186 protein-coding genes and 3 pseudogenes (2 of these 189 cut by a window edge) are annotated in these 230686 nt (G+C 69.9%); 83 read left to right on the top strand and 106 right to left on the bottom strand.

The window, feature by feature from the left end; all coding sequences use genetic code 11:
• The 3 genes in view from OG488_RS35675 to OG488_RS35665 are tightly spaced (at most 56 nt apart) and all read right to left on the bottom strand, a layout consistent with a single transcriptional unit that may run on beyond the window.
• Positions 1-574, bottom strand: partial view of an AAA family ATPase gene (locus OG488_RS35675; protein ID WP_329236897.1) — the 5' end (the start) only. It extends 1394 nt beyond the left edge of the window; only the first 574 of its 1968 coding nucleotides appear in the window; its start codon is at positions 572-574; its stop codon lies off the left edge, out of view.
• Positions 575-630: 56 nt separating this feature from the next.
• Positions 631-2214: a hypothetical protein gene (locus OG488_RS35670; RefSeq protein WP_329236894.1), complete on the bottom strand. Its 1584-nt coding sequence runs from the start codon at positions 2212-2214 to the stop codon at positions 631-633.
• On the bottom strand, positions 2211-4619 hold the full coding sequence (locus OG488_RS35665; protein ID WP_329236891.1) for a protein kinase domain-containing protein: 2409 nt from the start codon (positions 4617-4619) through the stop codon (positions 2211-2213). The genes OG488_RS35670 and OG488_RS35665 overlap by 4 nt, the downstream gene beginning before the upstream one ends.
• 236 nt (positions 4620-4855) lie before the next feature.
• Between OG488_RS35665 and OG488_RS35660 the strand changes: the two genes are divergently transcribed.
• Entirely contained in the window at positions 4856-6016 is a 1161-nt protein-coding gene (locus OG488_RS35660) for a macro domain-containing protein (RefSeq protein WP_329236888.1), read from the top strand.
• Here OG488_RS35660 and OG488_RS35655 read toward each other — a convergent pair.
• Positions 5991-6659: a 4Fe-4S single cluster domain-containing protein gene (locus tag OG488_RS35655; protein WP_329236885.1), complete on the bottom strand. Its 669-nt coding sequence runs from the start codon at positions 6657-6659 to the stop codon at positions 5991-5993. The two genes, OG488_RS35660 and OG488_RS35655, sit on opposite strands and share 26 nt — an antisense overlap.
• A 353-nt stretch (positions 6660-7012) precedes the next feature.
• On the opposite strand from OG488_RS35655, the gene OG488_RS35650 reads away from it, so the two are divergent.
• The 3 genes from OG488_RS35650 to OG488_RS35640 all read left to right on the top strand — a co-directional run bounded on the left by OG488_RS35650 (position 7013) and on the right by OG488_RS35640 (position 9954).
• Entirely contained in the window at positions 7013-7582 is a 570-nt protein-coding gene (locus tag OG488_RS35650; RefSeq protein ID WP_329236882.1) for a hypothetical protein, read from the top strand.
• Between the two features lie 85 nt (positions 7583-7667).
• Positions 7668-8423 (top strand): hypothetical protein, encoded by a 756-nt coding sequence (locus OG488_RS35645; protein ID WP_329236879.1) that lies wholly within the window; start codon positions 7668-7670, stop codon positions 8421-8423.
• On the top strand, positions 8401-9954 hold the full coding sequence (locus OG488_RS35640; protein ID WP_329236876.1) for a hypothetical protein: 1554 nt from the start codon (positions 8401-8403) through the stop codon (positions 9952-9954). The genes OG488_RS35645 and OG488_RS35640 overlap by 23 nt, the downstream gene beginning before the upstream one ends.
• A 91-nt stretch (positions 9955-10045) precedes the next feature.
• Here OG488_RS35640 and OG488_RS35635 read toward each other — a convergent pair whose 3' ends face one another.
• From OG488_RS35635 to OG488_RS35625, 3 genes are read right to left on the bottom strand one after another with little or no spacing between them, the layout of a single operon-like run.
• Entirely contained in the window at positions 10046-10705 is a 660-nt protein-coding gene (locus OG488_RS35635; RefSeq protein ID WP_329236874.1) for an RES family NAD+ phosphorylase, read from the bottom strand.
• Entirely contained in the window at positions 10705-11433 is a 729-nt protein-coding gene (locus tag OG488_RS35630) for a hypothetical protein (RefSeq protein ID WP_329236871.1), read from the bottom strand. Before OG488_RS35630 ends, OG488_RS35635 begins: the two co-directional genes overlap by 1 nt.
• Complete coding sequence (locus tag OG488_RS35625) at positions 11430-15044, bottom strand: CHAT domain-containing protein (RefSeq protein ID WP_329236870.1); 3615 nt, start codon at positions 15042-15044, stop codon at positions 11430-11432. Before OG488_RS35625 ends, OG488_RS35630 begins: the two co-directional genes overlap by 4 nt.
• A 246-nt stretch (positions 15045-15290) precedes the next feature.
• Between OG488_RS35625 and OG488_RS35620 the strand changes: the two genes are divergently transcribed.
• Positions 15291-15635, top strand: coding sequence for a hypothetical protein (locus OG488_RS35620; RefSeq protein ID WP_329236867.1), 345 nt, complete (start codon positions 15291-15293; stop codon positions 15633-15635).
• The gene (locus OG488_RS35615) at positions 15632-16288 is read left to right on the top strand and encodes a hypothetical protein (protein WP_329236864.1); all 657 of its coding nucleotides are present in this window, start codon (positions 15632-15634) and stop codon (positions 16286-16288) included. Before OG488_RS35620 ends, OG488_RS35615 begins: the two co-directional genes overlap by 4 nt.
• A gap of 274 nt (positions 16289-16562) precedes the next feature.
• On the opposite strand, the pseudogene OG488_RS35610 reads toward OG488_RS35615, so the two are convergent.
• The 5 genes and pseudogenes from OG488_RS35610 to OG488_RS35590 form a co-directional block, all read right to left on the bottom strand.
• Positions 16563-18722: pseudogene (locus OG488_RS35610) on the bottom strand (lantibiotic dehydratase family protein); the annotation flags it as partial.
• A gap of 272 nt (positions 18723-18994) precedes the next feature.
• Entirely contained in the window at positions 18995-19174 is a 180-nt protein-coding gene (fxlA, locus tag OG488_RS35605; protein WP_329236859.1) for an FxLD family lanthipeptide, read from the bottom strand.
• Positions 19175-19362: 188 nt separating this feature from the next.
• The gene (locus OG488_RS35600; protein WP_329236856.1) at positions 19363-20016 is read right to left on the bottom strand and encodes a hypothetical protein; all 654 of its coding nucleotides are present in this window, start codon (positions 20014-20016) and stop codon (positions 19363-19365) included.
• Positions 20013-20216 (bottom strand): DUF5999 family protein, encoded by a 204-nt coding sequence (locus OG488_RS35595; RefSeq protein WP_329236853.1) that lies wholly within the window; start codon positions 20214-20216, stop codon positions 20013-20015. Before OG488_RS35595 ends, OG488_RS35600 begins: the two co-directional genes overlap by 4 nt.
• Positions 20217-20722: 506 nt before the next feature.
• Complete coding sequence (locus OG488_RS35590) at positions 20723-21331, bottom strand: hypothetical protein (RefSeq protein ID WP_329236851.1); 609 nt, start codon at positions 21329-21331, stop codon at positions 20723-20725.
• Between the two features lie 290 nt (positions 21332-21621).
• Here OG488_RS35590 and OG488_RS35585 point away from each other — a divergent pair, with 290 nt between their 5' ends.
• The 3 genes and pseudogenes from OG488_RS35585 to OG488_RS35575 all read left to right on the top strand — a co-directional run.
• Entirely contained in the window at positions 21622-23049 is a 1428-nt protein-coding gene (locus tag OG488_RS35585) for a helix-turn-helix domain-containing protein (RefSeq protein WP_329236848.1), read from the top strand.
• Positions 23050-23078: 29 nt separating this feature from the next.
• Positions 23079-24265, top strand: a pseudogene (locus OG488_RS35580) (dihydrofolate reductase family protein).
• An 80-nt stretch (positions 24266-24345) separates the two neighbouring features.
• Positions 24346-24540: pseudogene (locus tag OG488_RS35575) on the top strand (helix-turn-helix domain-containing protein); the annotation flags it as partial.
• Positions 24541-24724: 184 nt separating this feature from the next.
• On the opposite strand, the gene OG488_RS35570 reads toward OG488_RS35575, so the two are convergent.
• The 7 genes from OG488_RS35570 to OG488_RS35540 form a co-directional block, all read right to left on the bottom strand.
• Positions 24725-27304 (bottom strand): GmrSD restriction endonuclease domain-containing protein, encoded by a 2580-nt coding sequence (locus OG488_RS35570; RefSeq protein ID WP_329236845.1) that lies wholly within the window; start codon positions 27302-27304, stop codon positions 24725-24727.
• Positions 27305-27562: 258 nt separating this feature from the next.
• A complete protein-coding gene (locus OG488_RS35565; protein ID WP_329239237.1) occupies positions 27563-31024 on the bottom strand; it encodes a ThuA domain-containing protein in 3462 nt (1153 codons plus the stop codon).
• A gap of 100 nt (positions 31025-31124) precedes the next feature.
• On the bottom strand, positions 31125-32033 hold the full coding sequence (locus OG488_RS35560; RefSeq protein ID WP_329236842.1) for a sugar phosphate isomerase/epimerase family protein: 909 nt from the start codon (positions 32031-32033) through the stop codon (positions 31125-31127).
• Entirely contained in the window at positions 32030-33265 is a 1236-nt protein-coding gene (locus tag OG488_RS35555; protein WP_329236839.1) for a substrate-binding domain-containing protein, read from the bottom strand. Before OG488_RS35555 ends, OG488_RS35560 begins: the two co-directional genes overlap by 4 nt.
• Entirely contained in the window at positions 33262-34290 is a 1029-nt protein-coding gene (locus tag OG488_RS35550; protein WP_329236836.1) for an ABC transporter permease, read from the bottom strand. The genes OG488_RS35555 and OG488_RS35550 overlap by 4 nt, the downstream gene beginning before the upstream one ends.
• Positions 34287-35375, bottom strand: a complete 1089-nt coding sequence (locus tag OG488_RS35545; RefSeq protein WP_329236833.1) for an ABC transporter permease — start codon at positions 35373-35375, stop codon at positions 34287-34289. Before OG488_RS35545 ends, OG488_RS35550 begins: the two co-directional genes overlap by 4 nt.
• Complete coding sequence (locus tag OG488_RS35540) at positions 35372-36856, bottom strand: sugar ABC transporter ATP-binding protein (protein WP_329236830.1); 1485 nt, start codon at positions 36854-36856, stop codon at positions 35372-35374. The genes OG488_RS35545 and OG488_RS35540 overlap by 4 nt, the downstream gene beginning before the upstream one ends.
• Positions 36857-36991: 135 nt before the next feature.
• On the opposite strand from OG488_RS35540, the gene OG488_RS35535 reads away from it, so the two are divergent.
• Positions 36992-38224, top strand: coding sequence for an ROK family transcriptional regulator (locus OG488_RS35535; protein WP_329236827.1), 1233 nt, complete (start codon positions 36992-36994; stop codon positions 38222-38224).
• A gap of 168 nt (positions 38225-38392) precedes the next feature.
• Here OG488_RS35535 and OG488_RS35530 read toward each other — a convergent pair whose 3' ends face one another.
• A complete protein-coding gene (locus OG488_RS35530) occupies positions 38393-39535 on the bottom strand; it encodes a glycoside hydrolase family 76 protein (RefSeq protein WP_329236824.1) in 1143 nt (380 codons plus the stop codon).
• A 761-nt stretch (positions 39536-40296) separates the two neighbouring features.
• Here OG488_RS35530 and OG488_RS35525 point away from each other — a divergent pair.
• Positions 40297-41403: a ricin-type beta-trefoil lectin domain protein gene (locus OG488_RS35525; RefSeq protein WP_329236821.1), complete on the top strand. Its 1107-nt coding sequence runs from the start codon at positions 40297-40299 to the stop codon at positions 41401-41403.
• A gap of 451 nt (positions 41404-41854) precedes the next feature.
• Here the strand turns inward: OG488_RS35525 and OG488_RS35520 are convergent, their stop codons facing one another.
• A complete protein-coding gene (locus OG488_RS35520) occupies positions 41855-43300 on the bottom strand; it encodes an amidohydrolase family protein (RefSeq protein ID WP_329236818.1) in 1446 nt (481 codons plus the stop codon).
• Between the two features lie 67 nt (positions 43301-43367).
• The gene (locus OG488_RS35515; protein WP_329236815.1) at positions 43368-44321 is read right to left on the bottom strand and encodes an amidohydrolase family protein; all 954 of its coding nucleotides are present in this window, start codon (positions 44319-44321) and stop codon (positions 43368-43370) included.
• Between the two features lie 70 nt (positions 44322-44391).
• Between OG488_RS35515 and OG488_RS35510 the strand changes: the two genes are divergently transcribed.
• Positions 44392-45249, top strand: coding sequence for an IclR family transcriptional regulator (locus tag OG488_RS35510; protein ID WP_329239234.1), 858 nt, complete (start codon positions 44392-44394; stop codon positions 45247-45249).
• 204 nt (positions 45250-45453) lie between these two features.
• Here OG488_RS35510 and OG488_RS35505 read toward each other — a convergent pair whose 3' ends face one another.
• Both OG488_RS35505 and OG488_RS35500 read right to left on the bottom strand, forming a co-directional pair.
• Complete coding sequence (locus tag OG488_RS35505) at positions 45454-46056, bottom strand: nuclear transport factor 2 family protein (RefSeq protein ID WP_329236812.1); 603 nt, start codon at positions 46054-46056, stop codon at positions 45454-45456.
• Complete coding sequence (locus OG488_RS35500) at positions 46053-46619, bottom strand: flavin reductase family protein (RefSeq protein ID WP_329236809.1); 567 nt, start codon at positions 46617-46619, stop codon at positions 46053-46055. The genes OG488_RS35505 and OG488_RS35500 overlap by 4 nt, the downstream gene beginning before the upstream one ends.
• 311 nt (positions 46620-46930) lie before the next feature.
• Here OG488_RS35500 and OG488_RS35495 point away from each other — a divergent pair, with 311 nt between their 5' ends.
• Positions 46931-48139, top strand: a complete 1209-nt coding sequence (locus OG488_RS35495; protein ID WP_329236806.1) for an acyl-CoA dehydrogenase family protein — start codon at positions 46931-46933, stop codon at positions 48137-48139.
• A gap of 30 nt (positions 48140-48169) precedes the next feature.
• Here OG488_RS35495 and OG488_RS35490 read toward each other — a convergent pair whose 3' ends face one another.
• Together OG488_RS35490 and OG488_RS35485 are read right to left on the bottom strand one after the other, a co-directional pair.
• Positions 48170-49513 (bottom strand): PucR family transcriptional regulator, encoded by a 1344-nt coding sequence (locus tag OG488_RS35490; RefSeq protein ID WP_329236803.1) that lies wholly within the window; start codon positions 49511-49513, stop codon positions 48170-48172.
• Between the two features lie 147 nt (positions 49514-49660).
• A complete protein-coding gene (locus OG488_RS35485) occupies positions 49661-50341 on the bottom strand; it encodes a GntR family transcriptional regulator (RefSeq protein ID WP_329236801.1) in 681 nt (226 codons plus the stop codon).
• A 126-nt stretch (positions 50342-50467) separates the two neighbouring features.
• Between OG488_RS35485 and OG488_RS35480 the strand changes: the two genes are divergently transcribed.
• The 6 genes from OG488_RS35480 to OG488_RS35455 all read left to right on the top strand — a co-directional run bounded on the left by OG488_RS35480 (position 50468) and on the right by OG488_RS35455 (position 58289).
• Positions 50468-51331, top strand: a complete 864-nt coding sequence (locus tag OG488_RS35480) for a fumarylacetoacetate hydrolase family protein (RefSeq protein WP_329236798.1) — start codon at positions 50468-50470, stop codon at positions 51329-51331.
• A 90-nt stretch (positions 51332-51421) separates the two neighbouring features.
• Positions 51422-52381: a VOC family protein gene (locus tag OG488_RS35475; RefSeq protein WP_329236795.1), complete on the top strand. Its 960-nt coding sequence runs from the start codon at positions 51422-51424 to the stop codon at positions 52379-52381.
• A gap of 11 nt (positions 52382-52392) precedes the next feature.
• Positions 52393-54030: a bifunctional 3-(3-hydroxy-phenyl)propionate/3-hydroxycinnamic acid hydroxylase MhpA gene (mhpA, locus tag OG488_RS35470; protein WP_329236793.1), complete on the top strand. Its 1638-nt coding sequence runs from the start codon at positions 52393-52395 to the stop codon at positions 54028-54030.
• Entirely contained in the window at positions 54027-56030 is a 2004-nt protein-coding gene (locus OG488_RS35465) for an acetoacetate--CoA ligase (protein WP_329236791.1), read from the top strand. The genes mhpA (OG488_RS35470) and OG488_RS35465 overlap by 4 nt, the downstream gene beginning before the upstream one ends.
• Positions 56031-56247: 217 nt before the next feature.
• On the top strand, positions 56248-57414 hold the full coding sequence (locus OG488_RS35460; RefSeq protein ID WP_329236789.1) for an acyl-CoA dehydrogenase: 1167 nt from the start codon (positions 56248-56250) through the stop codon (positions 57412-57414).
• Positions 57411-58289: a 3-hydroxybutyryl-CoA dehydrogenase gene (locus OG488_RS35455; protein ID WP_329236787.1), complete on the top strand. Its 879-nt coding sequence runs from the start codon at positions 57411-57413 to the stop codon at positions 58287-58289. Before OG488_RS35460 ends, OG488_RS35455 begins: the two co-directional genes overlap by 4 nt.
• Positions 58290-58491: 202 nt before the next feature.
• Here OG488_RS35455 and OG488_RS35450 read toward each other — a convergent pair whose 3' ends face one another.
• The 4 genes from OG488_RS35450 to OG488_RS35435 form a co-directional block, all read right to left on the bottom strand.
• Positions 58492-58854: a winged helix-turn-helix transcriptional regulator gene (locus tag OG488_RS35450; protein WP_329236785.1), complete on the bottom strand. Its 363-nt coding sequence runs from the start codon at positions 58852-58854 to the stop codon at positions 58492-58494.
• Entirely contained in the window at positions 58851-59462 is a 612-nt protein-coding gene (locus OG488_RS35445; RefSeq protein ID WP_406465963.1) for an NADPH-dependent FMN reductase, read from the bottom strand. The genes OG488_RS35450 and OG488_RS35445 overlap by 4 nt, the downstream gene beginning before the upstream one ends.
• Before the next feature lie 83 nt (positions 59463-59545).
• The gene (locus OG488_RS35440; RefSeq protein ID WP_329236781.1) at positions 59546-60364 is read right to left on the bottom strand and encodes an IclR family transcriptional regulator; all 819 of its coding nucleotides are present in this window, start codon (positions 60362-60364) and stop codon (positions 59546-59548) included.
• A gap of 58 nt (positions 60365-60422) precedes the next feature.
• A complete protein-coding gene (locus tag OG488_RS35435) occupies positions 60423-62042 on the bottom strand; it encodes a bifunctional 3-(3-hydroxy-phenyl)propionate/3-hydroxycinnamic acid hydroxylase (RefSeq protein ID WP_329236779.1) in 1620 nt (539 codons plus the stop codon).
• 106 nt (positions 62043-62148) lie between these two features.
• Here OG488_RS35435 and OG488_RS35430 point away from each other — a divergent pair, with 106 nt between their 5' ends.
• The 8 genes from OG488_RS35430 to OG488_RS35400 all read left to right on the top strand — a co-directional run bounded on the left by OG488_RS35430 (position 62149) and on the right by OG488_RS35400 (position 70287).
• Positions 62149-63108 (top strand): amidohydrolase family protein, encoded by a 960-nt coding sequence (locus OG488_RS35430; protein WP_329236777.1) that lies wholly within the window; start codon positions 62149-62151, stop codon positions 63106-63108.
• Positions 63109-63190: 82 nt separating this feature from the next.
• Positions 63191-64651: an aldehyde dehydrogenase family protein gene (locus OG488_RS35425; RefSeq protein ID WP_329236775.1), complete on the top strand. Its 1461-nt coding sequence runs from the start codon at positions 63191-63193 to the stop codon at positions 64649-64651.
• A gap of 334 nt (positions 64652-64985) precedes the next feature.
• On the top strand, positions 64986-65894 hold the full coding sequence (locus OG488_RS35420; RefSeq protein ID WP_329236773.1) for an alpha/beta hydrolase: 909 nt from the start codon (positions 64986-64988) through the stop codon (positions 65892-65894).
• Positions 65894-67534 carry an FAD-dependent monooxygenase gene (locus OG488_RS35415; protein WP_329236772.1) on the top strand — a complete coding sequence of 547 codons (1641 nt, stop codon included), beginning with the start codon at positions 65894-65896 and terminating at the stop codon, positions 67532-67534. The genes OG488_RS35420 and OG488_RS35415 overlap by 1 nt, the downstream gene beginning before the upstream one ends.
• A 212-nt stretch (positions 67535-67746) precedes the next feature.
• Positions 67747-67884, top strand: coding sequence for a hypothetical protein (locus OG488_RS35410; RefSeq protein WP_329236769.1), 138 nt, complete (start codon positions 67747-67749; stop codon positions 67882-67884).
• The gene (locus OG488_RS39355; RefSeq protein WP_443074258.1) at positions 67839-68279 is read left to right on the top strand and encodes an amidohydrolase family protein; all 441 of its coding nucleotides are present in this window, start codon (positions 67839-67841) and stop codon (positions 68277-68279) included. Before OG488_RS35410 ends, OG488_RS39355 begins: the two co-directional genes overlap by 46 nt.
• Before the next feature lie 73 nt (positions 68280-68352).
• A complete protein-coding gene (locus OG488_RS35405) occupies positions 68353-69450 on the top strand; it encodes an amidohydrolase family protein (protein ID WP_329236768.1) in 1098 nt (365 codons plus the stop codon).
• 162 nt (positions 69451-69612) lie between these two features.
• Positions 69613-70287 (top strand): GntR family transcriptional regulator, encoded by a 675-nt coding sequence (locus OG488_RS35400; protein WP_329236766.1) that lies wholly within the window; start codon positions 69613-69615, stop codon positions 70285-70287.
• A gap of 82 nt (positions 70288-70369) precedes the next feature.
• On the opposite strand, the gene OG488_RS35395 is transcribed toward OG488_RS35400, so the two are convergent.
• Entirely contained in the window at positions 70370-71683 is a 1314-nt protein-coding gene (locus OG488_RS35395) for an MFS transporter (protein WP_329236764.1), read from the bottom strand.
• Between the two features lie 712 nt (positions 71684-72395).
• On the opposite strand from OG488_RS35395, the gene OG488_RS35390 reads away from it, so the two are divergent.
• Positions 72396-73586: an amidohydrolase family protein gene (locus OG488_RS35390; RefSeq protein ID WP_329236762.1), complete on the top strand. Its 1191-nt coding sequence runs from the start codon at positions 72396-72398 to the stop codon at positions 73584-73586.
• Positions 73587-73996: 410 nt separating this feature from the next.
• Here OG488_RS35390 and OG488_RS35385 read toward each other — a convergent pair whose 3' ends face one another.
• Positions 73997-76324: a transketolase-like TK C-terminal-containing protein gene (locus tag OG488_RS35385; protein WP_329236760.1), complete on the bottom strand. Its 2328-nt coding sequence runs from the start codon at positions 76322-76324 to the stop codon at positions 73997-73999.
• A gap of 272 nt (positions 76325-76596) precedes the next feature.
• On the opposite strand from OG488_RS35385, the gene OG488_RS35380 reads away from it, so the two are divergent.
• From OG488_RS35380 to OG488_RS35365, 4 genes are all read left to right on the top strand, one after another.
• On the top strand, positions 76597-77076 hold the full coding sequence (locus OG488_RS35380) for an Lrp/AsnC family transcriptional regulator (RefSeq protein WP_329236757.1): 480 nt from the start codon (positions 76597-76599) through the stop codon (positions 77074-77076).
• Between the two features lie 919 nt (positions 77077-77995).
• The gene (locus tag OG488_RS35375; RefSeq protein ID WP_329236756.1) at positions 77996-78844 is read left to right on the top strand and encodes a fumarylacetoacetate hydrolase family protein; all 849 of its coding nucleotides are present in this window, start codon (positions 77996-77998) and stop codon (positions 78842-78844) included.
• A gap of 178 nt (positions 78845-79022) precedes the next feature.
• A complete protein-coding gene (locus OG488_RS35370; RefSeq protein ID WP_329236754.1) occupies positions 79023-79595 on the top strand; it encodes a VOC family protein in 573 nt (190 codons plus the stop codon).
• 137 nt (positions 79596-79732) lie between these two features.
• Entirely contained in the window at positions 79733-80200 is a 468-nt protein-coding gene (locus tag OG488_RS35365) for a hypothetical protein (protein ID WP_329236752.1), read from the top strand.
• A gap of 642 nt (positions 80201-80842) precedes the next feature.
• On the opposite strand, the gene OG488_RS35360 is transcribed toward OG488_RS35365, so the two are convergent.
• From OG488_RS35360 to OG488_RS35340, 5 genes are all read right to left on the bottom strand, one after another.
• Positions 80843-81493, bottom strand: a complete 651-nt coding sequence (locus OG488_RS35360) for a CoA transferase subunit B (protein ID WP_329236750.1) — start codon at positions 81491-81493, stop codon at positions 80843-80845.
• A complete protein-coding gene (locus OG488_RS35355) occupies positions 81493-82275 on the bottom strand; it encodes a CoA transferase subunit A (RefSeq protein ID WP_329236748.1) in 783 nt (260 codons plus the stop codon). The genes OG488_RS35360 and OG488_RS35355 overlap by 1 nt, the downstream gene beginning before the upstream one ends.
• Before the next feature lie 263 nt (positions 82276-82538).
• Positions 82539-84191: a bifunctional 3-(3-hydroxy-phenyl)propionate/3-hydroxycinnamic acid hydroxylase MhpA gene (mhpA, locus tag OG488_RS35350; protein ID WP_329236746.1), complete on the bottom strand. Its 1653-nt coding sequence runs from the start codon at positions 84189-84191 to the stop codon at positions 82539-82541.
• A gap of 4 nt (positions 84192-84195) precedes the next feature.
• A complete protein-coding gene (locus tag OG488_RS35345; RefSeq protein WP_329236744.1) occupies positions 84196-85122 on the bottom strand; it encodes a VOC family protein in 927 nt (308 codons plus the stop codon).
• Between the two features lie 40 nt (positions 85123-85162).
• Positions 85163-86005, bottom strand: coding sequence for a fumarylacetoacetate hydrolase family protein (locus OG488_RS35340; RefSeq protein ID WP_329236742.1), 843 nt, complete (start codon positions 86003-86005; stop codon positions 85163-85165).
• A gap of 230 nt (positions 86006-86235) precedes the next feature.
• On the opposite strand from OG488_RS35340, the gene OG488_RS35335 reads away from it, so the two are divergent.
• Positions 86236-87027, top strand: a complete 792-nt coding sequence (locus OG488_RS35335) for a FadR/GntR family transcriptional regulator (RefSeq protein WP_329236740.1) — start codon at positions 86236-86238, stop codon at positions 87025-87027.
• Positions 87028-87399: 372 nt separating this feature from the next.
• On the opposite strand, the gene OG488_RS35330 is transcribed toward OG488_RS35335, so the two are convergent.
• The 4 genes from OG488_RS35330 to OG488_RS35315 all read right to left on the bottom strand — a co-directional run bounded on the left by OG488_RS35330 (position 87400) and on the right by OG488_RS35315 (position 93238).
• A complete protein-coding gene (locus OG488_RS35330) occupies positions 87400-89073 on the bottom strand; it encodes a glycoside hydrolase family 27 protein (protein ID WP_329236738.1) in 1674 nt (557 codons plus the stop codon).
• Positions 89074-89175: 102 nt separating this feature from the next.
• Positions 89176-90348: a zinc-binding dehydrogenase gene (locus OG488_RS35325; protein ID WP_329236736.1), complete on the bottom strand. Its 1173-nt coding sequence runs from the start codon at positions 90346-90348 to the stop codon at positions 89176-89178.
• Positions 90345-91901 (bottom strand): flavin-containing monooxygenase, encoded by a 1557-nt coding sequence (locus tag OG488_RS35320; protein ID WP_329236734.1) that lies wholly within the window; start codon positions 91899-91901, stop codon positions 90345-90347. The genes OG488_RS35325 and OG488_RS35320 overlap by 4 nt, the downstream gene beginning before the upstream one ends.
• Positions 91898-93238 carry a spinster family MFS transporter gene (locus OG488_RS35315; protein ID WP_329236732.1) on the bottom strand — a complete coding sequence of 447 codons (1341 nt, stop codon included), beginning with the start codon at positions 93236-93238 and terminating at the stop codon, positions 91898-91900. Before OG488_RS35315 ends, OG488_RS35320 begins: the two co-directional genes overlap by 4 nt.
• A gap of 170 nt (positions 93239-93408) precedes the next feature.
• On the opposite strand from OG488_RS35315, the gene OG488_RS35310 reads away from it, so the two are divergent.
• Positions 93409-94611, top strand: a complete 1203-nt coding sequence (locus tag OG488_RS35310; RefSeq protein WP_329236730.1) for a PucR family transcriptional regulator — start codon at positions 93409-93411, stop codon at positions 94609-94611.
• A 139-nt stretch (positions 94612-94750) separates the two neighbouring features.
• Here the strand turns inward: OG488_RS35310 and OG488_RS35305 are convergent, their stop codons facing one another.
• From OG488_RS35305 to OG488_RS35295, 3 genes are read right to left on the bottom strand one after another with little or no spacing between them, the layout of a single operon-like run.
• Positions 94751-95659, bottom strand: a complete 909-nt coding sequence (locus OG488_RS35305; RefSeq protein ID WP_329236728.1) for a carbohydrate ABC transporter permease — start codon at positions 95657-95659, stop codon at positions 94751-94753.
• On the bottom strand, positions 95656-96657 hold the full coding sequence (locus tag OG488_RS35300) for a carbohydrate ABC transporter permease (protein ID WP_329236726.1): 1002 nt from the start codon (positions 96655-96657) through the stop codon (positions 95656-95658). Before OG488_RS35300 ends, OG488_RS35305 begins: the two co-directional genes overlap by 4 nt.
• The gene (locus OG488_RS35295; RefSeq protein ID WP_329239231.1) at positions 96654-97913 is read right to left on the bottom strand and encodes an ABC transporter substrate-binding protein; all 1260 of its coding nucleotides are present in this window, start codon (positions 97911-97913) and stop codon (positions 96654-96656) included. Before OG488_RS35295 ends, OG488_RS35300 begins: the two co-directional genes overlap by 4 nt.
• Positions 97914-98591: 678 nt before the next feature.
• Between OG488_RS35295 and OG488_RS35290 the strand changes: the two genes are divergently transcribed.
• The gene (locus OG488_RS35290; RefSeq protein WP_329236724.1) at positions 98592-101240 is read left to right on the top strand and encodes a glycoside hydrolase family 97 catalytic domain-containing protein; all 2649 of its coding nucleotides are present in this window, start codon (positions 98592-98594) and stop codon (positions 101238-101240) included.
• Between the two features lie 472 nt (positions 101241-101712).
• On the opposite strand, the gene OG488_RS35285 is transcribed toward OG488_RS35290, so the two are convergent.
• Positions 101713-103503, bottom strand: coding sequence for a glycoside hydrolase family 27 protein (locus OG488_RS35285; RefSeq protein WP_329236721.1), 1791 nt, complete (start codon positions 103501-103503; stop codon positions 101713-101715).
• 745 nt (positions 103504-104248) lie between these two features.
• On the opposite strand from OG488_RS35285, the gene OG488_RS35280 reads away from it, so the two are divergent.
• The 3 genes from OG488_RS35280 (at position 104249) to OG488_RS35270 (ending at position 111208) form a co-directional block, all read left to right on the top strand.
• Positions 104249-106360, top strand: coding sequence for a glycoside hydrolase family 2 protein (locus tag OG488_RS35280; protein WP_329236720.1), 2112 nt, complete (start codon positions 104249-104251; stop codon positions 106358-106360).
• Positions 106361-106540: 180 nt separating this feature from the next.
• Positions 106541-109579, top strand: coding sequence for a TIM-barrel domain-containing protein (locus tag OG488_RS35275; protein WP_329236718.1), 3039 nt, complete (start codon positions 106541-106543; stop codon positions 109577-109579).
• Between the two features lie 156 nt (positions 109580-109735).
• Positions 109736-111208 carry an RICIN domain-containing protein gene (locus tag OG488_RS35270; protein WP_329236716.1) on the top strand — a complete coding sequence of 491 codons (1473 nt, stop codon included), beginning with the start codon at positions 109736-109738 and terminating at the stop codon, positions 111206-111208.
• A 54-nt stretch (positions 111209-111262) separates the two neighbouring features.
• Here the strand turns inward: OG488_RS35270 and OG488_RS35265 are convergent, their stop codons facing one another.
• Positions 111263-112159 carry a LysR substrate-binding domain-containing protein gene (locus OG488_RS35265; protein WP_329236714.1) on the bottom strand — a complete coding sequence of 299 codons (897 nt, stop codon included), beginning with the start codon at positions 112157-112159 and terminating at the stop codon, positions 111263-111265.
• Positions 112160-112242: 83 nt separating this feature from the next.
• Between OG488_RS35265 and OG488_RS35260 the strand changes: the two genes are divergently transcribed.
• Positions 112243-112842, top strand: a complete 600-nt coding sequence (locus OG488_RS35260; RefSeq protein WP_329236712.1) for a nuclear transport factor 2 family protein — start codon at positions 112243-112245, stop codon at positions 112840-112842.
• 35 nt (positions 112843-112877) lie between these two features.
• On the top strand, positions 112878-113873 hold the full coding sequence (locus tag OG488_RS35255) for an amidohydrolase family protein (RefSeq protein WP_329236711.1): 996 nt from the start codon (positions 112878-112880) through the stop codon (positions 113871-113873).
• Positions 113874-113953: 80 nt separating this feature from the next.
• Here OG488_RS35255 and OG488_RS35250 read toward each other — a convergent pair whose 3' ends face one another.
• Entirely contained in the window at positions 113954-114430 is a 477-nt protein-coding gene (locus tag OG488_RS35250; RefSeq protein WP_329236709.1) for a MarR family winged helix-turn-helix transcriptional regulator, read from the bottom strand.
• Positions 114431-114496: 66 nt separating this feature from the next.
• Here OG488_RS35250 and OG488_RS35245 point away from each other — a divergent pair, with 66 nt between their 5' ends.
• Together OG488_RS35245 and hisC are read left to right on the top strand one after the other, a co-directional pair.
• Positions 114497-115564 (top strand): amidohydrolase family protein, encoded by a 1068-nt coding sequence (locus OG488_RS35245; protein ID WP_329236707.1) that lies wholly within the window; start codon positions 114497-114499, stop codon positions 115562-115564.
• 82 nt (positions 115565-115646) lie between these two features.
• Complete coding sequence (gene hisC / locus OG488_RS35240) at positions 115647-116789, top strand: histidinol-phosphate transaminase (protein WP_329236705.1); 1143 nt, start codon at positions 115647-115649, stop codon at positions 116787-116789.
• On the opposite strand, the gene OG488_RS35235 is transcribed toward hisC, so the two are convergent.
• Positions 116786-117655, bottom strand: coding sequence for an SDR family oxidoreductase (locus tag OG488_RS35235; protein WP_329236703.1), 870 nt, complete (start codon positions 117653-117655; stop codon positions 116786-116788). The two genes, hisC and OG488_RS35235, sit on opposite strands and share 4 nt — an antisense overlap.
• 381 nt (positions 117656-118036) lie before the next feature.
• On the bottom strand, positions 118037-119779 hold the full coding sequence (locus OG488_RS35230; RefSeq protein ID WP_329236701.1) for a CocE/NonD family hydrolase: 1743 nt from the start codon (positions 119777-119779) through the stop codon (positions 118037-118039).
• A 115-nt stretch (positions 119780-119894) separates the two neighbouring features.
• Between OG488_RS35230 and OG488_RS35225 the strand changes: the two genes are divergently transcribed.
• Both OG488_RS35225 and OG488_RS35220 read left to right on the top strand, forming a co-directional pair.
• Positions 119895-120530, top strand: coding sequence for a TetR/AcrR family transcriptional regulator (locus OG488_RS35225; protein ID WP_329236700.1), 636 nt, complete (start codon positions 119895-119897; stop codon positions 120528-120530).
• Between the two features lie 4 nt (positions 120531-120534).
• The gene (locus tag OG488_RS35220) at positions 120535-121602 is read left to right on the top strand and encodes a magnesium and cobalt transport protein CorA (protein WP_329236698.1); all 1068 of its coding nucleotides are present in this window, start codon (positions 120535-120537) and stop codon (positions 121600-121602) included.
• A gap of 125 nt (positions 121603-121727) precedes the next feature.
• On the opposite strand, the gene OG488_RS35215 is transcribed toward OG488_RS35220, so the two are convergent.
• Positions 121728-122378: a TetR/AcrR family transcriptional regulator gene (locus tag OG488_RS35215; protein ID WP_329236696.1), complete on the bottom strand. Its 651-nt coding sequence runs from the start codon at positions 122376-122378 to the stop codon at positions 121728-121730.
• A 118-nt stretch (positions 122379-122496) separates the two neighbouring features.
• Between OG488_RS35215 and OG488_RS35210 the strand changes: the two genes are divergently transcribed.
• Both OG488_RS35210 and OG488_RS35205 read left to right on the top strand, forming a co-directional pair.
• A complete protein-coding gene (locus tag OG488_RS35210; RefSeq protein WP_329236694.1) occupies positions 122497-123189 on the top strand; it encodes a hypothetical protein in 693 nt (230 codons plus the stop codon).
• A 307-nt stretch (positions 123190-123496) separates the two neighbouring features.
• A complete protein-coding gene (locus OG488_RS35205; RefSeq protein ID WP_329236692.1) occupies positions 123497-124504 on the top strand; it encodes a hypothetical protein in 1008 nt (335 codons plus the stop codon).
• A gap of 308 nt (positions 124505-124812) precedes the next feature.
• On the opposite strand, the gene OG488_RS35195 is transcribed toward OG488_RS35205, so the two are convergent.
• The 4 genes from OG488_RS35195 to OG488_RS35180 all read right to left on the bottom strand — a co-directional run bounded on the left by OG488_RS35195 (position 124813) and on the right by OG488_RS35180 (position 129124).
• Positions 124813-125991: an alpha/beta fold hydrolase gene (locus OG488_RS35195; protein ID WP_329236690.1), complete on the bottom strand. Its 1179-nt coding sequence runs from the start codon at positions 125989-125991 to the stop codon at positions 124813-124815.
• A gap of 251 nt (positions 125992-126242) precedes the next feature.
• Positions 126243-127241 (bottom strand): ketol-acid reductoisomerase, encoded by a 999-nt coding sequence (gene ilvC / locus OG488_RS35190; protein ID WP_329236688.1) that lies wholly within the window; start codon positions 127239-127241, stop codon positions 126243-126245.
• Positions 127242-127490: 249 nt separating this feature from the next.
• Positions 127491-128153 (bottom strand): hypothetical protein, encoded by a 663-nt coding sequence (locus tag OG488_RS35185; protein WP_329236686.1) that lies wholly within the window; start codon positions 128151-128153, stop codon positions 127491-127493.
• Positions 128154-128602: 449 nt separating this feature from the next.
• Entirely contained in the window at positions 128603-129124 is a 522-nt protein-coding gene (locus tag OG488_RS35180; RefSeq protein ID WP_329236684.1) for a nuclear transport factor 2 family protein, read from the bottom strand.
• Between the two features lie 966 nt (positions 129125-130090).
• Between OG488_RS35180 and OG488_RS35175 the strand changes: the two genes are divergently transcribed.
• The gene (locus OG488_RS35175) at positions 130091-131368 is read left to right on the top strand and encodes an acyl-CoA dehydrogenase family protein (protein WP_329236682.1); all 1278 of its coding nucleotides are present in this window, start codon (positions 130091-130093) and stop codon (positions 131366-131368) included.
• A 39-nt stretch (positions 131369-131407) separates the two neighbouring features.
• Here the strand turns inward: OG488_RS35175 and OG488_RS35170 are convergent, their stop codons facing one another.
• The 5 genes from OG488_RS35170 to OG488_RS35150 all read right to left on the bottom strand — a co-directional run bounded on the left by OG488_RS35170 (position 131408) and on the right by OG488_RS35150 (position 139452).
• Positions 131408-133777 carry a SpoIIE family protein phosphatase gene (locus OG488_RS35170; protein WP_329236680.1) on the bottom strand — a complete coding sequence of 790 codons (2370 nt, stop codon included), beginning with the start codon at positions 133775-133777 and terminating at the stop codon, positions 131408-131410.
• A 179-nt stretch (positions 133778-133956) separates the two neighbouring features.
• Positions 133957-134853: a dioxygenase family protein gene (locus tag OG488_RS35165; RefSeq protein ID WP_329236678.1), complete on the bottom strand. Its 897-nt coding sequence runs from the start codon at positions 134851-134853 to the stop codon at positions 133957-133959.
• A 230-nt stretch (positions 134854-135083) separates the two neighbouring features.
• Positions 135084-136307: an acyl-CoA dehydrogenase family protein gene (locus OG488_RS35160; RefSeq protein WP_329236676.1), complete on the bottom strand. Its 1224-nt coding sequence runs from the start codon at positions 136305-136307 to the stop codon at positions 135084-135086.
• Positions 136308-136508: 201 nt separating this feature from the next.
• Positions 136509-137060, bottom strand: coding sequence for a nuclear transport factor 2 family protein (locus OG488_RS35155; protein ID WP_329236673.1), 552 nt, complete (start codon positions 137058-137060; stop codon positions 136509-136511).
• Between the two features lie 124 nt (positions 137061-137184).
• Complete coding sequence (locus OG488_RS35150; RefSeq protein ID WP_329236671.1) at positions 137185-139452, bottom strand: CocE/NonD family hydrolase; 2268 nt, start codon at positions 139450-139452, stop codon at positions 137185-137187.
• A 336-nt stretch (positions 139453-139788) separates the two neighbouring features.
• Here OG488_RS35150 and OG488_RS35145 point away from each other — a divergent pair, with 336 nt between their 5' ends.
• On the top strand, positions 139789-140517 hold the full coding sequence (locus OG488_RS35145; RefSeq protein ID WP_329236669.1) for a TetR/AcrR family transcriptional regulator: 729 nt from the start codon (positions 139789-139791) through the stop codon (positions 140515-140517).
• 26 nt (positions 140518-140543) lie between these two features.
• Here OG488_RS35145 and OG488_RS35140 read toward each other — a convergent pair whose 3' ends face one another.
• Positions 140544-142169 carry a sodium:solute symporter family transporter gene (locus OG488_RS35140; RefSeq protein ID WP_329236667.1) on the bottom strand — a complete coding sequence of 542 codons (1626 nt, stop codon included), beginning with the start codon at positions 142167-142169 and terminating at the stop codon, positions 140544-140546.
• Between the two features lie 700 nt (positions 142170-142869).
• Between OG488_RS35140 and acs the strand changes: the two genes are divergently transcribed.
• Entirely contained in the window at positions 142870-144855 is a 1986-nt protein-coding gene (gene acs / locus OG488_RS35135; protein ID WP_329236664.1) for an acetate--CoA ligase, read from the top strand.
• Between the two features lie 65 nt (positions 144856-144920).
• On the opposite strand, the gene OG488_RS35130 is transcribed toward acs, so the two are convergent.
• The 9 genes from OG488_RS35130 to OG488_RS35090 form a co-directional block, all read right to left on the bottom strand.
• Complete coding sequence (locus OG488_RS35130; RefSeq protein WP_329236663.1) at positions 144921-145649, bottom strand: GntR family transcriptional regulator; 729 nt, start codon at positions 145647-145649, stop codon at positions 144921-144923.
• A gap of 402 nt (positions 145650-146051) precedes the next feature.
• Positions 146052-146966, bottom strand: coding sequence for a fumarylacetoacetate hydrolase family protein (locus OG488_RS35125; RefSeq protein WP_329236661.1), 915 nt, complete (start codon positions 146964-146966; stop codon positions 146052-146054).
• Positions 146967-147134: 168 nt separating this feature from the next.
• On the bottom strand, positions 147135-148274 hold the full coding sequence (locus tag OG488_RS35120; protein ID WP_329236659.1) for a DUF3500 domain-containing protein: 1140 nt from the start codon (positions 148272-148274) through the stop codon (positions 147135-147137).
• 168 nt (positions 148275-148442) lie between these two features.
• A complete protein-coding gene (locus OG488_RS35115) occupies positions 148443-149687 on the bottom strand; it encodes an MFS transporter (RefSeq protein ID WP_329236657.1) in 1245 nt (414 codons plus the stop codon).
• A 172-nt stretch (positions 149688-149859) separates the two neighbouring features.
• Positions 149860-151464 carry a bifunctional 3-(3-hydroxy-phenyl)propionate/3-hydroxycinnamic acid hydroxylase MhpA gene (gene mhpA / locus OG488_RS35110; protein WP_329236655.1) on the bottom strand — a complete coding sequence of 535 codons (1605 nt, stop codon included), beginning with the start codon at positions 151462-151464 and terminating at the stop codon, positions 149860-149862.
• A complete protein-coding gene (locus OG488_RS35105) occupies positions 151461-152495 on the bottom strand; it encodes a quinone oxidoreductase family protein (protein WP_329236653.1) in 1035 nt (344 codons plus the stop codon). The genes mhpA (OG488_RS35110) and OG488_RS35105 overlap by 4 nt, the downstream gene beginning before the upstream one ends.
• Before the next feature lie 189 nt (positions 152496-152684).
• On the bottom strand, positions 152685-153179 hold the full coding sequence (locus tag OG488_RS35100; RefSeq protein WP_329236651.1) for a flavin reductase family protein: 495 nt from the start codon (positions 153177-153179) through the stop codon (positions 152685-152687).
• A gap of 175 nt (positions 153180-153354) precedes the next feature.
• Positions 153355-154554 carry a CaiB/BaiF CoA transferase family protein gene (locus OG488_RS35095; protein WP_329236648.1) on the bottom strand — a complete coding sequence of 400 codons (1200 nt, stop codon included), beginning with the start codon at positions 154552-154554 and terminating at the stop codon, positions 153355-153357.
• On the bottom strand, positions 154551-155027 hold the full coding sequence (locus OG488_RS35090) for a cupin domain-containing protein (protein WP_329236646.1): 477 nt from the start codon (positions 155025-155027) through the stop codon (positions 154551-154553). The genes OG488_RS35095 and OG488_RS35090 overlap by 4 nt, the downstream gene beginning before the upstream one ends.
• 532 nt (positions 155028-155559) lie before the next feature.
• On the opposite strand from OG488_RS35090, the gene OG488_RS35085 reads away from it, so the two are divergent.
• The 4 genes from OG488_RS35085 (at position 155560) to OG488_RS35070 (ending at position 162598) form a co-directional block, all read left to right on the top strand.
• Positions 155560-157368 carry a methylmalonyl-CoA mutase subunit beta gene (locus OG488_RS35085; protein ID WP_329236644.1) on the top strand — a complete coding sequence of 603 codons (1809 nt, stop codon included), beginning with the start codon at positions 155560-155562 and terminating at the stop codon, positions 157366-157368.
• Positions 157368-159542, top strand: a complete 2175-nt coding sequence (gene scpA / locus OG488_RS35080) for a methylmalonyl-CoA mutase (RefSeq protein ID WP_329236643.1) — start codon at positions 157368-157370, stop codon at positions 159540-159542. The genes OG488_RS35085 and scpA overlap by 1 nt, the downstream gene beginning before the upstream one ends.
• A gap of 13 nt (positions 159543-159555) precedes the next feature.
• Positions 159556-160572: a methylmalonyl Co-A mutase-associated GTPase MeaB gene (meaB, locus tag OG488_RS35075; RefSeq protein ID WP_329236641.1), complete on the top strand. Its 1017-nt coding sequence runs from the start codon at positions 159556-159558 to the stop codon at positions 160570-160572.
• A 1768-nt stretch (positions 160573-162340) separates the two neighbouring features.
• Entirely contained in the window at positions 162341-162598 is a 258-nt protein-coding gene (locus tag OG488_RS35070; protein ID WP_329236638.1) for a hypothetical protein, read from the top strand.
• 815 nt (positions 162599-163413) lie between these two features.
• Here OG488_RS35070 and OG488_RS35065 read toward each other — a convergent pair.
• On the bottom strand, positions 163414-164952 hold the full coding sequence (locus tag OG488_RS35065) for a recombinase family protein (RefSeq protein WP_329236636.1): 1539 nt from the start codon (positions 164950-164952) through the stop codon (positions 163414-163416).
• 30 nt (positions 164953-164982) lie between these two features.
• Complete coding sequence (locus OG488_RS35060; protein WP_329236634.1) at positions 164983-166428, bottom strand: dihydrolipoyl dehydrogenase family protein; 1446 nt, start codon at positions 166426-166428, stop codon at positions 164983-164985.
• A gap of 115 nt (positions 166429-166543) precedes the next feature.
• Between OG488_RS35060 and trxA the strand changes: the two genes are divergently transcribed.
• Positions 166544-166948: a thioredoxin gene (gene trxA, locus OG488_RS35055; RefSeq protein ID WP_329236632.1), complete on the top strand. Its 405-nt coding sequence runs from the start codon at positions 166544-166546 to the stop codon at positions 166946-166948.
• A 76-nt stretch (positions 166949-167024) separates the two neighbouring features.
• On the opposite strand, the gene OG488_RS35050 is transcribed toward trxA, so the two are convergent.
• The 3 genes from OG488_RS35050 to OG488_RS35040 all read right to left on the bottom strand — a co-directional run bounded on the left by OG488_RS35050 (position 167025) and on the right by OG488_RS35040 (position 169712).
• A complete protein-coding gene (locus OG488_RS35050) occupies positions 167025-167381 on the bottom strand; it encodes a hypothetical protein (protein WP_329236630.1) in 357 nt (118 codons plus the stop codon).
• An 84-nt stretch (positions 167382-167465) separates the two neighbouring features.
• Positions 167466-168494 (bottom strand): LacI family DNA-binding transcriptional regulator, encoded by a 1029-nt coding sequence (locus tag OG488_RS35045; protein ID WP_329236628.1) that lies wholly within the window; start codon positions 168492-168494, stop codon positions 167466-167468.
• A 93-nt stretch (positions 168495-168587) separates the two neighbouring features.
• Positions 168588-169712 carry a glycosyl hydrolase family 18 protein gene (locus OG488_RS35040; RefSeq protein WP_329236626.1) on the bottom strand — a complete coding sequence of 375 codons (1125 nt, stop codon included), beginning with the start codon at positions 169710-169712 and terminating at the stop codon, positions 168588-168590.
• A gap of 70 nt (positions 169713-169782) precedes the next feature.
• Here OG488_RS35040 and OG488_RS35035 point away from each other — a divergent pair, with 70 nt between their 5' ends.
• Positions 169783-170250 (top strand): type II toxin-antitoxin system PemK/MazF family toxin, encoded by a 468-nt coding sequence (locus tag OG488_RS35035; protein ID WP_329236624.1) that lies wholly within the window; start codon positions 169783-169785, stop codon positions 170248-170250.
• Here OG488_RS35035 and OG488_RS35030 read toward each other — a convergent pair.
• Entirely contained in the window at positions 170235-171071 is an 837-nt protein-coding gene (locus OG488_RS35030) for a TIGR02452 family protein (RefSeq protein WP_329236622.1), read from the bottom strand. The genes OG488_RS35035 and OG488_RS35030 overlap by 16 nt on opposite strands.
• Before the next feature lie 147 nt (positions 171072-171218).
• Here OG488_RS35030 and egtA point away from each other — a divergent pair, with 147 nt between their 5' ends.
• Genes egtA through egtD form a run of 4 tightly spaced genes read left to right on the top strand, consistent with a single transcriptional unit; the run spans position 171219 to position 175568 of the window.
• Positions 171219-172514: an ergothioneine biosynthesis glutamate--cysteine ligase EgtA gene (egtA, locus tag OG488_RS35025; RefSeq protein WP_329236620.1), complete on the top strand. Its 1296-nt coding sequence runs from the start codon at positions 171219-171221 to the stop codon at positions 172512-172514.
• A complete protein-coding gene (gene egtB, locus OG488_RS35020; RefSeq protein ID WP_329236618.1) occupies positions 172511-173854 on the top strand; it encodes an ergothioneine biosynthesis protein EgtB in 1344 nt (447 codons plus the stop codon). The genes egtA and egtB overlap by 4 nt, the downstream gene beginning before the upstream one ends.
• On the top strand, positions 173854-174609 hold the full coding sequence (gene egtC / locus OG488_RS35015; RefSeq protein WP_329236616.1) for an ergothioneine biosynthesis protein EgtC: 756 nt from the start codon (positions 173854-173856) through the stop codon (positions 174607-174609). Before egtB ends, egtC begins: the two co-directional genes overlap by 1 nt.
• A complete protein-coding gene (egtD, locus tag OG488_RS35010) occupies positions 174606-175568 on the top strand; it encodes an L-histidine N(alpha)-methyltransferase (protein WP_329236614.1) in 963 nt (320 codons plus the stop codon). Before egtC ends, egtD begins: the two co-directional genes overlap by 4 nt.
• Here the strand turns inward: egtD and OG488_RS35005 are convergent.
• The 3 genes from OG488_RS35005 to OG488_RS34995 all read right to left on the bottom strand — a co-directional run bounded on the left by OG488_RS35005 (position 175511) and on the right by OG488_RS34995 (position 178679).
• On the bottom strand, positions 175511-176350 hold the full coding sequence (locus tag OG488_RS35005) for a lysophospholipid acyltransferase family protein (RefSeq protein ID WP_329236612.1): 840 nt from the start codon (positions 176348-176350) through the stop codon (positions 175511-175513). The genes egtD and OG488_RS35005 overlap by 58 nt on opposite strands.
• On the bottom strand, positions 176347-177153 hold the full coding sequence (locus tag OG488_RS35000; protein ID WP_329236610.1) for a GNAT family N-acetyltransferase: 807 nt from the start codon (positions 177151-177153) through the stop codon (positions 176347-176349). The genes OG488_RS35005 and OG488_RS35000 overlap by 4 nt, the downstream gene beginning before the upstream one ends.
• Positions 177154-177425: 272 nt before the next feature.
• Positions 177426-178679, bottom strand: a complete 1254-nt coding sequence (locus OG488_RS34995; protein WP_329236608.1) for an extracellular solute-binding protein — start codon at positions 178677-178679, stop codon at positions 177426-177428.
• A gap of 205 nt (positions 178680-178884) precedes the next feature.
• Here OG488_RS34995 and OG488_RS34990 point away from each other — a divergent pair, with 205 nt between their 5' ends.
• Positions 178885-179100 carry a dodecin gene (locus tag OG488_RS34990; protein ID WP_329236606.1) on the top strand — a complete coding sequence of 72 codons (216 nt, stop codon included), beginning with the start codon at positions 178885-178887 and terminating at the stop codon, positions 179098-179100.
• A gap of 47 nt (positions 179101-179147) precedes the next feature.
• Here the strand turns inward: OG488_RS34990 and OG488_RS34985 are convergent, their stop codons facing one another.
• Positions 179148-179636 carry a phosphatase domain-containing protein gene (locus tag OG488_RS34985; RefSeq protein WP_329236604.1) on the bottom strand — a complete coding sequence of 163 codons (489 nt, stop codon included), beginning with the start codon at positions 179634-179636 and terminating at the stop codon, positions 179148-179150.
• A gap of 41 nt (positions 179637-179677) precedes the next feature.
• On the opposite strand from OG488_RS34985, the gene OG488_RS34980 reads away from it, so the two are divergent.
• Positions 179678-180238 carry a type 1 glutamine amidotransferase domain-containing protein gene (locus OG488_RS34980; protein ID WP_329236602.1) on the top strand — a complete coding sequence of 187 codons (561 nt, stop codon included), beginning with the start codon at positions 179678-179680 and terminating at the stop codon, positions 180236-180238.
• Here the strand turns inward: OG488_RS34980 and OG488_RS34975 are convergent.
• Positions 180235-180561 carry a plasmid stabilization protein gene (locus OG488_RS34975; protein ID WP_329236600.1) on the bottom strand — a complete coding sequence of 109 codons (327 nt, stop codon included), beginning with the start codon at positions 180559-180561 and terminating at the stop codon, positions 180235-180237. The two genes, OG488_RS34980 and OG488_RS34975, sit on opposite strands and share 4 nt — an antisense overlap.
• A 192-nt stretch (positions 180562-180753) precedes the next feature.
• Between OG488_RS34975 and OG488_RS34970 the strand changes: the two genes are divergently transcribed.
• Both OG488_RS34970 and OG488_RS34965 read left to right on the top strand, forming a co-directional pair.
• A complete protein-coding gene (locus OG488_RS34970) occupies positions 180754-180945 on the top strand; it encodes a DUF6381 family protein (RefSeq protein WP_329236598.1) in 192 nt (63 codons plus the stop codon).
• A 98-nt stretch (positions 180946-181043) separates the two neighbouring features.
• Entirely contained in the window at positions 181044-183470 is a 2427-nt protein-coding gene (locus OG488_RS34965) for an excinuclease ABC subunit UvrA (RefSeq protein ID WP_329236596.1), read from the top strand.
• Between the two features lie 69 nt (positions 183471-183539).
• Here the strand turns inward: OG488_RS34965 and OG488_RS34960 are convergent, their stop codons facing one another.
• From OG488_RS34960 to OG488_RS34950, 3 genes are read right to left on the bottom strand one after another with little or no spacing between them, the layout of a single operon-like run.
• Positions 183540-184286 carry a succinate dehydrogenase/fumarate reductase iron-sulfur subunit gene (locus OG488_RS34960; protein ID WP_329236594.1) on the bottom strand — a complete coding sequence of 249 codons (747 nt, stop codon included), beginning with the start codon at positions 184284-184286 and terminating at the stop codon, positions 183540-183542.
• The gene (locus OG488_RS34955; RefSeq protein WP_329236592.1) at positions 184283-186232 is read right to left on the bottom strand and encodes a fumarate reductase/succinate dehydrogenase flavoprotein subunit; all 1950 of its coding nucleotides are present in this window, start codon (positions 186230-186232) and stop codon (positions 184283-184285) included. The genes OG488_RS34960 and OG488_RS34955 overlap by 4 nt, the downstream gene beginning before the upstream one ends.
• Position 186233: 1 nt before the next feature.
• Complete coding sequence (locus OG488_RS34950; RefSeq protein WP_329236590.1) at positions 186234-186941, bottom strand: succinate dehydrogenase; 708 nt, start codon at positions 186939-186941, stop codon at positions 186234-186236.
• Positions 186942-187037: 96 nt separating this feature from the next.
• Between OG488_RS34950 and OG488_RS34945 the strand changes: the two genes are divergently transcribed.
• Positions 187038-187970, top strand: a complete 933-nt coding sequence (locus tag OG488_RS34945) for a LysR family transcriptional regulator (protein ID WP_329236588.1) — start codon at positions 187038-187040, stop codon at positions 187968-187970.
• Positions 187971-187987: 17 nt separating this feature from the next.
• Here the strand turns inward: OG488_RS34945 and OG488_RS34940 are convergent, their stop codons facing one another.
• From OG488_RS34940 to OG488_RS34930, 3 genes are all read right to left on the bottom strand, one after another.
• Entirely contained in the window at positions 187988-190162 is a 2175-nt protein-coding gene (locus OG488_RS34940) for a putative bifunctional diguanylate cyclase/phosphodiesterase (protein WP_329236586.1), read from the bottom strand.
• Entirely contained in the window at positions 190159-190977 is an 819-nt protein-coding gene (locus OG488_RS34935) for an SAM-dependent methyltransferase (protein WP_329236584.1), read from the bottom strand. Before OG488_RS34935 ends, OG488_RS34940 begins: the two co-directional genes overlap by 4 nt.
• Positions 190978-191181: 204 nt before the next feature.
• Positions 191182-192141 (bottom strand): SCO0930 family lipoprotein, encoded by a 960-nt coding sequence (locus OG488_RS34930; protein ID WP_329236582.1) that lies wholly within the window; start codon positions 192139-192141, stop codon positions 191182-191184.
• 204 nt (positions 192142-192345) lie between these two features.
• Here OG488_RS34930 and OG488_RS34925 point away from each other — a divergent pair, with 204 nt between their 5' ends.
• From OG488_RS34925 to OG488_RS34915, 3 genes are all read left to right on the top strand, one after another.
• Entirely contained in the window at positions 192346-192852 is a 507-nt protein-coding gene (locus OG488_RS34925; RefSeq protein WP_329239344.1) for a hypothetical protein, read from the top strand.
• 29 nt (positions 192853-192881) lie between these two features.
• Positions 192882-193649 (top strand): bestrophin-like domain, encoded by a 768-nt coding sequence (locus tag OG488_RS34920; RefSeq protein WP_329236581.1) that lies wholly within the window; start codon positions 192882-192884, stop codon positions 193647-193649.
• Positions 193650-193832: 183 nt separating this feature from the next.
• Positions 193833-194369 (top strand): hypothetical protein, encoded by a 537-nt coding sequence (locus OG488_RS34915; RefSeq protein WP_329236579.1) that lies wholly within the window; start codon positions 193833-193835, stop codon positions 194367-194369.
• 98 nt (positions 194370-194467) lie between these two features.
• Here OG488_RS34915 and OG488_RS39350 read toward each other — a convergent pair whose 3' ends face one another.
• Positions 194468-195190, bottom strand: coding sequence for a hypothetical protein (locus OG488_RS39350; protein WP_443074257.1), 723 nt, complete (start codon positions 195188-195190; stop codon positions 194468-194470).
• Between the two features lie 323 nt (positions 195191-195513).
• Here OG488_RS39350 and OG488_RS34905 point away from each other — a divergent pair, with 323 nt between their 5' ends.
• Positions 195514-196185, top strand: coding sequence for a class F sortase (locus OG488_RS34905; RefSeq protein ID WP_329236577.1), 672 nt, complete (start codon positions 195514-195516; stop codon positions 196183-196185).
• Between the two features lie 11 nt (positions 196186-196196).
• Here the strand turns inward: OG488_RS34905 and OG488_RS34900 are convergent, their stop codons facing one another.
• Positions 196197-197042: a polysaccharide deacetylase family protein gene (locus OG488_RS34900; protein WP_329236575.1), complete on the bottom strand. Its 846-nt coding sequence runs from the start codon at positions 197040-197042 to the stop codon at positions 196197-196199.
• A gap of 163 nt (positions 197043-197205) precedes the next feature.
• On the opposite strand from OG488_RS34900, the gene OG488_RS34895 reads away from it, so the two are divergent.
• Positions 197206-197667 carry a universal stress protein gene (locus tag OG488_RS34895; protein WP_329236574.1) on the top strand — a complete coding sequence of 154 codons (462 nt, stop codon included), beginning with the start codon at positions 197206-197208 and terminating at the stop codon, positions 197665-197667.
• 78 nt (positions 197668-197745) lie between these two features.
• On the opposite strand, the gene OG488_RS34890 is transcribed toward OG488_RS34895, so the two are convergent.
• Positions 197746-198969, bottom strand: a complete 1224-nt coding sequence (locus OG488_RS34890; RefSeq protein ID WP_329236572.1) for a CapA family protein — start codon at positions 198967-198969, stop codon at positions 197746-197748.
• Positions 198970-199226: 257 nt separating this feature from the next.
• Between OG488_RS34890 and OG488_RS34885 the strand changes: the two genes are divergently transcribed.
• Positions 199227-199796 carry a sigma-70 family RNA polymerase sigma factor gene (locus OG488_RS34885; protein WP_329236570.1) on the top strand — a complete coding sequence of 190 codons (570 nt, stop codon included), beginning with the start codon at positions 199227-199229 and terminating at the stop codon, positions 199794-199796.
• Here the strand turns inward: OG488_RS34885 and OG488_RS34880 are convergent.
• On the bottom strand, positions 199730-199927 hold the full coding sequence (locus OG488_RS34880) for a zf-HC2 domain-containing protein (protein WP_329236569.1): 198 nt from the start codon (positions 199925-199927) through the stop codon (positions 199730-199732). The two genes, OG488_RS34885 and OG488_RS34880, sit on opposite strands and share 67 nt — an antisense overlap.
• Positions 199928-200038: 111 nt before the next feature.
• Here OG488_RS34880 and OG488_RS34875 point away from each other — a divergent pair, with 111 nt between their 5' ends.
• Complete coding sequence (locus OG488_RS34875; RefSeq protein ID WP_329236567.1) at positions 200039-200557, top strand: hypothetical protein; 519 nt, start codon at positions 200039-200041, stop codon at positions 200555-200557.
• 20 nt (positions 200558-200577) lie between these two features.
• On the opposite strand, the gene OG488_RS34870 is transcribed toward OG488_RS34875, so the two are convergent.
• From OG488_RS34870 to OG488_RS34855, 4 genes are all read right to left on the bottom strand, one after another.
• Complete coding sequence (locus OG488_RS34870; RefSeq protein WP_329236565.1) at positions 200578-201804, bottom strand: sensor histidine kinase; 1227 nt, start codon at positions 201802-201804, stop codon at positions 200578-200580.
• Entirely contained in the window at positions 201801-203291 is a 1491-nt protein-coding gene (locus OG488_RS34865) for a sodium/solute symporter (RefSeq protein WP_329236563.1), read from the bottom strand. Before OG488_RS34865 ends, OG488_RS34870 begins: the two co-directional genes overlap by 4 nt.
• A complete protein-coding gene (locus OG488_RS34860; RefSeq protein WP_329236561.1) occupies positions 203288-203650 on the bottom strand; it encodes a hypothetical protein in 363 nt (120 codons plus the stop codon). The genes OG488_RS34865 and OG488_RS34860 overlap by 4 nt, the downstream gene beginning before the upstream one ends.
• A gap of 62 nt (positions 203651-203712) precedes the next feature.
• Complete coding sequence (locus OG488_RS34855; RefSeq protein WP_329236558.1) at positions 203713-204465, bottom strand: LytR/AlgR family response regulator transcription factor; 753 nt, start codon at positions 204463-204465, stop codon at positions 203713-203715.
• A gap of 72 nt (positions 204466-204537) precedes the next feature.
• On the opposite strand from OG488_RS34855, the gene OG488_RS39345 reads away from it, so the two are divergent.
• Positions 204538-204750, top strand: a complete 213-nt coding sequence (locus OG488_RS39345; protein ID WP_403909068.1) for a zf-HC2 domain-containing protein — start codon at positions 204538-204540, stop codon at positions 204748-204750.
• Positions 204751-204757: 7 nt separating this feature from the next.
• On the opposite strand, the gene OG488_RS34845 is transcribed toward OG488_RS39345, so the two are convergent.
• The 5 genes from OG488_RS34845 to OG488_RS34825 all read right to left on the bottom strand — a co-directional run bounded on the left by OG488_RS34845 (position 204758) and on the right by OG488_RS34825 (position 211137).
• A complete protein-coding gene (locus OG488_RS34845) occupies positions 204758-205618 on the bottom strand; it encodes an Fpg/Nei family DNA glycosylase (protein ID WP_329236556.1) in 861 nt (286 codons plus the stop codon).
• 45 nt (positions 205619-205663) lie between these two features.
• Entirely contained in the window at positions 205664-206533 is an 870-nt protein-coding gene (locus tag OG488_RS34840) for an amidohydrolase family protein (protein ID WP_329236555.1), read from the bottom strand.
• Positions 206530-207498: an aldo/keto reductase gene (locus OG488_RS34835; protein WP_329236553.1), complete on the bottom strand. Its 969-nt coding sequence runs from the start codon at positions 207496-207498 to the stop codon at positions 206530-206532. The genes OG488_RS34840 and OG488_RS34835 overlap by 4 nt, the downstream gene beginning before the upstream one ends.
• Before the next feature lie 93 nt (positions 207499-207591).
• Positions 207592-208950 (bottom strand): wax ester/triacylglycerol synthase family O-acyltransferase, encoded by a 1359-nt coding sequence (locus OG488_RS34830; protein WP_329236551.1) that lies wholly within the window; start codon positions 208948-208950, stop codon positions 207592-207594.
• A gap of 120 nt (positions 208951-209070) precedes the next feature.
• Positions 209071-211137: a SpoIIE family protein phosphatase gene (locus OG488_RS34825; RefSeq protein WP_329236549.1), complete on the bottom strand. Its 2067-nt coding sequence runs from the start codon at positions 211135-211137 to the stop codon at positions 209071-209073.
• A gap of 163 nt (positions 211138-211300) precedes the next feature.
• On the opposite strand from OG488_RS34825, the gene OG488_RS34820 reads away from it, so the two are divergent.
• Genes OG488_RS34820 through OG488_RS34810 form a run of 3 tightly spaced genes read left to right on the top strand, consistent with a single transcriptional unit; the run spans position 211301 to position 214120 of the window.
• Positions 211301-212137 carry a YndJ family protein gene (locus tag OG488_RS34820; protein WP_329236547.1) on the top strand — a complete coding sequence of 279 codons (837 nt, stop codon included), beginning with the start codon at positions 211301-211303 and terminating at the stop codon, positions 212135-212137.
• Positions 212134-212643, top strand: a complete 510-nt coding sequence (locus tag OG488_RS34815; RefSeq protein ID WP_329236545.1) for a DUF1990 family protein — start codon at positions 212134-212136, stop codon at positions 212641-212643. Before OG488_RS34820 ends, OG488_RS34815 begins: the two co-directional genes overlap by 4 nt.
• 28 nt (positions 212644-212671) lie before the next feature.
• The gene (locus OG488_RS34810; RefSeq protein ID WP_329236543.1) at positions 212672-214120 is read left to right on the top strand and encodes a lipase maturation factor family protein; all 1449 of its coding nucleotides are present in this window, start codon (positions 212672-212674) and stop codon (positions 214118-214120) included.
• Positions 214121-214230: 110 nt separating this feature from the next.
• On the opposite strand, the gene OG488_RS34805 is transcribed toward OG488_RS34810, so the two are convergent.
• The 3 genes from OG488_RS34805 to OG488_RS34795 all read right to left on the bottom strand — a co-directional run bounded on the left by OG488_RS34805 (position 214231) and on the right by OG488_RS34795 (position 217867).
• A complete protein-coding gene (locus OG488_RS34805) occupies positions 214231-214404 on the bottom strand; it encodes a hypothetical protein (RefSeq protein ID WP_167359509.1) in 174 nt (57 codons plus the stop codon).
• Positions 214405-214771: 367 nt separating this feature from the next.
• Complete coding sequence (locus OG488_RS34800; protein ID WP_329236541.1) at positions 214772-216259, bottom strand: SDR family NAD(P)-dependent oxidoreductase; 1488 nt, start codon at positions 216257-216259, stop codon at positions 214772-214774.
• Positions 216260-216391: 132 nt separating this feature from the next.
• Positions 216392-217867 carry an MFS transporter gene (locus OG488_RS34795; protein ID WP_329236539.1) on the bottom strand — a complete coding sequence of 492 codons (1476 nt, stop codon included), beginning with the start codon at positions 217865-217867 and terminating at the stop codon, positions 216392-216394.
• Positions 217868-218097: 230 nt separating this feature from the next.
• Here OG488_RS34795 and OG488_RS34790 point away from each other — a divergent pair, with 230 nt between their 5' ends.
• From OG488_RS34790 to OG488_RS34765, 6 genes are all read left to right on the top strand, one after another.
• A complete protein-coding gene (locus OG488_RS34790; RefSeq protein ID WP_329236537.1) occupies positions 218098-218994 on the top strand; it encodes an RNA polymerase sigma factor SigF in 897 nt (298 codons plus the stop codon).
• 117 nt (positions 218995-219111) lie between these two features.
• Positions 219112-220371: a PP2C family protein-serine/threonine phosphatase gene (locus OG488_RS34785; protein ID WP_443074256.1), complete on the top strand. Its 1260-nt coding sequence runs from the start codon at positions 219112-219114 to the stop codon at positions 220369-220371.
• Entirely contained in the window at positions 220368-221993 is a 1626-nt protein-coding gene (locus OG488_RS34780; RefSeq protein ID WP_329236535.1) for a sensor histidine kinase, read from the top strand. Before OG488_RS34785 ends, OG488_RS34780 begins: the two co-directional genes overlap by 4 nt.
• On the top strand, positions 221990-222433 hold the full coding sequence (locus OG488_RS34775; RefSeq protein ID WP_147960939.1) for a response regulator: 444 nt from the start codon (positions 221990-221992) through the stop codon (positions 222431-222433). The genes OG488_RS34780 and OG488_RS34775 overlap by 4 nt, the downstream gene beginning before the upstream one ends.
• A 98-nt stretch (positions 222434-222531) precedes the next feature.
• Positions 222532-222987 carry an ATP-binding protein gene (locus OG488_RS34770; RefSeq protein WP_329239226.1) on the top strand — a complete coding sequence of 152 codons (456 nt, stop codon included), beginning with the start codon at positions 222532-222534 and terminating at the stop codon, positions 222985-222987.
• 236 nt (positions 222988-223223) lie between these two features.
• The gene (locus OG488_RS34765) at positions 223224-224363 is read left to right on the top strand and encodes a DMT family transporter (RefSeq protein ID WP_329236527.1); all 1140 of its coding nucleotides are present in this window, start codon (positions 223224-223226) and stop codon (positions 224361-224363) included.
• On the opposite strand, the gene OG488_RS34760 is transcribed toward OG488_RS34765, so the two are convergent.
• Positions 224333-225577, bottom strand: coding sequence for a transglycosylase family protein (locus OG488_RS34760; RefSeq protein ID WP_329236525.1), 1245 nt, complete (start codon positions 225575-225577; stop codon positions 224333-224335). The genes OG488_RS34765 and OG488_RS34760 overlap by 31 nt on opposite strands.
• 211 nt (positions 225578-225788) lie before the next feature.
• Here OG488_RS34760 and OG488_RS34755 point away from each other — a divergent pair, with 211 nt between their 5' ends.
• The gene (locus OG488_RS34755) at positions 225789-226859 is read left to right on the top strand and encodes a LacI family DNA-binding transcriptional regulator (RefSeq protein ID WP_329236523.1); all 1071 of its coding nucleotides are present in this window, start codon (positions 225789-225791) and stop codon (positions 226857-226859) included.
• Positions 226860-227101: 242 nt separating this feature from the next.
• On the opposite strand, the gene OG488_RS34750 is transcribed toward OG488_RS34755, so the two are convergent.
• Positions 227102-227998 (bottom strand): arginase family protein, encoded by an 897-nt coding sequence (locus OG488_RS34750; RefSeq protein WP_329236521.1) that lies wholly within the window; start codon positions 227996-227998, stop codon positions 227102-227104.
• Positions 227999-228519: 521 nt separating this feature from the next.
• Positions 228520-229698: a P1 family peptidase gene (locus tag OG488_RS34745; RefSeq protein ID WP_329236519.1), complete on the bottom strand. Its 1179-nt coding sequence runs from the start codon at positions 229696-229698 to the stop codon at positions 228520-228522.
• A gap of 147 nt (positions 229699-229845) precedes the next feature.
• Between OG488_RS34745 and OG488_RS34740 the strand changes: the two genes are divergently transcribed.
• Positions 229846-230532, top strand: coding sequence for an NUDIX hydrolase (locus tag OG488_RS34740; RefSeq protein WP_329236517.1), 687 nt, complete (start codon positions 229846-229848; stop codon positions 230530-230532).
• On the opposite strand, the gene OG488_RS34735 is transcribed toward OG488_RS34740, so the two are convergent.
• Positions 230508-230686, bottom strand: partial view of an enoyl-CoA hydratase/isomerase family protein gene (locus OG488_RS34735; protein WP_329236515.1) — the 3' end only. It continues 679 nt past the right edge of the window; the window shows 179 of its 858 coding nt (coding positions 680-858); its start codon lies off the right edge, out of view; it ends in the stop codon at positions 230508-230510. The two genes, OG488_RS34740 and OG488_RS34735, sit on opposite strands and share 25 nt — an antisense overlap.

The following is a 230686-nucleotide window of genomic DNA, read 5'->3' as shown; positions in this document are numbered from 1 at the left end:
CCGGGTTGAACAGGTCACGTCCATCCGTGCGCCCCGGGTCCCGTACCCGCTTCGCCAGGTCGGCGAGTTGCAGACAGGAGAGGAAGAAGTCCCGCTCGTCCGGGGTCAGCCGGGTGACGTCCTGGACCAGCCGTGAGGCGTGCTCGACCACCAGAGCGGCCCGCAGAGGCGGAAGTCCCGCACCGTCGCCGCGCGCCCTGCTGCGTTCCTCCGCCCAGCCGGAGGCGATGTTCCGCAGGTCGGCACTCACCTTCTCCTGCTGGGCCGCGTCGGCCCCGGGGAACTGCCGTGGCGGCAACAGGGTCCTGGCGGCCTCCTCCACCTCAGGAGCGGCGTAGAGGATCCGGAGGCCGTTGATCTGGTCACATCCCACCAGGACCTGGTAGCCCATCCGTAGCAGGGGGTTCCACACCACGTCGAGCAAGGGGTGGTGCCGGTCCCTGCCGTTGCTGCGCACCAGGTGCAGATCGTGGATGTTTCCGTACAGGACGTACTGGGAGTGCACGCCCAGCGTGCCCGTCAGTTCCTGTACGAACAGAGGCAGTTCGTCTACCTTCGACTTCTGCAGATCCATGGGTGAACCTTCCGTGGAGTGCGGGACCCGGCGGGCCTGCAAGGGTGAGCGGGCGGTCACGTATCGCCGGGGCCGGTCGCCGTGCGGTGTTTCCGGGGCGCAGGAGCAGAGGACGCGGCGCGTCCGCCGCGCGCGTCGGCCGCGGACCGTGCGACGGGGGTACCCGCGAGCACCTCGCCGCGCTGCATCTCGAAGGCCAGGGGGAGCCCGGCCTCCGCCGCCAGTGCCCGGAACTCGTCCAGTCGCTCGGCCGCTTCCGCGCACCGCCGGTCGTCCCGATCCAGATCCTCGGACCGCCGCTCCCGCCGGGTCGCCAGGCGCATGGTGACAACCTGGACGGTCTCCCCCCGCAGCTCCATCCTGAGCCAGTGGTCCGGGCCCCAGCCCCCGGGGGTCCAGTCGAGCGTCACGGCATGGTCCTCGGTGTGGCTGACGCGCAGGTCGCCGGACGTGTCCATGGCCAACCGGGCCAGGACGCCGGTGCACTGGCGCTTCAGGTAGAGGGCCTCCAGGGCGGCGCACCGTGCTGTCGTGCTGCGCTCCACCAGGTCCCGCTCGCCGGAGGTCGGAAGGACGTGGTCGTCGACGCACTTCCGCAGCGCGGCCACGGCCTGGGGGTCCGGATCGGGAAGGTCCTGGTCCTCGGGCAGGGGCAGGGTCAGGAAGTGGAGCTGCACCGCCGCCTGTTCGATCTCGCGGCGCAGTTTCCACGCCTTGCGGTTGGCGTCGGCCACGAAGGTCCGCGCCTCGCGCAGATGCCGACGGGACCGCTGGGGGCGGGTGGCGTGTGCCGCCGCGTGGCTCACCGCCTCCGCGGCCATCCTGACCAGTTCGGCGTCGGCCTGGGGGTCGAGGGCGGCCAGGATGTCGGCGCCCTGGTCCCGGACGGCGGTCTCGTCCGCCGCACCGGTCGCACGCGATGGCTCGGGCACCGGGAGGGGAGCGTCCTGGGCGGCCGGCCGGTCGCGGGCCATGGCGCCCTGCCGGGCCCGGAGCGCGTCCTGCCAGTCCGGGGCGTCCTCTTCGTCCATGCCGGCCAGTGAGGCGAGGAGAGCCTCTGCCTCCCAGGCCGCGTGGACCTTCTCGGCGGCCTCCAGCGCCCGGTCGAAGCGGACCAGCTCGAGGCGGAAGTCGCCCAGACGGCTCGCGGCCGGGTCCAGCGGGCCGGGCAGATCGGGGCGGGGCGGAGGGTCGCCGGGCGCCGTCCGCGCGGCCCGGGCGATCCGCGCCCCCAGCGCGCTGCGACGGGCGTTGGCGCGGGCGGCGGCGAAGGCCGCGTTCCGCCACTGCTCCGCCGCGTCCGCGGAGGCCTTCTCCTGTCGCTCCAGGCAACGCTGTTCCTCGGCCGCGCGAACGGCCGCACGGGCCAGCACCTTGGTGGTCACGAGCGCTGCCCGGCCGGCCAGCAGCGCCCCGCTGAGGGCGCCCAAGACCTGGAGCGCGGCGTCGGCCGCCTGCTGAGCGGCCTCGGAGGCCAGGTCCCCCAGGTGCGAGGCGACTTCCTCCGCCGTGCCGTCCAGGTGCAGTGATCCGGTGTGGGCGAGCTCGTTGGGGTCGGGCAGGGGTGGGGGTGGCGGCGGGACGAAGTCCAGGCCCGGCATGACCCCGGTCTCCAGGAACTGGGCGAACGCCTCACTCACCGGCCGGCTCCTGTCATCCGGTCCCCTGACGTGTCCCCGTTCGACGGGGCGGGTGCTGCGGGGACGCCCCGCTGCGGCGGTACGGTCCGGCCTCCCGCGGCCGCCGCACCGTTGTGGCGTCCCCGGCGCCGTCGGTACCCCCGCCCACTCCGGCTCCACGCCAGGCACCGCCGGACGCTCCATGCCACCACCGCGCCCGCGGAGACCGCCGGCCACAGCCACGGCACGTACATCAGCGTCCCGACGACGAGCGCGCACACTGCGAGCAGCACCAGGGCCCCGAGGATCCAGCGGGACCTGCGGGCCAGGACGAAGGAAGCAGGGCGCTCCGCACGCTCGATGATCAAGCCCGCCAGGGAATGGCGCGGGTGGTAGGCGGGCGGGCGGATCCAGTTCGCGGTGAACAGTTCGGCGGCGAAGACGGCGGGCGTCAGTCCGAGGCTCCACAGCCAGGCGACGACCACCTGGCCCTGGGATGCCCAGCCGAGCACGTCCGCCAGTCCGATCAGGAAGGTGTAGGGAAAGGTGACCAGCGTGGCTCCGAGCAGCGCCCAGCCCAGGGCGGCGGGCAGATCCAGCCACTGCAGGACGGCGATCACTCCGTCCTGGTCCTCCCGCAGCTGCCGTTCGGCCTCGTCCTGCAGGTGTCTCTCGTAGCGCGCGTCGGCGTCCTGGGCGGCCAGGTCCGTCAGCCGGTGGGCGGCGACGAGCCGCAGGCGGTGCAGACCGTCGTCGTCGACGGGCCGCAGCAACCGGCTGAACCAGGGGACCTCCACCCCCCGGGGGAGGCTGTCCTCGAACCTCGCCGCCTGGTGTGCCAGCCGTGCCTCCACGCGGTCAGGTTCACGGGCGAGTTCCAGGAGCAGGGTGTCCACAGCGGTCGTCTGCCGCAGGACGTGCCGCACCCGGGGCAGCCGCCGCAGGTCGGGGCCGGCGAGCAGTTCGCGGACCAGATGGGGCCACCCGGTGCGCAGCGACTGCCAGCGGGCGGCTGTTTCGTCCAGTCCCTCGCCCATGGGGCGGTGCGCCAGAGCGGTGAGGACCTCCGGGTGCCTGCGCAGGTGTTCGGCCAGCTGAACCGCCGCGCCGTCGTTCTGGCGGACGGCCCAGGACAGGTCACGGATGCCGCGGATGGTGAGCGGCATCCCCCAGCAGCCGGCCTCGAGCCGGGGGCCCAGCCAGCTGATCAGCCGGGTGGTGAGATCGGGGGTGGGCGCCCTCCCCAGGGCTTCGCGGAGTCCGGCGAGGACGCGTCGCCCGGCCTCGCTCTCCTCGGCGGCGAACTGGGAAAGCCAGCGCGCGAGTTCGGACCTTCGGCCGTCGTCGTCCAGCAGCTGGTCCGCAGCGACGTGGTAGTGGTCGAGGGCCCTCGCCAGCGCCTCCCGCAGGATGAACTGCTCACCGACGAAGGGGAACGGGGTGATGGGATCCGGCTCCGGGCCGGGGTCCGCCGCCCCCCGCACCGGCCCGGACCCACGGGGCGCGGTGTCAGGGGACCCCCCGCCCAGCCAGGTTTCCACCTGCGGGGCGCCCCACCGGTTTTCCGGGTCACGCGTCAGGAGCCCGGTGCAGAGCAGGCGGACACGCCGGTGGTCCAGGCGGTGGACGTCGGGATCCCGGGTGGCGAGTGCTTCCATGACGGCCTTGTCCTCCCGCTCGTCCATGAGAGGTCGGCCGAGGGCCAGTTGGGCGACGACCATGCCCACCGACCACCAGTCCGCCTCAGGGGAGACGCTCTGGAGCCGCGACGCCGCTTCCGGGGCGAGATAGAGGGGCTTGCCCCGCCAGTCGACGTACCGGGTCGACTCGTCGGGCCGGTACACCGCCGCACCGAGGTCGATCAGCGTGATTTCCGGACTGCCCCCGTGCGCCTGGATCATGATGTTGTCCGGGGTGATGTCCCGGTGCACGACCTCCTCGTCGTGCAGGAAGGACACGGCGTCGTACAACTGGGCTACGACCGCTTCCAGTTGCTCGAAGGCCATCGGACCGGAGTGTTCCCGCTGGTAGTCACCGAGATGCGTCTCACCGTGCGACCGGTACAGGTGGTACGGGTGCCCGTCGGCACGTCCGGTTTCCAGCAGGTGTTCCAGATGCGTGCTCCCCCCTGGCGGGACCCGCCCGGCCACGAACAGTGTCCGGCCGATATCGGGGCCGGGGGCATGCATGCGGTGGTACCACTTGAGCACCAGCGGGACGTCGGGGTCCCCGCTCCTCAGATCACGCACCCTCAACACCACGGCCTGGGAGGGCCGCTCGGCGGTCTGGAGGACCCTGAGCAGGGAGAAGCGGTCCGCCAGTTCGGGCGGCACGCCCGAAGTGACCCGCCGGGTCTCGACCCGGTGGGCCCGCGAGAAGCCCTCGTCCTCGGGGGGAACGAAATCTGTGGGGTCAGTGGTCGACACGGCCCGACCTTCCGGTGAATACGCCCGTCCCGCTGTCGTGAATCGGCGCGGGGAGCAAGAGGTTATCCACGTAGCCCACACGCCCGCACGGAATTCGCCGGTTCACGGCACTGAACGTGGGACGGGTTCTGGGGGCAGTGGCTGAGTGGATCATCAAGTTCTTCACCCTTACCGCAACGCCATTTTCGGATAATCTTATTTTCCAGTCCGGAAGGGGCGGGTTTACCATGCAGCCCATGGACGCATTGCCTTCGCATCAGGAGCTCATCGAGGAGTTGAGGTGCCTGAGACGACTCGGGTTTCCGCGGCTGCGGCGCTGCTCCCGGGACGGTCTGCGCGCGGCCGCCGTGGCGGCCGGCTTCTGCGCGGACGCCGACGACGAACTCGAAGGCATAGAGGACCTGCTCGGGTCCGCGGCGCGACGTCTGGGCGGCGGCGAACTGCGGGACGCGGACGACTGCGATCCGCTGGCCCGTGCCGCCGCACACTCCTTCGGTCTCTTCGTCTTCCGTCGCGGCGTGGCCGCCGCGGACCGCCGCAAGGCCGCGGCGGGCGTGTACGGGGTGAGCACGGAGCGCTTCCGTAAGAGCCAGGAGCGCGAAGTGCTCGACGGCCTGGCCTCGGCGGTGCTCGCCCTGGCGAGGTCCGGCCGGTCCGGCGCGGTCGGTGACGGCGGGGCCGGCGCCCCTGACCGCGCCCGGCCGGAGCCGCGGACCGCGGTCACCACGCCCCTCGGTGGACCGGTGCCGGGTGGCCTCAGGCCGGTGCCGTCCGCCTCCCGTCCGGTGCTGGGCAGCGTCGCGATCCGACTGACCCCCATCGAACGGATACGGGACACGGACATCCTGGTCTCCTCCGAGAACGTCTACCTGGAGATGTCCAAGTCCTTCCGGCCGACCGTCTCCGGCGTCCTGCGGCGAGCAGCCGCCGAACGCTCGAACGGCGAGGTGGTGGACGACGTCCTCGCCCGCGAACTGGCGGTCTGGCTGCACGCCAACCGTCGGACCGGCCTCGGCGTACAGCCGGGCACGGTGGTGCCCACCTCTGCCGGAGCCCTCTCCCGGCAGGGCATCCGGCGCGTCTACCACGCTGCCGTGGCCACCCCCGTGGACCACGGCAACCGCTACCACGTCGCCCCCGGCACCGTGACCGACGCGGTCCGGGGGTGCTTCGAACTGGCACGTGCCGAACGGCAGTCGCTCGCGCTCCCGCTGACCAGCATCTGCTTCCCGCTGCTGGGCGCCGGGCGCGGCGGCCTCCCACCCGGCGACGCCGCGGCACAGCTACTCGGGGCGGTCCGCGGGGAGCTGCGGCGGGACCCGAGCTGGTCTGTGCTGCTGGTGACCCACAAGCGCGAGTTCGCGGAACTCCTCAGGGACGCCAACTCGGCTCCCTGAGCGTCACGCCGGCCTCTCGCAGTCCCTGCTCCACGGCCCTGAGCTCGCCGCGCAGCGGCACGCCGTGGAACCGCACACCGGCGGGCGGCCCCGGTTCCACCACCGCCTGGAGCCTGCCGCCCGTGCTCTCCCGCGCCAGGTGAGGGGCGTACCGGGTCTCGCCCCGGGGCGTCAGCGGGCGCAGACGCTGGTTGGCCGAGCCACGCCAGACCAGTCGGGTCGGCCTCTCCACCCGGAACCGGCCGGTTATCACCGCGTCGGCGCCGCGCAACGCCTGGCGTCTCGCGGCCGTGAGTTCGTCCGGCTCATACCCGGTGTACACCAGCAGGTCGGCTCCTTCCGCCCCGCCGCCGGCCCGGTCCCTGATCCGGGCGGCGCCGAGCAGCAGTTCGGTCAGCGCGTCCGCCTGGTCGAGGGGCTCACCGCCACTCACGGTGAGCCCCTCGGCCCCCCTGCCCAGAGCCCCCTCCCACATCCGCAGCAGACCGGAGACGTCCTCGGCGGTTCCCCCCTCGGGAGCCCAGGTGTGCCGGGACATGCAGCCCGGACAGGCCAGTCCGCAGCCCTGGAACCACATACCGAGGCGTTGTCCCGGCCCGAGGGTCCCCAGGGGGAAATGCGTACCGCTGATCCGGACTTTCATGAACTCCCCTCCGTCACACCGGAAAGCAGTATCGGCGGCCGGACTCCGCCCGCGCAACCGCGCTCTCACCATGCTTCGGCCGTTGCCCGGGCGACCTCCGGGCGTTTTTCGGATACCTGCCGGGGAATGATCAATTCCGCCTGGAACCAGCCCCGTTCCGCTCCGATATTCAGCTACTCTCTCGATGCGTGGATCTCCCTCGGGGAGCCACGCGGACGGAAATTGGAGGCTGTTCCATGACGAACTTCTCCGGTCGAACGGGGGGCCGTCCTCGCAGGGCGAAGCTCGGATTCTTCTCCAGGACCGGCGCCCGGTTCCATGGAGGACGCGATGCGGCGGATCTGGTGTCCCTCATGACCGACGCCCGCACCGGCAGCGCCCCGGCGGACCTGGCGCTGCCGCCCTACGTGGTCGGGATCAGGAACGAGGTGGAGCGCGGCTGCTCGCAGCTGCTCCGGCGACTGCTGCACAGCCGGAGCGGACTGGTCGCGACGATCCACTCGGAATCGGTCCGCGTCGTCACCCAGTACACGAAACGGGGCCGGCCGGCCCCGGCCGCGCTGGCCCGCTACGGCCGGATGGTGGCCGAGTGGCACACTGCGGCCGGCGTCCAGCGCACAAGGGCACAGGAACTCGTCGACGAGGGAAACCAGTTGCTGGCCTGCTACTGGGACGCGGCCTGGCAGCGGGGACGCCGCCGCACGGCTGCGGACACCGAGCCGCGGATGGACGAACTCCGCCCGGCCGGATGGCTGCCGGGCACGATGGCGCTGGACCCGGCGTGGCACCGGATCGACGACTGGCTGGACTCGGACTCCTGGTACGCGGAGCGCGGCCGGGACGAGGCCGGTCCGCCGGTGGTCCAGGCGCTTGCCATCCTGCGGACCCAGCAGCCGGGCGCCGCCGCCGGCCGGCGTGCCTAGGGGAAGGCCGATGACCATGTACCACCTGGTCCCTGAGGTCCGTGGAACACCTGGAACATCTGCAACTCCTGGAAAGGAGAGAACCGTGCATCGCTCAGTCCCTGACGGCCGGCGGGCGCCCGGACTCCGCCGCGTGGCCGCTGTGGCCCCGGCGCTAGGGCTGCTGGCCGCGCTGGCCTCTTGCACCTCACAGCCCGACCCGCTCACCACCCCGTGCGGTGTCGTCATCGACGGATCCGGGTCCGGTTCAGCGACCGAGAAGGGGTTCGACGCGGAAGCGAAGCTCAAGAACAGCCTCATGCCGTTCCTCGAAGAACAGGAGTGCGGCACGGTGGAGTTCGCACCCATCACCCGCTCCTCCAAAGCCTCGTCCTGCCAGGTGTCGGACGTCGATCTCGACCCGCCCGGCAGCGAGACCACCGACCAGGACAGCGCACGCGCCAAGTCCCGAGGCGTCGCCGGCAGGAAGGCGCTCGAGGAACTGGAGTGCGCACGAGCTCAGAACGGGTCGGATGTCTGGGGGGCGCTGGACCGCATCAGCGAGACCATGCCCGGGGACGGGCCGGACGCCAAGCTGCTGGTCGTCAGCGACTTCGCCCAGGCCGACAAGGAGTTCAAGATCTCCCGGGCCGACCTGTCGACCGCGCAGAAGCGGGAGACGGCCCTCGACACCCTGGTGAAACAGCGGGGCCTCCCCGGGCTCAAGGGCATGCATGTCTACCCGGTCGGCCTCGGCATGCAATACAACGGCAAGCCCAGCGAGAGCGAGAACTTCGAGGCCTTCTGGGCCGAGATGCTGGAAGGGAGGGCGCAGGCCCATGTCCACGACGACTACAGGTGAACCGCCCCGGCCGAGCCGGTGGCGCCGGTCCGCTCAGCGGACCGACGGCCAGGGCTCCCGGCGGCGGGGAGTGTCCAGGGGGCGGCGGGACGGTACCCGGCCGGTCCCCGTCGGCCCGGCGGTGCTGGACATCCGGGCCGAGCGACGCTTCCTGGACGACGCCGAACACCGCGGCGCCGCCGCCGCCCGCAGCGGGGCGCTGGACGCACTGGTGCTGCAGAGCGACGACCGGATTCCGTTCTTCGCCGAACTGGCGTCGCTGCGGGACCGGGTCATCCGGCGCTTCGGTGAGGAGGCGCACCACGCCGAGGAACAGGCGCGATACGACGACGCGCATGCCCTCGCCGAGACCGCGCGGCTTCGGGCCGAGGTGGAGCTGATCGACAGGGAAGTGGCCAGGACCGACGAACAGATCGCCACCACCACCCGTCAGCTCGACCTGCTGGCTATGCGCTCGACCGCCTGGAACCGCTTCCGTGACTCACTGCGCGAACGCGTGGAGAGAAGGGCGCTGGAGGGCCGCGAAGGGCAGGCCCCCCAGGGCCGGGGCCCGGCCGAGGGGACGGACGGCGAGGACGGCGAGACATCCGGCGCCCGGGGGGCCCCGGACGCCGGTGACCAGCAGTGGGTGAACGTGGGACAGCCCTCCCCCACCCCTGCGGCTCCGGCGCCGCGCCGGACCGGGGCGTCGACGGGCACCGGGCTGGCCCGCGCGTGGGAAGGGCTCCACAAGCGGCCCGCCGTCCCGGACTGGATGAGGTGGAGTCTGTTGGGCCTCATCCTCGCGGTCGAGCTGCCCATCTACTGGGTGGCCTACCAGCCGTTCCACGGCGTCGGCAACGTCAATGTGGACCTGCAGACCGGTGTGCTCGCGGTGGGCACGGCAGTCGTGATGGTGATGCTGCCTCACCTGGCTGGTCTGGTACTGCGACGAGGACCGGAGACGGGCTCGTTCCGGGCAGTCTGGTTCCCGGCGCTGTCCTTGCTGGGTGTCTGGGTCTTCCTGACCGGCGTGCTCGGCGTCGTCCGCGCCAAGTACGTCATGCAGACCGAGGAGCCCGCGCCTGCCTCCGACGGGTTCCGCCCCGCCGACACGGACACCGCCGCCGGCAGTCTGATCGAGCGGCTGGACCTGGAACCGTGGACGGTGACCTGGCTGTTCGTCGCCCTCCTCGTCCTTTCCGGAGGCATCGGTTTCCTGCTCGCGCTGTGCAAGGAGCACCCGCACCTGGACGCCTACCGCACTGCGATCGAACGCCGCGGCGAGCTGGTACGACGGCGGGAACTCAGCCTGGTCGAGGCGGAGCGCCGACGCGTCACCGCGGACACGGCCGACGCCCGGCGCGAGGAGCGCAGGGCCGCGGCGGAGGACAGGGTGCGGGCCGCCCGTGAATTCCACGAGGCGGCGGCCCACCGCTACCTCGACGGGTTCCTCATGACGGCCAAGGAGCCGGCGGTGACGGAGGCGGCGATGCGGCTGTCCCAGAAGTGGCCCCTCCTCCCGATGACCCGCAGCGAGGTCTCCGCCTGACCTGGGGCCGCGTACGCCCGCCCACGTCACGGAGCCCGCTGCTCCAGCCCTTGCGAAGGGCTGGAGCAGCGGGCTCTCACCATGCCGCAGGTCAGTTCAGGGGTGCGGAGATCACCGACCGCAAGGGGCTCAGGAGCCGGTTGGCCCTCTCCAGACCTTCCGGGGAGTCCAGCCGCCAGCTCTCCTCCGGCTCCCGGTCCGCCGGGCACGGCGCACCCCGGTCGCCGAAGAACTGCACGGCGGCACGGGGCCGGCACCTCTTGGACGTCCACCGCAGTCCCTGCGCGGCGGTGCAGTGCCGGCGCATCACCTGGACCCAGTACCGCGTCTTGTCGTACTCGCGTTCCTCGCAGTCGATCAGCCATTCGTCCTGCCACACCGACGCCAGACCCTCGGCCGTCGTCAGGTCGAGGAGCGTGACGTCCTCGGTGGTGCGCAGCGCGGAAAGCCGGTACATGGAGGCCTGCGCCCACGGAATCAGCCGGACCCCCGACCCGCTGTCGAACTCCACGGACCGCAGGAAGACCTCGGCCAGCGCGGTCACCGGGTCCAGTGCGGCGTAGAGGTAGGGGTAGGGATCGCGCTCCGTGGCGTCGAAGCGGCTTCCCTTGAAGTACTCATGCGCCGGGTGGGGGTTGAACTCCGCCCCGCCGTAACGATGGCTGTGGCACCGCCATATGAGGCTGCCGGCCGGGAGCACGGTGAGCATTGGTTCCATGACGACGCCCTCGGGCGGGGCCTGCAGCGCCATCAGTCCGCCTCCACCAGTTCGAGCGCCGCACCTTCCAGCTCCTCGTCGGGCAGTGTGCCCAGGAGGTCAGCGGGAGTTCCGTGCAGCCAACTGTTGCCGCCCAGCCACCAGTCGGCCGCGCCCCATGGGTCCACTTCGGCGCGGAGCAGGCCGTTGATGCGCAGCACCACAGGGTGCGGCTGCAGGGTGCCGGCCCGGAACTGGAAGCGCGGACAGCGCGCTCCGGACCGTCCGGGCCGGGGATCGGCGAGTCGGATCAGGCCCGGCTGGTTCCCGTGCGAGATGAGGAGTTCGGCGTGCTCCCGCTCGCTCAGAGCGGGTGCACGGAGCAGTCGCTCCCTGGCCGCCAGCAACAACTCCGCCGGATCCCGGGCCGGTTCGGCGCATGTCTCAGGCCCGGGGTCAGGTGCGGCTGTTGCGGACCTCGGCTCCAGCAGGTTCAGCACCGTCCCGATCGCGTCGGCGGTCGGCAGCGCTCTGCCCTTCGTGCCGTCGGCCGCGTACCTGCGGCTTCCCAGCGAGTCGGACACCGGATGCTCGGGCGGCAGCGCGGAGAGCGCCCGGCGCAGTCGCCGCATGGCCGGGGAGACCGGCCGGCCGGCCGTCACCGCGTCGCGCAACTCGCGCAGCGCGGCAGCCACCTCCTCCCGGTCCTCCTCGTCGTGCAGATCGGCGGCCAGAGACTCCTGATGCGTCACCAGGAGCGCCAGCAGGTCTTCCGGGGTCACTGCTCCGTACCTCCTGAGGGGTTGCCGTGATGGACGAAGGCCGCCCAGACGTCGGTGCGGCGGAAGTCCCTGTTCCAGCGCCGGGCCCGGACCCGCTCCAGCGCCCGCACCGGCGGCCGCGCACCGGGGTCGGCGAGCATCCAGCGCTGAGCCGCTCGCAGTGCGTCCGGCGGTGCCGAACCGGCGGCAAGCCGGTCGTGCAGCACCAGCATCAGGATCTCGGACTCGTCGTCGTCCACGCCCCAGCGCGTTCCGACGGCGTCGGCCGCCAGCCGGTGCACCAGCACGGACGTCACGGTCAGCGCCTCGTCGTGGTCGCGAGTGGTGAGATCGGTCTCGCAGGCACCGCACACCACGAGCGGCCCCCGCGAGCGGTAGGCCTCACCGTCGTGCGGGGTTTCCAGCAGGGTGGCGAGGGTGAGCGGCGCGTCGTCGCAGTCCGGAGCCGCCCCCTCCTCGCCCGTGGAGCCGCCCGGGCGGGAGGGCGCCAACCGGAGAGCGGACGTCGTGGGATCGGGTCCCGCGGTGCCGTGGCAGGAGAGATGGACCAGGGACGCGGCGGACTCGGCACGTCCACCGAGCAGGGACAGGACGGTCTCCGGGGTGGCGGGCGAGTTTTCGTCCCGGTACACCTCGGCGTGCGGATAGTAGATCTCGTTCAGGATCTTGATCTCCTCCTCCGCCCAGGCCAGTTGGTCGTCAGCGTGGAAGGCCAGCGCGGGACGTTCGCCGGGGGCCATGCGGGCCCGGGCCGACGCCCGCAGGAACTCCTGGCCCGACGCAGCATGCGTGATCACCGCGATCTCGAGGGCCCGCACCGCCCCGGGGCCGCCCAGCTCCGCCGGGGGACGCACCACCGCCGCCGGCCAGGGCACCACGCCGAGGCTGCCGCACGGCACGAGGACCAACCGCACCGCCCGGGGAGCCCGGCCGTCGCCCGCCGGAGCGGGGGCCAGGCCTGATTCGGCGAGAGCCCGCGGCCACACGCGCAACGTGTCCAGTACAGGTGTCAGCACCTCCCCGGCCCACGCGCACACCTCGTCGAACGCCTCCCGCCACCGTGTCTCGGCGCGCCGCGTCTCCTGCGGGGATGAACTGGGGTCGTCGTCCACCCGTTTACGTTCCGCTTGCGCCTCCACAAAGGCGGAGACCGGTGCGCGCCCCTCGGCGGAGAGCGCGGACAGGGGCACGGACCGGGCAGGTCCCTCGGGCGTGACCAGAAGGACCGCGCCGTCGTCCGTGCCGCCGCCGGGCAGCAGATGGACGAGGGCGTCCACGTCCGCCCGGACCAGCCCGTCCCGCAGCGCGGCCACCCTGTCGGCGGGCGTCAGGTCGTCGGTCGCCCGCTGCTCCGAGCGCAGCAGGTCGAGGGCCTGCCGCCGCACATCGCCGGGGAGCCGGGGGCCGTCCCCGCCCGGCGCGAACACAGCTTCGAGAGGTGGTGCTTCCCCCGTGCCGGGCGCCGTGGGCAAGACAGCCTCGCGCCACCGGGCCGCGAGCTCCCCGGCGCCCAGAGCCTCGAGCCGGTCAGCGACGCTCCTGGACTCGGCGGTCGCCGCCAGCACCAGGGAACGCCCCGCCTCCAGACAGTCGATCGCGTCTTCCGTCTGTCCTGCGCCCAGCGCCCAGGAGGCTGCGGTGCAGCCGTGGTCCGCGCCTCGACGGGCAGCGCGCAGACCGTGACGAACACCGAGCTGGAGCAGGACCTCGTCCGCGATGGCCCGCAGCGAGCGGCGGGCGGCGGACACGGCGCCCGGGAGGTCCTCCGCGGCCTGGGGGGTGCCGGGGCGGGCGGTCGCCCGGTCAGCCAGCCGGGAGGCGAGCAGCCAGTGCACGGTCTGCGCGTCCGGGGCTCCCTCGGGCGGAAGAAGTCGGCACGCACTCTCCAGCTCGGCGATGGATTCGTCCAAGGCGTCAGGGGCCCCGGTGCGCAGGTAGAGGGTGTCCAGCCCGATCGCCAGGGAGGTCCGCGTCTTGATCTCGAAGTCGAAGGTGACGCCCGGCCTTCCCAGCGCGGAACGAGTACGCCGGAGGCCCTCCCTCAGGTGTTCCGGGTCCGACCCGAGCATGGTGTGCAAGGCGTGCACGGGGGCCGCGTTCACATCGGTCAGCGTCTCGAAGGCGACGATCCCCCCGAGGCTCTCCGACGCGGTTTCCATATGCATGACGGCCTGATGCATGTCCGCGTGCGAGCGGGACATCTGGGCGCGGGACAGATAGGCGTACCCCAGCGTGTATTCCAGGACCCCCAGCATCTCGTCGGCGGCAAGCGCCCCGGCGTCGAGGTCGTGGAGCTCGTCGATGAGCAGGTCCGTGGCGGCGAGGTCCCGCGCTTCCCGCAGTTCCGTGAGACGCAGCTGGACGCGCAGACAGTCGGCGAGGACACGCAGCGAGCTGCTGGTGCCGTCGGCCGGCAACGGTGGGAGGACCGCCAGGAGACCTTCGGCCGCCTCCGTGTCCAGCAGGCTGCCACCCGTCTCGCCCGCGAGCATCAGCAGCATCGACACCATGACATGGAGCCACTCGGTCTGCTCCTCGGTGGCGAGCTCTCCGGTACGGGCGGCCTCCTGGAGCTGCCCCAGCGCACTGTGGAGGCGTCCGCGGTCCCCGGTGCGCATGCCCAGCGAGATCTGGAGCACCGCGGCGACCATGCGGGACGACAGCGGCGAGCCGGGCTGTGAGAGCCGGCTGACGATTCCGGAGATCTCCTCGCCCCGCACGGCCTGGGGCGATGTCGCCTCCATCAGTGCCAGGAATTCCGGAATGACGAGGCCGTTGCCCTCCTCCCGCGATTCGGACCGATTCGGCTCGTCGACGAGGGAGGGGGAAGCCTGGCCGGCGCGCAGCATGACGACAGCGGTCTCCATGACATGGCGGAGCGGCGCGGGGAGATGGGCAGAGCTCTTCCGCATCGCCTCCGCGAACTCGGCCACCGCTTCCCCGTCGTCCATCCGGAGCGTCGTGAGCTGGGCAAGGGTGTCCATGAGCCCCCCGGTGGGGGCCGGGAGCTTCTCGGCGAGGCCGGCTTCGAGGGCAAGTCGGTGGAGCAGCTGGAGGTCCTCGACGTACCCGGGGCCACCGTGACTGCCCGGTCTGCCCACCCACATCATCTCGGTGAAGGTCGCCTCGTCCAGGGAGCCGGAGAACATCGACGACACCCCGCTCAAGCGGCGGGCGAGCAGCAGGATCAGGTGCTTTCGCACCTTGAGGCGCTCAGGCTCGCTCAGCACGCCGCACTGCCGTGCCGACGCCAGCAGGGCCTGCGCCCTGACCCGGTCCTCGTCGGCTCCGCCGAGCGCGGCCCTGATCGAGAGCAGCACACCCAGCCGGGCCTCCAGCCGGGCCACGGCCGGATGTCCCGCCGAGGAGCTCGCGTCAGGCGGAGGGGGCGGGGCCGCGTCGGCCGCCCCGGCGACGGCCCGGCCGCTGCCCGCCCCGCCCAGGGCCGTCGCCTCGGCCAGGAGGGTGTCGATCTCCACGATCTCCCGGTCCAGTCCGGCCCCGCGAAGGCCCTCGTACGTCTCGGATTCCTCGGGCGCCCAGCAGTCCTCCGTACGGGACAGGACCGCTTCGGCCCGGACCAGCAGCGGTTCGGTGGCGAAGTCACTCATCTTGGGTTCCTCCCGGTGCCATCATGCCCACTGCGCGGCTCCGGTGGTGGCGGACCGGCGACACCGTCACCTCCACACCCGGATATCGACCGAACTCCGCCCGGCGGGGCCCTTCTCGAGGTGGAAGTCGGTCACCGTGCGGTCGTGTTCCGGGCGTCGGGCGCGTAACACCCGGATCGCGTGTCGGGCGGAGAGAGATGGGGGCATGCTGTTTCCGTCCGTGCGAGCGCACACAAGGAGGCGGGCATGCCGGGCGAGAGCGCATCGACCAGTACCGACGCCGACCACCCGACGGCAGGACGTCGGGTGTCGTACCGGGAGACGACCGCCGACCACTACGCGCGTGACTTCATCCAGGAGGCGCAGGCGCTGTGCGTGGACGACGAGACGACGGTTCTCAGCGGGAGTTGTCCCCGCTGCGGCTGCTCCTTCACCTTCACGTACCGGCCCCGGGCGTTCCGGAGTCCCCGGCGGGGCCCGCGGGCGCGGGAGATCCCGGTGATGTGCACCTGCACCACTGAACACGAGGGGCGGCCGGCCGACGAAGAGGGCTGCGGGGCCCACTGGAACGTGAGGCTGGAGAACCTGTGACGACCGGTCCCCGGCTCACCCCCGGCCGTCCGGCGATCGCCGCGGACCGCGCGGCGGCCCACCGGATACGGCAGGCGCTGGCCGAAGAGCTGCCGAAGGTCCGGGAGGCCGCGCTGGCCTGGCGCAACGGACTCGCCGGTCTTTTCGTCGGTCTGCTCGGCTTCGGCCTTGTCAAGGGACGTACGGACGTCGGCAAGCTCGCCTCCCCGTACGGCGCGCTGGTGGGCGGCATGCTCCTGCTGTCCCTGATGTGCGGCGCTGTAGGTGCGCTGTATCTTCTGCGCGCCGCGCACGGCATGCCCGTGGCGACGTCGCTGGCCCCGGAGCCGGGCGGGAGCACGGCCCGGTACGCCGGGGACCACGTGGAGGCCGGCCGCGCCCTGAGGGCGTTGCGCCGGGGCGTGACCCTCACCCTGGTGTGCGGCGCGCTGCTGGTGGCGGGCGTCGCCTTCAGCTGGTACGGGCCGGGGAAGGAGAAGCCCCAACTCCTGGTGAAGACGCCGGCGGGCACGGAATGCGGCGAACCCAAGCGCATCGAGCGCGGCGTGGTGGTGCTGAAGACGGAGACGGGCGAGATGAGGGTGTCCCTCACCGACGCGACGGCGGTCCTGGCGGTGGAAACGTGTCCGGGGACGACGCAGGCGGCTGAGTAAGGGGGCCTCTGGTGTGGACACACCTGATGGCGGACCTCGGGGGGCAGGACGGGGTCGGCCACATAGCGCTGGTCAGGGCGACACGGGCAGCCGGTGCGCGTGCCCGACGGCTTGGGCCCGGAACGCCGGCGGAGTCGTGCCCGTCCTCAGCCGGAAGAACGTTCGTGATGGTAACGGAAAATGTTGAAGGAGAGAGTCATCAGTTTCGTGTGGGAGTCTCGGCTAAGACTGGCGGCAAGGTGCAGGGCAAGGTCGATGTCACGGAACCATGGATGCGCCGGGGGGCCACGAGGAGCACCGGCGAGGCGGTCGGCGTCTGGATCTGGGCTGGGGAGAGCGTGCGGGCGGTGGTCGGAGTGGGCAGCGCAGGCCAGGCCGGAGGCCGGACCGCTTTGAGGGGCACCGCGATCTCGTGGGCCCGGCCCCCGCTCCAGCCGTCCGCCCCGGGCGGAGCGGCTTCCGTCAGCAGCGCCGTACCGGTGCGGTCGAGGTGTTGGCGCAGCAGGCTCCGGTGGCCGGGCTCATCGAGGTCGAGCGGCAGGCGCCGGTCGTCCTGGACGAGGTGCACGTGTTGCGCCAGGCGTCGGCGCTCCCGCCAGCCGGACAGCGCGGCGTCCCAGTCCGCGCCGGGGCAGCGGCGGTTGGGGAGGTCGCCGGCCTCCAGCCTCCATCGGGCCGCGACCAGCACGATGCGGCCGTACCGCAGGCGGGGGAGGAACGGCATCGCTGCGGCGGCGCCCCAGTCGAACCTGGTGACCTGGGCGTTCTGCGCCCGGGACACCTCGGTGATCAGCCGCGCCAGGGGCGGGGTGTGCTCGGCAAGGTTGAGCGCATGCATGCCGACGGCCTCGACGCGCAGCCCGCGGTCCGGAGCAGCCAGGTACATCCGGCGCCCGTCGCACGCCACCGCCAGATCCGCCGGCGTGAGCACCGCGGCGTCGGGGGCGCGGTGCTCCTGCAGGCTGATCACCAGCGGCAGCACACGCGGGGCTCGGGTGACGTGGGCGGTGTCGGGCAGCAGCGCGGGGAAGGAGAGCTGCGCGGCCACCGTGCCGGCGTCGGCCGTGGGCAGGTCAGCCAGCTCCGCTTGTAGGCGCTCGCGTTGCGCAGTGGGGAGGACGCCGAGGAAGCGTCCGACGGTTACCCCCGCTCCGCGGGCCACGCTGGTCATTTCCACGGTGAACCGACCGCGGCGGGCATCGGCAAGGCTGGCCGCGTGCAGTCGCACGCCCACCTCCAAGTGGGGCGGTACCCGTGGCTCTTGTGGTCCCCGCTCCAGGGCGGTCACGGTCTCGTCGGTCAGCACGACTTCGTCGCGGCCGTCGAGCGCGGCGGCCTGGGCGAGGCCGAGCAGCACGTCGTCCCGCGGCGACAGGCGCCGGCGGCTCGCTCCGGTCGGCCCGCCCGGGTATCCGTCGGGGTAGCCGATGCCGCTGTCCGCGACGACCTCCAGCAGCGGCACCATCGTGCCGACGCCGAACCGTTCGTAGAACCGCTGGTGGTACTCGTTCCACGGCTCGGTACCGTACGGGCGGGCGCAGAGACGGGTGAGGATCGTGGCGGCGCGCTCGACCTCGCGGGCGACCAGATCGGGGAGCACCATGGTGGCGTCCAGGCACAGGTCCAGGGCGAGCGGGTGACGCCGGAGGCCCGGCACCAGATCGCGCATCCGGGTCGCTACGGCGTCCCGGCCCTCTGTGGTGCCGCACTGCTCCAGCCCGGCGTGGACGGCGCGCAGCTCCCGGACGACGGGTGCCAGGAGACGAATGTCCTCGGCACGGACCCCGTCGAGCTGGGTGACGAGGTGACCGAGCGCGTCGGTCTCGGTCGCCGGCGCGTGGAGGTTGGTGATCAGCACGCGCCGCCGCACCAGGCCCGCGAGGAGCCGCTTGACGCGCTCCGGGGCCACGGCCGGGAACTCGGCCATCAGCTTCTCGGCGAGTTCCCCGATCCGGATCGGCGCGTCAGCCGCGCGGAGGATAAGCCGGACCGGCGCCGACAGCTCGACGGACGCCTCGACCGCTCGCCGCTGACCAGTCGGCCCGTCGTCCTGGTAGGGGACGACGAGACTGCCGTCGCGCTCGAAGGTGGTGTTGTTGACGACGACCGACAGGAGCGGCAGCAGCTCTCCGCTCCTTTCTAACTGCTCGATCAGCCTCCCCACCCACTCCGCACCGGCGCGGGCCACGACCACGTGGTTCTGGCCCCAGCGGGAGTGGGGCTCGGCGTCGAAGGTGGCCGTGGTGACTCCGGCGAACAGTCCGAACGGTGTGGGCCGGTGCAGCGCGCGCAGGAGGTAGCGCGCCACCGACACTCCAACGCGGCGGACTTCGCGGGTAGACGGGGAGTTAGCACTCTCCAGGACCTCGACTTCGGCGGCGAGAACCGGACTGGCATGGCGGAGGGCCTGTGCGATGCCCGGGTCGTGCCAGATGCTGCGAATCCAGGCGAGGCGTCCGGTGGTGACCTCCTCCAACTCCTCGGCCCGGAAGGACCGGTCGTCGAAGTCCGGTAGGGGAAGCTGGGTCACCGACGGTCGAGCGGCTGCGCGCACCAGGGCGGTCGTGCCCGCCTTGAACGTTGGGGGTATAGCCACGTGACGTGTCCCTTCGTGCGTCTGGAGGGGCGGTCGGAGCCGACGCGCCGAGTAGCACGACAGCACCGACCGCGGTTCATGACCTGATGACCGGGTTCAGACGGTCAGGGTCAGTCGGTGAAGGTGACGCAGGCACCGCAGGAGCTGCCGCACCCGTCATCGGTCAGAACGGTCAGCCCGGCCGCGTCGGACACCTCCAGGAGGCAGACGTTCAGGTCGAACCCGTCCGACTGGCCGCCGGCCGCCGGCTCCTGGACCTGGGCGGTGCTCTTGGTGACGATTCGCGTCATGACAACTCCAGGTGATTCGTTGGTGTGTAGGACAGGTGGTGCTTGCCAGCGCACTGAGGACCGTGGCGTAGCGACGGGGCTACGCCATGGGGTCAGGTTCTGGCCATCCCGGTCCGATGGTCGGGCCGGGAAGCTCTGGGGTGCCGCCCGACGGTCCGGTCCTTTGCCCAGGACCGTCGAGCAGCCGTCTATGCGGCGGGCACAAGATCGTCCAGGCTGACGACCTCGTATTCCCGCAGTTCGCGTACGAGCTGAGAGGCGAGGAACCAGCCGATCTGGGGGTGGTTGTAGGGCAGGGGAGCGTCCGAGGCGGCGAGGGGCTGGATGCCGTCGGCGGTGTACTGGTACGGGGTGCCGATGACGCCGTAGAGCGGGAACCGCGTGGCCAGCAGGGCGACGTGTCCCTTGCTCCTGAGCCGGGGGCACCGCCGGGCCGCCATCCGGGCGTGCTCCAGACACACCGGCGGCTGCGCGGTCTTCACCGGCCCGGTGTGGTCGTCGCCGTCGTCGGCCGTCTCTACGAAGAGGATTCCGTCGCTACGCTTCAGCGGGACCGTGCACACCTGGCAGCGCAGGAGCGCCATCGTGATGCGCTGGCGGATCGGGTGCACCAGCCGCCACCTCGGGCTCCCGGTGGGCTGTCCCGCGAAGCCGAGTGACATGGAGTACCGGGCCCACAGCACGCCGCGGAGATCTCGGTCGGGCCCTGCCTCGTCCTTGTACCCGAGCCGCGGGCGCCGGTCAGGACCGATGCGTACGTTCAGGTTGAGGAGGGAGTCCGCCTCTTCGCCTTCACGAGCGGTGATGTACGGAACGACCAGGTCGGCTGCGGTGATCGTCATGCCGCGCTTCCGACCGTGAGCGCGAGCGGCCGGTGAGGGGCGACGATACGGCCGTCGGGGAGGAGTTCTCCGGTGTCCTCGAAGACAAGCACTCCGTTGCACAGCAGGCTCCAGCCCTGCTCAGGGCGGTGCGCGACGGGTCGCGCGGCCTCCCTGTCGGGAGTCATGGCCGTGGGGCACGGCGGGTTGTGCGCACACATGGTGCTCGTCCTCTCGGGTGGGAAGTTGGGCCCTCTTCGGCCAGCTACGGTGCCGTGGGGGAACACGGTTCGGGCACGGCCGAAGAGGGGGACATGTGGCACTGCCCCATGAAGGCCGCTATGGCTGCTGCGCTGTAGCCGTACAAGCGCCCCAGGGTGGTGGCAGTGCGGTCGCCCTCGAGCGTGAGTGGTCTCCCTCCCCCCACTCGACAACGAAGCAGGGATCCGGGTGAGACGACCACTGCACGCGCAGGTCTCTTTATCGCGGTCATGCCGCGCCCTGCGGGTCACCTGCAGGCACACTGCAAAGGTCGAGTCCCACCTGACGGAGCGGCAAGAAATGTGTTGCCTGGTTGGTGTATCCCTCGAACGTCAAAACGGCCCTCCGATCAGGCGGATTGGTAGACGGTGACGAGCACTGCGAACACGGTGACGACGAAAAGAACCTGAGCGCTGGCCTGTCTCCAGCCCCAGCCCTTCGCATCCATCCACCGCAACGGTCGCCTTCAAGTCGGCCCGGACAGCTCCTCGGGGATCACGAGGTGAATGAATGCCTGGTACCGCTCACCCAGCTCCTTGATCACAGCGCGATACTCGTCGTCATCGGAGCTGATGTTGTGCCGGTCGAGGACGATCACGCCGTCCGCGAAGCCGCCTCGGATCAGTCGCTCGACCTCCCCCCAACCAGGGCGCTTCCAGGGCAGCGTGTAGACGCCACAGCCGGCACCCGAGCCGGGGAGGCACGTCGTGGTCACGGGAACGGCTACGTCGTGAAACCTCGCTCCCATTGCGTAGCCACGCTGCTCAGCCTCGGTCTGGAGGGTGTTCCAGTCCTCATCCGGCCTGGCACTCCTGCTAAGCACCAAGCTGTACGCCAACACCCGGAGACGGCGATCACCGGAGCGGCGGACGCACCTTTCGGTCGCCTCGCGACGGAACTGCTGACGGAGCCGGACGAGCTCGCCGCTGCGCGCCGGACGCTCCAGCGGGGCGGGTTTGCGGTGCCACTCCTGGGTTCGAGCAGTGTCGGTGTCCGTTCGGTCCCGGGATCCCATCAGGCTGATCCGTGGACTGGAGACGGCGATCATGTCGCCCAGGCTTCTACGTGTCTTCATGGTCGCCTTCCCCTAGATTGCGCTCAGCCCGCGCAGGGCTCATCCGACGGTTGCGCAATGCGTTCGGTCCGACCGACCACTACGTTCGCTACTGACGTGAATCAGGTCCGTGCCAGGCGCCGTTCGGATACCGTGTGATCAGCTCGTACCGACGATGAAAGCGGTACGGAACCCCGGTGGGCAGGCCCTAGATGGAGCCTCACACGCTGGCTCCGCAGGCCCCATGGAGAGCCGCCCCTGTCGCTGACATCGACCGCGGGTGAACGAAAGTCCACGGTGGAGGAGGAAGCGTGGGGCAGCAGCCGAACGAGCTGACTCCGGACGCCGGCCCATGGCATCGCTGGGGTTACGAGCTACGCCAGTTCCGCGAGGCCCGTCAGCTGTCGCAGCAGGCTCTGGCTCGCAGGGCGTTGATCGACCGTTCACATCTAGGGCGCTTCGAGCGCGCTGAGCGCCCCGTCCCGAAGCACGCAGCCATCGCTCTCGACGATGTCCTTGATGCCGCCGGCGCATTGGTTCGTGGCTGGGACAGCGCGGAGCGCGAGGCTCCCCAGGATTGCTCTGTGCCCGTGTCCAGAGCCGGGACAGAGACCCATGGGGCCAGTACACAGGGCCATGGGGCCAGCGCCCCGGAGACCCTGGCCATGAGCGCGGTCGTGCGGGCAGGCTCTCTTGCAGACGACACGGACACGGTCGTCGTCCCTGCCCGAATCCACGGAAGGATCCTCTTCGTGCCCGTGCCCCGCCGCGTTGTTCTCGCCTCAGGGATCGCCGGCCTGGCTGCGACAGCCGTGCCGGCCGCGACACCGGCGGCTGCCACCGAACTCGCAGACATGGGGTCTCCCTTCGAGCACTTCACTCAGCTTCGCCGGGTGATGATCCAGACCGACAACCTCATCGGCCCCCGGCACGTATTGCCTGCCTTGCAACAACACCTTGTCTCCCTTGCCACGAGACGCCGAGCCGCTCGTGGCGCCGACGCCATCGAGCTCCTCGCCCTGGAGACGCGATACGAAGAGCTGGCGGGCTGGTTCGCCCAGGACATCGGCGACGAGCGCACCGCCCACGGCCACACCGCTAAAGCACTGGACGCTTCCCACATCACCGGCGACACCGATCTCACCGCGTACATCCTCGGCCGTAAGGCCCAGCTCGCTGCCGACACCGGTCATCCTGCCGACGCTCTCGGCCTCGCCGCAGCCGCCCGACGCACCGCCCGGCCTGGGAGCCGCCTCGAAGTCATCGCCGTTCTGCACGAGGCCCACGCGCATGCCGTACTCGGTGAAGGCGGTGAAGCCCACAGGGCGTACGACACCGCGCTTGCTCTTCTCGGTCGCGCGGGCTCCGATGGCGTCTGGGGTTCCTGGCTCGATGCGGCGTACATCAGCACCGCCCGAGCCCGCTCCCTCGCCGCACTCGGCGAGTATGAGCAGGCCGCATCAGGCTTCGACAGCGCCCTCGCAGTGCTCCCGCCCACATATCGACGGGACCGCGGTGTCTACCTCGCTCGCGCTGCACGTGCCCACGCGGGCACAGGCAACGTGACCCTCGCTGCCCTAATCGGAGGGCAGGCTGTCGGGATCGCCGCCGAGACCGGATCCGCGCGCATCTTCAGACAGCTCGACCGGCTCGACCAGGCACTGGCCCCCGCCACCGGCGAGGACGGCGTCGCCGAGTTCCGTGCCTCACTCGACCGCATCGTTCTGCATCCAGCCTGACTCACCCACGCACACTGCCTGGAGATACCGTGCCCCGCCCGTACGTCCTACTGTCCGCAGCTGTATCGATCGACGGCCACCTCGACACCCGCCCGGGCGAGGACCGGCTCCTGCTCTCCAACAAGGAGGACTTCGAGCGCGTCGACTCCGTACGAGCCAGTGTCGACGCGATCCTTGTCGGCGCCGGCACACTCCGCGCCGACAACCCCCGCCTCCTCGTCAACTCGGCGGAGCACAGGGCGTCCCGGGTCGCCGCCGGTGAGCCGGAGTACCCGCTGAAGGTCACCATCACAGGAACGGGCAACCTCGACCCCGGCTGGAAGTTCTGGCACTACGGCGGAGACAAGCTCGTCCTGGCCGTGGGCCACGAGGCCACCGCGAAAGCTCGCGCCAACCTCGGTGACCTGGCTACCGTTCAGAGCGTCCCCGCCGAGGCCGTATGGCCGGCCGCGCTCGACATCCTCGGCGACGAATACGCCATCCAGCGGCTCATGGTCGAAGGCGGCGGCACCGTCCACACACAGCTCCTCGAGGCAGCTCTTGCCGACGAACTCCAACTCGTCATCGCCCCCCTCCTGGTCGGCCAGTCCGATGCGGTAAGGATGCTCGGCCCCGCGAGCTACCCCCGCGGCCCGGCCGCCCGCCTCCGGCTCCTGGAGACCCGCCAGATCGGTGACGTGGTACTCCTGAGGTACGCCCCCAAGGACACCTCGACGGAGCCCCGATGAGCACCACCTCTTCAGCCGGCGCCCCCGGCACCGGCCGCGAGCCCAACACTGCAGACCGGAACTGGCTCATCCTCGCCTGTGAGCTGGCCGCCCTCTGCCCACCTTCGGAAACCGCCTTCAGCGTGGGGGCAGTCGTCGTTGCGGCCGACGGGACCGAACTCGCCCGCGGCTACTCCCGTGAGAACGACCCCCACGACCATGCCGAGGAAGGGGCCCTCGCCAAGCTCCCCGCCGAGGACGCCCGGCTCGCCACCGCCACGATCTACAGCTCCCTGGAGCCCTGCGCCAGACGGGCATCCCGACCCCGCCCCTGCGCCCAGCTCATCCGCGACGTGGGCCTTCGCCGCGTCGTCACCGCATGGAGCGAACCCGATACGTTCGTCGTCGGCGCCGATGGCACCGAGACCCTCGAAGACGCCGGCGTCACAGTTCTTGCACTGCCTGAGTACGCAAACGCTGCACAGGCGCCGAACCGGCACCTCCTCTGATCCTCGGATTCAGGGAACCTCCAGGGTCTGGGCTTGATCCGCTTTGACGGTCATTCGAGATCAAGGTTAATTAAGCCCCCATCGTCGCCCGCGAGGGTGATCGCCGCTGCAAGCTCCCGCCGCGCCAACGCGCGCTCGTCGCTCTGGTGCGCCTGCGTAAGCACGACACCCCGGCTCAGGTAGCCGCTGGCGTCGAGCTCTCGGTCGGCACGACACACGCCTACACCACCGCGGTGATCGGCCTCTTGGCCGCGCAGGCCTCCGGCCTGCTCAAGATCCGTCCTGGCGCGTCTCCCGCAGCTTCCGAATCAGGCCCAACCGCATGACGTCAATCGCCAAGGCCGTCCTCACCCTGGAGAGGCAACGCAGGAAATGCTGAGTGAGAGAGCTCCGCATCTCAGCCTGAATACTCGGCACATCAACATGCGCGCCCACCAGTCCCGGTGCCGAAGTCGGAGCTCAGGACACGTCCCGGCCGATCCAGCGGTCCCGGAACCAGGTCAGAGTCTCAGCGAGCGCGTCGCGGTTCCCGTCCTTCTCCAGCAAGGCCAACCGGAAGTTGGGACGCAAGTCCAGCTTCCCCTCCGGGATGTCGACGCCGTCCAAACCGTTGACGCGGCCGAGGAGCTCCGCGCGCAGCAGGCAGTCGGTGAAGGGCTCGCGGGTGGCGAGGTACTGGAAGACCACCTCCGCCGAACCACCGCGTCCACCACCGGGGTAGAGCACCAGCGGCCAGATCCCGGCGCCGGGGAGACCTGCCGCACCCAGCATCAGGAAGGCGCTGGTAGTGACTTGGCCGGCCCCATAGCCGACCCAGCCGCCCAGCTCCTCCCACCGGGCGAGGAGAGTACGCACCGCGCCCACGGTCTCGGGGGTGTCGTCCGCGGCAAGCTGGCGGAAGAACCGCTCGGCCCGGGTTTCCTCCTCTGGCTCCGCTCCGTCGCGCCCCGCCGCCACCGCGCCCTCCGAAGACTGCTCATGGTCGGGATCGGCCAGCAGCAGTGCCAGGTCGGTGCTGGTCAAGCGTTGCGCGGGGTCCGCGGCCCCGGTCTGGGTGAAGTGGATGCCGTCGGCGCTCAGTCGCGCCCGTACGTCCTCACCCTCCGGCTGCGGGCCGGCCCAGCGAAAGCCGTCGGCGATCCGGCCCTCCGCGTTGAGGACGCGGTAGGCCTGCACGACGCCCGCGGTCTGGGCAAGGTGGTTGCCCACCGCCTGGGCGCCGGAGCCGATGTACGCGGCGAGGTCGCCGTACGACGTCCAGGTGCCGTGCGGCAGGGCGGCGAGGACCTGGTGGACGAGCTGCCAGTCGCGGCTCCGCTCGGCCCGGCCCACCCCGCGCAGCGGGGACGGCCACAGCGCGAGCGCCCGCTCGGCCAACTCGTCGGCACGGGCGCCGATCTCGCGAGCGCCCCAGCGGTCGGTGGCGGCGATGCGGCGGTTCATCTCCAGGTGGCTGCTACGCAGCAGGTCCTGCTTGCGGTCGAAAGGGTGGTTGGAGAGCTCGGAGTTCTGAGCGGTGAGGGTCAGGTTGCCCAGGGTGTGCTGGAGTCGGGCGTGCACGTCCTGTGGGGTCTCGCCGTCGGTGGCGTCCTCGGCGAGAACTTGGAGCCAGTCGTCGCCCGCCGACTGCGGCAGAACGTGCTCGATGGTGAGTTTCGCGGCGGCGAAGTCCACAGGCTCGGGGTGGTCGTAGCTCTCCTCCAGCCGCTGGAGGACCAGTTTGCGCTGCTCCGGCCGGCCGTACAGATAGAAGGGCGCGGTCCTGCACTTCTCGCGCAGTTCGTCGTCGTCGGGCCAGTAGCGGTTGCTGGCGGAGAGGAGCTGACGCAGCCCGTCGGCGACGGGGACGTCCAGCGGAAGCTGGGCGGGAACCGACTGGAAGATCCGGTTGAGGTTGTTTGGCGGTACGCGACACACGGTGCGGCGTACCAGAAAGCTCTCGATGTACGACAGGGCGCGGGCCGTCTCCACCGAGTCGGTCTCTCCACGTTCGCGGCGGTCGAGCAGCAGCATCAGCGCCGGGTACGTGGCCGCGGCCTCCCAGGCGTCGAGTCGGCGAAGGTGGGCACGGACGGCCGGATCGCCCTCCTCGTCGGGGCGGACCACCTTACGGAAGTGCATAGACCGCCGGTGCAGTTCTTTTACGTACGCCTCGATGTCCGCTTCCCTGACCTCGGTCTGCTCGAAACGGTGCTGCTGAGCCGCGTACAGGTCCTGGCGGCGGACCCGGTCGTCGCCGTCAAGCACGAGCTGCAGCCACATGAGCTGTTCGAGCTCTTTGTTGCTCAGGCTTGCCTGGAGCGGCAGCCAGTACGTCTCGTAGACCAGTTCGCCACGGGTCGGCAGCCGCATGAAGAGGTAGTTGCGCAGCAGGTCCGCCTGGCTGAGCTTGAGACCGGTGTTGTTGAGGGACTCGAAGATGCGGTGGACGTTGTCACCGGCCTCGGCGGTCACCGCGACCAGGGTGAGCCGGGAGGTGATCGCCTGCTCGATCCGGAGGACGTCCTGCGGGTCGGCGGGGTCCTCCGCCTCGACGAGCTTGCGGCGGAAGAAGCGGTAGGCGACAGAAACGTTGTCCCCCGCCGCCTGCCCCTCGTGGGTGCCTCGGATGTGCGCGGCGTAATTCGGCCGGTCGGCCTGGGTGGGCAGGAGACGGAACCGGTCGTTCTCGTTCTTCCGCTTGTTGATCAGGTATTCCTCGTCAATCCGCTCGGCCTCGTCCGGCCGGCTCTGGGCGAGATGGTCCCGGATGGCGGCGAGTGCGAGGGAGATCGTGGTCAGCCGCTGCTGGCCGTCGACCACCAGCCAGCGAGGGAACGTCGCCTCGTTTTGCGGGGACGGGGCAAGCACCACGGAGCCGAGGAAGTGCGCGCTCGCTTTCTCCCCGGTCTCCAGCAGGTCCACCTGATCGAGGATGTCGCTCCACAGCTGAGCCAACTGCTTCTCTGTCCAGGAGTACGTCCGCTGGTAGAGCGGCACCTGGAACTGTTGAGCCCGCCCCTGCACGAGGTCGGCGAACAGCGTCTCTTTGGCCTGCACAGTGGTACCCGCTCCCCTTGGATTCCCTCGGCCCCACACCCATACGCCCCGCACAGTGGTGCCTGGAAGACCGACAATAGGGCGTGCCACCAACGCTCTTCCGCAAAACGATCGAGATCGGGCAACGAGGCGTGGGAGCGGCGACGAACAGGACTCGGGCGTCATCGGCAGCAGAGGAGCGCGTTGGCGAGAGGGCTATCGGGAGACGCGGAACGGGAGCTGGGCCCCGTTCCGCGCCTGCTGATCAACCCTGACCGGTCATGTCACCGTCCACTTCTGCGACGTGCGGCCGTCGCAGCGGTTGATGACCAACTGGGTTCCGTCCGACCCACTGCCACCGGCCGTGTCCAGGCAGACTCCACGGTTACGGATGGTGCCGTCCGACTGCACGGACCAGTCCTGGTTGGCGCCCCCGTGACAGTCCCACAGCTGGACCTTCGTCCCATCGGCCGTGGCCCCGGTGTCGACGTCGAGGCACTTGCCCATCGACCGCAGTGTGGCGCCGTCGGCCTGCCACTTCTGGTTGTCACCACCGTTGCAGCCCCACAGTTGGACCTTGGCGCCATTCGTCGCGCTCCGGCCGTTGACGTCGACGCACTTTCCGCCGATGCCGGTGATCTGTGCCGGGACGGACGCGCCGCCCTGGCCGACGCCTTTCCCGACGAAGGTCATCGAGTCGATGTCGTACGAGCCGGCCGGCGCGGTCTTGAAGACCAGGTAGAGCTCGGTCGTCCCGCCGGGCTTGGTGACATCGACCGCCGGTGTGCTCTGGTAGTTGTCCCAGCCAGCCGTGCTCGGAACCGGCACAGTGGCGATCAGCGCGCCGGTCGGTGAGCCGTCGCGCAGCTCGACCGTGCCTCCGCCGGAGGGTGAGGACAGCCGCAGCGAGACCTTGTCGATGCCGGTGAAGTTGACCGGCGAGTAGGAGACCCAGTCGTTGTTGCTGATGTCGCCGAGCCGGCCCCCGGACTCTGCGCCGCCCTGTGAGACGACCCGGACGCCGGACTGCCGGGTGTAGTACTCGGCCTGCTTGTGCTTGGGCTGGAGTACCGCCTTGGCACTGCCGGCCAGGGCGGGCGCTCCGGAGGCGCCCTTGTCCGTGTAGCTGGAGGAGGCGACGTAGGACACGTTCAGGTCGGCGTGGCCGGTGTCGGTCTCCGGGACGATGGTGCCCGAGCAGCCGGTGATCGCGTCGGTGTCGTGCGCGTGCTCGTCATGTCCGAGCGAGGGCACGGTTCTGACTTTGGTGCAGTCGATCGTGCCGTCCTCCGGGTCGGTGACGTTCACCGTGTACGGGATCCGGTCGCCCCAGTCATACATGCCGCCGTTCGGCAGGGAGAGCTTCACGGTCGGCGCCGTGTTGCCTGAGGTCACGGTGAGGTTGGCGGTGCCGTTACGGCCGCCGGTGTCGGTGACCGTGAGCTGGGCGGTGAACTGCCCCTTCGCTGTATAGGTGTGCGTCGGGGATGCCTGGTCGGAGGTCGCACCATCGCCGAAGTCCCAGCGGTAGGTGAGTGTGCCACCCTCCGGGTCGCGCGATCCGTCACTGGAGAACTTCACGGTCAGCGGTGCGGGCCCGGACGTGGGGGTCGCGGTGGCCACAGCGAGGGGACGCCGGTCACCCGAGCTGTAGTCGATGCGGTAGAGGCCGGCGTCCGGGTTGTCCCGGCCGAAGCCACTTCCCCACTCCAGCAGGTACATCGCCCCGTCCGGGCCGAACTTCATGTCCATCGGGGACTTGAAGCTCAGGTTCGGCAGGAAGTCGTTGATCTTGAGTAGCTTCCCGTCGTCGTCCAGCCGGAATTCGTGCAGGTTGTTGCGCGACCACTCGCCGAAGAACGGCGTCCTGTCGAAGTAGGCCGGGAACTTCGTCTCCGACGGGTTGTCGGGGTCGTAGTGATACACGGGGAAGGCGGCGGGCGCCTCACCGCCGTCGCCCATCTCCGGGAACTTCCCGCCATTGGCGCCGTTGCCGTACCAGACGTCCGCCTTCTTGGCCGCCGGGAGGTTGGTGAGGCCGGTGTTGTTGGGCGAGTTGTTGACCGGGGCGGCACAGTTGAAGTTGGGGCCGGACTGGCCGGTGGCGTAGTTGTAGTCGCGGTAGGGAATGTTGTCGCCGACGCAGTACGGCCAGCCGTAGAAGCCGGGTTGCTTGATGATGTTCCACTCGACGATCGCCGCCGGGCCACGGGCGGCGTTGTCGGAGCCGGCGTCCGGTCCGTAGTCGGCTGCGTACAGGGTGCCGTCAGCGGGGTCGACGGAGAACCTGAAGGGATTACGGAAGCCCATCACGTAGATCTCGGGCTTGGTCTTCGCAGTGCCCGGCGCGAACATGTTGCCTGCCGGGACGGTGTAGGTGCCGTTGGCTTCCGGATGGATGCGGAGGATCTTGCCGCGCAGGTCGTTGGTGTTGGCCGAGGTGCGCTGGACGTCGTTGTCGGCACGTCCCGCACGCTCGTCGATCGGGGCATAGCCGTCGGAGCGGAACGGCTCGGTGTCGTCACCGGTGCCGATGTAGAGGTTGCCGTTGGGCCCGAACGTGATGTAACCGCCGGTGTGGCCTGGTTCCGGTGACTGGCGTGAAGAGGGGACCTTCATGACGACCTTCTCGCTGGCCTTGTCGAGACTGTCGCCGTTGACGGTGAACCGCGATACGCGGGCGATGTCCTCGGTGCCGCCGGCCGGCGAGTACATCAGGTAGATCCAGTGGTTGGTGGCGAAGTTCGGGTCCAGTGCGAGGCCGGTCAGTCCGTCCTCGCCGCCGGTGTAGACGTCGATCGTGGCGGCGGTGACCACATCGCCGCTGCCGGGCTTGTGGACCTTCACCTTGCCGCCGTACTCGGCGTAGAACACCCGGCCGTCGTCGGCGATGTCCAGTGCCGCCGGGCCTGTGGTGTTCTCGTCCAGCGGGACCTTCTCGTAGGCGCCCCAGGTCGTCGGGCCGCAGTCCGCCTTGACCTTGCCGCCCGCGGTCTCGACCCCGCCCACCACGTGGTTGCGGAACTGCGGGTCCGAGTAGCTGGCCGCGTCGTGGCCCATGGCAGTGGCCCACACGCTGCCGCCCTCGGCGTCGCGGCACCAGGAGATCGGGTGGTCGGGCCCCATGGCTTCGCTGCCCGGGTTGTACGTGGTCTCATCGGCGGTGACCAGTACGTGCACATCGCCGCGCGGGTTCGGGTCGAAGTTGTACCACTCCTCCGTGCGTGTCCAGCGGTCGGGAAGGTGCGAGGTGGAGGGGTGGACCCGGTCGGCGACCTTGGCGGTGCCCTGGAGACTGCCGGGCGAGTGGGCGGGCATGTGGGCGCCGCCGTTGACCAGTTCGTCCCACCAGGGGAAGTCGTTCTCGATGCCCATGTCGAGCGTGTTGTGGACTGCCGCGATACCGCCGCCGTTGTGCACGTACTTCTGCACGGCCTGGCGCTGGGCGTCCGTCTCCCAGACCATGCCGGAGGTCTGGACCATGGCGACCACGTCGTACTCGGCGAGGTCGGCGTCGTTGAAGACGGCCGCGTTCTCGCTCTTGGTCAGTTCCCATCCGCGTTCGACGGCGACCTGGTCGAACATCGTGGTGGCGGCTGGGATGGAGTCGTGCCGGTAGGCGCCCGGCGCGGTCTTGGTGAACAGGAGGACGTGGAAGCCCTCCGGATGGGCGGTGGCCGGTGTGGCCAAGCCGGTTACGAGGAGGGTGGAGCTGACTAAGCTCAGCACCCATCTCGTCATCGTTGATCTCATGTGCGGCTCCTGCAGTCGTGGATCGGACAGGGGGAAATCCCGGGGAATCCGGACGAGGTGCGTGGGACACGAGCTGTGGGACGGTGTGTCAGGCCGGCGGCGGGCTGAAGAGCGCGGGGCGGGCGGGACGGCGTTCAGCCTCCCGGAGGAAGGCCAGGCCCCGGGTGGCGAGGGCGTCCTGGCTGGGAGCGAGGGGCCGCCACACGGAGGCGGCGACCGCGATCGTCGCATTGTGCGCGGTGAACGACTCGATACAAAGCGGCCCTTGGTATCCCTCGTCGTCCAAGGCGTCGAGGAAACCCGGCCAGTCCAGGTGGTCGTCGCCCGGTGCGCCCCGGTCGTTGGCGCACACCTGGACGTGGAGGAGTCGGCCCGTGGCTCGACGTACAGCGTCGGGCAGTGAGCGCTCCTCGATGTTCTGGTGGTACGTGTCGAGCGCGATGCCGATGGTGCGGGCGGGCAGCCCGTCCATCGCTGCCACCGTCTGATCGACGGTGTTGAACAGACTCGTCTCGTACCGGTTGAGTGGTTCGACGGCAATCCGGACGCCCGTCTCGGCGGCGTGCGCGACGACTGGCGCGATGTTCTCCCGCCACTGCTCGTACGCCGCTGTCCGCTCGGCGTCGTCCATCTGCCAGGTGCGGCCGACGGCAGCGTAGACGGGGCCGGCCACGACCGGCGCACCGATCCGCGCGGCCGCGTCGACGCACTGCCGTAGGTAGTCCTGGGCAGCGCGGACCACGAGGGGGTCGGCGCGGACGAGATCGCGTCCCGGCGGCATCACCGCGAGCACCGCGGCGGGCGTGAGGCCTTGGTCGCCCAGGAGCTTGGCGACGTTGGCGGGCTGCCAGTCGCCGGGCTGTTCCAGCGGGATCTCGACGCAGTCGAAGCCCCACCCGGCGAGGCGCGGCAGCACCTCGGCGAGGGCCTCCCCGGTGACCGGTGAATGCCAGATCCAGGGGTTGGCGCCGATCTCGCGCCGCACGGCCGGCCTCACTTGCCACCCCAGTCACCGGGGTAGCCGGGCAGCTTCTCGCAGCCGCAGGCGCCGTAGTGCAGGGGCGGCATGCCCTCCTTGTAGTACTGGTCGAAGTTTTCCTCGGTCACGACCGGCTGGGGCAGGGTCCACTGCTTCGGAACCTCCTTACCGCCCAGGATGCGCAGTGCGGCAATCACGGGCGTGCGCCACTGGAAGGTCGGGTAAGCCGGTGCGATGGCGGTGAGGTCCTTGTCCTTCCATGCCTGGAGGAAGTCCTGCTGGTCCTCGCCGGTGATCGGTGGCACGTCCTTGCCCGCGTCCTCGAAGGCCTCGACCGCCGCGACGGCGGTGGCACCGGAGTCCATCCAGATCCCGTCGATCGTGCCGTGCCTGGAGAGGGCGTCCGCGACGATCGACTTGGTCTTCGAGGGGTCGCCGTCGGTGAACTTCACCTCGGCCACCTCGAGTCCGGCCTTGTCGAAGGCCTTCTCAGCGGCGGCCCAGCGATTCTCCAGGACGTCCACACCGGGCGAGATGCGCAGCGCGACGATCTTGCCGCCCTTGTCCACCTTGTCGACCAGGAAGTCGGCTGCCGCGGCACCGTAGGCATAGCCGCCGATGGGACTGATGAAGGTGACTCCGCAGTCGGTCTGCACGCCCCGGTCGAACACGATTACCGGTAGCTTGCCGCAGGCCTCCTGCACCGCCGGGGTGAGGGTGGCGGTGGTGTTGGGCGAGACGATGAGCGCGTCGCAGTCCTGACCGGACAGCTCCTGGATGTCGGAGATCTGCTTGTCGTCCTTGCCCTGCGCGTCCAGAACGGTGAACTTAGTGATCTCGTCGTGCAGTTCCACCTCCGCCTTCATGCTCTTGAGTCCCACCTGCCGCCAGGGGTTGAAGACGCCGGCGTTGGAGAAGCAGAGGTGGACGTCCTTGGCGCCTCCCGTCTTGGCGTACTTCGACGTGTTGGTCATCTCCGGGTCCAGCATCTGCTCCCACGGCTTGTCCGCCGGGCCCTGAGGTGTTGTCCCGGCGAGCGCGAGCTGGCGCTCGTACGCCGCCGGATCGAAGAACTTCGACTCCTCGCCGCTGTTCTGGGACTGCGCCGAGGCGGTGGCGCCGCCCGCCGCGTCGTCCTGGGGCACATCGGATGAGCAGGACGACAGCAGCGCCGCTGTCAGAAGGGCGACGAGTGGGACGGCTGGACGGGCGTGGCCGCCAGGTCGTCCGGTACGAAGTGCGCGGCTCATGAGGAGGTGCCTCCGGATGGTTGTGATCGGTGACGGCGTAAGCGGTTCAGTCCCGGACGCCCGGTGGCTCCGAGACCGACGGCCGCGATGACGATGACGCCCTGGACGGTGGACTCCAGCGCGCCGGAGACGCCTTGGAGGTTGAGCAGTGTGAAGAGCGCCTGGAGGGAGAAGGCCCCGGCCATGGCGGCCACGACGGATCCGCGTCCGCCGCCGAGGAGGACCCCGCCGAGCACGACCGCGGTGATGGCCTCGAACTCCAGGCCGCGGCCCGCCTGGGCGGAGACACCGGAGAAGCCCGCGACGAGCACCGCCGCCAGGGCGGCGGCCGTGCCCGAGAGCACGAACGCGAGGGTGCGAACGCGGGGGACGCGAACGCCCGCAAGGTTCGCCGCGCGTTCACTGTCCCCGGTGGCGAGGAGCGTGCGGCCGAAGTCGGAACGCATCAGCCACACCGCGGCGGCGCCGACCAGGACGCAGGCGGGAACCGCCCAGGGCAGCCAGCCACCCGCGGTGCCACGCCCGAACTCCCGGAAGCTCTGGGGCAGTACGCCCTGTGGTGAGCCGCCGGTCCAGTAGAAGACGGCACCTTCGAGGATCAGCATCATGCCGAGGGTGGTGATGAACGACGGCACCCGTAACCTGGTGGTGATGAGCCCGTTGGCCAGCCCCACCACCGCCCCGGCCACCAGGAGCCCGGCGGTGACGAGCAACCAGGGGGCGTCCGGGTAGGAGCCGTAGAACTCGGCTCCGGCCACCACTCCGGCGGTCACCACTGCGCCGACGGAGAGGTCGAAGCCACCGGAGACGATGACGAGGTACTGGCCCACGGCGAGGATCACCAGCGGGGCTGCGCGTTTGACGAAGGCGAGGAAACTGTCGGGGTCGTAGAAGCCGGGGTCGGTGATCGCCAGGGCGGCGAGCAGGACGACGAGGAGCCCGTAGACGGGGGCGCCGGTGCCCAGGCGCCGGACCGCCCGGACGGCGGTGTTCGGGGTGTGGGTCTCGGTCGTGGTGGTGGTCATGCGGACTGCTCCTGCCTCGGGACGCCCGGCGTCCCGCCCTGTTTCGCCCGTCCCCGGCCAGAGCGGCGCGGCCGTCCGGAGGGCCGTTCCGAGCGGGGCCGGGCATAGAGGGCGACGGCGGCGATGATGACGACCCCGCGGACGACGTTCTTGAAGAACGGGTCGACGGAGAGCTGGTTGAAAATGCTGTCCAGCACGGAGAGCACCAGGACGCCGCCGAGGGTTCCGGTCACTCCGCCGCGTCCGCCGGCGAGCGCCGTGCCGCCGAGCACGACGGCGGCGATCGACTCCAGGTCGTAGCGTGCGTCCGTGCCCGCCCAGGGGGCGCCCGCGCCGAGCCGGGCGGCGAGGAACAGGGCAGCGGCACCGACGCACAGCGAGCACAGGACGTGCGCCAGGACGACGGTGCGTCCGGTGCGCACGCCGGACAGCCGGGCGGCGTGCTCGTCGCCGCCGGTGGCGTACATGTGGTGGCCGAGGCGTGTGCGCCGGGTGATCAGCCAGGCGACGACGGCGACCGCGATCAGCAGGAGAACGGAGACGGGCACGAAACCGATGCGGTCGTAGCCCAGACGCCGGAAGGAGGCGGGCACGTGGCCGGCGGGGCCGGTGTAGGTGTCCTCGATGTAGCCGCGCAGGATGAACGCCATGCCGAGCGTCGCGATGAACGCGTTGACCTTCAGCCCGGTGACGATCAGCCCGTTCGCGACGCCGACGGCGGCGGACAGCGCAAGGACCACCAGGACCGCGGTGAGGACGCTGCCGCTCTCCATCATCTCCGCGGCCACCAGGGCCCCGAGGCTGACGAGGTACGCGACGGAGAGGTCGAGGGAGCCGGTGAGGATCACCACCGACTGGCCGACCGCGACCAAGCCCAGGGCGACCGAGTTCTGGAGTATCCCCGTGACTGTCGTCCGGGTCATGAACTCGCCGCCGTCCGCGGCCACGACGATCCAGCCGACGAGGGTGACCGCGAGCGCGGCCAGCCACACGGCGACCACGGGGTCGCCGAGGCGGATGCGGGACAGGGGGTTCGGCCTGCGGGGCGCGACCTGTGCCGCGGGCCCGCCAGGTACGGCCGTCATGCGGCACTCCCCTCGAACCGGTCGGCGGTGTCCCCGGTCGCCAGCCGCATGACATCCTCCTCGGTGGCGCCCGCGGGCAGTTCGCCCACCAGCGCTCCGTCGGCCATCACCAGGATCCGGTCGCTCATGCCGATCAGCTCAGGCAATTCGGAGGAGACGATGAGCACGGCGAGCCCCTCCCGGGCGAGTTCGCGCACGAGCGTGTGGATCGCGGACTTCGCACCGACGTCCACACCACGGGTCGGTTCGTCGAACAGCAGCACCCGGGGACGGGCGGCGAGCCACTTGGCGATGACCACCTTCTGCTGGTTGCCCCCGGAGAGGTAGCGCACCTCCTGGTCCAGGCCGCGGGAGCGCAGCGCGACCCGCTCCAGCAACCCGGCGACGTCCTGTCTCCCGACGCCGGAGACGGCCCGGGTGACGAGCAGGGCGTTGTCACGTACGGACTGACGCAGCGCCAGGCCCTCGGCCTTGCGGTCCTCGGTGACCAGTGCGATGCCACCGCGGATCGCCTGCCGCGGACTGTTGGGCAGCAGTGGCCGGTCCGATACGGTCATCCGGCCGCGGGTGAAGGGCGCGGCGCCGAACAGGGCCCGCACCAGCGAGGTGCGACCCGAGCCCTGTAAGCCGGCGACCCCGGTGACCTCGCCGGCGCGCAAGGTCAGCCCGATGCCCGTGAGGCGCTCGTTGCCGGCGTCGGTGACGGTCAGGAGCGGCCCGCCGATGTCTCCGGGTTCGGCGCGGGGCGGGTAGTAGGAGCGCAGCTCACGGCCGACCATGGCCCGCACCACCTCGTCGGGGGTGGTCTCGGCGGTGGTGAGGGCGGCAACCTTGCGGCCGTCCTTCAGTACGGTGATGCGCTGGGAGAGGTCGAAGACCTCCCGCAGCCGGTGGCTGATGTAGAGAATCCCGATGCCACGGGCGGCGAGCCGGCGGATCAGCGCATAGAGCAGTTCCACCTCGTGGTCGGCCAGGGGGGCGGTCGGCTCGTCCATGACCAGGACGCGGACCTCGGAGGCGGCCAGCGCCTTGACGATCTCCACGGTCTGCTGCCGGGCCACCGACAGTTCCTTGATGTGCATACGGGGGTCGATCCCGGTTTCGTCCAGCTCTGCGAGCAGCTCGGCGGTGCGCCGCTCCATCGCCCGCCTGTCGACCAGCCCCCGGCGCACCGGCTCGCGGCCGAGGAAGACGTTCTCCGCGACGGTGCGGTCCGGGAGGAGGGCGAACTCCTGATGGATGAGAGCGATTCCGGCGGCTTGTGCCTGTACGGGGTGCGAGAAGGCGCGGGTGGTGCCGTCGAGGGTGATGGTGCCCTCGTCAGGGGCGTGCTCCCCGGCGAGCACCTTCATCAACGTGGACTTGCCCGCGCCGTTCTCCCCGACCAGGGCGTGAACCTCGCCCGGTTCCAGGTCGAGTGACACCCCGTGTAACACCCTCGCCCCGAGGAAGCTCTTCGAGACACTGCTCATCGTCAGCATGTCCGGCAGGATTGCGAGCTAACTTTGTCCTGTCAACAGCTGAAGCACAAATGTTCACAGCACCAGAGGCTCGACTTTGCCCGATCGTCGAACAAAGTATGGTCCACAGCCGAGACGATCCTTAAGGTTGCTACTGTGAACGCATATTTCTCGTCGCCTTTGTCGTCGGATCACAGCACCGCCCCGGGTACCCCGCCCGGCCAGACGCCCGGCGAGGTGTTGGCTCTGATCGGTTCTGGCGTCGCCGTCACGCGCGCCGAGATCGCCCGGCGTACCGGACTCGCCCGCTCCACCGTCTCCCAGCGCGTCGACGCCCTTATCGCCCACGGCTTCATCGACGAGGACTCCGAGGCACCCTCCACCGGCGGACGCCCGCCGCGTCGGCTCTCCCTGCGGACCCACGACCACGCCATCGCCGGTGTCGACATCGGGGCCTCGCACTGCCGGGTGGGGCTGCTGGACATCAGCGGCGCCCTGCTCGTAGCCCGCGAGGAGCCGTTGACCATTGAGGACGGACCCGAGGCGGTCCTCGGCCACGTCGAGCGGACCCTGCGCATGCTGCTCGAAGCAGGTGACGGTAACGGCTCGCGGACGCTGCGTGCCATCGGCGTCGGCGTGCCTGGCCCGGTGGAGTTCTCGACCGGACGCCCGGTGGATCCGCCGATCATGCCTGGTTGGCACCACTACCCCATTCCCGATTTCTTCGAGGAACGGTTCGGTGTCCGGGCACTGGTGGACAACGATGTGAACGTAATGGCCTTGGCCGAGCAACGCCGGGCCTTTTCCAGCACGTTGCATCTGCTGTACCTGAAGGTCGGCACTGGCATCGGCTGCGGCATCGTCGCCGACGGCCGCATCCACCGGGGCGCGCGGGGGTCGGCCGGAGACATCGGGCACATCCGCGTCGGTGAGCGGGAGGAGCCATGCCGGTGCGGCAACTCTGGCTGCCTTGAGGCAATCGCGGGAGGTGCCGCACTGGCCGAACAGCTGCGGGAACTGGGACTGGAGGCTGTCGGAACCCTCGACATCGTGCAGTTGGTCAGGGAGGGAAATCGCGAGGCCGTCCGGATGGTCCGCGAGGCCGGCCGCGCGGTCGGCGAGGTGCTGTCCGGGCTGGTGAACTTCTTCAACCCGGAGACGGTCGTCGTCGGCGGCGCCCTGGCCGCCGTGCACGACCAACTTCTCGCGGGGGTCCGCGAGGCGGTCTACCGCCGGTCCAACCCGCTGGCGACTGACGTCCTGCGGATCGAGCCGAGCCGGATCGGCGAGAACGCGGGCGCGATCGGTGCCGGCATCCTGGCGATCGAGCACGCCCTGTCCCCTGCCCAGATCGACCGCGCCCTCACGACGGACGCGTCGGCCGTGTGACCGCGAAGGACACTCGAAGGCGCGAACCCGGTGATCGGCCGCCCCCTCTCGAACTCGGCGGTGCACCACGCACTCGGGCGCATCGCACCAAGCAAGAGGTGAACCCACCGGATGCCGAAGCCACACCCGGCTCGTCGCATCCAGCGGGTCCCCATCACACGCTCGTCGCTACGGCCGGCTGACCGGAGTGACCGCTTGCATGATCACCGCACCGATGGCCTCGATCGCCCTGGTGTCATCGCGCGGTGTCTGCGCGTCCCAACGGTTCCAGGTCAAGTTGAGGTCGGTACGCCGGGCGCTCCATGCCGCATCCGCGTTGCGCTTCATGAAGTCGTAGTACTGATCCCAGAGGTTGTTCTCACGGACGAACTCGCCCATCCCTCGGGCGAACTCCGACTGCCACGTGCCCTCCCGTTGCCCGTTGGTCATGATCCCGTTGGCGGTGCGGTCCCGGATGACCCAGTCGACCGTCCGTCTGGCATCGTCGAACAGGCTTCCTTGGCCTTGGTTCCGGTACAGGGCTTGAGCGGCGCCGACGAAGGCACCTGCCGAGTACACCGACTGTCCGCTCGATCGAGTTCCGTCGGCGTACATGGTCTCGTACACACCGCCGGTCGAGCGGTCGAGCAACCTCGCCCACAGCCAGTCGAAGATCGCTCGTGCCTTGTCCAGATATCCGCGGTCCCCGTTGGACTCGTAGATCAGGCAGCCGAGGATGACCGCCGGGCTGTTGCTGAGCGCGTTCTTGTCGCGTCTGCGGATGTCCCACCAGATGCCACCGCCGAGGGCGTTGTCCCAGCCCCGGTCGTAGACGCGGTCGAAGGCGTACCTCGCCTGATTCAGGTAGGTCTGGTTGCCTGTGATCTTGTGGCCTCTCACGAAGGCCAGTCCGGCCCAGAGCAGATCGTCGTTGTACTCGTTCCAGTTCCAGTCGTACAACCCACCCGAACCTCGGTTCTGCTGCAGGAATGTGTCGAGAAGTCGGGTGACCAGATCACGGGTTTCCGCACGTGGGGCGCTGTCGTGCACGTCCTGTACCGCTTGGATGTCCAGCGCCTGACGCCAGAAGTAGTCCTTCTCCGCGTTGTTGAGGGACGTCTTGTAGTACCGCTGCCCTCCGTCGGAGATGAGGAAGGCGCTGTTCAGCGCGGCGAAGGCCGCATCGGTGTTGACAGTTCCCAGCACCCTGGCGCCGGGCGCGTCGGCCGAAGTACGCTCCGTCGCCTCCGCGGGACTCCGCGAAGCTGTCCCGCCGACCGCGGTGACACCGATCGCCGCTGCTGCCGCGAGTAACGTTCTACGTCTGATCATGTGCGTCCTCCTATGTGTGTGTGCGGTGGACCTGGTCCCGCGGGAGTGCCTGCGGAGATCGTGAGCGTCCGCAGACACCGCTGGTGGAGAGGCCGGGGCATCGCACCCGGACCTGGTTTCGCGGTGCGCGGTCACCTCGGCCCGTTCTGTGTGGTCGAGGGCGTTGCCGTCCTCAGCGTCCGCGGCCCGGACGGTCAGCGCTTCGACGCCCCTGACGTCCGCCTGCACGGAGGCGGAGACGGCGGCGAGGCCGGCGGTCATGTACGTACTTCTCGCCGGCGAGGACCTGGAAGAAGACGCTTGCTGTTCAATCCGGTTCCGTAGTCCGGCCCGACGAGGGCCGCGAACCGTGCGCGCCTACCGTGTGGACGCCAAAAGCTCTTCTGAGGAGCGACGACAGCAACCACATAAGACCGCTGGCACGGGCGCCTGTCAAGAAGGTCCATCAACAGGACCTAAAATTTCCCGATGCAGTCAATGCGTTGACGTGACCATGCATGCTGGCTAGCTTCAGAGAGCGCTCCCAGCCGGATGGCACAGCGCCCCCACGGCGACCAGACGTTTCGGGAGCCTCCTCCATGAAGCCACTGAGTTCTGTTCGGCAGAGCGTGCTCGACCTCCACAACGCCGCAGTGGGCCGATAGACCGAGGACAGACTCGTCGACTGCTGCCGGTGACGGCCATGGACGGCCCGGCGCCGATCCGGAAGCGTCGGACGCCGACCGACCTGGATCAATCGAACCCACAGTGAGGACTGGCCGATGAAAAAGTTCATCGCAACTCTTTCCCTGGCGTTGACCACCGCCGCAGGTGTGCTCTGGAGCGGCGCGCTGCCCGCCTCCGCGGCGGAGCAGGCGCCTGCGGCGTCTGCCCTGCGCCTCATGCCGCTGGGTGACTCGATCACCGACGGAATCGGCAGCAGCACCGGAAACGGCTACAGAGGCCCGCTCTGGAGCGAGTTAAATGCCGGAGGGTACGCACTGGACTTCGTGGGATCGTCCCGGGCGGGCTCCATGCAGGACCCCGACAACGAAGGCCACTCCGGCTGGAGGATCGACCAGATCTCCTCGATCGCGGACGCCTCGCTCTCCCGCTACCGGCCCAATGTCGTGACCCTCATGATCGGCACCAACGACCTGGGCCAGAATTATCAGGTGCCTACCGCCGCGGACCGGCTCAGCGCGCTCATCGACCAGGTGACGACGACGGCGCCTGACGCGACCGTGCTGGTCGCGTCGCTGACCGTTTCCACGAACTCTACGATCGAGGCGAACAGAGGCGCGTTCAACCAGCGGATTCCCGGCATGGTCCAGACGAAGCAGGCTGCGGGCAAGCATGTGCGCCACGTCGACATGGGTGGTCTGACCACAGGCGATCTGGCCGACGGTCTGCACCCGAATGACGCCGGCTACCGGAAGATGTCCGCCGCCTTCCGCGATGGCATCGCGGCCGCCGAAGCTGCCGGGTGGATCGGCGAACCCGCCCCCATCGGTGGTCAGGTGAGATCCGCGATCGCCGGCAAGTGCATGGACGTCGACGGAGGCAGGTCCGACAACGGCACCGCCGTGCAGTCGTGGGCCTGCAACAACACCGACGCACAGCGGTGGTCCGCCCCGGCGGACGGCACGCTACGGGCGCTGGGCAAGTGCCTGGACGCCAAGGGTGCGGGTATGGCCAACGGCACCCAGACGGTCCTGTGGGACTGCAACAGCGGAACCAACCAGGTCTGGCAGTCCTACAACGGTGGGTATCGCAACCCGGCGTCCGGACGGTGCCTGGACCTGCCCGCGAGCTCCTCTTCTGACGGCACACGACTGGTGTTGTGGGACTGCAACGGCGGATCCAACCAGAAGTGGACGCTGCTGTGAGCTGCGGCACGACTGCTGAGCCGCGTGCCGGACAGCCACCGGAAGATCCCGGTGGTGGAAGCCTCGAGCGATCTTGACGGCCCGTCATCTCCCTTGGCCCCGGCCCGATGCCTGTTGAGGCGCTTGATGCCACCCTCCACTGCACGGCGCTCGTGCTGGTCGGCCTCGTTGAACAACGGCGGCCGACCCCTGCGGGAGTTGAGCTTCGTTGGGCGGACTGTGCCTGAGCCGGCCGAACTCCAACCACCTGCGGATTACGCTTGCCCGGCATCTCCCCACCCTCCGCGCGAAACCCGGCAAGGCCGTCTGCCGGGCTTCACGTGCCGGAATCAGGGCCCAGCCTGAGGTGCTCGCGATTACAGTTCCGCCGCCACCACATAGCAACTGCGGCGATGGGACGCCGCTGCGCGGCCCCTGGCAGGCCCCTCCACCGGCGCGCCCTCGGGCGCCGTCAGTGGGCGCCGGGCTTGGCGGCGATGCGCGCCAGGACGGCGTCCAGGTCGGCACGGGACCACCAGGAACCGTCCCTCATCACTCCCGTGATCTTGCGCAGGGCGGTGTGATCCTCCAGCGGGTCCTCCTCCAGGAGCACCAGATCGGCGGGCATGCCGGGAGCGACCCGGCCGAAAGCTCCTTCCTCGCCCAGGAACCGCGCCGGCTCGGTCGTTGTCATCCGCAAGATGGTCAACGGGTCGAGACCGGCTTCCGCCAGGTAATCGAACTCGTCGTGGAGGGAGAACCCGGGGATGATTCCTGCGGCTCCGCAGGCGTCTGTCCCGGCGACCATCGGGACTCCGGCGTCTGCGAAGGTCTTGGTCATCCGCAGTTGCGCGGCCCAGTGGTTGTGCAGGGCGTCGCGGGTGGCTTCGGGAAGCTTGGAGAACTTCTTCGACGACTTGTCCCAGGCGCGGAGTTCCTCGGGGGCCATGTAGCGGCGCCGCGGGTCCTGGGTGTGTTCGGGGGAGTCACCGAACTGCTGGGTGTGGACCCGGATCAGGGTCGGGCACTGCCAGGTGGTGTGTTCGACGAACAGAGCCGCCAGCTCCTCGGCCTTCTCCTGGTCATAGGAGCCGTCGGCGAGGTTGTAGGCATGCGCCTCCCGCTCGGACGTGCTGGTGGCGGGATTCGTCACCATTCCCTTGATCAACTTCATCGCCAGCTTGTCTGCGCCAGGGATCTTGATCTTGGGGATCGGTGGCAGCTTGCGGGTTGCGTTGCTCGCGCGGACTTCACCCTCCTTGGAGGAAGCCGCAGCGAACACGGTGACGCCCGGGCCGAGGTGCTCGATCGACCACGTTCCGCCACGCGCGGCCTCACGAGGGTCGAGGTCGGCCGGCAGGTGGCCACCCAGGAGGATGCCCAGCCGGTTCGCCTCCTTGAGGGCTGCCAGGAACGTCTCCCGCGTCGTCATGCCCGCCTTGACGAAGTCGGCACCGTCCCGGTGCTGTTCCCGCACGGCCTGCACCGCGCCGTCGACCGTGCTGGCGTTCAGCGGGGTCAGCAGGTCACCAGCGGTCGCTTTCAGGGCCGGCGCACCGGTCGGCCTGGGCAACGTGCCTTCGCGGCGGGACTTCAGCAGCGCCCTGTTGCCCGACATCTGGCGGAATCCGACGACGCCGTTCGCGAGCATCAGAGCGTAGGTTCCGTCGACGTCCCCCGGCGTGTTCAGAGCGTGCATGTGCATGTCCATGTATGCCGGGACGAGGAAGCGTCCTCGGCCCTCCACCAGGTGCGCGTCCGCGACCGGGGCACCGGTCGCCGTCACGGACGCGATCCGGCTCCCTTCGACCACCGCGTCCTGGCCGGGCGTGCGCCGACCATCCAACGGGTCGACCACGGTGACGTCCCGCACCACCACGCGTCCGTTGATCGAGGACGGCTCGACGTACCTGCTCATGTCTCTCCTTGATGGTGTCCTGGTGTCATCACGACATCGGGCTTCGAGCTACGGCTCAGGGCGGCTGTCATCCGGCGAACAGGCGCCGCGCGTTACGGGTGGTGAGGTCCCGCCAGGTGTCGGTGGCGGACGGCTGCGTCGCCGCGTCGACGGACGCGACCTGGGCGCGCGCGCCTTCGGCGGGTGTCCAGCAGTAGTCGCTGCCGTACAGGAGGCGCTCGGTGCCGAACGCGGCGTCCAGGGCCGGGATCTGGCGCGGGAAGGGCGTCCCGGCCATGTCGTACCAGAGGCGGCCGAACTGCTCCAGGGCGCTGGGCGCGTCGTCCTCGGAGCCGCCGCGGAACACGGCGCTGAACATGTCGATGCGGTCGGCGAGCAGCGGCAGCGCTCCCCCGCCGTGGGTCAGCACCCAGCGGATCCGGGGGTGGCGGGTCAGGACGCCGTGCAGGAGCAGGTCGCTCGCGGTGCGGGCGGTGTCGAAGAGGAACTCCAGCATCGGCCGGGGCCGGCCGAGGGCGAGTTCGTCGGCGTGGGGCGGTGACGTGGGGTGGACGAAGACGACGGCTCCGCGGCGGTCGAGGTCCTCCCACAGCGGTTCGAACCGGGGGTCGCCGAGGTAGACACCGTGGTGGTTGGTCTCGACGGCGACCCCGTCCGCGCCGAGTACGTCGAGGGCGTGGGCGGTCTCGGCGAGTGCACCCTCGACGTCGGGCAGGGGCAGGGAGGCGAAGTGGCCGAACCGCTGGGGACGCTCGACGCGGACGCCGGCGCCGAACTCGTTGACCTCGCGCGCGAGGGCGCGGGCCGCGTCGTCATCGCCGAAGTGCACCGCCGGGGAGGAGACCGATAGATAGGACTTCTCGATTCCAGAGCGGTCCATGAGGTCGAGGTGCTGTTCGACGCTCCACGTGGGCCAGCCGGGCATTCCGTCGGGGTGTTCGATGCCGGCGGACCGGGCCGCCGCGACGTAGCTCTCGGTGACGAAGTGGGCGTGGACATCGATGAGGCCGGTGGGGGTCATGCTGTGCTCCCTTGATAGCGGGTCCGTACCTCAACCAACGTAGGAATGGCGCCGTAGGATGGCATGCGTGATGCCGATGAATGAAACATCGAATTCCGGGGAGGGCGCTCCGCTGCGTCGTGGCGGGAAGCCCGCTGAGGGGCAACCGGTCATCGATCGGGCGTTCGCCCTGCTCGGTGCGTTCGACGCCGACCATCGTGCGCAGACTCTCGCCGAGCTCGCCCGGCGGAGCGGCATCCCCCGCAGCAGCGCTCTGCGGCTCGCCCGGTCACTCGTCCATGCAGGTGCGCTCGAGCGTCTCGACGACGGCCGCTTCGTGGTGGGGTTGCGCCTGCTGGAGACCGCTTCCCTGGCGCCGCGGGGCCACGGGCTGAGATCCGTGGCCATGCCCTACATGGAAGACCTTTTCCACGTCACGCGACAGCATGTGCTGCTCGCCGTGCGCGAGCAGGGCGAGGCACTGCTCGTCGAGCGGCTCTCAGCGCTCGACGCCAGCCCCGTCCACTACCGCGTGGGAGGACGCCTTCCGCTCACCACCACCGGCGTCGGCTTGGTACTGCTCGCCTTCGCTCCGACGGCCGTCCAGGACCACGCCATCGCCACCTACGAGCCCGGCGAGGGCCGTCTCCGACAGGGCCATGACGACATCTGCACCACGGCTGATCTGCGCCGCGCCCTCGCGGAGGTACGGCGCGGCGATCACGCTTTCGGTCGGCAGAGCCACCCCTGGCCGTTGGACACCGTGGCCGCGCCGGTGCGGGAGGGCAGTGAGGTGGTGGCGGCGTTGTCGGTCGTAGCGCCCAGTACCGGCTTCGCAGAGGCAGGCTACGTCCCAGCGGTGCGGGCGACAGCCCGTGCGATCTCCCGCCGTCTCGGGGAGGACGGCGGACGGGCGGCGCGTCCCGGCGACGCCCCCACCTCTGCGTGAGGCCGGCGCGCGGTCTGGGCGCGTCGGACCGATGGATGTCCGCGCCCCACCCGCCTCCGCCCCGGTTCAACGCGTCTCGCCGCCTGCGACGGATACCGCCGTCACAGCACGATGCGACGCCTCGCCCTGTACCGCAGGCAAATCCCGCCTGTGAGTTCGAGGGCCCCGGCCGGGCTCGCGGCGCAACCGGAGTGTCCGGTTCCGTCAACCGTGGACCCACTTCAGCGTCTCGGCGTAGAAGGCCGCCACCCGTTCGGGCTGGTCGTCGCCCATGAGATCGCCGGAGACCTCGTAGCCGCGCCGGGCCAGGTGCCAGGTGAGAATCGCGTAGGAGCTCCGGTTCGGTGCGAGGTCGTCAGGAGTGAGCGCAACCGGCCGGCCAGGCAGGACCGGGCTGATCCCGTCGCGCTCATAGACGCAGTCCAGACCGAGGATGCGCCAGAGGCCGTCGCGACGCTCCATGCGGTGCACGATGCGGGTGTACGAGACGAGGTCGACGGCGACGTCGTCGACGGTGGTCCGTACCTCGATACCTGCGGGCAGCTCGACGAAGGCCCGGTCACCGGCGATCTGCACCGTGGGCGGAGACAGCCGGTGCACGCTGGCGTCACCGCGCCCCGCCATGGCTTCGGAGGCGTCGACGAATCCGGGGCCCGTGCCCTGATACCAGCTGAGGTTGACCGTGGAGTCGGGCCAGTAGCAGTCCCGCATCTGGCCCCACCAACCGCGGTCGCGGCCTTGGCGCTCCCGCAGGGCGGTCTGAGTGACAAGGTCGATGTCCGTCCCGGGAGCGTTCCGGAGATTCACCGGTCCCACCAGCCGAAGGAGTGCGTGGGCGCGTGCACGCCGTGTGCGCGGTCCAGGCGGACCAGTCGGCCGCGGTGGAAGAGCAGGGGCCTGCGCTGTCCGTCAGCCGCTGCCAGCTCCCGTACGCGGCCCACCACCATCACATGGTCCCCCACAGGAACACTGCCCTCCACGTCGCACACGATCCAGGCCGCCGCCCCGACCAGACGCGGGGCCGTGCTTGGCGCGAACTCCCAGTTTCCGGTGGCGAACCGGTCCGCCGTCCGTCGGGCGAACGCGGCGCACACGTCCTGCTGGTCCTCGGTCAGGACGTTCACGCAGAAGTGCCCGGCGTCAACGATCGCCTCGGCACTGGCCGAGGTCCCGCCGGCGTGGAACGCCACCAGTGGTGGGTCGAGCGACACAGAGACGAAGCTACCGACCGTGACACCCACCGGCCCGGTCGGAGTCTCGGCGCTCACCACGCACACCGAGGTCGGGACGTGGCCGAGGACATGACGGAAGGCCGTCGGATCGGGCGCGGTGAGGGGCTGGTCTGTTGCGGTGGGGGCGGATGTGGGCACGGCGGCCTCCAAGGCGAGCGGACTCCACGCTCTGTTCTGGCTGTGGCGGAACCCGGTAGCGACGACACGGACTGCGTCCCAGTCAACCCATCGTCTCCTCGCCCTCGCATTGGGCCGGGGGGCCAAACCGGTCGGACGGCCTTGGGCGTCGGGCGCAAATGGCTGCCCCGCTGGTCCGACAGCGCAAGAGACGGCCGGAATTCTGCGGTCCTGGCCCCAAGACAGTCGGCGGAACCAGGCGTGCAATCCCATCAGCGGCACCACGCCAAGCGAGGTCCGCCTCTTGAGCCGCACGACGCCCGGAGGATTTCATGACCACTTTCGCGTCCACGCCCCAGAAGACCGCCGCGTCCGCCGCGGCGCTGAAGGAGGCCGCAACGGCGCTTCTCCCGCTGCTGAAGGACAACGCCGCCCGTACGGAAGCCGACCGCAGGGTCGCCGAGGAGAACATCGAGGCGCTGGCCGATGCCGGCCTGTTCCGGCTGACGGTGCCGAAACGCTTCGGCGGCCACGAGGCCGGCTTCCGGACGTTCCTGGAGGTCAGCTCGGAACTCGCCCGCGGCTGCGGGTCGACGGCCTGGGTGACGACTCTCGTCAACGTCTGCAACTGGATGGTCGCCCTGTACCCCGAGCGGGCCCAGCAGGAAGTGTGGGGCGAGAACCCCGACGCCCGGGTGTGCGGTGTGCTCGCGCCCAGCGCCACCAGCCGGGCCGTCGAAGGCGGCCTGGTCGTCACCGGCCGCTGGGGCTTCGCTTCGGGGAGCCTGCACTCCCAGTGGGCCACGGTCGGCATTCCCGTGGTGGACGCCTCAGGCCAGCAGACCGACCAGGGCGCCGCGCTCATCCCGATGAGCGACCTCACGATCGAGGACACCTGGTATGTGGCCGGCATGCGTGGCACGGGCAGCAACACCCTTGTCGCCGACGAGGTCTTCGTACCGGAACACCGCATCCTGTCCGTGACCAGGGGAGTGCAGGGCGACTACCCCACTGAGCACAAGGACGAGTCCCTGTACCGGTCGGCCCTGGTCCCAGTGCTCGCCCTGGTTCTCGCGGGCCCGCAGGTCGGTCTGGCACAGGCGGGGATGGACATGGTCACCACCTCCCTGGCCAAGGGCAAGGGCATCTCGTACACGTTCTACGACCGGGCCGCCGACGCACCGTCGACCCAGATCCAGCTGGCCGATGCGGCCCAGCTGATCGACACGGCACGGCTGCACCTGATGCGCGCCGCCGACGATATCGACACCTGGGCTGCTCGCGGCGAGTACATGCCCTTCGAGACGCGCGCCCGGGTGCGGATGGACACCGGCTACGTCGCCCGACGCTCGCGCGAGGCCCTCGACCTGCTGCTGAGCATCCAGGGTGCCGGCAGCTTCGCAGAGGCCAACCCGCTGCAGCGGATCTGGCGCGACCAGGAGACCGGCAGTCGGCACGCGGTCATCAACCCGGCCATCGCCGGCGAACTGTACGGGCGTGCACTCCTGGGCATCGAGGAGCAGGTCACGCCCCTTATTTGACAGGCCTGGATCCGCAACGGCAGAAGATCGTCAGGACTCGTGGAAAGGATCGTCATGCGTGCCGTCGCCCACCGGCCGAAGCACGGCCGGGCCCAGTGCCCGTGCGGCTTCCAGGGCTGCCATCACCTCGGGCAGCCGCGGCGTCAGGTGGTGCCCGAGCAGCTCCTGGGCACGCTTGACCCGGTAGGTGACGGTGTTACGCGCTACGTGCAGCTGCGCCGCGACGGCCATCAGACTGCGCTCGTTGCGCAGATACAGACGAAGGGTGCGGCGCAGTTGCTCTGCGTGGGGGCTGTCCGCCGCCAGGTCGCCCAGCTCGTCCCTGATGAAGCGGCGCAGGGCGGGCAGGTCGGTGGAGAGCAGGGCCGCCAGTCCCACATCCGGATGATCGACGACCGGGCCCGTCCCGCCGGGGCTGATCCGCATGATGCGGGCAACGTGCTGAGCGTCCTGGTGCGACTGGCGAAACCCCGGCAGCCCGTCGCGTACCGAGCCGAAGGCGAATCGGATGCCCTCCGGGTAGGCGTGGTCACCGGGCAACCCGGCGGGGTACGGGGCTTGCAGGTCTCCCCACGCCCACAGGGTGGTCCGGCCGGTGGGGAGGAGCAGGGTCGAGGAGCAGCCGCGCAGGTGCAGCAGTTCGGCGGCGAGGCGCTGCAGTTCGCTGGTGGCGTCGACCGCCGGGCTGTCGTACCAGGCGACGACGGCCAGTTGGCGGCCCTCGAGCCGGTAGGCGAGGAGCTCGCGCGCTGTTTCCTCCCGGACCGGTCGGCCGTCGAGGATCGCTCGGACGGTCTCCTCGCGGGCGGCGGCTCCGCTGGTGAGCCACCGGTCGTGCTCGGCCAGGTATTCGGCTGTCATGCGGGAGGAGAACTCGTCCATGAAGCCGAAGAGAAGCTCGGAGATGCGGCGGAACTGCTCGGCTCGTTCGGACGAGGTGGTCCGTTCCTGACAGGCGGCCATCAGTGCTCGTACGAGCGCCGCGTGCGCGACCCGAATGCCTCGCAGCACCTTGTCCAGGCCGATTCGTCGCCGTGCGAACTCGCGGTCCCCGAGCAGGGACTCCTCGGGGACCGCGTGGTCGGCCGCCTCGTCGGCCAGCAGGAGCAGTGCGCGCAGCGTCGCGGCCTCGGTGCCCATGCGGAGGGTTTCGAAAGGTGCCGGGCCGCCTCCCAGTTCGGGAACCTCGCGGGTGACGACGCCGGCCAGGGCGGCACCGACGGCGACCGCCCAGGCCACGGGATGAGGGCCGAGGCGTTCGGTTGCTTCGGTGATGGTGGCCGCCGAACTGGCGGGTGGGTGCGACGCGTCCGCGGGGTCGGGGGTGAGCCGACGGATCCAGCCGGCGGAGCCGAGTTCGTGGTGAACGGTCATGACGTCGTCCTTGCCGTCGTGAGAGCGGTGTGTGCCGCGTTGCCGCGTCGGCAGTCTCCGGGCTGCCGGTGGTCGGGGTGCCGTTGGCCGTGGCACCTCGCGTCCGGGCCGCACGGCCGCATTCAGGCAGGGCGTGGCCCGGTGCGACTACGCCACCGTTGCAGGGTCGTTCTCGATCACCAGACGCAGAGCTTCGGACGTGCGGTCGATGTGCCGGGCCAACAGTGCGGCCGCCGCGTCGGCATCCTTGGCCAGCACGGCATCGACGAGCGCCTGGTGTTCGCCTTCGACGTCGCGTTCGGTGTCATGGCCGACGGGCCACGACCAGCGCCGGTAGAGCGTGGCCGCGTCCCGCAGGCTGAGGGCGGCGGCCAGCAACCGGGCGTTCCCGCACCCTTCCAGCAGGGTCTGGTGGAAGCGCTCGTGCACGGGGAACCAATCGCTGTTCAGGGTGCCGTCGGCCCGTATCCCGGGGGTGCCGGCCAGGTGGTGGTGGGCCGCGACCACGGACGCCTCCCACTCGATGCCACCGCGCTCCATCGACCGGCGCAGGACGAGCGTCTCGATCTCGACCCTGGCTTCCGTCAGTTCGTTCAGATCCGCCAGCGACACCGTGACCACGCTGAAGCCCTGCTGCGGTGCGGCGTGGACGAGCCCCTGCTCGGACAGGCGCGTGAGTGCTTCGCGCACGACCGACTGACTGACCGAGAAACGCTGGGACAGCTCCACCAGCCGCAGCCGCTGCCCCGGCTCGAACACCCCCTGGAAGATGTCCTCGCGAATCTGCGCGTAGACGACGCCGCCCCTTGTTGCCTTCTCACCAGCCATGACCACACACCGTAGCAGCCAAACGACAACATAGGTAATTATCGTTAATCTCTTGCATGCGTGAGATTATGAAGCAAGACTCGCCCTGCAGACACCCGCACGACATCGCACGGTATGGAGAACCTCATGCGCCTGGCACACCTCGACGGACGACTGGTCATCAAGGGCCCGAACGGCTATCTCGACGCCGAGGAGGCAAGCCGGGGACGCTTCGGCCCCGACGCACAGGCCGCCTACGCCGACTGGGAGGCGTTCGCCTCCTGGACCCGGGAGTTCCTGGCGTCGCCGGACGCGGCAGCAGCACCCCCGGTCGGCACGGGCACCGGCACGGTGTGGGGACCGCCCGTTCCCAGGCCCCCCCAGATCTTCGCGGTCGGCCTGAACTACCTCGACCACATCACGGAGTCGAAGCTGGACGTGCCGACCGAACCGGCCGTCTTCACCAAGTTCCGCACGTCCCTGACCGGCCACGAGGCAACCGTCACCCTCCCTGAAGGACTTGTCGACTGGGAGGCCGAGCTCGTCGCCGTCATGGGCCGCCATTGCCACCACGCCACGCGGGAGACGGCCTGGTCCTACGTGGCCGGGCTGACCGTGGGCCAGGACCTCTCCGAACGTCGTCTCCAACTGACTGGACCCGCACCGCAGTTCTCTCTCGGCAAGTCCTACCCGGGCTTCGCCCCGCTCGGCCCGGAGCTCGTCAGCACCGACGAGTTCACGAACCCGGACGACCTGGAGCTGGGCTGCAGGCTCGAAGGCGGGGAAGTTCTGCAGAAGAGCCGGACCTCCGAGATGGTCTTCGACATCCCGGAACTCATCACCCGCCTGTCCGCCGTGTGCCCGCTGGAGCCCGGAGACCTGATCTTCACCGGCACCCCGGCCGGCGTCGGCGGCGCCCGCACCCCGCAGAAGTTCCTCGCCCCGGGAGACGTCCTGGTCACCTGGATCGAAGGCATCGGGACCCTGCGCAACTCGATGCTCGCCCCCTGACCGACCGCGAGGCAGTAGGACGACGGCCGCACGAGGTCGTGCCAGGTCCACCTTCCCGATCCCGCCTCGCCGATCCGAAAGAGCCGCACCATGTCACTGCACCGACTGACCCAGATCGTCATGGGCGTGCCGAACGTCAGGCAGACGGCCGCCTACTATGCCGACTTCGGCCTCACGCCCGCGGGCAGCCCTACGGGCGACGCCACCGCACCGCAGCCCTCGCACACCTTGTCGACCGCCGACGGCGGCGAGCAGTTGCGCATCGTGCACTCCCCCAGGCGCCGCCTCGTCGAACTCGGCGTGGGTGCCGACGACCCCGACGACCTGGACCGGGTCTCCGCCTCGCTCACCGGGCTGGACGTACCCGTCCACCGCACAGCCGACAGCGTGACCGCCGTGGATCCGGGCACCGAGGTCCTCGTACGTGTGGAACTCGCCCCGCGTCTTCGGCAGACACCCGCGCCGACACCCCTGTACAACGCCCCGGGCGCCGACGCCCGACTCGGGCACCGCGCTCCGGGCATCCTGCGCGAGGGACCGGTGCGACCGCGCAAGCTCGGGCACGTGGTCCTCGGGTCCACGGACCAGGAGACCTCCCAGCGCTTCTTCCAGCAGGGGCTGGGGTTCAAGGTCAGTGACACCGTCAAGGGCCTGGCCGCGTTCATGCGCTGCTCCAGCGACCATCACAACGTGCTGGTGCAGCAGGCGCCGGTCGCCTTCCTGCACCACACCTCGTGGCAGGTCGACGACGTCGACGAGATCGGCCGCGGCGCCACCACCATGCTGGAGGCGGATCCCGACCGGCACACCTGGGGGCTCGGACGCCATTACATCGGGTCGAACTTCTTCTGGTACCTCAAGGACCCGGCCGGGACCTTCTCGGAGTACTACTCCGACCTCGACTGCATCGTCGACGACGCCCTCTGGAAGCCCGGCGTCTTCGAGGGCATGAAGTCGCTGTACGCCTGGGGCCCGCCTCCTCCCCCGTCGTTCCTCGCACCGGAGGACCTGGCAGCTTTGATGACCGGCGCTCACGCACCGACCGAGTGAGGACGAGCACCATGCACCAGCCCATCGGCCGTCACAGCCGCAGCGACGTCCTGGTCGTCGGAGCCGGCCCGGTTGGCCTGGCCACCGCTCTTTTCCTGGCCCGGGACGGGTGGCAGGTCACCATCCTGGAACAGTGGCCCAGCCCCTACCCTCTGCCGCGCGCCGTGCACTTCGACGACGAGGTCGCCCGACTGCTCGCCGACGCGGGAATCGGTGATCGGCTGGGCACACTGTCGGAACCGGCCGACACCTATGAATGGCGCAACGCGGACGGCACCCCTCTGCTGACGTTCGACTGGTCGGGCCCTGGGCCGTCCGGCTGGCCGCGCGCCTCCATGACGTACCAGCCGGACCTGGAGACGGCGCTGGCCGAGGCCCTCGAGACGCATCCGAACGTGTCGGTCCTGCGCGGTCACGAGGCCGTCGGTCTGGTCGAGACCGAAAGGGACGTCACCCTGACCGCCCGGGACACCACCGGTCGACAGCACGAACTGAGCGCCGACTGGGTCGTGGGCGCGGACGGAGCCAACAGCTTCGTACGCGCCCACATGCCCACCCGCATGACGGACCTCGGCTTCTTCTACGACTGGCTCATCGTCGACATCCGCCCCCGTATCCCGCGTACGTGGGACCCCGTCAACCTGCAGATCTGCGATCCGCAGCGGCCCACGACCGTGGTGTCGGGCGGGCCGGGCCGACGGCGCTGGGAGTTCATGCGCATGCCCGGTGAGTCGGTGGAGGAACTCGACACCGAATCCGCCGCCTGGCGGCTGCTCGCGCCCTTCGGAATGACCCCGGAGACGTGCGACCTGGAGCGGCATGCCGTCTATACGTTCCAGGCCCAGTGGGCCGACACCTGGCGTACCGGTCGCCTGCTGCTGGCCGGCGACTCGGCCCACCTGATGCCGCCGTTCGCAGGCCAGGGCATGTGCTCCGGCATCCGGGACGCGGCCAACCTCACCTTCAAACTGGACCTGGTCCTGCGCGGCGCCGCAGCCCCGGCCCTCCTGGACACCTACGGCACCGAGCGCAGCGCCCACGTCCAGCACGCCATCGGGATGTCCGTCGAGCTCGGCAAGGTCATCTGCGTCACGGACCCGGGCGACGCAGCCATGCGGGACGCTCACATGATCAGTCATGGAGCCGACCCGGAACGGGCCCTGCCGCCGCTGCCCCCGACCGTGCTGAGCAACGGGCTCATCGCCTGCGGCGAAGCGGGAACCGCAGGGCTGCTGAGCCGGCAGGCACGTATCTCGTACCGCGGGCGCGTCGGCCTGCTCAACGGAGTGGTCGGCCGCGGTTTCGTCGTCGCCTCCGCCACCGACCCCCGCACGATGCTGTCCGCACGCCAACTGGCCTTCCTGAAAAGCATCAGGGCGCACCTTCTGCACCTGACACCGCCGGGGGCACACGCCGACGAGGAGGTGGCCGCCGTCGACCTGGACGGCTTCTACCTCCCCCACCTCGCCGTAGCGAGGCAGGCAGGCGTGGTGATCCGCCCCGATCACTACCTCTTCGGCACCGCCGCGACACCAGAGGGCCTCGCCCGGCTCGTCGACGACCTGGAGAAGCAACTGGTATCGCCCCGCTCCTCCACCAGTGCCGTCCCATCCCCCACTCCCGTCGTCACCGCTGGAGGTGAGTCATGACCACGTCGCACACGGCCACGTCCGGCGAGCCGATCTGGGTGCCCGACACGTCGGTAACCGCCGGCTCACGCATCGCTCGTTTCACCGACTTCGTCGCCCGGCGCACTGGCGTCGCCCACACCGACTACCAGTCCCTCTGGGCGTGGTCGGTCGAGGACCTGCCTGGTTTCTGGGCGGCCGTCAGCGAGTTCTTCGACGTCCGGATGACCGGCACATGGGACCGGGTCCTCGACGACGCGCCGATGCCGGCCACCCGCTGGTTCCCCGGCGGCCGACTGAACTACGCCGAGCACGCCCTGCGTACGGACGATCCCACCGGCACTGCGCTGATATCGGTCGACGAGAACGGCACGACCCAGCACATCACCTGGGCCGAACTGCGCAGCCAGGTCGGCGCACTGGCAGCGTGGCTGCGCCGTCAGGGAGTCACCGCCGGGGACCGTGTGGTCGGCTACCTGCCCAACTCCCGTCATGCCGTCGTGGCGTTCCTGGCCTCTGCCTCCATCGGCGCGATCTGGTCGGCCTGCGGCCAGGACTACGGCGCCGAGGGCGCAGCCACTCGTTTCGCGCAGCTCGAACCAGCCGTTCTCTTCGCCGCCGACGGATACCGATGGAACGGCCGCGGACACGACCGCCGCGCGGAATCCGCCGCACTGCGCGCCGCGCTTCCGTCCGTCCGCGTCACCGTGCAGGTGCCGAACCTCGGCCTGCCCATCTTGCCCCACCGGTCTGCGGTGAGCTGGGACGACGCCCTCGCCGACCCCGCGGAGTGTGACTTCGAGCAGGTCCCGTTCGACGCACCGCTGTGGGTTCTCTTCTCCTCCGGCACCACCGGGAACCCCAAGGGCATCGTCCACGGTCACGGCGGTGTTCTGCTCGACCACCACAAACTCCTCGGCCTGCACCTCGACCTCGGGCCCGGGGACCGCTTCCTCTGGTACACCACCACCAACTGGATGATGTGGAACCTGGTCGTCTCCGGCCTCCTGGTGGGCGCGACCGTCGTGCTCTACGACGGAAGCCCGGCCCACCCCGGTCCTGCACGCCTGTGGGAACTGGCCGCCGAACACCGGACCACCGTCCTGGGCGTCAGTCCGGGCTACCTGCAGAGCTCAGCCAAGGCCGGCCTCGTGCCCGGACGCGACCTGGAGCTGTCCGCCCTGCGCGTGCTCGGCTCCACCGGCGCGCCCCTGCCTTCCCAGTCGTACTACTGGGTCCGTGACCACGTGGGCTCCCGAATCCAGGTCGCCTCGACCAGTGGCGGCACCGACATCGTCAGCGGCTTCGCCGGCAGCGCCCCCAACACACCGGTGTGGCCAGGCGAGATCTCCGCCCCCATGCTCGGCGTCGCACTGAACGCCTTCGACAGCCATGGCCGCCCCGTCACCGGAGAAGTCGGTGAACTCGTCGTCACCCGGCCCATGCCTTCCATGCCGATCCACTTCTGGAACGACCCCGACGGCACCCGCTACCACCAGGCGTACTTTGGCTCCTACCCCGGTGTCTGGCGGCACGGCGACTGGATGACCCGCACCCCGCACGGCAGCATCATCGTCTCGGGCCGCTCCGACTCCACCCTCAACCGGCACGGAGTACGGCTCGGCAGCGCCGACATCTACGCCGTCGTGGATGAGCTGCCCGGCATCCGCGAAAGCCTCGTCATCGGCGCCGAACTCCCGGACGGCAGCTACTGGATGCCCCTGTTCGTGGTCCTGGAGCCCGGCCACGTACTCGACGAGGACCTGCGCGACACCATCAGAATCGCCGTCCGCACCCACGCCTCGCCCAGGCACGTCCCCGACACCATCATCGAGGTGCCGGCCCTGCCGCACACCCGGACGGGCAAGAAACTGGAAGTCCCCGTCAAACGCCTGCTGCAGGGGGCTGCCATCGGTCAGGTCGCCGGCCGTGAAGCCGTCGACGACATCTCGGCGCTGGAGTACTTCGCCCGGTTCGCACGGCCCTCCGCGGACACCACATCGACGGGCGTCCGCCCATAGACACCGGGCCGGTGTGGCGCGCGAGGCGAGTCATGCGGAGCCGCACACTCCGCAGATCGAGCACTCGAGGGTGTGCCCGACCCGATCGCCTCAGCCGCCACACAGGCCCGGCCGGCGTGCGGCGCTGCCTCCGGCGCCGCACGCCAACCCACGCCCATACCGGGCCGCGTCTCCGCTCCCCGGTGCACACTCCGCTGGACGAACGACCGAAGGAAACATGACTAATTTCGACCTGTACCGTCCGGCCGAGGAGCACGAGATGCTCCGTGAGACGATCCGTTCGCTCGCCGAGGCGAAGATCGCCCCGCACGCCGCCGCGGTGGACGAGGAGGCGCGCTTCCCGCGGGAGGCGCTGGACGCGCTGGTCGCCTCGGACCTGCACGCGGTCCACGTCCCGGAGGAGTACGGCGGCGCGGGAGCCGACGCGCTCGCCACGGTCATCGTGATCGAGGAGGTGGCCCGCGTCTGCGCGTCGTCCTCCCTGATCCCGGCCGTGAACAAGCTGGGCTCGCTCCCGGTGATCCTCTCCGGCTCCGAGGACCTGAAGAAGAAGTACCTGGGCCCGCTCGCCAAGGGCGACGCGATGTTCTCGTACGCCCTGTCCGAGCCGGACGCCGGCTCCGACGCGGCCGGCATGAAGACCAAGGCCGTGCGCGACGGCGACTTCTGGGTCCTCAACGGCGTCAAGCGCTGGATCACCAACGCGGGCGAGTCCGAGTACTACACGGTCATGGCCGTCACCGACCCGACGAAGCGCTCCAAGGGCATCTCGGCGTTCGTCGTCGAGAAGTCCGACGAGGGCGTCTCCTTCGGCGCCCCGGAGAAGAAGCTCGGCATCAAGGGCTCCCCGACGCGCGAGGTCTACCTCGACAACGTCCGCATCCCCGCCGACCGCATGATCGGCGAGGAGGGCACCGGCTTCGCCACCGCGATGAAGACCCTGGACCACACCCGCATCACGATCGCGGCCCAGGCACTCGGCATCGCCCAGGGCGCCCTCGACTACGCCAAGGGCTACGTCCAGGAGCGCAAGCAGTTCGGCAAGCCGATCGGCGACTTCCAGGGCATCCAGTTCATGCTCGCCGACATGGCCATGAAGCTGGAGGCCGCCCGCCAGCTCACCTACAGCGCCGCCGCCAAGTCCGAGCGCCTCGACGGCGACCTGACCTTCTTCGGCGCCGCGGCCAAGTGCTTCGCCTCCGACGTCGCCATGGAGGTCACCACCGACGCCGTCCAGCTCCTCGGCGGCTACGGCTACACCCGCGACTACCCCGTCGAGCGCATGATGCGCGACGCCAAGATCACCCAGATCTACGAGGGCACCAACCAGGTCCAGCGCATCGTCATGGCCCGCAACCTGCCGTCCGACGGAGCCAAGCGATGAGCACCACTCCTCAGGACATCAGCAAGGTCGGTGTGATCGGCTGCGGGCTCATGGGTTCCGGCATCGCGGAAGTATGCGCAAGGGCAGGGCTCGACACGTTGGTGTACGAAGTGACAACGGAGGCCCTGGCAGCCGGCCGCAACCGTGTGGAGCAGTCACTGGGCAAAGCCACGGACCGTGGCAAACTCACCGCCCAAGAACGCGACAACGCACTCGATGCGCTCAGCTTCACCACCGACCTCGACGCCTTCGCCGACCGAGACCTGGCCGTGGAGGCCGCGCCCGAGAACGCGGAGATGAAGCTCGGCATCTTTTCGACGCTGGACAGAATCATGGTTCAGCCCGACGCGCTGATGACCTCCAACACCTCGTCGATCCCCATCATGAAGCTTGCCTCCGCCACCACCCGGCCCGGTCAGGTCATGGGGCTGCACTTCTTCAGTCCCGCACCGGTACTCGACCTGGTCGAACTCGTTCCGACCCTGAAAACGGACGACACAGCGTGGCAGCGCCTCCACCACTTCGCCGCTGACGTTCTGGGACGCCGTGTCGTCGTCTCGCAGGACCGGGCCAGCTTCGTCGTCAATGCCCTTCTCATCCCCTACCTGCTCTCCGCCATCCGGATGTTCGAGTCCGGATTCGCCTTGGCGCAAGACATCGACGACGGCATGGTCCGCGGCTGCGCCCATCCCATGGGGCCGCTCCAATTGGCCGATCACATCGGGCTGGACACCACACTGGCCATCGCCGAGTCCCTGTACGCGGAATTCAAGGAGCCTCTGTACGCACCGCCGCCCCTGTTGTCACGCATGGTTGAGGCCGGACATCTGGGACGCAAAGCCGGTCGCGGCTTTTACGACCATTCGCTGCGCTGAGGTTGCGGTTCACCATCCCGTCCCGCGCACACCGCGGCGGTCGACGAGGGCGGAGGCCATCTGCACCGTCGGCCGCCTCGCCTACGCTCATGCCCGTGGTCACCGCCTCACCATGGGCCGGCGCACCCATCACGTCCCGACGGAGGGACCGTCGCCCTTCCGGCGGCGACCGCACCCGCAGTAGCCGTCGGCGCCGGAAGCGTCAGGTCTCGGGGTCTGAGCCGGGCAAGGGGATCCAGGTGTGCGACCACGCGATGATCGCGTCGAGGACCGGTTCCAGGTCATGTCCTCTGGCCGTGAGGCGGTACTCCACCTGCACGGGTGTCGCCGGTACGACGTGACGCTCGATCAGGCCGTCGCGCTGCAGTTCCCGGAGGCGCTGCGCCAGCATGGTGTCACTGACTCCGGGTACGGCGGCCTTGATCTGTGCGTACCGGCACTGGTCGGTGAACAGCGCCCGCAGAATCGCGCCGGTCCAGCGCGCGCCGATCATCTCGATCGCCGCGTGGAAGCGGACGCAGACCGGGTGGGTGTCCTCGCCGCCAGATGTCGGGCCGGTCGTCATGATGCGGTGGGGGCGCGCAGCGGGCGCAGGGCATCGGTGAAGCGCACCAGTTCGTCGAGCATCGCCTTGGCGGAGCTGGTCATGACGTCGTTGGGCAGCAGGCGCTGGTCGTCGTCGATGAACTGCTGCACGAAGGGGATGGACACGGCCTCGAAGACCGGCGTCATCTTCAGGGTGGTCACCACCTGCTTGATCATCTGCGCAGCGCGCGTGCCCGCGGACACGCCGCCGTAGCTGACCAGGCCCACCGGCTTGTACTTCCACTCGTTGTGAAGGTAGTCGATCGCGTTCTTGAGCTCGGCGTTGTAGCCGTAGTTGTACTCGGGCATGACGAAGACGAAGGCGTCCGCTTCGGCGACTTTGGCGCTCCAGTCCCGAGTGTGCTGATGGGTGTAGCGGCCGAGCCTCGGGTGGTGGGGTTCGTTCATGAAAGGCAGGTTCACCTCGGCGAGGTCCACCACCTCTATCTCGTCGAAGCCCCCCTGCGTCGCGGCCTGCGACTCGATCCAGCGGGCGACGCTCGGGCCGACGCGTCCGGGGCGCGTGCTCGCCACGATGATTTCCAGCTTGCTCGCAGTCAAAATGTGCTCCTTCGTAAGCGACACCATCCATGCTACTGATTTCTGAGTAACTAAGAAATCCTTAGTAGTAGGGCAGGCTGCGACACTTCTGACGTCCGGGGCTCGGGTGCCTACGGGCGGTTCTGGTCCGGCGAGTGACCCAGCACCTCTGACATGGCCCGGGTCGAGCGCAGCAGTTCCGCCGAGAAGCGGGCCACGTCCTGCTCCGTGACGCCGCGCGCGGGCATCACCAGGGTGACGACGAGCGGGAAGGACTCACCCGCGGTGAACACGGGCGCCGCCAGCGAGGTGACGCCGGGAATGACGCCGCCGACCGTGGTGGCCACACCCTCGCGCAGCACCTCGGCCTTGATCCGGTCGACCCGGTCCCGGGTGGCCGCGTCCAGCGTCTCCGTCTCCAACTGCCCGCGCAGCACCGGTTCGGTGAGCTGCTCGGGCAGGTGCGCAAGGAACGCTCCGCCCATCGCGGAATTCAGCAGCGGCATGGTGGCGCCGACCCGGACCGTGATCGGCAGCGCGTGGGCGCCGTACTCCCAGCGCACGACGACGGGACCGTGGTCCCCCCACACGGCCAGGTTGACCGCGTGCGAAGTGCTGTCCCGCAGTCCCGGCAGGTGCTCGCTCACCAGCGCCACCTCGTCCATCCTGCGCAGCGACTCGACGCCGAGCCGACGCATGGCCGGCCCCATGTCGTAGCGCCCGGAGCTGGGTGACTGGGCGACCAGACCGACGCGGGCGAGACTGACGAGATAACGGTGGACCTTGCTCGGCTGCATGCCGGTGGCCGCGGCTGTCTGCGTCAGGCTCATGGGGCCCCGCCCCTCTTCGAGGGCCTGCAGGACCGTCATCGCCAGTTCGACGGACTGGATGCCCTGCCGTGCCGGCGATTCCTCGCTGGTCCCGGACTCGGAGGAAGGCTGATTTCTCACGGCACCGATCATAGTGACCGGCTCGGCACCGTCGTCCCGGGGCGGAGGGAACGGGACATCAGGCGTCCGCCCGCGCCGCGTGTGCGGCCGTTCCGCCGTGCACCGCGCCCAGCAGTTCACCGGCGAGGCCGGCCACCGCCTCGGGGCCGCTCGCTGTGCCGAAGACGTAGAAGTCGGGGCGGATGACGACGGCCGAGCAGCCCAGTTCGGCGAACCAGTCATGGTAGGTGCCGTGTACGTCCTGGACGACGGCCGCCTTGGGGTGGGCGGCGGCCCGTTCCCCGAGGACGACGACGCGCACGCCCGCCCGGGCCAGGTCGTCGAGCCGGCCGGAGCGTTCCAGGGAGTTCAGCAGCCCCTCTTCGAGGAGCAGGTGAAATCCGCCACCCACGACCTGGTCCAGGAGGCCGCGGCGCGTGCCGTCGTCCACCACGCCCTGGACCGACAGCTGCCCACGGCCGACGTCCGGTTCCCGGGCGAACAGGCCGTCGACGAGGCTCGGCAGGCGCACGGCCTCGGACGTCCCCGACTTCGCGCGGCGGGCCAGCAGAGTTCGGTCGCGCTCCGCGGCACGCTCCGGGTCCCGCAGGGTCTGGAGGTGGCCGAGCTCGATGCCCTTCTCGGTCACCGCGCGCACATGCGGTTCGCGCTCCGTCTGGTAGGTGTCGAGGATGTCGTCCGGTGCCGCTCCGCGCAGGACCAGGTCCAGCTTGAAGGCGAGGTTCTGCGCGTCGCGGAAGCCCGAGCACATGCCCTGCCCGAGGAACGGGGGCATCTGGTGTGCGGCGTCGCCCGCGAGCAGGACGCGGCCACGACGCCAGTGGTCCGCGATGAGTGACCGGAAGGTGTACGTGGCGACGCGGATGAGGTCGGCGTCCTCGGGAGTGAGGTGGGACGCGACCCGTTTCCAGACGCGTCGCGGATCGCACTCGGTCTCGAAGGCGTCCACCGAGTCGAGCATGAAGCTGAACCGGTGGTGTGCAGGGCCGAGCGAGATGATCGAGGTCGGACTCAGCGGGTCGCCGAGCTGCAGTGCGAGCGGGACCTGCGTCGGGCGGCGGAAGCGGAAGTCGCACACCATCCACGGCTCGGAGAAGCCGTAGTCGAACTGCCCTACACCGAGCGCCGACCGCACGAAGCTGTTGCCCCCGTCGCAACCGATGACGTAGCGCGCGGTGAGCGTCCGGCGCCCCTCGGGGCCGTCGACAGTGAGGGTGACGTCCTCCGCGCTCTGCTCCAGCGCGACGACGGCGCTGGAGTGCCGCACTTCCACCTGCGGCATGGACCGGCACACCTCGTCGAGCGCCTCTTCGAGGTCCGGCTGGTACATCATGTTCCACTCCGCCCAGCCGCTGCGTCCGGCTTCGGCGAAATGCTGCTCTATCAGCAGGTCGCCACGGCCGTTGCGCCACTCATACGTGGGCTGCACGCGCACCTTGGGCAGCAGATCCTCCGCCACACCGAGGCGGGCGAGCGTGCGCATGGTCTCGTCGTCGAAGCTGGCCGCCCGAGGCAGGTTGTACAGGCCCGCGTACCGCTCGAGGACCAGGACCCGGTGGCCCGCCTGCGCCAGCAGGGCGGCCGTGACCATACCCACGGGCCCGTAACCCACCACGACCACGTCCACCGTGGCCCCGTTCGCGACCGGACCACCGACGGCGTCATCCGTACCCGTCATCGGGCACCTCCACTTTCTCGGACCTTCCAAAGGGTTGACACCGACGGAACGTACGTTTCACCATCGATGAAGTCAATGCATATAAGTGAAATCGAGAGGGATCGCGATGCGCACCATCGGCCTTGAGGAACACTTCGTCACACCGGAGCTGGTGGGTCACGGCGCCTCATCGGCCTCGATCCTCCAGCCGGAGAAATGGCGGGAGGCGTCCCGGCGACTGCTCGACATCACAGGCGAGCGTCTCGCCGAGATGGACGCGGTGGGGCTGGACGTACAGGTGCTGTCTCTCAACTCCCCCGGCATCCAGGCCGAGACGGACCCCGCGACCGCGATCGCCCAGGCGACGGCGGTGAACGACCTGCTCGCAGGAGTGGTGGCGGACCACCCCGACCGCTTCGCAGGATTCGCCGCACTGCCGTTGCAGGACCCGCAGGCGGCGGCCAAGGAGCTGGAGCGCGCCGTGTCCGAGCTGGGCATGCGCGGAGCCCTGGTGAACGCGCACACCCAGGGTCGCTACCTCGACGACCCGCAGCTGCGCGTGGTGTGGGAACGCGCCGAGGGACTGGGCGTACCGCTCTATTTGCACCCCGCCAACGGCGTCGGCACCCCCCATGTCATCGAGGGTCATCCCGAACTCGTCGGACCGATGTGGAGCTGGGGATCGGAGACCGCCACCCACTTCCTGCGTCTGGTGTTCGGCGGCGTCTTCGACGACTTCCCCGACGCCAAGGTGCTGTTGGGTCACATGGGCGAGGGCCTGCCCTACGTGCTGTGGCGACTGGACTCGCGCTGGGACTACCACAACCACCACGGGATCGAACTCGCCCGGGGAAACCCGTCGGAGTACGTTCGGCACAACCTCTACATCACGACCAGTGGCGTCTGTTCGGCCCCTCCGCTGCTGTGCGCCCTGCTCGCCCTGGGCTCGGACCACATCCTCTTCGGCACCGACTACCCCTTCGAGGAGATGGCGGCTGCCACCGCGTTCCTGGAGACGGCCCCGATCAGCGAGGCCGACCGGGCGAAGATCGCCCACCTCAACGCGGAACGGCTGCTCGGTCTCTGAGGCACCCCGGGGCGCGTGTCACCACGCACGCGCCCCTCTCCGCTCTCCCTTCTCCCTCTCTCTCAAGCAAGGAGTCGCCGACATGACCCGAGACAACACCGCACGGCACTGGATCGACGGCGAATGGGTCGGTTCCGCCCGAACCTCCGACAGTGTCGACCCGGCCACGGGTGAAGTGATCGGTACGTACGCGGAGGCCGGCACCGAGGAGGGGCAGAGCGCCGTCGACGCGGCGACACGCGCCTTCAAGGAGGGCACCTGGCGCCTGGACCCGATGCTGCGGGCCACGGCGCTGAGCCATCTCGCCGACGCGTACGACGCGCGCATGCACGAGGTGATCGGCACCCTGTGCCTGGAGAACGGCAAGCTCCGGCACGAGGCGGGCTTCGAGGCGCACTTCATCCTGCGCGCGCTGCGTTTCGCGGCGGGTCTGGCCCTGCAGCCGCACGGCCGGGTCACCGACACCCACCCGGGCCGTCAGGCCATGTCCATCCGGCAGCCCGTGGGTGTCGCCGGGATCGTGGTGCCGTGGAACTCCCCCGCGTATCTCTGTATCCGCGCCCTCGCCCCGGCCCTCGCGGCGGGCTGTACGGCGGTGGTGAAGGTGCCGGGGCAGGCGGCCCGGACCGCCGCGCTCATGAGTGAGATCCTCGCCTCCGTTCCCGAGCTGCCGAAGGGCGTGGTGAACGTCGTCGTCGAGTCCGGCTCGGACGTCGCGCGCCTGCTGGTCGAGTCCCCCCTGGTCCCCGTGATCAGCTTCACCGGCAGCACCGCCACCGGGCGACTCGTGGCCCAGGGAGCGGCAGCCCACTTCAAACGGGTGGGGCTCGAGCTGGGCGGCAAGACACCGCACCTCGTCTTCGCCGACGCCGACCTGGATGCGGCGCTCGCCACCGCCGTCCAGTCGTGCACCGTGTTCGCCGGACAGTTCTGCATGACCGGCAGCAGGATCCTCGTCCAACGGGAGATCGCCGACGAGTTCACCTCGGCTCTGGCCCGGCGTCTGGAGAGCGTGCGCCCCGGTCCGGCCGCCGACCCGGCCAGCCAGATCGGCCCCCTGATCGACAAGGCATCGGTCGCCCGGGTCGACGCCGCCGTGGATGCGGCGATCGCGGCCGGCGCCAAACCGATCGTCCGCGGCGGTCCGAGTACCCGCCCCGAACTGGCGGGGGGCGCCTTCTACCACCCCACCCTGCTCGCGGTCCCCGACTCCTCCCTCCCGATCGTTCAGGAGGAGACGTTCGGTCCGGTGCAGACGGTCCAGGTCTTCGACACCGAGGCGGAGGCCGTCGCCCTCGCCAACGATACCGAGTACGGCCTCAGCGCTTGCATCTGGAGCCGGGACGCCGACCGGCCCGCACGCGTGGCGCGGCAGCTCGACGCGGGTCTCATCTCCGTCAACAGCTGGGCGAACCTGACCGTCGAGTTCGAGGAGGGTGGCTTCAAGTCCAGCGGCGTGGGCCGGCTTGGGGGCCTGGCATCCGTGGAGGACTTCCTGGAGTACAAGCAGATCACCCAGGACTACACGCCTCACCACAGCTGAAGAACGCCCCGGCAGGTGCGGTCCCGCTCCACTACGCCCGGCATCGCCGACCTGGCGTCGGACTACCTCAAGCGAACGGTGGTCGACCTCGTCCGGGCTCTGGCCGGCGACCGCGCTCCTCATGGCAGCACGACTGTCTGACGCAAGGCACCCCAACCCTTGCTGTTATCACATATAGCGCTTAGGCTCGCAGCACCCCGCGGCGCCCGAACCGGTACCCGGTGCCGGGGATCCGGGGGCAACCGGCTCCCCGGCGAGTTGTGCGTTGTCGTTCGCCGCGCCGCAGTCCGCTCCGCGCGGCACGCTGGAACCCACCCCTGGCAGGAGGCCACAGATGGCCAAGCAGCGCGACGTTCTGACCTTCGAGGTCGACGGACACAAGATCACGGCGCTCACCGCCGCTCCCGCCGAACCCACCGGCAAACCCCTGATCGCCGCCCTCCACGGCGGCACGTACACGGCTCACTACTTCGACGTCGCGGGCGCCACCGAGGGCTCCTTCCTCGACGTCGCCACCGCACACGGTTACCCGGTCGTGGCCTTCGACCGCCCAGGTTACGGCGGCAGCACCCCCCTCGAACCGGATGCCAACACGTTCACGCGGCACGCGGAACTGCTCGGTGCCGCTCTGGAGCAGGCGGCCACGCACCTCGCGGCCGACAGCGTATTCCTCGTCGGCCATTCGATCGGGGGCATGATCGCGCTGATGATCGCCGCCTCGGCTCGCCGCCTCCCCCTCGTCGGTGTCTCGGCGACCGGCATGGGGGCCGTCATCCCGGCCGGCGGTGCGGCCGAGGCCCTCGGTTCCCTGCCTCCGGACGAGACGGTGGACCTGCCGTACGAGGAGCGGGACAGGGTGATGTTCGGGCCGTTGCACACCTACGGTGCCGAAGGCGTACGGCAGGCGCACGGCTCCTACGCACCTGTGCCGGTACGGGAGTTGGTCCAGGCTCCGGCATGGCCGAAGGAGCACCTGCCGACCGTCGCCCGCCAGGTCCGCGTTCCCGTACACAACGCGCTCGCGGAGTTCGACGCCCTGTGGAGCAGCGGCTCGGAGAACGTGGCCCGGTTCGCCGCGATGTTCACGGCGGCCCCCTTCGTCGACGCGAGCGTCGCCCGCGGCACGGGTCACTGCATCGACCACCACACGCTCGGCCACGCACTGCACCTGCGGCAGCTGGCGTTCGCCGAGGAGTGTGCACATTGGGCCACGACGCAGCAGAGAGCCGAGAACGACAACTGATGCCCTCCGTCGACCACAAGCACCTCCCGCAGCACGTTCAGGTTCTTATCGCCGGTGGCGGGCCGGTCGGTCTGGCGGCCGCCGTGGAGCTCGGTCGGCGCGGTGTCGACTGCCTGGTCGTCGAGCCTCGCGTCACCGTCTCCAGAGCCCGCCCCCGCTGCAAGACGCTCAACGTGCGCACGATGGAGCATCTGCGCCGCTGGGGGCTGGCCGAGCGGCTGCGGGCACGCGCGCCGCTGCCCACCTCCTGGTCCCAGGACATCGTGTTCTGCACCTCGCTGACCGGAAGGGAACTGTCCCGTTTCACCGGCGTCCTGGGGCTCGCCCCGGAGGGCGACCGCTTCCCGGAAATCGGCCAGCAGGCGCCGCAGTACATCCTGGAAGAGGTGCTCCGCGAGGCGGTCAAGGAACTCGCCCCGGGCCGGCTCGTGCTCGGCTCGAGGGTCGTCGACGTAAGCCAGGACGACGATCTGGTGACCGTGACCGTCGAGGACGGCGTAGGGGACCGGAGCGTCGTCACTGCCGACTACGTGATCGGGTGCGACGGCCCGCGCAGCGTGGTGCGGGACCGGATCGGCTCCCACTACGTCGGCGGGGATGCCCTGCGCCCGAACTTCGGCATGGTCTTCGAGAGTCCCGACCTGTGGGAGCACGTGCGCCACGGGCCGGCCGTGCAGTACTGGGTCGTCAACCCGGCCGCCCCGGCGCTGGTCGGGCCGCTGGACCGGACCAACACCTGGTGGGCGATCGCCTTCGGCGTGGACCGGGCGGCCGGAGAGCGCGAGACACAGCACATCATCGACGCCGTGGCAGGAAGGCCGGTGCGGGCCGAGGTGCGGTCCACCGACCCGTGGACCGCCCGGATGCAGATCGTCGACCATATGCGCCACGGCAGGGTGTTCCTCGCCGGTGACGCCGCGCACCTCAACCCGCCTTTCGGGGGCCACGGACTCAACACCGGCATCGGGGACGCGGTCGACCTGGGCTGGAAACTGGCGGCCGTGCTCGCCGGCTGGGGCGGGGCGGACGTCCTCGACAGCTACGAGATCGAGCGCCGTCCGGTCCAGGAACGCGTCATCCGCGAGGCGACCGCCAACATGCGGGTTCTCTCGACCGAGTTGCTCGCCGACAACCTCGACGCGGACGACGAGGCGGGCGCCCTGGCCCGGCGGGCCGCGGGGGCGCGGATCCAGGAGACCAAGACGGCGGAGTTCCACTCGCTCGACCTGGTCCTCGGACTCCGTATCGCCACCTCACCGATCGTCCCTGCGGAGCCGGAGGGACGGGAGAGCGCCACATGGGCAGGCGCCCGGCTGCCCCATGTGTTCCTCGATGACGGCCGTTCCCTCTACGACCTGCTCGGTGACCACCTGACGCTGCTCTCCGTCGGGCACGGCACATCGGAGGCGGCCATCGAGGCGGCCGCACGCCTGCGGGGTGTGCCGCTCACCGTGGTGCATCTGCCGGAGTCGGCACCCGCCGGCTACGCCGACCTGCTGGGCGCCCGCCTCGCCCTGGTCCGCCCGGACCAGGTCGTCGGCTGGCTGGGGGACGAGGCTCCCGAGGACGTCCTCGCCCTCGTCGACACCCTGAGCGGCCGCGCGCAGCCGGACGGGACTGCGGCACCTCGCAGTTCCTGAGCCTCTCCGGACGGGACGGCGGCACCTCGCAGTTCCTGAGCCTCTCCGGACGAACGTGCCGCGAACAACTCCAGTTCGCATCAGCGCGGTCAGCCGGACACCCGTTGGCCGGCGCTCGCGCCGGACACCCAGACCCCGCCCCGGCCGCACCCTGTCCGAGGCACCTGCCTCGCGGCCGGGGCGGACCGACACCCGATGGGAAGGCGAAACCGATGGCCCGCAGCCGCATCGACGTCCACGCCCACCACCTCGGCGGCTCCGTCGACTCCCTGTTCGCCTCCGGGTTCACACCGCCCGGTGTCTGGTGGCCCTTCGCGGGCACCCAGACGCCGGCGCCATCCCCGGACTGAGGCTGATCCTGCCCCACTGCGGCGGAGCGCTGCCGACCCTGGGCCGGCGCATCGCCGAACACACCGTCATGGGCAGGGGGTACTACGACGCCGGCATCGGCCCCGAGCATGTGGCGGCCGCGCTGCGCGGCCTCCACTACGACACCACCCCGACCGGATCCGCCGCCCACCCCCTGCTGCCCGCCCTCCAAGTCACCGACTCCGAGCACGTGTTGTTCGGCAGCGACGGGCCGGCCGCTCCCGAGGCGACTCCGGAGCGAACCACTGGCAACCGTGGACTTCGAGGGATTCAGCGCCGCACAACGTGCGGGAGTCGGCCGCGGCCACGCAGCACGGCTCTTCCCTCGATCCACCTGAGCGCCAGGGCACGTGGGCGGCCGTACACACGCCGGTAGGACAACGGCACCGTCTTCCCCCATCAGACACACCCCTGCCGAAGAACACCCTGTCCCGAAAGGAAGCAGCAACATGAGCGCTCACCGATGGACGAGACGTCAGGTCCTCAACACCGCGGCGGGTACCGCCGCACTCGCCGGCGCGTCCACCCTGATGACCCCCGGGTCCGCCCAGGCGCACGGCGGCAAGCCCGACCCGCACGGCCGGCTGAAGATCGTCGCCATCGAGGAGGCCGTCATGCTGCCGGGTCTCATCACCCAGGGCACGGCGCTGAACGGCACGATTCCCTTCAAGCCCGAGGTCACCGCCGAGTGGTTCAAGCGACTTCCGGACATCACCGAGTACCGGCTCGCCGACATGGACGCGAACGGCGTCACCATGCAGGTTCTCTCCCTCACCCCGCCCGGGGTGCAGATGCAGCCCGACGCGGCCATCGCCGTACGGGACGCCCAGGTCGCCAACGACGCGCTGGCCGGCATCATCGCCGCGCATCCCACCCGCTTCGGTGGTCTCGCCGCGCTGCCCCTCCAGGACCCCCAGGCGGCCGTGCGGGAGGCGAGGCGGGCCGTCCACGACCTCAAGATGGCCGGGTTCCTCGTCAACGGCCACACCAACGGCCACTACCTGGACGAGCCGCAGTTCCGGCCGGTGTGGGCCGCGCTGGAGGAACTGGGCGCCGCGCTCTACCTCCACCCCACTCCGGCCCCCACCGGCGACTGGGGCCTCCTGAAGGACCGTCCGGAGCTGGTCGGTCCCCTCTACAGCTGGGCGGCCGAGACCGGGGGCCACGCCCTGCGGGTCATCCTCGGCGGCGTCTTCGACGACTTCCCGGGAGCCAGGCTCATCGTGGGTCACATGGGCGAGTTCCTGCCCTTCCACATGCCGCGCCTCGATGTGCAGATCCAGAACATCAGAACCCGCGCGCCGCTGAAGAAGAAGCCCTCCGAGTACCTCGTCGACAACATCGCGATCACCACCTCGGGCGTCATGGACGACACCATGCTCCAGGCGGCCATCAAAGCGGTGGGCATCGACAACGTGCTCTTCGCCATCGACTACCCCTTCGAGAGGAGCGAACAGGCCGTCGGCTTCCTGCGCGGCGCGGACCTGTCGGCCGGCCACCGCAGGAAGATCGCCCACCGCAACGCCGAACGCATCCTGAAGCTGTGACCACCCTGCTGCCGAGATGACCCCGGCGCCCCGCACCGTGTCGCCGACCACAGTGCGGGGCGCCGTCGGCGGTTGCGCCACCCTTGTCATGTGCGCGGCTCTTCCACAGGGCGTCGCTATAGTTGATATCGACCACCGGACGGCCGAGGCAAGGGATACACCGTGGCGACACCCCGAGGGGCCCTGCAGCCCATCACGTCACGGTCCGTGGTGGAGCAGGCCACCGAGGAACTGCGACGCGCGATCCTGACCGGCGACCTGGCCCCGAGCGCGGAGTACTCGCTTCGCGAGCTGGCCGGCATGCTCGACATCAGCTTCATCCCCATCCGCGAGGCGCTGCGCAGTCTGGAGAGCGAGGGTCTGGTCATCATGCGGCCCGGCCGCAGCGCGGTCATCGCCCCGCTCGACCTCGACGACCTGCACGGGATCTACCGCCTCCGGCGCGCCCTGGAGCCGGAGATCGCCCGGCGTTCGTGCGCCCTGTTGACGGACGAGGAACTGGACCGACTGGAGTCCTCGGCCGCCGAGTTCGGTGCCCGGGAGCACGGCATGGCGGACATCTACGACGACCACCACGCCTTCCACCTCGCGCTCCTGGCCCCGGCCGCGACCGTCTGGGACATCCGCGTCCTCACCACGCTCTGGCGCGCGGGGGAACGCTACATCCGCATCGGCTTCGGTCAGCTGGACCCTGATCCCGCCGAGCACGAGCGGCGGGGCAGGGCACACACGGACCTCCTGGCGGCATTCCGCACCCGCGACCCCGCCACGGTCGCCGCCGCCGTCGAGCAGCACCTCGCCCGCAACGAGAAGATCGCCTTCTCCGCCCTGTCTTGAACGCGACCACCCCTGGGGGTGTCCGACCGGCTCCACCGGTGGGACACCCCCAGGGGTGGTACGCGTGCGGCGGGCCGCTCGGTCACCGGACGAGAGGCGCCTCGGAGGGCACGCCGGACGGCTCGGCGGCAGGCGGACGCCTGCCCGGCCTCAGTAGCCCGATCAGGACCGCGCCGAGGAGTGCCGGGACGACGAAGGCGTAGAAGCCGGCCTTGGACGAGCTGATCAGTACGGTGACGGCGGCGAGATAGCTGGGGCCGACAATGGCGCCCACACGCCCCACACCGAGGCTGAATCCCAGCGCGGTGCCGCGCAGGCGCGCAGGGTGGGCGTGCGCCACGTAGATGTTGACGAGCGCCTGGGTACCGAGCGCCCCGAAACCGGCGACGGCGGAGGCGACGAGGAGCAGCGGGCGCGGCTGTGGCGTGCTCAGGGTGATCATGGCGGCCGCGGCAAGGAGGAAGCTGACGATCGTGGCGGCCTTCAGCAGTCCGCGGTCGGCGACCAGGGCGGCGCCGATGGTGCCGATGACGGCTCCGACGTTGAAGGCGATGGAGAACTCGAGCGAAGAGCCGAGGTCGTACCCGGAGTCGACCATCAGCGTGGGCAGCCAGGTGCTGGCACCGTAGACGATGACGAGCCCGGAGAACGTGGCCGCCCAGAACAGCAGGGTGGAGCGGCGGTACCCCGGAGCGAGCAGTTGACGCAGCCGGTTGGCGTCGTCGTACGGCTCGGCTGCGGACGGGAGGGACTCAGCCGTGGCGTCGGCCTTGGCCTCGTCGAGCGGAGCCTGCGCTGGACGGTCCCGCACCACAGCGGGGACCAGACGCCACACCACGGGGATCAGCACCAGGGGAACAGCCCCGAAGAGGAAGAGCGTACGGAAGTCCCACTCCGGCAGCAGGGTCCGGCCCACGACGCCGGTGAGGATTCCGCCGATGGCCAGTCCCGTCGTGGCGGTGCCCACCTGGAGGGAGTGGCGGGCGGGCGTGGCCGCTTCGCTGACGTACGCGGTGACGAGGGGGATCAGAGCGCCGATGCCCATGCCGGTGAGGAACCGGGTCGCCGCGAAGAGGGTGAGGTCTGCGGCCACGGCGCTCAGCAGCATGCACACAGAAAGCCAGGCCAGGCTGATGACCATGGGGAGGCGACGGCCGTAGAGGTCACCGGCCCAGCCGGCGGCGATGGAACCGAGGGGCATGCCCAGCGCGGTGAGACTGCCCAGCAGTCCCAGCGTCGACTTGGTGACGTCCCAGTCGGGGTGGGACAGCAGGGAGGGGCCGACTGCACCCAGGATGAAGAGGTCGTACCCCTCGATGCACAGGATGACGAGCCCGAGGGCCACCGCTGGACCGGGGCGGGCCCCGGTCACGGGGGTGGCGGGGGTGGGGTTCATGTCCGTACTCCTCATGAGGAACTGCACGAGTGGGAAGGCCACGGCGACGCCGGAGAAGGCATGACAGAGGATCGGGGCGATCGCGGGGGTGCCCGCCGCGCTCGGCGGGCCGGGGTCGGAGCGCTCGTCCGTGGACCAAGCACCCCACCGTGGGCACGGGGTGCCGTGGCAGGGGAATTCAGCTCGGGAGGGCGCACCCAGTGGCCGACAATGGGCGCCACACGGGGCGTTACGTCGCCGGGACGCGTCGCCGGGCGTCACGGTCGGACTGCGGCGCGGGCACGGCCGGGTCGGTAGGCCTCGTCCCGTCATTGTCACGCCGCAGGGGAACTGGCAGTGATGCTGAAGCCCCTCATGTGCGCGTGTCAATGCCTGTGTCGGACCTACCGCGAACGTTGTCCTCGTACGGGCATCCCGTTGTGGCCAAAAGGCTGGGCCGTGGGGTTGCACCGAGGGTTGCTGTTATCACATATAGCGGCTACGGTCGGTGCGTCCTCCTGGCACTGGCCCCGCGGCCGAGGCGGCCACGGGGCCGAGCCCACCGGCGTCGCCACAGGACTGCCCGCCCCGCGCCCGGAACACCCGGGCTCGCACGGCCGGCCGTCTCGCTTCCTCGGAACGCCGCGCCGACAGCCGATCACCGTCGCCGCTCGTGAGCCGGAGGCACGAACGCCGTACTTTCCGCACCCGCCCGGCAGAAAGGCCTACAACGATGTGCCTCAATGACAGGAACCGGCGTGACTTCTTCAAGACGGCCGCGGCGGCCGGAATCGCCGTCGCAGGGGTGCAGGCGCTGGCGACGCCCGCCACCGCACTTGCGCAGGAACACACCGTCCGCCTCGGCGACAAGGTCGCGTTGACCAATGTCAGGGTCTTCGACGGGGACCGGGTCACCACGCCGCGCACCGTGGTCGTCGACAACGGACGGATCGGGATCAGCGCCCTCGGCGCACGCCGCATCGACTGTGCGGGCGCGGTGCTGCTACCGGGGCTGATCGACTCTCACATCCACCTGCGGGACGTCAACACCCTGCACCAACTGGCCGGTTCCGGCGTGACCACCGGGCTGGACATGGCCTGCTTCCCGCCTTCGGTCGTCGACTCGCTGCGCAGACTGCCCGGCCTGCCCGACATCCGCAGTGCGGGCACTCCGGCGGTCGCGCCCGGGAGCCCGCAGAGCCAGCTGCCCATCTTCCCGGCGGACGCGGTCCTGACCGGCCCGGACCAGGCCTCCCGGTTCGTACGCGCCCGGATCGCCGAAGGGTCCGACTACATCAAGATCATCATCGACGAACCAGGGCTGAGCCCGGAGACCGTCAAGGCCGTGACAACGGTGGCGCACTCCTTCGGCAAACTCGTGATGGCCCACGCGACCACCACGGCCATGGCGGAGCGTGCGCTGGACGCGGACGTCGACATGATCCACCACGTACCCCTTGACAGCGCCCTGCCCGCTGCCGTGGCGGCACGGTACGCCGCCACGGGCACCGTCGCCGTACCCACTCTGACGATGATGGAGGGATTCGCCGGGCTCGGGATACCCGGGATGGACTACGCGGCCGCCGAGGGCAGCGTCGCCGCGCTGCGCCGCGCCGGCGCGCGGATCCTCGCGGGCACGGACGCCAACAGCACCCCGGGAATACCGGTGCAGCCACCCTTCGGCACCAGCCTCCACCACGAACTGGAGTTGCTGGTCCGGGCGGGTCTGACCGTCCGTGAGGCGCTGCGGGCCACGACCAGCCTGCCCGCCGAGTCATTCGGACTGCGGGACCGCGGCGCCATCCGCCCTGGATATCGCGCCGACCTCCTCCTCGTCGACGGCGACCCGCTCGCCGACATCACCGCTACCCGTGCCATCCGGCGGGTCTGGGTCGGTGGCGTGGAGTACTCCCCCGCCACCTGACCGGCTCGCGGACCACCGCGGCCGGCACGTCCTTCGACCGGACCACCGCCCTCCCAGCCGGACATCCGGCCGGGAGGGCGGTGACCGGGTCGTGGCACGACGCAGGGCACACCGGCGCGGGCGCCGTCAGCACGGGACACAGCACGGGCCACCGAGCACCTGCGGGCGCTCCCCGTTCATCCATCGGAGAAGCGGCGTCATGACGTTCCCAGCTCCGGCCGGGGCTCCGTGGACCGGTCGAGGGGGGTCCCGCCCTGCTCGCGGTTCGGACTGCCGATGACCGCGGCCGTCGGCAGCTCGGCATCAGAGGAGGCCGAAGGCCGAGAATCTCGCGTCGGCACCCGAAGGAACCGAGTGCCGTACGGGACCGGCGTCGAACCCTCGACACCGGCCCTGTACGGCACTGCACGTCACTCGGTGAGGTCGAGCGCGGCGCCGACGATGCTGTCGGTGTCGATCCCGTGGTAGCGGTAGACCTCGTCCAGGGAGCCCGACTGGCCGAAGCGCGTGACGCCCAGCCTTCGGATCGGCACTCGGTGGATGGTGGAAAGGAAGGCGAGGGTGTGGGGGTGACCGTCCAGAACGGTGACCAGAGGCGTGGCCCGCTGCGCGGGGAAGACATGATCGAGGATCCAGTCCGGCGCCTCACCATGCCCGGCACGGGCGTCGAGTGCCCGGTAGAGCAGTCCCGGGCTCGTCACGCAGACGACGTCGGCCAGGACGCCGAGGTTCTGGAGACGGTCCGCCGCGGCCAGGGCCTCGGTCACCATGGCGCCCATGGCCGCGATGGTGACCTGGGCACCGTCCTGCCGACGCAGGGTGTAGGCGCCGGCGACGACCTGCCGGCGACGGCGTTCCCGGGCTGCAGGATCGGTGGGGACCCGAGCGAGGCTCTGGTCGACGGGGCGGGTGGACAGTCGCAGGTAGGCGGAGCCGCCGTCGGGCCCGCCGAGGCCGGAGAGGGCGGCCAGCAGCGCCCATTCCGTATCGAGGGCGAACGCCGGCTCCCAGGTCGTGCAGCCGGGCTGCTCGATACCGAGGGACGGTGTGGTGATGGACTGGTGGGCACCGCCTTCGGGCGCGAGGGTCACGCCGGAGGGGGTCCCGACGAGGATCGACCGGCCGCCGGCGTAGATACCGAAGGACCAGGGTTCCAGGGCGCGTTGCACGAAGGGGTCGTACAGCACGCCGATGGGCAGCAGTGGCTCGCCCCAGCGGCTCCAGGTCGCTCCGAGCTCTCCGAGGAGGCCGACCAGGTTGGTCTCGGCGATACCCAGTTCGATGTGCTGGCCGGTCGGCCGCTCCCGCCAGTGCAGGATGGTCTCCGCGTCGTCGGCGAACCAGTCCACGCGCTCGGTGGGCGACCAGACTCCGACTTTGTTGACCCAGCCGCCCAGGTTGGTCGACGAGCTGACGTCGGGGCTGACCGTCACCACCCGGCGCGCAGCTTCGGGCGCACTGCGCGTCAGGTCGAGCAGCACCCGGCCCAGGGCGGCCTGGGTCGTCGCCACGCCCGTCGGGGTACGGCCGATGTCCGTCGGAATCTCCGGGATCCGCGCCTCGGGAACGGCGTCCCGGCGCAGCCTCGCCGCCGTTTCCTCGCAGAGACGGGCCGCCGCCGTGTCCGCCGCGAAACCTTCCCAGGGGTGGTCGAGATCGGCGCGCAACTCGTCGGCCAGCTCCCGCATCTGCTCGTCCGTCAGCAGAGAGGAGTGGTTCTGCGGGTGCCCCTGGGTGGGCAGTCCGTGGCCCTTGACGGTGTAAGCGAAGATCACCGTGGGCCGGCGGTCGTCCACCTCGGACAGCGCGGTGTCGAGGGCGGACAGGTCGTGACCGCCCAGATTGCGGACCGCCTCCATCAGGGTGGCGTCGTCGGTCTCCGCGAGCAGTTCGGTGATCACCGGGGCTTCGGGGCCGGTGCCGGGCAGCCGGTCACGCAGTTCACCGGCGGAGCAGCGCAGCAGACGCTGGTACTCCGGGTTGGACATGTCGTCGATGCGGGCCCGCAGTGCGTGGCCGCCGGGGCGCGCGCACAGCTCCTCCAGGAGCATGCCGCACTTGAGGGTGATCACCTGCCACCCGGCCGCGGCGAACATTCCGTGCAGGCGGCCGGCAGCGATGTTCGGCACGACGCGGTCGAGGGACTGCCGGTTGAGGTCGACGATCCAGACCAGTTCGCCGAGTTCGGCGACCTGCGGGTCCAGCACCGCCTCCCACACCGCGCCCTCGTCCAGCTCCGCGTCTCCCACCAGCGCGTACTGCCGGCCGGCGAAACCACCGCCCGCGCTCCTGTCCGCGTAGCGGCGCGCCATGGCACCCCAAATCGTCGCCGTGGCCCCGATGCCCACCGACCCGGTGGAGTAGTCGACCGGGTCGGGGTCCTTGGACCGGCTCGGGTAGCTCTGGAGACCGCCGAAGGCGCGCAGCGTGGACAGGTAGGAGGCGTCCAGTTCGCCGAGCAGGTGATTGATGGCGTGCAGGACCGGGGAGGCGTGCGGCTTGACCGAGACCCTGTCCTCGGGACGCAGATGACGGAACCACAGGGCCGTCATGATCGACACCATCGAGGCGCACGATGCCTGATGACCGCCGACCTTGAGCCCCGACGGGTTGGGGCGCACCCGGTTGGCGTGGTGCACGATCGCGCTGGAAAGCCACAGCACGCGATCCTCGATCTCGTGCAGCACGTCGAGGGCAGCGGTCGTGGTCCGCCGGGGGGCGGCTGGTGCGGTGGTCATGGCGAAACGGTCTCCTCGCTCGGCACATCCGGTTCGCAGACGTGCGACCGGCTGTGACTTGGGACGTACCACGGCGGCGTGAAGAGCGCACCGGGTGTGCCCCGGCGCGCGTCGGGCCGGCTCACGAGCGGATCACGGTCGGCGGCGTGCTGCCAGGGGCGGGATCGTTGGAGACGAGAAGACCACCAGGTCAGGATGGTGCACAAGAACCCGCGAGGAAATTACGCAGAATGCCCAATCACCCACCCTCTCAGCCCCGGAAGGTGCGCATCGTGCCCAGCTCCGAGCGGATCGACCCCACCGACGCGCGCCTGCTCCTGGCGCTCGCCGCCCAACCCCGAGCCACCACGGTGGCGCTCGCCGAGGCGAGCGGGTTGAGCCGCAACACCGTCCATGCGCGTCTGGCCGCACTGGACCGCACGGGTGTCGTGGACGCCTTCGAGCGGTGCGTCGACCCCGCGGCCCTCGGCTACCCACTCACCGCGTTCGTGACCACCCAGGTGGCACAGCGCAGGCTGGACCAGGTCGCGCACGCGCTCGCGGCGATCCCCGAGGTTCTCCAGGTGCACGGACTGTCCGGTGACACCGACCTGCTGGTCCATGTGGTGGCGACCGACGCCGAGGACCTGTACCGCGTGGCCGGCCAGATCCTCGACATCCCCGGGGTGGAACGCACCAGTACGGCACTCGTCATGCGAGAGCTGGTCGGCTACCGGCTCGCTCCGCTGCTTCGCCGAACCGCCGCACGCTGATCGTCGCCCTCGCACCGCCGGGCCCTGACAGGTCACCGCACTCTGACCTCTGCGGAATCATCGTCCGACCTCGGCGCCTGGGCCGGAACGGCCGTACGACCCGCGAAGGAAGCAGCCGGTCCCGTAGCCGTACGCCCTTGCGATCCCAAGGCTTGAAGCCGGACCGTGGGCTGCCCTCCATGGCGTCGCCCATTGCGATGGACACTACGGCGCTCTACAGTTCCGCCACACAGCACCAGACACGTCCGCGTCGGGTGTCCCGGCGGTCCGCCGGTGAGCCGGCGACGTGTCCGCAGACGGCGGCAGAGGCCGTCCTGCCCTCCTCCCCCGTTCCCCGCCTTGCGACTGGTCGCCCCGATGTCCGGGCCGCGTGTCCTTCGCGTGTGGGCCGAGTGATGAATCGAGGCACTCATGAACGTCCTCAGCGGAGTGCGCCGGGTCTGGTCCGGCGCCCAGAACGTGCCCCAGCGCTGCTCCCCCCTGACCACCACCCCTCGCCTCCATGCCGTCGGCGGGCGGGTCGGCCGGGCCGTACCTCCGTCCGAGCGCAGCTCCCGCAGGCGAGACAGCCGATGCTGATGCGAGCGACGACACGGACACCTGAGACCCCACCGTCGTTCAACTGGAAAGTCAGCACCCAACCTCTTGCTGTTATCACATATAGCGGAATACTCTGTGTTGCGTATCGCAGTCATCGAGCACTTCACCGGAATGATCGGTGCCGGCGGCCTCGCCGATGCCAATCCGCTCCGGCGGTGCTGGCGAAACCCCGCCATAGTCCATAGACGCGTGATCACAACGCCCGCAGTCACCTACGAGGTGCAGGGCACTGCCCCGGCGTCCCCAGCAAGATCAGCCATCCGGTACCGGCCACCGGCCCGGCCACGGGCCACCACTCGAGGAATACAGGAGCAGCTCCGTGCGCATCGCCAACCTCTCCGGCCGCTTGGTCCTCGTCGCCGACGGTCGCGCCGTCGACGTCGAGGAGACCAGCGGTGGCCGCTTCACCGCGGACCCACAGGCCGTCTACGAGCGTTGGGAGGAGTTCCGTCAGTGGGCGGCGCAGGCACGCCTGCCCGAAGGCAGCGATGTGGACCCCGCCCGTCTGGGCGCCCCCGTGCCTGCCCCGCGGCAGATCGTCGCCGCCGGCCTGAACTACCGCGACCACGCCGCCGAGTCCGGATTCGCCGTGCCCGACACCATGCCGCCGGTCTTCACCAAGTTCGCCACCAGCATCACCGGGCCCGTCACCGAGGTAACCCTCCCGCCCGGCGGTCACACCGACTGGGAGATCGAACTCGTCGTCGTCATCGGCACCCGCGCCCACCATGTCTCCCCCGAGGCCGCCTGGGACCACGTCGCAGGGCTGACCGTCGGCCAGGACATCTCCGAGCGCATCACACAACTCGAAGGTCCTTCCCCGCAGTTCAGCCTCGGCAAGTCCTTCCCGGGCTTCGCCCCCATCGGACCGTGGGTGGTCACACCCGACGCGTTCAACGACCCCGACGACCTGGGGCTGCGCTGCACCGTGAACGGCGAGGAGGTCCAGAAGAGTCGCACCAGTGACCTGATCTTCTCCGTACCAGAGCTGCTCGCCCGTCTGTCCTCGGTGATCCCGCTGCTGCCCGGTGACCTCGTGTTCACCGGAACCCCGGCCGGTGTCGGCCTGGGCCGTGACCCGCAGCGCTGGCTCGCTCCTGGAGACGAACTGGTCAGCGTCATCGAGGGCATCGGCGAACTGCGCCAGCGCTTCGTCGCACAGACCTGACACCTCCGGCGGCCGCGTACCCACGAGGTCGCACGAACCTACCCGCATGAACCGTCGGATACTGAGAGCGCGGGCGCACCCCCGGACAATTTGCCCCAGGGCCACCGGCCTGTCGGCCGGCCGGCCGGTGAAAGGCCACTCCGGGTGGACGCCCGCAAATTCGATCGAGGAGGATCGGATGACTGCCACACCGAAGTTCGCGCACGTCGTGTTCCAGACCAGTAACCCCACCGCCATGCGGGACTGGTACTGCGCCGTTCTCGACGGACACGTGGTGTTCCAGAACGACAGCCTGTGCTTCATCACCTACGACGAGGAGCACCATCGCGTCGCCCTGCTCACACCGCCGGTCCCACTGGAGCGCAAGTCTCCCATGACGGCGGCGGCCCACCACATCGCCTACACCTTCGACCACCTCGACGACCTCCTCGCCCGCTACGAGCTACTGCGCGACAAGGGGGTCACTCCGGCGGTGTGTATCGCCCACGGTGTCACCACGTCCATGTACTACCAGGACCCGGACGGCAGCTTCGTGGAGATGCAGATCGACAACTTCGCCGACCCGCACGAGGCCACCGGTTACATGAATGGACCGGAGTACAGCGCCGACGCCGTCGGTCCCGCCTTCGACCCCGAGGCCATGTTCGCCGCCCGCCACGGCGGAGCGGCCGTCGAGGAGTTGGTCCACCGGTCATGGGCGCTGAAGAGCGACATGCCAGATCCGATGCTGGTCCTCACCGGAGCAGTCTGAGCGAGGAGCGGGGCCAAGACGTCGGACCAGGGGGCGCCGGGACGAGACCGGTACTCCGCCGGCGCGCCGCCACCAGGCGGCCCGAGGCCGGTCGCCCCGCCCGGCCGTCCGCCCGTACCCACCGTCTAGGGGAATCCTTGAGCACCTCCAGCCACCACGCCGACTGCTTCATGTGCGGCCTGGAACAGACCGAAGACGGCGCCGTCGTTTTCCGTGACCCTCTTTGGTCGGGGGAAGTGGTCCCCGGTTATGACGTACCCGGCTGGTTCGTCCTGCGGGTCCGTCGACACGCCGAGCGCATCACCGGGCTCGACGAGGCCGAGCTGGCCACGTTCGCCCGCCGCGCACGCGACCTGGTCGCGGCGGTCACCGAGGCGACCGGCGCGCCCGCGACGTATCTGCTGGTCTTCGGCGAGAACCATCCGCACTTCCACGCGCTCATCACGGCTCGTGGCGACGACGTCCCCGCGGACCGGCGCAACGGGAACATACTGCGGCTCCGGGCCGAACACACCGACCCGGAGTCCGCCGCCCGCCTGGTGCCGGCGGTGCGTCGTGCCTACGAGCGCCTCGCCGACCACGGCACCTACCCGCTTTCGGCCTGACCACCGGGGAGCGGATCGGGTCCCGGTCGTCGGGCGACCGGGACCTGCTCGACGCCCGCGCATCAGACGTGGCGCAGGGCGCAGGTGGCCCCGACGTCGGCCAGGCGGACCCGTCCACCAGGAGCAGGCCCGCGCGGAGCCCGCGGCGACCGGGCCCCGGTCGTCGAGACGGAAATGCCGGGCGGGCAGGACGGTGGCCGTGCGCCGCGCTCGGCCGGGGTGAGGCCGGCCGCGACCAGGGGTACGAGTTCGCGGTGGATGCTCGCGCCGTCCCGACCTGAAGGGCGCCCCCACGGCTGGGCGTCGGTGTCGGCGTGGACCGGGTCACGCTCCGCACGGCGTTGCCGTGGGCGGGTGCGACGCCCCGCACCGTCGCCGTGCCCTCCATCATGGTGAGGGTGGGAGTGCAGACCTGGCCCTGAGCCGCCGTGCGCGCGCTCTCCGCGGCGTCCGGCGGCCGGTCCAGGGAGATGTGGGTGACGAAGTCGACGCCCGCCTCGAAGGCCATGAGATGTGCCCGTGCTCGTGGCGTGCGCGACCGCCGGAGCCGTGGGTGAAGGCCGCCGGCGGGTCCTTCGGACCCGCCGGTCGGTTCCGCCGACCCGGTGGCTGTCCGGGATCACGGGGCCGGCGAAAGTGGGTTCACCGCGTCGGTGCGCCCTCGGAGAGGTGTACGGGCGCCGCGGTGGCGACCACGACCTGCTCCGGGGTGACACCGGGGGCTGTCTCCACCAGGACGAGCCCGCCGCCGGTGATGTCCAGGACGGCGAGGTCGGTGATGATCCGGTGGACACAGGAGCGCCCGGTCAGTGGAAGAGTGCATTCCGGGACGATCTTCGGACTGCCGTCCCTCGCGGTGTGCTCCATGAGAACGATGACGCGGCGGGCTCCGTGGACGAGGTCCATCGCGCCGCCCATGCCCTTGACCATCTTGCCGGGGATCATCCAGTTGGCGAGATCACCCTGGGCGGAGACCTGCATGGCGCCGAGGATCGCGGTGTCGATGTGACCACCGCGGATCATGCCGAAGGAGAGCGCGGAGTCGAAGAAGCTCGCGCCCGGCAGCACCGTCACGGTCTCCTTGCCCGCGTTGATCAGGTCCGGGTCCACCGCGTCGTCGGCCGGGTAGGGGCCGGTGCCCAGGATGCCGTTCTCCGACTGGAGGACCACCTGCACGCCCTCGGGCACGAAGCCGGGTACGAGGGTGGGCAGTCCGATGCCGAGGTTGACGTAATCTCCGTCGCCAAGTTCCGCTGCCGCCCTGGCGGCCATCTCGTTCCTTGTCCAGGACATCAGACGGACACCACCCCTCGTGCTGCGGGCGCGGAGATCGTACGTCGTTCGATCTGCTTGTCTGCCGCCTGCTCGACGGTGAGGGCGACCACGCTCTGGACGAACACGCCGGGGAGGTGGATCTCGTCCGGGCCGAGGGCGCCCGGTTCGACGAGTTCCTCGACCTCGGCGATCGTGACGCGGCCGGCCATGGCGGCCAGGGGGTTGAAGTTGCGGGCGGACTTGTCGAAGACGAGGTTGCCGTGCCGGTCCCCTCGGGCCGCCCGCACCAGGGCGTAGTCGCAGGTGATGGCTTCCTCCAGGACGTAGTCACGGCCGTTGAAGGTACGGATCTCCTTGGCCGGTGAGGCGACGGCGACACTGCCGTCGGGGTCGTGGCGCCAGGGGATACCGCCGTCGGCGAGCGGCGTGCCCACGCCCGCGGGGGTGTAGAAGGCGGGGATGCCGCAACCGCCGGCACGCAGGCGTTCGGCGAGGGTCCCCTGGGGGACGAGCTCCACTTCCAGCTCACCGCCGAGGTACCGGCGGGCGAACTCCTTGTTCTCGCCGACGTAGGAGCCGGTGACCCGGGCGATGCGTCCGGCGCTCAGCAGCATGCCGAGGCCATGGTCGTCGGTGCCGCAGTTGTTGGAGACCACCCGCAGCCCGTCGGCGCCCTGCGCGTACAGAGCCGCGATAAGGGTGCTCGGGATTCCGCACAGGCCGAAACCTCCGACGGCCAGGGAGGCGCCGTCGCCGATGAAGGCCACGGCCGCGGCCGCGGAGGGGGATGTCTTGTCCATGGACGTCCTTCAGGATCTTCGCGAGGTGCGTTTCGGATGGGGCGGCGTACGCCAGGGGCGCGCGCCGGGGGCGTCCGGGCCGTGTGGCAGCGGCGACAGGCCCGGACGCCGGGCGGTGCTCCCGGCTGGTGGCACCGGGGCACGACGGCGCACGGACTGTGCGGAAGTCCGGCGCCGTGGTCGGTGAAGTCCTCTCGCCCTCTTTTCGCGGGACGCTGCTTCCGCCGGCGCCGGGTGTCTGCCCGGCGCCAAGACGCGGGTGGCTATCGCTCGCCGGCGGCTGTGAGCGGTTCGGGTACCGAGGCCCGCCCGTCGGTCGCGACGGGGTCACGCAGCTGCTCGCGCAGCTGGCCGACCAGCTCGCGTAGTCCCGACGCCTCGGTGGCGGCGCCGAACAGGTAGAAGTCGGGCCGGACCAGGGCGGCGACGTGTCCGTGCCCACGCATGTGGGGCAGGTAGCCGTCGGGGGCGTCGAGGTAGCCCTCGGGCGGGGCGCTGTCCTCGTACAGCGGCACGAGGTGCGCGCCGATGCCTGCGAGGAAATCGTGGTCGGTCGCGTCCAGGAGGTCGAGCGGCCCGGTCCCGTCGGCCAGGATCGTGAACCCGCCGCCGGTGAGGTCGTCCAGCAGTGCGGTGCGGCCCTGACGGGTGACCTCGTACTGCGGGGTGAGGTGACCGACGTCCGGGGCACGAGTGCCGTCAGGAGCACGCTTGAGGACGCCGTCGCCCAGAACGGGGGGCGGGGTGGGTGGCAGGGCGTGGCGCGGGTCGGCGCCCGCGGCGATCATGCGGGCGTCCCGGGAGGCGGCGGCATCGGGATCGAGTACGCAGATGACCTGACCGAGGGCCATGGACATGCCGATGGCGTGCTGGACGTGCTCGCTGCGCTCGGAGGTGTAGGTGTCCAGCAGTGCGGGATCGGCACGGCCGTCGAGGACGAGGTCGAGTTTCCAGGCCAGGTTGATGGCGTCGCGCAGTCCGGAGCACATGCCCTGCCCGGCGAAGGGCGGCATCTGGTGGGCGGCGTCACCGGCCAGGATGAGCCGCCCCTCGCGCCAGCGGTCGACCCAGCGGGCCTGGAAGGTGTAGACCGCGTGCCGTTCGATGGTGGTGTTCTGCGGGGTACGTCCCCAGGGCTCCAGCAGGCGCCAGGCCGCCTCCGGCGTCGTGAGTTCCTCGACGTTCTCGTGCGGCAGCCGCATGAACTCCCAACGGCGCCGGCCCGGACCGCCGGAGACGATCGTGGTGGGCCGCTCGGGGTCGCACAGCTGCCAGTTCTTCGGCGACCACTCGGTGTGGTCGTGCGGGAGCGTGTCGACGACCAGCCAGTCGTAGAAGAAGCCGAGGTCGGTGACGGAGGTGGTCATGGTGGTGCGGACGAAGCTGTTGGCCCCGTCGGCGCCGATGACGTAACGGGCGTGGATCTCACCGTCGTCGGCGTCGCCGGTGGTCAACCGGACGGATTCGGGGCCGGGTCGGAGGCCGGTGACTTCGCAGCCACGGCGTACGGTGACCGTGGCCTGGCCTTCCGCGGCTTCGGCGAGGACGGCCTCGAGCTGGGGCTGGCTGAAGAAGTTGGCGGTGGGCCAGCCGGAGGGGCCGGTGCCGGACCCGTCCATGCGTACCAGGGGCTCACCGGCCGCGTTGCGCCACTCGTAGTGGTCGGGCACCGGGTCGGTGACCGCGCGCACCGCCTCTCCGACTCCCCCGGCCTGGAAGATGCGGCCGATCTCGTGGTCGAAGTGCGCGGCGCGTGGCAGGGGGTAGGGGTCGGGCCAGCGCTCCAGGGCGATGACGTCGTGCCCGGCCCGGCCCAGCAACAGGGCCAGCATCTGGCCTACGGGCCCGAAGCCGACGATCGCGACATCGTGCACCTTCGGAGTCCTGTCGTGCGCCTTCGAAGAATTGCTGCTCACGGCTCTACCTCGACTCACTGTGGGTGCCGGTCATCAGGGCGGCGAGATCCTCGGGGGCGAGGAAGGAGGGCGGGGGCGGCGGCCCCCAGTTGAAGAGGCCCTTGGCGCCCTCCAGGACCTCCGGCGTCCACAGCTGGTCGTCGACGATGCAGTCCATGTCGGAGTAGTACTCACTGAAGTTGCCGGCCGGGTCCTTGAGGTACCAGAAGAAGTTGGATCCCGCGTGGTGGCGTCCCAGACCCCAGATGTGCCGCTCGGGGTGGTCCTCCAGCATCGCGGTGGCGCCACGGCCGACCTCGTCGATGTCGTCGACCTGCCACGAGGAGTGGTGCAGGAAGGCCACCGGCGCCGCCAGAACCAGGATGTTGTGGTGATCGGTCGAGCAGCGCAGGAACGCCCCGTGGTCCTTGATGTAGTCGGAGGCCTTGAAGCCGAGGCCGTCCCGGAAGAACGCGGTCGTGGCGTCGAAGTCGGTGGTGCCGACGACGGCGTGGCCCAGCTTGCGTGGCTGCACCCGCGCGGTGCGCAGGATGCCGGGCGCACGGGATCCGGTGCGCTCGATCCGGCCGGGGCCGTTGTGGACGGGGGCCGCCACCGGGTTCTGGACCAGGCGGGGGGCGACTTCCAGGACGGCGCGTACGGCGGTGGCCCCGTCGTACGCGGTCAGCGTCCCGGCGTCGACCGTACTCTCGATTCCTAGCCGCTGCAGGCGGGAGGCGGCCGCCGCGAGGTCGTCCGGCGTGTCGACGCCGACACGGACCTCCACCAGGCGGCGGGCCGGTGCCTGGACGATACGGAGTTGGCGTCCGGCGTCCCGGGTTGTGAACCAGCCCTCCCCGTCCGGGGTGAGACCGAAGTCGGTGTAGTAGGCGGCGGTCTCGGCGACATTGGGGACCCCCACGGTGATGGAGGTCAGACGGTGCAGTGCCATGGGAATTCCTCGACTCCTTCGTCCGTCGGTTCCGTCCGGCTCAGGCGATGAAGGTCTGACGCAGCTCGCCGATGCCCTCGACGGCGCTGACGAGTTCGTCGCCGGCGGCGAGGAAGCGCTGTGGGTCGCGGCCGAGACCGACGCCGGCCGGGGTGCCTGTGAAGATGACGTCTCCGGGCAGGAGTGGCAGGACTGCGGACAGTCCCGCGATCAGGGCGGGCACGGAGAAGATGAGGTCGCGCGTACGGCCCTTCTGGACCTCTTCGCCGTTGACCGCGCAACGCAGTTCGAGGTCGTCGGGGTCGTCGAACTCGTCCGGCGTGACCAGCCACGGCCCTATGGGAGCGAAGCCGGGGTAGGACTTGCCGACGCTGAACTGGGGCGCCGGCCCCGCCAGTTGCGTCACGCGCTCGGAGATGTCCTGCCCGACCGCGAGACCGGCAACGTGGTTCCAGGCGTCGGCCTCGGAGACGCCCTCGGCGCGGCGGCCGATGACGGCGACCAGCTCGACCTCCCAGTCGGTGTTGCCGTCCGTCGGGAGCTTCACCTGCGTGACTGGCCCGCTGATGCTGGTGACGAACTTGGTGAAGACCGGCGGCAGACCCTCGGGAGCGGCGAATCCGGACTCGGAAGCGTGGTCCCGGTAGTTCAGGCCGATCGCCAGCGTCTGCCGCGGCGCCGGTGCCGGGGAACCCAGCCCGGCCGGCTCGAACGGTTCTCCTCCGGGCAGGTCCGCGGCGGCGGCCCAGGAACGGAACTCCTCCCAGTGCTCGTAGACGGCCTGCGGGTCGGCGGAGAAGCGGCCGGCACTGGCCTTTTCGACGTCCACGGCGCAGCCGTCGACAAGGAGGGCCAGACGACCGGAGAGGTTGGCGATGCGCATGATGTGTCTCCCGGACTGGGGAAGGGGGCGGACCACCCGAAGCCGCTTCGGCGGGGGTGGCCGCTCGACTGCCGAGGGAATCGCAAGGACGGCCCGTCGGCGACAACGGGGTCTTGCTCCCCCATCAGCAATTCAGCATGATGATTACCTTGATGTTGCGTGTGGTTGACCCGAGCGTCAAGAGGTTCGGGAAAAATGAGCATGATGAATATGACGGCTTAGGAGAAGACGTGAGCACCACCCCCGACCGAGCCCCACGGCACAACCCGCCGGAAGCCGCCCCCTCCGGCGGCCGAAGCCTCGGCGTCTCACCGCGGCAGACGTCCTCCGGACGTGCCGAGAAGGCCGCCGAGAAGGTCGCGGGACTGATCGAGAGCGTGCCGCCCGGCTCTCGCCTGGGCACCAAGGAGCACCTTCGCACCCTGTGCGGAGTGTCCGTGGGCACGTTCAACGAGGCGCTGCGCCTGCTGCAGGCTCGCGGCCTGGTCACCGTGAAGCCCGGTCCGGGTGGCGGGCTGTTCAGCGCCGAGCAGTCCCCGATGGTCCGCCTCGGCAACTCCGTCCTGGCGCTGGACGCCCAGGCGAACGACGTCGCCGACGCCGTACGCATCCGCGACGCCCTGGACCCACTGCTGATCGAGGACGCCCTCTGGCACGCCTCCCCCGCCGACGTCGCGGCACTGCGTCGTCACATCACCGCCATGGAGCACGCCGTGGGCGCCGCGGATCCCGTCGCCTTCGTCCACGCCAACTGGCGCCTGCACGCCGCCATCGCCGCGATCAGCCCGAATCCGCTGCTCAGCTCGCTGTACACTCATCTGCTCGACCTGATCGAGAGCCACACGCTGACGGTGCTCCCCACCAGCGACCAACCCTTGGGCGAGTACATCGCGCACCGGCACGAACTGCACCGCGACCTGGTCGACGCCCTCGACCGACGGGACCGTGACGAGGCACTGCGGCTGATCCACGAGCACAACACCAGCCTTCGGACAGGGGGAGACCCTGCTACACAGCACTGACCGTTCCGCCAACCGGGCGAAGCGGCCCGCACCGGACGTCTCAAGCCCGATGCGGGCAGCGCGGCCTTCCGCGCACACAGCCGCCCAGATCACACCGGGGCATGTGCGTGCCGCTGCGCTTGCAGTACACCGCCGAGTGCACCGGCGAGGACCGACCACCGACGAAACAGCATGCGCCATTTCTGGTCGTTACTCGGAAACCGCACGTCGGACGCGTTCGTAGGGCGGGTGATCGCAGTATTCCATGGATGCATGAGGTGCACCGGAGCCCCGTGCCGGGCGGGCGCCGACCTCCAGTGCACCTACTGAGCTGTCATCTTGGAGCGGTCACACATCGGCCTCAGCTGTCCGCTTCCGTGGGGGCACGGCGGATCAGCCCAGGATCCATTGCTGGTTGGCGCCCCCGTTACAGGTCCACAGCTCCAGCGCGGTGCCGTTGACGTTGCCTGCCGGCTTGTCGCCGCCTGTGACGTCGAGGCACAGTCCCGACTGGACACCGGTGATGGTCCCGTCGGGGCTGAGCTTCCACTGCTGGTTGGCCCCGCCGTTGCACGTCCACAGCTGGACCGCGGTGCCCCGGGTAGTCCCCTTCTCGTGGACGTCGACGCACTGCGTGCCGTTGTAGAGGCGCAGCTCACCGGCGGCGGTGAGCGTCACGGCCTGGTTGGGGCGGCCGTTGCAGTCCCAGATCTCGATCTTGGTCCCGGGCTCCGTCGCGGCGCCCTCCGCGTCGAGGCAGCGCTGGGAGGAGGCGCTGATCAGCGGGTGGGTCGTACCGATACTGCTGCCGGTGCCGACCGAGACCCGGTACATCACCGTGCCGTGGGCGGGCACCGACGCACTGATCGTGCCGCTCGTCGACGACACCGCCTTCGACCACAGGTTGGAGAGCTTGTACGAAGCCACGCCAGGCAGCCCGACCGCGGCGGCCGTGGTGCTGACGGTGGCGGTGGAGCTGCTCTCGTTGGTGAGGGTGACCGAGCGGTCGCCGTTGGCCAGCTGCTTGGTCATCACGACGCGTCCGCCGGAGGAGGAGACGACGGTGCCCTGCTTGCCCAGGGGGTCCTGATCGACGGCGATGACGTCGCGGTTCTCCAGGATGCTCAGCGTCGCCTCGCTCGCGGTGCGGATGTCGCTGCCGATGAGCAGAGGTGCGGCCATCTGCGCCCACAGGCTGAAGTGGGTGCGGTACTCGGTGTCGGTCATGCCACCGTTGCCGACTTCCAGCATGTCCGGGTCGTTCCATGCACCGGGTTCGGCGTACTGCGCCCGGGGCTGGTTCTCATGGGTGTTCTCGAGCATCTTCGACCAGGTGTCGTTGATGTCACCGGTGGTGCGCCAGGCGTTTCCGATGGCCGGCGCCCAGTTCCAGGGTGAGTTGGAGCCCCACTCGCAGATGCTGTAGAGGATCGGGCGGCCCGTGGCGGCGAGTGCGTCGCCCATCGTCTTGTACCGGGTCCGCGCGTCGGCGCCGGTGTTGTTGCAGTTGTCGTACTTCAGGTAGTCGACACCCCAGGAGGCCCACTGCTGGGCGTCCTGCTTCTCGTGCCCGAGGCCGCCCGGAAATCCCTCGTCCGCACAGGTCTTGGTGCCCGCACTGGAGTACAGGCCGAACTTCAGCCCCTTGGAGTGCACGTAGTCCGCGACGGCCTTGATGCCGTTCGGGAAGCGCACCGGGTCGGGGACCAGGTTGCCTGCGGCGTTCCGCGAGGGCAACGCCCAGCAGTCGTCGAGATTGACGTATGCGTAGCCGGCGTCCTTGAGCCCCTTCTCGACGAAGATGTCGGCGATGCCCTTGATCATCGCCTCGTTGAACTGCGCTCCGCAGCCTGTGGTGTTCCAGTTGTTGAAGCCCATCGGAGGCGTCCGGGCCAGGCCGTTCTCCAGCGCCGCGGCCTCCGGTGCGGAGGCTACGGCGGCGATCTGCGTACCGGCCGTGACTCCTGCTGTCACGACGGCCGCGCCGGTCAGACCGCCGGCAGCCAACGTCAGTGAAGCGGCCGAAGCCGCTATGCGTTGTCTTAAACTGTGCTGTTCGTGCAACATATGCGGCTCCTGGAGTGAATTTTGGCGCACAATTCAACAAGGACGAACAAGAACACCCACATAAGACCGTCGTGACCCGAACGTGTCAAGGGGGTACGCACGTCACTGCGGAAGAATCCGGTCGGCGTCGAGTGAGGGGTCGATGAGGATCTTGGCGTGAACCTCTGGCTCGGCGAGGGTCGTGAACGCCGCCGCGACGCCGCCCAGTCCCACACGGCCGGTGACGAGGTGGGAGGCGTCCAGAGTGCCGTCGGCGAGGGCGTGCAGGGCGTCCCGGAACTCCAGTGGCGTGTACCCGACGACGAACCGCAGGTCGAGTTCCTTGTTCACGGCCAGGGAGGGCCTGAACGTGTCGGGCCCCATGCAGACCCCGACGACGACGACGCGCGAGTGCAGCGGCGCGCCGGCCAGGATGCCGTCGACCACACCGGGTACCCCGACGCACTCGAACACGACCGGGCGGTGCGGGCGGGTCCGGCCGACCGCTTCCAGTGCGCGCCACGCCGTCCACCAGGGCACGGGCAGTCGGGCCAGGCCTTCGACCGCGTCGATTCCCGCGTTGTACTCGTCGGGCATGGTGGTCATGAAGCCGTGCCCGGCCGAGGCACTCTCCCAGGGCGACTCGACCGCGGGGTCGACCACGACGTCGGCACCGCACTTCCCGGCGAGCGACCGGCGGCCCGCGGAGTAGTCGCCGGCGATGACGGTGCCGACGCCCCTGGCTTTGAGGACGGAGATGACCGCGAGGCCCACCGGACCGCAGCCGAGGACGATCGCGACGTCCTTGCGGGTCACCTCGCCACGGTTCACCGCGTGCCACGCCACCGCCATGGGCTCGGTGAGCACGGCGAGGTCGGCGGGAAGCCCATTCGGAACGGGAAGGGTCAACGCCTCCTGCACGACGACGTGCTCGGCGTACCCACCCGGGGCGAACGTGGACAGTCCGACTCCGTCGACCTGCCGTCCCCGTCTCACCAGCGGGATGCTGACGACCGGTGTGCCGGCCTTGATGGCGCCCACGCTCCACGGTCCGTGGTCGACGACCTCGCCGAAGATCTCGTGGCCGAGCACCACGGTCTGGTCGGAGCGGACGTAGCGGGGGTATCCGCACAGGTCGAGCACGTCGGCCAACTGGTCGGCGTGCAGACGGCAATGGAGATCCGAACCGCAGATCCCGCACCGCTTGACCTCGAGCAGCAGCTGGCCGGCCCCGGGGCGCGGCACCGGCAGATCGACGACTTCCAGCCGTCCCTGGGTGAGACTCGCGGCCCTCATGAGGCGTCCATGGTCACTGCCGCCTGCTGGTCCGTGGCGCGTGGCCCTGCGGCAAGGTGGTAGGCCTCCGGCTTCCACCGGACCGCCTGGCGACGGAACCGGAAGGTCCAGTCGGGATAGATGGTGGCGTTGCGCCCGTTGGCGTCCTGGTAGAACGTCCGGCAGCCGCCGAGTTCCCACACCGACTTCGCCAGCTTTCGGTCGAGGTCGTCGTTGTACGTGTCGTGTGCCCGCCGGTCCACCTCGATGGAGGTCGAACCGGAGACGTCCAGTGCCCGGACCGCGTTCTTCACGTGCTCGGCCTGCGCCTCGATCATGTAGACCATCGAGCTGTGCCCCAGACCGGAGTTGGGCCCGAGGAACATGAAGAAGTTGGGGAAGCCGGGAACGGACACACCGAGGTACGCGCGCGGTGACCCTGCCCACGCGGCGTTCATCAGCTCGCCGTCGCGGCCGCGTACCTTGTCGGCGAAAGGGATGTCGGTGACGTGGAAGCCGGTTCCGAAGACGATGGTGTCGACCTCCCGCTCGACACCGTCCGCGTCGATCACACTGTGCTCGCGAATCTCGCGCAGTGCCCGCGGTACGAGCTCGACGTTCGGCTTCTGAAGGGCGGGATACCAGGCGTTCGAAGGGACGACACGTTTGCAGCCGAGGGTGAAATCGGGGGTGAGCGCCCGGCGCAGGGACGGGTCCTTCACCTGACGCTCCAGGTGGTGACGCGCCAGGCGTTCGATCATGCCCATGAGCTTCGGCCGCTTGGCGAAGCCCAGCACCAGGAGCTCCTTGGCGACGTACACCTTGGCGCGCTCGGCCCGCTGGCGCCGCGGCCGGGCCCGGAACCGCTCACGTTCGGCGTCGGTGATCGCCCGGCCGTCGTGCGGCGTGATCCACGGGGCGCTGCGCTGGAACACGTACAGGGTGTCGACCCGGTCAGCTATCTCGGGGACGTACTGGATCGCGGAGGCGCCCGTCCCGATCGACGCCACACGCTCACCGGCGAGGTCGTGGTCGTGGTCCCAGCGCGCGGAATGCATGATCTTCCCCTGGAAGCGGTCGATGCCGGGCACCTCGGGGAGCTTGGGTTCGGTCAGGGGGCCCACCGCGCTGACGAGTACCTGCGCCGTCCAGGGCCCCGCACTCGTATGGATGTGCCAGAGCTGCTCGGCCTCGTCCCACCGGGCCTCTTCGACCTCGATCCCCGTGCGCAGGTGCGGGCGCAGTCCGAAGCGGTCGAGGCACCGTGCCAGGTACGCCTGGATTTCCGGCTGCGGGGAGTACGTCGAGGACCAGTCCGGATTCGGGGCGAAGGAGAAGGAGTACAGGTGGGACGGTACGTCGCACCTGCAGCCGGGGTAGCTGTTCGAGTGCCAGACTCCCCCGGCGTCGGTCAATCGTTCGAGGATCAGGAAGTCGGTGAACCGCGACTCCTTCAGGGCGCGCCCCAGTCCTATTCCGGAGAATCCGCTGCCGACGATGAGGACCCGCACGTGCTGGACCGCGGGGGTCTTCCCTTCCTCGTCGGCCGTCGTGGTGGTGTCCACGTGGGTCATGCTGTGGCCTCCTTGGAGAAGATCGAGTGGCGGTCTGCCCGGACGTGTCGCGAGGCGAGGAACATGCCGACGGCGGCGACCGCGAAGGCGAGCGGGACGGTGATCGTCATCGCCGCGCGCAGTCCGTGTGCGGATGCCTCCACCGCCGAAGCGGAGCCTGCGGCCAGGTGGTCGGAGAGGACTCCGACGAAGACGGGTCCGCCGGCACCTCCGAGCAGGTAGCCGACGGCGAACAGCAGACCGAGTGCGCCCGACCGCCGTTCGGGCCGGATGACATCGGCCACCACCGGGACGGCCGCCGCCAGGTAGACGATGCCGAGGAGGTAGCCCAGGCTCAGGAAGACCACCAGCTGCCACAGCGCTTCCCGGCCTGCGGCGAGGCCGACGAACGAGAACACCGCGGCACCGGCGAGGCTGACGGCCGCCACCCGGACGCGGGCCTCGGGTGACCTCCTGGCAGCCCGGTCGAGCACCCGTCCCCCCGCGAGCAGGCCGACGAGTCCGGTGACCCCGACGACGACGCCGCCGACCACGCCGGCGTCGACGAGGGAGAGGCCGTAGGAGCGCTGCAGCACCGGAGTGAGGAAGGTCCCGATCGCGTAGGCCGCGAAGTTGTACCCGGCGAAAGCGATGAGCATGCCGTACATGGAACGCACCTTCATCAGTGCGCGGAGAGATTCCTTGCGGCCCTCGCGCGGGGCGGGGCCCGCGACGCGCGCCGGGTCGGCGGCGCCGCGCTCGGGCTCGCGGATTCGCAGCACGAGGAGGGCGACGACGATGCCGGGCACCGACGCGATGAGGAACGGCGCCCGCCAGCTGTCGAACGCGACGGTGAGTCCACCGGCGGTGAGGAAGGCGAGCAGAGTGCCGATCGGGAAGCCGAGCATGAACAGGGAATGAGCTCTGGAGCGGCGTTCGCTCGGATACAGGTCCGAGAGCAGCGATCCTGTCGCCGGCGCGTAGCTGGACTCGCCGATGCCCACACCGACGCGCGAGGCGAAGAACCCCCAGAAGCTGGTCAGCAGTCCGCCGGCCGCCGTGAAGGCGCTCCACACGAAGAGCCCCCAGCCCGCGACCGCCGGGCGCGGGACCCGATCGGCCAGGCGGCCGAGGGGAATGCCCGCCAGTGCGGCGACGAGTACGAACGCCGAGGACAGGATGCCGACCTGTGTGTCGTCGAGGGCGAACTCGTCCTTGATCGGCTCCAGCACGACGGAGGGCAGCGCCCGGTCGTAGAAGTTGAGCAGGTTGCCGACGAACAGCAGCCCGAGTACATAACCCGCCGGCGAACGCGATGCGGACGCGCGGCCCGAGGGCTTCATGAGGGGACGTGCCACGGAGAGATCCCTTCGCCGTTGAAGAGTGCTCGACATGGCAGCCGGAACAAGGTCACCACGAGCTTCGCCACAGTGTCGCCGCGCAACGCCTCACGGACTACGGAGAACTGAATAGCATCGTCGTGACATTTTTGTTCCCGCGAACAAACTCCGCGTATAGGCTCTCCGCCATGGAGCACGAGACGCCCACGGCCTGGCCCGTCCTTCGGCGGATGCCGGACCTCGCCACCCTCGATGAGCCGACACGCACCGGGGTGGTCGCGGCCGTGACGCGGCTGCGCTCGCTGGGTGACGTCTTCGCGGACCGGTACCTGACCCTCGTCCGGACGCACGTCCCGGCTTACGCGGTGCTCTCGGACGACGAGGTCCGGTCGTCCGCCCGACGGTTCATGGACATCCTCGTCTCGGAGCTCTCCTCTCTGCGCGTCCCCGACGCGGCTCTCCGCGACATGCTCGGTGAGTACGCGGTCGAGCGCGCCGCCCGGGGACTTCCGCTGGACGCGCTCGCCATCGGCTACCAGTTGGGATCCCGGGAGATGCTCGCCCTGGTGGACGAGGTCGCGGCCGAAGTGGGTCTGTCCCCCGACTTCCTGCTCGCCGTTCACGACAGCACCTGGGAGTTCGCCAACGAGGCGTCCTCGGTGTTTGCCAGGGTCCAGCACGACCTCGCGCTGGAACGCGCGCACTTCGACGCCGAACGCCGCTCGGCCTACGCGGGTGGCGTGCTCAGTGGGACGCTTCCCGCCGAACGGATCAACAGCGACGCCCCTCTCTTCGGGCTCGCCCCCCAGACCGACTACGTGGCACTGGCCGCGCGGGCCGCGTCAGCCGACGACGCCGACGCGGTCCGCCGCGCCATCGCCTCGGCGGTCCGCGTACCCGCCGACCGGCTCCTGCTCGCCCAGGTCGGCGCGGTCCTCGGGTTCATCGCACCCAGAGCGCCCGAAGCCGTCGCGTGCCACCTGGTCGCCGCCGGCCCGCCGCTCCCCCTCGATCAGCTCGCGACCGGGTTCGACGACGCGGTGCTGGCGCTGGAGACCGCACGGCGATTCGCCATGTCGGGCGTCGTGCGCCTGTCAGACCTCGGGCCGCGTCCGCTCGTCCTCTCCGACGCGCGCATCGCCGAGGGCCTCGCCACACGTCACCTGGCCGCGCTCGACGCCGCAGGGCGTTCGAGCGGTGAGATCGAGGAGACCGCCCGTGCGTATCTCGACTGCGACCAGGACGTGCGGGAGGTCGCCCGCCGACTCGCCGTGCACCCGAACACCGTGCGGTACCGGGTGAATCGCTTCCAGCAGCTCACCGGGCTGGACCTCCGTCGCACCGAGGACCTGGTGACGTCGTGGTGGCTGCTGAACCGCCGGGGCACCTGACTCCTGCCCCGAGAGGTACCGCCGCCCTTGAGGGGGCGGCGGTACCTCTCGGCCGACACGTTGGCTACTCAGTGAATACGGCAGCGGGATCACACAAGCCGCTCGTCCCGGCTCACCCGCTCCCCCTTGCGCTCCCTGCTCACCCCTTGCTCGATCCGAGGGAGAGCCCTGCGATGAACTGCTTCTGCAGCAGGACGTAGACCACCAGGGTCGGGACCGCCGCGATCATGGCGCCGGCCGCGATGAGGTTCTGGTTGCTCACGAACTGCCCCTGGAGGTTGGCCAGCGCGGAAGTGACCGGGCGTTTGTCACCGGACGACATCAGCGTGATGGCCCAGAAGAAGTCGTTGTAGATCCAGGTCGTCAGCAAGGTGGCCAGCGCGGCCAGGGCAGGCCGGCACAGGGGAACCGTGAGTCGCCAGAATCGGGTCCACAGGCTGGTCCCGTCCACAAGCGCGGCTTCGTACATCTCACCCGGGATGGACTTCATGTAGTTGCTCAGGACGAAGACGCAGAACCCCAGCTGGAAGGCCACGTTGATCGCGATGAGGCCGAAGGCGGAGTTGTACATCAGCCCGCTGTCCGCGAGGAAGGACGGCAGCGGGATCTTCAGGTACATCCGGAACAACGGCGTGATGATCACTTGCTGGGGCAGCAGGTTCCCGGCTGTGAACAGGATGAGCAGGGCCACGTTGACCTTGACGTTCACCCTGGTCAGGACGAAGGCCGCACCGGAGGCCAGGAGGAGCACGATGACGACCGCCGGCACCGTGATCAGGATCGAGTTCCAGAAGAACCGGCCCATGTCCGCCTGGGTCCAGGCGTCGCCGAAGTTGCTCAGTGTCAGCTCGTGCGGGAGCGAGACGTACCCGTGCTTTCGCGTGTCGGAGTACGGGCGTACCGCGATGTAGAGCGCGAACAGGATCGGCAGCAGCCACAGGACGGACGCGCTGACGAGGAAGATCTGGGAGAGCAGCTGCCCCCGCGGGCGTCCTGTACGCAACCCGCCCGTCGGGGCCGCGGTCCCTGGCAGCGTCTCGGAGCTCACGGTGTTTCCTCCTTGCGGAAGGTCTGGTGGAGGAAGAGGCCGATCGGCACCAGTGAGATCAGGAGGAGCACGACGCCCAGCGCGGACCCGAAGCCGACCCGCTGGGTCTCACCGACGATGTTGGCGGTGACCAGGACCGACAGCAGCTCCAGGCCGTTGATGCCCTTGTTGGTGATGTAGACGAGGTCGAACGCCCGGAGCGACTCGATGACCGTGATGACCATGATGACGATGTTGATCGGCTTCATGGCCGGGAAGACGACCTGCCAGAACGTCTGCCAGGCGTTGGCGCCGTCCATCCTGGCGGCTTCCCGAAGGGTCGGGTCGACCGCCTTCAGGCCCGCCAGGTAGAGGACCATCACGTACCCCGCCTGCCGCCAGGCGGCCTCCAGGAGGACGGCCCACAGGTTCAGGTCCGGGTTGCCGAGCCAGTCGATGGCGTTGTCGTCGCCGGCGCGCCCGATGACCGTGTTGATCACCCCGTAGTTCTGCGAGTACATGAACTCCCAGATGATGCCGACGAGCGCCAGCGAGAGCATGACCGGCAGGAAGAGGATGCTCTGGTACATGCGGCTGCCGCTGATGCCACGGTCGATGACCACGGCGAACAACATCCCGAGTGGGGTGGCGATCACGACGAAGACGGCCAGCCAGATGAGGTTGTGCTGGACCGCGGGCCAGAACTCCGGATAGTTGGTGGCGGCTTGGTGGTAGTTCTGGACGCCGTTCACACAGCCGTTGTTGAGGATCGACGGAAGCGCGGGGTCACAGGCTTCGGTACGAAGGTCACCGACACCGTTCCACCGCGTGAAAGACAGCAGCACGGTGCCGAGCGCCGGCAGCCACACGAAGGACAGGCTGAGCAGCAGGGGAACGAAGAGAAGCAGGGCGGCGACGAGACGGTCGCGGGGGGCCAGGTGCCGGACGCCTCGCCTCCGCCGGGTGGGCGGCGCACCGGGGGGTGCGGGCGCCCGATGTGTGCGGGTCATGGTGCTCATCCGGTGTAGATCGCCTTCGCCTGGGACTCGGCGCTCTTCTGCAGCGACGCGATGCCGCTGGTGCTGGGGTCGCCTATGAACTTCTGGATGAGGGAGATCATCGCGGTGGCCATGGCGGGGTCGGCGTCTCGGTCCATGAACTGGGCGACGGCCTTGCACTTGGCGATCTCGTCCACCGACTTCTTCTGGATGGCGTTGTACGTCGGGACCGACAGGCCCTTGGCCAGACCGACGTCCCACTGATCGGTCTTGAGGTACTCGGCCTCGGCCTCGCCCGTGCCGATGTACTCCAGAACGGCCTTGGCCGCTGCGGGGTTCTTGGCCTTCTTGCTCAGCATGAAGCCGTCGGTGGGCGCGTCCATGTAGTCCTGGCCCCACTTCGGGTTGATCGCGGGGAAGGGGAAGAAGTCCAGGTCGCCCAGGTCGGCCTTGTCGCTGACGAACTGCGCGGCCACCTGGTTGGTGCCCTGGAACATCATTCCGGCCTGCTTGGATTCCAGAGTCTTCGCCGCGTCCTGCCAGATCCGGCCGTTGGCACCGCTCTGTACGTACGGCATCATCTCGGCCCAGTGCTGGAAGACGTTGTGCACGCCCTGATCGGTCCAGGGGATCTCGTGCTTCATCAGCTTGACGTGGTAGTCGTAGCCGTTGATCCGCATGTCGAGGATGTCGAACGTGCCCAGCGCCGGCCAGCCGTCCTTGTCCCCGAACGCGATGGGGATGAGACCGTCGGACTTCATCTTCTTGCACAACGTCAGGTACGCGTCCCAGGTGGTCGGGACGGTGTAGCCGTTCTTCGCGAACAGGCTCTTCCGGTAGAACACGACCCAGGGGTAGTTGTAGAGGGGCACGAAGTACTGGTGTCCGTCGAGGCCGGTGGAGAGCTGCTTCGCGACGGGACCGAAGTTGCCGCCGATCTTCTCCCACACGTCGTCGATCGGCTCGGCCAGCCCCTGGGCGGCGAAGTACTGCATGCGGTAGCCGGCGAACCAGGTGAAGAGGTCGTCCGGTGTGCCCTGCAGATAGCTGGTGATGTTCTGCTGGAAGGAGTTGTGGTCAACGGTGTTGATCTTGATTTTCACCTTGCTCGACGCCGTCGCGGACTCGGTGAGCGTGGCGAAGGCCGCCTTGGTCGCGGGATCCGAGTAGTTGGATCCGAAGGTGACCGTGCTGCCCGCCACGGGGCCGGACGACTTGTCCGAAGCATTCGATTCCGAGTCGTCCGCACAAGCCGAGAGCAGTCCTCCTGCGGCCACCGTCAGTCCGGCGGCACCCACGCCACGGAGTACGCCTCTGCGCGTGTAACTGGAACGGGCAACGTCGTTCCGAGGGTCGACAACCGACATTGTGTCTCCATGACGTGAGTAAGTGAGTGAGGAGCGACGACGAGGGAAATCGCGGCCGGAGCGAACCCCGCCCGCACCAATCCGGCCAGTTCCAACAGAAGCCACCAAGTTGCAACGCAATCGATCGCAGCCGTAGTTCTACGCCGCCCCCGCAACCCCGTCAACGTTCCCCACCACAAACAACATTGGTATCCCGCACAGGCGGAGGAGTGATCCTTCACCGCCCACGACGACGCACCCGCCGTCACCAAGAGGCGTCCCGCAGAACCGAGTTGATGGACACCGCAGGTCAAAGGGGAGGCCGACCTCGCGCGACGCGAGCAAACGGCACATGACGCCGACCAGAGAAAGGGCTTTCCCTCTTTTCCCGCGCACACCTACGCTTTCTCCTCCCACCGGAGAAGTCGCTTGCCAGCGGGGACATTCCACACCCGATCCGGCACTACGGCCACGGTGGAGAACGTGGCCGGATCATGCGCACGACCGCGCACTAGCCGCTTTCTGCCCATTCTCGCGCGAAGCATTGACGCTGAATCAAACACAACTACACACTGTGGCGCACTATCCCCCATCTAAGGAATGCGACGCATGCGCGAAGGGAAATTCAGAACCGCGCTCCTGTCCACGTACGCGCTGACAGCCGCTCTGGCCGCCGCCGTACTCCCAGCAGTTCCCACTCACGCCGCGGCTGCCGCCCCGGTCACGACCTGGACGGTCACCGGCCCGACCTCAGGTTCGCCGGTATCCGCACAGGTCAGCCTCCACGCCGACGGCGGGGAGCTGAGTTTCGGGGTGTCCCGACTCGGAACGACCGTGCTGAGCCCGGCCCTCATCGGCATCGACACCACTGCCGCCGACCTTTCCAAGGACCTTGCCTTCACCGGACGTCAGGACCGGACGGTCACCGAGTCGTACACGATGACGACCGGCAAGAAGCGCACCCAGCAGACCGCGTACACCCAGACGACCCTGTCCTTCACCGGCGCCGGCGGCGCACGACTGGACGTCGTGGTGCGGGTGTCGAGCACCGGTGCCGCCTACCGTTACACGCTGCCCGGCTCGGGCAGCGTGACGGTCGAGCGGGAGGCGTCGTCCTGGGCGGTGCCCACGTCGGCGAACGCCTGGGTCGTTCCTGGTCACCGTGAGGACCAGGGCCAGTGGCTCCGCACGACCGCGGGCGCAGCTCCGGCGGGCGACTACGCCGTGCCCGCGCTCTTCCAGGTCGGGTCGAACTACGCGCTGCTGGCGGAGACCGACCTCGACGGGCGCTACGCCGGCAGCCGGCTCACCCACCAGGCCGGATCGGGCACCTACTCCACCAAGATCACGAATGCGCCGGTCACCGCGACTCTGCCGCTGTCCACCCCCTGGCGCACCGCCGCCGTCGGCGACCTGGCGGCCGTCACCACCTCCACGCTCGTCGACGACCTCGCACCGCCGTCCAAGGTGAGTGACACCTCATGGATCAAGCCGGGAGCCTCCGCCTGGTCCTGGCTGACCGAGCACTCCAGCCCTTCCGACCCCGCCCGGCAGCGGAAGTACATCGACTTCGCCCAGCACCACGGCTGGGACTACGTCCTGGTCGACGAGGGCTGGCAGTCGAGCTGGATGCCTGACCTCGTGGACTACGCCGACGCGCGTGGAGTCAAGCTGATCGCCTGGTTCAACTCCTCTGCCCTCCAGACGGCCGAGCAGCGCGAACGGTGGCTGCCCCTCGTGAAGAGCTGGGGCGTGGCGGGGGTGAAGATCGACTTCAGCTACGAGTACACCCAGCCCACCCTCAAGTGGTACGACACCGTGCTCGCCCGGACCGCCCAGCTCGAACTGCTCGTCAACTTCCACGGGGCCGCAACGGCGCGTGGCATGCAGCGCACCTGGCCGCACGTCATGACCGGAGAGGCCGTCTACGGCGCGGAGCAGCAGAACAACAGGGCGGCGCGTAACACCGTGCTTCCGTTCACCCGCAACGTCGTCTCCAGCATGGACTTCACCCCCGTCGTCTTCAGTCTGAGCAACCGGGACACCACGGACGCCCACGAACTGGCGACCGCGGTCGTCTTCGAGTCGGGCTGGCAGCACTACGCGGACAACCCCGAGAGCTACCAGTCGCGGCCGGAAGCGCTGCGCATCCTGGACCAGCTCCCCACGGCCTGGGACGAGACCCGGCTGCTCGCCGGCTCGCCGGGCCAGGAGACCTACATGGCCCGCAGGGCGGGCGGCAGGTGGTACGTCGGCGGTATCTCGGCCGTCGCCGCGAAGACGTTCCAGTCACCGCTGAGCTTCCTCGGCGGCGGCCAGTGGCTGCTGGAGACCGTCCGCGACGGCCCCGGACCGCTCGTCCGGGAGACCAGGGTGGTCACCGCAGGGGACACCCTGTCCGTGCCGTTGCAGCGCAACGGCGGCTTCGCTTCCGCTGTGTGCCCGTACACCGCGGGAATGACGACCTGCGGCTCACCCGACTCCGACGGCCTGCTCAAGGGGCAGGAGTCCGGTCTGTGCGTCGACGTGCCCAACAGCACCCAGACCAACGGGACCGACGTCAGGCTCGCGGACTGCAACGGCGACTCCAACCAGCTCTGGACACAGAACGCCTCGCGTCAGCTCACGGTGTTCGCCGGCAAGTGCCTGGACGTCGACGGCGGAGCGACAGCCGACGGGACAGCGGTACAGATCTGGGACTGCAACAGCAGTGGTGCCCAGCAATGGTCCGTGAACTCCGACGGCTCCGCCGTCAATCCGATGTCGGGCAAGTGCCTGACCGCCCGTGACCACGGTACGGCCGACGGCACGGCTCTCGTGATCCGCGGCTGCGACGGTGGAGCCCACCAGAAGTGGGCGCGCGGCGCCGCGACCGGCCTGGTCAAGGGACAGGGCTCGCAACGCTGCCTGGACGTGCCCAACAACGAGACGGGCAACGGCACCAGGCCGGCACTGTGGGACTGCAACGGCGGGGCCAACCAGACCTGGACGTCGACGGCTTCCAACCAGCTCAGGGTCTACCCCACCGAGTGCCTTGACGTCAGCGGCGGGGCGACCGTCGACGGAAGCGCCGTCGTCATCACGGACTGCACCGGCGCGACGAGTCAGAAGTGGCGCGTCATGTCCAGTGGCGCGATCGTCAACGTGGCGTCCGGCAAGTGCCTGGACGCGTACGAGGGCGGCACCGTGAACGGCACCCAGGCGATCATCTGGCCGTGCAACGGCGCCGCCAACCAGCGGTGGGTCCATCCCGGCTGACCGACCACATGACTCCGGTGTCGCCGCGGGAGGTGGTGGCACCGGGACCGGCCGCGGTACCGGGCCGGTGACGGCGGCGGGGCGCGATGCCGAAGCGCTCTGCCGCCGTTCTTTGCGAGAGGTGGCACCACCCGGGTGACCTGCCAGGATGAGCCGGATCCGCACAACGTGTACGCGTGGGCATCGCGCGCCCGGACCGTACGTGGCGCGGTCCACGCAGGTGACGCCCCCGGCACTCTCTTCCCCCCTGACTCAGCTGGTGCCGCTGACTCAGCAGACCCTCCGTCGGCAGGCCACGTCGTACGAGCTGCTGCGGCGGCCGTCCACGCGGCCCTCCTGTCTCCGTACCGCCTCGCCGGCTCCCGTCCGTTCCAGGCACCCGGTCGTACGCTCGTAGCGGCCCACACAGGCCGGTGCCCCGGTCGCTGGAGGGCGACCGGGGCACTGTTGTCCTATCGATCGGGGGCCTGGTTCAGCGGCCGTCCCACGACCACTTCTGGCCGTCGGTGCCGTTGCAGGTCCAGAGCTGAAGCTCGGTACCGTTCGCGGTCTTTCCGCCCTTCACGTCCAGGCACAGGCCGGACCTCTGGGCGACGATGGTGCCGTCGCTCTTCACCGTCCACTTCTGCGACGTGCCGCCGTGGCAGTTCCACTGCGAGACCCTGGTTCCGGGAGTGGTCCCGTTCCCGAAGACGTCGAGGCATTCCGTTGCGCCCATGGTGCGCAGCTCACCACTGGAGGTCGGCGTGATCAGCTGGTTCAGGCCGTCGTTGCAGTCCCAGATCTGCGTCTTGGTGCCGGGGAGGTAGACGTTGCCGTCGATGTCGATGCACTTGCCGGTCTGGGCGCTGACCAGTGCGCCGGTGCCGCCCGTCCCGGAGGCGGCCACCGCCGAGATGAGGGCGACCCCGCCGGGGGCCACGCTGGTGGTGTAGGTGCTGACGGTGCCCAGCGGCTTGTCGTTGTTGATCATGTCGGTGATCTTCGCCGAGCCGCTGATCCCGAGCTTGGCCAACGGGAGGCTGAAGGTGTGGCTGGAGGTGGTGTCCGTGTTGAACACACCGATGTACCAGGTGCCGTTCTTCTCACGCTTGGCGAAGACCTGCTGGTTGCCGTCCTTGATCACCCGAGCGGCGGGAATGCCGTCCTGGTCGATCGCGATAAGCCTCTTGTTGGCCAGCAGTGCCTTGTCGGCCGGGTCGAGATCCGTCAGGTCGGCACCCAGCATGTACTGGGAGCTGGCCAGCGCCCACAGTGCCATGTTCGTCTGCCGCTGGGGCGGGGTGATGCCGTCGTCGTCACCGTTGCCGACGCCAAAGGAGTCCAGGTCGTTCCAGCCTCCCTTCCTGGCGTACGGCTGGTACGTGGCCGCGTCGTCGAACCGCTCGAAGACCTTCTCCCAGTTGGTGAGCGGGAAGCTGTAGCCCTTCGGGCTGGCCCCGATGTCACCGTCGATCCGCCAGGAGTTCGACAGGTCCGACCAGGTGGAGGAGGCGGACAGACTGGCGGACAGGTTCAGAGCGATCGGCCGGCCTGTCTTCTCCAAGGCCTTGGACCAGGCCCTGACGTCGTCCGTCTTCGAGGGGCCGACCCCGTCCAGCTTCAGGTAGTCCACGCCCCAGTCGGCGAACTGCTGGGCCCAGGAGTCGATGAACTCCTGCGCTCCGGGCTTGCTGAAGTCGATGTTCCGCATGCCCTTGCAGTTGAAGTTGCTCGCACTGCTCGTCATGGCGATCTGGTCCGCGGTGTACGACGTGCCCTTGATCTTCGTCTTCTTCGCCACCGCCTGGGCGGAGATGCCCGGCGTCACGTACAGGCCGTACTTCAGGCCCTTGCCGTGCACGTAGTCCCCGAGGACGTGCATGCCGTCCTTGGAGCCGCTCCCCGGAAACAGTGATTCGTCCGTCACCCAGCGGCCGTCGGAGTCCACGTCAGGGCCCTGACTGCCCGGGCACTTGTACCAGAAGTCGTCCATGTTGGCGTAGTCGTAGCCGAGGTCCTTCAGCCCGCTCGACACGAGGGCGTCCACCTGCGCCTTGAACTTCCCTGCTGTGGGGTCCCGCTGGAGGAACCCCCAGCCGCTCCAGCCCATCAACGGCGCGTCGACCGCGATGCCGTTGTCCAGCAGAGGCGCTACGACCCCCGCCGGCGCCTCAGCCGAAACGGCGGGGGCCACGGGCGTCGGTGACGCCACCGCCTGCGGCATCGCCAGACCCGCGCCTGTCGTGGCGGCGAGCGCCAGCACCATCCATCGAGATTTCATCGGTCCTCATCTTCCGTTCGTAGGAGCGCGTGACTGCAGGGACAGCGCGCAGGAATCACGGGAGGAGCTCTCGTCCTCGCAGAAGGCCGACATGGCCCTCGCACGGCTCCAGGTCCACCTGGGCATGCACGGGCGGACCGTCAGCGGCAGGCAGGCGGTGTGACCCCATCGCACAGCGTCTGGGCACATGCCGATACACACCTGGGGTGGCGAACGGCCGGGCAGACCCGCAGAGAGGAGTTCGTGTTCCGACCGGGACTCATATGCAGCAACGGAGCCGGAACACGGTGGAGTTGATCGCGCGCTGGTCGTGCTCATCCGGCGCGACGAGCTGACCTCACCCAGCGAGGACGATGGTGGACAGTGTGCTGTCTCGTCTCTTTTTTCGTCAAGCCTCAAGACAACCAAACAGTTCACAACACGCCAGCTGAGCTCTAAGCTGCAGGCCGAACCGTTGACCCCGCCCCCTCCCGTCGGCACCCCGCCCGCCGACTGCAGCGACACCACAAACGGTTCCCCCACGCCCACCGTTCACTCACCTGAACACAGCCTGCGCCCAAAGTTCGAACTCGCACCCTCTGCAGCAGGGTTGACCCTGCACTCTCACCAGGCCTAGCCTCGCCGCTTGTCAGGGTTCATGTGAGAGATCTTCGTTCACATACATAACCACCCACGCCCCGGATGCCGCACGGAAGGCGAACAGTGGCCGGGAGGGCATCCCCCACACCTCCAGGGAAGGCACGCCATGAAGGAACTTTCCAGCAGGCGGCAGGTTCTGGGCGCCATGGCAGGAGGCGTCGTCGCCGCCTTCGCCGGCGGCGGCCCAGCTGCAGCCGCCCAGACCTACGACCCACCCGCCTTACGTACCCGGCTGAGCCTCAACTCCGGCTGGCGGTTCCACAAAGGCGACGCCGCGGGTGCCCAGGCCGTCGGCTTCGACGACGCGGCATGGAGCGCGACCGGCGTGCCGCACACCTGGAACGCCTCGGACGGCGCGGACGGCGGCAACAACTACTACCGAGGTATCGGCTGGTACCGCAAGCACGTCACCGTGCCGGCAGACCTATCGGGCAGAATGCTCTTCCTCCAGTTCGCCGGGGCCAACCAGGTGGCTGACGTCTGGGTCGACGGAGTCCACCTCGGCCGGCACCGAGGCGGGTACGCGCGCTTCCGGTTCGGCGCCACAGAGGCGCTCACTCCGGGCAAGGACAACGTGATCGCGGTCAGGGTGACGAACGCCCCCGACCCCGACATCGCCCCGCTGGACGCGGACTACACGTTCCAGGGCGGCATCTACCGCAACGTCAGCCTCTACGCGATCGACAGACTCGCGGTGCGGATGCTGGACTACGCCGGCCCTGGCGTCTATCTGCGTCAGCGGAGCGTCACCACCGCCTCAGCGACGGTCGACGTCACAGCGAAGATCTTCAACAACAACAGCACCAGTCGCTCCGTGGTGGTGCGAGCCATCGTCACCGACACCGACGGCGCGATCGTGGCGGACAGAAGCAGCGCCACGCAGACGGTCAGGGCCGGCAGCGGCCTTGACGTCCTACAGACACTGACCATCGCCACACCGCGTCTGTGGAACGGTCTGGCCGACCCCTATCAGTACAGCGCCCACATCGAGGTCCGGGACGCGGCCGACGGAACAGTCAGGGACGTGGTCACCGAGCCGCTGGGCCTGCGCCACTTCAGCCTTGACGCGAACAACGGATTCTCGCTCAACGGCAAGCATCTGAGCCTGCACGGCGTCAACATTCACCAGGACCGCGCCCAGGACGGCTGGGCCGTCGACGACGCCGACCACGCACAGGACTTCACACTCATCAAGGAACTCGGTGCCACCGCGGTGCGGATGGCGCATTACCAGCACGACCAGAAGAACTACCACCTCACGGACGAGGCCGGCGTGGTCGTGTGGGCGGAGATTCCCCTGGTCAATCACATCACCAGCTCCGCGGCCTTCACCACGACCACGCGCGACCAGCTGCGCGAACTGATCCGGCAGAACTACAACCACCCCTCGATCGTCTTCTGGGGCATCGGCAACGAGCAACGCTCCGACGACACTCCCACCAACACACTGCTGGCGGAGCTCGCCGAGCTCGTCAGGAGCGAGGACCCGGACCGCATCAGCACCTACGCGAACAACCTCGGCAACAACGCCAAGGTGGCCGGCCACGCGGACACCGTCGCGTACAACAAGTACTTCGGCTGGTACGGGGGTTCCTACAACGACCTGGGCGGCTGGGCCGACAGTCTGCACAAGGCCGATCCCGATCGCACCTTCGCGGTCTCCGAGTACGGCGCCGGAGCGAACCCCGCCCAGCACGCCCTCAACCCGTCGGCGCCCAGCGCGGGCGGCTCGTTCCACCCGGAGGAGTACCAGGCGCTGCTCCACGAGGCTTCCTGGAAGCAGTTCGCCGCCCGGCCGTTCGTCTGGGGCACGTTCGTGTGGAACATGTTCGACTTCGCCTCCGACGGGCGGAACGAGGGCGGCAGGCCCGGCATCAACGACAAGGGCCTGGTCACCCACGACCGGGCGACCCGCAAGGACGCCTTCTACTGGTACAAGGCGAACTGGGCCTCCACGCCCACGCTCCACATCACCAGCCGGCGCTGGACCTCACGTACCGAGCCCGTGACCGAGCTGAAGGTCTACTCCAACGCCGCGCAGGTCACCGCCGTCCTCAACGGCTCCTCGCTGGGCACCAGGAGCAGCACGGACCGCATCTTCACGTGGACGGGTGTGACCCTGCGCCCGGGGTCCAACACCGTCTCGGTCAGAGCATCCATCGGCGGGTCCACCTGCACCGACACCGTCACCTGGACACTCGCCGGAACAACGGACTGAGCCGGCAACGGTTTCGTGCGCGCGCCGTCCCGGCGAGCCCGCCCCGGCCGCCGCAGACGTGACGACGCACCGACGGCGACTGCCCTACCCGTCGGGTGCTGTGCACTCCCCCATGTACCCGCGCACCGCATGTGTAAGAACACTGCTCCGCCCCGGACGGCCACCCGCATTGGAGACACCATGAAACGCGATCAGATCAAGCGCCGGGCCCTGCTCTCGACAGCCGCAGGGGTGCTGGCCGCCGGCGCGGTCACCACGTTGCCGCAGCACGCCTACGCTGCCGCCGACGAGCGGGAACAACTCGGCGACTACGCCTCACACACCACCGAGGGCCGCAACATCACGGTCACCAGCGTGACCGGTCAACGACTGCGACTCACCCCCTACGGCGACCAGATGGTCAGGGTGCGCGCGGCCCGCGCCGGAGAGGACTTCTTCTCCGACACCCGCTACGAGATGGTCCAGCCTCAGAGCCACACGTCTCTGGGCGGCAGTCTGACCGTCAAAGTCAACACGAACACCCTCGAGTTCAACACCTCCGCGGGCAACGGCCTGCGCATCGTTCTCCAGAAGAAGCCGCTGCGTCTGGAGTTCTACGCGCGGGACACCGGAGCCCTGCTGGCGAAGGAGGACTCCACACGCAGCATCACCTGGAGCGGCACGAACCACTCCGTCACCACCGGTGCGTTCGTCCCGCCACCCGCCGAGGAGCGCTTCCTCAAGGCGGGACATGGTGTACTCGGCCGCACACCACGGCTCGACCGCACCGGCGACACGGTCTCCCACAACTACGCCGACGCGGCGGCTGCGGCCGACAACCCCAACAATCAGGCGCCCGCGATCGTGCCGTTCTACCTCTCCAGCAAGGGGTACGGCGTCTTCTTCAACACCACGTTCGACACGACCTTCAGCTTCGGCGGGACCAACGGCTACTCATTCTTCGCCGACGCTCACGACGCCGCGGGCGTACGTCCTCAGCTGGACTACTTCCTGGTCAACGGGCCCCGGTTCGCGCAGCTCCTCGACCGTTACACCCAGCTCACCGGCCGCCCGCGACTGCCCCAGCTCTCCATCTTCGGCCTCCACATGTCCGACAAGAGCTTCGCCTCCGAGAGCAACCAGGCCTGGTGGCGCGAGAAGGTCGGCCTGCACCGCGCGGCGGGGTTCCCCTTCGACCACCAGGTCAATGACAACCGCTGGCGCGAGGGCTCGGGCTCCTGGTCCGGCTCATGGTTCGAGTTCAGCGACGAGCGCTGGCCCGACCCTGCCGGCTACCAGAAGTGGGCGTCCGAGAACGGCGTCACGGTGACCTTGGACTACAACCGCAACAACACCAACGAGATGGCGGGGTGGAAGGGCGGTCCACCTCCTGGTTACAGCATTGCGGCAGCTGACCTCCAGAAGGTGAAGGAGAACAATTCCGTTCCCGACTGGAGCAATCCCGACGCCCGCGCCTGGGTGTGGAAGGTCTTCTGGGACAAGGCTCTCGACCCGTCCCTCGGTTTCCCCGGCGACGCCCTGTGGATCGACGAGACCGACGACCTCGGAGGAATCCCGTACACGGCGCGCATGGCGGACGGCCGCACATGGGCCGAGGACCGCAACGCCTACTTCCTGAACCTGCACAAAGGGGTCGGCGAGGAAGGCTGGGATCCTTCGGGAGCCGGGCACATCGGATCGGCCAAGCGCCCCTGGACGTGGAGTCGCGGTGCCACCGCGGGCCAGCAGCGCTACGGGCACTACTGGACGGGTGACATCAGCCAGACCTACGACGAGATGCGGAACCAGATCCGGGGCATGCAGACGGCCGGCCTCGGCGGCTTCCCCTTCGCCAACATCGACGGCGGCGGCTTCGAGGGCGGCACGGTCTCCGACGCCTTCTACCGGAACTGGCCCGTCGCCTGGTCCAGCCTCTCCCCGATCTGGCGCCCTCACACCTCGGCCTCGGTCAAGGACCACGGCAAGAAGGCGTCGCGCTGGCCACTCGACCAAAGTACGCAAGCGCAGGCCGAGTTCGCGAAGTACAGTCACCTGCGATACAGCCTGATGCCGTACATCTACACGCTCGCCCACCAGGCTTCCGCCACCGGTATGCCGATGGCGAGGGCCATGGTGATCGACTACCAGGACCGGACCCGGGCCTACAGCCGCGACCTGCAGTACCTGTGGGGCCCCTCCCTCCTCGTCGCCCCCCTGACCTCCGACGGCGGGGCCGTCCAACAGGTCTGGCTGCCCGCGGGAGTCCGCTGGTACGACTTCTGGACGGACGCCAAGCACACCGGGTCCGACACCACGGATCTCTCCTACACCACCCGCACCGGCGAAGCACCGCTTTTCGTCAAGGCCGGGGCGATCCTGCCCAAGTACCCGTACGCGCAGAGCACCGCCTACCTCACCAAGCGGCAGCTCGAGGTGGATGTCTACGCAGGGGCCGACGGCGTGTTCGAGCTGGTCGAGGACGACGGGGTGACCGAGGAGTACCGAACCGCCAGGAAGACGAGCGTCACCCGGCTCACTTTCACGGACTCCTCCTCCCGCGTCGTCATCGCACATCCGCAGGGAACGTACGACGGCGCACCCGGCGGACGTCGCTACGTCGTCCGCATCCACGGCTGGGAAAGTCCGGTGGGAATGCGGGTCAACGGTGGTTCCACCCTGCCCGCCTTCACCAGCGAGGCGGCGGCCCTCCTGAGTGACAGGGGCACCGGATGCGCATGGGACGCGGGGGCGAAGGTCCTCAGTGTCGTCACACCGGTGATACCCGCATCCATGGGCAGCGGCAACGCCGCCACCATCGAACCCAGCGGCGCCTCCTTCCCCCAGGTCGGCGGCGGCACTGTCCATCAGGCCGAAACCGCGCGGCTCGACAGCGCCTACGTCATCGACACCGTCCACCCCGGCTATACCGGCACCGGCTACGCCGACTCCACCGGAGGCTCCGCGGCGGGATCCACCCTCGCCTGGACGGTCGCGGTCCCGGCAGCCGGCAGGAAGCAGCTCACCATCCGCTACGCCAACGGCGGCAGCACGGACCGCCCCTTGGCCATCGACGTCAACGGAACGAAGCGCGGCACCCTCGCCATGCCACCCACCGGCGGCTGGGACACCTGGGCGTCGGCCTCCCTCACCGCGGACCTTCCGCAAGGGGAGAACGTCACCGTTCGCGCGACTCTCACCCAGTCGCAGGGCGCGAACATCGACAGCTTGACCGTGCTTTAGCGAGAACCGCCCGCACCGTAGTCGACTGTCGCCTCAGACGCTCGACCACGGTGCGGTAACCGGGCCGGCCGAAACCTCGCCCCGTCCGGGGGGCGCTCACATGCAGACGATCATTACCGTCCTGGCAGACATCACAGGAATCCCCATGAGGTACTCATGCGCGCACGCCTCCTGACATCCGCCCGAGTCCTCTTCACGGGCGTCCTCACCCTCCTCGCCACCGCAGCCGCCGTGCTCGTGGCGGTACCGCCCGCGCACGCCGACCCGACCAGCACGTTCACCCCCGGCACGTCCTGGACCGACACCTCGGGCAGGGGCCTGCAAATGCACGGCCTCGGCATCGTCAAGGTCGGTTCCACCTGGTACGCCTTCGGAGAGAACAAGATCGGCAGGGACTCGTCCGACACGAGCTTCCAGTCCATCGACTGCTACCGCTCCACCGATCTGTCCCACTGGTCCTATCAGGGGGCCGCTCTGAAACGGCAGACCGGCGGCGACCTGGGCCCGGGCCGCATCGTGGAGCGCCCCAAGGTCATCCACAACGCGTCCACCTCGACGTACGTGATGTACCTGCACATCGACAACCCCTCGTACGGTGAGGCGAAGGCGGGTGTCGCCACCAGCAGGACGCCGTGCGGCGCCTACGACTACCGGGGCAGTTCCCAGCCGCTGGGCCGTCAGAGCAAGGACCTCGGCCTGTTCCAGGACTCCGACGGGTCCGGGTACCTGATGCGTCGGGACCCCGACACCGGCCTGCGCATCGAGCGGCTCTCCAGCGACTACCTCTCCGTCGAGAGCACCGTCAAGGTCTTCTCCGACGTCGAATCGCCCGCGATGGTCAAGACCGGCGGTCGCTACTACCTGCTCGCCTCGAACCTGACGGGCTGGCGGACCAACGACAACGTCTACGCGACCGCCACCTCGCTCTCAGGGCCCTGGTCCTCGTTCCGTACCTTCGCGCCCCCGGGCAGCAGGACGTACGACTCGCAGACAGCCAACATCATCCCGGTACAGGGCACTTCGGCCACCACGTACATCTACGCGGGTGACCGCTGGAACACCAAGGACCTCGGCTCGTCCCCCATGATCTGGCTGCCCCTGACCATCAGCGGGACCACGGTGGCGGTCGGCTGGCAGAACTCCTGGACTCTCGATGTGGGCGCCGGGACCTGGACGGGGACCTCCGACCCGTCCGACGGGACCCGCCGCCTCACCAGCGCGGCAAGCGGCCTTCTGATGGACGTCAGCGGCGCCGACGGAACCGACGGAACGGGTGTCATCCAGTGGCCGGCCACCGGGGGCGCCAACCAGCGATGGACGCTCCACCAGGTCCGCGGGAACGTCTACAACCTGGTCGGTGCCGACAGCGGCAAGTGCTTGGAAGTCCCCGGGCGGTCAGCGGCTCAAGGTGCCCGCCTGGACGTGTGGACCTGCAACAACGGCACCAACCAACAGTGGGTGCTGCAAGCCGCAGGCGCGTACGCCTCCTCCTCGAACGCCTCCTACACCCTGGTCAACCTCAGCAGTGGATGGGTGGTCGACGTGCCCAAGGAGTCCGCCACGCCCGGCACGGCGCTCCAGCAGTGGGCCGCCACAGGCGGCACGAACCAGATCTGGAACCTGGGCTGACCTGGGCGGACCGGGGCGGTGGAAGCTGACGGTCGGCCGCTCCCCGACTCCGGGTCATCGGTCCGGATCGGGGAGCGGCTCCGCACACGATCTGACGAATGCGCGTACTGATCCGGAGAGTTCGTCGGGGCGACTGAGCCTCATGACCTCCACGTCCGTCGCCATGCCCTGCAGGGGTCGGTGGACGAGTTCCGGCAGTGTGATGCGCTCCGAAGCGGCCGGCACCAGAGCCACACCCACGCCCGCAGAGGCGAGCGCAAGGGCGCCAAGGGTGCTGGTCACGAGATGGACGTGGGTCGCGTGCTCCGCCCGGGCCGCCCCCAGCCGGTCGAGCACGCTCTGGTCACCCATGTCGGTTGCGTACACGATGAGGTTCTCTCCCTCCAGGTCTCCGGGGGTGACCGAGGCCGCGGAGGCAAGTGCGTGGTCGTGGCGGACGGCGACCGAGAGGTTCGTCCGGGCTCCACGCGTCACCGCGAGGCCCCCTGTGTCGTGGAGACCGTTGTCGGGGCTGTACCCGATGTCAAGTGTGCCGTCCTGGAGGCCTTGCACCTGCGCGGAGGGCGGGAGCTCGGTCAGGTGGAGCTCGACTGCGGGGTGAGCTCGGTGAAAGCGCCGCAGGTCCCCGGAGAGGATGCCTTCCAGTACGGCGATTCCGGAGAAGCCGATCCGCACTGCCCCGGTCTCACCTCTGACCGACCGCCGGGCGACGTCCAGGGCCCGGTCGGCCTGCGCCAGTGCACGCCGCGCCTCGAGCAACAGCAGATCTCCCGCTTCTGTCAGTTCGACCCGGCGGCTGGTACGGACGAAGACAGGGCCCCCCACCTCGCGTTCGAGTGCCTTCACCTGTGTGCTGAGCGTCGACTGCGTGACGTGCAGCCGTGCGGCAGCACGGCCGAAGTGGCACTCCTCGGCCACAGCCACGAAATAGCGCAGGTGACGTAGTTCCACGCAGAACCTCCGATCGTTTTCAGCGAATGATAGATCAGATCTATCAATTGGCGCGATCGATGAAGCGGTCGGAGACTGGGGATATGCGCAAAACGACAACACTCCAGGACCGTCAGGACATCGCCGACCTCATGACCGGTTGGATCCATCGCGACCTGGGCCGATGGGACAGGCTCCGGGAGCTGTTCCACCCGGGGGCCCAGATCGAGATCACCTGGTTCGAGGGAGCGGCCTCGGACTTCGTCGACGCGTCGGCGCGGATGGCCGCCACGGATCTGCGCACCAAGCACCTCATCACGTCTCCAGCCGTGACGTTCTCGGCGGACGGCTCCCGCGCGGTCAGCGAGACCAACGCGGTCATCATCGCCGAGAACAGCAGCCTCGGTCTGGGGTGCAACGGCCATAACCGTTTCATCGACCGGATCGAGCGCCGGGACGGTGTATGGCGCATCGTCGACCGCAAGAGCGTGTACGACTTCGCCACCTTCACCTTCCCTGCCGGGATCACGGACATCGACCCCGAGAGGGTGGCCGGACACCCGTGCGAGTACGGGGCACTGGCCTACGTGCTCGACTTGAGCGGCTTTCCCGTTCTGCGCACCTTCGCCACCAAGGGCAGCGAACTGGAACGCGTCATCAAGAAGTCCGCGTTCGCCTGGCTCGGCGAGGAGGACCAGGGATGACAGTCACCTTCGAGCCGTCAACAACAGGAAGCAGCATGAAGCTGATCACCATCGAGGAGCACACCCTCGACACCGCGGTGGCGCGGGCATCCGCCGGGCGAGCAGCCGAGGTGAGCCCGCATTTCGCGACGGCGTACTCACCGGCCGGCGGACTCCCCTACTCCCCCACGGCCGAGGTACTGGAAGACCTCGAGCAGGGGCGCATCGCCGACATGGACGCCCACGGCATCGACGTACAGGTGCTGTCCAACCTCACCACACAGTTCCTGCCGGCCAACGTGGCACCCGAACTGGTACGAGGGGCCAATAACCGGTTGGCGGCCGCCTGCGGCCGTCACCCCGACCGCTTCGCCGCGTTCGCCTCCCTGCCCACGTCCGCCGCGGACCGGGCACCGGCCGAGCTCAAGCGTGCCGTCGAGGAACTCGGACACGTCGGAACCCTCATCCACGGCCGTACGGATGACGAGTTCCTGTCCGCCGAGCAGTTCGACCCGATCCTGCGGACGGCCGCAGAACTGAGGGTCCCGATCTATCTGCACCCCGGCCCACCCACCCGCGGAACCAGCGCGGTCAATTACGAGGCGGGGCTCGATCCCGTGGTCGCCACACGCTTCGCCACTGCCGGATGGGGGTGGCACAACGAATCGGGCATTCACTTCCTGCACCTCGTACTCAGCGGAGCCCTGGACCGCTACCCGGACCTGCAGTTCGTCCTCGGTCACTGGGGCGAGATGATCCCCTGGTCCCTGGACCGTCTCGACGAGGCACTGCCCCAGCGGGCGACAGGGCTCGACCGGACCATCGGTGACTACGTGCGCCAGAACGTCTGGTACACCCCCAGCGGCATGTTCACCACACCTCACCTGCGCTTCTGCACCGACGTCCTGGGTACCGACCGGATGATCTACTCGGTCGACTACCCCTTCGTGGGCAACGCGGGTGCCCGCGCCTTCCTGGAGAACTGCGAACTGTCCGCCGACGCCAAGCTCGACATCGCGCACCGCAACGCCGAACGACTGCTCGGAATCTGACCGGAGCCACACCGACCGGGCCGGCCGGAGCACCTTGGCCAGGAGCCCACGGGTCACGTTACGGATGGCCGGTCCCCCGGTCAGCCAGACAGTCCGTCATCGATCGAGCCGAGGATCGACTGCAGTTGGTGCAAGGAGTCCGCGAGCGTCGCGGCCGGCACCGCGGACAGTGTGCGCTGAAGCGCAGCTGTCGCCGCAGAGGTCGCCGCCTGCGCGGTGGTGACTCCTGCGGGTGTCAGCTGGACGCCGTGACTTCGCCTGTCCGAGGGATCGGGGACGCGGGAGATGAGGCAACGTGTGTCGAGCCGTCGCAGGACATTGCTCAGCCCTCCGGTGGTCAGGAGCAGACGCGCCGCGAGCTCCTTGGGGCGGAGCCGGTAGGGGCTGCCGACCGAACGCAACGCTCCGAGCACATCGAGTTCGGCAGGGGTAAGGCTCTGCGCTGCCAGGGTGGGGGCGATGGCTTGCTCGAGGAGGCCCTGCAAGCGCACCACGTGCTGGGAGAACGTCAGCGCCAGGCGTTCGTCGCCTGAACGGTTCGTGCTGTTGGCGGTCATGGCGCAACTGTATGCGATTACACTTTCCTGATACCTTTCGAAAAAACTATATGTCAAGGAGTTCTCATGGCGGCTGTGACAGAAATCGGCGGCGTTCGCGTCTTCACGGGTGACGGGCTGACTGAGCCGCAGCGCGTATTCATCGGGGGTGCCGGCATCGTGGCCGACGGGACACCGGACTCCGTGATCGACGGTACGGGCAAGGTGCTACTACCCGGCCTGATCGACTCACACATGCACGTACTCGGGCGAGGCGACCTGGAGAACCTGGCGAAGTCGGGTGTCACCACAGGGATGGACATGGCGGCCTGGCCGCTTTCCTTCGTCACCGGGATGCGCGAGCAGGCAGGCGTCGCCCAGGTCTTCAGCGCGACGACCCCCGCGGTCGGCCCCGGAGGAAACCACGCCAGGATGCCCGGATTCCCTGAGGACGGCGTCGTCACGACACCGCAGGAGGCGCGCCGGTTCGTCGAGCGCCGAGTCGCGGACGGCGCCGACTACATCAAGATCGTCACGGAGGCCGCTCCGCCCGAGGGCATGGATCAGGCCACCGTGAACGCGATCGTGGAGGTGGCTCATGAACACGGCCTTCTGGTCGTGGCGCACTCGATCACCACGGGCGCGTTCCACGTCGCGGTCGAAGCCGGCGTCGACATCAGCACGCACGCACCCCTGGACGCAGTTCTCGACGACGACACAGTTCAGCGCATGCGGGACACCGGAATGGTGTCCTCGCCCACGCTGACGATGATGCGAGGTATCGCCGGAACCCGGGCTGCGGCAGGGCTCAGGTACGAGTACGCCCGTGACACGGTGACCAAGTTCCACGAGGCCGGCATCCGGCTCCTGGTCGGTACCGACGCGAACTCCGCGCCCGGCGTCCCCTTCGCACCCGAGCACGGAGAATCCCTGCACGACGAACTGGGGCTCATGGTCGCCGCCGGCCTCACCCCCGTAGAAGCACTCCGTGGAGCCACGACGCTCACGGCACAGACGTTCGGCCTCGACGACCGCGGCGTGATCGAACCCGGCAGGCGCGCCGACCTGCTCCTGGTCGACGGCGACCCGACCACGGACATCACCGCTACCCGTGACATCGTCGGTGTCTGGATCGCCGGGGAGCGCATTCGGTGAGAAGAGACCAGGGTGCCTGCCCTCCGTGCGGGCCAACGAGCAGAACGGACACGGCATGAGTGAGGCAAGCACGGATGAAGCCGTGACTCGCGCGAGCAGGGGTCCGTCACCCAGGCTCCGTACCCTGCTCGACACCATCCCGGCGTACGTACCCGGCAAGCCTGCCGCGTCCACCGGCGGCCCGGGCTGGAAGCTGTCCTCCAACGAGAACCCGTATCCGCCGCTCCCCGGCGTGTTGGAGGCGCTGGCGTCCGCAGCCGCGGAGATGCACCGCTACCCGGACCTCCACTGCACCGAGCTCACGGACCGGCTGGCGGAACACCTCACGGTCCCGGCCTCCCACATCGCCCTGGGCACCGGCTCCAGCGGGCTGCTGCAGCAGTTGATGCAGATCAGCGTCGACCCGGGTGACGAAGTCGTCTACGCATGGCGCTCTTTCGAGTCGTACCCGATCGTCACCCGTCTGTTCGGGGGACGCCCCGTGGAGGTGCCACTCACCGGCGACGAGGCCCACGACCTCGACGCCATGGCGCGAGCGGTCACCGACCGCACACGGCTGGTGTTCGTGTGCACGCCCAACAATCCGACAGGCAGGGCACTGCGCCGGGATGTCCTGGAGCCCTTCCTGGACGGCCTGCCGACCGATGTGGTGATCGTCCTGGACGAGGCGTACGTGGAGTTCAACAGCGACCCCTGCCGCGCGGACGGCTTGGAGCTCTACCGGAATCGGCCGAATGTCGTGACCCTGCGGACCTTCTCGAAGGCCTACGGCCTGGCAGGGTTGCGGGTCGGTTACGCGGTGGCCCATCCGCGGGTGGCCGACGCCCTGCGCAGGACGGCCGTGCCCTTCGGTGTCTCCACCACCGCGCAGAGCGCCGCGATCGCGTCCCTGGACCGGCACGGCGGGCTGATGGAACGAGTCGATGAACTGGTCACCGAACGGGGGCGCGTCCAGGAGGCGCTGCTGGAGCAGGGCTGGACGCCGCCGGACAGCCAGGCCAACTTCGTCTGGCTTCGTCTCGGTCGACAGACCGCCGATTTCGCCGAGTACTGCCGCGCCGCCGGTGTGGCTGTTCGACCGTACGGCCACGACGGCGTGAGGGTGACCATCGGAGAACGCCAGGCGGACGACGCCGTCCTGACCGCCGCCGGTCGCTTTCGTCGGAATTTTCCGACTCGGGGAAATGACCGTCGAGGCCCCCGCCAGCAGCCTGAAGGAGCCTAGAGGCTGAAGCTGCCGAGCTCCCGCCGAACGAATTCCGTGAAACTCGTCGGCTCCCGGCCGAGCAGCCACGTGAGCACATTGGCATTACCGATGAAATCATGGCTGCTGTAGCGCTTGCTGATCGCTCGCGCGGCGCCGGTGTGATACGGAAAGCGGATTTCGTGGTCCGCGCCCAGGGAGGCCGCTGTGAATTCATCGGCATCGATTCGCTCGGCGGCCACCTCGCGCCCCAGCACCTCGGATATGACCTTTGCGATGTCGTGTGCTGTGTAGCGACCGGGCGCGACCAGTTCGTAGGTCGCTCCTGCGTGGCGGTCACTGTCGGCGAGGACGGTGGCAGCCACCTCGGCCACATCGCTCAGATCGACCATCGACTGGTACCGGTCGAGCGCCCACGAGAGACGGAACAGGCCTTGCTCGACAGCAGGCTTGAGCCTGTGCCGCAGCATGTAGTTGGCGGGCTGGAGAATGGTGAACTCCATCCCGGAGGAAAGCAGATGTTCCTCGAGGTCACGCTTCACCTCGTGCTGGGTGAGGTCGGTGAGAATCGCATGGAGTACCGAGCTGAAGACGAAGTGCTTGACCCCGGCTTCCCGCGCCGCGTCCATGGCGGCAAACCCCATCCCCCGCTCCTCGGGATGAAGAGTCGGCCCGACATAGTAGACCTTGTCCACCCCGTGCATGGCGTGTGCCATCACCGCGGAGTCAGCGATGTCGCCGACGACGACGTCGGTGACCCCAGCGGAGCGAAGAAACCGCGCCGAGTCTTCGGACCGTACGCACGTACGCAGCGGCTCGCCGGTTTCCAGAAGTCGTGGGATCAGATGTTTGCCTTGGTTGCCGTTGGCCGCGGTGACCAGTATCACGAAATCATCCCCTTGCGTGCATTCGTTGCGGGCCCTTTCCAGGAGTTCGACGATGCGAGATCCGTCATCGGCGCTGCGGGCCCTGGCGTCATCCTCAGACGGCCACGAACAAAATGTCAACACTTATCGGGATCAAGCAAGGACCGACTCGGGCCGCCCCGAAACCACAGACACGCCGCACTCCTCCCGGGCAGCCAAACTCTTCCAGTTACAGCACCACAGTTCTGGCGAGGTGAAGTAGCCGCCTCCGGGCGTCTCCAGAGCGTGACGGTCAACGACCAGGCGGCACGCGTGACGCACCCAGGGCCAGGCAAAAGTGTAGACATGCTTGCAAGGGCTGCGGCCCGGTCCCGCCCGTAGGCGCGACCGGGCCCTCCCGGATCAGCTGTTCTTCACGGGGAGCTGCAGGTAGGAAGCGCGCTCTCCCCCGGTGTGGATGACGTGCTGTCCGCTGTTGGCGGGGGTGTACTCGCGGTTTCCGGGCATCATCGTGCCCAGGAGCGAGCGGCCGCTGATGACGAATCGGAGCTGCTCGCCCGCGTAGAAGGTGAGCCCCACCGGGAGCAGGTCGATCTCCACCTCTACGACGTCGCCGGGTGCGAGCTTCTCGACCCGGTCGAAGGTGTGGGCGGGGACGTCCTCGGTGGAGAGCGCCTTGTCCAGGTGCCGCATCGAGGCGCGCAGGCGCCCGTCCGAGCCCTTGTACCGCAGGATCGAGGCACCCCGCTCGGTGACGTCCTGGATCTGCGCACCCTGGTTGGGGACGGTGAACTGCTGCAGCGGCGTGCCGTAGGCGTCGAGCTTCTGGACGAGGACGAACAGGTCCATGTCGTCGGACCCCTGCGCCTCGACCCAGAGGTGGGCCTTCGGGTAGCCGACGAGGACGGTCTCCTGCTCGAAGCGTGTCACGAACGACACCGTGTCGGGGTTGGCCCCCGCGGTGTAGCCCGCCGTCGCCGCGACGGCGGGCGGCTCCGTCCCCAGCGTCCGCGAACGGCCGTCGAGGTAGTACTTCGCCGACGTGACGTCTGCCGGCGGGAACGCGTCCGCCGGGATGTTCACCCGGTCGCCGCCTTCGAGGTCCAGGAGGGAGTAGCGCACGCGGGGCGTCTGCTCCCATCCGTTGTCCTCACCCTTGAGGAAGCGGTCGAAGAACCGGCGCAGGTCCTCCGTGTTCGTCTCGTCGTAGTAGTCGGGCCACTCCTGGCTGTTGTGGATCCGCAGCCACTTGTCCGCGGAGGCGATGCGACGCCAGGCGCGGAAGGTGCCCGCGGTGTGCAGTGTGTTGGAGTAGCTCGCCACGACGTAGGCAGGCACGGTGATCCGGTCGAACTGCGGGATCTTGTTCTCCCACAGTTCGTTCATCAGCGGGTGGCGCTCGGCCTCCGTGACGATGTCCTCCCTCTGGCCCTTGCCCCAGTAACTGTTGTTCTGGAGCTGCTCGGCGAACCCGGTGTCGGGCATGCCACCGCGCATCACCAGGTCGCGGTAGACGTCGCTCACGCCCTCCCACGGGTTGATCGCCGCCAGGTGAGGAGGCTGCTCCCCCGCGGTGAACCACTGCGAGACCGCGAGGTAGGACGTTCCGCTCATGGCGACCTTGCCGGTGCACCAGTCCTGGACGCCCAGCCACTCGATCAGGTCGTAGCAGTCCCGGCCTTCCTGGCGGTCCCAGACAACGCTGTCGCCCTCGGAGTCCACCACACCCCGGATGTCCGGGTTACAGATCGCGTAGCCCTGCGCGCACCAGTACGCCGGGTCGGGCCCCTCGAACTTCGCGAGGCCCGAGACGATCTTGTTGTCCAGCCCGACCATGCCGAAGATGCCCATCACGCTGGCGGACGTGCCCTGGCCCTTCCCGTAGGGGCTCCACGCCACGATGACCGGCACCTTCTCCGATCCGACGGGGCGGAACACATCGACGTGGATCGTGACACCGTCACGCAAGGTGACCGGTACATCCTTCTCGAAGACGATGTCGACGGGCAGCGGCTTGAACGGCGGTGCGATCTGGAAACCCGCCTCCAAGGTTCGGGTCCCGGGCTCGAAACCGCTCAGGATGCCGTACCGGGGACCCGGCTCCAGCGGCTGGGCCGGCGTGAATACCTTGTGGTCCTCGCTCATGGGGAACTCCTCGCATATACATCCGCTGGTCAGGCTCTGGCCGTTCGAGCGTACGTCTGCGGATCGCATAACTCAACCCGCGTTGAGTTTTGTGTCGGGGAGGTACTTTTGGACCATGACCGCTGATACGACTCCCGCAACCGCCGCACGCCGCGGCCGCCGGCCGGGGACGAACACCACCCGGCAGGCGGTCCTCGACGCGGCTCGCACCCGATTCGCGACCGACGGCTTCACCGGGACCACAATTCGACGGGTAGCAGCCGACGCCGGCGTGGACGCGTCGCTGGTGATGCAGTTCTTCCGCTCGAAGGACGAGTTGTTCGCGGCTGTCATGTCCGTTCCCGCGGACGCGTTGACGCGCTTCAGCGCGGCCTTCGAGGGGACCGACGACCTGCTCGGCGAACGCGTGGTGCGCGCCTTCATCGAGGTGTGGGAAGTCGATGCCCGGACGTCGGAGCCGCTCATGGCGATGCTCCGCGGCGCGATCGTCAACGAGCAGGCGAACAAGCAGCTACGCGAGTTCCTCCAGGAACGCCTGCTCGTCGACGCTATCGCGTCACGCGCGGTCGACGGTGCGACGCTCCGGGCGGGCATCGTGTCGTCGATGCTGGTCGGGCTCATGGTGGGGCGAGGCATCGTCGGTGTCCCGACGCTCACGGGGGCGGAGCGTGAGACGCTGGTCGCGCTCGTCGGGCCCGCCGTCCAGAGTGTGCTGGTCCCGACACCACCGGCCACCGACGGCGAGGAGTAGGGCGATGACGGCGATCGACGGCCGCATCTATGTCGAAGGACGCCCCACAGCCTGCCCGCCCGACCTGCAGGACGCCGCCAACGAACTGGAGCGGTCGGGGGGCGTGGCGTGGATCGGGCTGATGGACCCCGGTCCGGACGATCTCGAGATCGCCGCCGCCCGGTTCGGTCTGCACCCACTGGCCGTCGAGGACGCCCACAAGGGGCATCAGCGCGCGAAGCTCGAGCGATACGGCGACACCATGTTCGTCGTCCTGCGGCCCGCTTCGTACGACGACCGGAACGAGCGCGTCGACTTCGGCGAGGTCCACCTGTTCGTCGGCCCTCAGTTCGTCATCACCGTCCGGCACGGCGCCGTGCCGGACCTGTCGGTGGCCCGCGACGCCCTCGAGGCCGAGCCGCAGTTCCTCGGCACGGGACCTGAGGCGATGCTCACGGCGTTTCTCGACATCGTCGTCGACGGCTACGCGCCTGTCGTGGCAGGGCTGGTGAACGACATCGACGAGGTCGAGGACAGCCTCTTCGGGGAGGGGAACGCCGATCCCGCACTGTCGAAGCGGATCTACCGGCTGCTCGCCCAGGTGATCGCGCTGCAGCGCGCGATCGGTCCACTGCCGGACATGGTGCAGGGACTGCTCCGTGGCGCCGGCAGGTACGGCACCGGCGACGAGATCCAGAACCGGCTGCGCAACGTGCTCGACCACACGATCCGGGTGACGGAACGGGTCGACGGGTCCAGGTCCCTGCTGGAGAACGCGCTGACCGTCCACTCCACACTGGTGACGGTGGAGCAGAACGAGGCCATGCGGCGCATGTCGAGCGCGAGCCTCGCCCAGGGCGAGGAGAGCCGCCGCCTGGCGGAGGAGACCATCGAGCAGGGCGAGCAGGTGAAGAAGATCTCGTCGTGGGCGGCGATCCTGTTCACCCCGACGCTGGTCGCCTCCATCTACGGCATGAACTTCGACCACATGCCGGAGCTCCACTGGGTGGCGGGGTACCCGTTCGCCGTCGCGCTCATGATCGGCTTCGGGGTGGGGCTCTGGGGCGTCTTCAAATGGCGCCGCTGGCTTTGAGTGACGGTTTGCGGACAGTTTTTCGAGCAGGACCAACTTCGCGCGGGGCCGGTCCGTCGTCGGCAGGGCGCGAAGGCTTACAGCTCCCATGCGGAGAGGAGCCCACGCCGGTCGGCGAAAGCCGCTCAGCCGTGGGCGGCGCCCCTGCGGTCGGGGGTGAGGAGGTAGGCGATCGCCATGTCGCTGAGTTCGTCGGCGTAGCGGCGCCTGGCCGTCTCGCCTGTGACGGGGTCGGGGCGCACCGAGTTGTGGAAGCAGGCGCCCAGGACGGCGCGGGCCGCGGTGTCCAGGGCCTCCTGCGGGTGGGGGCGCTGGATCTGCCCGGTATAGGGGGCCGCCGCTTCGAGCAGGAGGCGGTGGATCTCGGTGATGGTGTGGGCCCCGCGGTCGATGGTCTTGTTCCTCCCGGCGCGCAGCAGTGCGGGGAAGAGACTGTTGCTGTCCGCGAAGGATTCCAGCAGGGCGTGCGCGTAGGCGTCCATGACGCCGGAGAGTGAGGGTTGGGCCACGCGCAGCCGCTCGGCCATGTACTCCTCGCGGCGTTCCAGCATCCGCTCGGTCAGGGCGGTGATCAGCTGTTCTTTGTCCTCGAAGCGGCGGTAGATCGTGCCGACGGAGACGCCGGCGCGCTCTGCGACGCCGGTCATCGTCATCTCCTCAAGGCCGGATGAGGCGGCGATCTCCTCAGCGGCCTTCAGGACGCGAGCCAGTGTCGCGGCGCTGCGTGCCTGCTGGGGCTGCCGGTAGCTCAGCGGGCGGTCGGGCTCCTCAGTCATGTCCAGCATCGTAGTGGGGGCCGTTGCGCCAGGTTCTTTTGACAAGTGGTCCACACCTCTGGGTATCCTCATTACGTGAATGCGAATTCGCATTCACATACTACGTGGAGGTTCGACCATGACCGACAAGCAGATCTCGCCGCCGGTGACGGTAACCCTCGAGTCCGGCCCCACCGGTGGGAGCATCGACGACTTCGAGCTGTTCTACGCCCGCCGCGCCTTGGACCGCTTCCGGACGCGAATGGGCCGCCAGGGCCTGCTCGACCTCCTCGCCGCGGACATCGAGGAAGGCAACGCCTTCCTGCGCGAGAGCGCCCGCACCTCCGACGGCCGCTTCAAGGGGGGCACGACCGTGCTCGCGACGAAGGGCCTCACCTCGGGTGCGTTCCTGGCCTGGATGGACAAGGCGTTCGCCGGCGACGAGCAGCCGCTTCTCGCGGCGCACCCCGAGCACTACGTGATGGGCACCGACGAGATCGGCGCGCGCGTGGTGGAGAACATCGGCCCCCACGTCGCCTCCTTCTACATGGGCGGCTGGGGATCGGACGCGGTGGCCTGGGCCGCGGACGCGGACGCGCTTCTTCCCGAGTCCGAGTTTCCTCGCAAGATGTCCTCGAACCTGTTCCTGGCGGACGGCACCGTGGTCGGGCGGGCGCTGATCCAGTTCGGTGACACCGCTGACGGCTTCACGGCGAACCTGACCGTCTACTTCCCCGTCTCGTGTCCGGACGAGGTCCTGGACCACCACCTGCGGCACTACGCCGTCGAGTTCAGGAACTGGATCGTCGCCGCAGCGGCCGCCCAGGCCTGAGGCATCGGCCCGACATCCGGTCGGCAGTCGCGAGGCAGCCGACCGCATGAGCGGGTGCCGGGCTCGACAGGCCAGCCCTCGCGGGGAGATTGATCTTGAGCTTGGACGGCCGACTGGCCTCGGCATCGCGCCTTCACGGTCGTACAGCCGGATGTTCTCAGTGGAGGCCCGAAGAACGTGCCGATGAGGGCGGCCCGGACCGTGCTTCGGCGTACGGGGACTCGGGGGCGCGGCGCTCATCCCGCCTTCTCCACCGCCCCACCCCGGCCCTCTCCGCGCACTCTAGGAAGCACAGAAGGACTCAACGATGCCCAAGCACTCCACGCCTCCCGGCACGAAGCGCAAGCTGGTCCTGGTCGTCCTCGGCCTGGCAGCCCTGATCACCACGATGCTGTGTGCGTTCGCGCTGCCCTCGCTCCACAGCGGCCCGCACCATGTCCCCATCGGCATCACCGGGGCACAGTCGGCTGGGAGCGACCTCCGGCAGAACATCGACGAGGGCGCGTGGGACGTCCGCGTCTACGAGACGCCGGCGGACGTCCGGTCCGCTGTCGAGCGCCGCGATGTAGCGGGTGGGATCGCGGTCACCGAGCAGAGCGTCGACGTGTACACCGCCACTGCCGGCGCCCCCTCCGCGACCGGCGCCGTGACGGCACTCGGTGAGACCGTCGCCGCACAGCACACGACGGAGGCATCCGTCCACGATCTGGTGCCCTTCACCAAAGACGATCCCCGGGGCACTGGGCTGACTTCTGCGCTCATGCCCATGATCTTCGGCGGCATCTTCCCCGCCCTGATACTCAGCAGCTTCTTCCCGGGCCACCGTGGACTGCGCACCCGCATCGCAGGGGCCCTGCTCTTCTCCGTCGTGGCGGGCGCAACCGCCGCCGCCGTCCTCCAGTTCGCCACACACTCGATCGAGGGCAACTACGGGATAACCGCCCTCGGAGTCATCCTCGGTATGGCTGCCATGTCCACTACCCTCCTGGGGCTCCAAGCCCGGTTCGGGATGGCGGGGTTCGCCTTCGGCAGCGCTCTGATGATGCTTCTGGGCAATCCCCTCTCAGGAATCGCCACCGGCCCCCACTGGCTCCCCGACGGCTGGGCCACGCTGGGCCAACTACTCCCCCCGGGCGCCGCCGGCAGCCTCCTGCGCACCAATGGCTTCTTCGACAGCGCAGGTGCCGGCCTTCCGACCCTCACCCTCGCCTTCTGGGTCGCTGTCGGTATCGCCCTCGCCTTCCTGGCAGACCGGCGCGGCAGGCGATCGACGTCCCTTCAGCCCCAGACCTCCACGACTGCCGCCATTGCCTGAAGTGAACGCCGGAACTACTTGCTCGTCCTGGGCGGCAACATCCTCGGGCGTGGCGATCGGTCGTGCATTTGACTCGTCGGCAAGCCAGCGGTCGGACCATCGCTTCACGGTCAGCCAGTGACCTGGAGTTGGGCGGCAACCTCGCTGATCGACCACCCGTCCCAGACGCCGAGAAGGGCCGCCTTGAGTCCGTGGCACGGAGTCAAGGCGGCGTTCGGGTGCGACATCATAGGGGCCCCTGGCCCGGGGCGACCCAGGGGGCCCGAGTTGCTACTGGGCGACCGGGATAGTCGTGTGGAAGCGTGTGCTCAGGGGCCGAGTAGCGGCACGAGAGCGCGAGCGAACTCTGCCGGGGCCGCGCTTGCACCCACGTGGTTGCCGGGCATCTCGATCAAGGGCTGGTGCAGCAGAGCGGCCAGGGCGTCGGCCGCCCGACGCGCCATCTGGTGATGGCTCAGCGAGCCGGCGCACACGGTCAGCCGGGCTCGACGCAGGGCCTGGACGTCGGGCTCGTAGAAGACGCTCGGGCCGGCCATCCGGCCGAGAAAGTAGCGGTTCTTGTCGAGCTCTTCGGCCGGTAGCTCCGGCAACGCGAAATGCGTAGGAGGCGCCTGCTCAGGATCTGTGTGGTGGGCGGCGCCGCTCAGGTCGAAGAACTCCTGCACGGCTTGCTGAGGGTCAGTTGTCGCGACAGCGAACGCCGACGCAGCGCGATCGGCGAGGGCTGCATCGTCCAGGAGAGTGATCAGAGGCGGCTCGTGCAGTACGGCCGATCCGACGAGGTCGGGATACTGCGTGGCCAGTTGGAGCAGGGTCACGGCCCCGCCGCTCGTGCCGACGAAGATTGCCGGCGCGCCGGTGAACGTGTCGACCAGTGCGGCAAGGTCTTCAGCTAGGACTTCAGGCGTAGGCTCAGCCATTCCGCGTGTCATGCGACTGGCCCCGATGCCGCGAGGATCATGGGTGACGACCGTGAACTGCCCCGCCAGCTCGTCCGCGAGAGCTGCGAACCCAGTTCGCCCTGCCGGCGCGCCAACGAGGAAGAGCAGTGGTCCCTTCCCATGGACGCTGTAGGCGATCGTCGTGTCGGGTCGCTCAAGAACGTGCGGCGAGTCGGATACGTGATCGCTGCAGTCCGCGATCTTGCGGGTGATCACATCGAGGGCTCGGTCCAGCGCCTCACGGCGTTCCTCTACTCGACGGCGATGCACAGTGAGCAGCTCCAGCCGCAGCCGCGACGGGTCGGTGGCTTCGGTGTCGGCGCCGGTGAACTGCGCGATGTCGGCCAGGGGCATTCCTGTCTCGCGCAGGTGAACCAGCATGCGAATCAAGTCGACATCGACAGCGACGTACTGACGACGCCCAGCAGTGTCACGCCGAGGGGCAGGCAAGATCCCCTGTCGCTCGAAGTACCGCAGGGTGTCGGGTTCAAGACCGGTACGCGCGGCGACCTCTCCGATGCCGAACTGCTCTTCTTGCTCACTCATGGGGCAAGCCTCGGACCTGGACCCCGGTTCAGGTCAAGCGTAAATCTCCGAACTGCGACGTGAGTGCGAGCTCGACCGGTGCCTCCGGTCAGTACATCTGGACCCGGAGGTGTCGCGGCTCCCGAGACCAGCGGCCTCGCACGGCGCAAGCTCGGATGGTAGGCGATGTCGGCAACATGGGGCGCTCAACGACCGCTCGGGTTGATCACCCCACGTCGAGCAACGCAGCCAGGTGGCCTAGGGACGATGGCTTACGCCTCCTCGTCGACCCAGCTCATGAGCTTGCGGAGCTCCTTGCCGGTGGTCTCCAGCAGGGACTCGCTGTCGGCCTTCTTGTACTCGTTGTACTTGGGCAGACCGTTGTGGTACTCGGCCATCCACGCCTTGGCGAAGGTGCCGTCCTGGATCTCGGCGAGGACCTTCTTCATCTCGGCCTTGGTGGCGTCCGTGATGATGCGCGGGCCGGTGACGTAGTCGCCCCACTCGGCGGTCTCCGAGACGGACCAGCGCATCTTCTCCAGACCGCCCTCGTACATGAGGTCCACGATGAGCTTCAGCTCGTGGAAGCACTCGAAGTACGCGATCTCCGGCTGAAAGCCGGCCTCGGTCAGCGTCGCGAAACCGGCCTTCACCAGAGCGGCTGTACCCCCGGCAAGGACAGCCTGCTCACCGAACAGATCGGTCTCGGTCTCCTCGGTGAAGGTCGTCTTGATGACGCCGGCGCGGGTGCCGCCGATGCCCTTCGCGTACGAGAGGACCAGCGGGAAAGCGTCCCCCGTGGCGTCCTGCTCGACGGCCACCAGGCACGGGACGCCGCGGCCCTCCTCGTACTGGCGGCGGACCAGGTGGCCCGGGCCCTTCGGGGCGACCATGCAGACGTCGACGTTGGCCGGCGGCTTGATGAAGTCGAAGCGGATGTTCAGGCCGTGGCCGAAGAACAGCGCGTCGCCGTCCTTGAGGTTGTCCTTGACGGACTCCTCGTAGACCTGGGCCTGGATCGGGTCCGGGACGAGGATCATGATGACGTCGGCCTCGGCCGCGGCCTCGGACGGGGTCACCACGCGCAGGCCCTGCTCCTCGGCCTTGGCCTTGGACTTCGAACCCTCGTGCAGACCGACACGGACGTCGACACCCGAGTCACGCAGCGACAGCGCGTGGGCGTGCCCCTGGCTGCCGTAACCAAGCACCGCGACCTTACGGCCCTGGATGATGGACAGGTCGGCATCGTCGTCGTAGAACAGCTCGGCCACTGGGTCTTCTCCTTGGTGTGCAGGTGTCGCGCCCCACCGCATGCCGGCGAGGGGAAAGGAAGGGAGATCTGAGGGGTACTCGAAGGCCGCCCCTGGTCGATTGTTCCGAAGTCACCGGCCTGGCAGGGCGAAACCTACGGATCGCGCCGCCAGGCCGGTGCCGCTTCCTCGGCCCCAGGGGGATGTCACCGTCGTGGCACAGCGTGTGGGTGACAAACCCGGGACGCGAGGCCCGAGCACGTCACACGGTCAGCTGCGAGCCGCCGCGGCAGCGACGATCCAGTTCCTGAACTCCACGGCGAAGTGCCGGAGGTGGTGCTCCAGGACCTCCCGCGGGCACGACGTGGGCAGGTAGACGGTGAGACTCGAGGTGAAGCCCTCGTCGGTCTCCCCGAACTGGATCAGAACCCGCCCGACGACCGTGCCGTCGGAGAGGAAGAGGTTCGTGGCCTTCTTGTACGGAAAATCGGCCTTCGGGAGCAGCTCGTCCGCGTCGTCGGCCCAGGACATCGCTTCCGCTGTCCAGTCCCCGAGGTAGAAGGAGCAGATGTGGGGGCCGACGTTCTCCACCACATGAACCGAGCCGTTCGCCTGGCCGACCATCACGTAATGCTCCGGCTGTGCCGAGAGGAGAACCTCCTCATCGGCGAACGCCTTGTCCATCCAGGCCACGAACTCTCCCGCCCCGAGGCCCTTCGTGGAAAGCACCGTCGTCCCCCCGGAGAAGCTGCCGCCCGAGACTTGGGCGCTTTCCCGCAGGAAGGCGTTGCCTTCGTCGATGTCTGCCGCCAATAGGTCGAGCAGGCCTTGTCGGCCCAGCCGCGCACGGAAGCGGCCCAGTGCTCGGCGTGCGTAGAACAGCTCGAAGTCGTCGATGCTCCCGGCGCCCGTCGGCCCTGAAACGAGTGTCACGTCTGCCGGCGCTGAAGTCGGACTGTCAGTCATTCTCAGAACCTCACTGGGATGCGAACGTGGACTCACATTCGCAATAGTAGAAGTGCGTACTCGACTCCTGTCAAGGACTCGGACGCGGTGATGGTCGATACGACATGCTCGTCACGATGGATGAGCCGAACCACTGCGCGCAGTTGCCAATAACCCAGCAGGCACGCAACGCCGCGGCCCTGCCTGCACCCTGCACGCCTCCGAAGAGCCCCTTTCAGAGCTCGGCCTGCTGGACGTGACGATCAGCGGCGCCGCGGGGCGCTCGTCATCACCGAGTTCCATCGCCTGCACCCTGCCGACCGCCGCCGCGCCGCTCACACCCAGGCGCTGGCGAAGCCGAGACAGGGCGCCAAGACCACCGCCTGCGGCTTCGGTCGGTCGGTACAGCGGCCGGCTCGGACCCGCGCGCCGGTCTCCTACTTGCCCTGGATGGCCTTGAGGAAGCCAACCCTCCCTGCCTCGCTGTGCTCGCGCAGCACGTTCGTCTTCATGTCGGGGTGGTGCTCGGCGTTCGGCTCGGGCACCGAGGGGTTGCCGGTCCACGACATCAGCCGGCAGACGCGGTGTCGGATGCGCCACCCCTCGTCGGTGCGGATGAGCTCGTCGTCGTACCAGCCCGTTCCCTGCCAGGTGGGACCGCCCTCGGCTCCTTCGCGCACAAGAAGCCAGTTGCCGTAACTGAAGGCGTATGCCTTGTCGCCGTCGACGTGCACCAGATGACCCATCATCGTGTGCTGATGGCCGGTCAGGCTCTCATGGAACTCCGCGAAGGAGCGCTTGAAGGTGGCGAGGCCGGACCACGCGTTCCCGGCAGGGCCGAATTCCGCTGTCACATCCTCCGCGAAGACGCGGTCGAACAGGTCCCATTGGTGGGCGTCGAGTGCGAGACCGTAGAGGTTCAGGACCTCGATGATCGCGGCCTTGTCGTGTTCAGCCATGCTTGCGCTCCTCGTCGTCTATAAGCGAATGCCGGCCGAGACCGCCGCCCGCCGCACAGTGGTTTCATCGCGTCGCCTCCGTGCCGGCAGCTCGCGACAAGGTCGGTCGAACCGACCTCGCGGCACAGGGACACAACGCTGAAGGGGATCGCACCCGCCGACCGGACGCACACTCCTCAGCTCGGCGTCCTCACTCGCGGGTGCCATCACACTGACCGGGCGGCGGGTGATGTCACTCTCGGCTCGTCCACCTCGGCCGCCCGGCACCCGGGCTGCACCTTTCCCGCACAACGGCCCAGGGCCGGAGCGAGTGGCGGAGATGGGGACCATCATCAGGAGCTACGACAGACCTGTCAACACTTTGCGCCGGGCCGAACAGTTAGCACTTCCCGAGTGAACGGCTGGAGACTCAGTGGCGCGCAGGGGCATGGCCCGACGCCCATCCAGCCGTGAGCACGCATGGGAGACACAGAGGTGGACGAACCGACCAGCCGGACGCCAGCCCGGCTCATCCACGCATGACGAAGAGGCCTTGATCGACCAATAGGAAAATGTTGACACTCTGTCGTGCCTTCTCTTACGGTGCCGGTGGTGGGCCCTACGACAGAACCGACCACGTGATCTAGGCCGAGGGCGCCGCAGACGACGACACCCGGCCGCGGGAGCCGCCGAGCGTCCGCGCGGAGGAACCGGACCGGGCACCACGGAATCAACGTAAGCCCTGAGGTCTCCCGCCCGGAGACGCCACCGTGCGCGGCCACATTGCGACGAATCTGACCTTAGCCGTACGACCGCCCTGGTTCAGGTGGCCACGCGGAGCACCTCCACGACACGGTCTGCGGCGCGGGAGCGCCCCGACCGGCCACGGCAGCCCGTAGCTCCGGTCCTGGCATCGGGACACCGGGCACCGACCACACCCGGCGTCGCAGACCCCGGCCTTCCACCCACAAGAACGAAGCACAGGAGATGACCACGATGGTTGCGACCCACGACACGTCCGAGGCACTGGCGTCGATCCTCACGAGGGTCCGCGCGCTGGGACCCACCTTGCGCAAGCGTGCGCTCGACGCCGAGCGCGCCGGACGTCATTCGGACGAGACCATCGCCGACCTGGACGCCACCGGTGCTTTCGACATCGGCAGCCCTGCTGAGTTCGGTGGCTACGAGTTGACCGTCCGGGAGCAGCTCGACGTCGTCTCCGAGGTCTCGAAGTGGGACGGTTCGTGCGGATGGAGCGTGTGGGTAGGAGCCTCCACGAACTGGATTCCCGCCGGTTCGGGTGCGCGCGTCGTCGAAGAGGTTTACGGAACCGAGTGGGTGGGACCGCGGGTCGCCGGCTCGAGTCACTTCCCGGCCTCCAAGGGGCGCGCACAGCGGGTCGAGGGCGGCTGGGTCATCACCGGCGGCCCCTGGACGTTCGGAAGCGACTCCCTCTGGGCGCCCTTCACCAATCTCGGCTGCATCGCTGACGAAGGCGACGGCCCCTACCTCCTGGCCGTTCAGGTTCCGCGCGACGAGCTGCGCTCCCTCGACGACTGGCAGGTCGCCGGAATGCGCGCCACCGGAAGCGTCTCTCTCACCCTCGTGGGCGATGAACTCTTCGTGCCCGATCATCGCTGTGTCGACTTCCGTCACATCGCGGCCGGGACGATCGACAACGGCCTCAAGGGCTGCCTGTGGAAGGCGCCCTCGCTCGGCTGGGCCTTCAGTCTGATGGCGGGGATGTCCATCGGCCTCGCGCACGGCGCGCTGGAGAGGTTCCTCGAGCGCTCCGCCGGCCGGCCGATCCGCGGCACCACGTACAAGAACCAGCTGGAAGCGCCCTCCACGCACCTGATGCTCGCCGAGGTGCATTCCAAGATCCAGTCCGCGACTCTGTCGGCTCGTGCCAATGCCGAGGAGACCGACCGGCTCGGGGCGCTCGCCGCAGCGGGGACACCGGCCGATCCGGAGTACATGCAGATGTTCAGTGCCCGGGTGCTCGTCGAGACGGCGTACGCGGCCAAATGGTGTGCGGAGGCGATCGAGCTCATCCAGAGGAACTCCGGCTCGACCGCGATCATGGAGAGCGAGCCGATCCAGAGGGCCTGGCGCGACGCACGCGTCATCACACTGCACGGCGCCCTCAACCTCGAGGCCCTCTCCGAGAACTACGGCAGGCTGATGGCCGGGGTCCAGCCGCACAAGTTCGCGGGGATCACAACTCTCGACCGCTTCGCCCCGGTCGCACCCGGCAAAGCCTGAGCGGCGGGGGCCGGCTCCCCGCCCGCGTCGGACCGGCCCTCACTGTGACAGTTCCTGCTCGGCCCAGATGGTCTTGCCAGTCAGTCCGTACCTGCTCCCCCAGCGGCGGCTGACCTGGGCCACCAGGAACAGCCCGCGACCACCCTCGTCGGTAGTGCGGGCGCGGCGCATGCGTGGCTGGGTGTTACTCGGGTCGGTGACCTCGCAGAGGAGTACATCGGCGCGGATCAGGCGCAGGCCCACGGGGCCGCCCGCGTACCGGACGGCATTGGTGACCAGTTCACTGACGATCAGTTCGGTCGCGAAGGCCTGCTCCTCAAGTCCCCATTCCGTCAGCTTCCCGGTCACTGCCGCTCGCGCCGAGGCCACCGCCGCCGGATCGGCCGGGAAGTCCCAGCAGGCTACGGCGTCCTCCTCCAGCGCGGAGGTACGGGCGAGGAGAAGGGCGGCGTCGTCGGGCTGCGGTTGCCCGCCGGCGTCGTTCATCAGGGCTTGGGCAAGCGCGGGAAGGCTGTCCTCCTGGCGCCGGAGCTCCGTGAGCCGTTCCGCGAGGTCATATGTGGAGCTGTCGATGTCGGGTCCGTACCGCTGGAGCAGGCCGTCGGTGTACAGGGCCATGACGCTGCCCGGGGGCACCTCGACGGTGGTCGTCTCGAAGGGCAGGCCCCCGACCCCGAGCGGCGGCCCCGGCCGGACGACCACCGGCACGGCCCGGTCGTCCGTCACAGCCAGGAGCGGCGGTGGGTGGCCCGCCGCGGCCACCGTGCAGCGTCCGGTGACCGGATCGTGCACGGCCACGAGACAGGTGGCGCCGACCATGTCGTGGTGTGCGGGTTCCGCCTCACCGGCCAGCCGGGTGACCAGGTCGTCGAGATGGGCCAGCAGTTCGTCGGGGGCCAGTTCCAGGTCCGCCAACGTCTGCACGGCGGTACGCAGTCGCCCCATGGTGGCGGTGGCGTGGAGTCCATGGCCGGTCACGTCTCCGACGACGAGGGCGGTCCGGAGCGAGGGGAGCTCAATCGCGTCGAACCAGTCGCCACCGATCTCGGCTCCGCCTCCCGCGGGCAGATACGCGCCCGCCGTCTCCATGACCCGGGTGGAGGTGTGCGTCTGCGGCAGCAGGCGCTGCTGGAGTGCGTTGGCGGCGCGCTGCTCACGGGTGTAGCGGCGGGCGTTGTCCACGCCCAGGGCCGCGTGGGCGGCGATCTCGGTGAATAGGGCCGCGTCCTCCTCGTCGAAGGGCTCGGTCCGATCGATGCGCCAGGCGACCACGGCTCCCAGCACCAGGCCGCGCGCGAAGAGCGGGGCCACGGTCATCGAGTGGCCGCCGTCGGGTGCCGCGAGTCGCACATGGGCCGGATCGGCCAGGCCCCGTTCCAGGGTGACCCGGTCGGTCACGATGGTGCGACCTTCCTGCAGGTCTCGGATCATGGGCAGATCAGGGAAGGGAGGAACTAGTTCATCGAAACCGAGCATGCCGGCCGGCCACGAGCCGTGCGCGACGCGGCCCGCCGCCCTGCGGAGGTGGAGATCGCCCCCGCCAAAGGTCTTCGGCGGTTCGTCACCCTTGAGAACCGCGTCGGCCAGGTCGACCCACGCGAGATCGGCGAAGTCGGGCACCAGCGTGTCGACGATCTCCTCCGCCGTCCTGCTCGCGTCGAGCGTGCCGCCGATGTCCGCCGCCGCACGATGGCGCAGTTCGCGTCGGCGTTCGGCCTCCCAGTGCTCCGTGGCGTCGGTGAACAGGACGGCGACGCCTGTGGGCCGCCCCCGCTCGTCCTCCGTCCGTACGGCGGACACGGACAGCGACCAGTCGCCGTGCGGCGCCCGGGCGGACCTCACACGCTGCTCGCTCGCGACCAGGGGCACGCCTGTCTCCAGGACGCCCCGTAGTGCGAATTCGACGCCGGCCGCGTCGACCGGGTGCATCACATCGGCCAGGCGGCTGCCCGGAGGGAGACCCGGTCCGGCGAACGCACCGTGCCTCACGTTGGCCCGTACCACCGCGAGATCGGTGTCACGGAGGACGAAACCGATGCGGTCCTGGCCGAGCAGGGCCCGCGACAAGGCCCCGTCCCATTGAGCCCTGGAAGCCTGTTCCGCAGGAACGGCCAGGAGCAGGGTCGGCCCGTGACTCCGCAGCCTTTCGGCGTGGTAGCAGACAGTGATCACCTCTCCGGAACCGCACCGCAAGGTGATCTCACCTGCGTCCGGCTGCCCGCCAGAGGGTTCGAAGGCGCGGGGGTCGACCAGCAGCCGGAGAACGGAACGCCCGAGGACGTCCGCGGCCTGTCGCTCCAGGAGGTCCTCAGCGGCGCGGGACAAGCCGGTCACGACACCGCGCCGATCGATCAGCACGGCCGCCACCTCGGTCGGCGACGCGCGGTCTTCCGCCTTGCTCACTGCCATGATGCCGTCACCGCCTCCCAACGGGTCGGTGGGACCATCATGTCGCGACGCCGGGCCCTTCGCCTTCCTGCGGCGTTCCGTACCGCACCCGGCGGACGTGATCGGCCATCGGCCTGGAATACCAGCATAGAGCCCATTCATATGCATTCCATGCGCTCGGCGGGACACGACGTACGGAATCACGCCTCGGCCTCCGCCATCGGCGTGCCGGGCGTCAGTACCAGGTCGCAGGTGACGTCGAAGTAGGGGCCGGGCATCCCGTTGGCCTCTATCGCGACCGGGTCCTGGTGGAGAGGGAAGTCGAGCACGAGGCCGTCGGCGACACCGAAGGAGACGTCGAGCGCGAGAAGGGGATCGTCGGCGGCGAACAGGCGCTTGGTGAGGAGGTGGTGCCCCTCCGCCTCGACGCGGACGAGGATGTTCCCCGGACGTACGGGGTGGCGGCCGGTAGCGCGCAGCCACTCCCCGCCAGGGCCGTCGGTGGGCAGGCGGTAGCTCCGGGGTTTGACGGTGCGGAACCAGAAGGCGCCGTCGGTGCCGGTGGTGAGGAGCGCTCGCGAACCTCTCGGCGGGCTCGACGACTCCCCCGCGCCATGGGCCTGCCAGAGACCGATCCGGGCGCCGGCCACCGGGTGCCCCTCGGCGTCGAGAACGTGCCCGTGTACGCGTGTCCAGTCACCGCCCGCCCACTGCTCCTCGGTGGCGAGCACCTCGCCCATCGGGCGCGGTGGTGCGTCGCTGAGGAGCGGGTGCTCCGACGTTGCGGGCCCCTCCGGCGCCGGTCTGTGACGGTTCAACGCGTTGAGCAGGGTTGAGCTACCCGTGGTGTCCGACATGAGAAGGAGCTCGTTGCGAGCAGGCGTCGTCCACTGTCCCGCGCGGGCGAGGAAGTCGAGCCCGGCCAGCCATTCTTCCCAGGTGACCTGGTTCTCGACCAGGAAGGCGTGCACGTGCATGACAAGCGATTGCGTGAGCCGGCCGATGCGTGGGTCCGGTGCGTTCATCTCGGAGAGCACGCTGACCGTGACGGCATCCGCGCGGCTGTGGTCCGGACCGGCGGCCGGTCGGCCGGTCATGGGCGTGGAGTCAGGCGTCGCAGTGGGCGGGTCACGTTCATGTGCTCCTGTCGTATCAGGGTGTGGGCTGGCCCTCGGAGCTGCGCGGGGCACACCGGCGACCCACCGCCAGCCCTCGCCGGGTCGCCGGTGGCAGGCCGGGATGCCGGACTTGCCACCGTCCGGGCCCACGTCAGGCGGTGAGGGTTCGAGGGCGTCGGCGTGCTGCGCCGCCACCCGGCGTCGCTGTCCTACGACCGCCGTTCGAGCACGCTCGTCGAGGCGGGACCGGCCTCGACCCGGCACAGCTCCCGGCCCATGTTCTCCATCCAGGTATCGATGTTGTGGGCCGCGTGCAGGCTGCCGGCACGGCAGTTCCGGGCGATCAGCTGCAGCGGCTGGCGCTTGATGATCGCCGAGGCTCCGGACGCCCTGAAGAGCGTCTCGACCGCGGCGCTGCAGGCGTCCCAGACATAGGCGACGTCGGTGTGGAAGCGGACGACCTCGCGCTCCGAGGGATCCAGTCCCTCGGAGTCGAGCCGGTCGAGCTCGGCCACCGCCGCGTCGGCCACCAGGCCCGCCGCGTGGATCCTGGCGTGGGCACGGCCGACCGTGAGGTGAGTGATCGGGGCGTCGAGCTGCCTGGCGTACGACGAGTACGGGATGCTGCGCTTTCCGAGCCCTCCGAGGAACACCTCCATGGCGTGGTCGGCCATTCCGAGTGCCACCCCCGTGCCCGTCACGAGCGAGCGGGCGAGCCCTCCGCGTCGCGGCCCCAGCCCCTGCTCGGTGAGCTCGGCGATGTGGGCCGTGAGCCGCTGAGGAGTGCTGAAGCGCTCGTCCGGAACGAAGAGTTCGCCGTCGGTCGCGACGGTCTGGCTGCCGGTGGCCGCCATACCCATCGCGTCCCAGTCGTCGCGGGCGACGAGCTCTTCCTTCGGCACGAGCACCATTCCGACCTTCGCGTCGTCGGTCTCGTCGTAGAAGACGGCGAGGAAGCCGTGCGAGGCGTGCACGCTTCCCGTCGCGAACGGCCAAGCGCCCTGGACCATCCAGCCTCCGTCGACCTGCCGTGCCGTCCCCGACATGCGACGGCTGGTGCCCCCGACCGCGAAGGTGCGGTTACCGGTCCACGGCGAGGCGTACACCGGTGCCATGACGTCGTCGGCGAAGGAGAAGCTCCACAGATTGCCTCCCGCGGCCGCCCACACCATCCACGCCGTCGCCCCGCACCCCGCGCCCAGCACCCGGTAGACGTCATGCAGTTCGCGCGTCGTGAAGTCCGCGCCGCCGTACCGCCTGGGCGTGGTCAGAGCGAACAGGCCGGCCGCGTCGAGACGTTCGACGGTCTCCTGAGGGATGCGATGCTGCTGCTCGGCGTCGGCCTGGTGCTCGCGGAGCCAGGGGCGCAGCTCCTCCAGGCGGGCGAGGATCTCCTGAGCCTGCGGCCACTCGGTGTCTGTCCTGGCTGTCATCGTCATGATCTCCTGGGTCGCCCGGCCGCTGTCACCGGATGAGGTCTCCGGCGGCCAGGCATGCTCGAAAGGGTTCTGTGTCCTGCCCGACGCCGTGTCGTCGTGTGTGTTCCGTGGACCGGGCGTAGGCGGGATGCGCATGGCTGTCTCTTGACGGAGAGGGCGCGGTACGACTCTCTGAACGCGCCGAAATGCCTCGAGTCAGGCGGGCCACGCACGGTCCGTCAAAGGCGGCCCGCCGAAGCCACCGACTCTCCGGAGGCTGGGGTCGCTGCCGTCGCGCCGTCCCACCGATGCGTCGGGGTGATCGTCGAACCACCCGTCCGCCGGGTACCTGTACATCCACTCAACGAGCATTCCCCGGCGCGCGATCAGCCATTTCCCGTCCCGTCGCTCGAACCTGTCGAGGTAGCGCGCCCAGAGCTTGACGGTTTCGCCCTTCCACTGATGCTTCTCCGAGCCCTGGTGGTCGGCCTGGAAGTAGGTCTCGACGTGGGCGGCGTCGGGGCCGTCGAACTCCACGAGGCTGTTCCCGAGGAAGTGCATGGTCCGGACGAACCGCGGCATCTCACCCGCGAGGAACTCCACGAAGCCGTCCATCGGGCCGACATGCAGACTTTCGGGAAACTGGATCCACGCGTCGGGGTGGAAGGCACCGCGGACCAGGCTCATGTCGACGCGGTCGAGGCCGCGGCAGTAGCGCAGCAGTACGTCGTGGATCTCCGCTCGGGCGCTCAGTTCCTCGATCTTCATCAGGTTCTCCCCACTCCGATTTCGCTCTCTCGGCTGCTCAGGACTATGTGTGGTGCGGTGGCGGTCGGTCGGAACCGGGCGCGGCCGGCGCACGCTGTTCCTCCGCGTCTTCCTGCCACTGCCGTCACTGGGGCGGCAGCACGGGCAGTTGCAGATAGCTCGGATGCTCCGGGCCCGTGAAGACCGTGTTCTGCGCGCCGTCGTGGCAGGAAGCGTCGTACGCGTGCCGGTTGCCGTGGCCGACCCCGGTGTACGGCTGGATGTCGAGCCGGATGCGGTGGCCCTTCCTCACCAGGCCCGTGTTCGGGATGATCTCCACCTCCACCGGTACGATCTCGCCGTCCCGCAACGGGGCGTGGTCCGCGCGCAGGTGCGTGTGCTTCGGCCGGAAATCGGTCGACCGCTCGGTGTCCAGGGCGCGGTGCGACACCTTGAGCCAGCCCTTGGCCAGCGGATAGAGATGGGTGGAAACGCCGGGGATGACCGCCGGGCCGCTGAAGTCGACTTCCCTGTTCTCCTTGTCCAGCACGCGCAGAGCCACGAAGAGGTCCATGTCCTCACTGGTGGATGCCACCCACACCACGAGCTTGCTGTAGCCGGCGAGCACGGTGTCCTCCTCCAGCGGCGCGCTGATGAAGGTGGCGCCGTGGTGGCAGGGGGAGAGGCTCATGGCGTTCTGCCCGGCGACCGGTGCCTGCGGCACCACGGGGGCCGTCGGGTCCACCTGGGCCGCATATGTCACGGACCGCTCGGCCTCGGGGACCGTGGTCGCCAGTCGCAGCGTGTTGCCGCTGGGGATGCGCCCGTCCAGGTCGGAGGGCGACGCGTCCAGGTACCACTTGACGTACCGGGTGCGTGCGACCGGCCACTCCTGCTCCTCCTGAACGTACGACGCACCTCGCCCTGTCCGTATCTCTAGGCGTACGGGCGGTTTGTCCATGATCCCGTTGTCGATTCCCTTGAGCCAGTGGTCGAAGAACGCCACGTGCTCGTCGACCGCTGCGGCGGAGTACGACTTCATGAACCAGTCCTCCCAGAAGTCAATCTTCTTGTTCTTCGTGGGAGTGTTCAGATAGGTTTCGCTGCTTCCGAGTTGATGGAAGTGGGCGGGGTGCGTCGTCACCGCGACCGTCCAGAGAGGCACCGTCACCTTGCTGAGGTCCGGACTCATCAGGACCTCGGACCGCGGGCCGAAGACCGCTGAGGGGTCGGAGTCCTTGAAGGGATTGGCCCTAGCCATCGCAAGGAAGTCCTTAGCCTCGATCTCGCCGCAGATCGCGGGCGCGATCCCCTTCTCGAACCAGAAGGGGAAGAACTCCTCGTTGAGGATGCCTCCGGTGTAGATGACCTCCTCGTAGAGGTCTGCATCCGTGCCGATGGCGATCATCGCCTTGAGGTGCGGCGGTCGAAGGCTCGCCACCGCGTGCTGGTTGACCGCGTAGTACGACATGCCCCACAGACCGACGTTCCCGTTGGACCAGGGCTGCACCCCGGCCCACTCGATCGCGTCGTAGAACGCCTCGGCCTCGTCGATCCCCCAGATGCCGAGGATGCCCGGACTCTTGCCCGCCCCGGGGCTGTCCACGCGTACGAGGGCGTAGCCCCGGGGGATCCATGTCGCCGTGTTGATGCTTTCGTGGTTCTCGTACTCGTATCCGTCGGGATTGCCGGAGAAGTACCGCTCCTCCATCACCTCGTGCCGCTCGGCGTCCTGCTCGTCGCAGATGGTGTGGTGGACGAACGCCCTGCCGTACACGCCGCAGTTCATGACGACCGGGACCGGATCGTCGTGGTCCGGGCGGTAGACGTCGGCGTAGACGAACGAGCCGTTCCGCAGAGGGATCTTGACGTCCCGGTAGCGGCGGATCCCGAGTAGGTTCCGGCTAACCTCGTTGCGCGCGGCCGCTGCCGACGCGAGGGTGCGTGGCGTGGCGTCCCTGAAGACCCTGGCCCGGTTCAGGTCGTCGAGCAGCCTCGTGACGGCCGGATCGTCCGTGAATGCCTGGATGAGATCGGCCGGCCCCGGTGCGAGGGTCGTCTGGTTACGGAAGTTGATGACCCGGTCGCCCACGAGCGCGTGGATTCCGGGCGTCAGGGTGACCCCGCCGTCCAAGTCGCCGTCCCTGTCGAGCGAGTACACGAAGCGGGCAATGTTCGTCAGGCCCGGATCGGCGAGTTTGCCTGGATTCCCAGCGACTCGCGCGACGATGTCGGCAAGGGTGAGGCGTGCGGCGCCTCGCGCGGCGCCTATCAGGACGGACCCGACCGAGAAGGCGATGATCTCGCCGTCCCGGTAGGCAAAAGTCCCGTCCTGGTCCGTGAGTCCCGCACACGTGGGAGTCTCGAATCGCAGCCCTGCGATGGGGCCTGCGAACCTTCCTGTACGCAGCATGATCGTCTGCTTTCGGGGTTGGAGCGCCGGCGTGTCCCGCCTTGACCGGAACCACGCCCTGCGAAAGCCGTGTCGAGAGAAACTCGCGGCAGCTGTGGTGCTCGGCGGCTGTCTACGCCGGCCTGACCGCTCTACCGAGGGGCCGCATCGCCCATGAGGCCCTCAGAACAAGGCCCCGCATGTCCTGGGCAATTCGTAGCCTGCTGGACTGATACTCGAATACACCGTACATTAAGCGGTATGTCAAGTAGCGGAGCACTTCCTGTCCCTCAGGAGATCGTCGATGCCACCCTCCGAGCCGCTGACGCGCGAGGTGTTCCTGCGGCGGAGGTGACCGTGCGCGACATCGCCCAGGAAGCCGGAGTCTCCCGCAGCACGCTGCTGCGCCGGCTCGGCGGCACCCGTCAGGCCCTGGACGAGGCGCTGCGGGCCGCAGGCGTCGAACCGGGAGGGCGGAAGCCGGTGAGGGAACGTGCCATCGAGGCCACAGCCTCCCTGATCAGCGAGCAAGGGCTGGGGACAGTGACCTTTGAACGGGTGGCAGCCGCGGCCGGGTGCTCCGTGCCGAGCCTCTACGCGACGTTCGGCGGGCGGGACGAACTGCTGCGCGCGGTGTTCGAGCGCCACAGCCCCATCGTCGACATGGAGACCGTCCTGGCCGGACGAAGCGGCGACCTGGAGGACACCGTCCGCCGGCTCTACCGGCTCCTGGCCGACGCCCTCGAGCGGGAGCCCCGCGTCCTGCCGGCCCTCCTTGCGGAGGTGTTCGCCCGCCCCGGTGACGAGAACGTCCAGATGGTCTTCCGGAGCGTCACTCCTCGCCTGCTGGCCGGCGTGGGGGCATGGCTCGCCGAAGAAGCGGCTGCCGGCCGCATCCGCGACATGCCACCGCTCCTGCTCACGCAGCAGATGACCAGCCCCATTTTCCTGCATTTCCTGCTGCGCCCCGTGACGAGCCGCGTGGCCGCGGCGGACCTTCCCACGGCGGACGAGACCATCGAGACGTTCACGCAGGCCTTCCTTCGGGCCGTGGCCCCGCCCCCTTCCGGGGACGGGGCTGCCTGACTCCAGTCGGCGCCGTTCGGCACCTGTCACATCCGGGACGTCGGGGGCGGAGGTGCGAAGCCGCTCCAGGCTCGCCCCTCCTCGCCCGGCTCCTCCGAGTGGGTCATGCGCTTCGTGGACGATCTCGACGCCAGGCTCGCCACCCACCCGAGGAGGAAGCCCACCGGGACGGAGACCAGGCCTGTCGTGTCCAGCGGGAACCAGGCGAAGTCGACATCGGGCAGGATCGAGTCGGGGCTTCCCGAAACGGCCGGCCCGAACAGCTGCAGCACGGCGCAGCAGCCGATGCCCCCGTAGACGCTCCAGAGCATGCCTGCGCGCGTGTAACCCGACCAGAACAGGCCGAGGACGAGTGAGGGCAGGATGGCCGCCGCTGTGGCCGCGATGGCGAAATGGGAGAGGGAGACGACGTTTCTCCCTTGCAGCCCGACCGCGAGCACCACGGCCAGCGCTCCTACGATCGCGCCGGACCAGCGCATCAGCTTGATCTCAGTCGCCATCGACCGTCCACGGCCCAAGATGTCGTGTGCCAGTGACGCCGCCGACGAGAGAGTCAGGGCCGCCACGACCGTGAGGCTGGTGAGGAAGATCATCGAGACCGTCAGAGCGAGAATCGCGCCGCCGCTGGAACCGTCGGCAGCCAGTTGGAGAGCGAGGAGCGGGATAGCGGCCAGACCCTCCGGGTCGGCGGCCGAAAGGCTCTTCGCCCCGATGAGCGCCGTCGCACCCAAGCCCAGCAGGATCGCCAGCCCGGAGAAGGCGGCGACCAGGCCGATGGAGTACGTGACCGTGCGGCGCGCGGACACGTCGTCGTCGGCGGCCTTGAGACGCATCAGGATGTGAGGGGCCGCTCCGGCACCGAGAACCACTGTGACGAGTGCGGAGATCTGCGACAGGGCGCCCGCAGGTCCGTCGCCGTGGAGGAGTCCTCCCAGGTGGAAATGTCCGGGATCGATGCTCCCGCGCCCCGCCGCGTCGAGCAGTAGGCCGGGATTCCAGCCGAACTCGTCCAGCACCTGTCCCGCCAGGATCGTCATGGCCAGGAGCAGCACGACGGTCTTGACCATCTGAAGGACGGTGTTGCCCCGCATCCCACTGACGGACGCGGCACTGATCATGATCCCGCCGATGAGGGCAGTGCAGAACTGTGCGGCCGGCCCGATGTCGGACAGGCCGAGCAGGAAGGAGACGGCGGAGCCGGCCACCACCAGTTGGACCACCGTCAGCGGGAGGCAGAAGCAGAGCGTCGCGACGGTACCCGCCACCCGCGCGGCGGCACCGGGGAAGCGGGCATCCCACGTGTCACCGAGTGTGAATTGGCCGGCGGTGCGCAGCGGTTGGGCGAGCAACAGCAGAACCCCGAGCGCCCCGACCCCTCCGACCGCCAAGGCGATGCCACCGAACCCGGTGAGTGCCACCGAACCCGTGACGGAGAGCAGGGTGACAACCGAGATGTAATCACCAGTGAGCGCGAGGGCGTTGGGCAGTGGCCGTAGGGACCTGCCGGCAACGTAGACGTTCCTGGTGCCCTCGGCGTCCACTCCGTACAACAGGTACAGGAGAACGGCGAGACAGACGACCAGGAGGAAGGCCACCAGCGGCAGGGCCCCGAGGGACTGCCCGGCGGCGAGTTGTCCGGCCAGGTCGGTCATCGCCCACACCCTGCATACCCGGAGGGCGAGAGTCGCCGTCTTCGGTGCTGCACACCCACGCACGGGACGGCGGCTTGGCGATGCTCATCGCGCTCCTGACGAGGTGACAGCACGGAACCGGACCTCACCTCGAAAGGTGGACGCCGGGACGGATTCATGAATGCTCCTGTTGCTTACCCGAGGGAGAGCCGGCCGGAAAGTGGCCGGTGCAAGAGCCGCCGATCGGTGCCGAAAAGGGCAGCGATGTGTGCGGCGAGAAGCGGCGTGGCCGCTGGAATGTAAGGCAGTGCGCGCGGGGTTGCCGTCGGCGCAGGAATAGGCGACGCCCCCAGAGGCAGCGGCCTGGAGTCAGCATGAAGGTTGATGGGCGTCAATGCCAAGACCTGGGTGACAGCCAGAAGCGATCTCGTGATCTTGCATATGCCAAAGGCATATGAATGAAGCTGCAACCCTGGACTGATACCTGGATACACGCTACATTTACGCGAATGCCATCCTGGCGAAACGGCGGAAGGCTCGACCACCCACGCCGTGCGGAACGTCGCTCCACCGGGAGCCTCCGCCCCACCCGGCATCCGGCCTAAACGGGGCCGACGGGCCCGGGGCGAGGCGCCGGCCGCATCCGCCGGGGCCCGGTCGGCCGTTGTCCACGCCTCGCACGGGAGCCCAAGCATGGAGTCGACGGAGAAAGTGAGCGGATATGTCTGCACCACGGGTCGCTGACGGGACCGGTGACGGTGTGTCGATCGCGAGCCTCGCCAAGGAGGAGCGGCGGTTCGCGCCGCCTGCCGATCTGGCCGTGAACGCCAATGTGACGGCGGAGGCGTACGAGCGGGCCGAGGCGGACAGGCTGGGCTTCTGGGCCGAGCAGGCCCGCCGCCTGTCCTGGGCCACGGAGCCGACCGAGACGCTCGACTGGAGCAATCCGCCCTTCGCTAAGTGGTTCGCGGACGGGAAGCTCAACGTCGCGTACAACTGTGTGGACCGGCACGTCGAGGCGGGTAACGGCGACCGGGTCGCCATCCACTTCGAGGGCGAGCCCGGCGACAGCCGCGCGATCACCTACGCGCAGCTGAAGGACGAGGTCTCCCGCGCCGCGAACGCGCTGACCGAGCTCGGTGTCACCCGGGGCGACCGGGTCGCCGTCTACCTGCCGATGATCCCCGAGGCCGCCGTCGCGATGCTGGCCTGCGCCCGCATCGGCGCGGCGCACTCGGTGGTCTTCGGCGGCTTCTCCGCCGACGCGATCGCCGCCCGTATCCAGGACGCGGACGCCAAGGTCGTCATCACCGCCGACGGCGGCTACCGCCGCGGCAAGCCCTCCGCCCTCAAGCCCGCGGTGGACGACGCCGTCTCGCGCATCGACAGCGTCGAGCACGTCCTGGTGGTCCGGCGTACCGGGCAGGACACCGCCTGGGTCGAGGGCCGGGACGTGTGGTGGCACGAGATCACCGCACGGCAGCCGGCCGAGCACACCCCGCAGGCCTTCGACGCCGAGCACCCCTTGTTCGTGCTCTACACGTCGGGGACGACGGGCAAGCCCAAGGGCATCCTGCACACCTCGGGCGGGTACCTCACGCAGGCGGCGTACACGCATCACGCGGTGTTCGACCTCAAGCCCGAGACGGATGTCTACTGGTGCACCGCCGACATCGGCTGGGTGACCGGGCACTCCTACATCGTCTACGGTCCGCTGGCCAACGGTGCGACGCAGGTCATGTACGAGGGCACACCCGACACCCCGCACCAGGGGCGTTTCTGGGAGATCGTCCAGAAGTACGGGGTGACGATCCTCTACACCGCGCCGACCGCGATCCGCACGTTCATGAAGTGGGGCGACGACATCCCCGCGAAGTACGACCTCACCTCCCTGCGGGTCCTCGGCTCGGTCGGTGAGCCGATCAACCCCGAGGCGTGGATCTGGTACCGCAAGCACATCGGCGGCGACACCTGCCCGATCGTGGACACCTGGTGGCAGACCGAGACCGGCGCGATGATGATCTCACCGCTCCCCGGGGTCACCGAGACTAAGCCCGGCTCCGCCCAGCGCGCCCTGCCCGGCATCTGCGCCACGGTCGTGGACGACGAGGCCCGCGAGGTACCCGACGGCGGAGGCGGCTACCTCGTCCTGACCCAGCCCTGGCCCTCGATGCTGCGCACCATCTGGGGCGACGACCAGCGGTTCATCGACACCTACTGGTCACGCTTCGAAGGCAAGTACTTCGCCGGCGACGGTGCCAAGAAGGACGAGGACGGCGACATCTGGCTGCTGGGCCGGGTGGACGACGTGATGCTCGTGTCCGGGCACAACATCTCCACCACCGAGGTCGAGTCCGCCCTGGTCTCCCACCCCTCGGTCGCCGAGGCCGCCGTCGTCGGCGCGAACGACGAGACGACCGGCCAAGCCATCGTCGCCTTCGTCATCCTGCGCGGCACCGCCACCGCCTCCGAGGAACTCGTCGCCGAGCTCCGCAACCACGTCGGCACCACCCTCGGACCCATCGCGAAGCCCAAGCGGGTCCTCCCGGTCGCCGAACTCCCCAAGACCCGCTCCGGCAAGATCATGCGCCGCCTCCTGCGCGACGTCGCCGAAAACCGCGAACTCGGCGACGTCACCACCCTCACCGACTCCTCCGTCATGTCCCTCATCCAGACACAACTGCCCTCGGCAGCGAACGAAAACTGAACAGGGCGTGCCCCTGCCGTACGGCAGGGGCACGCCACGCAGGAAGAGAGCCGACAGCGCCGCGGCTACTGACCGCTGGCGACAGCCAGGGCCCGGCGGATCCGCGCAGGTTCGTACGTAGGTGCCGCGATGGAGAGCACGACGAGGGCGGTACGGCCCAGATGAGCCGCCAGGGCTTGGGAAGCGGCACTGGCGTCACGCGCCTTCACCGCATCGGCGATCGTGCGGTGCTGTGCGCTCGTCTCCGCCCGCCATTCGAGCGGGTTCCATGAGACGAACGCGAGGCGGTAGCGCGTGGCGTGGTCCGACAGCAGGGCGAGCTCCCGTTCCATACGCGGACCGGACGGGTGGACCAGGGCCCGGTGAAACAGCTCGTGCGGGCACTCCCACTGCTCGACGTCGCCCGTGCGCGCCTTCTCGTCCATCTCCTCCAGCAGTTGGTCGAGCTGCTCGAGATGCGCCTCGCTCATGCGCGGTACGGCGATCCCGACCGCGAGCGCTTCGAGAGTGATGCGCATCGCGTAGAGCTCGTCGAGGTCCTCGTTGCTGAACGTGGTCACACGGGCGCGGTGCTGGGACTCCTGCTGGACGAACCCCTCGCGCTGCAGGATCCTGAGCGCCTCACGCAGAGGGCCGCGGCTCACTCCCAGCTTTCGGGCGAGCGCGACCTGCGACAGGGGATCGCCGGGGCGGAGGTCACCGTGCATGATCTCGCGTCGCAGCGTGTGATGGGCCCTGCTCACCTCGTCGGGGTGAGCGAGGTCGTTCGCCACCTCGGCTGACTGAGCTGTCATGTTGTGTCGACCTTTCGTGCGTGTCCACAGGGCGCCTGGATGAGCTGCAAGGACAACCGTAGCCGACAAGCCGCGACCACTTTGCCGACACTTCAGGTGACGTCCTAGTCCATCCGTGACTCCGCTGGCCCCACTCGCCTGGGATATACAGGCTGACCGAGCCGCACACGCCCTCTCTCTTAACTGAAACTGTCGACACTTAGCAGGTCAATGGTGTGAACCCGCCCCTGGACCGTGCCGCGGGGCCTTGTCCGTATCAACTGTGCCGCGGACGGCAACGGCCGGTGGGCACCCCCCGAACCCGACCGTTCAGGGGGTGCCCACCGGGCGGACCGGCCGGGCCGACGGGCGCCGTCGCACCTCACGGTGCCCGTGTGCCCTTGACACCTGGCCGGCCTGGGCTCAGCGCCTCGAGGTGAGCTGGTTCTCGACGCCCCCGAAGGAAGGGCGGCGCAAGGAGGAGTCACCCGCCGATCGATGCCGGTTGTCCACGACGGTGTTGCGCACCCTCCCCAGACGTTCCACCTCGACCTCGACTGTGTCTCCCGGCTGCAGGAGCTGAGGGGGCTTACGGGCGTAGCCGACACCCGACGGCGTACCGGTCGCGAGGATGTCGCCCGGGCGCAGGGACAGGGTGTGCGAGATCAGGGACAGCGTGTCTCCGACCGTGTAGATCATCTGATCGGTGCGAGCGTCCTGCACCGTCACGCCGTTGACGCGCGTCTGCAGCCTGAGGCCCTGGCTGAGGTCCCCGACCTCGGCAGCGGGGACCATCGGGCCGATGGGCCCGGACCGGTCTCCGTTCTTGCCCAGAATCCACTGGGACGTCAGCTTCTGCGCTTTGCGCGAGGTCAGGTCGTTGAAGGCGGAGTACCCGATGACGGACGCCAGGGCCTCCTCGGGTGCCGCGTCGACGAGCGGTGCCCCCACCCAGGCGACGACCTCGCCCTCCCAGTCCAGGCCCTCCTCGTTGGAGGGCACGGGAACCTCCGCACCGTCAACGGTGAGTGACTGAGTCCACCGGGCGAACAGGGTGGGATAGGGGGGCAGCTCCTGGTCGCGGAAGGACCCTTCCGCGGCGTGCTCCGAATAGTTGAGTCCGATGCAGAACACGCGTGCGTCGGGAAGCACCGGCGGCACCTGCTCGACCGCCGCGGCGTCGAGTGTCGGACCCGCGGGCGGCCGGGAGAGATGTCCCGCCGGGTCGGCCCAGAAATCCGCCAGTGGGGCGATGACGGTGACCCCGCCGTCGTCGGCCAGGGCCGCGACCTCCACCCCGTAGTCGGCACGCGGTCGCCTGATGCCCACGATCCTCATGTGTTTTCCCTTCCTGGTCCTCGGGATGTGCCCGGGACCCGTGTCGGTCATTGCTGTTCTCGCGCCTCAGGCACCGGGCCGTCAGTCGGCCGGCGGTCCTGCACCGGACGGCGTCACTGCCGTCCGGGTTCCTGGCGATCGGCAGATTCTCCGGAGTCCGCCCGCCGGTCAGTCGCCGGCGTCTTCGCGCCCCCCGGTGTGGTCATGATCGAGGAGGTGCTGGATCAGGAGATCGGCACCGAAGTCGTTGGAGGGGTCACGCCAGACGCTGTGCACGTGGTTGGCGTTGTCCTCGGCGTTGTCGAATTCCACGAGCGTGACCGGACCTTGGATGCGGAAGTAGTGCGGCTGCTCGATCGATGTGCCGCCTGCCCAGGCGAAGTGCAGATCCTCCACTCCCCCGGCAGCCGCGATCCGGTCCATCTCGAAGCCCACGAGGCCCGGCCGGGCACGCTCCACGAACAGGGCCAGCAGCTCGTCGAAGTCCTTGCGCTGGGCCGGTGAGAGGTCACCGGCCCGGAAGCCCCGGGGATGGGCCCGGAAGTAGGCCAGGGCCTTGCGGTCCTCGTCGGTGATCATTGCGTCACGGCGGCCGACCCCGTGGTAGGCGGGGTACTCGACCTCGCCGACGGTCGCCACGGTCCGGGTGACGAAGTCCGCCGGCGGCCTGGAATGGATGATGGTCCGCTGCTGCTGGGAGGCGGTGAGGCTGTCCAGAAGGACGAAGGCCGCGTCCTCCTCCTCGCCGAGGATCCGGAAGGGGCCGAAGCGGGCAGGTTCGGCACCGAGCAGGAACGGGGTGGCGTTGACCAGGTCGCCGTCGACCACGGTGATGTTGATCGACAGATGGTGGCCCACCAGGCGCCAGCCCCAGGTGGTGTCCGGCTGCGGCTGGCCGAAGAAGACGAGGAAGTAGCCGCGCGCGTCGCGGAGCGTGGCTGCGACGTGCCCGAAGAGGGACTGGTTCAGTTCGCGGAGCACGTGCTCGTTGGACATCACCTGGACCACACGAGCGTACGCCGCGGTCGACATCGACTCGGCGATCAGCCGGTGCGCCAACACCTCCTGTCTCCGGTCCAGGTCTCCGAGCGGCACGCCCGGGCGGCCGGACTCCGGCAGGAAGTTCCAGTGCGTCCGGTCGGGGTTCGTCCAGGGCAGCAGCGCCTGCTCACGCTGGTCCGCACTCAGTCCGTCGAAGAGCCCCATCGCCGCGAAGGTGACCGCCGTCGCGTCGAACGAGCCACCCGTCCGCGGCCGGTGTGCCTCCGGAAGCTCAGCGTCAGGATGCTGATGTGGCGTTGCCGTCATGACGTTCCCTGCCTTTCTTCGTGGGTGGGTCTGTGTGTGGGGGGTGATGCTGCTCATTCGTGCGACAGGGTGTGCTGTCCGGTACGCCCGGACCAGGACAGCGCCTCGGTAGTGCTGCCGAGCGGGGCCCTCGTCGGCTCGGGGCGCTCCTGCGCTCTCGTTCCGTTTTCACTTGTGAGCCGCGTCGTACCGATAGGGGCCGAGGCACATGAACATGCCTGCGCAGACCACGCACACGACGGCCAGCGTGAGCATCGCCGGAGTGTAGGAGCCTGAGCTCTCCCGGCTCGCGCTCACCGCGGACGAGGCGATCGCCCCGCCGATCTGGAACGCCGAGAACGCGATGCCGTAGATCTTGCCGTAGGCCATACGTCCGAAGTGCCGGGGCACGAGATAGCTGAGGACGTCGAACTCGGCGCCGATCAACAGACCGGCCAGCGCCGCGGCGATAAGCCCCGTCACCACGTTCGGTCCCGCCGCGAACAGCAGCACCGATATGAGACCGCCGGTGAGGTTGAAGGCCATGACCACCGACGCCTTGAAGCGGTCGAGCAGCCACCCGGTCACGACCCTGGCCACGATGAGTGCGAGCCCGAGCGCCACCGGCACCAGGTTGGCGATGTGTTCCGGGACGCCGGCATCGAGCAACAGAGGAATCTGATAGACCGTTATAGAGGAACCGACCAGCCCGAGCAGGAGGAACGCCCCCAGGATGAGCCAGAACGGCCTCCTCCGCGCTGAGACCTTGAGCGTGTCGCCACTCCTACTGACATCTGTCTTACGTGGGCTCGGTTCCGTGATGAGGAAGAACGCGATCGGGAAGGCGATGAGCGCAACCGCCCCCAGCCCGAGGAAAGCCGCTCGCCAGCCGAACGCCCCGATCAGCCATGCCGTGAGGATGGGAACGATCACCGTGCCGACTCCGATGCCGGAGTTGGCGATCCCCAGTGCGAACCCGAGCTTTCGCTCGAACCAGCCCGCTGTGAGACGGAGGTAGGCGACCGGCCAGAGGCCCAGGCCGCAGACCGGGATGAGGGCCCAGGCCAGGTAGAACACGGATAGGTTGTCGGGCAGGAAGTACATCCCCATGAGGGAGAGCCCGAAGACCGGAGAACTGCACAGGATGACTCGGCGGCCCCCGTACCGGTCGACCAGGTAACCCTGCAGGGGCGAAATGATCATGACCGTGATGCTGAGGAAGGAAGCAGCCAGGCCGATGTCGGAGACGCCCCAGCCGAACTCCCGGTGGAGCGGGGCGATGAACGCCCCGAACGACATGACCGTGAGAACGCTGGGGCCGACAGTGAGCCCGAGCGCGGACGCTATGGCCGTACGCCACCCCGTCGCTTCCCTGCTCCTGTCGGACGGGTCTTCGCCTGCCCGGATGAGCGTTGCTGACTTGTCCATGGTCATGCGGAATCCTCCTTGATTCCCCTTGTGGAAGCGCCCCTTCTCCCGCACCGACGTGTCCGGTCACCGGACCGTCGGCCTGACTACGAGAGAGGGGGAGCCGGATCCACCCTGGCCGCCCGGCGTGTGAACCTTGAGACCCGACGGGCCGAGCGATCCGCGGGCCCGTCGTCGATTACCTCGCTTCCGCCGCAGGCTGGAGCGCTTGACGCAGACGTGAGACGAAGCGTGGGATGTCCTCGTGCTCGCCGGCCGCGAAGACGTAGAAGTCCGGTCGGGCGAGAAGCACCTCGCACTCGTGCTCGGCGAACCAGCGCGCGTAGGCCCCGTCGAGATCCTGGAAGCCACTTCCGCGCGAGACGTCGGCGACCACGCCGCCCCTCTCGCGGAACCAGGCGGCGTCCTCGTCGCTCAGGCGCGCGGCAGGGTCCCCGGCACGGCTGATCAGCTGCCAGCCGCCACCGACGACGTCGTCGAAGAGTCCCTCCCGGTCAGCGGTGCGAACGCGCCCCTGCGGTGCCAGCCGCCCTTCCGCGTCCCTGCCCGGGATCGTCAGCGACGGCTCACCCAGGCGAGGGTGCGGAGGCTCCCGCGTGATGGCGTCCGGATCGGACGACCGCTTCCTCATGTCGGCGTCCCGTGCGGCCGCCCGGTCGACGTCGAGTTCGCAGATGACGCGACCGGCGGCCACCGCCTCGTCGATGATCTCCCGCACATGGCCGGAGCGTTCCGGCCCGTACGTGTCGAACACCGCCGGCGTCGCCAGCCCCTGGTGGACCATGATCAGCCGCCAGGTGAGCGCGCGGGCGTCCCTCAGGCCGGAGCACAGCCCCTGCCCGAGGAAGGGAGGCATCAGATGGGCCGAGTCGCCCGCGAGGAACACGTTCCCCTCGCGCCAGGTGTGCGCCCAGCTCCCCCGGAACGTATAGACGGCGTGGCGTTCCAGGCGGGCGGTCTTCGGTGTGACACCCCAGGGCGCCATGAGCCGCCAGGCCGTGCTGTCCCGGCCCAGTTCCTCGACGGTCATGTCCGCGCGGCGCATGAACTCGAAACGCCGTCGCCCCGGGCCGCTGTTGACCGCGGTGGCGGGCTGCGCCGGATCGCAGTACTGGGTGACGAAGGCACTCCAGTCCTCCTCGGCGAGCGGCTGGTAGTCCACCACCAGCCAGTCCGCCTGAAACCCCGAGTCGCCGGTCCCGATGCCGAGCTGGGAGCGCACCGCACTATTGGCGCCGTCCGCGCCGATGAGCCACCGCGACCGGACCTGCGCGGTCTCAGCGGGGTCCTCGGTGCGGCCCACCCGTACGGACACTCCGTCGTCGTCCGGAATCACGTCCTGGAAGGTCCAACCGCGGTGGACCCGCACGCCCGGCGTCGCGACCGCCAGGTCTTCGAGGGCCGCCTCGAGGTCGGGCTGGTAGAAACCGTTGGTGTTCGCCCATCCCGACTCGGAGGCCCGGTTCCAGTCGATGGCCTGCAGGAGTTCGCCTTCACCGTTGCGGAACTCGTACCCGCCCCGCTCCCCCTGGGATGCTTCGAACAAGTCGGCGTGGTCGTCCATGAGGCCCGCGGACTGCAGGATGCGGAGTGCCTCGTGGTCGATGGTGCACGCCCGTGGCAGTGGATACCGCTCCGGCCATCGCTCCACGACGGACACCTGCAGACCGGCCCGGCCGAGGAGGAGGGCCGTGAGCAACCCCACGGGACCACCGCCGACGACGAGGCAGTCGACCACCGGCCGGAGGTGCGCGGCGGGAATGGGATCAGGTCGCGTCGTCATGCGCCCCGCCCTCCTGCCTCGGTGCGGTCCGCGGGGGCGATCGGCACGTGGTCGAACGGAGCGGGTCGGCCGTTCGGGTTGGTGGGGGCAGGCCGCCTCACCTCGTAGCCGTGGGCGTCCTGGGGCAAGACGACGCACTTGTGGTGCGGCGAAGCCGCCTGTGCCCGCCACGCCGTCGGCAGTTCCTCCAGCGCGACGGTACGCACGTCGATCTTCAGCTCGTCGAGCGCGAGGGCACTCCAGAGCCAGGTGAGCGCCGGCTGCTTCTTGGACAACGGGGTGTGCAGGCCCGCGAAGCCGGACAGCGTGAGCTGCTTGCCGCGCAGCAGCCCGGCCGGCACCTGTGCGGTCGCACCGGCCGGGTTGCCGATGTTGACCACCCTGGCTCGTGGTGCGCACACCCGGAGCGCCGCCTCGAACGGCACGCCGTAGACGCCGTCCAGGACGACGTCCACCGGTCCGGCCACCTCTCGCAGCCTGGTCGCGAATTCGTCCACGCTCTCGTCGGCACGCAGATCGACAACAGCGTCGGCGCCGAGCTGGAGAAGGCGCCCGAGCGCCGCGTGGTCGCGGGCGACGCCGACCACCCGGCTCGCTCCGCTGCGGTGTGCCACCTGGACCGCCAGTTGCCCGACGGAGCCGGTGGCGCCCAGAACGAGTACGGTCTCGCCGGGGCGCAGACCGGCGTCCTCGACGAGCGGCATGTACGCGGCGGTGCCGGAGTTGCCGACCGCCGCCGCGAGCACGGGATCAAGGCCTTCGGGCAGCAGCAGCAGGTCCTCGTCGGCGATGAGTGCCTGCGTGGCGAAGGAACCCGGGGTGTCCGGCGACGCGTCGCACACACCGTAGACCCAGGAGCCCGGCACATAGCGGTCCGAGTCGAGCACGACGCCCACGCACTCACTGCCCGGGACGTACGGGGCCTCATGGCGAGCCGAGTGGAACGTTCCGGAGGCGATCACCAGGTCCAGCGGATTCAGCGGCGCCGCGACCACGGCCACGAGCGTGGTGCCGGGCGTACGCGGCGGCAACGTGACTGAACCCAGTCGCGGTTCACTGCCGGGAGCGTCGACGACCGCTGCCGGAACCCCTCTCGGCCGTGCGCGGTCCGGCGCTTGCATGCTCTCCATCGTTAGCCTCAATTCCTCACAACCGTTGGCCGGCACGCTTCGTGGTGCCGGTGCGTATCGGTCGTCCGGGAAGGACGACGCCTTCCCTCGTCAGATGCTGGCCAGACGCCGGAAACGGCTGCCGTGGAACACAAGAGGGGAGGTGTCGAGGACCGCGCTGAGACCCTGGATGCCGAGCAGCACGATGTCGTGGTCCCCACACGGCACCTCTTCCTGGATCGTGCAGTCCAGCCACAGCGTGGCGCCCTCCAGGAAAACGCTGCCGTCGTCCGAGGCGAACCAGTCCACGCCGGCGAACCGGTCGCCGCTCTTGCTCGCCAGCCGGGCGCAGATCTCGTCCTGGCCCTCGGCCAGCACGCTCAGCCCCAGCCTGGGACGCTCCCGCAGCTTGGGCCAGGTCGTGGAGGTGTGTTGTATGCACACCGACACCAACGGCGGGTCCATCGACACGGAGGTGAATGAGCTCGCGGCGAATCCCACGGGCTCGCCGTCGCGGTAGGCGCACAGGGCGGTGACTCCGGAGGGGAAACATCCGAAGGCTTGCCGCAGCTGGTGGGCGGCCTGCACCGGCTCGATATCTCTCACCGAGATCTCCTTCTCGGTCTGCGTGCGGGCCGTCCCGGCCGGCGCAGACGTGATGGGTGTGGGCGTATGGGAAGGTGGTGCTGTGTGAAGTCGCCAGAAGCTCTGCTCGGGAGCTTCGGAACCTCGGCTCGGGCTTCGGGGCTCTGCTCGGACGGGCCCGCGCCACGATCCGCTCTCAGGCCGAGGGAGCGCCTGCCGCGGTGTCCAGCCAATCCCGGACGGCCTGGGCATCGGCGTCGAGGACGGGTGGGGGACGGTGACTGACGCGGGTCGTCTCCGTCTCGACGCCATCGGCTTCAACGGTGTACGTCCGCAGGGCTGATCCCGGTAGCGAGATCTTCCCCAGACTCTGGTGCTCGACGTCGACGAGAAGTCCCTGGGAGCGGGTCTGTTCCCACTCGTAGACCTCGTCCAGGGTGCGGACCCGGCCGGCCGGAATGTCGATGTCGGCAAGCTGGTCCAGGAGTTCGTCCGGCCCGTGCTCCACGAACGCGTTCTCGAGAAGTGCGGTGAGACTCTCCCGGTTCGCCAGGCGGTCGGCGTTCCTCACGTAGCGCGGGTCGTCCGCCGCAAGGTCGAAGGCCACGCAGAGGCGCCGCCACATGGCGTCGTTCCCGCAGGCGATCTGCACGCTTCCGCCAGCACAGCGGAACAGTCCGTACGGAGCGATCGTCGGGTGCTGGTTCCCCTGCGCCCGGCCGACCTCGCCGGCCACGGTCCAGCGGGTCCCCTGGAAGGCATGGGCAGCGACGACGGAGGCCAGCAGCGACGTGCGCACGATCTGTCCCCGGCCGGTGCGGTCGCGTTCGCGCAGGGCGGCGAGCACGCCGAAGGCGCCGTTCATACCAGCGAGCAGGTCGGCGATCGGTACGCCGACGCGCTGGGGGTGAGCGGGATCCGGTCCGGTGAGGGACATCAGACCACCCTCGCCCTGCGCGATCTGGTCATACCCGGCACGGCCGGCTTCGGGTCCGTCGTGGCCGAATCCGCTGATCGACAGCACCACCAGACGGGGATTGAGCTCCATCAGCCGCGCGGTCCCGAAGCCGAGCCGCTGCAGCGCGCCCGGCTTGTAGTTCTCGAGCAGGACGTCTGCCTGCTCGATGAGCCGGGCGAGCACCTGTGCGTCCTCGTCCCGCTTCAGATTGAGCGTGATCGATTCCTTGTTCCTGTTGCACGACAGAAAGTACGTCGACTCCTCGGTGCCGTCGTCCGCCTGGACGAACGGCGGCCCCCAGGAACGGGTGTCGTCCCCCGCGGGACTCTCAACCTTGATCACACGGGCGCCGAGGTCACCGAGCATCATGGCCGCCTGGGGCCCGGCGAGCGCGCGGGTCAGGTCGACGACGAGCAGTCCGGCAAGTGATCCGGTCATGAACGGGCCTCCGGGGCGCTGAACGACGGGCTGGCCGGGTTCGGTCGGATCACGAGCATGCTTGCGGCGAGATTCGTATGGTTCTCGACGGCGCGGAGCGTTCCGCTGGTGAGACGAGCCCCGTCGAGAGCATGCAGGACGTGAGTGGTTCCGTCGGCTTCGACGAGGGTCAGGGCGCCGGTCAGCACGATATAGAGCGTCTCCAGCGCGACGGGCGACATGTCCGCCCGCCCACCGGGAACGTAGTGCGACAGGGCTGCCGTCACGGCGCCGTCGTACTGCTCGCCCCCGAAGAGATGGACGGGGCCGACGCCGTGGTGGCCTGGGGGCTGGAAGCGTGCGGCCTCAGCGAGATGGGTGATGTCTATCGGCACGGTGGTCACTCGATTCTGGCTGGGCGTGCAGGCCAGGTGCTTGCGATGGCAGACGATGACGACAGTCAGCCGTGTACGCAGCGGCAGTGCGGCGCACACGGAGAGGGCTTCACGGGCCTGCTACTCCGGGCGGCCGCCGACTGGCCGGGGTGACGCGATGGAACGTTGCGGTCAGGAGCACCATGCGGGAGCCGAGGAAAATCTGTCAACATTTTTTCGATCCCCTCCCTACAGGCCACCCCCAGGAACTGTGGCGGCGGCTTTCGAAGGGATCCATGCGCTGCCTGATCTACCTGGTACGGCCAACCTGACGCCGATCAGGGTGACAGGAGACCCTTCTCAGGCGATCACCCCGCAAACTGTTGACATTTTTAGGGCGCCTTTTAGTATGGCTCCCGAAGCCAGACGCCTCCTGAGCGGGCTCGCCACCCACCCAGGGGCAGCACACAGGCAGGGAAGGAACCGGCCACGGCCGACATCGCACGGAGCGAACCCCCGACGCGACAGCGCCTTGCTCGGCACATCGGCTCCCGTCGACCGCAGTCGACCGCACATCGGCCGGGCACGGCGAAACGACCTTGCGAGGCCCGTCCGCCCCCACGCCTCGTCCCACGACCTCGTTAGGGCCTCCATGACCGTTCTGCCTGACGACGGGCTCCCGCTCGCCGCCGAGTTCCCCGACGCCTCACATGAGCAGTGGCGCAACCTCGTACGAGATGTCCTGCGCAAGTCAGGTGGAGGTATCTCCGCGACCTCAGCGGAGGACGTCCTGTCCACCGAGCTGGAGGACGGGCTGCGCACCCGGCCCCTCTACACCGAGAGCGACGCCGCGCCCGACCCGGGCCTTCCCGGCAGTGCGCCCTTCGTTCGCGGCGGGCGGGCGCAGGGGAACACGGTCGGCGGCTGGGACGTGCGCCAACAGCACACGGTGGCCGACAGCGACTCGGTCCTGACCGACCTGGAGAACGGGGTCACCTCCCTCTGGCTGATCGTGGGCGACACCGGCATCCCGGTACCCGCGCTCGAAGGGGTACTGAAGGGCGTCCATCTCGACCTGGCACCGCTCGTCCTCGACGCCGGACGCGACGTACCGGCTGCCGCGGAGGAGTTGCTGCGGCTGTACGAGGAGCGAGGCATCGCCGGGACAGTCGCGCGTGGCAATCTGGGAGCCGATCCGCTGGGCCACGAGGCGCGTACGGGCGAGGCGCTGGATTTCTCACCACTGCTCGGCCTCGCGCGGCAGTGCGCCGCGCGGTACCCGGGGCTGCGGGCGTTCACCGTCGACGCGCTACCCCACCACGAGGCAGGCGGGTCCGCGGCGCAGGAGCTGGGTTGCTCCCTGGCGACGGGGGTCGCCTACCTGCGCGAGCTGACGGCGGCGGGCCTTGATGTCGAGGAAGCCTGCGGGCAGTTGGAGTTCCGCTACGCGGCGACGGCCGATCAGTTCCTGACCGTGGCCAAACTGCGAGCGGCGCGACGGCTGTGGTCGCGGGTTGCCGAGGCCTGCGGGGCGGCCCGGGCGGGTGCACAGCTCCAGCACGCGGTGACCTCGCCGGTGATGATGACGCGCCGGGACCCGTGGGTGAACATGCTCCGCACCACCGTCGCGACACTGGCGGCCGGGGTGGGTGGAGCCGACTCCGTCACCGTGATGCCCTTCGACAGTGCGCTCGGGATGCCGGACGCGTTCGCGCGCCGCATCGCCCGCAACACCTCCACCATTCTCATCGAGGAGTCCCACCTGTCCCGAGTGATCGATCCCGCAGGCGGCTCGTGGTACGTGGAGCGGCTGACCGACGATCTCGCGCAGGCGGCCTGGGCGTTCTTTCAGGAAATCGAGCGAGCAGGCGGCCAGGAGACGGCCCTACGTTCCGGGCTGATCGGCAAGACGCTCGCCGCGACCTGGTCCGTACGCAGCGCGAAACTGTCCACACGGCATGAACCGGTGACGGGTGTCAGTGAGTTCCCGCTGCCGACGGAGAAACCGGTCGTACGCCAGCCGTTCCCGAAACCACCGTCCGGAGGGCTTCCCCGGGTGCGTCGCGACGAGGCGTTCGAGGCGCTCCGCGCCCGCTCCGACGCCTACCTCGCCGCCACCGGTGCCCGGCCACGCGTCTTCCTGGCCGCGCTGGGCCCGGCAGCCGCGCTCACCGCGCGACTGGCCTTCGCCTCGAACCTGTTCCAGGCCGGCGGCATCGAACCCGTCGTCGACGGCACCTTCGAGGAAAGCGGAGCCCGGGCGGCGTGCCTCTGCCCCAGCGACGCGCTCTACGCGGAGCAGGCCGAGTCCGTCGCCGGGCAGCTGCGGACCGCGGGCGCCGAGCACGTGTTCCTCGCGAGCCGCCCGGGGCACCACGCCGGTGTCGATACGTACGTCTTCGGGGGATGCGACGCCGTCGCGGTGCTCTCCGCCGCCCTCGACCGCATGGGAGTGTCCTGATGTCCATTCCTGATTTCTCCGGGATCAAGCTCGGAACGCCGAAGGCCGAGGCCACCGTCGACGAGTGGCGTACGGCGATCGAGCGCCTCTCCGACGGCGATGACCTGTTCTGGGAGACTCCGGAGGGCATCGACGTCAAGCCGCTGTACACCGGGCAGGATCTGGAGAGCCTCGACTTCCTCGACACCCGCCCGGGTATCGCCCCGTATCTGCGCGGTCCGTACCCGACGATGTACGTCAACCAGCCCTGGACGATCCGTCAGTACGCCGGATTCTCCACCGCGGAGGAGTCCAACGCCTTCTACCGGCGCAACCTCGCCGCCGGCCAGAAGGGCCTGTCCGTCGCGTTCGACCTGCCCACCCACCGCGGCTACGACAGCGACCACCCCCGCGTCACCGGCGACGTCGGCATGGCCGGCGTCGCCATCGACTCCCTCTACGACATGCGCCAGCTCTTCGACGGCATCCCCCTGGACAAGATGTCGGTGTCCATGACCATGAACGGCGCGGTCCTCCCGGTCCTCGCCCTCTACATCGTGGCCGCCGAGGAACAGGGCGTGCCGCCCGAGAAGCTGGCCGGGACCATCCAGAACGACATCCTCAAGGAGTTCATGGTCCGCAACACCTACATCTACCCGCCCGCCCCCTCGATGCGGATCATCTCCGACATCTTCGCGTTCACCTCGCAGAAGATGCCCCGCTACAACTCGATCTCCATCTCCGGCTACCACATCCAGGAAGCCGGCGCGACAGCCGACCTGGAACTCGCCTACACCCTGGCCGACGGAGTCGAATACCTGCGGGCCGGACAGGAAGCCGGCCTGGACGTCGACGCGTTCGCCCCCCGCCTCTCGTTCTTCTGGGCGATCGGCATGAACTTCTTCATGGAGATCGCCAAACTCCGCGCGGCCCGCCTGCTCTGGGCGAAACTCGTCAAGCAGTTCGACCCCAAGAACCCCAAGTCGCTGTCCCTGCGCACCCATTCACAGACCTCCGGCTGGTCACTGACCGCGCAGGACGTGTTCAACAACGTCACCCGCACCTGCGTCGAGGCGATGGCCGCCACCCAGGGCCACACCCAGTCCCTGCACACCAACGCCCTGGACGAAGCCCTCGCCCTGCCCACCGACTTCTCCGCACGCATCGCCCGCAACACCCAGCTCCTGCTCCAGCAGGAATCCGGCACCACCCGGGTGATCGACCCCTGGGGCGGCAGCGCCTACGTCGAGAAACTGACACACGACCTCGCCCACCGCGCCTGGCAGCACATCCAGGAGGTCGAGGCCGCCGGCGGCATGTCCAAAGCCATCGACGCCGGCATCCCCAAACTCCGCATCGAAGAGGCAGCAGCCCGCACCCAGGCCCGCATCGACTCCGGCCGCCAGCCCGTCATCGGCGTCAACAAATACCGCGTCGAGACCGACGAGAAGATCGACGTACTCAAGGTCGACAACTCCTCCGTCCGCACCCAGCAGATCGAAAAGCTGCGCCGCCTGCGCGCAGAACGCGACGAAACCACCTGCCAGGACGCACTGGCGGCACTCACCCGCGCAGCCGGCGGCGAAGGCAACCTGCTGGAACTTGCCGTGAACGCCGCCCGGGCGATGGCCACCGTCGGGGAGATCTCCGGCGCACTGGAGAAGGTCTACGGCAGGCACGCGGGCCAGATCCGTACGATCTCCGGCGTCTACCGCAAAGAGGCAGGAGAGTCCCCGTCCGTGGACCGCACCCGCGCACTCGTCAACGCCTTCGAGGAGGCCGAGGGACGCCGTCCGCGCATCCTCGTCGCCAAGATGGGCCAGGACGGACACGACCGCGGCCAGAAGGTCATCGCCACCGCCTTCGCCGACCTGGGCTTCGACGTCGACGTCGGCCCCCTCTTCCAGACCCCCGCCGAAGTCGCCCGCCAAGCCGTCGAAGCCGACGTGCACATCGTCGGCGTCTCCTCCCTCGCCGCCGGCCACCTCACCCTCGTACCCGCCCTGCGCGAGGAACTCGCCGACCAGGGCCGGGAGGACATCATGATCGTGGTGGGCGGGGTGATTCCGCCTCAGGACGTCTCCGAATTGATGGAGATGGGTGCAGCGGCCGTCTTCCCGCCCGGGACGGTAATCCCTGATGCGGCCCACGACCTGGTCCGACGGCTGGCCACAGCCATCGGGCACGAGCTCTGAAGGCCTCACCACCATGGCAATCGACCTCGGCGCGTACGTCAAGGGAGTGCTCGACGGCGAGCGGGCGGTCATCGCCCGCGCCATCACACTCGTCGAATCCACCCACCCCCGGCACCGGGCCCTTGCGCAACGACTGTTGACGGACCTGCTGCCGCACAGCGGCAGGGCCCGACGGATCGGGATCAGCGGGGTACCGGGCGCGGGCAAGTCCACATTCATCGACGCCTTCGGCACAATGCTGACGGAACAAGGGCACCGGGTCGCCGTCCTGGCCGTGGACCCTTCCTCCAGTCGAACCGGTGGCTCCATCCTTGGCGACAAGACCCGCATGGAGCGCTTGGCCGCCGACGATGCGGCCTTCGTCCGCCCCTCCCCCACGGCCGGCACTCTCGGCGGCGTCGCCCGATCGACCCGCGAGTCGATCGTCGTGGTGGAGGCCGCCGGCTACGACGTCGTCCTGGTCGAGACCGTCGGCGTCGGCCAGTCCGAGACGGCTGTGGCGAACATGGTCGATTCCTTTCTGCTGCTTGCGCTGGCCCGTACCGGCGACCAATTGCAAGGCATCAAGAAAGGCATCTTGGAGCTGGCCGACATCATTGCCGTCAACAAGGCGGACGGCCCTCATGAGCGCGACGCCCGAGCCGCTGCAAGGGAGTTGGCGGGTGCCCTGCGGTTGCTGCATGGCAAGGACGCCTTCTGGACCCCGCCGGTGCTCACATGCAGTGCCCGGGAGTCAACCGGTCTCGAAACCGTCTGGGAGCGGCTGGAACAGCACTGGACACTGCTGGAGTCCACCGAACGACTCACGGAACGGCGCCGCACCCAACAGATCGACTGGACGTGGACCATGGTGCGTGAAGAGTTGCTCGGTCACCTGCACACCAGCCAAGCCGTGCGTTCACTGGCACCGGCGCTGGAACAGCAAGTTAGAAACGGCGAGGTGACGCCCACCCAGGCCGCCGACCGCATCCTGAGCGCTTTCGCCGAACACAACGGCTGCGGCGCCGCGGCCCGCACCAGCAACTCGTAGTAGGCGGCGCGAGCTGGGAATTCAGGTTGGGGCCACGGTCAGAAGAGGCGTGCACGGCCTCATTCTGTCGACATTTACTGCTCAGAGGACACTTAGTCCGCCTGCAGTACAAAGACGAGGACCGACCGATCGACTCGCACCTCCACACAGGCTGGCATGCCGCAAATGCCGCTATATAGTCTCTAATTACTTACGACTCACGGCAAGCGGCCCACTCGCTCCTCAGGAGGACAGCCTGTACACCCTTACGCCGGGGCACGTATGCATTCTTTCCGTAGCTGTAAATGTTGACAGTTTTCTCATAGAGCGCCATGATGGTGCTCAATGGCGCGGACGAGTTCGAGGGAACGCCCCGCCCTCGGGGTGCCAAAATCCCGACAAGCACGCGTCCGATCGACCGGATCAGGGCCGTTTTCGTCGCCGGTCCCGTCACGTCCCTCGGAAGGCCGTCACCTTTGCCCCGACCGAAACGGAATGGCAGGGGGCCAAGAACTTCCGCCGGTCCGGTGCCCCTGGACAGCCACCGGGCCGGCGGATCCGCACCATTCCGCCGTTCGCCGTTCGCCTCGACCATGAGGCCACTCACACCCCGCCCCGGCCGCACCCTGTCCGAGGTGTCCTGCCTCGCGGCCGGGGCGGTCAACTCGGCCCTAGGCACAGCTCAGCAAGCATGATGGGCGCCAGCCACCCCTTTCCGCCGAGCAATACCATTCCGTAACAATGGCCAGTCTCGGGAAGTGCCGCCGCGATGGTGTCATGACGGTTCAGCGATCAGTGGGCGCCCGGTTGGATGGCTACCGCTCCAGGACGGCGTCGAGTTCGGTGCGGGACCACCAGGAACCATCCCTCATCACTCCCGCGATCTCGCGATCTCACGGAGGGCAGTGTTGCTCTCCAGTGGGTCCTCTTCCAGGACGACAGGTCGGCGGGCATTCCGGGGCGACACGGCCGAAAGCACCTTCCTCACCGAGGGACCGGACCGGCTCGATGGGCGTCATCCGATGGGTCGTCAGCGGGTCGAGTCCCGTCTCGGCCAGGTAGTCGACCTCGTCGTGAAGGGCGAACCCCGAAATGATCCCGGCAGCCCCGCACGCGCCCGTCCCCGCGATCATGGGGACCCCAGCGTCTTGAAGGTCTTGGTCATCCTCAGCTCGGCTGCCCCGTGGTTGTGCAGGGCGTCGCGGGTGGCTTCGGGGAGCTTGGAGAACTTCTTTGACGACTGGTCCCAGGCGCACAGTTCTTCGGGAGCCGTGTAGCGGCGCCTCGGGTCCTCGGTGAAGCAATGACTTTAACCGGGGAAGCCTTGGGAGGACGATACTTCTGAGCCGCTATCTACCTGGACTTCCCCTCGCACCAGCGTCTGTTGGGACGATCACCCCGGGACGCGCGGGGACTCACGCTGACCGGATACTGACTTACTTGATGGGCCATCAGGCATACGGAAGTCCCTCTGCACACACGGATGACGTGCGCCCACGCATCATCGACCTGTCGAGCACCGACATCGCTCCGGTTCACGGAACACAGCCCCTTCGGCCATCAGTCGGCCGACGCTCGACCGCTCCGGAAGTCGGCTCGCTGGTTACCGCCCGCCCGAGGCCGCTCGGCAGCGCGGAACTCGCGAGCGAGGAGGGGCAAAGGCGTCGACGCCGACCCGCCGGGGCCGAAGCCAAGGTCACGCACCCCTGCGCACTTGCGTGCGCCGCTCCTCCCTTCCGAACGGTCCACCCGATGGCGAACCGCCCTCGCACACCGTGAAGAAGAGCTGTTGCAGCCGCCCGAGGAAGTGCACCAGGACTGGACTCAGCCCTCGAACGTCTCCATGCACTCCGATGACGCGCTCGTCGGGAAGCTGACGGCCGCTATCGCGGCGGACGACAAGAAGCCGAAGGAGAAGAAAGACGAGCCCCTCCGCCGGAAGCCCACCCTCGTCCCGATTCTGCCGACGGACACCGGCCACGGCCTACCAGGCCGTTTCAACAAGATCGTGTTACGAGTTCTGATGCGTGCGCCCACTGGATGGTGAGACTCTATGACGCCAGGCCGAAATCAAAGGAGTCACTCAGCGATTCGCTCTTAAAACCGAGGACCGGCTTGAGGAGGCGCACCTCAGAACCAAGGCTAGTCACAACTCCATGATTCTCGATTCGCATCTCCAGCTGCAGTGGGCCGAGCATCGACTCGGTCAGCGCGCAAATCTCAGTCACTGACTCAGCAAACTCCCATGATGTTGACGCAAAGAGGAATTTGCCCAGTTCTGGCGCGCATTCCAATCGCAACGCGAGATGCGTGTCCGGCGAGGGCCCCTCCCCAAGCCTTGCCGCGGCCCTGCGCGCATGCGGCAACATCGAACACCCACACATCTCACCTGCGTTCGACATGGGAGCAAGCAGCCTCTCGCCATCACATATGTGCACTGGGCTCTCGACCGACCCTAGTACCAGGCGATTCCGAATGTCCCCTTCCTCCAGAATTACCGACACCGAGTCGCACTCGGTCCGCACATGCCAAGCCCCAGCCCGGTCAGAGGCGACCTGACCACCAAAATTTCGCGAAACTCCCTGCGCAACGCCGTGGCTCACAGTGGTAATCAACCAGGAAGGTCGGGCTCCAACCATGCCCTCCAACCTGATCTGACCCGAGTAACGCGTCTCACCCATCAGACCCATCAAATCTCTCCTCTCGTTCCGACGTAGACGGACAGAAGCATCCACGAACACCACGTCTTTGCGGAGCCGAAAATGTGATGTAGGAGAGCACCTCGAAGGTCATCCGGCACAGCAGGGCCGACTGCTCGCCCTGGGCATACAACTCCACCCAGGGCGAAGCTGCCTGGATAGCTCAGACAGCCCGTTGCTGCACTGGTCCGTGCATCCTGCCCACGTACCACCGCACAGGCGATTTCGCCGGCCATATGGTCACGCGGACTCCGAACTCGCAGAGAATCTCCTTCTTTGCCTGGACATCAGGTGCCTTCACCCAGCGATCCTCAACCGTCTCACCGGTCGGCCTGGTGACCATTCCTGCCGGCCGTACCGGCTCCAGGCGGAGCTTGGCCAGTTCGCGACCCATCTCTGCGTACCGACTACGGAACCAGTCCGCGTCGTCAGGGGCATCAAAGAGACCAGCCTCCCGGTCCGAACGAAGTCGGCTTCGAGCGGCCTCGACTTCGACGATGCGTTCAGAGAACCCGTCACCGGCATCAAAAACCGTTTCCATGATCATTCCTTGCCCGTACTCACTCAGAAACCAACTCTCCACGAGCGCATCGAGACGTCGGAGAGAAATAGAGGGGGACGGTCGGCAGGTTTCAGAACCGCGATGTCCGAGTATGCGGGCATTGCAATAGTATGTCGACACCGACTGAGACGGAGCGGAAGAACCCTTGAGTCGCCCATGGCACTGTCCGCAGAATGCCAGGCCCGTCAGTAGGTGGCCGTAGCTATGAATGCGTTCCCCGCGCGGATGATTGGCCCCTCGTTGCTTTATCACCCGAACCAGAGCTTCGTGAGTGGCCCGGTCCCAGAGAGGCTCCGCGATACGCACGGGGTGCCCGTTCGCGCCAATCACGGGACGCCCCTTGTGTATCAGGTAGCCGAGAGCCGCTTCGGACATGAGGATCTCCCGAAGTCCTGATGACCTCCACGGTGCTCCGGCCACAGGTCGGCCGTACATCACGGCACGGTGGTCGGAGGGCGACAGTTCGCCTGCACGGGTCAGCCTCGCCGCCTCGGAGGATGGGGTTATCTTCTGCGGGTCGGCGAGGATACGTCGCGCTACGTTGCGGATCACCGATGCCGCGTGCTCGTGCAAGGCAACGTGGTCCACTGCACCGGTCGGCACCAGACGCACGAAGCGATACCCGTACGAGGGCTTTGCCTTGACGCGTCCCGCCGCCCGGGCCTTCGCTGTCGCATCGCGGTTACGACGCTGAATGGCGCGCAACTCCATCTGGGCGCCCCAGGCCTCCATGGTGAAACGGTTCTCGTCGTTCGCGTCGTCGAGATTCCACGGACCGTCATGCCCGTAGGTCAGAAGTGCCAGTCCTGAGTCACGCATCATGTAGCCCGTGTTCAGGCAGTCCACAAGGTTGCGTCCCAAGCGGTCCACCGCGGAGCCGGCGATGCCGTTGTACGGGCCGCGCTCCCCTCGCAGCCACGGCCCCAGCCTCGGCCGCGTCATAGGGTCGGTAGCGCCCGACACCTCCCAGTCGTCCGCCCACGCGATGACGTGCCCGCCCACAGCCTTGACTGCGGCGAGCACGTCCTCGCGCTGACGCTCCGGGGAGGAGGTTGAAGCTGACATCTGAGAGAGACGACGGACGCCGATGTAGCAGCGTCCGCAACCGTCATAGGCCCGTTCGATCACTCTCTCCGCCATACCACACATGCATACCTCCGCCGTCTATCCTTAACGGCGGTAGGTCTCCAGCAGCCGCAGCCACACCTCGCTGATCGTCGGATACGCCGGGACCGCGTGCCAGAGACGCTCGATCGGTACCTCGCCGACGACGGCGACCGTCGCCGAGTGCAGCAGTTCACCGATGCCCGGTCCGACGAAGGTGACGCCGCGCAGGATCTCCCGGTCCAGATCGACGACCATCCTGGCCCGGCCCTTGTATCCCTGCGCGTACAGGCCGGAACCGGCGACCGACGCGAGGTCGTAGTCGACGGCGCGGACCCGGTGGCCCGCCGCTTCCGCCTCGGCGAGCGTGAGGCCGACCGATGCGGCCTCCGGGTCCGTGAACACGACCTGGGGGACGGCGGCGTGGTCGGCGGTGGCCGCGTGCGCGCCCCAGCGGTCCGTCTCCAGCAGGGGCGTCTCCTGGGCCCGCGCCGCGATCGCCGCTCCCGCGATGCGGGCCTGGTACTTGCCCTGGTGGGTCAGGAGTGCGCGGTGGTTGACGTCGCCGACCGCGTACAGCCAGTCGCTGCCCTCGACGAGACAGCTGTCGTCGACGGAGAGCCAGGATCCGGGCTCGAGCCCCACCGTGTCGAGGCCGAGGTCGTCGGTGCGCGGGGCGCGGCCGGTGGCGAAGAGGATCTCGTCGGTCTCCAGCTGTTCCCCGTTGTCCAGTTCGACGGTGACCGGGCCGTCGTGGCCCGCCCTGCGGACAGCGGTGGCCGAGACCCCGGTCAGGATCCGCGCGCCGGCCTCGGTCAGTGCCTCGGCGACCAGCTCCCCCGCGAAGGGCTCCATCTTGGGCAGCAGGCCCTTGCCCCGGATCAGCATCGTCACCTGGGCGCCGAGCCCCTGCCAGACCGTGGCCATCTCCACTCCGACCACGCCCCCGCCCACGACGACGAGCCGCCCCGGGACCTCCTTGGCGCTGGTCGCCTCCCGGCTGGTCCACGGCCGGACGTCCGCGATGCCGGGAAGCCCGGGGACCACGGCCCGGCTCCCGGTGCAGACGGCGACGGCGTGCCGCGCGGTGAGGCGCTGCTCCGACCCGTCGGGGGCCGTGACGGAGACCTGCCGGACCCCGGTCAGGCGGCCCATACCGCGGTAGATGTCCGCGCCGATGCTCTCCAGCCAGCCGACCTGCCCGTCGTCCTTCCAGTGGGAGGTCTCGTAGTCGCGGTGGGCGAGCACGGCGTCCGCGTCCAGCGGCCCCTGCACCGCGTCGCTCAGCCCGGCGACACGGCGCGCGTCGGCGCGCGCGACGACCGGGCGCAGCAGCGCCTTGCTGGGCATGCACGCCCAGTACGAGCACTCCCCGCCGATCAGTTCCGACTCGATCACCGCGGTGCTCAGCCCGGCGGCCCTGGCACGGTCCGCCACGTTCTCCCCCACCGGGCCGGCCCCGATGACCACGACGTCGTACTCACTGCTCCGCGCACTCTCAACAGCATTCATGGGAACAGTGTCGTCGGGGGTGTGCGCCACGGCCACATGGGCATGCGGAATAGCGCAAGTGACGTCACCGTTGTGCCGGACAGGTCCGAACGGTCCCAGGAAGAGGTAACAGAGTATGAGCACCGTAGAGCTCACCAAGGAAAACTTCGATCAGGTCGTGAGCGACAACGAATTCCTGCTGATCGACTTCTGGGCTTCCTGGTGCGGTCCGTGCCGGCAGTTCGCCCCTGTCTACGACTCGGCCTCCGAGCGCCACCCCGACCTGGTCTTCGCCAAGGTCGACACGGAGGCGCAGCAGGAGCTGGCGGCCGCCTTCGAGATCCGGTCCATTCCCACGCTGATGATCGTCCGCGACAACGTGGCGGTCTTCTCCCAGCCCGGGGCGCTTCCCGAGGCGGCGCTGGAGGATGTCATCGGTCAGGCGCGCAACCTGGACATGGACGAGGTACGCAAGTCCGTCGAGGAGCAGCAGGCGCAGCAAGGTCAGCAGGCACAGCAGCCCCAGCAGGAGCAGCAGTAGTCCCAGCAGACCTGCGGCAGACGTGATGAAGGCCCGGCCGTCCAGGCCGGGCCTTTGTCATGGCTCGGTGCCCGCCTCAGCCCTCGCCGGGCCGCTCCGGTGACACAGGCGCCTCCGCCCCGGCCGGCTCCGGTTCGTGGCCAGCGCCTGCCTCCGGTGCTTCCTGCGTGCCGCCGATGCGCTCGGCGATCCTGACCGTGAGCCCGTAGTCCAGCTCCGCGCCGTCCACCAGCAGGGCCTCCACGGTGTGCGAGGCCGGGTCGATGTCGGCCTCCATGCCCTCGCCCGTGTAGCGCGGGTAGCCCGAGGCCCCGGTGTCGCCGGTGGCGGCCACGACCGCGGAGCGGATGGCGGTGGCGGGCTCCGGGGCGCCGGTGGCGGTCTCCTCCGGTTCCGGGAACAGCAGGATCTCGTAGCTCTGCGGATGGCTCATGCCGACGACGCTAGACATCCGCCGCCGGTCGCGCACGTCGTGAGGCCCTGACCCGCGTACCGTGACGGGCGGCGGACGGCACGGTCAGCTGGACTCGCGGGTCACCGCAGCGGCCCGCAGGAGAGAGTGGCGCTCCGGCTCGCCACCGGGGTTCCGCACCAGCCGGTCGATCAGTTCGGCCGGTGGCTCCGGGGACGCCAGCTCCATGGCGACGCTGCTGAGCCGGGGCCGCAGCAGCCTGGCGAGCATCAGGTCGCCCGCACCGATCACGGCCGTCTCGGCGGGTACGTCCACACCCGCGTCCTGGAGCGCTCTCAGCAGGAGCATGGCGTAGGTGTCGTCGTACGCGAACACGGCGTCCAGGCCCAGCGTCCTCCAGCGCGCGGCGAGGCCCTCGGCCGAGGCCTCCTCGTACCGCAGGGGCAGTGGCTGGATGCGGGCGTCCGTCTCCGACTCCTCCGCGGCGCGCGTCGCACCGGCCAGACGGTGTCCGGCGAGCAGGGTGAGGCCGGGGTCCTGGGGCACGACCACCCCGATCCTGCGACGGCCGCGCGCGAGCAGGTGCCGGATCGCGCAGCCGCCGACCTCGCGCTCGTCCACGACGAGGGCGTGCGCGCCGTCGACCGGCCGCGGGCCCAGGGTGATCACGGCCCGGGCCCCGGCACGGGTGAGCACGCCTGTTCCGTACGGGGTGAGGGGGATGCCGTCGGGTGCCACGACGGCGACGGGGCGGAGTTCGGCCCAGGCCCTCGCCGCCTCGTCGGCGTCGAGGCCGATGCCGCCGAACTGCACCACCGTGTAGTCGAGGCGCCGCAGGCCGGATTCGAGCCCGGCGAAGAACCGCTGGTACAGCGGCCCCGCCGGGGCGTGCGCGGCAGGCAGCAGTACCGTCCTGCTCCGCCCGGCGCGCAGGCTCCGGGCCGCCGCGTGCGGGACGTAGCCGAGCTGGGTGGCGGCGTCCCTGACCAGCCGCCGGGTCGGTTCACTGATCCGCCCGGAGGTGTTGTTGTTCAGTACGTAGGACACGGTGGCCCGGGAGACTCCCGCGAACCGCGCGACATCGGCGCTGGTCGGTACGGAGATCCCGGCGGGCTGCTCGGGTAACTGACTCATGGCGTCGGGCAGTCTTCCAGACCCGTTCGCCCGGCCGACGGGCCGGGGCACCGTGACCGGGGGGTCAACCACCGGCAGCGGCTGGGAGCGGCGTCAGCCGCCGGCGAGGACCGGCCAGATCTTCGGGTCCTCGAAGTTGAGCGCCCACAGCGCGGTGTTCGTCACGCCGTGCTTGCGCAGCACCGGCAGGTGGGCGGCGATCCCGCGTGCGTCCTGGTACCAGACCTCACGGGTCTCCGTGCCGTCGTCGTAGGTGAAGTACGGCGTGCCGGAGATCTCGTCGAAGCGGTAGGGGGCGCCCTGTTCGGCACGCAGCGCCTCGGCCTCCTTCCAGGTGACGTGGGTCGTGGCGGCCGTACTGGTGCTGTCCGACGGCCAGTTCCAGCCGTATGCGGGGAGGCCCATCTCCAGCTTGGCCGGCGGGACGAGGGCGGTGGCGCGGGTCAGGACGTCCTCGTACCAGCGGGTGTCGGCCAGCGGTCCGGGGTCCCCGCCCTGCCAGTGCAGGTTGTATCCCATGATCCGGACGCGGTCGGCGACACGCCCGAGTGCCGCGTAGTCCCAGATGCGGCCGGTCGTGGCGGTTTTCGGGAAGACCGTGACCACGCACTGCTTGCCGAGGAGGTGCAGACGCCGGCAGAGGTCGGTCGCCAGGGCGGTGAAGCCGTCGCGCACGGCGGCGTACGTCGTGTCGCCGGTGGCGGCGATGGATTCGTAGTCGAGGTCGAGGCCGTCGTAGTCGCGGGTGGCGACGGTTCGCATCAGCGCGTCGGTGTGCTCGGCGCGCCGGGCTGGGCTGGTGAGGATCGCGGCCAGGACACCGGACTTCATCGTCTCCATGACCGTGGGGACGACCTTCGTCCCGGCCCGGTGGAGTCCGTCGATGATGCGCCGCTCCCCCGCGCCGGGGTGCGCGTCGATCCGTCCGGCGGACACAGCCTCGTACCAGAACGGGCTGACGGTGTGCAGCTGCCCGGCGTGGCGCAGCGCGTCCTGGTAGGCGCCCTCCTGGTCCCAGTAGGGCAGCCAGGCCGAGACGGTCCGCGGAGCCGGTGCGGCAGGGCCGGCGGCCGGGCCCGAGGGGGCGGGCGATGCCGGGACCGGCTGCGGCGGCGGGGCTGACGCGGCACCATAAGCCGTGGCCAGCGCGGTCGCTGCGAGGAGGCCGGCCACCGCGAGGGTACGGGCGAGGCGGGCGATGACGTCGTCGGTGATCATGGGTCGAGCCTGTGGCCCCTTTCGCCGACCCGCTCCACGGGCTGGGCCGTCCAGGTCCTACGGTGTTGCGATGACGTTCCAGCACATGAACCACAGCAGTGACAGCACGACCGACTTCCCGGGCCGCAGCGGCCCGGCGGCGACCGCGGAGGCCGACCCCCGCGACGTGGGGCCCGTCCGCACCTCGTACGCCCCCGACCGCGACGGCGATCCCGATCCCGGTGAGATCGTCTGGACCTGGGTGCCGTTCGAGGAGAACGACGGACGCGGCAAGGACCGGCCGGTTCTCGTCGTCGCCCGGGAGGAGAGGGGCACGCTCCTCGCCGTGCAGTTGTCCAGCAAGCAGCATTACGGGGACCACGAGTGGGTCGCCCTGGGTGCGGGGCCGTGGGACAGCTCGGGGCGGCCGTCCTGGGTGGATCTGGACCGGGTCCTGCGGGTGCACGAGGACGGGATGCGGCGGGAGGCCTGTGCGCTGGACCGGGACAGGTACGACCTGGTCGTGGGGCGCCTGCGGGAGCGCTACGGCTGGAGCTGACCGGCGAAGGCGCGGGCGAAGGCCGCCCGGACGGCGGAATCGGGGTCGCGGTCCGGAATCCCGAGGACGAGCTGCTCGAAGTGGCCGGCGAACCGCCCGCCGCCGGTCAGCAGGGCGCGGAAGGCTCCGGCGACCTCGGCCGGGTCGTTCATGAAGACTCCGCAGCCCCACGCGCCCAGCACCAGCCGCCGGTAGCCGCAGACGGCGGCGACCTCGAGCACGCGTTCGGCCCGGCTCGCCAGTGCGGCGGGTATGCGGGCGACGAGGTCGGGGTCCCTTCGGCGGATGACTCCGGCGTTCGGCGCGGGCGAGGTGAGGAATCCGGCCGTGTACGGGGAGTCGAGCAGTCTCCCCCGGTCGTCGCGGAAGACCGGGACGCCCGGTGAGTGGATGACCCGGTCGGTGTAGAGGGCGCTGCGTTCGGCGCGGTGGTGCGCGTAGAACTCCGGGGCGCGCAGCAGCGTGGCGTGGAGCGCGGAGCCGCGGCACAGGGATTCCTCCTGGGCCTGCGCGCCGTTCAGGTAGCCACCGCCGGGGTTGCGGGCGGAGGCGTAGTTCAGCACGGCCACCTCGGCCGCCGACTCGCCCGTCATCCGGCGCGCCGCCTGCAGGCTGGTCTCGTCCGTCACCTCGACGACCGGGGTGCGGTCGGTGTCCGGTACGGCCACGGGGACGGGCTCGGGGCCGTACAGCCGGGTCGCGGGAAGCGCGGTGGCCAGGGCGCGCTCGATGGTCACCTCGCGCCCCTCGGGCGTGCGGTACCGCCCGGCCAGGACGATCGCCTCGGTCTCTCGCGCGATGCCGCGGAGTCGCGCGCTCATCGGAGCGCCCCCGTGTGGTGCATACGGGGCATGCTGGATGGTACGGCGGCATGGACGCAACCGGTTTTCCGTCGCCCAGGGGCACCCTTGTGCGAACTCCCGGTAAGGGTTTGGGTGGAAGGCAAGCACCCCAAGAGGAGGCCCAGCATGCCCCCGGACACTCTCGGTCAGCACGGCCCGCCCGTCGACGCGACACCGCTCGGCGAGGGGGAGGCGGAGGATCTCCTCCGCGGCATATGTTTCAAGACGGGACCGCCCCGGACGGTCGGTGTGGAGTTGGAATGGCTCATTCACGACCGTGAACAACCCGAGGCCGCTGTCTCACACGACCGCCTCCGCGCCGCGGCCGACGCCGTGCGCGCGACCCCGCTGGACGCCGCTCTGACCTTCGAGCCGGGCGGCCAGCTGGAGCTCAGCTCCCAGCCCGCCGGGTCCCTGATGGCGTGCATCGACGCCACGGCCTCCGACCTGGTCTCCGTACGCGACACCCTCGGCCGGGCCGGGCTGACCCTGGCCGGCCTGGGGGTGGACCCGTGGCAGCCTCCGCGTCGGCTGCTCCAGGAGCCGCGCTACGACGCCATGGAGGCCGCGCTCGACCGCTCGGGGTCCGCGGGCCGCGCCATGATGTGCACCTCCGCCTCCGTGCAGGTCTGTCTGGACGCCGGGGAGGAGGAGCCGGGGCCGCTCGGTTACGCGCGGCGCTGGCAGCTGGGGCATCTGCTGGGCGCGGTCCTGGTGGCGGCGTTCGCCAATTCGCCGTTCCGCGAGGGACGGCGCACCGGTTGGCGGTCGACCCGGCAGGCGCTGTGGGCCGATCTCGATCCGGACAGGTCGCTGGCGCCCCGGAGCCGTCTGGCGCCCCGGGACGCCTGGGCCTCCCATGTGCTCGCTACGCCCGTGATGTGTGTGCGGAACGGCGAAGGACCGTGGGACATCCCCCAGGGGCTGACGTTCCGCGACTGGATCCGCGGGGGCGGGCCGAGGCCGCCGGTGCGGGCCGATCTCGACTACCACATCACCACGCTGTTCCCGCCGGTGCGCCCGCGCGGGCACCTGGAACTGCGCATGATCGACGCACAATCGGGCACCGACGGATGGCTGGTGCCGCTGGCCGTCACCACCGCTCTGTTCGACGACCCGGAGGCAGCAGAGACCGTGTACCGCACCGTGAAACCCCTGGCCGAGACCGCGGGCCCTCCGGCCGCGCCCCGCAACGCGCTCTGGACGGCCGCCGCCCGTGACGGGCTGAGCGATCCGGAGCTGGCCGCGGCCGCGGAGGTCTGTTTCACGATCGCGCTCGAGGCGCTGCCCAGGATGGGGGCGAGCGATCACGTCCTCGGCACGGTCGCCGCCTTCCACGACCGCTATGTCGCCAGGGGCCGATGTCCGGCCGACGATTTCCCCGACCTGGCACGACCGCACGGAAAGGGCCTGGTCCGATGACTGACATTCCTGCTCCGCACACCGGCCGGGAAGAACCCGAAGCCGAGGCGCTGCGCGAGCGCGCCCTGGCCGCACTCCTCACCGCGCGCGAGCGCACCGCTCTTCTCACCGACAGCGTCGACGACCACGAGCTCACCGCGCAGCACTCCCCCTTGATGTCGCCCCTGGTCTGGGACCTGGCACACATCGGCAACCAGGAGGAGCTCTGGCTGCTGCGGGCGGTCGGCGGCCGCGAGGCGATGCGCCCCGAGATCGACGGGCTGTACGACGCCTTCGAGCACTCCCGGGCCAGCCGGCCCTCGCTCCCCCTCCTGGCCCCCGCGGAGGCCCGGACCTACGCCTCCGACGTGCGCGGCCGGGCCCTGGACATCCTCGGAGGTGCTCCGCTCCACGGTGGGGGACGTCCGCTGGAGCGGGCCGGGTTCGCCTTCGGCATGGTGGCCCAGCACGAGCAGCAGCACGACGAGACGATGCTGATCACGCATCAGCTCCGCTCGGGACCGGCGGTCCTCGACGCCCCGGAGCCTCCGGCACCCGTCGGCCCCGTCACGCTCCCGGCCGAAGTCCTCGTCCCCGGAGGACCGTTCACCATGGGGACCTCCACCGAGCCCTGGGCGCTGGACAACGAACGTCCGGCGCACCGGCGCGACGTGGCCGCGTTCCACATCGACACCGCCCCCGTCACCTGCGGCGCGTACGAGCGCTTCATCGAGGACGGCGGTTACACCGACGCACGCTGGTGGGCGCCCGAGGGCTGGGCGATGGTCCGTGAACACGACCTGGTCTCCCCCCTGTTCTGGCACAGGGACGCCGGGCAGTGGCTGCGGCGGCGCTTCGGGGTGACCGAGCCCGTGACGGCGGACGAGCCGGTGCTCCACGTCAGCTGGTACGAGGCGGACGCGTACGCACGCTGGGCGGGCCGGCGCCTGCCGACCGAGGCCGAGTGGGAGAAGGCCGCGCGTCACGACCCCGCCTCCGGGCGTTCGCTGCGCTACCCCTGGGGCGACGAGGACCCGACGCCCGAGCGGGCCAATCTGGGCCAGCGCCATCTGCGGCCCGCCGCCGCCGGCGCGTACGCGGCCGGCCGGTCACCGGCGGGCGCGGGCCAGATGATCGGTGACGTGTGGGAATGGACGTCGAGCGACTTCCTGCCCTATCCCGGCTTCGCCGCGTTCCCGTACCGCGAGTACTCGGAGGTGTTCTTCGGCCCCGGCCACAAGGTGCTGCGCGGTGGTTCCTTCGCCGTGGACGCGGTGGCGTGCCGGGGCACCTTCCGCAACTGGGACCTGCCGGTCCGCCGCCAGATCTTCTCCGGCTTCCGTACCGCGAGGGATGCCTGATGTGCCGCCATATCGCTTACCTGGGGCCCCCGGTGGCTCTCGGAGAGGTGCTCACCTCCCCCGCCCACAGCCTGGTGCGCCAGTCGTGGGAACCGAGGCGCCAGCGGAACGGGACGGTCAACGCCGACGGATTCGGGGTGGGCTGGTACGCGGACGGGGACCCGGTCCCGGGCCGCTACCGCCGCACCGGGCCCGTCTGGGGCGACGAGACGTTCGCCGACCTGGCCCGGGTGGTGCGCAGCACCGCCCTGCTCGCGGCGGTCCGCGACGCGACGTTCGCCGGGGCGGACGGAGAGGCGGCCGCCGCTCCCTTCGCCGAGGGGCGTCTGCTGTTCAGCCACAACGGTGCGGTACGGGGATGGCCCGGCTCCCTGGCGCCGCTGGCCGGTGCACTGCCGCCCGAGCGGCTGCTCGCCCTCGCGGCGCGGAGCGATTCGGCCCTGATCTGGGCCCTGGTGCTCCACCGGACGGCGCAGGGTGACGAGATAGGTCAGGCGGTCGCCGACACCGTGCTCGACGTCGCCGCCGCCGCCCCCGGTTCACGGCTCAATCTGCTGCTCACCGACGGTTCCACGATCGTGGCGACCACGTGGGGCGACTCCCTCTGGTATCTGCACGAACCCGGCCGCCGCACGGCGGTGGCCTCGGAGCCGTACGACGACGATCCGTTCTGGCGCGAGGTCCCGGACCACACCCTGCTGGCCGCGACACGCACCGACGTCCTGCTGACCCCGCTCAAGGAGCCCACCGCGTGAGTCCCTTCCTGCTGACCCGCACCCTGCCTGCGGACGCCACGGACGCGGCGCTGCGCGCCGATGTGCGGAGCGGTCTGACCCGGCACCCGAAGACGCTGCCGCCCAAGTGGTTCTACGACGCGCGCGGCAGCGACCTCTTCGAGGAGATCACCCGGCTGGCCGAGTACTACCCGACACGCGCCGAACGGGAGATCCTCGTCGCCCGTGCCGGTGAGATCGCCAAGGTGTCCGGGGCGAGGACCCTGATCGAGCTGGGGTCCGGATCCTCGGAGAAGACCAGGCACCTGCTGGACGCGCTGCCGGACCTGCACACCTACGTGCCGGTCGATGTCAGCGAGAGCGCACTCGCCGGGGCGGCCGAGGCGCTGCTGGCCGAACGCCCGGAGCTCGACGTGCACGCGCTCGTCGCCGATTTCACCCATGACCTGGAACTGCCCGAGAGCCCCGGCCCGCGGCTGGTGGCGTTCCTCGGCGGCACGCTGGGGAATCTGCTTCCGGAGGAGCGCGCGGAGTTCCTGCGCTCCGTACGGACGCGGCTCGCGCCCGGGGACGGGCTGCTGCTCGGTACGGACCTGGTCAAGGACGAGGCGACGCTCGTGGCCGCGTACGACGACGCGGCCGGGGTGACCGCAGCGTTCAACAAGAACGTGCTGGCGGTGGTGAACCGCGAGCTGGGGGCGGACTTCCCGCCCGACGCGTTCGACCATGTGGCCCTCTGGGACGCGGATCACGAATGGATCGAGATGCGGCTGCGCGCGCGCCGGGCGCTGACGGTCAAGATCCGTGAGCTGGACCTCGTGGTCCGGTTCGAGGAGGGCGAGGAGCTGCGGACGGAGATCTCGGCCAAGTTCCGCGAGGAGCGGGTGCGGGAGGAGCTGGCCGCGTCCGGCCTGCGGCTGGATCAGTGGTGGACGGACGAGGCGGGCAGGTTCGCGCTGTCCCTGGCGACGGCGGACTGAGCCGCGCACGCCAGTCCCCGCCGGCCGTGCACGGCTCCGGCGGGGACCGGCGGCAGGATGCTTATCTCGGCGGTGAGCCCGGCGGCGGTCACCACGCGCCACAGCGAGGCGGCGAGCGGGTCGTCCCCGACGAACGCGACGGCTCCCGCCGCGTCCGTCCCCGTCGTCCGGTAGCTGATGCGTACCGGGCGGACGGCGGAGCCCGCGTCGATCGCCGCCTGGAAGGCGGCGGGCCGGAAGTGCCCGCCGCCGCACCGGCCGCACCGGGTGCTGCCCTGCGGGAACACCGCCACCCGCGATCCGGCGGCCAGCGCCCCGGCCAGGGCCCGTACCGTGTCCGGCAGGGTCCGCAGCCGGTCCCTCTCGATGAACAGTGTGCCGCCGAGCGCGGCGAGCGGTCCGAGCAGCGGCCAGTTCCGTATCTCGCTCTTGGCGACCATCCGGGCGGGGAGCACCGCCGCGACGAGCGGGATGTCCAGCCAGGAGACGTGGTTGGCGACCACCAGCTCCCCCGCCGTCGGCCGATCCGGTCCGTACGGCTCACCGGTGACCTGTACGCGTACGCCGAAGGCCCTGACCACGGCGTACGCCCAGCGGCGGATGAGCAGGTCGCGGTGCGAGGGCCCCAGGAGCAGCACGGCGGGCACACAGAGCACGCCCAGGAGGGTGAGGGCGCCTCCGGCGCACAGCAGGGCCGCGGCGAGCAGTGGGGCCCGTGTGGCGCCCTCGTGGTGCGTGCAGCGGCGCGGCGTGCAGGGGGCGACGGGCAGCCAGGAGCTCATCGCAGCGGTGCCAGCGAGAGGAAGTGGCGCAGGTAGCGTGGGTCGGTGCGGCGCATCGAGAGCAGGACGTAGAGGTCGGCGACGCCGAAGTCGGGGTCGTGGGCGGGAGCTCCGCAGACCCACGCGCCGAGCCGCAGGTAACCGCGGAGCAGCGGTGGGAGACCTGCCCGGCCTCCCGCCCCGCCTCCGGGGTGGCCCGTGGTGTCCCACAGGCGGTGCGGGGTGACCCAGTACTCCTCGGGCGCCAGGTTGTGGGTCCGTACGGTGTCCCAGCTCCTGGCGGCCAGCGCGCCTCCGTCGGCGAGGGGTACGGAGCAGCAGCCGGCCAGCCAGGTGTGGCCGGTGCGCTCCATGTACCGGGCGAGCCCGGCCCATATCAGGGCGATGACGGCGCCGTCCCGGTGGGCGGGGTGGACGCAGGACCTGCCCACCTCGACGAGGTCGTCGCGGATCGGGGCGAGGCGGGCGAGGTCGAACTCGCTCTCCGCGTAGAGGCCGCCCGCGCGCCTGGCGCCCTCGGGCGGCAGCAGCCGGTAGGTGGCGACGACCTCGCCGGTGGACGTCTCGCGCACCAGCAGGTGGTCGCAGTGGGCGTCGAAGGCGTCGCTGTCCAGGCCGGGTTCGGCGCTGTCGAGCCGGGCTCCGAGCTCTCCGGCGAACACGAGATGGCGCAGGCGCTGGGCGGCCCGTACGTCGTCCTGGCAGGTGGCCAGGGCGACCCGGTACGCCGAGGTGGCGGCGGGCCGGGGCGCGGGTACGCCGGCGGGTGCGGGGGTCGGGAGGGCGAGGGGCTGCACGGTCATGGCGGTCTCCGGGGACGGATCAGCGGGGCGGCTGCCGGGTCGTCGCGGAGGTGCGCCGTCCCGGCCCCCTACTTCTTCCGCCACTGACTGGATTCGACATGACCGCCGTGGAGCGGGGGGATGTGAGACACCTGAATCCCCGGCTCAGGGGTGCCCGCACCTGCCCCAGGGCGTCGGCCTGCAACCGGTCCGCACGCACGCACGAGCCCGGCGGCCGTCCCGCCGTCCGTCGGTTGCCGGCGGGTCAGTTACCGGCCGTCAGTTGCCGGCCGTCAGCCGGTGATCAGCTTGGACGTGATGCGGTCGGACGCCTTCTTCGCCTCCTCCGCCGGATCGCCGCCCTCCAGCACCGCCGTCATGTACGGCTTGATCGGGTTGTCCGCCTCCACGGCAGGCCAGAAGGGCGAGTTGGGGGTCGCGCGGCCCTCGGTGGCGCCCTCGGCCATCGCCGCGGTCCCTTCCTGGCCTTCGACCACCTTCGCGAGGGCGGGCTTGTTGGGCACGTAGCTCATGGCCCGGGCGAGCTCCGTCTGCCACTTCGCCCCCGCGAGGGCCTTGACGACCTCGATGCCCTCGCCCCGCTGGTCGGCCCCCTCCGGCACGATCAGGTCCGACCCGCCGGTGAAGACCGCGCCCGGCTTCTTGGCGCTCTTGCCGGGAATGGGGAAGTAGCCGAGCTTGCCCTTGAGTTCCGGGTTCTGCTGTTCGATGAGCGCGGCGCTCCCGGGCACGGAGATGATCTGGGCGACCGTGCCCTCGGCGAACACATCGGTCTCCGGGGGTGTCTGCTCGTCGGCGTCCGTCGGTCCCTCGCCGAACGCCTGCAGCGTCTTGTAGAAGTCCATGCCCCGCAGCGCGGCCGGGGAGTCGAGCGCGCCCCGCCAGTCGCCGCTGTCGTCGTCGGCCAGTTCGCCGCCCTCGTCCCAGACGAACCCGGCGAGTACGTACCAGTTCTGTCCGGCGAGGTAGATGCCCTGCCGGCCGGCGGCGTTCAGCCTCTCGGTGACCTCCACCCACTCCTCACGGGTCTTGGGGAGTTCGGTGATCCCCGCCTCCGTGAAGAGGTCCTTGTTGTAGATCACCACGCGGTTCGCCGCGTACCAGGGGATTCCGTACTGTGCGCCGTTGACCTTGCCCGGCTCGGCGAGTCCCGGGAGCCAGTCCTCCCCGCCCAGGTCGCGCATGGACTCCAGGGTGAGGTCACGGAGCTCGCCGCTCTCCGCGTACTGGGCGACCTGGGTGTTGCCGACCTCGATGACATCCGGTGCGTCGTCGCCGTCGAGCGCCTTCAGGACCTTGGGCCCGATGCCGCCCCACTCCTGGATCTTGAACTCCAGTTCGATCGACGGGTGCTCGGCCTCGTAGGACTCCTTGAAGCGGTCCAGGAAGCTCTGGGAGGCGCTGCCCTTCATCAGCCACACGGTCACCGTGCTGCCGTCGGAACCCACGCCGGGGAGGAGACCGCAGCCGCTCAGCGTGACGGAGGAAACGAGCGCGACGGCTCCGGCCAGTTTGCGGATCTTCACGGGGGTCACCTTCTGCGAAACGGCACGACAACAGGACAGAACCCGGGTGGGGGGACTGCGGGCGGCGCTCGCACGGGCGTGTGGATCGGAGTTTGGTATGTACCAATCCGCAGGTCAAGGCCCTGTCCGCTGCGGATCGCCGGCCGGGACACCTCGCGCGACGACGCGGGGTGAGGCACCGTGGAATGACGAAAGGAGACATTAGATGTCTAATCACACCTACCGGGTCACCGAGATCGTAGGAACCTCCGAGGAGGGCATCGACGCGGCGATCCGGAACGGCATCGCAAGAGCCTCCGAAACGTTGCACAATCTCGACTGGTTCGAGATGACCCAGGTCCGCGGTCATATCGAGAACGGCCGGATCGCCCATTACCAGGTGGGGCTCAAGGTCGGTTTCCGGCTCGACGGGGACGCCTGACCCCGACGCCCCGCGCCCGTGGGTGGAGGAGTGGGGCAGCGGCCGGGTCAGGTACGCTCCCGGCGCTGCTGCGCGTCCTTCATCGACCGCGGGGTGACGGCCCACCGAGCGCGTACGACCGCGAAGCCGGCCCGCTCGGCCGCGTCGCACACGAGCTCGTCGTCGTCGACGAGGACACGCACCTCACGCTTCCCGGCCAGTCGCTCCAGGACCTCCAGCTTCGTGCGGCCGGCCGGCCGCCTGTCACCGTCGCGCCTCATGTGGACATCACCGAGCGGCAACCCCTGCCGCTCCAGCCAGTCCAGGGTGTCCCGGCGACACCGCTCCGGCCGGCCGGTCAGGTACACCACCTCGCACTCCTCGGCGCTCGCCAGGACCAGGCGGACCCCTTCCTCCAGAGGCGGGTCCTGGGGTGCCGCCGAGAAGAACCGCGCCCAGTCCCGCCGCCGGCCCTCGAGGAAGTGCTGACGGTGTCCGCTGTCGGCGAGCGTTCCGTCAAGATCGAATACGGCCAGCGGCCGGGGGTAGGCGCTCAACGCGCTCCCATCCTCGAAAACATGCCGAAAGGATAGAACGGATGACTGACGACCTCGGCGGACGCCGCGTACTCGCGATCGTGACCAATTACGGCGTCGAACAGGACGAACTCGTACTGCCCGTACGGCGGATGCGTGAGGCCGGTGCCACGGTGGACATCGCGGCTGTCTCCACGGACCCCGTCCGGACGCTCGTGGGCGACAAGGATCCGGGTGAGACCGTGCGGCCCTCGCTCACCCTCTCCGACGCGGATCCGGCCGACTACGACCTGCTGCTCGTACCCGGCGGAACCCTCAACGCCGACACCCTGCGCCTCCAGGACGCCACCGACCGGATCGTCCGCTCGTTCACGACGACGGGCCGGCCGGTCGCCGCCATCTGCCACGGCCCCTGGGTACTCGTCGAGTCGGACGTCGTCAGGGACAAGACCCTCACCTCCTATCCCTCGCTCCGGACGGACATCCGGAACGCGGGCGGCAGCTGGGTGGACGAGTCGGTCGTCAAGGACGACGGCGGCGGGTGGACCCTGATCACCTCGCGCACACCCAAGGACCTGGACGACTTCATCGGCGCGATCGGCAGGGAACTCTCGGCGGCCTAACGCCCGAGGGCCTTGCGCAGCTGCTCCTTGGTCATCGAGGAGCGGCCCTCGACGTTGCGCTTCTTGGCCTCCTCGTACAACTGGTCCTTCGTGGGACCCTGTGCGCCGCTGTGCGACCGCTGCCCTCCGCGCTCGGAGGACGATTTGGGATCCCGTAGCGAAGCCGGGCTCGCCGTCCTGGACTCTCCCGAGCGGGCCCGCTCCTTGTTGACGGTCCGCGCCGCGATCTCCTTCGCGCGCTTCGTGGAGGTGCCGCGGTCCTCGGCACTCTCCTTGATGTGCTCGTACTGGCGTTCGCGCTTGGAGCTGGATCCTGCGGGCATGACACCTCTCCTCACTGCCGGGCGACGGTGGTTCGCCGCACCCACTACCCCACACCTTCGCCCTCACGCCTGCCGGGCGGGAGGTCCGAACGGGGCACGGGGCCGATCGCCGAGCGTGACCGTTCGAGATGCAGGTGCGCCGGTGCGCTGTTTCGCTGAGTGGGTCCGCTCCCCACAGATCCAGGAGTGATCATGAGCGTTGCAGGTGAGTCCGGCGGTCGAGCCAAGCAGCTGCGGGACAAGGCGCAGGAACTCAACGAGGCCGCGGAACGCGCCACCGATCCGGAGCAGCGGCAGCGGCTCCAGGACAAGGCCCGCCGCCTGCGCGAGCAGAGCAAGCAGGAGAGCTCCATGACCGACCGTGGCATGGACCCGATGGTGTAGGGCCGGACACCCCGTGCTGCCGGTGGTCCTCGCCCGTGCGGAAGGATCACCGGCAGCAGCACGCCCACCCCGCCTATCCCCACGGAGCCGCACCGCAGATGTCCACCCCCCATGATCCCTACGTCCGGGTGCGCGGCGCGCGCGAGCACAACCTCCGCGATGTGGACGTCGACATCCCGCGCGACACCCTCGCGGTCTTCACCGGTGTCTCCGGGTCGGGGAAGTCCTCCCTGGCGTTCGGGACGATCTACGCGGAGGCGCAGCGGCGTTACTTCGAGTCGGTCGCCCCGTACGCCCGCCGGCTGATCCACCAGGTGGGGGCTCCCGATGTCGGTGAGATCACCGGCCTGCCGCCCGCGGTGTCCCTGGAGCAGCGCCGGTCGGCGCCCGGGTCGCGCTCCTCGGTGGGTACGGTCACCACGCTCTCCAACTCCCTGCGGATGCTCTTCTCCCGCGCCGGTGACTACCCGCCGGGCGCCGAGCGCCTCGACTCCGACTCCTTCTCGCCGAACACGGCGGCCGGAGCGTGCCCCGAGTGCCACGGGCTGGGGCGGATCCACCGCACCACCGAGGAACTGCTCGTACCGGACCCGTCGTTGTCGATCCGGGACGGGGCGATCGCGGCCTGGCCGGGAGCCTGGCAGGGCAAGAACCTCCGTGATGTGCTGGATGCCCTCGGATACGACATCGGGCGTCCCTGGCGGGAGTTGGAGCCGGCGGACCGCGAGTGGATCCTGTTCACCGAGGAGCAGCCGGTGGTGACGGTCCATCCGGTGCGGGACGCGGGACGCATCCAACGCCCTTACCAAGGCACGTACATGAGCGCGCGCCGCTATGTGATGCACACCTTCGCGGACACCAGGAGCCGGTCGTTGCGCGCGAAGGCGGAGCGCTTCCTGACGAGCGCGCCGTGTCCGGTGTGCGGGGGCGGCCGGCTGCGGGCGGAGGCCATGGCGGTCACCTTCGCGGGCCGTACGATCGCCGACCTCGTCGCGCTCCCCCTCACCGCCCTGACGGAGGTGCTGCTGGAGGCGGGCGGCGCGAGCGACACCGCGCGGGTGCTGACGGCCGATCTGCTGTCCAGGATCGAGCCGGTCACCGAGCTCGGTCTCGGCTACCTCAGCCTGGACCGTACGGCCCCCTCCCTCTCCTCCGGCGAGCTGCAGCGGCTGCGGCTCGCCACGCAGCTGAGGTCGGGGCTGTTCGGCGTCGTCTACGTACTGGACGAGCCGTCGGCGGGCCTGCACCCCGCCGACACGGAGTCGCTGCTCGGCGTGCTCGGCAGGCTCAAGCAGGCGGGAAACACGGTGTTCGTGGTGGAGCACCAGATGGATGTGGTGCGGCAGGCCGACTGGCTGGTGGACGTGGGGCCCCTGGCGGGCGAGCACGGGGGCAGGGTGCTGCACAGCGGCCCCCCGGCGGACCTCGCGGGTGTGACCGGGTCCGCGACCCGGCGCTTCCTCTTCGACGAGGACCCCGTACCGGCCCGGGAACCTCGCGATCCTTCCGGCTGGATCACGCTGCGCGGGGTCGATCTGCACAATGTGCGCGGCGTCGACGCCGCGTTCCCGCTCGGCGTGCTGACGGCGGTCACCGGTGTGTCCGGGTCGGGCAAGTCGACCCTCGTCGGCCAGGTCCTGGCGGGTGTGCTCGCCGACCGCCGGCCGGCGGAGGCGGCCGAGGACCCTGCGGGACCGGTGGTGCGGGGCTGTGCGTCGGCGGAGGGCCTGGAAGCGGTGGACCGGCTCGTGCAGGTCGACCAGAAGCCCATCGGCCGTACCCCGCGGTCCAACCTGGCCACGTACACCGGGCTGTTCGACGTCGTGCGGAAGCTCTTCGCGGAGACGGAGACGGCGCGGGCCAGGAAGTACCGCGCGGGCCGGTTCTCGTTCAATGTGGCGGGCGGGCGGTGCGAGACCTGTCAGGGAGAGGGGTTCGTCTCGGTCGAGCTGCTGTTCCTGCCCAGCACGTATGCTCCCTGCCCGGACTGCCACGGTGCGCGCTACAACCCGCAGACCCTCGACGTCACCCTGCGCGGCCTCACGATCGCCGGGGTGCTGGACCTGACGGTGGAGGCGGCCGCCGGATTCCTCGCCGGGACCCCTGCGGCCGAGCGCAGTCTGCGGGCCCTTCTCGACGTGGGGCTCGGCTATCTGCGCCTGGGGCAGCCGGCCACCGAGCTGTCGGGCGGTGAGGCGCAGCGGATCAAGCTCGCCACCGAGCTCCAGCGCGCCCGGCGGGGGCACACGCTGTACCTGCTGGACGAGCCGACGACCGGGCTGCACCCCGCCGATGTGGAGGTGCTGATGCGGCAGTTGCACGGCCTGGTGGACGCGGGCAACACGGTGGTGGTCGTGGAGCACGACATGGCGGTGGTGGCCGGCGCCGACCGGGTGATCGACCTGGGCCCGGGGGGCGGGGACCGTGGCGGCCGGATCGTCGCCACCGGGACACCGCGGGAGGTCGCCGGCGCGGCGGGGAGCCGTACGGCCGCTTACCTGGCCAAGGCGTTGCGGACGGGCTGACCCCCCGCCGGTCCTGACACGTAATCAGCAGCGGGTGAGTCAGCGGCGTTTGGGTCAGCAGCGGGTGGGTCAGCGGCGCACCTTGCGGGTGGCGCGCAGCCACTCCTTGTTCATCGCGGTGATCGAGGGAAGCGGGATGCCCTTGGGGCAGGCCGTCGCGCACTCGCCGGTGAGGGTGCAGCCGCCGAAGCCCTCGTCGTCCATGGTGGCGACCATGTCGAGCACCCGGGTCTCCCGCTCGGGCGCGCCCTGGGGGAGCACGTTGAGGTGGTTGATCTTGGCCGAGGTGAAGAGCATCGCCGAGCCGTTCGGGCAGGCGGCCACGCAGGCACCGCAGCCGATGCACTCGGCGTGCTCGAAGGCGGAGTCGGCGTCGGGCTTGGGCACGGGTGTCGCGTGCGCGTCGGGTGCCGTGCCGGTGGGCGCCGAGATGTATCCGCCGGACTGGATGATCCGGTCGAACGAGGAACGGTCGACGACGAGGTCCTTCACGACCGGGAAGGCGGAGGCGCGCCACGGCTCGATGTCGATCGTGTCGCCGTCGCTGAAGGACCGCATGTGGAGCTGGCAGGTGGTGGTCCGCTCCGGGCCGTGGGCGTCGCCGTTGATGACGAGGCTGCACGCGCCGCAGATGCCTTCGCGGCAGTCGTGGTCGAAGGCGACGGGCTCGTCCCCGCCGAGGATGAGTTCCTCGTTGAGGGTGTCGAGCATCTCCAGGAACGACATGTCCTGCGAGATGCCGTCGACTTCGTAGGTGGCCATGGCGCCGGGCGCCTCGGCGTTCTGCTGGCGCCAGACGCGCAGGGTGAGCTTCATGCGTAGCTCCGCTGAGTGGGGTGGACGTACTCGAAGACGAGGTCTTCCTTGTGCAGGACGGGGGCGTCGCCGGTGGCGCTGAACTCCCAGGCGGCGGCGTAGGAGAACTCCTCGTCCCGGCGGGCGGCCTCGCCGTCCGGGGTCTGTGACTCCGCGCGGAAGTGGCCGCCGCAGGATTCGGCGCGGTGCAGGGCGTCGAGGCACATGAGCTCGGCGAGCTCCAGGTAGTCGACGACGCGGTTGGCCTTCTCCAGCGACTGGTTGAACTGTTCGCCGGTGCCGGGCACCTTGATGCGGCGCCAGAACTCCTCGCGGATCTGCGGGATCCGGTCCAGGGCCTTACGGAGTCCGTCCTCGGTGCGGGCCATCCCGCAGAACTCCCACATGAGTTCGCCGATCTCGCGGTGGAAGGAGTCCGGTGTGCGGTCGCCGTCGACGGCGAGGAGCAGGTTGATGCGGTCCTCGGTCTCGGCGACGGCCTCCGTGACCGCCGGGTGCCCGGCGTCCACCGCCTCGGCGTGCGGGTTGCGGGCGAGGTAGTCGTTGATGGTCGACGGCAGGACGAAGTAACCGTCGGCGAGGCCCTGCATCAGCGCGGAGGCGCCGAGGCGGTTGGCACCGTGGTCGGAGAAGTTGGCCTCACCGATGGCGAAGAGGCCGGGGATGGTGGTCTGGAGGTCGTAGTCCACCCAGAGGCCGCCCATCGTGTAGTGCACGGCGGGATAGATGCGCATCGGCGTCTCGTACGGGTCCTCCGCGGTGATGCGGGCGTACATGTCGAAGAGGTTGCCGTACTTCTCCTCGACCTTCTTCCTGCCCATGCGCGCGATGGCCTCGGCGAAGTCGAGGTAGACGCCCTGGCCGCCGGGGCCGACGCCGCGGCCCTCGTCGCAGACGTTCTTCGCGGCACGGGAGGCGATGTCGCGGGGCACGAGGTTGCCGAAGGCCGGGTAGATGCGCTCCAGGTAGTAGTCCCGCTCGTCCTCCGGGATCTGGTTCGCGGGGCGGTCGTCGCCCTTGGCCTTCGGGACCCAGATGCGTCCGTCGTTGCGCAGGGACTCGCTCATCAGCGTCAGCTTGGACTGGTGGTCACCGGTGCGCGGGATGCAGGTGGGGTGGATCTGGGTGAAGCACGGGTTCGCGAAGTAGGCGCCGCGGCGGTGGGCACGCCAGATCGCCGTGGCGTTGGAGTTCATCGCGTTCGTCGACAGGTAGAAGACGTTGCCGTAGCCGCCGCTGGCCAGGACGACCGCGTCGGCGAAGTACGTGTCGATCTTCCCGGTGACGAGGTCGCGGGCCACGATGCCGCGGGCCTTGCCGTCGACGACGATCAGGTCGAGCATCTCCGTGCGGGAGTGCAACTCGACGTTGCCGGCGGCGATCTGCCGGGAGAGCGCCTGGTAGGCGCCGAGGAGGAGTTGCTGCCCTGTCTGGCCGCGGGCGTAGAAGGTACGGGAGACCTGGACGCCGCCGAAGGAGCGGTTGTCGAGGAGGCCGCCGTACTCACGGGCGAAGGGGACGCCCTGGGCGACGCACTGGTCGATGATCTCCACGGAGATCTCGGCCAGGCGGTGGACGTTGGACTCGCGGGCGCGGAAGTCGCCGCCCTTGACGGTGTCGTAGAAGAGCCGGTGGACGGAGTCGCCGTCGTTGCGGTAGTTCTTGGCGGCGTTGATCCCGCCCTGCGCGGCGACGGAGTGGGCCCGCCTCGGCGAGTCCTGGAAGCAGAACTGGACGACGTGGTAGCCCTGTTCGGCGAGGGTCGCGCCGGCCGAGCCGCCGGCGAGGCCGGTGCCGACGACGATCACGGTGTGCTTGCGGCGGTTGGCCGGGTTGACGAGCTTCGCCTCGAAGCGCCGGGTGTCCCAGCGGTCGGCGACGGGTCCCCCGGGCGCCTTGGCGTCGACGACGGGCTCGCCGGTGCGGTAGTTCGTGTAGTCACTCATGTCAGCTCACCACTCCGGTCATCACGGCGACGGGCACGGAGACGAAGCCGGCCGTCAGCACCACTGCGAAGGCATTGGCGAGGGTCTTCAGGACGCAGTCCCGGTTCGCGCTGCCCACGCCGAGGGTCTGCGCCGCACTCCAGAACCCGTGCTGGACGTGCAGGCCCAGGGCGAGCACGGCGACGATGTAGATCACGTTGCCGTACCAGGTGGAGAAGGTGTCGAGCACGTTCTGGTAGGGGTGCCCGGACTGGAACCCGCCGGTGTGCACGGTGCCGGTCGTGAGGTCGAGGATGTGCCAGACGATGAACAGGCCGAGGATGACGCCGCCGTAGCGCATGGTGCGCGTGGCATAGCTGGAGCGTGCCTTCTTGTGGACGTACGCCGTCGGGCGCGCCCGGAGGTCGCGGCGGCTCAGCTGGTACGCGGAGACCGCGTGCAGGACGACGGCCGCGACGAGCACCACGCGGATGATCCACAGCGCCCACTCGTAGTGCAGGAAGGGCTCTCCGATGGTCCGGAGCCAGTGCGCGTAGTGGTTGAACTCGCCGGACCCGAAGAAGATCTTCAGGTTGCCGAGCATGTGGACCGCAAGGTAACCGAGCATGATCAGGCCGCTCACAGCCATGATCGTCTTCTTGCCGACGGACGAGTCCCAGAGCGTACGCGTCATGGACGGCCGTCGGTCCGTCCGCGTTGCCAATGCCATGGACACGACGCTAGAGCCGAAGGGCACCATCAGTCCAAGACATGAAACGAGTCATGTCCATAGGCATCAGCTATGCAGAGCGCTATCGTCGCTCCTATGCACTTCCAGCAGCTCGCCTACTTCGTGGCCGTGGCCGAGGCCAGGCACTTCACCCGGGCCGCCGAGGAGGTGCATGTGTCGCAGCCCTCGCTGTCCCAGCAGATCAAGGCCCTGGAGAACGAGCTGGGCGCCGAGCTGTTCAGCCGGGCGCGCGGCAACATCGCACTGACCGACGCGGGCGAGGCGCTGCTGCCGCTGGCCCGCAGGATCCTGGCGGACGCGGACACCGCGCGCCACGAGGTGCAGGAACTGGTGCAGCTGCGCCGGGGGCGGATCCGGCTGGGCGCCACCCCGAGCGTCTGCACGGGGCTGCTGCCCGACGTGCTGCGCGCCTTCCACGACGCCCACCCGGGCATCCAGCTCCTGATCGAGGAGGGTGGCTCCCACGACCTCGTACGGCAGCTCGCCCGGGGGGCCCTGGACCTGGCGCTGCTCGTGCTGCCGCTGCCCGCCGGCTCCCCGGCGCTCACCACCATGGAGCTGCTGCACGAGGACCTCGTGGTGGTGTCATCGGCATCCCGGCCCGCCCCGGGGCGAAAAGGCCGGGTGCACGTCGCCGACCTCGAGAACGAACCTCTGGTGATGTTCCGGCACGGATACGACCTGCGGGAGCTGACGGTCGCCGCGTGCCGCGCGGAGGGCTTCGAACCCTCGTTCACGGTGGAGGGCGGCGAGATGGACGCCGTCCTGGGCTTCGTGCGTGCGGGGCTCGGGATCGCCGTCGTCCCCCGCATGGTCGCCGTGCGGGCGGGCCAGGATCTCCGGACGACGCCACTGGCGTCGCCGGGGCTGCGGCGGACCATCGGGCTCGCGCACCGCAGCGACGTCGAACCTCCGCGTGCGGCGCGCGAGCTGCAGCGGATGCTCCTGGGAGCGGGCCCGCCCGCCGCGCCCCCGGCCGCCGGCGGGCCAGGACCTGCCGGCGGCTGAGGACTGCGGCCGGGCCGTCAGACCGCGTCGGCCAGCAGCAGCGAGTGGATCCGGTCCGGGGCACCCGGCCGTGCGTAGTACCAGCCCTGGGCCGTGTCGCAGCCGAGCTGCCGCAGCTGTTCGGCCTGGGCGCCGGTCTCCACCCCCTCCACCGTGACCGCGAGGTCCAGGCTGTGGGCGAGCGACACGATGCCCTCGACGATCTTCAGATCGACCGGGTCGGCCGGGTGGTGCTGCATGCCCTGTGTGAAGGAGCGGTCCAGCTTGAGTACGCTCACCGGCAAGCGGCGCAGGTTCGCCAGGTTCGAGTAGCCCGTGCCGAAGTCGTCCAGCGCGATGTCGACACCCATCTCCGCAAGCTGACGGAGCGGCTTGAGCAGATCGTCGTCGGCACCGATCAGCGCGGACTCCGTGACCTCCAGGCAGAGGGCCCCCGGCTCGAGGCCGGACCGTTCCAGCACGTCGACGGTCTCGGCGACCAGATTCGGGTGGTGCAGCTGGGTCGGTGAGAGGTTGACGTTGATCCGCAGGGGCCCGCCGTCGGTGTGACGTTCCTGCCAGAAGTTCGCCTGCCGCACGGACTCCTCCAGCACCCAGCGGCCGAGCGGCACGATCAGTCCGGTGTGCTCGGCGAGCGGGATGAACCGGTCCGGGCCGAGCACGCCGTGCTGCGGATGGCACCAGCGCACCAGGGCCTCGGCGCCGTGCACGCTTCCGTCGCCGAGGTGCACGAGCGGCTGGTACTCGATGAAGAACTCGCCCCGGTCCAGCGCCGCCGGGAGCGCGGTGGTCAGTCCGTGCCGGGTGATGGCGCGGGCGTCGGCCTCGGCGTCGGAGAGGGCGAACCGGTTCCCGCCCGCCGCCTTGGCCCGGTACATCGTGATGTCCGCGCTGCGCAGCACCTCGGCGGCGGTGCGTTCACCCGAAGGGCCTTCGACGACGCCGATGGATCCGCGTACGGTCAGCTCCCGGCCGTCGAGGCGGATCGGTGTGGCGAGCGCCGAGAGGATGCGCCCGGCCAGCTCGTGCACCTCGTCCTGGGTGCGCGGTCCGGTCGTGAGGGCCACGAACTCGTCGCCGCCGAGCCGCGCGACCATCTCGCCCGGGGCCGTCGCGCAGCTCTGCAGCCGGTCGGCGACCTCGACCAGGAGCCGGTCCCCCGCCGCGTGTCCCAGGCTGTCGTTGATCGCCTTGAAGCCGTCGAGGTCGAGGTAGCAGAGCCCGAAGCGCATGCCGTCCCTGGGCGTGAGGGCCTTCTCGAGACGCTCGAAGAACAGCGTCCGGTTGGGGAGTCCGGTGAGCGCGTCGTGGGTGGCCTCGTAGCGCAGCCGCAGGTTGAGCAGCCGCTTCTCCGTGGTGTCCTCCATGAGCGCCAGCTGGTACTCGGGCCGCCCCTCCGAATCCCGCAGGAGCGAGACGGTGAGGTTGGTCCACAGCACGGTGCCGTCGTTGCGGTAGTACGGCTTCTCGACGCTGTAGTGCTCGCGTTCGCCCCGCACGAGCTCGTCGTAGTACCTCCAGACGTGAGGCGAGTCCTCGGGGTGCACCCACTCGTTCACCTTGTGGCTGCGGACGTGGTTCTCCAGGCCTCCGAACATCCGGGTCAGGGTGTCGTTGATCTCCAGGATGTTCCCTTCGAGGTCGGCGATGCCGATCCCGATGGCGGCGTCCTTGAACACGGCCCGGAAGCGCGCCTCGGTGGCGTGCAGCGCCTGCTCGGCGTGCGAGCGGGCGGTGAGCGCCGAGCGGGCGATCGCCTCCTGCTCGGCGAGCGTGCGCTCCCGCAGCGCCTGGGTGAAACCGCCGGCCAGCGCGTGCTGGATCCGTGCGCACCGGGCCCGGCTGTCCTCCGTCGACAGGTCGACCGGCCCGTTGCCGCCGCAGTAGAGGACCAGATAGGAGTCGACGACGCCGAGGGTCGAGCTCAGGGCGTCGGGATCCGTGCAGTGCGCGGCGACGAGCGCGGCTCCGACGCGGTGCGCCGGTGTCGCGTCGAAGACCCGTGTGTGCAGGATGCCGTTGAGCTCCCGGGCGAGCGGCAGCAGATGCTCCTCGAACTCCGGGCGGGTCAGGGAGGTGGCCGTGGAGGGGAAGATCGCCCGGCTCCAGATGGTGGCGAATCTCCTGAGACGGCCCTCGGGACCGTCGGGTTCCGCGTCCGGGGCACCGGACGACTGGGCGGGAATGCTCACGCCTTGCGCCCAACCCCGGCGAAGCCCGAGAAGGCGAACGGGTCTTCCTGCGCGAGGGTCTCGGGAGACTCCGGACGCCACTCGGGCATGGCGACGAGCCCGGGCTCGACCATCTCGTACCCCTCGAAGAAACGGCTGATCTCGACACGCGAGCGCATGATCAGCGGGTTGCGGATGGTGCGGTAGACACCGACCGTCCCACCCGCCTCCTCCTCGCTGAGCGGGATCCCCTCGTACGAGGCGTGGGTCAGGACCAGCAGGCTGCCGGGAGCCAGCGCGTCGCGCAGCTCGGCCACCGCCGCGTACGGGTCGTCGGTGTCCTCGATGAAGTGGAGCACCGCCACCAGCAGCAGCGCCACCGGCCTGTCCAGGTCGAGGAGGCCGGTGACCTCCGGGTTGTCCAGGATCTCCCGGGGCTTGCGCAGGTCCGCCGCGGCGATGACGGCCCGTTCGTTGCCTTCGAGCACCGCCTGGCTGTGTGCGACCGCGACCGAGTCGTGGTCGACGTAGGCGATCCGGGCCTCGGGGTCGGCCGCCTGGGCGACCTCGTGGACATTGCCGAAGGTCGGTATGCCGGAACCTATGTCCAGGAACTGATTGACGCCCGCCTCCGTGGCGTACTGCACGGCCCGTCGCATAAAGGCCCGATTCGCCTGCATGACCTTGGGCAGGCCCGGCATGAACTCCATGGCCTTGCGGGCCGCTTCCCTGTCCACCTCGAAATTGTGCGAACCGCCCAGGTAGAAGTCGTACATGCGAGACACGCTCGGCACCGAGATGTCTATGCCTTGCGGTGCCCAGGCGGGACGCTCCATCGATGTCTCCAACAAGTCGCCACGGCGGTCCGGCCATGTTCATGGTCAGTGTTGACCAGAGGCTACTGATCGACCGCCAAGAGAGCGAGTGGAAACGGAAATTAGAGATCCGTTATTGGTCACACACCGCAGGCATGTGCGACCGGCCCGTCGCTGCGTGTGCGCGTGCGGCGACGGACCGGTACCACAGGGCGTGTTCGGGCTTTACTTCGGGGCGCCGACCAGCTTGGCGTCGGGCGAGACCGCGTACCATGTCCCGCCGACGCCCTGGCCGTTGGTGTCGCCCGGCTTCTTGTCACCGGAGAAGGTGTAGACGGGCCAGCAGTCCAGTGACTGCTGCTGGATGCCGTCCGGGCGATTGAAGGTGACAAATCCCTTTGTGGTGACTCCGTCGACGTCATTCTTCTGCACGGGAGGGACGACCGGCCACTTCTCGAGGCAGTCGCCGGTGCAGGCTGACTTCATCGGCCACGCCGAGTCCTTCTTGAAGCGGTAAACCGTCATGCCGCGCTTGTCGACGACGACGTCTCCGAGTTCCGGGTCCTTGCGGACCGAAAGTCCGGCAAGGTCGGCCTCGGCGCCACCGGAGGGCCCGTCCGCGTTCACCGCCGCTTTCTTTCCGTCGGGGGCGGCGGCGAACCAGGTGCCTCCGACGCCCTGACCGTTGGCATCACCCGGAGCGGTGTCCTTGGCATAGCGGTACATCGGCCACCCGGCGACGGTCAGCTGCTTGGTTCCGTCGGCCCTCGTCACCTCACCGATCAGCGAGGCCTCGGTGCCGGCGGCAGCCGTGGCACTCTCCGCGGGCACCGCGGGCCACGCCTTCGCACAGTCGCCCTCGCAATTCGACGCGGGCGGCTCGGCGGTGTCCTTGTCGAATCGATAGAGGGTGAATCCCTCGCTGTCGGTCAGTACCTCGCCCAGTTTCTTGCTGTCCCACACCGCGAGTTGCCCGGCCCGTTTCGGTGCCGCGCCCGTGTCCGCGCCTGATCCGTACCCGCCGTCGGAACCGTAGCCACTGTCCGCCGGCTGTTGTGCGGGGGCGGCGTTGCCCACGGCCTGGCCGTTGGGGGACGCGCTGCCCTTCTCCTGACCGCACGCCGTCGTCAGCGCCAACAGGGCCACCGCCGTGACCGCGAGCGAGGCGTTCCGCCAGGTATCCATGTCGACTCCCGATGTGCTCTGCCGTCCGGGACGCGAGTCCGCGCCTTTCGTGGCCCTAGGTACGGTCCGCCGGTGGCCTGTTGTTCAAAGAGCCGCGAAAAAGTTTTGCCGGGCGCAAACGCGAATCACCGAATGTCCCCACCATCAGGCGAATCGTGTCCCCTGTCCGCGTGTCCGGCGGCTGGGAGGAACATGCTCCCCGGCGTGTACGGATCACGCATATGGCGGCTGACGGCCGCCACCCTTCTCCTGCTGCTCGCCGTCCCGCTGCCGGCGGCCGGTGACGACTGCGCGGTCGCCTCCATCGGGCAGGGGGACGGCGGCTCCTCCATCGCGGTGGCGGGAGAGGGGCGGTGCGGCGCGGTCATCGCCGAACCCGAACCCGAACCCGAGCCCGCGCCCCCTCCGCCGCCACCGCCGCCCCCGCCACCGCCTCCACCACCGCCCCCTCCCCCGCCTCCGCCGCCTCCTCCACCTCCCCCTCCCACCCCGGCGCCCCCGAAAGCGGAACCGGCACCGGAACGCCCGCCGCCGCCCCGGCCCACCGTGCGCCCGACACCACCGCCCCCCGCGCCCGTCGCACTCCCCACCTACCGGAAACCACCCCGCAAGACACCCCGGAACGGACCGTCGCTCGTCTCGCTCACCCTCGTGATCACCGCACCCGCCGTCTTCGCCGTGGCCGTGCTGCGCCCCCGCTCCTCCCGCTGACCGAAGAAGCTGACCGAAGAAGGGAACCCATGTCGGAATGGCTTGTTCTGACCATTGCCATGGCGTCGGCCTGCGCCGTCGTCCTGACCACCGCCGTTCTCAGCAACCGCCGCCTCGCCGACGACGACGATCCGTCCGAGACCCCCGACGTCATCGAGTACATGACGATGATGATCGGCGTGGTGTACGCGATCGTCCTCGGCCTGGCCATCGCCGGAGTGTGGGAGGGCCGTAGCGCCGCCCAGGAGTCGGTGCGCCTGGAGGCCCAGGCCCTCCACGAGGTGAGTGCCCGGTCGGCCGTCTACCCGGTCGAGGTGCGCGACCGCATCCGCTCCGACGTCGACGCGTACGTCGCCCATGTCGTCGGTGACGAATGGAGGTGGATGACGGATCACGGGGGTCTCACCGAGGAGGGCACCAGGCTGCTCGACCGGGTGCGCGCCGACGTCACGGAGTACAAGCCGCAGAACGACCACGAGGGCCAGGCGTACCAGCCGCTGGTGGACCAGGTGGCCGCCGTCGACGACGCGCGCGGAGCCCGGGGGCAGAACGCGGGCGCGACCATGCCGGGAGTGGTCTGGTTCGGGCTGATCACCGGGGCCGTGGTCACGGTGGGCCTGATCTTCACGCTCCAGATCCGCAGAACCTTCCGGGAACTGCTGCTGGCGGGCCTCTTCAGCGTCCTGATCGCGTTCCTGCTCTTCCTGATCTGGGACTTCGACGCGCCGTTCGGCCGGGGCATCTCGGCGACCACGGCTCCGTTCGTCGATCTGTTCCCGCACGCCACGGGCGGATAGCCGCCCGTCCCGCTCCGCCGTGCCCCCGGCCGGTCCGCCGGCCGGGGGACAAGGCTGCCCCATTCGCCTGACCCCGATAGCGGGTGGTATGCGGCGCTTCTACCGTTTCGGCATCGAGGTGCATCTCTCCTGTCTGGCGGAAATCCGTTCCGCGGGTGCTCCTCGGGACCCGGAGGATTCACCATGCGCGCGATACGTGTCGCACCCGTCGCCCTGCTGGGCGCCGCCGCCTGCTTTCTGACGGCATCGGCCGCATCGGCCGATGTGCTGACCGGCGGCACGTCCACCTCGTTCACGCCGACCATCACTCCCTCGACGGTCGCGCCGGGAGGCCGGGTCACTCTCGGCGCCATGGGGTGCACCACCGACGCGACCGCGTTCTCGGGCGTGTTCGACACGACCACCATCCCCAGCGGGAGGTCGGCCACGGCCACGGTCGACTCGGACGCCAGGCGCGGCGCGGTCTACGAGGTGACCTTCCGTTGCGGCACCACGACCCGGTCGGCGAACCTGACCATCACGAGCGGTGCCACCAGTACCCCCACCACCGCCCCCACCACCAGCTCCACCGCCTCCCCCAGCGGCGTGCTGGGCGGTCTCGGCGGCAGCGTCGACACCATGGACCCCGCTGAGATCGCGGCCGGCTCGGCACTGGTGGCGGTCGCCTCGGCCGGCGCCTTCTACGTCCTGCGCAAGCGACGCACCGGCCGTCAGCACTGACGGTTCGGCACCGCGTACGGACACACGTCAGTCGCCCCGGGTCCTGATCCAGGACTCGGGGCGACGGGCGTATCGGGCCGGGCAGGAGCTTGGAGCCGTCAGATCGCCGCATTGCTCATCCGGCGACGACGGACGACGAAGACGGCACCGCCGACCGCTGCCGCCGCGACGAGACCGCCACCGACCTGCATCTCGACGGAGCTGGGGCCCATCGAGCCGCCGAGGCCGCCCTGCGCGCCCCGCGAGGGGAGAACGGTGAAGCGGGCCGTCGCGACCGGGTCACCGTTGTTGCCGTTGCCACCCTGGCCGCCGTTGCCGCCTTGGCCCCCGTTGCCACCCTGGCCACCGTTGCCGCCCTGGCCACCGTTGCCGCCGCCGTCACCGCCCTGACCGCGGTCGCCTCCGTTACCGCCCTGGCCACCGTTGCCCTGGCCGCGGTCACCTCCGTTGCCGCCCTGGCCGCCGTCACCTCCGTTACCGCCGCCGAAGTTGTTGTCGCTGGTGTTGCACCGCACGGAGAGGCTGTACTGACCGGGCGTCGCGTTGTCCCGGATACGTGCGGTGGCGTAGCCGACCCGCCCCGGCGAGAGGTTCACCGTCGGGAAGGCGTTCGACCACACCCTGCCGCCGGAGCGGCCGCAGCCCTCCGCGCTGACCTGCATCGTGGCGCCCTGGAAGACCCGGGACGGGTTGACGGTGACGTTGGTCGGGAAGTTGCTCGGGTTGCTGCCCGGGCCACCTCCGGCGACGGCCAGTGGGGAAGCGAGCCCGACCGCCGCGAATGCGGTCGCGGTCACCGCGAGAGCGCGTGAAGCACGCATCTTCGAACCTCCAGCGGGAAGCGCCCCGGAGTCATGTCCTCCGGGATCAGTCGACGTGTACGCGTCCCATGACGAACCCTCACCAGATACCGCACATGTCGCACTTCGGCACTGCTCCACCCCGGTGAGCCGACACGCCGTGTGCCGCACAAGGAATCTGACGGAGTCGCAGGTCACGGTCCGTCAGAACTTTTATCCGCTCATTACTCCGAAAAGCAGATCCCGCTGCGGGTGCCCGGTCGGGCGCCACCCGTTCGCCCTTCCCTGATCGCCCCGTCACGCGCCCGCGCCTAGCGTGACGATGTCGCGACGAAGGGAGAACCATGGGCCGGGACCAGTGGGGCGCCGAGCGGAGCAGACGGACGCCGTGGGGTGCGATCGCCCTGGTGATGCTCACCGGGCTCGCTCTCATGCGCAACGGTGTGGAGACGTCCCCGGGACCGCCGCAGCCCGCCGCCGCGGCCTCCGTGGCCGGCGCCAGGGACACGACGGTCTCCGCACCGGTCGAGGGTGAGCCCGTGCAGCCGCTCGCGTACGCCCCGGCCGAGCGCATCCAGATTCCCTCGATCCAGGTCGACGCGCCCGTCGTCGATGTGAACCTGGACCCGGCAGGCTGGATCGAGGCACCGCCTCCCCAGGACCCGAACCTCGCCGGCTGGTACCAGAACGGCATCGCGCCGGGTCAGCGCGGCACCGCGGTGATGGTCGGTCACGTCGACAACCTCGCGGGCCCGGCGGTCTTCTACGGACTGGGTTCCCTCGACAAGGGCGGCCGGATCGAGGTGTCCCGCTACGACAACCGGGTCGCGGTCTTCGAGATCTACGGTGTCGAGGTCTTCTCCAAGCACGACTTCCCCGGCGCCCGGGTGTACGGCGACACCGGATACGCCGAGCTCAGGGTCATCACCTGCGGCGGGGGCTACACGAAGGCCGACGGCTACGACGGGAACGTGGTGGTCTTCGCCCGGCTGGTCGAGACGCGCCAGTCGGGCTGACACCGGCCCGGTCAGCCGCGGTGCGGAACGGTCGGGCGGTACCCCCTCTCGAGGAGCGCCGGCAGATACCGGCGCAGGGCGGCGACGCTCTGGGACCGGTTGCCGCCCGCGTCGTGCGACAGCACCACGACTCCGGGCGCGGCCCCCTTCCTGACCCGGCGGACGATGGCGTCGGTGCCCGGCTCCGTCCAGTCCAGGGTGTCGACGGTCCAGGCCATCGGTTCCATGCCCATCGCGGCGCCGATCTCGAAGGAGTTGCGGTTCCAGGCACCGTACGGCGCCCGGTACCAGAGCGGCGGGGCGCCCAGCGCCTTCTCGATCACCTCGCTGGTGCTGCCGAGTTCGTCGCGGATCGCGGCGCGGGAGAGCTTCGGGATCAGGGGGTGCGACCAGGAGTGGTTGCCGACCACGTGCCCGTCGTCGGCCATCTCCCGGAGCAGGTCGGGGTTGTCGGCCGCCATCTCGCCGCAGACGAAGAACATCGCGCGGACACCGTACCTGCGCAGCGTGGCCAGGATGTCCGGCGTGTACCGGGGGTCGGGGCCGTCGTCGAACGTGAGCACCATCGCGTCGGCGCCCAGTTCGGGGAGCTCCTCGAAGGGCCGGGTGCGGACGGGCGGCGGGGCCGGGCGGAAGCGGGGTGGAGTCCCCGAGGTCATGGGTCTCAGCCGGTAGGAGCCAGGGCCTGCCTGGGTCCGCGCCGGAGGTCCTGCGGCCACGGCCGGGGGCTCGCCGCCGGGACGTACGGGCGTGCCGGCCGGATCCGCCGCGAGCACGCGCACCGCGGTGGCGGCCCCCAGGGCGAGGGCGAGGCGCAGGAAGGTACGGCGTTCCGCTGGAATCTGATCATGCTTCATGACCAACTGCTCGCACGGAGTCACGCCCGCGCCTGCCGTCGACACCGGGGACGAGACGTTTTGCACCCGATGGATGGAGTGTCACGGACGCATCCGGCGGGTGCTGCCGGGAGGCCCGGAGGCGCCGGAAACGCGCGAGGGGCGAGGGGCTACCCTCGGGGCCGTGACAGACCAGCAACACCACCGGTTCGAGCGCGGCACGGACGGTCCCAAGGTGATCGTCGCGGGCCTCGACGGATCCGAGTCCTCGATGCGGGCAGCGGCGTACGCGGCGGGCCTCGCCCGTCGGCAGAACGCGATGCTCGCCCTCGTCTACGTCCAGCCGGTGATGACGGCCGGTGTCTCACTGGGCGCCCCGGTCGGCGACACGACCGGGGAGGTCGCCGAGGGGCTGGTGAACGAGATCAGGGCCTCGACGGAACGGCTCAAGGACATATGGAACGTGCGCTGGGAGTTCCACACGTTCCGGGGGGATCCGTACAACGGACTGGTGACGGCGGCCGACGAGCTGAAGGCGGACGCCGTGATCGTGGGTGCCTCGGAGTCCGCCGGGCACCGGTTCATCGGCTCGGTGGCGATCCGGCTCGTGAAGGCCGGGCGCTGGCCCGTCACGGTCGTTCCGTAACGCCCCGCCCGGCGGTTTCCCCCGTGACGGGGGCGTACCGTCCGGGCGGGAGGCGAGGCGCCCCAGGGGAGGCGGACGTCACCTGCCGGCCACAAGACCGTCCTGGCCCGCACCGCGGCTCAGGACGGCCCGGTGGATCCGGTCACGGATCTTTTCGAGCCGTCCGCCGTCCTGCCCCGCGGTCGCCGGGCTCCTCGCATCCAGGGGGACGACGCGTCCCGCCGCCGGGTCGAACCACTGGGGGATGAATTCGGCCTTCCTGACGGCCCATCGCTCCCCGGGTTCCGCGGGCGGCGCGAAGGTGAAGCGGCCCATCGAGCTCTCGTTGGCGCGTGGGTCCTGGACCCCCTCGTGGTTGACCATGGCACCGGCGACCTGATCACCCGTCCCGTACACGATCCACGTGCCGTTGACCTTCTCGTACGCCTGCGGCACGTGCGCGTGGGTGCCGAGGATCAGGTCGATGTCGGGGCGTCCTCCGGTGCGGGAGGCGGTGAGCTCGCGGCCGAGTCCGAGCTGGACGTCGTCTGGGGCGTCCTGCCACTCGGTCCCCCAGTGCAGGGACACGACCACCACGTCGGCGCCCGCCTTGCGGGCCGCCCGGGCGTCCGCCACGATCCGGCCCCTGTCGATCAGGTCGACCGCCCAGGGCTGTCCGGCCGGCAGCGGCAGGTCGTTGGTGCCGTAGGTGTACGCGAGGTGGGCGACCTTCGCGGCGTTCTCGCCCTTGCCCGCCCTGAGCAGCGTGGGTCGTGACGCCTCCTCGGCCGAGCGTGCGGTTCCGGCGTGTGCGATGCCCGCGCGGTCCAGGGCGTCGAGCGTGCGTCCGATGCCCTGGGCGCCGTCGTCCAGGGTGTGGTTGGAGGCGGTCGAGCAGGAGTCGAAGCCGGTGGCCCGCAGGGCGGTGGCCACCTCGGGCGGTGACTTGAAGAGCGGATAGCCGGTGTAGGGGCCGCCTTCCTGGCCGTACACCGTCTCCATGTGGCAGATGGCCAGATCCGCGCCCGAGACCGCGGGGGCGGCGCCCTTGAGCATCGGACGGAAGTCGTAGCCCCTGCCGCCCGCGTCGGTGGCGGCACGGTCGATGATCGAGGAGTGCGGCAGGATGTCGCCTGAGGCCAGCAGCGTGAAGGTGCCCGCCCCCTCCGCTCCCCCGGATCCCGCACCGTGCGCACCCCGCTCGGCGGGGAGGTGCCGGCCCGCGAAACCAGGAGTCCCGGACGGTTGGCCGGTACAGGCTGTTGCGGTGGCGAGCAGACCGGCGACGGCGATCGCCGCGCCCTGTCGGATGCGCTTCGTCATCTGCACGACTCCCAGTTCGCATGATTTCGGCCATCTGAATACACATATATTCATACTGGCGAGTCAAGGACAAAGACGGCCAAGTACCTGAATCGGCCGTATCGCCGTCCCCCGACCGTTCACCGCACCACTCGTCGCTCCGTGCGACCGCTCGGCGCACGCCTCGGTGCACCGCCTGTTCCCCCGCGCCCTGATGCGTTCGTATACGCCAGGCGGGAGCGAGGCGTCAGGGGCCTCTTCGGGAAAGGACGTTCACGATGAGCACTGCGACAACCGATGAGCGGACCCTCGCGGAGCTGCAGCGGGAACACGGGCCCGCGCTCCTCCACTTCCTGCTGGGACTGACGTTCGGCGACCGGCAGCGTGCCGAGGACCTGTTGCAGGAGACGCTGGTACGCGCCTGGCAGCACCCCGAGGCCTTCGACGCCCCGTACGACTCGATGCGCCCGTGGCTCTTCACCGTCGCCCGGCGGCTGGCCATCGACGCCCGCAGGTCCCGCCAGGCACGGCCGGCGGAGGTCAGCGACGCCGTTCTGGAGAGCGCCCCCGCCCAGGCCGACACGGCGGACTCGGCGGTCCACGCCCTGGACGTGCGCGAGGCCGTACGGACGCTCAGCCCCGAGCACCGCGCGGTGCTCGTGCAGATCTACTTCCGCGGACTCAGCGTGGGTGAGACCGCGCAGGTCCTCGGCATACCCGCGGGTACCGTCAAGTCCCGCTCGTACTACGCGCTGCGGCTGCTGAGCCGTAATCTTCCCGGCTACTCCAGCAGGTCGTCCACGTTGAGCAGCGCGAGCAGGGACAGCGCCTCGACGACCTCCACGTAGGCCGCGGCGCAGGCCCCGCACCGCTGGAGATGCCGTGCGACCGGGCCGCTCTCCTCCGCCTCCAGGGCGTCGAGCACGTAGGCGCCCAGCAGCAGGTGTACATGCGGGTCGTCGCCGCGGTCGGCCGTCATCCCACCTCCGATCTCCCGACGGATCCTGCCCTTCTGCCCACGCGGGGCGCGTGCCCCCGGTTCAATGCTGCGTGTAGCCCGGTGCCGAGTCGACGAAAGAGGCGAGACGGGATGCGTCCCGAACATCACGAAGGAACCGGTGGGGACGGGCTGCTGGTCCCGATGGCCTGGATGTACTCCGAATACATCGCCGACGAGGTGCTGGAGACCGGCGACCTGATGGAGCCGACGACCCTGGAGTACCGGGCGGGGCGCGACGCGCTCGCCCTGACGATCTTCCTCTCCGACGGGGCGGTGGCCGACGAGCTCCCCGCCGCACGGGTGGACGAGCTCCGGCTGCTCACGGCGTACGGCGCCGCCTGGAGACGCTGGGTCTGCGCGCGGCTGGAGGCGCTGGAGCGGCCGACCGCCCCGGCGGGGATCGCCGGTCCCGACCTCGCACTGGCGCGGGCCGCCTGGCGGTGGCTGGAGGAGACCGAGCTGCTGGCCGCGGACCTCGACGCGATCGGCCCGCCACCGTGGGAGCCGGTCGGCGACGAGGAGAAGGAGGAGGAGAACGAGGCGCAGGTGTGGACGCCGGCCTGGCAGCTCGGGCTGCCGCTCGGCCATCTGGCCGTCCATCTGTACTGACCCGCTCTCACGCGGGCGGGTCAGGAACCGTGCACGCCCGCACGGTACTTGGGCAGCCGCAGGGTGATCTTCATTCCTGCCCCGACCCCCGTCTCGATCACGAGCCCGTAGTCGTCGCCGTAGACCTGGCGGAGCCGTTCGTCCACGTTGAGCAGACCGATGCCGGTGGAGGTTCCGCCCTCGCCCCGCAGGATCTGCCGGAGACGCTCCGGCTCCATCCCCGCGCCGTCGTCCTCGATGACGACCTCCGCCTCGGCACCGGCGTCCAGCGCGCTGATCGTGATGCGGATCGGGGCGTCCGCCGGCCGGGCGGGGACGGGGGCGCGGGGCCGGGTGACAGCGCCCTCCAAGCCGTGCTTGACGGCGTTCTCGACCAGGGGCTGGAGGCAGAGGAACGGGAGTGAGACGGGCAGCACCTCGGGGGCGACCTGGAGTGTCACGGAGAGACGTTCGCCGAACCGGGCCCGCACCAGCGCCAAGTACTGGTCGATGGAGTGGAGTTCGTCGGCAAGAGTGGTGAACTCACCGTGCCGGCGGAACGAGTAGCGGGTGAAGTCGGCGAATTCGAGCAACAGTTCACGCGCGCGCTCGGGGTCGGTCCTGACGAACGACGCGATCGCGGCGAGTGAGTTGAAGATGAAGTGCGGGGAGATCTGGGCCCGCAGCGCCTTGATCTCGGCCTCGATGAGCTGGGTGCGGGAGCGGTCGAGCTCGGCGAGCTCCAGCTGCACGCAGACCCATCGGGCGACCTCCCCCGCCGCCCTGGCCAGCACCGCCGACTCCCTGGGCGCGTAGGCGACGAGGGTGCCGAGCACCCGGTGGTCGACCGTCAGGGGGACGGCGACGGCCCAGCGCAGCGGGCAGTCGAGGTCACCGCAGTCGCTGTGGAAGGCGGTGTCCCTGCCGCTGTCGAGGACGCCCCGTACCTGGTGCATCACGTCCGTGCCGTGGTGGTCGCCCTCGCCGTCCCACACCAGCACCCGGTCGCGGTCGGTGAGGCACAGGGCATCGGTGCCGAGCAGTGAGCGCAGCCCGCGCGCCGAGCGCCGCGCGCTCTCCTCGGTGAGCCCCGCGCGCAGCGGGGGCGCCGCGAGGGAGGCCGTGTGCAGGGTGGCGAACGTGGCGTGCTCGACGGGCGTACCGACGTCGCTCGTGCGTACGGGACGGGCGGTGCGGCCGAGGAGGAGGCCCGTGCCGAACAACAGCAGGGCGAGGACGGCGACGGCGGCGATCCCGGCCCCGGTCACCGTCCGCGCCCCGAGGTCAGCGCTTCGGGCAGGTGGAAGCGGGTCATGGCCGCGTTGGTGCCCGGCGGTATCCGCCCCGGGGTGGCGAGGGAGACCAGGATCATCGCGAGGAAGCCGACCGGTACGGACCAGACGGCGGGCCAGGCGAGCAGCGCGTGCGGCCAGCCGGGCGGGCGCACCGCCCCGCTGACCGTGATGGCCACGGAGAGCAGCGCGGAGCCGCCACCGAGCAGCAGGCCGGCGATCGCGCCCGGCGGGGTGAGCCGCCGCCACCAGATGCCGAGGACGAGCAGCGGACAGAAGGACGACGCGGAGACCGCGAAGGCCATCCCGACGGCGTCGGCGACCGGGACCCGGCTGACCACGAGGGAGCCGGCCAGCGGCACGGCGATGGCCAGGACGGTCGCCAGCCGGAAGTGCCGTACGCCCCGGGAGGGCAGGACGTCCTGGGTGATCACTCCGGCGACGGCCATGGTGAGCCCCGAGGCGGTGGACAGGAACGCGGCGAAGGCACCGCCGGCGAGGAGCGCGCCGAGCAGGTCGCCACCGAGCCCTCCGATCACCCGGGCCGGCAGCAGCAGGACGGCTGCGTCGGCGTCGCCCCCGTGCATGAGTTCGGGCGCGTACAGCCGGCCGAGGGCCCCGTAGACCGGGGGCAGCAGGTAGAACAGGCCCACCAGAGCGAGGACGGCGACGGTGGTGCGGCGGGCGTCGCGGCCGTTGGGGCTGGTGTAGAAGCGGACCACCACATGGGGCAGGCCCATGGTGCCGAGGAAGGTCGCCACGATCAGTCCGTACGTCGCGTAGAGCGGGTGGTCGGCGCGGAACACCGAGACCTGTTCGTCGAAGCTGACGCGGGGCCGGCCGTCGCCCTGCCAGGCCAGCACCAGGAAGATCGCGGGCACCAGCAGCGCGGTGAGCTTCAGCCAGTACTGGAACACCTGCACGAAGGTGATCGAGCGCATGCCCCCCGCCGCGACGGCGATCACCACGACCGAGGCGACGAGTACGTCGCCGAGCCAGCCGGGGGCGCCCGTGAGGATCTTCAGGGTGAGGCCGGCCCCCTGGAGCTGGGGCACCAGGTACACCCACCCCGCGCCGACGACGAAGACGCTGACCAGGCGGCGGACCTGCCGGGATTCGAGCCGTCCCTCGGCGAAGTCGGGCAGGGTGTACGCCCCCGAGCGGCGCAGCGGGGCGGCGACGAACACCAGGAGCACGAGATAGCCGGCGGTGTAGCCGACCGGGTACCAGAGCATGTCGGGGCCGTGCACCAGCACCAGGCCCGCGATGCCGAGGAAGGAGGCCGCGGACAGGTACTCGCCGCTGATCGCCGCGGCGTTGAGCCTCGGGCGCACGGTCCGCGACGCCACGTAGAAGTCGGAGGTGGTCCGGGAGATCCGCAGCCCGAAACCGCCCACGAGGACGGTGGCCAGGACGACGAGGGCGACCGCCGCCACCGCCGCGGGGTGGTCGGGTGCGCTCACGGTGCGGGAAGGTCTTCCACGAGCCGGACGAAGTCGCGCTCGTTGCGCTCCGCCCGGCGCACGTACCACCACGCGGCCAGGGTGAGCGGCGGGTAGGTGGTGAATCCGAGCACCGCCCAGACGACGGCGTTGCTGTGCAGCGCCTCGAAGACCAGGGGAAGGGTCCCGGCGGCCAGGGCCAGTGCGGCGAAGACGGTGAGCCCGGCGCGGAGCTGGCTGCGCATCAGGGAGCGTACGTAGGCGCCACCGAGGGCGGTCTGCTCGTCGATCTCCGACTGGGCGCGGTAACGGGGCAGCGGACGCACCCGCCGGGGCTCGCCCATGACCACTTCCCGGCGGGGCGTGCTCTCTGCGGACATGGGCCCGGAGTGTAGGCGGCGCGGGGCCCGGCTGGGAAGGGGCTGCCCCCGGTAGGGCCAGGTCAGCGGCCGGTCTGCCGCATCAGCAGATCACGCAGGGCGCGGGTGTGACGACGGCTGACCGCGAGCTCCGCGTCCCCGATCCGGACGCTCATGCTGCCGGCGTCGAGCCGGAGTTCGTCGATCCGGTTCAGCGCCACGAGATGACGGCGGTGGATGCGTACGAAGCCCCGCTCGCGCCAGCGCTCCTCCAGGGTGGTGAGCGGGATGCGGACGAGATGGCTGCCGGCGGCGGTGTGGAGCCTGGCGTAGTCGCCCTGGGCCTCGGCGTACGCGATGTCGTCGACGGCCACGAAGCGGATGACCCCGCCCAGCTCCACCGCGACCTGGTCGGCGGCCGCGTCGTGGACGGGCGCGGAACGTTCACCGACCTGCTCGGCGACCCGGCGTACCGCTTCGGCCAGGCGCTCACGACGGACGGGCTTGAGGACGTAGTCGACGGCCTTGAGGTCGAAGGCGTGCACGGCGAAGCCCTCGTGGGCGGTGACGAAGACGATGAGAGGGGGCGCCGCGAATCCGGCGAGGAGCTGCGCCACGTCCAGTCCCGTCAGCCCGGCCATGTGGATGTCCAGGAACACGACGTCGATCGCCGACGGGTCCTCCGGTCCGGCGTCCACGGCGCCGCCGATGCGGCGCAGCGCCTCGGTGGCACCGGTGGCGCCCTCGGCGCTGCGGATCCGGGGATCGGCGCGCAGGAGGTAGAGGAGTTCCTCCAGGGCGGGTTCTTCGTCGTCGACGGCGAGTACGCGCAGCATGAGGCCGGAGTTTAAGTGCTCCACCCGGGTGACGGCGTGAGTGATTCGCGGGTTCGTCACGTACCTGGGGCCATGCGCGCCATCGAACTTCACCGCGACGCCGGGGCCTACGCGCTCGGGGTGCTCGGGTCTGCCGACGCCTGTCGTTTCGAGGAGCACCTGACGGAGTGCGCCGCGTGTGTGATCCAGGTGCGCGAGTTCGGCGCGGTGGTGGCCCACCTGGCGGTGTACGCGCACGCGCTGCCGCCCGGGGGCGCCCCACCGTCCGCCCGGTGGCGGCGGTGACCCGGGGCTACTTGAGGAGGCGGGAGAGCCGCCGGTCGGCGAGCGGCTTGCCGCCCGTCTGGCAGGTGGGGCAGTACTGCAGCGACGAGTCGCTGAACGACACCTCCAGCACGGTGTCGCCGCAGACCGGGCAGGGCTGCCCGGCACGGCCGTGGACGCGCATGCTGCTCTTCTTCTCGGCCTTGAGCCGCCCCGCCGCGACGCCCCGGGAGCGTTCGACGGCGTCCTGGAGCGTGGTGCGCAGGGCGTTGTACAGATGGGTGATGTCGTTGTCGCCGAGGCTGGTGGTGAGCTTGAACGGCGACATCTTCGCGACGTGCAGGATCTCGTCGCTGTAGGCGTTGCCGATGCCCGCGATCAGCGACTGGTCGCGCAGCGCGCCCTTGACCTGTCGGCGTTCCGCGCCGAGCACCGTCGCGAGGGCGTCCCGGTCGAACGAGTCGGCGAGCGGGTCGGGCCCGAGGCGCGCCACCCCGGGCACGTCCGCGGGGTCGTGCACCAGGTGGACGGCGAGCCGCTTGGTGGTGCCCATCTCGGTCAGGTCGAAGCCGTCGCCGCCGGTGAGGACCGTCCGCAGGGCGAGCGGCCCCTTGCCCGGGCGCGGCGGGGTCGCGGGGAAGCTGTCCTTCCACTGCAGCCAGCCCGCCCGGGCGAGGTGGACGAGCAGATGGAGGTCCCCGGCCGTGATGTCCAGGAACTTGCCGTGCCGGCCGACCGAGGTGACGGTGGCGCCTTCCAGAGCGGTCGGCGGCGGGTCGTACGTCTTCATGACGCTGATCGCGAGCGGCAGGACACGGGCGATCTCCTTGCCGACCAGGTGGTCGCCGAGGAAGTCCCGCAGGGCTTCGACTTCCGGCAGTTCGGGCATGCCTCCAGCCTGCCGCAGCGGCCGCGCGAACGCGCGGCGCGGTGGTCAGACGGCGGGATCCCGCAGGCCGTACACCCGTCGCGCGGTGCCGGCGAGGACGGCCTGCCGTCCGGCCTCCCCCAGCCGGCCGGTCAGCTCGCGGGCCGCGCCGAGGACGTCGGCGTACGGGGCGGCGAGCCGGCAGACCGGCCAGTCGGAGCCGAACATCAGCCGGTCGGGGCCGAAGGCCTCGATGACGGTGTCCGCGTAGGGACGCAGGTCCTCGACGGTCCAGGACCGGGGATCGGCCTCGGTGACCAGGCCGGACAGCTTGCAGACGGTGTTGGGCAGTGCGGCGAGCGCCCGCAGGCCGTCGGCCCAGGGGTGCGTGGTCCCCAGCGCCACCGGCGGCTTGCCCGCGTGGTCGAGTACGAAGCTGAGCTCCGGCAGCAGCGCGGCGGCACGGGCGGCGGCCGGCAGCTGGTGGGGCCGCACGATGAGGTCGTAGACGAGTCCCGCGGCGGCGACGGCGCGCAGCCCGCGCAGGACGTCGGGACGCAGCAGCCACTCCGGGTCGGGTTCGCCCTGGACCTGATGACGGATACCGACGAGCCGGCCGCCGCCGGGCAGGGCGCGGAGCGCGGCGAGGGTGTCGGCGACGTCCGGAGCGGTCAGATCGGTCCAGCCGACGACGCCCGCGACCAGGGTGCTCCCGTCGGCCAGCGCGAGGAATTCGAGGGTCTCCTCGGCGACGGTGACCGTCTGGACGAGGACGGTGGCGGCCACCCCGGCGGCGCGCGCCTCGGGCTCCAGGTCGGCGAGGGTGAAGGTGCGGCGGATCGGGGCGAGTTCCTCGCCGGTGATCCAGTCCTGGTCGCGCACCGCGAGGTCCCACACGTGGTGGTGGGCGTCGACGATCGTCAGGGGTGTCGTCACAGCAGCCCTTCGGCACGGAGGTCGTCCCAGAGCGCGTCCGGGACCGGCGTGCGCAGCTGCGCCGCCGCGTCCCGCACCTCCTCCGGGGAGCGGGCGCCGACGAGGACCCCCGCCACGGCCGGGTGACGCAGCGGGTGGTGGAGGGCGGCGGCCCGCAGCGGGACCCCGTGCCCCGCTGCGACGTCCCGGATGAGCAGGGCCCGGTCCAGGAGGGGCTGGGGGGCCGCCGCGTAGTCGTACGTCGCTCCGGGGCGCGGGTCGGCGAGCAGCCCGGAGTTGAAGACACCTCCGATGACCACGCCGCGGCCGCGGGCGGCGGCCTCCGGCAGCAGCGTCTCCAGAGCACTGTCGTCCAGGAGGGTGAAGCGGCCTGCGCAGAGGACCGCGTCGACATCGGTCTCCCGCAGGAAGCGCGTGAGCATCGCGGTCTGGTTCATCCCCGCGCCGATGGCGCCGACCACGCCTTCGGCACGCAGTTCCTCCAGAGCCGGGTAGCCCTCGCGGAAGGCCGCTTCCCCGTGATCGTCCGGGTCGTGCAGATAGACGACGTCGATCCGGTCGAGGCCGAGCCGTCCGAGGCTGTCCTCGATGCTGCGGCGGATGCCGTCGGCGCTGAAGTCCCAGCGGCGCCGGTGGGTGTGCGGTACGGCGAACCCGTCGGAAAGACCCTGGCGGCCAGCGGTCTCGGCGGGGGTCAGGGGGTCGAGCAGGCGTCCCGCCTTCGTGGACACGGCGTACGCGTCGCGGGGCCGGTCGCGCAGCGCCTCGCCGAGGCGGCGCTCGGAGAGCCCGAGACCGTAGTGCGGCGCGGTGTCGAAGTACCGGATGCCCTCGTCCCATGCGGCGTCGACGGTGGCCGCGGCCTGTTCCGGGCCGATCTCGGTGAAGAGATTGCCGAGGGCCGCCGCCCCGAAGGAGAGTTCGGTGATCTCGACCGCGCTGCGTCCGAGTCTGATGCGCCGCATGTCTGGCCGCCCCCGCCGGTGATCCCTGATGGTCCGTAGAGGACTATTCATCGGATCAATCGGATGCGTCAACCGTGTCCGGCGGACCGGTTCTCACGCGGGGGCGGGCACCGTGGGCACGAGTGTGTGCAGTTCGCGCAGTTCCTCCTGGACCGCGGAGGCCAGCCGGTCGAGGTCGGGCAGCGCCTTCCCGTCGGCGACCAGTCCGACCTGTACCCGCCCGCCGTAGGTGGACAGGGCGACGGCCAGGGACTGTCCACGGGCCAGTGGCGCCATGGGGTAGACGGCGCGCAGGGGGCATCCGCCGAGCGAGAGCGCCGAGCGGGGCAGGGGCACGCTGGTGACCAGGATGTCGAAGAGCATCCGGGCCGCGTTCCCGGCGAGCGGTGCGCCGAACCGGTGGGCCAGCGCGGGCAGCTGGTCGGCCAGGACGGCGACGGCGCCCGCGCCGCGCAGCGGTCCGGCCGCCTTGTTGCGGACCATGCCCGTACGGACGAGGCGCAGCCGTTCGCGGGGATCGGGTTCGCCGACGGGCAGCCCGAGCAGGTAGGCGGACAGCTTGTTCCCGGTGGCCGCTCCACCGGGCCGGCGCCGTGAGACCGGCACCAGGGCGCGCGGGTCGGCACCGGGGAGCGGCTCCCCCCGTTCGACCATCCAGCGCCGCAGCGCGCCGGCGACGACCGCGAGCAGGACGTCGTTGGCCGTGCCGCCCTCGGTGCGCCGGATGCGCTGCACCGTCCCGGCGTCGAGCTCGGCCGTAGCCAGTCGGCGCGTACCGCTGGAGCGTGCGGTCAGCGCGGTGGTGGCGCGCAGGTCCAGGCGGCTGGCGCGGACCACCGAGGCGCCGACCCCCAGCGCCCGCCGGACGTCCCCGAGCCGGTCCATCGCGATGCCGGCCGCCTCGTAGGGGCCGGGCAGCCAGGAGCGGGGCGGCACGGGGCTCCGGCGGCGCACCACGCCGCGGCCCGCGCCGGCGGAGGCGATCTGGTCGAAGATGCCGGCGCCGATGGCGACGGCCCTCATGCCGTCGGCGAGCGCGTGGTGCAGCTTCACGAGGACGGCGAAGGGGCCGTCACCCGGGCTGTCGAGGAGGTACATCTGCCAGGGCGGGAGCCCCCGCCCGAGCGGCCGCTCCATGAGCTCGCCGGCGAGCCGGGTCGCCCCCGCCATGAAGTCGCCCGCCGGGAGCACGACCCGCCTGACGTGCCGGTGCACGTCGAAGTCCTTGTCGGTGAACCAGGCGGCGCCTCCCACGGGCAGCAGGACGTCGCGCACCCGCATCCGGAGCCGGGGGATCGCTTCGGCGCGGGCTCCGAGGAGTTCGAGCAGGTCCTGCGCGGCCACGCCGGGCACCGGGTCGAAGACGGCGAGCGCACCGAGGTGCATCGGATGGGCATCGGATTCGAGGTGCCAGAAAGCCAGATCAAGAGGGGCCAGAAGCTCGGTACTCAACGGGGCCTCGCGTCGTCGGCAACGGAACGGCGGGATCGCAGTCAATCCCGCAAGCTCAGTTACGGTCAAGTATGGACATGTTACGTACTGTTACAGTCTCACTGTGTCCCGGCCTCGGCGCTACCGGTGGTCCTCGATGAGGAATTCGCACCACACGCACTTGCCGTTGCCGCGGGACTCCACCCCCCAGACGTCGGCCAGCCGGTCGACGAGCATGAGCCCGCGGCCCGAGACCCCGGATTCCCCCGCCTCCCTGCGTCGGGGCAGCGCGCTGGAGCGGTCCTCGACATCGACCCGGAGGCGGCGTTCGGATCCGGTGAGCACCCGGATGGTGACGATGGCGCCGCCGTCGGTGTGCATCAGCGCGTTGGTGATCAGCTCGTCCGCCGCCAGCTCGACCTCGTCCGCCCGGCCCTTCGCCCCCCAGGCGCGCACCGCCGCACGGATCATGTGACGGGCGGAGGTGAGCGCCTCGGGGTCGTTCTGGGCGACGTGCTGCTGGAGCCGGCCGCCCGGGTGGGGGGCGTGGGCCGCGTTGCGGCGGAGCAGGAGCATCGCCATGTCGTCCTCACCGCCCCGCTCGTCGACGACCTCGCAGAGCCGGTCGGCCAGTTTCTGGAGGTCCTCCGGGCCGTCGCGCACGGTGGACGCGAGCAGCAGCAGCCCCTCGTCGAGGTCGGTGCCCGGGAGCTCCACCATGCCGTCGGTGTAGAGGATCATCGTCTGGCCCGGGTCCAGGTCGACGGTGCTGACCGGGTACTCGAGCTGCCCGAACTCCGCGGACAGCCCCAGCGGCATGCCGCCCTCGACCGGCAGTTTGCGGCAGTTCCCGTCGACGTCCCGCAGGGCGGGATCGACGTGCCCGGCCCTCACCAGCTGGACCACTCCGGTGGTCATGTCCGCTTCGGCGTACGTGCAGGTCGCGAAGCGGTCGGTGTCGAGTTCGTGCAGGAACACGGAGGCGCGCGCCATGACCGTGGCGGGGCTGTGCCCTTCGGCCGCGTAGGCGCGCAGCACGATCCGGAGCTGCCCCATCACGGCCGCCGCGTGCGTGTCGTGCCCCTGTACGTCGCCGATGACGGCGCCGACCCGGCCCCCGGGCAGCGGGATGATGTCGTACCAGTCCCCGCCGATGTCCCGGCCGAGCCGCGCCGAGCGGTAGCGGACGGCGACCTGCGCCCCCGGCACCTCGGGGATCCGGCGCGGCAGCATCGCCTGCTGGAGCCCTTCGGCGAGATCGTGCTCCTGCTCGTAGAGCATCGCCCGCTGCAGGCTCTGGGCGATCGAGCTGCCGAGGGCCACGAGAAGGTTCCGCTCGTCGCTGGTGAATCCCGCCTTGTTGCCGTACAGGAGCCCGAGTGCGCCGATCGGGCGGGCCTGGGCGATGAGGGGCATGTACGCGGCCGCGGTGATGCCCAGGTGGCTGATGTGGGGCCAGAGGATGGGGTAGGAAGCCGCGAAGTCCTCGGGGGTCTCGATGAAACGCGGCGTGAGCGTGCGGATCACTTCGCTCATCGGATACGGCTCGTCGGTCCGGGTGTAGCGGGTGCCCTGCACGAACGCCCCTTCGGGACCGTCCGCCACCAGGTGGATGCGCCCGGATTCGAGCAGCCCCATGACGAGGCTGGTGGCGCCGAGGTTGGCCAGCCCCCGGGAGCTCTTCAGGACCTCGGTGACGTCCTTGACCGTCCGCGCGTGGGCCAGGGCCGCCGTGGTGCCCTCGACCAGGCTGGTGCGGCGCCGCCGTTCCTCGTCGACGGTCCGCCGGGCGGTGGATTCGGCCAGTTCCTGGGTGGCGTCCCGGATGATGCCGATGATCCGGCGGGGCCGCCCGGTGCCGTCGCGGCGGATGAACCCCTGGGTGTGGGTCCAGCTCAGCGTTCCGTCCCGCTGCATCCTGCGGAAGTACGCGCCGTAGTTGTTGCGGCCGCTCTTGAGCGCCTGGGACACCATGCCGTCGAGCCGGATCGCCTCGTCGGCGGGCACGCGCTGCGCGAGCCCTTCCGGGCGGCCGTCGTACTCGTCGGGGCGCAGTTCGAACACGTCGAGGGCGGGCTCGTCCATGTGCATGAGGCCGCTGTCCAGATCCCAGTCGAAGCTGCCCATTCGGTTCAGGGCGAGGCTGAGGTCCGGGTGGGCGGGCCAGTCGTCCGGGAGTGACAGGGCACCCGCTACCCGATCATCCATGTGCGCCACTCTGCCATTATTTGTCCGATTCCTCGACTGAACAGGCCGCCTTGAACGCGTTCAAGACAAGCTCTATGCTCGGCCCGAGCAGAATTGAACAAGTTCAATTCCGTTCGGGCTGTACGCGATGGGGCTTGTTCGTCATGAGGCGGGGGTGGGCACGGTGTCCGTACTGGTCGGACTGATCGTGATGCTGGGCATGCTGGTGATCGTGCCGATGGGCCTGGGGCTCGTCGGCGACCCGGCGCTCGCCCGGATACGGCACTGGTGGCCGCTCTTCGCGCTGCCCGGCGCGGTCTCCCTGTGGCTGCCGCGCGGCGCCACCGCCACCGCGCTCTCCCTCTGCTACGCGCTGGGGACGCTGCTCCTCGCCTCCCACGCACCCCGGCGCCTCGCCCGCACGCGCAGCGCACGGCCGGTGGAGGCAGCCCTGCTCACGGCCCTGGTCACCCCGTCCATCGCGGCGCTCGCCCTCGTCGCCGAGCGCTCGGGCCACGAACTGTTCGGATTCGGGCTCGGCATCCTGGCGCTGACCGTGCCGCACTTCCACTTCGCCGGCTTCGCCGCCGCCCTCGTCGCCGGCCTCGCCTGCCGGGCGGAGGACGGCACGGCGGGCCGGTTCGCCGCCCTGAGCGTCCCGCTCGGCACCCTGCTCGTCCTCGTCGGCTACTTCGCCGGTGAGTGGACCGAGCTGGCAGGGGCGCTCCTGCTCACGGCGGGGATGTGGACGGTCGCCCTGCTGACCTGGCGCACCGTCCGCACCGACGGCCGTGACCGCCTCACCCGTACCCTGCTCACCGTGTCGGCCGGCGTGCTCGTGGCCACCATGGTGCTCGCGCTGAGCTGGGCACTGGGCGAGGCCACCGGACTCCCCCACCCCACCCTGACCTGGATGGCCGCCACGCACGGGCTCGGCAACGCGCTGGGCTTCGCCCTCTGCGCGCTGCTGGCCCGGCGCCGGCTCCAGGACCTCACCCACCCGGAAGGCAGGACCGCATGAGCACCCTGACGTACCCGGAGGCCGGAGCCACCCGGCTCGGACCGCTGCCGGACGGCTACAACCACCTGCACCACCGCGCCGCGATCGGCAGGGGCCGCGCGGACTTCGAGGCCGCGGGCGCCGCCGTCACCGAGTGGCGCGTGCACCGGGCCGCGGGTGCCGGGGTGAAGGCCTCCGCCCCGCGGGCCGCCGCCGGGGTCACCGTCGACGTGTCTGCGGCCATCGGACGGCTCCGCGTCACCGCCCCCTGCGAGGTCGTCTGGACCACGTACGAGGAGGACCGCACCGGCTTCGCCTACGGCACCAGGCCGGGACACCCGGAACGCGGGGAGGAGAGCTTCGTGGTGGAGCTGGCGGACGACGGCACCGTGTGGTTCACCGTCACCGCGTTCTCACGGCCGGCCTGCTGGTACGCCCGGCTGGCGGGCCCGCTCGTACCGGTGGCGCAGCACTGGTACGCGCGCCGGCTCGCCACCGTGCTCCGCCGGACGGTGGCGGCTGCCTGACGGCGGTCCGGGCCGGATACTGGAGACGATGGAGTGGTTCACCGCAGACGGCTACTGGCTGAGCAGGCTGGTCTTCCAGCGGGGGCTGGCCGCCGTCTATCTCGTCGCTTTCGTCGCCGCGGCGCTCCAGTTCCGGGCGCTGATCGGTTCACACGGCATGCTCCCCGTGCCCGACCTCCTGCGGCGTACCTCGTGGCGGGCCGCGCCCGGACTGTTCCGGCTCCATTACTCCGACCGCTTCTTCGCGCTGGTCGCGTGGACCGGTGCCGCGGTGTCGCTCACTCTGCTGGCCGGCGTGGACGGCTACGTCCCCCTGTGGGCGGCGATGGCCCTGTGGGCGGTGCCGTGGGTGCTCTACCTGTCCGTCGTCCAGGTCGGACAGGTCTGGTACGGCTTCGGCTGGGAGTCGCTCCTGCTGGAGACGGGGTTCCTGGCCGTGTTCCTCGGCAACGGGGACACGGCGGCACCGGTGCTCGTGCTGTGGCTGTTGCGCTGGCTGCTCTTCCGGGTGGAGTTCGGCGCCGGTCTCATCAAGATCCGGGGGGACGCGTGCTGGCGACGGCTGACCTGCCTGGACTTCCACCACGAGACGCAGCCCATGCCGGGCCCCCTCAGCCGGCTCTTCCACCGGCTCCCGAGCCCGGTCCACCGGGTGGAGGTCGCCGCCAACCACGTCACCCAGCTCCTGGTGCCCTTCCTGCTGTTCACCCCGCAGCCCGTGGCGAGCGTCGCGGCCGGGCTCATGGTGCTCACCCAGCTGTGGCTGGTGCTGTCGGGGAACTTCGCCTGGCTCAACTGGCTGACCATCGTCATCGCCCTCGCGGCGGTCGACTGGTCACCGGTCGCCGGCCCGCCGCCCGCCCAGCCGGCGTCGCCCCTCTGGTACGAGGTGGTGGTCCTCGCCGTCACCGCCCTCGTCCTGGCACTCAGCTACCGCCCGGCACGCAATCTCCTCTCCCGCCGCCAGGTGATGAACCGGTCCTTCGACCCGTTGCACCTGGTCAACACCTACGGAGCCTTCGGAAGTATCAGCAGGATCCGGCTGGAGGTGGTGGTCGAGGGCACCGAGGAGGCCGTGATCCACGAGGGGACCCGCTGGCTCGAATACGGGTTCCGCGGCAAGCCCGGTGATCCGCGCAGGCTCCCGCGCCAGTTCGCTCCGTACCACCTGCGGCTGGACTGGATGATGTGGTTCGCGGCGCTCTCCCCCGCGTACGCCCGCTCCTGGTTCGGTCCGTTCGTCGAACGGCTGCTGCGGGGCGACCGGGACACCCTGCGCCTCATAGGCCACAACCCGTTCCCCGACGGCCCGCCCGCCCACATCCGGGCCAGGGTCTTCCACTACCGGTACACCGACGGGCAGGAGTTGCGGGCCACCGGATGCCGATGGCACCGGACCTACGTGCGGGACTTCATGAGGCCGGTGGCCCGTCCCGTACCGCTCCGGCCCCGCGGGCACGCTCCGGAAGAGGGGTAGGCACCGCACAGGACACGGAAGCGGCCAGTGGCCAGTGGCCGAAAAGAACCTGCCCCCGTCCGGGGACGGGGGCAGGTACCGAGGCGCTGTTCCGGAAAGAGTGCGGGAGGTCAGTCGATGCCGGGCAGGATGTGCGGCTCGGCCAGATCGTCCTCGTAGCCGGCCAGCCTGATCGGTGCCGACCTGGCCCAGACCTCGATGTTCCGGAGCTTCTCGGGCCGGCGGGCCCGCTCTCCGGACAGCTCGGCCGGGCGCGTCTCGGTCTTCGTCATTTCAGGTGTCACCGCGGACTCCTTTGCGTCGCGTAACCCCGGGCGGCGACGCTGCGGCTGTGAGAACCGTGTCGACCGCCCTCTGCGGGGCAGGGGCAGAAACAGTTCGGTCGCGGTGGCGCCGGTACGGGGTGGGACGGCGGGCTGGTTACAGACCTGTCCCAGGACGGCCGAGGAAGCTTCGTGGATCCCTTGGTGGCGTCCGTTCTCCTCAGACTAACCAAATGAGCGCCGTCCCGCTCGACAGAACGTGTGGCCTGGGTCACTTTCAGCCAACAAAACGGCGACGACCCCGTGTTCTACAGGGCCGTCGCCGTGCCGCCTGTTCACGCAGGTGGCGGGAGAGACGGGAGAGGCTGGGGGGACGAGGAGCCGGACGTCACCAGCCCGCAGGCGCGTAGTCCTTCAGGAAGCAGCCGTACAGCTCCTCGCCCGCTTCACCGCGCACGATCGGGTCGTAGACCCGTGCGGCGCCGTCGACGAGGTCCAGCGGGGCGTGAAAACCCTCCTCCGCGAGGCGCATCTTGTCGGGGTGCGGGCGCTCGTCCGTGATCCATCCGGTGTCGACGGCCGTCATGAGGATGTGGTCCTTCTCGAACATCTCCTGGGCGCTGGTGCGCGTCAGCATGTTCAGCGCGGCCTTGGCCATGTTGGTGTGCGGGTGCCCCGCACCCTTGTAGCCGCGGCCGAAGACACCTTCCATCGCCGAGACGTTCACCACGTAGGCGCGGTTCGCGGCGGCGGCCATGGCCGGGCGGAGCCGGCTGATGAGGATGAACGGCGCCGTGGAGTTGCAGAGCTGGACCTCGAGGAGCTCGATCGGCTCGACCTCGTCGACGGTCTGGATCCAGCTGTTCGTGTCGTGCAGGTCGGGGACCAGGCCACCGGCGTCGATGGCCGTACCCGCGGCGATGCGGGCCGGCGAGGCGGACCCGGTCACCAGGGCGAGATCCGTGACGTCCTGGGCGCTCAGCCCCTCGCCCTCCCGGCGGGCGGCGGGCAGCGCGGCGACGCGGTCGACGGTGCCGCTGCCGAACGTGCCGATCACCTCGGCCGCGGGCAGCTCCCCCGAGGGCAGGGGGGCGGACTCGGCGGAGACCAGCTCGCTGTAGGCCCCCGGCGAGCGGCGGACGGTCTGCGCGGCGTTGTTGATCAGGATGTCCAGCGGGCCCTCGGCGGCGACCGAGTCGGCGAGGGCGACGACCTGGGCGGGGTCCCGCAGGTCGATGCCGACGATCTTCAGGCGGTGGATCCACTCGTCGCTGTCCGGCATCGCCTTGAAGCGGCGGATCGCGTCGTTGGGGAACCGGGTGGTGATGGTGGTGTGGGCGCCGTCGCGCAGCAGGCGCAGCGCGATGTACATGCCGATCTTGGCGCGGCCGCCGGTGAGCAGGGCACGGCGTCCGGTGAGATCGGTGCGCGCGTCACGCCGCTCGCGGTTCTCCTTGGCGCACTGCTGGCAGAGCTGGTGGTAGAAGGCGTCCACCTCGACGTACCGGGTCTTGCAGATGTAGCAGGACCTGGGCCGCTGGAGTATGCCCGCGATCTCGGCGGTGGCCGAGGAGGACGGCAGGACTCCCTGCGTCTCGTCGTCGATGCGCTCGGCGGAGCCGGTCGCCGTGGCCTCCGTGACGGCCTTGTCGTGCGCGGTCTTGGCGGCACGGCGCTCCTGGCGGCGGCGCTGCTTCACGGTGCGGTAGATCCCGGCGGTGGCCCGTCGCACGGCTACGGCGTCCGGGTGGTCGACCTCGATGGCGTTCAGCTCGTCGAGCACGCTCAGGCAGACGGCCAGCCGCTCCGGGTCGATACCGGGACCGAACTCGTCGATACCGGGAGCGAACTCCGGGCTGTCCTCTGTCACCGTCATTGCCGTTCCTCTGTCACTCGTCACTCATGCCGCCGTCGGGCTTCGGGTGGGGAGTGGTCCGGCCGGGGCCGGCGAGGGCAGGCGCGCACGGGCCGAATGCCCCGGTCAAGTCTGCCACGAGTCCGGCCTTGCTCAGTTCGGCGCGGCACCCTCCTTCTCCTCGGCGGAGAGCGGGGTCGCGATGTCCTCGAGGGACTTCCCCTCGGCGGCGACGGCGAAGAAGAGGGCGACCACCCCGGCGACCACCATCAGTGCCGCGCCGATGCAGAAGGCCAGGGCGGTGTCTCCCGGGACTCCGCTGGCGGTGAGGTCCGCGAAGACCAGCGGTCCCGTGATGCCACCGGCCGCCGTGCCCACGGCGTAGAAGAAGGCGATGGCCATGGCCCTCGTCTCCATCGGGAAGATCTCGCTGACGGTCAGGTAGGCGGAGCTCGCCCCGGCGGAGGCGAAGAAGAGGACCAGGCACCAGCAGCCGGTCATGGTCGCGGCGGTCAGGGACCCGCTCTCGAAGAGCCAGGCGGTCACGAAGAGCAGCACCCCGGAGGTGATGTAGGTGCCGGCGATCATCGGTTTGCGGCCGACGGTGTCGAAGAGCCTGCCGAGGAGGAGCGGCCCCATGAAGTTGCAGAACGCGATGACGGCGAAGTAGTAGCCGGTGGCGCCGCTGGAGACGTCGAAGAACTTCACCAGGATCGACCCGAACCCGAAGGTGACCGCGTTGTAGAGGAAGGCCTGCCCGATGAAGAGCGCCAGTCCGAGCACGGCCCGCTTGGGATAGGAGCGGAAGACGGTGCGGGCGATCAGGCCGAAGCCGATGCTCTTGCGCTGCCGCACGGTGATCGCCTGCTCGGCGGGCGGGAGCGGGCGCCCGGTCTCCACCTCCACCTGCTCCTCCACCCCGTCGACGAGCTTCTCGGCAGCCGCGTCCTGCCCGTGGATGAACATCCAGCGTGGGCTCTCCGGCACATGGCGGCGCACCAGCAGGATGACGAGCCCGAGGACGACGCCCAACGCGAAGGTGAGCCGCCAGCCGATGTCCTTGGGGAAGATGTCGGTGTTCAGGGCGAGGACGGAGAGCAGGGAGCCGGCCACGGCCCCCAGCCAGAAGCTGCCGTTGATGATGAGGTCGACGCGCCCCCGGTACTTGCTGGGGATCAGCTCGTCGATGGCCGAGTTGATCGCCGCGTACTCGCCTCCGATCCCGAAGCCGGTCAGGAAGCGGAAGAGGAAGAACCACCAGGCCGAGAACGAGATCGCGGTGAGCGCCGTGGCCGCCAGATAGACGGCGAGCGTGATCAGGAACAGCTTCTTGCGCCCGAAGCGGTCGGTGAGCCATCCGAAGACCAGCGCACCGGAGCAGGCACCCGCGACGTACAGCGCGGCGGCGATACCGGTGACCTGGGCGTCGGTGATGGCCAGCCCGCTGCCGTCCTCCGACAGCCGGCTGGCGATGTTGCCGACGACCGTGACCTCGAGCCCGTCGAGGATCCAGACGGTTCCGAGGCCGATCACGATCATCCAGTGCCACCGCGACCAGGGCAGCCGGTCCAGCCGTGCCGGGATCCTGGTCGTGACGGTCGCTCCGCCTGGTGCGCCGGTGACGCTCATGGGCCCTCCTCTGCTTCCGGAACACCACAGGTGCCCGGAACGAGACGCGGTTCACACATCGGCGGTGAAGAGTGACGGAAACCGTTCGCGCGACCACGGATCGTTACCCCGAACGGTCGCTTTCGCCCCTGTCGCGCGTCCGCGGAAAAAGATTCGGGATTCGGTGGCATTACTTCCGGATACCGGGGCATGCGCCCGTCACTACAGCGGACACCAGGGAGGGCGGGACCATGACGGCCATGTCAGTGCGAACCAGCGGAGCGATCGGCACGGCCGGGACTCGGACCGACGAGCAGGGTGCGGTTTCGGACATGGCGGCACTCCCCTGGATCGAGGACGCCGGCAAGGTCGCCCCGCAGGACGCGCGCGCCATGTCGAAGATCTTCTTCGACCGGCTGCAGGTCCTCGAGGAGGGCACGCACGAGTACCAGTACGCTCGCAACACCCTGATCGAGATGAATCTCTCCCTGGTGCGCTTCGCCGCCTCGCGGTTCCGTAACCGGGGCGGCGACGACACCGAGGACATCATCCAGGTGGGCACGATCGGCCTGATCAAGGCGATCGACCGGTTCGACCTCTCGCGAGAGGTCGAGTTCGCGACGTTCGCGGTGCCGTACATCGTGGGTGAGATCAAGCGGTTCTTCCGCGACACGACCTGGTCCGTGCACGTGCCGCGACGGCTGCAGGAGCTGCGCGTCGAGCTGGCCAAGGCCAAGGAGACGCTTTCGGCGAAGCTGGACCGCGACCCGACGGTCGCGGAGCTCGCCGCGCACCTCGATCTCCCCGAGGAGGAGATCATCGAGGGTCTCGTCGCTGCCAACGGCTACTCGGCGGGATCGCTGGACACCCCGAACGCGGACAGCGAGTCGGGCAGCGACCAGCGTGCCTACGCCGACCTCCTCGGCGACGACGACCCTGGCATGGAGAGCGTCGAGAACCTGCACACCCTGGCTCCGCTGCTGCGGCAGCTGGACGACCGCGAGCGGAAGATCGTCCGGATGCGCTTCGGCCAGGAGATGACCCAGGCGCAGATCGGCGCTGAACTGGGCGTCTCCCAGATGCACGTGTCGCGTCTGCTGAGCAGGATCGTCCAGCGCCTGCGCACGGGCATGAGCGTCGAGGCCTGATCCCGCAGCTCCCCCATCGAAAGACCGAGGCCCGGCCGAGTGCCGGGCCTCAGTCACATATGCTTCCTGCCGAAACGGCCGTGGGCGTCCCGTGCCGTCCGTAGGAGGGAGTGGAGAGTGGCCGAGTCACGTTCGGGCACCTCTGTACGCGTGCAGCAGACCGGCGGGATTCCGGAGCAGCACAAGGTGCTCGCCGCCGCGGACGCTTCCGTCTGGGACGTCGACGCCGTCCTGCTCCTCGTCGAGGACGATTCCGGTGACGCGCTCCTGGTCGAGGAGATGCTCACCGACAGCGAGCTGGACGCCCCGCTCACCTGGTGCAAGACGCTGGCAGAGGCCCGGCGGTTCCTCCTGGACTGCCGTTCGCCCGTCTGCGTCCTGCTGGACCTGCATCTGCCCGACGTGAACGGCATCGACGCCGTCCGCCAGCTCGTCGGGTCGGCCCCCGACGCTGCGATCATCGTGCTCACAGGGCTGGACGAGTCCAAGACCGGGCTCTCCGCGGTGGCGCAGGGCGCGCAGGACTACCTCGTGAAGGGCCGGATCGATCCCGAGATGCTGGGCCGCGCGGTCCGCTACGCCCTCCAGCGCAAGCACGCCGAGCGCTCGGCGGCCGCGATGCGGACCAGCCGGCTGATCGCCCAGGAGAACGCCCGCCTGGAGCGCGCGCTGCTGCCGATCCCGCTCCTGCGGGACGACAGCTTCCAGGTGGCCGCGCGCTACGAGGCCGGCCGTGCCCACGGGCTGCTGAGCGGTGACTTCTACGATGTCGTGCAGACCCCGGACGGTGCGGTGCACGCCGTGATCGGTGATGTGTCGGGTCACGGTGCGGCGGAGGCCGCCCTGGGGGTCTGTCTGCGGGTCGCCTGGCGCACGGCCGTCCTGACCGGTGTCAATCAGCTCGAGAAGACCGGTCTGCTGGAGGGGATACTCGTCGCCGAGCGTTCCGACCCCCATGTGTTCGCCACCGTGACCACGCTGGTCTTCCCTCCCAGCAGGGACAGGGTGCTCATCGCGCGTGCCGGGCATCCGGGGCTGCTGCTGCGGCGCGGGTCGGACGTCGACTGGGTGGAGCCCGAAGCCGGCATGGCCCTCGGGCTGCTCCCCGGCGCCGGCCGCTGGACGATCACGGAGCTGGAGCTCTTCCCCGACAGCGAGCTCGTCCTGTTCACCGACGGCCTCTTCGAGGGGCGTACGGGGCCGAGCTCCCGGCTGGGTGAGGAAGGGCTGCTCGCCATGGCCGGCAGGTACGGCGCCCTCGAACCGCGCGCGTTCGTCGACGCGCTGGTCGCCGAGGCAACCGAGAGCGCGGCCCCGTACGGCGGGCTGGCCGACGACGTGGCCGTCCTGCATGTCGGCTGGAAGGCGAAAACATGAGCACGGAGAAGCCCGGGACCGCACGACCGGGCCCCATAGCCCGTCTGTCGGTCCAGAACTGGGTCCACCTGATCCTGGCCGGTTTCGTGCTGGTGGTCTGCGGGTGCCTTGTCGTGGGCGGGCTCGTCCTCTCCCGTATCTCCGACCGCACCACGGACCTGGTGGACCGCATCCAGCCCGCCCGCTCCGCGTCGTTCCAGCTGCAGAACTCGCTCCTGGACCAGGAGACCGGCGTACGCGGCTTCGCACTCACCGGCGACACCAGCTTCCTGGAGCCCTACGAGGCCGGCAGGCGGGCCGAGCGGGAACGGCAGGCACGGGTGCACGGCCTGATCGGGAACGAGCAGCCGTACGCGGAGGACCTGGACCGGATCGAGGCGGCCGCGCGGCAGTGGCGCACCCTGCGGGCCGAGCCGCTGATCGCCGCCGTGCGGGCGAGCGGGCCCACCGGTGCGTCCTCCGCCCCCATCCTGCGGAGCAAGACGGAGTTCGACGCCCTGCGTGTGCTGTACAACGCGCAGCAGAGCCACCTGGACGACGCGCGGGACCGCGCCCGCGCCGAGCTCGGCGACGCCCGCACCACCCGCGACCGGGTACTCATCGCCCTGGTGATCTGCTTCGTGCTGACCATCGTGTCGATCGGTCTGCTGCTGCACCGCGTGGTGGGACGGCCGCTGGCCGAGCTGACCGCCGCGTCCGACAGGGTCCGGTCGGGCTCCTTCGGCAACAGCATCGAGGTCAGTGGACCTTCCGACGTCAGGGCGGTGGCCGCGGCGGCCGAGGACATGCGCCGACGCCTCGTCGCGGAGCTCGCCGATTCCCAGGACCGGGAGACGCTGCTGGCCGAGCAGACCGCGGAGCTGCGACGGTCCAACTCCGAACTGGAACAGTTCGCCTACGTGGCCTCGCACGACCTCCAGGAACCGTTGCGGAAGGTGGCCTCCTTCTGCCAGCTGCTGGAGAAGCGGTACAGCAAGGAACTGGACGACCGCGGCCGTCAGTACATCGACTTCGCGGTCGACGGCGCCAAGCGGATGCAGGTCCTCATCAACGACCTGCTGACCTTCTCCCGGGTGGGCCGGGTGCAGCAGAGCTGGAAGCCCGTCGACCTGGAGAGCTCCCTGGACCGGGCGCTGTCCAACCTCACCCTGGCCGTCGAGGAGTCGGGCGCCACCGTCGTCCGCGAGGACGCGCTGCCGGAGCTCCTCGGCGACGCGACGTCACTGACCATGGTCTGGCAGAACCTCATCGGGAACGCGATCAAGTTCCGCCGCACCGACGAGCCGTGCCGGATCACCGTGGGGTGTGTCCGGGAGGGCGAGGACTGGCACCTCACGGTCGCCGACAACGGCATCGGGATCGCGCCGGAGTTCGCCGACAAGGTGTTCATCATCTTCCAGCGTCTGCACGCCCGCGACGAGTACGAGGGAACGGGGATCGGACTCTCCCTCTGCCGCAAGATCATCGAGTTCCACGGTGGCCGGATCTGGCTGGACCCGGAGCCGGCCGAGGGCACGATGTTCCACTTCACCCTGCCCGTCCTCCCTGAGGCACCCACCCACACCACGGCGGAGCTGCTCGCTCCCGCCGCGCTCACCCCCCGGTCGGGAGACACCCCGTGAACGACGCCGTCAAGCCCATCGAGGTCCTGCTCGTCGAGGACGACCCCGGTGACGAGCTGATGACCCGTGAGGCCTTCGAGGACAACAAGATCCGCAACACGCTCCATGTGGTGCGGGACGGCCAGGAGGCGCTCGACTTCCTCTACCGCCAGGGCGAGTACGCGGACGCGCCCCGCCCGGACCTGGTGCTCCTCGACCTGAACCTGCCGAGGTACGACGGCAGGCAGGTGCTCGAGCGGATCAAGACCGACCCGGAACTGGCGCTGATCCCGGTGGTGGTCCTCACCACGTCCTCGGCCGAGGAGGACATCCTGCGCAGCTACAAACTGCACGCCAACGCCTATGTCACCAAGCCCGTCGACCTGGAGCAGTTCATCGGCGCGGTGCGCCAGATCGACGACTTCTTCGTGAGCGTGGTCCGCCTGCCCCGGCGTGCGTAAGATCTGGAGGGATCCCCCGGAGTGGGATCTCTCGACACGGGTAGACGAACGGCGAGAAGAGGTCCATGACCTCCCCTGCGGCGCCCTGGCTGGAGCACATGAACGAACAGGCCACCTCACGGTCGGACGATCCTTTCCGTGTGTCCCCGTCCACGGAGGTTCTGCTCGCCGCCGAGGTGTTCGACGGTGAACCCGGATGCATCGCCCAGGCCCGGGCGCTGGCCGACCGCTTCCTGGCGCGGCTCGTGGCGGAGTGGCTCGCGGTGCTCGGGGAGCACACCCGCAGCGACCTGATGCTGGCCGTCAGTGAGCTCGTCACCAACGCGGACCGCTACAGCCACGGCCCGTACCTTCTGGAGCTCGAGGGCGACGCCCGGCGCGTCAGCGTGACGGTGTACGACAGCAGCACGGCTCTCCCGGTGCTCTACTCCCCCGACCCGGCCCGCCTCGGCGGTCACGGCATGGAGATCGTGGTCGCGCTCTGCGACCGGCTGACCGCCGAGCGGGTGCCCGTCGGCAAGCGCATCCGCGCCGAGTTCATGCTCAGCACCTGAGCGACCCCGCGGCGCCCCTCCCCGGGGAAGAGGCCGTCTCGAGACGGTTCCGGGCACCTGGCGCAGCCGAGCGGCAGCACGGCGTGACGTTTCCGGCGAACTTCTGAGCCCTTGGGCGAGGAGGACTACCGTCGGGAGGAGGACCCGGGATCGATGGACGTACTACTGGAGCAGTACGCCGAATCGCCGCCTCAAGGACGACGACGTGACGGCTCCGACGGGACATCGTGGTGTACATGAGCTCCCTCGCGCTTTCCGTGCTGCTGTCACTGGTCTCCGCCGTCGCCTACGCGGCCGGCGCGATCGTCCAGGAGCGCGTGGCCGCGACCGGTGGCAGCGGCCCGTACGCACCGCTGCGCAACGGCGTCTGGTGGGTCGCCGTGGCACTCAACGGCGTGGGAGCGCTGCTCCACGTCGTGGCCCTCGCGTACGGCCCTCTCAGCCTCGTCCAGCCGCTCGGAGCCCTCACGATCGTCTTCGCGCTTCCCATGGCCGCGCTCTTCGTCCACCGCAGGGCGGGACGGACGGCATGGCGGGGTGCCCTGATGGCCACGGTCGGCCTGGCGGGGCTGCTCGCGCTCACGGGGAGCGCGGGGTCCCACTCCCTGGCAGGGCCGGAGCAGGTGATGCTCGCCGCGGGGACGGCCGGCGCGGTGGTGGCGCTGGTGCTCCTCGCCAAGGGGCTGCACCGGCCGATGCTGCGCAGCGTGGTGCTCGCCACGGGGGCGGGGATCGCCTTCGGGATGGCTTCGGTGTTCACGAAGACCGTGGCCGTGGAGTGGACCTCGGGTTCGGTGACGTCCGGTCTGCCGACCCTCCTGGTGATCGCCGGCCTCGCCGCCGCGGGTCTGCTGCTGTCCCAGGCCGCGTACCGGGGAGCCGGGCTGACCGCGCCGCTGGCGACGGTCACGGTGGTCAACCCGGTCGTCGCCGCGGCCGTGGGCATCACCATGTTCGGTGAGCAGTTCCGCTACGGGGTGGCGGGCACCCTGCTCGCGGTCGGCTGCGGCGCGCTGGCCGCGGCCGGCCTGGTGCTGCTGACCATGGAGCGGGTGGGCGCGGAGCAGCGTACGGGGAAACGGGCGGAGTCCGGAGCGCGGGCGCCGGAGGCGCACGCCGAGGGCGAGGGCGCTGATCACCACGTGGTGCTGCCCGAGCCGGCGAAGCCGGCGCTTCCCCAGGGTGCGGCGGTGCTGCCCGACCCCTTCCCGGCGCCGACGGCCCTCTCGCTGCCACTGACCCTGCCGCTGGACCACGGCGGCGGGCGGGTGGAGTTCGGCGGCGGCCGGACCGCTGCGGGCCCGGCTCGCCGCGGTGACTTACAGTCCCGGGCGGGGCGGCCCGTTCAGATGCTGACGCCTCCGGCCCTGAGGTAGGCCAGGGGGTCGACGTCCGAGCCGTAACCGGGGCCGGTGCGGATCTCGAAGTGCAGGTGCGGGCCGGTGCTGTTGCCGGTCGATCCCGAGCGGGCGATCCGCTGGCCGCTGCCGACCTGCTGGCCCGCGCGTACGTGGAGCGAGGAGAGGTGCGCGTACTGGCTGTACCTGCCGTCGCCGTGCCGGATGACGACCTCGTAGCCGTAGGCTCCGGCCCATCCGGCCGAGACGACCGTTCCGGAGGCCACGGCCTTCACGGAGGTGCCGGTGGGCACCGGGAAGTCCACGCCCGTGTGGTAGCCGCTCGACCAGGAGCCGGCCTGGTGGTAGGGCGTTCCCGTGCGGGCCGACACGGGGGCGGTGAGCCCGGTGCGGGGCTTGGCCGCCTTCTTCTCGGTGGGCTTCGCCGCCTTCTTCTCGGTGGGCTTCGCCGCCTGCTCGGGCGCGGCCTTCTCCGTCGCCTTCGGAGCCGCCGCCCTCTGCTTCGGGGCCACCGCGGGCTTCGGGTCCGCCAGGGGCGTCCCGGCGACGTCGAGGGTCAGCCGCTGCCCCGGGATGATGAGGTCGGGGTCGGTGCCCACCACGACGCGGTTGGCCGCGTACAACTGCTGCCAGCCGCCGCGGACCCGCTCGGCGGACGCGATGCCGGAGAGGGAGTCGCCGCGCGCGACGGTGTACGCCTCGCGTTTACCGGGCACGGCCGTCGGCGACACCTTCGCCGGCGCGCTCTCCCGGGCCGTCGCCCTCGCCGGGCGGGACTCCGCCGGCGTGCCGGTCGCGGCCTTCGTGGCGGCCGCCTGGCGCTGCGTCTGCGGGGCGATGTCCGGCGCGTCGCCGCCCTGCTTCAGGCCGGCCCGTACGGAACACGTCGGCCATGCCCCCGGGCCCTGGCCGTCGAGCACCTTCTCGGCGACGGCTATCTGCTGGTCCCTGGTCGCCAGGTCGGCCCGTGCGGCGTAGGCCGTGCCGCCGTAGGCGGCCCAGGTCGACCGGGTGAACTGCAGGCCGCCGTAATAGCCGTTACCCGTGTTGATGTGCCAGTTGCCGGTCGACTCGCAGGCGGCGACCTTCTCCCACACATCGGTCGAGGCGGCCCCCGCCGAGGCCGCCGTGAGAAGCGGAAGCGCGATGCCCGCGCCGCCCGCCGTCACCGTGAGCGAGGCACGGTTGATCCGGCTGGGCTGATATCTGCGGTGCCGTCCGTTCGCGGCCATGATCAGGCTCCCCCACTGGCTGTAGGACACGTCGCAAGCGGCCAACGTATGGGCAGACAGCGGGTGATGACAAGTGAACAGTGGGCGACCGCCCGCCCGTCGCACCGGCGCACCACCCTCGCCGCCCGGGCCCGCACCGGCCGCCCGACCAGTCGCGTCGACTCGGGAGAGCGCTCTATCTCCCCCTGTTCCTGATGCTATAAATGCCCTCATGACGGATGCTCTGCGGCCGACCGGTGCGACGCCCACCCTGGAAGACGTGGCGCGGGCGGCCGGCGTCTCGCGCGCCACGGTCTCGCGTGTCGTCAACGGGGTGCGCAACGTGGACCCGTCGATCCAGGAGGCCGTGCGGCAGGCGATCTCGGTCACGGGGTACACGCCCAACCGCGCGGCCCGCTCCCTCGTCACCCGGCGCACGGACGCCATCGCGCTGGTGGTGTCGGGGGCGGGCGTCGAGCCGGCCGGGGAGGGATCTGCCGGGGAGGGGTCCTTCACGGCCCAGGTCTTCGCCGACCCCTTCTTCGGCCGGGTGGTGACCGGAGTCGTCAACTACCTGCGGCCGCGCGGCATACACCCGGTGCTGATGTTCGCCGAGACGTCGAAGGCACGGGACGAGGTCGTGGCCTATCTGCGGCAGGGCAGCGCCGACGGGGCCCTGATCGTGTCGACCCACGCGGAGGACCCGCTGCCGGGCATGGTCGTGGACGCCGGACTGCCCGCCGTGCTGTACGCGCGCCCCGCCCGGCCCGTCCGGATCAGTTACGTCGACCTGGCCCACCGCGACGGCGCCCGGCTGGCCGCCGAGCACCTGCTGGCGCGGGGCTGCCGCCGGATCGTCACCATCAGCGGGCCCCTGGACATACCGGCGGGGCAGGAGCGACTGGCGGGATTCCGGGACACCGTGGCACGGGTCGGGCACGGCGATGTGCCGGTCGCCGAGGGAGAGTTCACCCAGGAGAGCGGCGAAGCCGCGATGGAGCGACTGCTGGCCGAACACCCGGACCTGGACGGGGTGTTCGCCGGGAACGACCTGATGGCGACGGGCGCCTGCCATGTGCTGCGGGACCACGGGAGGCGGGTACCCGAGGACGTGGCCGTGATCGGCTTCGACGACAGCAGCGCCGCCTCCGCCTGCCGGCCGCCACTGACGACGGTACGACAGCCCGTGGAGGACATGGCCGCGGAGATGACCGGACTGCTGCTGGACCGGCTGGCCGCACCGGACAGACCGGCGACATCGGTGATCTTCGAACCGGTGCTCGTCGTCCGGGATTCGGCCTAGCACGGCAACCCTCTTCGGCCTGACGGGTGGGCAGTTCCGGACGGGCTGTCCGTGTCGTTCCTGGTGGCTGGGGCGAGGTCGGTCCTGTCGGTGCCTTCATCGGTGCGACCCGTGCAGGACGTGTTCGACGGGTGCGGGACGGCGGTGGACGCAGCGGGTCGCTGAAGTCGGACCCTCCGGTCCCGGACCCGCCGCATGACGGAGTGCGGACGGTCCCTGGAGGGGGAGCGCGCATCTCTCGCTCACATCAGGATGCGCTGCGCCCTGGCGTACTGGTGGATCAGCTCGCCACCGATCTCCGAGGCCAGCGCGGCGGTGATCCCGGAACGGTCCTGGGGCGGCGACACCCCCATCACCTCGAACCCGACCGGGCACAGGTCTCCGACACAACGCAGCAGCCCGAGTACCTCCCGTGAGGTGAGCCCGCCCGGCACCCGGATGCCGGTACCGGGGGCGAAGGCCGGGTCGGCGACGTCGACCGCCACCGAGACGTAGACGGGCCGGCGACCGATCCGGTGCCGCACGAATCCGGCGGCGCCGCGGACGCCCAGCCGGCCGAACCGGCCGACGTCGAGCGTCACCCCGCCCTGGGCACGACCGGAGTCACCGGCGCCGCGCAGGCCGATCCGGACCATCGCCGACGGGTCGACGAGGTGTTCGTCGACCGCCTGGTACAGCACATCACCGTGGAGGTGCGAGCCCGCGGGATCCGCGGCCAGACGGAGAAGGGCGACAGGACCGTGTATCTCGGCCACCGCGCGCAGCGCCGCCAGGGTCAGTGACCGGCTGCCGCCGAGCAGCAGCACGGCGGCATTGCCTGCGAGGAGGTGGGACAGACGCTTGTACAGGACGTCGGAGGCGGCACCCGAGATCCACGGCGTCAGATCGAGGTCTCCTCCGTCCACACAGTCGACGAGATCGAAGGTGCCCGGGCCGCGGTCCGCACCGGGAACGTGCGCGAAGGCGGACGCGTCCCGCACGGCACCCGGTCCCAGGCGAGTCCCGGGGCACCGGCCCGACTCGTCGTACGGCACCCCGAGAACCACGAGGTCACGGGCTGTCGGGTCCCGGTCGAGCGGCAGCCGCATGAATGTGTGGGGCCGCGCGCGGGAGCGCGCCGGCTGGTCGATGCGCTCCACGGTCAAACGTTCCCTCCAGGCTCGGCGAGCTGTCGGCAAAGGGCGGACCGACCCCCCGGGGACGATCGGAAGGCGGCCTCCGACCACTGTGCCCGCGACGGCTCTCCCCGCTCTCCCCGCGTACCCGCACCGGCGCGGACGGCTGCATGACGCACGGGCGGGAAGGCCCCGCCCCTCCCCCGCCCCCACACCCTTCCGCCTTGCGGACACGCCCGCCGGCGGCCGGAGACGCCCCCGTAGCGGAAGGCAGTGTTCTGGCGACCCCGCCTTCGGTTCCGGCTGATCTCGTCGAGGGGGACCCACGCGCCTGCCAGGTGCCGTCGAGGGCGGGCCGTCACCGGAGACCCGCGGGTGCTGAGGCGCTGTCACCACGGCAACACGCTCACGCCGCTGACGGCCGCCGGGCCTTCTCAGGGCCTCCACCTCCGAGTCGTTCGTACGTGGACGGGCTGCGGCGGCCGGTCCCGGTTCGCGCCTCGTGCCCCCTCGTCACCTGGAGGCCGTGGACCTGGCCGCCGTACTCACCTGAGGGAGGCGCCGTCCTCCGGCATGCCGTACAGGTCCAGGTAGGAAGGGAAGAAGCCGCCGGGGGTGTCGGTGGTCCGTGCGGCGAGCGCCGCGTGCACCACGGCCCGGGAGACCACGTCGGCACCCGCCGAGAGGATCTCGTTGGCCGCCGCCACCTCGGTGTGGGCCCGCCAGCCCGTGCGGTCCTCGGTCCCGTCCGCCTCACCGCCTGCCAGGGGCAGCCGGCCTGTCGACAGCGCGAACACGGTGTCGCCGTCGGTCAGCAGGTGCACCGGCCTGATCGCCCGGGCCAGGCCGTCGTGCGCGGTGCCCGCCAGTTTCTGCGCCTGGGGTCGGGTGAGGGCGGCGTCGGTCGCCACGACGGCCAAGGTCGTGTTCAGCTGCCTTACCTCGTCGGCCTGCCGCCGTCGGCTCTCCTCGCGCGCGACGGCAAGACGCTCCGTCGCCCGGGCGTGTACGGCGGCTTGCGGGAACGGGGTGTGCAGGCCGCGGGCCCGGAATTCGTCCCCCACCTCCGTCCAGGCTCCGTACAGCGCACCGGTGGACGGGTCCACGAGCGAGCCCGAGGCGTTCACCGCGGCGAGGGCCGCGACCGTCGCTCCGGACGGCAGCACGATGCTCGCGGTGCCGATGCCGCCCTTCATCCCACCGGCCACCGCGCCCGTGCCGGCCCCGGCGCAGCCCTGGACGACGGCCCCGCCCTCATCACCGCCGGCCGCCCCCTCGACCGCCTCCCGACCCACCTCCGCCCCTGGCCGGGCCGTCCAGAGACCCCCGCGTCCCAGGTCGAACAGGGCTGCGGCGGGGACGACCGGCACCACCTGGGCCCGGCCGGGCCCCACCCGGAAACCACGGCCCCGTTCCTCCAGCCAGGCGGCGACGCCGGACGCCGCGTCGAGGCCGAAGGCGCTGCCACCGGTCAGCACCACCGCGTCGATCCGCGCCACCAGGTTGCGCGGATCCAGGGCGTCGGTCTCCCGGGTCCCCGGCCCGCCGCCGCGTACGTCGACCGCCGCGACCATTCCGTCCTCCGGGGCGAGGACCGCGGTGACACCGGTCAGCCAGCCGTCCCCGGTGCGCGCGGCGTGCCCGACCCGGATCCCGGCCACGTCCGTCAACGCGTTGCGCGGTCCGGTGCGCGGTGCCGGTCCGGGTGTCCGCATCCCACTCATCCGCTGCCCTCAGCTCTCTCGCCTGTCGCGGCGGCGCCGGTTCGCACCGCACTCCCGTCCACATGATCCTCCGGGCGGGCCGGGCAGAAGCGCCGGTTCCCGCAGAACCTCCCCGGCCGGGCCCGGTGTTCCCTACGCTTGTCGTCCGTGGCTGACGACCCGACGGACGCACCCGGCGACGACGTGCCGTCCTGGCTGACCGACCTGGTCCGCAGGACCTACGGCGACCTCCCGCCGGAGCTGGCGCGGTACGCGGGCCCGGTGCCCGCGCATGCGCGGGGCTCCGCCGTCCTGGTGCTCCTCGGCGCCGGCGTCCAGGGTCCGGACCTGCTCTTCCTGCGCCGTTCCGGAGCCCTGCGGAACCACCCCGGCCAGGTGTGCTTCCCCGGTGGCTCCTCCGCTCCCGGTGACGGCGGCCCCGTGGGCACCGCGCTGCGCGAGACGTGTGAGGAGACGGGGCTGGACCCTTCGAAGGTCCGGATCGGCGGCGCGCTGGCCCCGCTGAACCTCGCCCACAGCGGCTTCTCGGTCGTTCCCGTGCTCGGCTGGTGGGGGGTGGGCAGCCGGATCGACGGGGACGGCGAGGAGATCGTGTCCGTCCACCGGGTGCCTCTCGCGGACCTCGCCGACCCCGGGGCGCGGCTGCTCGTCCGGTTCCCGGACGGCCATCTCAGCCCCGGATTCCTGGCCGGCGACGTGTTCGTGTGGGGGTTCACCGCCGCCCTCACCGCGTGGCTGCTGCGGCTCGGCGGCTGGGAACGGCCCTGGGCCTCCGACCGGATCGAGGATCTGTCCGACGCCCGGCGCCGCTACGGAGGCGGCCCGCCCCCCTGAGCCGGACCCGCGGCGGCGGTCCTCTCGCCGGAGGTGGGGCCCGCCCGCCGTGATGCCCGTTCCCGCTGCCCCGCGCGGAAACCGTCGACCGGTCCCGAGGACGAGCGCAGCAACGACAGGTACGCGGACGTCTCCACCGCCACGGCCTCCTCGA

It is taken from the genome of Streptomyces sp. NBC_01460, assembly GCF_036227405.1.
Taxonomy (GTDB): Bacteria; Actinomycetota; Actinomycetes; order Streptomycetales; family Streptomycetaceae; genus Streptomyces.
The sequence above is the reverse complement of the archived record's forward strand: the minus strand, read 5'-3'. Positions and strand labels throughout refer to the sequence as shown.

What these genes read in the sequence shown, in the direction of transcription:
- OG488_RS35210 (WP_329236694.1), top strand. Translation starts at nt 122,497, where the DNA reads ATGACCGACAAGCAGATCTCGCCGCCGGTGACGGTAACCCTCGAGTCC.
- OG488_RS35475 (WP_329236795.1), top strand. Translation starts at nt 51,422, where the DNA reads ATGTCACTGCACCGACTGACCCAGATCGTCATGGGCGTGCCGAACGTC.
- OG488_RS34835 (WP_329236553.1), bottom strand. Translation starts at nt 207,498, where the DNA reads ATGCGGCGCATCAGACTCGGACGCAGCGCGGTCGAGATCACCGAACTC.
- scpA (WP_329236643.1), top strand. Translation starts at nt 157,368, where the DNA reads ATGTCCATTCCTGATTTCTCCGGGATCAAGCTCGGAACGCCGAAGGCC.
- OG488_RS35520 (WP_329236818.1), bottom strand. Translation starts at nt 43,300, where the DNA reads ATGAGCAGGTACGTCGAGCCGTCCTCGATCAACGGACGCGTGGTGGTG.
- OG488_RS35415 (WP_329236772.1), top strand. Translation starts at nt 65,894, where the DNA reads ATGCCCTCCGTCGACCACAAGCACCTCCCGCAGCACGTTCAGGTTCTT.
- OG488_RS35445 (WP_406465963.1), bottom strand. Translation starts at nt 59,462, where the DNA reads ATGGTGTCGCTTACGAAGGAGCACATTTTGACTGCGAGCAAGCTGGAA.
- OG488_RS35655 (WP_329236885.1), bottom strand. Translation starts at nt 6,659, where the DNA reads ATGAAAGTCCGGATCAGCGGTACGCATTTCCCCCTGGGGACCCTCGGG.
- OG488_RS35620 (WP_329236867.1), top strand. Translation starts at nt 15,291, where the DNA reads ATGCCGGGCGAGAGCGCATCGACCAGTACCGACGCCGACCACCCGACG.
- OG488_RS35115 (WP_329236657.1), bottom strand. Translation starts at nt 149,687, where the DNA reads ATGACCATGGACAAGTCAGCAACGCTCATCCGGGCAGGCGAAGACCCG.
- OG488_RS39350 (WP_443074257.1), bottom strand. Translation starts at nt 195,190, where the DNA reads ATGCGTGCTTCACGCGCTCTCGCGGTGACCGCGACCGCATTCGCGGCG.
- meaB (WP_329236641.1), top strand. Translation starts at nt 159,556, where the DNA reads ATGGCAATCGACCTCGGCGCGTACGTCAAGGGAGTGCTCGACGGCGAG.
- OG488_RS35195 (WP_329236690.1), bottom strand. Translation starts at nt 125,991, where the DNA reads ATGAGTGAGCAAGAAGAGCAGTTCGGCATCGGAGAGGTCGCCGCGCGT.
- OG488_RS34920 (WP_329236581.1), top strand. Translation starts at nt 192,882, where the DNA reads ATGTCGGAATGGCTTGTTCTGACCATTGCCATGGCGTCGGCCTGCGCC.
- OG488_RS35385 (WP_329236760.1), bottom strand. Translation starts at nt 76,324, where the DNA reads ATGACCACCGCACCAGCCGCCCCCCGGCGGACCACGACCGCTGCCCTC.
- OG488_RS35435 (WP_329236779.1), bottom strand. Translation starts at nt 62,042, where the DNA reads ATGACGGGTACGGATGACGCCGTCGGTGGTCCGGTCGCGAACGGGGCC.
- OG488_RS35660 (WP_329236888.1), top strand. Translation starts at nt 4,856, where the DNA reads ATGGACGCATTGCCTTCGCATCAGGAGCTCATCGAGGAGTTGAGGTGC.
- OG488_RS35525 (WP_329236821.1), top strand. Translation starts at nt 40,297, where the DNA reads ATGAAAAAGTTCATCGCAACTCTTTCCCTGGCGTTGACCACCGCCGCA.
- OG488_RS35590 (WP_329236851.1), bottom strand. Translation starts at nt 21,331, where the DNA reads ATGAAGACACGTAGAAGCCTGGGCGACATGATCGCCGTCTCCAGTCCA.
- OG488_RS34790 (WP_329236537.1), top strand. Translation starts at nt 218,098, where the DNA reads ATGACGGCCATGTCAGTGCGAACCAGCGGAGCGATCGGCACGGCCGGG.
- OG488_RS35095 (WP_329236648.1), bottom strand. Translation starts at nt 154,554, where the DNA reads ATGACCGGATCACTTGCCGGACTGCTCGTCGTCGACCTGACCCGCGCG.
- OG488_RS35215 (WP_329236696.1), bottom strand. Translation starts at nt 122,378, where the DNA reads ATGACTGAGGAGCCCGACCGCCCGCTGAGCTACCGGCAGCCCCAGCAG.
- OG488_RS35045 (WP_329236628.1), bottom strand. Translation starts at nt 168,494, where the DNA reads ATGAGTCAGTTACCCGAGCAGCCCGCCGGGATCTCCGTACCGACCAGC.
- OG488_RS34770 (WP_329239226.1), top strand. Translation starts at nt 222,532, where the DNA reads ATGAACGAACAGGCCACCTCACGGTCGGACGATCCTTTCCGTGTGTCC.
- OG488_RS35595 (WP_329236853.1), bottom strand. Translation starts at nt 20,216, where the DNA reads ATGTGTGCGCACAACCCGCCGTGCCCCACGGCCATGACTCCCGACAGG.
- OG488_RS35160 (WP_329236676.1), bottom strand. Translation starts at nt 136,307, where the DNA reads ATGACAGCCAGGACAGACACCGAGTGGCCGCAGGCTCAGGAGATCCTC.
- OG488_RS34795 (WP_329236539.1), bottom strand. Translation starts at nt 217,867, where the DNA reads ATGAGCGTCACCGGCGCACCAGGCGGAGCGACCGTCACGACCAGGATC.
- OG488_RS35085 (WP_329236644.1), top strand. Translation starts at nt 155,560, where the DNA reads ATGACCGTTCTGCCTGACGACGGGCTCCCGCTCGCCGCCGAGTTCCCC.
- OG488_RS35035 (WP_329236624.1), top strand. Translation starts at nt 169,783, where the DNA reads ATGACGTTCCAGCACATGAACCACAGCAGTGACAGCACGACCGACTTC.
- OG488_RS34950 (WP_329236590.1), bottom strand. Translation starts at nt 186,941, where the DNA reads ATGGCATTGGCAACGCGGACGGACCGACGGCCGTCCATGACGCGTACG.
- OG488_RS34960 (WP_329236594.1), bottom strand. Translation starts at nt 184,286, where the DNA reads ATGAAGCTCACCCTGCGCGTCTGGCGCCAGCAGAACGCCGAGGCGCCC.
- OG488_RS35285 (WP_329236721.1), bottom strand. Translation starts at nt 103,503, where the DNA reads ATGAAATCTCGATGGATGGTGCTGGCGCTCGCCGCCACGACAGGCGCG.
- OG488_RS35180 (WP_329236684.1), bottom strand. Translation starts at nt 129,124, where the DNA reads ATGGCTGAACACGACAAGGCCGCGATCATCGAGGTCCTGAACCTCTAC.
- OG488_RS35635 (WP_329236874.1), bottom strand. Translation starts at nt 10,705, where the DNA reads ATGGCGCTGCAGGCCCCGCCCGAGGGCGTCGTCATGGAACCAATGCTC.
- OG488_RS34810 (WP_329236543.1), top strand. Translation starts at nt 212,672, where the DNA reads ATGGAGTGGTTCACCGCAGACGGCTACTGGCTGAGCAGGCTGGTCTTC.
- OG488_RS35405 (WP_329236768.1), top strand. Translation starts at nt 68,353, where the DNA reads ATGAGCGCTCACCGATGGACGAGACGTCAGGTCCTCAACACCGCGGCG.
- OG488_RS35555 (WP_329236839.1), bottom strand. Translation starts at nt 33,265, where the DNA reads ATGAGCCGCGCACTTCGTACCGGACGACCTGGCGGCCACGCCCGTCCA.
- OG488_RS35425 (WP_329236775.1), top strand. Translation starts at nt 63,191, where the DNA reads ATGACCCGAGACAACACCGCACGGCACTGGATCGACGGCGAATGGGTC.
- OG488_RS35460 (WP_329236789.1), top strand. Translation starts at nt 56,248, where the DNA reads ATGACTAATTTCGACCTGTACCGTCCGGCCGAGGAGCACGAGATGCTC.
- OG488_RS35345 (WP_329236744.1), bottom strand. Translation starts at nt 85,122, where the DNA reads ATGGCACTGCACCGTCTGACCTCCATCACCGTGGGGGTCCCCAATGTC.
- OG488_RS35320 (WP_329236734.1), bottom strand. Translation starts at nt 91,901, where the DNA reads ATGACCCACGTGGACACCACCACGACGGCCGACGAGGAAGGGAAGACC.
- OG488_RS35480 (WP_329236798.1), top strand. Translation starts at nt 50,468, where the DNA reads ATGCGCCTGGCACACCTCGACGGACGACTGGTCATCAAGGGCCCGAAC.
- OG488_RS34755 (WP_329236523.1), top strand. Translation starts at nt 225,789, where the DNA reads ATGACGGATGCTCTGCGGCCGACCGGTGCGACGCCCACCCTGGAAGAC.
- OG488_RS34875 (WP_329236567.1), top strand. Translation starts at nt 200,039, where the DNA reads ATGCGTCCCGAACATCACGAAGGAACCGGTGGGGACGGGCTGCTGGTC.
- OG488_RS35175 (WP_329236682.1), top strand. Translation starts at nt 130,091, where the DNA reads ATGACCACGATGGTTGCGACCCACGACACGTCCGAGGCACTGGCGTCG.
- OG488_RS34905 (WP_329236577.1), top strand. Translation starts at nt 195,514, where the DNA reads ATGGGCCGGGACCAGTGGGGCGCCGAGCGGAGCAGACGGACGCCGTGG.
- egtB (WP_329236618.1), top strand. Translation starts at nt 172,511, where the DNA reads ATGACTGACATTCCTGCTCCGCACACCGGCCGGGAAGAACCCGAAGCC.
- OG488_RS35065 (WP_329236636.1), bottom strand. Translation starts at nt 164,952, where the DNA reads ATGGCGGAGAGAGTGATCGAACGGGCCTATGACGGTTGCGGACGCTGC.
- OG488_RS35390 (WP_329236762.1), top strand. Translation starts at nt 72,396, where the DNA reads ATGTGCCTCAATGACAGGAACCGGCGTGACTTCTTCAAGACGGCCGCG.
- OG488_RS35530 (WP_329236824.1), bottom strand. Translation starts at nt 39,535, where the DNA reads ATGATCAGACGTAGAACGTTACTCGCGGCAGCAGCGGCGATCGGTGTC.
- OG488_RS34915 (WP_329236579.1), top strand. Translation starts at nt 193,833, where the DNA reads ATGCGCGCGATACGTGTCGCACCCGTCGCCCTGCTGGGCGCCGCCGCC.
- OG488_RS35360 (WP_329236750.1), bottom strand. Translation starts at nt 81,493, where the DNA reads ATGTCCTGGACAAGGAACGAGATGGCCGCCAGGGCGGCAGCGGAACTT.
- OG488_RS35450 (WP_329236785.1), bottom strand. Translation starts at nt 58,854, where the DNA reads ATGACGACCGGCCCGACATCTGGCGGCGAGGACACCCACCCGGTCTGC.
- OG488_RS35205 (WP_329236692.1), top strand. Translation starts at nt 123,497, where the DNA reads ATGCCCAAGCACTCCACGCCTCCCGGCACGAAGCGCAAGCTGGTCCTG.
- trxA (WP_329236632.1), top strand. Translation starts at nt 166,544, where the DNA reads ATGAGCACCGTAGAGCTCACCAAGGAAAACTTCGATCAGGTCGTGAGC.
- OG488_RS35510 (WP_329239234.1), top strand. Translation starts at nt 44,392, where the DNA reads ATGCCGATGAATGAAACATCGAATTCCGGGGAGGGCGCTCCGCTGCGT.
- OG488_RS35250 (WP_329236709.1), bottom strand. Translation starts at nt 114,430, where the DNA reads ATGACCGCCAACAGCACGAACCGTTCAGGCGACGAACGCCTGGCGCTG.
- OG488_RS35465 (WP_329236791.1), top strand. Translation starts at nt 54,027, where the DNA reads ATGACCACGTCGCACACGGCCACGTCCGGCGAGCCGATCTGGGTGCCC.
- OG488_RS34900 (WP_329236575.1), bottom strand. Translation starts at nt 197,042, where the DNA reads ATGAAGCATGATCAGATTCCAGCGGAACGCCGTACCTTCCTGCGCCTC.
- OG488_RS35490 (WP_329236803.1), bottom strand. Translation starts at nt 49,513, where the DNA reads ATGACCGTTCACCACGAACTCGGCTCCGCCGGCTGGATCCGTCGGCTC.
- OG488_RS34975 (WP_329236600.1), bottom strand. Translation starts at nt 180,561, where the DNA reads ATGCCCGCAGGATCCAGCTCCAAGCGCGAACGCCAGTACGAGCACATC.
- OG488_RS35515 (WP_329236815.1), bottom strand. Translation starts at nt 44,321, where the DNA reads ATGACCCCCACCGGCCTCATCGATGTCCACGCCCACTTCGTCACCGAG.
- fxlA (WP_329236859.1), bottom strand. Translation starts at nt 19,174, where the DNA reads ATGACGCGAATCGTCACCAAGAGCACCGCCCAGGTCCAGGAGCCGGCG.
- OG488_RS35650 (WP_329236882.1), top strand. Translation starts at nt 7,013, where the DNA reads ATGACCGACGCCCGCACCGGCAGCGCCCCGGCGGACCTGGCGCTGCCG.
- OG488_RS34955 (WP_329236592.1), bottom strand. Translation starts at nt 186,232, where the DNA reads ATGAGTGACTACACGAACTACCGCACCGGCGAGCCCGTCGTCGACGCC.
- OG488_RS35395 (WP_329236764.1), bottom strand. Translation starts at nt 71,683, where the DNA reads ATGAACCCCACCCCCGCCACCCCCGTGACCGGGGCCCGCCCCGGTCCA.
- OG488_RS34760 (WP_329236525.1), bottom strand. Translation starts at nt 225,577, where the DNA reads ATGGCCGCGAACGGACGGCACCGCAGATATCAGCCCAGCCGGATCAAC.
- OG488_RS34780 (WP_329236535.1), top strand. Translation starts at nt 220,368, where the DNA reads ATGAGCACGGAGAAGCCCGGGACCGCACGACCGGGCCCCATAGCCCGT.
- OG488_RS35005 (WP_329236612.1), bottom strand. Translation starts at nt 176,350, where the DNA reads ATGAGCTCCTGGCTGCCCGTCGCCCCCTGCACGCCGCGCCGCTGCACG.
- OG488_RS35410 (WP_329236769.1), top strand. Translation starts at nt 67,747, where the DNA reads ATGGCCCGCAGCCGCATCGACGTCCACGCCCACCACCTCGGCGGCTCC.
- egtA (WP_329236620.1), top strand. Translation starts at nt 171,219, where the DNA reads ATGCCCCCGGACACTCTCGGTCAGCACGGCCCGCCCGTCGACGCGACA.
- OG488_RS35150 (WP_329236671.1), bottom strand. Translation starts at nt 139,452, where the DNA reads ATGCTGCGTACAGGAAGGTTCGCAGGCCCCATCGCAGGGCTGCGATTC.
- OG488_RS34800 (WP_329236541.1), bottom strand. Translation starts at nt 216,259, where the DNA reads ATGACGGTGACAGAGGACAGCCCGGAGTTCGCTCCCGGTATCGACGAG.
- OG488_RS34890 (WP_329236572.1), bottom strand. Translation starts at nt 198,969, where the DNA reads ATGACGAAGCGCATCCGACAGGGCGCGGCGATCGCCGTCGCCGGTCTG.
- OG488_RS35060 (WP_329236634.1), bottom strand. Translation starts at nt 166,428, where the DNA reads ATGAATGCTGTTGAGAGTGCGCGGAGCAGTGAGTACGACGTCGTGGTC.
- OG488_RS34855 (WP_329236558.1), bottom strand. Translation starts at nt 204,465, where the DNA reads ATGCTGCGCGTACTCGCCGTCGACGACGAAGAACCCGCCCTGGAGGAA.
- OG488_RS35455 (WP_329236787.1), top strand. Translation starts at nt 57,411, where the DNA reads ATGAGCACCACTCCTCAGGACATCAGCAAGGTCGGTGTGATCGGCTGC.
- OG488_RS35260 (WP_329236712.1), top strand. Translation starts at nt 112,243, where the DNA reads ATGCGCAAAACGACAACACTCCAGGACCGTCAGGACATCGCCGACCTC.
- OG488_RS35540 (WP_329236830.1), bottom strand. Translation starts at nt 36,856, where the DNA reads ATGCTGACGATGAGCAGTGTCTCGAAGAGCTTCCTCGGGGCGAGGGTG.
- OG488_RS35170 (WP_329236680.1), bottom strand. Translation starts at nt 133,777, where the DNA reads ATGGCAGTGAGCAAGGCGGAAGACCGCGCGTCGCCGACCGAGGTGGCG.
- acs (WP_329236664.1), top strand. Translation starts at nt 142,870, where the DNA reads ATGTCTGCACCACGGGTCGCTGACGGGACCGGTGACGGTGTGTCGATC.
- OG488_RS35165 (WP_329236678.1), bottom strand. Translation starts at nt 134,853, where the DNA reads ATGACCGGCCGACCGGCCGCCGGTCCGGACCACAGCCGCGCGGATGCC.
- OG488_RS35040 (WP_329236626.1), bottom strand. Translation starts at nt 169,712, where the DNA reads ATGATCACCGACGACGTCATCGCCCGCCTCGCCCGTACCCTCGCGGTG.
- OG488_RS35625 (WP_329236870.1), bottom strand. Translation starts at nt 15,044, where the DNA reads ATGAGTGACTTCGCCACCGAACCGCTGCTGGTCCGGGCCGAAGCGGTC.
- OG488_RS35485 (WP_329236801.1), bottom strand. Translation starts at nt 50,341, where the DNA reads ATGGCTGGTGAGAAGGCAACAAGGGGCGGCGTCGTCTACGCGCAGATT.
- OG488_RS39345 (WP_403909068.1), top strand. Translation starts at nt 204,538, where the DNA reads ATGCGCGCCATCGAACTTCACCGCGACGCCGGGGCCTACGCGCTCGGG.
- OG488_RS34745 (WP_329236519.1), bottom strand. Translation starts at nt 229,698, where the DNA reads ATGAGTGGGATGCGGACACCCGGACCGGCACCGCGCACCGGACCGCGC.
- OG488_RS35225 (WP_329236700.1), top strand. Translation starts at nt 119,895, where the DNA reads ATGACCGCTGATACGACTCCCGCAACCGCCGCACGCCGCGGCCGCCGG.
- OG488_RS35030 (WP_329236622.1), bottom strand. Translation starts at nt 171,071, where the DNA reads ATGAGCGCGCGACTCCGCGGCATCGCGCGAGAGACCGAGGCGATCGTC.
- OG488_RS34860 (WP_329236561.1), bottom strand. Translation starts at nt 203,650, where the DNA reads ATGTCCGCAGAGAGCACGCCCCGCCGGGAAGTGGTCATGGGCGAGCCC.
- OG488_RS35050 (WP_329236630.1), bottom strand. Translation starts at nt 167,381, where the DNA reads ATGAGCCATCCGCAGAGCTACGAGATCCTGCTGTTCCCGGAACCGGAG.
- OG488_RS35220 (WP_329236698.1), top strand. Translation starts at nt 120,535, where the DNA reads ATGACGGCGATCGACGGCCGCATCTATGTCGAAGGACGCCCCACAGCC.
- OG488_RS34765 (WP_329236527.1), top strand. Translation starts at nt 223,224, where the DNA reads ATGAGCTCCCTCGCGCTTTCCGTGCTGCTGTCACTGGTCTCCGCCGTC.
- OG488_RS35130 (WP_329236663.1), bottom strand. Translation starts at nt 145,649, where the DNA reads ATGACAGCTCAGTCAGCCGAGGTGGCGAACGACCTCGCTCACCCCGAC.
- OG488_RS35325 (WP_329236736.1), bottom strand. Translation starts at nt 90,348, where the DNA reads ATGAGGGCCGCGAGTCTCACCCAGGGACGGCTGGAAGTCGTCGATCTG.
- OG488_RS34815 (WP_329236545.1), top strand. Translation starts at nt 212,134, where the DNA reads ATGAGCACCCTGACGTACCCGGAGGCCGGAGCCACCCGGCTCGGACCG.
- OG488_RS34980 (WP_329236602.1), top strand. Translation starts at nt 179,678, where the DNA reads ATGACTGACGACCTCGGCGGACGCCGCGTACTCGCGATCGTGACCAAT.
- OG488_RS35000 (WP_329236610.1), bottom strand. Translation starts at nt 177,153, where the DNA reads ATGACCGTGCAGCCCCTCGCCCTCCCGACCCCCGCACCCGCCGGCGTA.
- OG488_RS35280 (WP_329236720.1), top strand. Translation starts at nt 104,249, where the DNA reads ATGAAGGAACTTTCCAGCAGGCGGCAGGTTCTGGGCGCCATGGCAGGA.
- OG488_RS35430 (WP_329236777.1), top strand. Translation starts at nt 62,149, where the DNA reads ATGCGCACCATCGGCCTTGAGGAACACTTCGTCACACCGGAGCTGGTG.
- egtC (WP_329236616.1), top strand. Translation starts at nt 173,854, where the DNA reads ATGTGCCGCCATATCGCTTACCTGGGGCCCCCGGTGGCTCTCGGAGAG.
- OG488_RS34935 (WP_329236584.1), bottom strand. Translation starts at nt 190,977, where the DNA reads ATGGAGCGTCCCGCCTGGGCACCGCAAGGCATAGACATCTCGGTGCCG.
- OG488_RS35340 (WP_329236742.1), bottom strand. Translation starts at nt 86,005, where the DNA reads ATGCGCATCGCCAACCTCTCCGGTCGTCTGGCCCTCCTTGTCGACGGC.
- OG488_RS34825 (WP_329236549.1), bottom strand. Translation starts at nt 211,137, where the DNA reads ATGGATGATCGGGTAGCGGGTGCCCTGTCACTCCCGGACGACTGGCCC.
- OG488_RS35355 (WP_329236748.1), bottom strand. Translation starts at nt 82,275, where the DNA reads ATGGACAAGACATCCCCCTCCGCGGCCGCGGCCGTGGCCTTCATCGGC.
- OG488_RS35230 (WP_329236701.1), bottom strand. Translation starts at nt 119,779, where the DNA reads ATGAGCGAGGACCACAAGGTATTCACGCCGGCCCAGCCGCTGGAGCCG.
- OG488_RS35290 (WP_329236724.1), top strand. Translation starts at nt 98,592, where the DNA reads ATGCGCGAAGGGAAATTCAGAACCGCGCTCCTGTCCACGTACGCGCTG.
- OG488_RS35155 (WP_329236673.1), bottom strand. Translation starts at nt 137,060, where the DNA reads ATGAAGATCGAGGAACTGAGCGCCCGAGCGGAGATCCACGACGTACTG.
- OG488_RS35310 (WP_329236730.1), top strand. Translation starts at nt 93,409, where the DNA reads ATGGAGCACGAGACGCCCACGGCCTGGCCCGTCCTTCGGCGGATGCCG.
- OG488_RS35600 (WP_329236856.1), bottom strand. Translation starts at nt 20,016, where the DNA reads ATGACGATCACCGCAGCCGACCTGGTCGTTCCGTACATCACCGCTCGT.
- OG488_RS34990 (WP_329236606.1), top strand. Translation starts at nt 178,885, where the DNA reads ATGTCTAATCACACCTACCGGGTCACCGAGATCGTAGGAACCTCCGAG.
- OG488_RS34845 (WP_329236556.1), bottom strand. Translation starts at nt 205,618, where the DNA reads ATGCCCGAACTGCCGGAAGTCGAAGCCCTGCGGGACTTCCTCGGCGAC.
- OG488_RS35545 (WP_329236833.1), bottom strand. Translation starts at nt 35,375, where the DNA reads ATGACGGCCGTACCTGGCGGGCCCGCGGCACAGGTCGCGCCCCGCAGG.
- OG488_RS35420 (WP_329236773.1), top strand. Translation starts at nt 64,986, where the DNA reads ATGGCCAAGCAGCGCGACGTTCTGACCTTCGAGGTCGACGGACACAAG.
- OG488_RS34885 (WP_329236570.1), top strand. Translation starts at nt 199,227, where the DNA reads ATGAGCACTGCGACAACCGATGAGCGGACCCTCGCGGAGCTGCAGCGG.
- OG488_RS35245 (WP_329236707.1), top strand. Translation starts at nt 114,497, where the DNA reads ATGGCGGCTGTGACAGAAATCGGCGGCGTTCGCGTCTTCACGGGTGAC.
- OG488_RS35565 (WP_329239237.1), bottom strand. Translation starts at nt 31,024, where the DNA reads ATGACGAGATGGGTGCTGAGCTTAGTCAGCTCCACCCTCCTCGTAACC.
- OG488_RS34965 (WP_329236596.1), top strand. Translation starts at nt 181,044, where the DNA reads ATGTCCACCCCCCATGATCCCTACGTCCGGGTGCGCGGCGCGCGCGAG.
- OG488_RS35370 (WP_329236754.1), top strand. Translation starts at nt 79,023, where the DNA reads ATGACTGCCACACCGAAGTTCGCGCACGTCGTGTTCCAGACCAGTAAC.
- OG488_RS35275 (WP_329236718.1), top strand. Translation starts at nt 106,541, where the DNA reads ATGAAACGCGATCAGATCAAGCGCCGGGCCCTGCTCTCGACAGCCGCA.
- OG488_RS35255 (WP_329236711.1), top strand. Translation starts at nt 112,878, where the DNA reads ATGAAGCTGATCACCATCGAGGAGCACACCCTCGACACCGCGGTGGCG.
- OG488_RS35120 (WP_329236659.1), bottom strand. Translation starts at nt 148,274, where the DNA reads ATGACGGCAACGCCACATCAGCATCCTGACGCTGAGCTTCCGGAGGCA.
- OG488_RS34945 (WP_329236588.1), top strand. Translation starts at nt 187,038, where the DNA reads ATGCACTTCCAGCAGCTCGCCTACTTCGTGGCCGTGGCCGAGGCCAGG.
- OG488_RS35300 (WP_329236726.1), bottom strand. Translation starts at nt 96,657, where the DNA reads ATGAGCACCATGACCCGCACACATCGGGCGCCCGCACCCCCCGGTGCG.
- OG488_RS34880 (WP_329236569.1), bottom strand. Translation starts at nt 199,927, where the DNA reads ATGACGGCCGACCGCGGCGACGACCCGCATGTACACCTGCTGCTGGGC.
- OG488_RS35140 (WP_329236667.1), bottom strand. Translation starts at nt 142,169, where the DNA reads ATGACCGACCTGGCCGGACAACTCGCCGCCGGGCAGTCCCTCGGGGCC.
- OG488_RS35495 (WP_329236806.1), top strand. Translation starts at nt 46,931, where the DNA reads ATGACCACTTTCGCGTCCACGCCCCAGAAGACCGCCGCGTCCGCCGCG.
- OG488_RS34970 (WP_329236598.1), top strand. Translation starts at nt 180,754, where the DNA reads ATGAGCGTTGCAGGTGAGTCCGGCGGTCGAGCCAAGCAGCTGCGGGAC.
- mhpA (WP_329236793.1), top strand. Translation starts at nt 52,393, where the DNA reads ATGCACCAGCCCATCGGCCGTCACAGCCGCAGCGACGTCCTGGTCGTC.
- mhpA (WP_329236655.1), bottom strand. Translation starts at nt 151,464, where the DNA reads ATGACGACGCGACCTGATCCCATTCCCGCCGCGCACCTCCGGCCGGTG.
- OG488_RS34930 (WP_329236582.1), bottom strand. Translation starts at nt 192,141, where the DNA reads ATGGATACCTGGCGGAACGCCTCGCTCGCGGTCACGGCGGTGGCCCTG.
- OG488_RS35550 (WP_329236836.1), bottom strand. Translation starts at nt 34,290, where the DNA reads ATGACCACCACCACGACCGAGACCCACACCCCGAACACCGCCGTCCGG.
- OG488_RS35270 (WP_329236716.1), top strand. Translation starts at nt 109,736, where the DNA reads ATGCGCGCACGCCTCCTGACATCCGCCCGAGTCCTCTTCACGGGCGTC.
- OG488_RS35330 (WP_329236738.1), bottom strand. Translation starts at nt 89,073, where the DNA reads ATGTTGCACGAACAGCACAGTTTAAGACAACGCATAGCGGCTTCGGCC.
- OG488_RS35125 (WP_329236661.1), bottom strand. Translation starts at nt 146,966, where the DNA reads ATGAGGATCGTGGGCATCAGGCGACCGCGTGCCGACTACGGGGTGGAG.
- OG488_RS35640 (WP_329236876.1), top strand. Translation starts at nt 8,401, where the DNA reads ATGTCCACGACGACTACAGGTGAACCGCCCCGGCCGAGCCGGTGGCGC.